Raw genomic sequence first — 223,877 nt, 5'->3', positions numbered from 1 at the left:
TGGTGCGCGTGCACGCCGAGCGCCTCGTGGCGCACCCGAAGGGCGCGCAGGTCGACCTGGTCTCCTCGGTCGGCCTTCCCGACGACGAGGCGGCGTGGCACTCGCGCTCGACCTACTTCGTGCGCGGGGCGAGCGCCGAGGAGCCGACGGACGCGGCGCCGCCGGAGCCCGAGCCGCACGTCGGGGACCGGCCGCACGCGGTGTGGACGGTGCCCGGCGACATCGGCCGCCGCTACGCCGCGGTGTCCGGCGACGTGAACCCGATCCACGTCAACGGTCTCGCCGCGAAGGCGTTCGGGATGCCGGGCACCATCGCGCACGGCATGTGGTCCAAGGCGCGTGTGCTCGCCGCGCTCGCCGGCCGCACCGACGGGGCCGTCACGGTCGACGCGGTGTTCCGCTCGCCGCTGCGCATCCCGTCGAAGGCCTTCCTCTACACGGCGGCCACGAAGGACGGGTGGGACGCGGCCCTGCGGTCGAAGGGCAAGGACCACCTGCTGCTGACGGTGCGCCCGGCGTCGTAGGCCCGCCCGGCTCCCTGCGTGAGGGGAACCCTCGAGCGCTCTCGTGGCGTGAGGGTTCCCCTCACGCGTTCCCGGGGGGACCCGAACCTGTCGCGAGCCGCCCTGTCCGCGAGCTGCACACCAGGCATCCGCGGCGGCCCGTCGACCTGCCCCACGTCACCCTCGCGCGGAAGTCGGACACCCCTGGACGAACCCGGACAACGCAATCCGATCGCCCGCGACACGTGTCACCGAGGACACCCCGCTTCACGGTGACGCCGCAGGTCACGAGCACGATGACCACTCGTGGCCCCGCACTCCCCGTCCGCTCTCGACCCCACCGGGACCGGACCCACCGACCGGATCGAGCGCCCCGACGACCGGGTGGACACGCCCGAGCCGACCGGACCCGAGCCGACCCGACCCGTCGTCGGGAGGAGGCGGTTCCGGTTGCTGCCGCGGCGCCGGTGGCTCCGCCGGACGCTCGCCGCGCTGGTCGTGGTGGTCCTGCTCGTCGGCGTGATCGCCGCACCGTCGCTGGTCCACGCGCTGACCCGGCCCGGCTCGGACACGGTCGCGGCGCGGCTGGCCGAGTGGGGCCGGGACCACGGGCTCGGGTCGGTGGTGACCGCGCTGGAGTCGGCGCAGTACCAGCTCGACCAGCCGCCGACCGGCGGCGCCCCGGTCGGCGGCATCCCACACGCGAACGGCGCGGTCGCCGACCGGCCCGGCGGCAGCCCCGCCCCGCCGCCCCTGCCCGCGCCCGCCGGGCTCTCGCCGCTGCCCGGTGAGGGGCAGTGGCAGACCGTGGTGTCGACCCCGCACGGGGACGCGGTCCGCGTCGCCTCGGTGCGCCCCGACGCCCAGCACACCTCGTTCACCGTCGGCGTGCTGTGGATGGACCCGACGCTGGTGCGCGGCGTGCTGCACCCCGGCTCCGAGGACCCGGGCGGGACCTGGTCGGTGCCCCCGTCGATCGACGCGACCGAGCAGCGCACCGTCGTCGCCGCCTTCTCCGCGGGCTTCCGCCTGCAGGGCGACAGCCACGGCGGCTGGTACCTCGACGGCCGCGAGGCCCGGCCGCTCGTCCCCGGCGCGGCCAGCCTCGTGATCCGCAAGGACGGCACGGCGGACGTCGGCGCGTGGGGCAGCGAGGTCCGGATGGGCCCCGACGTCGTGGCGGTGCGCCAGAACCTGGTGCCGCTCGTCGACCAGGGCGTGGTCAACCCGACCTGCGCCACCGGCGGCACCGCCGAGTGGGGGTCGACCGTCGGGCAGGCCGCCTACATCAACCGGTCGGCCTTCGGCGTGACGGCGACCGGTGCGGAGGTCTACGTCGGGGGTCCGGCGCTGTCGGTGTGCACGCTCGGTGAGATCCTGCGCAGCGCGGGCGTGGTCCGCGGGATGGAGCTGGACATCAACCCGGCGTGGGTGACCGGCGCGTACTTCCACCCCACCGGCAACCCGCAGCCCGACGCCTTCCAGCTCTTCCCCGGCGAGCAGGTCGGGGCCCAGCACTACCTGCAGACCTCGAGCCGGGACTTCCTCTCCTTCGACCTGCGGACGGTGGCCGACACCGCCGGCGCACCGCCCTCCACGCAGCACAGCGGGACGAAGCACACGTCGCCCGGGAGGCATCACCGGTAGTTGCCCGATGTAAGGATGTCGGCGTGTCGACGTCGCGCCTCCGGACCGCCCTGCTCGTCGTCGCCGTCCTGCTCATCGCGCTGAACCTGCGCCCGGCGGTGGTCGCGGTGTCGCCGCTGGTCGCCCAGATCCGCGCGGACCTCGGGATCTCGAGCGCCGTCGCCGGGCTGGTGACGACGCTGCCGGTGCTCTGCTTCGGACTGCTCGCCCCGGTGGCGGGGCGGGTGGCGCGCCGGCTCGGGCTCGAGACGACGCTGCTGGTGGCGCTGCTCGTCCTGACGACGGGCATCCTCGTCCGGCTGGTGCCCTCCCTCGCGGCCCTGCTGGCGGGCAGCCTGCTGGCCGGCGTCGCGATCGCGATCGGCAATACGCTGATGCCCGTCGTGGTCAAGCGCGACTTCCCGCACCGCACCGGCGCGATGACCGGCGCGTACTCGACGATGATCTCGGCGGGCGGCGCCCTGTCGGCCGCCGTCATGGTGCCGATCGAGCAGGCGACCGGGCTCGGCTGGCGTCCGGCCCTCGCGCTCTGGGCGATCGGGGCCGGCCTCGCGATCGTGCTGTGGACCCCCTGGGTGCTGCGGGCCCGCCGCGCGGCCGCGGCGGCGCCTCCCGCCGCCCCGGCGGCCCCGGTCCGCGGACTGTGGGGCTCCGCGCTCGCGTGGCAGGTGACGCTGCTGATGGGCCTGCAGTCGCTGCAGTTCTACTCGTTCACCGCCTGGGCGCCGACGCTGTTCGTCGAGCGGGGGCGCACCCCCGCCGAGGCCGGTCTCCTGCTCTCGCTCACGGGTCTGGCCTCCCTGGTGACCTCGGCGCTCACCCCGGTCCTCGCCACCCGGCGTCCGACCCAGTTCCACCTGGTGGGCCTGCTGATCGGGCTCTGGGTGGTCGGCTACCTCGGCCTGCTCCTCGCCCCGGACGGCACCGCCGCCCTGTGGATGGTGATCATCGGACTCGGTCAGGGCGTCGGGATCTCCCTGGGTCTCACCCTCATCACGCTGCGCTCGCCCGACGCGGCGCACACCTCGGAGCTCTCCGGCATGGCGCAGGGCGTCGGCTACGTGGTGGCGGCGGCCGGGCCGTTCGCGCTGGGCGCGATCCGGGACCTGACCGGCGGTTGGACCTGGCCGGTGCTCACGCTGCTCGTGATGCTCGTCCCGCTCACCGTCGCCGGGTTCGGGGCGGCCCGCGATCGGCACGTCGGCCTCGGCACCGCGGAGCGGCCGGCCGCAGCGGTGCGCTGACCCTCGTTCATCCGACGTTCGTCTCCCGTGCCCGGTTTGTCCGCGATCGGTGCCTACCGTCCGGTTGACCACCACACGATCGGACGACCGGGAGCTCCCCCACGTGAACCGCCGTCTCCTGCCGCTGCTCACCCGCACCGGACACCGCCGCTCCGCCACGCACTGCCGCTACAAGTGCGGTGACGCCTGCGACGCCCCGGTGCGCAACCGCAGCGACAACCCGACCTTCCGCGAGGTGGTCGCCGGCACCGTGAGCCGGCGCAGCGTGCTGTCCGCGGGCCTCGTCGTCGGGGCGACCGGAGCGTTGGCGGCCTGCGGCACCGGCACCGGAGGCGGCGCGGCCGCCGCTCCCACCTCGCCGTCGGCCCCCGTGCCGCCCTCTCCCGGCCTGGGCTTCACGGCGGTGCCGCCGAACACCGCCGACGCGGTGACGGTGCCCGAGGGCTACTCGCAGCAGGTCCTCATCCGCTGGGGCGACCCCGTCGTGACCGGCGCGCCCACCTTCGACGTCGCGAGCCAGACGGCCGAGAAGCAGGCCCTGCAGTTCGGGTTCAACAACGACTTCCTCGCCGTCATCCCGATCCCCGGCGACCCGACCCGGGCGTTGCTCGTCGCGAACCACGAGTACACGACCGAGCCGTTCATGCACCCCGGCTACGTCGCCACGGCCCCGACGCCGGAGCAGATCCGGATCGGGATGGCCGCGCACGGGATGAGCGTCGTCGCGGTGTCGCTGGATCCGTCGTCGGGACGGCCGACCTCCGTGCTGCAGGACCCGCTGAACCGTCGCGTCACCGCGACGACGCCCTTCACCCTGACCGGCCCCGTGGCGGGCGACCCGCTGGTGCGCACGACCGCCGACCCCGAGGGCCGGACCGTGCTGGGCACGCTCAACAACTGCGCCGGCGGGACGACGCCGTGGTCGACCGTGCTCTCCGGCGAGGAGAACATCGACCAGTACTTCGCGAACGGCGCGGCCGTCGCCGACCCGGTGCTGAAGGCCCGCTACGAGCGCCTCGGGCTCGACGGCGAGGCCAGCGAGCGGCTCTGGGAGACCGCGGACCCGCGGTTCGACCTGCTCCGCGAGCCGAACGAGGCGCACCGGTTCGGCTGGGTCGTCGAGCTCGACCCGTTCGACCCGGCGGCCGCGCCGCGCAAGCACACCGCGCTCGGCCGGTTCAAGCACGAGGGCGCGACGGTGCGGGTGCTCCCCGACGGCACGACCGTCGCGTACATGGGCGACGACGAGCGCTTCGAGTACGCCTACAAGTTCGTGTCCTCGGCGAAGGCTCGCCCCGGCACGGCGCCCGCCGACCGCGCGTTCAACCAGACACTCCTCGACCAGGGCACGCTCTTCGTCGCGACCTTCACCGGTGAGCCCCGTCCCGACGGGGGCTCGGGTGGCCGGGGCGAGTGGCGCCCGCTGGTGGAGTCACGTCCCGACGGCACCGCGCGGTCCTTCGTCCCGGGCTTCTCCGGCACCGAGGTCCTGCTGTTCACCCGCCAGGCCGCCGACGTCGTCGGCGCCACGAAGATGGACCGCCCCGAGGACGTCGAGCCGCACCCGGTCACCGGCGCGGTGTACATGGCGCTGACCAACAACGACGAGCGCGGCGTCGAGCCCGGTGCCGCCGGCCCGGACGCCGCCAACCCGCGCCGCGAGAACACCAACGGCCAGGTGCTGGAGCTCGTCGAGGACCGCAACGACCCGACAGCGACGACCTTCGCCTGGTCGCTGCTGCTCGTCTGCGGCGACCCGACGGCGGCGGACACCTACTACGGCGGGTTCGCGAAGGACCAGGTCAGCGCGATCTCCTGCCCGGACAACGTGGCCTTCGACCCGACGCACGGCAACCTGTGGGTCTCCACCGACGGCAACGCGCTCGACTCGAACGACGGGCTGTTCGCGGTGTCGCTCGCCGGGGCCGACCGGGGGCGGGTCAAGCAGTTCCTCACCGTGCCGAAGGGCGCCGAGACGTGCGGTCCGGTGATCATGGCGAACTGCGCGATGGTGTGCGTGCAGCACCCGGGCGAGGTCGACGACGCGTCCCTGGACCGCCCGGCCTCGCACTGGCCGGACGGCGGGACCAGCCCGGCCCGGCCCGCCGTCGTCGTGGTGTGGCGGACCGACGGAGGTGGCTTCGCCACGTGAGTACTTCTGACGGTGATCACCGTCAGAAGTACTCACGGGCGCGTCAGCGCACCTGGACCAGCGCCTTACCCGTGTTCTCGCCGCGCAGCAGGCCGAGGAACGCGTCGACGGCGTGGTCGATGCCCTCGGTCACGGTTTCGGCGAACCGCACCCGCCCGTCGGCGACCCACGGCGTCACCTCCTCGAGGAACGCCGGGAAGCGGTCGAGCGAGTCGGTGACGATGAAGCCCTGGATCGACAGGCGCTTCTTGACGATCTGGAAGAGGTTGCGCGGGCCGGGTGTGGCGTCGTCGTCGGTGTCGTTGTAGTGCGCGATCGCCCCGCAGGCGGCGATGCGGGCGTGGTCGTTCGCCACGGCGATGGCGGCCTCGAGGTGGTCCGCGCCGACGTTGTCGAAGTAGACGTCGATGCCGTCGGGGGCGGCCTTCTCCAGCTGCTCGCGCACCGGGGCGTCCTTGTAGTTGAACGCCGTGTCGTACCCGAGCTCGCCGGTCAGCCAGGCGACCTTCTCCGCCGAGCCGGCGCTGCCGATCACCCGCGACGCGCCCTTCTGCTTCGCGATCTGCCCGACGAGGCTGCCGACGGCACCGGCGGCCCCGGAGACGAAGACGGCGTCACCGGACCGGAAGGCGGCGTGGTCGAGCAGGCCCACCCAGGCGGTCAGGCCCGGCGCCCCGAGGACCCCGAGGTAGGCGCGGGGGTCGACGCCCTCGACGTCGGAGACCTTCTGCAGGTGCTTCGCCTTCGAGATGCCGTGGTCGCGCCAGGCGAGGTTGCCCAGGACGAGGTCGCCGACGGCGAGGTCGGTCACGTCGTCGCCGAGGGCGGTCACCTCGCCGACCGAGCGGCCGTCCATGGCCTCGTTCAGCCGGAACGGCGGGACGTAGGAGGGGACGTCGTTCATCCGGCCCCGCATGTAGGGGTCGACCGAGAAGTACCGGTTCGCCACCTCGACCTCGCCGGACCCGGGCGCCGGGAGCTCGCGCTCGACCAGGGCGAAGTCGTCGGGCGTGGGGAAGCCCTGCGGGCGGCGGGCGAGGTGGACCTCGTGTGCGGTCGTCATGTCGTCCTGACTACCCCTCGGGTCGGGGGCGTGACATCCGGGCGCGACGGGGAACACCCACCGCGGGTGACAGGTTGAGCCGGAGCCGCTCACGCCCGTCGTCGGGAACGGATCAGACCTGAGTCACACCGACTCAGGAATGAATCCCGACCGGCGGTTGCTGAGCCCTACGACAGCCGCCGCAGACCACCGGTCGCAGGCGGCAGGACCCTCCAGGAAAGGTACGCATGACCAGCGCATTCGGTCCCGGCGGCCCCGGGTCCGGCCAGTTCGACGACTTCCTGGCGCGCTTCCTCGGCGGCAACTCGCCGCGGGGCGCCCAGCGCATCGACATCACCGCCCTCATGACCGAGCAGGCCCGCGGTCTCGTCGGCACCGCGGCGGCCCAGGCCGTCGAGCGGGGCAACACCGACCTCGACGCGTGGCACCTCCTGCTCGCGGGGCTCCAGGTCGCGCCGCTGCGCGCCCTGATCGCCGGGACCGGGGTCGACACCGACGAGCTCGCCCGGTACGCCGACGGCCAGCTCCCGCGCGGGGAGGCCACCGGCGAGCCGCCGGCCCTCACGCCGACGGCGAAGCGGACGCTGCTCGACGCCCACCAGATCTCCCGGGCGCTCGGGGCGAGCTACATCGGCCCGGAGCACATCGTGCTCGCCCTCGCGGCCAACCCCGACTCGCCCACCGGGAAGGCGCTGCAGTCCCGCGGCGTCGACCCGCAGTCGCTGCAGCGCAGCGCCTCCTCGGGCGGCCGCCCGTCGCCGCAGGCCGGTGCCCCGGCGGGCGACTCGGACACCCCGACCATCGACCAGTTCGGCGTCGACCTCACCGCGAAGGCGCGGGCCGGCGAGCTGGACCCGGTCATCGGTCGGGAGGACGAGGTCGACCAGACCCTCGAGGTCCTCTCGCGGCGCACCAAGAACAACCCGGTGCTGATCGGCGAGGCGGGCGTCGGCAAGACCGCCGTCGTCGAGGGCATCGCGCAGCGCATCGTCGCGGGCGACGTCCCCGAGCAGCTCGAGGGCAAGCGGATCGTCCAGCTCGACCTCACCGGCATGGTGGCGGGCACCCGCTACCGCGGTGACTTCGAGGAGCGGATGACCAAGCTCGTCGCCGAGATCCGCGAGCACTCCGACACGCTGATCGTCTTCATCGACGAGCTGCACACCATGGTCGGGGCCGGCGGATCCGGCGAGGGCGGCGGCATGGACGCGGGCAACATCCTCAAGCCCGCCCTGGCCCGCGGCGAGCTGCACATCGTCGGCGCCACGACGCTCGACGAGTACCGGCAGTCCATCGAGAAGGACGCCGCGCTCGAGCGCCGGTTCCAGCCGGTCATGGTCCCCGAGCCCAGCGTCGCGGACACGATCGCGATCCTGCACGGGCTCCGCGACCGGTACGAGGCGCACCACCAGGTCCGCTTCACCGACGACGCACTGACGGCCGCCGCGGAGCTCTCCGAGCGGTACGTCACCGACCGGTTCCTGCCCGACAAGGCCATCGACCTCGTCGACCAGTCCGGGGCGCGGAAGCGGCTGCGGTCCAAGGGCCCGCACACCGACACGCGTGAGCTGGAGCGTCGGCTCGAGTCGCTGCAGCGGGACAAGGACCAGGCCGTCGCCGACGAGGACTACGAGCGTGCCGGCGCCCTGCGCGACGAGGTCGCCCAGGCCACGCAGGCCCTCGAGGAGGCCCGCCAGGAGCGGTCCGCCGGCCGGGACGGTGTGCTCACCGTCGACGTCGAGGACATCGCCGAGGTGGTCTCCCGCTCGACCGGCATCCCGGTCGCGCAGCTGACCGAGACCGAGCGGTCGCGTCTGCTCGGGCTGGAGGCCCAGCTCCACGAGCGGGTCGTCGGCCAGGACGACGCCGTCCGCGCCGTCGCCGAGGCGGTCCGCCGCTCGCGCGCCGGCCTGGGCGACCCGGACCGGCCGATCGGCAGCTTCCTGTTCCTCGGCCCCACCGGCGTCGGCAAGACCGAGCTGGCGAAGGCCCTGGCGGCGGCGATGTTCGGCGACGAGGACCGCATGGTGCGCGTCGACATGAGCGAGTACTCCGAGCGGCACACCGTGTCGCGCCTGGTGGGTTCGCCCCCCGGGTACGTCGGCTACGGCGAGGCCGGGCAGCTGACCGAGGAGATCCGCCGTCGGCCGTACTCGGTGGTGCTGCTCGACGAGATGGAGAAGGCCCACCCGGACGTCTTCAACACGCTGCTGCAGGTGCTCGACGACGGACGGCTGACCGACTCGCAGGGTCGCACGGTCGACTTCCGCAACACGGTGCTGATCATGACCAGCAACGTCGGGTCGGAGCTGATCACCACGAACACGCAGGCCCTGGGCTTCGCGCCGTCGAGCGCGAACCCGGACCAGTCCCTGCAGGAGCGGCTGATGCCGCGGCTGCGGGAGTCGTTCCGGCCGGAGTTCCTCAACCGGATCGACGAGGTCATCGTGTTCAAGCGGCTCGACCAGGCCCAGCTGCGGACCATCACGGACCTGCTGCTGGCCGAGACGCGGGAGCGCCTGGAGTCCCTCGACATCACCGTCGAGTTCTCCACCGCCGCCGTCGACTGGCTCTCCGACCACGGCTACCAGCCGGAGTTCGGGGCGCGGCCGCTGCGCCGGACCATCCAGCGCGAGGTCGGCAACCGGCTCTCCTCGATGCTGCTCGGCGACGAGCTCGGCGCGGGTGACCGGGTGCGGGTCGACGTGGCCGACGAGGCGTTGACCTTCACGGTCGACCAGCCCTCGCTCGCGAGCTGATCCACCCACGACGGGGCCCTTCGTCCACCGGACGGAGGGCCCCGTCGTCGTTCCGTGATCTTCCCGGTCGCACGGGGTACCTGACCGGGCAGAGCCCTCGAAGGGAGCGCCGCATGAGCGCCAACGTCGGTGACCGGATCACCCTGCACGCCAACTCCGTCGACGCCCCCGACCGCATCGGCACGATCGTCGCCGTGCTCGGCACCGACGGCCCGCCGTACCGGGTGCGCTACGACAACGGCGACGAGACCATCCTGACGCCGGGTCCGGACGCCACGATCGAGCCGCCCTCGGTCCGCGAGCGGCTCGACCAGGCCACGGAGAAGGCGACCGAGAAGGCCACGGAGCTGGCCAACGACGCCCGGGCGACCGCCGAGGACGTCACCGGGCGGGCCGCCCGCACGGTGGCCGACGCCGCGTCGAAGATCGCAGAGCGGTTCCAGCGCTGATCCGTCTGCCGTCCTGAGCGAAGGGCCCTCTCGGCCGAGTAGATCGACCGAGGGGGCCCTTCGCTCGTTCCGGACGACGGGTCGCGCGGCCGGGACTCCGCCGCCCGCGAGACTCACGGAGGGCAGGTCCCGGAGCGCCCGAGCCTGCCTGACGTACACCTCGCCGAGCGGGCGACAGCCGAGCCGCCCGCGAGACTCACGGAGGGCAGGTCCCGGAGCGCCCGAACCTGCCTGACGTACACCTCGCGAGGCGGCCGCTCAGACGCGCCGGGCCGTCGACGAGCCGGTGGGCGCGAACAGCGAGCCGCGCTCGAAGTCCTGGCGCACCCCGCCGCTGACCGCGTACTGGTCGGAGCGCGGGTAGCCGTAGGTCGAGCGCTCGTACCCCGCCGACGCCCACGTCGACAGGATCGCGCCGCGCACCGGCCAGGCGCCGGTCTGCGGGGTCCAGTAGACGAAGCCGGCGGTGAACTGCGAGAACCGGCCGCGGCCGTCCGGGGTGCCGCGCTCGTCGGCCGTCGGCAGGCCCACCGGCGCGGAGGCCGCCCCGAGCGCGTCGTACCTGCGGTTGATCTCGCCGACGACCGACCACGCCCCGGTCCCCGACGACCAGTAGACCGAGCCGTTCGACCCGGAGAAGCGGGTGACCCGGGCGTTCTGCGCGGTCGGGCTCTCGACCACCGACGGCTCGGCGAGCAGCGTGCGCTGCGCGAGCCACTTCGTGCGGATCGGGTTCGTCGCGAGGTTGCCGACGAGGGCGGCCGTCCGGTCGCGGATCGTCGGCATCGACCGGATGCCGGTGTTGCCCGGGCACTCGGTGGCCCCGACGTCACGGTGCGCGAAGACGGTCGGCAGGGTCACTGCCCGGCCCTTGGGGTACTTCGACGTCCCGCCGCCGGCGCTGGTCAGCGTGACGGTGGCCCGCGGATCGCGGTAGAGCCCGCCCAGCTTGTAGGCCGCGAGCCGTGCGGTCGCCTCGATCTGGGCGGCCGGCGGGGCGACGGAGGTGAAGTCGCCCATCATCCCGATGCCGAAGGTCTCGCGGTTGAACCCGCCGGCATGGGCCGCGATCACCGGGCGCTCGAGTCCGCCCTTGCGGCCCTCGAACACGGTGCCGAACCGGTCGACGAGCACGTTGTAGCCGATGTCGCCCCAGCCCAGGGTCTTCGCGTGGTAGGCGTAGATGCCGCGCACGATGGCCGCCGAGTCGGCCGCGGTGTAGGCGTTCGTGCCCGCGGTGTGGTGGATCGTCACGGCCCGCACCGTCGGGGTGTACTCCGGCGGCCAGGTCATCAGCTTCTCGTCCGCACCCCACTGGGCCCGCGTCACCACCTTGGGCAGCCCCGGGCTGGACGTGGCGGCCGCGACCGCGCGGGCGTCGTTGCCGGTGGTCGCCGGGTCGATGGAGGTGAGCGCCATCCGCGCGGTGGCCGGAGCGCCGTCGTCGACCGCGCGCACCTGCACCTCGCGGCTGTCGGCGACCCACACCGGTTCACTGGCGGCCACGGCCGCCCGTCGGCCGTCCCGCTCGGCATCGACGGGGTCGACCCGGGTCCAGGCCCCGAAGGTCCCGTTCGCCAGCCGGCTACGCAGCTCGATGACGTCCGGCGTCGGCCCGGTCCAGCTGACGGCGACGAGCTTGAGCGGGTCCGGGCTCGAGGCCTGCCGCGCGTCGGCCGAGTCCGGCGACGGCGCGGGCGCCCCGAGGGCCTCCCGCTCGACCTTCGGCTCGACCGCCCGCGCGGCGGGCAGGGGCGCGACCGGCGGGGGCTCGGGTGCGGTCCCGACGACGGGTGCGGCCGGGGCCGGCGCGGCGGCCGCCGCGGTGACCGGCCCTGTGACCAGGGCCAACGCGACGAGTGCTCCCAGCACCCGGACCCGACTTCCCACGGTGTTCCTCCCCCGACGACGCTGCCCCCATAGCGATCGGGACGGAGGCGTCGTTACCGGGCGACACCATGGGGCGACAGGCCGACGACGTCGATCACTCGGACGTCGCAGTCGTCGAGTACGAATCGGACATAGGGTCACCGTCATGGATGACGACCTCAGCCTGCGCGACCGGGTCCGCAGCCAGTACGGGAACGCGGTGTCGGTCGGCGACATCCTCTCGTTCCTGGACTACCGGGTGAACGAGCTCTACTGCGCCGTGCTCGAGCCCGAGCGCCACGCCTCCCGGGTGCCGGGGTCGCCGGTGCGGATGTCCGGCCTCGACGCGGTGCTCAACACCGACGCGACCGCCTTCCGCACGCTGACCGAGCTCGGCGACCGCCTCGACCGCGTCGAGGCCAAGCTCGACCGGCTCCTCGCCCGGCTCGACCCCTAGCGCAGCGCCAGCTCCGCGCGCACCGGGGCGGCCGGCAGCACCACGGTGGTGCGGGTGTCGCCGGGCACGCTGGTCACCGCGACGATGCCGCCGTGCTCGGTGACCACCGCCGAGACGATGGAGAGACCCAGCCCCGTCGAGCCGGTCGTCCGGGCCCGGCCGGCGTCCCCGCGCGCGAAGCGCTCCAGGACGTGGGGCAGCAGGTCGGGGGCGATGCCCGGCCCGTCGTCGCGCACGACCAGTCGCACCTCGTCGCCGGCACGGGCGAGCTCGACGACGACGTTCGTCCCGCCGGGGGTGTGGGTGCGGGCGTTGGCGAGCAGGTTCGCCACGACCTGGTGCAGCCGCTCCGGGTCGCCGATGACCGTGATCTCCGCGGGCTCCTCGTCGACGTCGTCCGGGAGCTCCAGGGCCCAGTGGTGCTCGGGGGACGCGGCGTGGGCGTCGCTGACGGCGTCCAGCACGACGCGGGCGAGGTCGACCGGTTCCCGCGCGAGCGGGCGTCCGGCGTCGAGCCGGGCGAGCAGCAGCAGGTCCTCGACGAGCAGCGTCATCCGCTCGGTCTGCGAGCCGACCCGCTCGAGCATCGCCCCGACCTCGTCGGGCAGCTCGTCGGAGCCCGTCCCGCCCGCCCCCATCCGCCGCCGGGCGAGCTCGGAGTAGCCGCGGATCGCGGCCAGCGGCGTGCGGAGCTCGTGCGAGGCGTCGGCGACGAACTGCCGCACCCGCGTCTCGGACTCCTGCCGCGCGGCGAGCGAGCGCGCGACGTGCTCCAGCATCCGGTTGAACGCCGCCCCGACCTGCCCGACCTCCGTGCGCGGGTCGGCGTCCGCGGCCGGGACGCGGTCCTCGAGCTGCACCTCGCCACGCTCGAGCGGCAGCTCCGAGACCCGGCGGGCGGTGGCGGAGACCCGGTGCAGCGGTCGCAGGGTCGCCCGGGTGGCGAACGCGGCGACGACGCCGGCGACGAGCACCCCGCCGCCGAAGATGATCGTCTCGTAGATCGCGAGGCTGCCCACCGTGTCGTCCATGCGACCGGTCGAGATGCCGAAGTACACCACCGACCCGTCGTCGGCCTGGCGGGCCGAGAGCCGGTACGACGAGGCCAGCGCGGGCAGGTCGATCGTCTCGACCCGTGGTCGGTCGGCCTCGTCGCTCGGATCGCCGCTCCCGCTCGGCGTCACCGCGAGGACCGGGTCGACGTCCGCCAGGGCGATCGGCTGGTCGACGCCGCGGAAGCCGCCGAGCGCGATCGCGGACACCACCCGCCCGTCCACGCTGCGGATCTCGATGCGGCTGGTCGGCGAGTCGCCGCCCCCGAACCCACCCCCGGCGTCCGGCGGTGGCGGGCGGCGCCCGTCGCCGTTCCCGAGCGGGTTCGCGACGAAGCCGAGGGTGCGGATGACCTCCTGGTCGAGCTGCTGGGTCAGGTAGTGCCGCAGGGACAGCGCGGCGCCGACCCCGACGACCGCGCACACGACGAACAGCAGCACCATCGTCGTCAGGACGATCCGCGCCTGCAGGGACCGCATGAACCGCACCGACGTCACCCCGCGGGCTTGAGGACGTACCCGGCCCCGCGCACCGTGTGGATCATCGGTGTGCGGCCCGCGTCGATCTTCTTGCGCAGGTAGGAGATGTAGAGCTCGACGATGTTGGACTGGCCGCCGAAGTCGTAGTTCCACACCCGGTCGAGGATCTGCGCCTTCGACAGGACGCGGCGCGGGTTGCGCATGAGGAAGCGCAGCAGTTCGAACTCGGTGGCCGTCAGGTCGATCTGGTCGCCGCCGCGGAACACCTCGTGCGAGTCCTCGTCGAGGGTCAGGTCCCCGACGACGAGGCCCGCGTCGCCCCGGACGGCGGTCGCGACGGCGGCGCGACGCAACAGCCCGCGCAGCCGCGCGACGACCTCCTCCAGGCTGAACGGCTTCGTCACGTAGTCGTCGCCGCCCGCGGTGATCCCGGCGACCCGGTCCTCCACCGCGTCGCGGGCGGTGAGGAACAGGACCGGCACGTCGGGGTTGTCGGCCCGCAGCCGGCGCAGCACCTCGAAGCCGTCGATGTCGGGCAGCATGACGTCGAGGACGACGACGTCGGGGCGGAACTCCCGCCCCGAGGTCACCGCGCCCAGCCCGTCGCCGGCGCTGCGCACGTCCCAGCCCTCGTAGCGCAGGGCCATGGACAGCAGGTCGGCGAGCGTCGGCTCGTCGTCGACGACGAGGGCACGGACCGGGCTGCCGTCGGGCCGCCGGAGCTCGGCGCGCACTGCTGCGTTCATGGTGCCCACTGTGGCACCGCCCGGTTCGCCCCGGCTGGGTGGTTCCTGTGCGTCAGCTGTGCACGGGGAGGCTCTTCCAGCCCCGCAGGATGAACGTGGGACGGCGGGTCGGGGTGCCCGCGGGCGCCAGGTCGGGGAAGCGGGTGAACAGCTCGCGCAGCGCCACCTCGCCCTCCATCCGTGCCAGCGCCGCTCCGAGGCAGTAGTGGATACCGCTGGAGAAGGCGACGTGGTCCTTCGCGTTGGCCCGGGCCACGTCGAAGCGGTCCGGGTCGGTGAAGACCGCGGGGTCGCGGTTGGCCGCGCCGAGCACCGTCACGACGATCTCGCCGCGGCGGACCGGCACGCCCTCGACCTCCGTGTCCCGGCGGGCGAGCCGGGCGGTGCGCTGCACCGGGGAGTCGTGGCGCAGGACCTCGTCGACCGCGTTCGACCACAGGTCGGGCCGCTCCGCGAGCAGGGCCCGCTGGTCGGGGTGTTCGAAGAGCCGTTGCGCCCCGTTGGAGATGAGGTTGACCGTCGTCTCGAACCCGGCGGCGAGGATGAGCATCGAGGTGGCGACGAGCTCCTGCTCGGTCAGCCCCGAGCCGTCGTCGTCAGCGACCTGGACGAGGCGGGAGAGCAGGTCGTCGCCCGGGTTCGAGCGCAGCGCGCGCAGGTGGTCGCGCAGCCAGCCGTCGAACGCCGCGAGCGAGCGCTCGGTCGTCGCGAAGCGCGACCACGGCACCCCGAAGTCGAGGGCCGCGGCCGCGCCGTCGCCCCACCCCAGGAGGTCCGCGCGCGTCTCCGGCGGCACCCCGAGCATCTCCGCGATGACCGTGAGCGGGACCTGGGCGGAGAACCGGGGGACGAGGTCGACCCGGCCGCGGCGCAGGTCCGGCTCGAGGTCGTCGAGCAGCTCGGCGGTGATCTCCTCGGTCCGGGTGCGCAGCGCGGCGACCGCCTTGGCGGTGAAGGCGCGGCTGACCAGGCGCCGGTAGCGGGCGTGGTCGGGCGGGTCGACGGCGAGCATCGAGGGGGCGTCGTCCACGCTCGCGTACCGGCGCGGCCCGATGAGGCGCATGCCGGCGCGGACCGGCGCGGGGAAGACCTCGTCGCGGTCGGCGACCCCGAAGTCGTCGCTGCGCAGCACCGCGGTCGTGATGTCGTGGTGGGCGGTCAGGCGGCCCATCGGACCCTGCGCGAACGGACGGTGGCGGAGCAGCTCGCGGTAGTGCTCCCAGGGCTCGGCCTGCAGCGCGGGATCGCGCAGCAGCCGGGCGTCGGTGTTGCCGGAGCGCTCGCGGGCGGCGAGCGCGCGCCGCAGCAACCCGTGGGTGAGTGCCCAGCGCACCGCGAGCGCGGGTGTGGAGGGCACCCGGGACCGGGCACCGTCGACCAGGAACGCGACCATACCGACCACCTCTCACCGACCCGTCGTCGGGAACATACTCAGGGTATGTGACCGACGCCGACTATGCTCCGACGTCGTGGCCGAGGTCAAGAGTCGTCGCGGGGAGTACACCGAGGCGACCCGCCGCGCCCTGCTCGACGCGGCGGCCCGGCTGTTCGTCGAGCGCGGGTTCGCGCGGACGTCGCTCGACGACGTCGCGGCCGACGCGCGGGTGACCAAGGGCGCGATCTACCACCACTTCTCGAGCAAGACCGGCCTGTTCGAGGTGCTCTTCGACGAGGTCGAGCAGCAGGAGAACGACCGCGCCCGCGCCGCGTTCGTCGCGGAACCCGACCCGACCGCGGGCGTGCTCGCCGCGCTCGACCAGTTCCTGCTGGCCTGCTCCGAGCCGATCTACGGCGCGCTCGTCTTCCGCGAGGCGCCGCTCGCGCTCGGCTGGGAGGCGTGGCGGCGCTACGAGGAGAAGTACTCGTACGCCCTGCTCGCGGACATGCTGACCGCCCTCGCCGACGCCGGACGCATCCCGCCGCACACCGGCGAGGCCCTGCCCGGCATCACGTTCGGCATGCTCGGCGCGGCCGGCCAGCTGCTCACGCGGACGCCCGCGGAGGACCAGGAGCGCATCCGGGCGGAGTGCCGGCTCCCGTTCGTCGCCCTGCTCGCCGGGCTGAGTAGCACCACGGATTCCTGACGCCGGGTCGCGCGGCACGGTCTGCAGGCATGGCTACCGCTCCGGCACGTCCCGTCACCGCCGCCTTCGCCGCCCAGGCCGCCCTGTCCTTCGGCGCCTCGCTGCTCGCGCTCGGCGTCGGCCTCGTCTACCTGCCCGTCGACGGCTGGGTCCGCGGCTTCCTCGCCGTCGGCCTGCTGTGGTGCGTGACGTCGGCCTTCACGCTCGCGAAGGTCGTCCGCGACCGCCACGAGGAGGGCACGATCCTGAGCCGCGTCGACCAGGCCCGCCTGGACAAGCTGCTCGCGGAGCACGATCCGTTCGCGGGCTGAGCACCTCCCGATGCCAGCAATGCGTCACTGCTTGCGCCCAGTGACAGGAAAGACGGCTTCGTCAGCGCGGCGGGTGCGGCAGCGGACGGCCCGCCGCGCGTCGGCACCAGCCCCCGCGCGTCGTGGACATCCGGCGCCGGCGCGACGGCAGGAGCTCGCCGTGCAGCACGATCTCGCCGTCCTCCCACGCCCAGTGGAGGAACCGCTCCTCCCACGGGCGCTCCATGAGGCTGAGGCGCTCCGACATCTCCCTCTGCTCCGCCCAGAACCGGGCGAATCCGCTCCACCGCTTCACACCGACCATGCTCCGAGCGAGCGGTCGTTCTGAGAAGCGACGACTTCGCGGGGCGGGCTTAAGCTCTGCTGCATGCTCGACCCGCGGCGCCTGCTCACCCTGCGCGCGGTGGTGCGGGCCGGGTCGATGACGGCGGCGGCCGCCGAGCTGGGCTACACGCCGTCCGCGGTGTCGCAGCAGGTCGCGGCCCTGGAGCGGGAGACGGCGACGCCCCTGCTCGTGCGGCACGCGCGCGGGGTCCTGCCCACCGAGGCCGGCGCACTCCTCGTCGAGCACGCGGAGGTCGTCGCCGGGCGCCTCGCGCGGGCCGCCGAGGAGGTGGCCGACCTCACCGCCCTGCGGGCGGGGCGGTTGCGCCTGGCGTCGTTCGCGAGCGCCGGGGCCCGCCTGCTGCCCGGCGCGATCGGGGAGTTCCGGCGCCGCCACCCCGCCGTCCGGCTCTCGCTCGAGCTCGCCGAGCCCGACGAGTGCCCCGACCGGCTGCGCGACGGCGACCTCGACCTCGCCATCACCTTCGACTACGTGCCCGGCCCGGCGCTCGAGGCGGACGGGCTGACGTCGACGTTCCTGTTCGACGACGCCGTGAACGTCGCCCTGCCCGCCGGGCACCCCGCGATCGGGGACACGGTGACGCCCACCGACGAGGTCGACGTCGCCGCGCTGCGCGACGCCGCGTGGATCCGCGACGCGGGCAGCCTGTGCCGCGAGCAGCTCGTCGACATGTGCGCGACGGCGGGCTACACCCCCAACATCGCGTTCGACTCCGACGACTTCCCGATGGTCAGTGGGCTCGTGGAGTCGGGCGTGGGCGTGGCCCTCGTGCCCGACCTCGCCGTCCACCAGATGGGACGCCGGGTCGTGCTGCGCCGGCTGCGACCGCGGGTGGTGCGGCGCATCGAGGCGCTGACGCTGCCGAACCCGGCGCCCGCCACCGCCGCCATGCTCGACGTGCTCCGGTCACGTCGGGCGGCCTGACGGCGGCGGGCGGGCCGGTTCAGCGGGTCGTGACGAGCCGCTCGTCGGGAACGCAGTGGGTCATCGTGAGCCCCTCGACGCTCCGGCGGCCGTTGTTGCCGAGGTTCGCGCGACGCTGCTCGTCCTCCGACGACAGCGTCTGGCTCGCCAGCGGCTCCAGGTGCGAGACGTCGGAGGCCTTGATCCCGAGTCCCTCGCCGACCCGCTCCCCCAGCTCGTCCTCGACGAGGAAGAAGTGCCAGACCATCCGCTCCTGCACGTCACGCTCGCACTGGCCGAGCAGCGTGATGAAGTTCCCGACGAGGTCGTCGCGCTCCCAGTCGTCGAGCAGCAGGTAGCGCTGGCCCGCCTGCAGGTAGTCCTGCGTGAGCGGGATGCGCTTGCGGGTCAGCCGGCCGTGGATCTCCGGGCCCTGCTCGTCGTGGTGCGGGTACTGCGCCTCGCGCAGCCCGCCGTGGATCGAGGGCTCGTAGTTCACGTGCGGGTTGGTGCCTTCGCCGTGGTCGACGGTGTACTCCATCTGACCGTCGCGCTGGTTCGTCGCGACCGGCGCCTGCGCCTGGTTGACCGGCAGCTGCAGGTAATTCGGCCCGACCCGGTAGCGCTGGGTGTCGGAGTAGGAGAACGTGCGGCCGATCAGCATCTTGTCGTCGGAGAAGTCGAGGCCGTCGACGAGCACGCCGGTCCCGAACGCGATCTGCTCGTTCTCGGCGAACTGGTTGACGACGTTGCGGTCGAGCACCATCCGGCCGACCGGCTTGGCCGGGAACCGGTTCTCCGGCCAGGTCTTCGTGTCGTCGAGCGGGTCGAAGTCCAGCTCCGGGTGCTCACCGTCGGACATCATCTGCACGCGCAGCTCCCACTCGGGGAACTCGCCGTTCTCGATGGCCTCGTACAGGTCGCGCGTGGCGTGCCCGAGCTCGGTCGCCTGGATGTTGGCCGCGTCCGCCTCGGTCATCGACCGGACGCCCTGGGACGGGAGCCAGTGGTACTTGACCAGCACCGACTCGCCCTGCTCGTTGAGCCACTTGTAGGTGTTCACGCCGAACCCCTGCATGTGGCGGTAGTCCGCGGGGATGCCCCGCGGGCTGAACAGGTTCATGAGCATGTGCATGCTCTCCGGCGTCTGCGACATGAAGTCGAAGATCCGGTTCGGCTCCTGCCGGAACGTCACGGGGTCCGGCTTGAGGGCGTGGATGACGTCGGGGAACTTGATGGCGTCCCGGATGAAGAACACCGCCAGGTTGTTGCCGACGAGGTCCCAGTTGCCGTCCTCGGTGTAGAACTTCACCGCGAACCCGCGGGGGTCGCGGGCGGTCTCGGCGGAGTCGCGGCCACCGATCACGGTGGAGAATCGGACGGCCACGTCGGTGCGCTTGCCCTGCTCGGCGAAGAGCTTCGCGCGGGTGTAGCGGCTGATCGGCTCGTCGCCCCAGGTGCCGTACGACTCGAAGTACCCGTAGGACAGCGCCCCGCGGGCGTGCACGACGCGCTCCGGGATCCGCTCCCGGTCGAAGTGGCTGATCTTCTCGAGGAACTGGTAGTTCTCCAGCGTCGCGGGCCCGCGGGCGCCGACCGTGCGCTGGTTCTGGTTGTCGTAGACCGGGTGGCCCTGTCGGTTGGTCAGCACCGCGCGGTCGTCGCCCGGCTCCGGTCCCTTGCTGGACACGTCGGTCATGTCGACGTCCCTCCTCGACGCGACCGGGGTGGGCGGCCGCGAGCCTCGCGGCTACCCACCCGTCGTCAGGAGCCGAACGCCTCGAGGATCCGGTCCGCCGCGAGGGCGGGGGTGAGCTCGCCGTCGAGGACCTCCCGCTCCAGCTCGGAGCGCATCTCCTTGACCTGCGGGTGGTCCTTGAGCCGGCTCAGGAGGCGCTCGCGGACCATCTGCCAGGTCCAGTCGACCTGCTGGCGGGCCCGTTTCGCGGCGAACTCGCCGCGCTCGTCGAGGAACTCCTGGTGCCCGACCAACGCCGACCAGACGTCGTCGAGGCCCGTCCGCTCCTGGGAGGAGCAGGTCAGCACCGGCACCGTCCACGGGTCGCGCTCGCCGCGCAGCATCTTCAGCGCCGACTCCAGCTCGCGGGCGGCGCGCTTCGCGTCGCGGGCGTGCGGGCCGTCGGCCTTGTTCACCGCGATGACATCGGCGATCTCGAGGATGCCGCGCTTGATGCCCTGCAGCGAGTCACCGGTGCGGGCCAGGGTGAGGAAGAGGAACGAGTCGACCATCTCGGCGACCGCCGTCTCGGACTGCCCGACGCCGACGGTCTCCACGATGACGACGTCGTAACCCGCCGCCTCCATCACGACCATCGTCTCGCGGGTCGCCTTCGCGACCCCGCCGAGCGTGCCCGCCGTCGGGGACGGCCGAATGAAGGCGTGGTCGTCGGTCGCGAGCGCGTCCATGCGCGTCTTGTCGCCGAGGATCGACCCGCCGGAGCGGGTGGAGCTGGGGTCGACCGCGAGGACGGCGACCTTGCTGCCGGCTGCGGTCAGCTGCGAACCCAGCGCGCCGATGAAGGTCGACTTCCCGACGCCGGGCACGCCCGAGATCCCGATCCGCCTCGCCCCGCCCGCCTGCGGCAGGAGCTCGACGAGCAGCTCCTGGGCCGCGTCGCGGTGGTCGGCGCGCGTCGACTCGACGAGCGTGATCGCCCGCCCGATCCAGAGCCGGGAGCCCGAACGGACGCCCTCGACGTACTTCTCCAGATCGAGGTCGGTCACGGTGCCTGGCCAGAGTCCGTCGGCGACATGGGAGCCGATCCTAGAGCGTCGTCGCTCCTCGGCGACGGTGATCGCGGCGTCAGCGGATCGGACCGAGCTCGTTCATCGTGTCGCGCGCGAGCCTGCGGACGTCCTCGGCCAACCCATGGTCGGCCCGCGTGTCCCGGAGCACTCGCAGGAGTTCGTCGCGGGTCATTCCCACTCTCCCGGGAGCCGGGTCATCGCCATCGGTTCGCTCGGTCTCCACCAGACGATCGTCGGAGCGAAACGCCTGCGATGCAAGCACGCCGGCGCCGACGAGCACCGCCGGCGTCAGACTGTCGGACCCCCGCTCTACCGTCGGCCCCGAGACATCGAGAGGGGGCCTCACATGGTGGAACGTGTGACGGTCGAGGGGCTCGACGCCGCGGAGCTGGCCGAGGTGCTCGGCCCGGTGGTGTCGGAGCGGGGGCGGCGGTACGCGCGGGACGGCGCGGTGCTGTACGCGGAGTGGCATCGCGGCACGCTGCAGCTGCGGGGCGTGGTCCGCGGCGGCGAGGGACAGGTCTACTCGACGATCGTGCGCTTCGACGCCGACGCGCGGGGCCGGACGCGGCTCGTCGACGGCGAGTGCTCGTGTCCGGTCGGGTCGATGTGCAAGCACGTGGCCGCGATGGCGTTCCACGCGGTGCCCGCGAGAGCGGCCGCGCCGAGCACGCCCGGGTGGGAGTTCGCGCTCGACGCCCTGCTCGGGACGGAGCCGGTCCCGACGACCGCCGGGACGGGCACGCTCGCGATCGAGGTGACGCCCGACGGGGCCGGCGGGCTCATGACGCGGCTGATGCGCCCCGGGACGCGGGGCTGGGTCTACGGCGGGCTGCAGTGGAACCGGATGCTGCAGGGCGCGGCCGAGGTCGAGCACCGGCCGGACCAGCTCGCCGTCGTGCGCGAGCTCTACCTCCTCCACCACGCGGCGCAGGCCGGCTCCGGCTTCTCGCCCTACCGCTACTACGGCTACGGAGCCGACGAGAAGGTCATCGACCTCGCCGAGATCGCCAGCCCGCGCCTGTGGACCCTGCTCGACGCGGCGGCCGAGGCCGGCGTGGCGATGCTGCCGTCGCGCCACAAGCTGGGCCCCGTGTCCCGCCGCGGGCCCGCGTCGCTGCAGCTCGACGTCACGACCGGTCCCGACGACGGCTCGCTGTCCATCCGCCCGGTCCTGCGGTTCGACGGCGAGCCCGACGCCGATGCCCGAGCCGTCGCCTTCCTCGGCGGCGACACCGCGCACGGCGTCGTCACCGTCTCGGCGGCCGAGAACCTGGCGCCCGCGTCGTGTCGGCTGAGCCTCGCGCGGCTCGATCCGCCCGTCAGCCGGGCCGTCTGGCGGGCCGCGCTCGACGGCACCGACATCGCCGTCCCGGCGGGGGCGGTCGACCGCTTCCGGTCGCGGTTCGCCTCCCGGCTCGCCGAGGTCCGCGGCGTGACGTCGTCCGACGGCGCCTTCACGCCGCCGCGGATCGGCCCGCCGGTGCTCGTGCTGCAGGCCGCTTTCGGCGCCGAGCACGCCCTGTTCCTTCGGTGGGAGTGGTCCTACGACGTCGGCGGCACCGACGTCCGGGCCGCCGTCGACCGGCCGGCGCCCGGCGAGGAGTTCCGCGACGTGCCCGCGGAGCAGGCGACGCTGGACCGGCTGGCCGACCTCCCGGTCGACTGGCGGAGGTTCCGGGTCCGGCCGGTCGACGGACCGAACCCGCACCGGCTCATCAAGCTCGCGACGGCCTCCTTCGTCACCGAGGTGCTGCCCGTCCTCGAGGACACCCCGGGGCTCCGGGTCGAGCGGAGCGGGGAGCCGGCCCGCTACCGCGAGGTCGGCGACGAGCTCACGATCGGCGTCTCGACGACACCGTCCGGGAGCGGGCCGGACGCCGTAACCGACTGGTTCGACCTCGGGATCACGATCAGCGCCGAGGGCCGCGAGGTCCCGTTCAGCGACGTGTTCACGGCGCTGGCGAAGGGCCGGTCGCACCTCCTCCTGCCCGACGGCGCGTACTTCTCGCTGGAGAAGCCCGAGCTGGTCGCCCTGCGCCGCCTCATCGAGGAGGCCCGCGCGATGCAGGAGCGCCCCGGCGGGCCGCTGCGCCTCAGCCGCTACCAGGCGGGGTGGTGGGAGGAGCTGGCCGGGCTCGGGGTCGTGGCCCGGGAGGCCGACGCGTGGCGGGAGCAGGTCGGCGGGCTCCTCGCCGCCGGCTCCCTCGATCCCGCGCCGGTGCCGTCGTCGCTGCGGGCGGAGCTGCGGCCCTACCAGCGCGCCGGCTTCGAGTGGCTGGCCTTCCTCGCGCGGCACCGACTCGGCGGTGTGCTCGCCGACGACATGGGACTCGGCAAGACCGTGCAGGCCCTGGCTCTGATCGCGCACGCCCGCGAGACCGAGCCCGACTCCGGGCCGGTGCTGATCGTCGCGCCCACCAGCGTCGTGCCGAACTGGACCGCCGAGGCCGCCCGGTTCACGCCCGCGCTGCGGGTGGTCGCCCTGACCGACACGCTGCGCCGACGCGGGCAGGACCTCGAATCGGTGGTCGCGGGCGCCGACGTCGTCGTCACCTCGTACACGCTGTTCCGGCTCGACGTGGAGGCGCACGAGGCGATCGGCTGGTCGGCCGTGCTGTTCGACGAGGCGCAGTTCCTCAAGAACCGGCGCTCCAAGGTCTACTCCTGCGCGCGGCGGGTGCCCGCGCCGGTGAAGATCGCGATCACCGGCACGCCGATGGAGAACGACCTGATGGAGCTGTGGTCGCTGCTCTCGATCACCGCGCCGGGGCTCTTCCCGAACTCCGAGCAGTTCCGGGAGACGTTCGCGAAGCCGATCGAGCGGGGGGACGCGGAACTGCTCGCGCGCCTACGTCGGCGGATCCGGCCGTTGATGCTGCGGCGGACGAAGGAGCAGGTCGCCCCGGATCTGCCGCCGAAGCAGGAGCAGGTGCTCCCGGTCGAGCTGGCCCCGGCGCACCAGCGGCTCTACCAGCGGGTGCTGCAGCGCGAGCGGGCCCGCATCCTGCAGTTGCTCGACGACGTCGACGACAACCGGATCGCCATCCTCGCCTCGATCACCAAGCTGCGGCAGCTCAGCCTGCACCCGGCCCTGATCGGCGAGGACGGGGCGGGTGGGTCGGCCAAGATCGACCTGCTCGTCGAGCAGCTCGGCGACGTCATCGGAGGCGGCCACCGCGCCCTGGTGTTCAGCCAGTTCACCGGGTTCCTCGCCCACGTGCGGGAGGCGCTCGAGGCGGCCGGCATCGCCTACGCCTACCTCGACGGCACCACCCGCGACCGCGCCGCGGCGATCGCCGGGTTCAAGGACGGCGACGCGCCCGTGTTCCTGATCAGCCTCAAGGCCGGCGGGTTCGGGCTCAACCTCACCGAGGCCGACTACTGCTTCCTGCTCGACCCGTGGTGGAACCCCGCCACCGAGGCCCAGGCGGTCAACCGGACGCACCGGATCGGCCAGGACCGCACGGTGATGGTCTACCGGCTGATCGCCCAGGACACGGTGGAGGAGAAGGTCCGGGCGCTCGCGCAGCGGAAGGCGGAACTCACCGCCGGGGTGATGGACGACGGGGCGGCCTTCGCGGCCACGCTCGACGCCGACGACATCCGCGCGCTGATCTCGTGACCCTCGGCGAGGTCCTCGCCCGGGTGCTCGCCGACCAGCGTCGGCACGGCGAGCTCGTGCGGGGGCCGGCCGGGCCGGGGGACGTCGCCGCGGTGCGCGCAGCGCTCTCCGAAGAGTTTGGCGCCGACCTGCCCGACGCGTACACGGAGTTCCTGCAGCACGGCGACGGGCTCGATCACGACGGGCTGGTGCTCTACGGCAGCGCGTCCGAACCGGGGCTGGTGGAGATGAACCGCGTCTGGCGCGAGGCACCGGGGCGCGACGACGTGCTGGTGCTCGGCGACACCGACATGGACCTGCTCGTCGTCGCCCTCGACGGCACCGCTCCACGTCTGCTCGACAAGGTGGGTGGGGACGTCGTCGAGACGTTCCCCGACGTCACGATGGCTCTGGTCGAGCTGCTCACCGCCCGCCTCTGAGCCCGCCGCGAGTGGTCGCCCACGCAGGTCCGGGCACCCCGGAACCTGCGCCCCGCGCCGTGAGGGGAGGATTCGCCCGCCCCAGCATCGTGAGGGGTCCCCTCACGATGCGGCGGCGGGGGCGATCAGCCGTGGCCCAGCTTCTCCGACAGCTGGCCCAGCAGCTGCTGCGCCGCCTCGGCGATCACGGTGCCCGGCCCGAAGATGGCCGCCGCGCCGCCCGCGTAGAGCTCGTCGTAGTCGCCGGGCGGGATCACGCCGCCGGCCACGATGAGGATCTCCGAGGCGCCCAGCTCGGCCAGCGCGTCGCGCAGCGCCGGGACCAGCGTGAGGTGCCCGGCCGCGAGCGACGACACCCCGACGACGTGCACGTCGGCCTCGACGGCCTGGCGCGCGACCTCCTCGGGGGTCTGGAACAGCGGGCCCACGTCGACGTCGAAGCCGAGGTCGGCGAACGCGGTGGCGATGACCTTCTGCCCGCGGTCGTGGCCGTCCTGGCCCATCTTCGCGACGAGGATGCGGGGCCGGCGCCCCTCGGCCTCCTCGAACGCCGCAGCCGCCGACCGGGCCTGCTCGACCGCGGAGTTCTCGCCCACCTCGTCACGGTAGACCCCGGAGATCGTCCGGACGTCCGAGCGGTGCCGGCCGTAGACCTTCTCCAGCGCGTCGGAGATCTCGCCGACCGAGGCGTGCACGCGGGCCGCGTCGATCGCGAGCTTGAGCAGGTTGCCGTCGAGCTCCGAGCCGCGCGAACCGTCCTGGGCGGACTGCGCCGCGTTCGTCAGCGCGTTCAGCGCCGACTCCACGGCGTCCGCGTCCCGGCCGTCCCGCAGTTCGGAGAGCCGCGCGACCTGCTGGCGCAGCACGTCGGCGTTGTCGACCTTGAGGACCTCCACGTCCTCGCCGCCGAGCAGCGGGTACTTGTTGACCCCGACGAGCGCCTGGCGGCCCGAGTCGATCCGCGCCTGGGTGCGGGCCGCGGCCTCCTCGATCCGCATCTTCGGCAGGCCCTCGTCGATGGCCTTCGCCATCCCGCCGGTGTTCTCGACCTCGTCGATGTGCGCCCACGCCCGGCCCGCGAGCTCCCGGGTCAGCCGCTCGACGTAGGCCGAGCCGCCCCAGGGGTCCACGGTCCGCGTCGTGCCCGACTCCTGCTGCAGCAGCAGCTGGGTGTTCCGCGCGATGCGGGCGGAGAAGTCGGTGGGCAGCGCGAGCGCCTCGTCGAGCGCGTTGGTGTGCAGCGACTGCGTGTGCCCCTGGGTCGCGGCCATCGCCTCGATGCAGGTGCGGACGACGTTGTTGTAGACGTCCTGGGCGGTCAACGACCAGCCAGAGGTCTGCGAGTGGGTCCGCAGCGAGAGCGACTTGTCGTTCTTCGCGCCGAAGCCCTTCACGAGCTTCGCCCAGAGCAGGCGCGCGGCCCGCATCTTGGCGATCTCCATGAAGTAGTTCATGCCGATGCCCCAGAAGAACGACAGGCGCGGCGCGAACTTGTCGACGTCGAGCCCGGCGTCCCGCCCGGCCCGCAGGTACTCCACGCCGTCGGCGAGGGTGTACGCGAGCTCCAGGTCGGCCGAGGCCCCGGCCTCCTGGATGTGGTAGCCGGAGATGGAGATCGAGTTGAACTTCGGCATCTTCTGCGAGGTGAACGCGAAGATGTCCGAGATGATCTGCATCGACGGCTTGGGCGGGTAGATGTAGGTGTTGCGGACCATGAACTCCTTGAGGATGTCGTTCTGGATGGTCCCGGCGAGCTGCTCGGGCGCGACGCCCTGCTCCTCGGCCGCGGCCACGTAGAGCGCCATCACGGGGAGCACGGCCCCGTTCATGGTCATCGACACCGACATGCGGTCCAGCGGGATGCCGTCGAAGAGCTGCCGCATGTCGAGGATCGAGTCGATCGACACGCCGGCCATCCCGACGTCGCCGGACACCCGCGGGTTGTCCGAGTCGTACCCGCGGTGGGTCGGCAGGTCGAAGGCGACCGACAGGCCCTTCTGCCCGGCCGCGAGGTTGCGCCGGTAGAACGCGTTCGACTCCTTGGCCGTGGAGAACCCGGCGTACTGGCGCACCGTCCACGGCTGGGTGCGGTACATCGTCGGGTACGGCCCGCGCAGGAACGGCGGAAGTCCCGGCAGGGTCTCCAGGAAGTCGAGGCCCTCGGTGTCGGCCGCGGTGTAGAGCGGCTTGACGCCGATGCCCTCGGGGGTCTCCCAGAGCAGGTCGTCGGCGTCCTTGCCGGTGGCCTCCTGCAGGGCGGCGGTCCAGTCGCCGTCCCCGGAGGGCGTGCCGAGCTCGACGTCGGCGAACGATCCGATGCTCATGGTTCAGGCTCCCAGCTCGTCGAGCAGGTCGGTCAGCAGCGCCGCGGCGTCGCACCCGGTGTAGAGGTACCCGGTCAGCGCATCGTCCGACAGCGTCTTCGGCGCCCCGGCCAGCACGATCCGGGTCGCGCCGGCGTCGGCCAGCGCCCGGGCCAGCGGCGCCGCGTGCTCGGCGTAGACCTTGTCCGACGACGCGATCACGGCCACCGTCGCCCCGGCCGACCGGAACGCGGCCACGATCTCGTCCACGTCGGTGCCGCCCGGCCCCTCGGTGACGTCGATGCCGCCGGCGTGCAGCAGGTTCGTCGCGAAGGACACCCGCGCGGTGTACTGGGCGAGCGCTCCGAGGGTCGCGAGGAAGGCGGTCGGGCGGGAGGAGGCCGCGTCCGCCCGGTCGCGCAGGTCCTCGAAGACCTGCGCGTAGCGCCGGCGCGGCAGTCCGCCCTCGGCGTCCCCGGTTCCCGACGGCGGCCGCTCCCGGCCGGGCAGGGTCTCGTGCAGGTTCGGGAACTCGCTGACGCCGGTGATCGGGTCCGTGCGGTGCGCGATCCGGTCGGCGCGCGCGGTCCAGGTCTCCTCGAGGGCGGACGCGAGCGACCCGTCGTCGAGAACGCCCTCGATGCCCCCGTCGCGCTCGATGCCGGTGAAGACGTCCCACGCGGCGTGGGCGAGGGCGTCGGTGAGCGACTCGACGTACCAGGAGCCGCCGGCCGGGTCGATGACGTGCGCGAGGTGGGACTCCTCGAGCAGCAGCGCCTGGGTGTTGCGGGCGACGCGGCGGGAGAAGTCGTCGGGCAGGCCGAGGACGGAGTCGAACGGCAGCACCGTCACCGCGTCGGCCCCGCCGAGGCCGGCTCCGACGGCGGCGACCGTGGTCCGCAGGATGTTCACCCACGGATCGCGGCCGGTGAGCATCGCCGGGGACGTCACGGCGTGCGTGCGCATCGCGCGGACGGCGTCGGAGGCACCGGCGACCGAGCCGATCCGGTCCCAACAGCGGCGGGCGGCGCGCAGCTTCGCCAGCGTGGCGAACTGGTCGGCGGTCGCGGCGAACCGGAACTCGACGCGGGCGAAGGCGTCGTCGACCGACAGCCCCGCGTCGTTCAGCAGGCGCACCGCGTGGAGGCCGGCGGCGAGCGCGGCGCCCAACTCCTGGCCGTCGGAGCCGCCCGCCTCGTGGAAGGGCAGGCCGTCGGCGACGACCGTCGCGAGATGCGGGTGCTTCTCGGCCGCCGTGCGGGCGTGGTCGACCAGCGCGGAGCGGTAGGCGTCGGTCAGCGGCTCGCCGCCCCGGGTCCGGGCGAGCAGCGGGTCGTAGCCGAGGGAGCCGCCGAGCGCGCTGGTGACGCCGTGCTCGGCCGCCAGGGCCAGCAGCGCCGCGGCCGCGTCCGGGGTGTCCCGACCGGCCTCGAGCGCGATCGGGGCGAGGTCGAGATAGACCCCCTCCAGCAGCCGCGGCAGGGCGTCGACGGCCGGACCGCCCGCCTCGCCGAGCACGAGCCACAGCGACGAGACGCCGTTCTCCAGCTCGGCCATGACGACGTCGTGGGCCGACTCCAGGTCGGTGAGCGCGTGCCGCTGCCGCCGGTACCAGCCCTCGGCGACGTGCCCCTCCGGCCGCGACGCCCGCGTGAACGGCGGGAGTCCCGGCACCCCGGTGGGCACGTCCGGGGCGTCGTCGGCGGTGTAGAGCGCGGCGATGTCGAAGCCGTCGTCGGTGGCGGTGGTGAGCGCCGCCTCGGCGTCGGCCGGGTCGACCTCGCGCCCGGACTTCGCGAGCACGCCCGCGACGAGCTCGCGCCACGCATCGCGCGCCGGCGTCGGGAACTCGCCGGCGAGCACGAGCTCCTCCGGCGCCTCGGGTGCTGTCATGCGCGGGATCGTAGAACGGTCAGGCCGGACCGGTTCGCCGACGATGGCGCTTCCCACCCGGGCATGGGTCACGGAATCGGTGCAGACCCGGGTGCGAGTGGCGCCGTGCGCACGTCCGACGTCAGTGCTGTGCCACCGCTGCCACCGCTGACGCCGGAGCGGCGGCCGCGAGCTCGTCCAGCAGCGACACCGTCGTGTCCCACCCGACGCAGCCGTCGGTGACGCTGCGCCCGCGCACCATGTCGGGTCCGATCTCCTGGCGGCCCTCGACGAGGAAGCTCTCGATCATCACGCCGGCCACCGGCCCGCCCGCGGCGCGCTGCCGCGCGAGGTCGGCCACCACCGTGGGCTGGCGACGGTGGTCCTTGCCGGAGTTGCCGTGGCTCGCGTCGACCACGACGCGGCCGGCGTGGCCCTTCGCGCGCAGCGCCGCGCAGGCCGCGGCCACGGAGGCCTCGTCGTGGTTGGGACCGGTCGAGCCGCCGCGCAGGATGAGGTGGGCGTCGACGTTGCCGGTGGTGGTGATCAGGCCGGCCAGGCCCTCGGCGGTGACGCCCATGAACGCGTGCGGCGCGGCGGCCGCGCCGATCGCGTCGACCGCGACCCCGATGTCACCGTCGGTGCCGTTCTTGATCCCGATCGGCATGGACAGCCCGCTCGCGAGCTGGCGGTGCACCTGGCTCGCCGCGGTGCGCGCACCGATCGAGCCCCACGCGACGAGGTCGGCGAGGTACTGCGGGGTGATCGGGTCGAGGAACTCGCAGCCAAGGGGCAGCCCGAGCGAGGCCAGGTCGAGCATGAGCGACCGCGCGGTGCGCAGGCCGCGGGCGACGTCGAACGACCCGTCCAGGCCCGGGTCGTTGATCAGGCCCTTCCAGCCGACCGTCGAGCGCGGCTTCTCGAAGTAGGTCCGCATGACGACGTGCAGGCGGTCGGCGTGCCGCTCGGCCTCGACGGCCAGGCGCGCGCCGTACTCGCGCGCGGCCTCCACGTCGTGGATCGAGCACGGGCCGACGACCACGAGCAGGCGGTCGTCCTCGCCGCGCAGGATCGCCTCCGCACCACCGCGACCGCGACGGACGGCGTCCGCGACCCGGTCGGAGGCGGGCAGCTCGTGGCGCAGCAGGGCGGGCGAGGGCAGGGGCGTGACGGCGACGGTCCGGGCACCGTCGAGCGGTCCGGCGTCGATCAGGGCGGTCATCGGGGACTCCTGGGAGAAGGAGCCGGACCCGGACCCGCCGTCGTGCATCGCGAGCCGGGAACGGCTCGCGGGACGGGGTCTAGCGCAGCGGTCTACCCGCCGACCCCTCCCGGGCCGGGCACGTAAACCGGTACCAGCGCTGCACGGCGGTCACCCTACACGCGTGACCCGGAACGGGCGCTCGCCCTCGGGGCTGCTCGCCCCGTCGAGGATCTCGGTGATCGTGCGGTGGGTCGGCGGGTCGGCGTCGCGCAGCGGGCCGTCCACCCACACCAGCTCGACCGGACCGACCGGCAGCCAGGACAGGTCCCGCACGCTCTCCTCGAGCGCGTCGAGGTTCGCGGCGACGTAGGCCGGGAAGTGCAGGGCCCGGCCGATGGCGGCCAACGTCGACTGCTTGTCGGCGGCCTCGGCCACCACGCCGACGGTCCGGGCCCGGTCCCGGGCGCGGGTCGTGGCCGCGTGCAGATCCGTCATCGGTTCACGTCCACGACGACGAAGCTCTCGTAGTGATCACCCGTGTAGTAGTACTCGCCCTGCGAGCCCGTGACGATCCGTCGGGCGCCGCGGTCCGACGAGCCCGGCGTCACCACCGTGTACTCGTGGTAGTAGCCGGCGGCCCGGGCCGGGAGCACGCCCTCGCGATTCTGGAACACCACGCCGTCCTGGCGGTACGGGAACGGTCCGCCCCGCTGGACGAGCCGGACGGTGTCCGTCGTCTGGGACGGCAGGCTCGAGAGCGCCCGCACGGGCAGACCGGAGTCCGATCCGGGCACGGCCGATGCGACGGATGTCACGGTCCCGGCCGCGGGCGCGGTCGGGGCGGCGCAGGCGGCCGCCGGCACGAGTCCGATCAGGGCAGCGAGGAGCGTGGCGATCAACAGTCTGCGAGTGAGCACGTACGGATCGTGACCGAACCACTCGTTCGAGAGCCAGCTCCGGCTGCGTAACGTCATCCCGGAGTCACGTCGCGTTTGCCCCGGCCCCGGACCGGGAAGCGGCGGACACCCCGCGGCCGTCCGGTTGCTCCGGATGCGACCCGCGACGGCCACCTGCCGCCCGTAGCGTGAGGAAGCGATGACGACGACGCATGTCCACCGGCGCCCGCTCGCCCCGCACGTGATGACCTACCTCGTCGTCACCGTGCCCTTCCTCGCCCTGCTCGCGGCCGTACCGCTCGCCTGGGGCTGGGGCCTGTCGTGGCTCGACGTCGGCCTCGCCGTCGGGCTCTACGTGATCTCCATGCTCGGCGTCACCGTCGGTTTCCACCGGTACTTCACCCACGGGGCGTTCCGGTGCGGCCGGGGCCTGCGGATCGCGCTCGCGGTCGCGGGCTCGCTCGCCGTGCAGGGCCCGGTGCTGCACTGGGTCGCCGACCACCGCCGCCACCACGCCTTCGCCGACAAGGAGGGCGACCCGCACTCCCCGTGGCGCTACGGCACCTCCCCCGCCGCGTTGGCCAAGGGCTTCTGGCACGCCCACATGGGCTGGATCCTGGAGCGCTCGCTCACCGACCAGCAGCGCTACTGCCCCGACCTGCTCGCCGACCCCGACGTGGTCCGGGTCAGCAGGAACTTCGGGTGGATCACCGCCGCGTCGTTCATCGTCCCGGCCGCCATCGGTGGGCTCGCGACCTGGTCGCTCTGGGGCGCGTTCACCGCGTTCTTCTGGGCGGGCCTGGTGCGGGTGTGCCTGTCCCACCACGTGGCCTGGTCGACCAACTCGATCTGCCACATGGTCGGCGAGCGCCCGTGGAAGGCGCGCGACCGCTCCACCAACGTGTGGCCGCTGGCCCTGCTGTCGATGGGCGAGTCCTGGCACAACCTGCACCACGCCGACCCCACCTCGGCGCGGCACGGCGTGGGCCGCTTCGAGATCGACCTGTCGGCGGAGACGATCGCCCTGTTCGAGAAGCTCGGCTGGGCCTGGAACGTCCGCTGGCCCCGCGAGGAGCGGCTCGCGAAGCTGCGCGCGGCCACCGAGGCCGCGTAGGGCACGGCACGATTGACGCACGGCCCGCCGTGCGTCTTGACCGCCGCCGCGCGGTCGCTCCAGGCTGTCGCATTCGCCCGATTCACCGCCGGGGAGTGCGCCATGACCGACACCCGCTCCGTCGCCACCGCGACGCGTTCGCCGGCCCTCGTCATCGGGCTCTGCTGGCTCGCGATCGTCGTCGACGGCTACGACCTGATCGTCTACGGCAGCGCCCTCCCCGCCCTCGTGTCCGGGGAGTGGGCGCTCTCGGCCGCGGCGGCGGGCCGCATCGGCTCCGCCGCGCTGGTCGGCATGCTGTTCGGCGCACTGCTCGCGGGGGTGGTCACCGACCGGGTCGGTCGGCGGCGCCTGATGATCGGCTGCATCGCGTGGTTCTCGGTCGCCATGGCGCTGTGCGCCGTCGCGCCGAGCCCGGAGGTCTTCGGGGCGCTGCGCTTCGTCGCGGGCATCGGGCTGGGCGGCGTCGTCCCCACCGCGATCGCCCTCACCGTCGAGTACGCGCCCGCCGGGCGGCGCAACGCCGCCAACGCACTCATGTTCTCCGGGTACTCGGTCGGCGGGGTGCTGGCCGCCCTCGGCGGGATCACGATGCTCGAGGCCCTGGGCTGGCGGTCGCTGTTCTGGGCAGGCGCCGCGGTCGGCCTCGTGCTGCTGGTGGTGGTCGTCGTCGCGCTGCCGGAGTCGCCGGCGTACCTCCTCGCGCGGGGCCGCGGCGAGGAGGCCACCGCCCTCGCCCGGCGCTACGGCGCGCCCGAACCGGTCGCCGCGGGCCCGGCGCGGCGCGCCCCGCTGCGCGAACTGCTCGCGACGCCGCGCACCACCCTGCTGTTCTGGCTGGTCACCGGCATCGGGTTGCTGCTGGTCTACGGCCTGAACACCTGGCTCGCCCAGATCATGCGGCAGGCCGGCTACGCGCTCGGCGGGGCACTGGCGTTCCTGCTCGCCCTCAACCTCGGGGCCATCGTCGGCACGCCGCTGCTCGGCGCCCTCGCCGATCGCGTGGGGGTGCGCCGGGTCGTCGTCGGGATGTTCCTGACGGCGGCCGCGGCCATCCTGGTCCTGACGACCGCCCTGCCGACCGCGCTGCTGCTGGCGGTCATCGCGGTCGCGGGCGCGTGCACGATCGGGACGACGATCCTCGTCAACTCCTACACCGCGACGTCCTACCCGGAGCACCTGCGGGCGGCGGCCCTGGGCTGGGCACTCGGGATCGGCCGCCTCGGCGCGATCGCCGGGCCGCTCTACGGCGGCCTCGTCGTCGCCTCCGGTCAGGGCTTCGCGATGAACTTCGTGGCGTTCGCGGTCCCGGCCGCGGTGGCGGCGCTGCTGGTCCTGCTGCTCCCCCGGCCCGTCGGCTGAGGGGCGCGGATCAGCCCGGCGCGTCCCGCAGGGTCAGCACGACGCGCATCACGCGCTCGACGGCGGCGGCGAACGACGACCCGCGCAGCTCGCCGCGGTCGACCAGGTTCTGCGCGGCCATGTCGAGCGCGCGGTCCGGGCCGAGGCGCCGGACGAGCAGGGCGGCCGTCTCCTCGAGGTCGAGGTCGGGGTGGTCGAGCCGGGTCAGCGCGAAGGCGACGATCAGCTCCTCGTCGGTCACGGCTCCAGTGTGCGCTGCGCGCGGTCCTATGAGCGACGCAGCCGCGCCTTCTGCACCTTGCCCATGGCGTTGCGGGGCAGCTCGTCGACCACGACGACCTCGCGGGGGCGCTTGTGCTTCGAGAGCCGCTCCCCCACGAAGTCCATCACCGCCTGCGCGTCGACGGCGCCGTCCGGGCACACGACGTGGGCGACGATGCGCTGCCCGAGGTCCTCGTCGGGCTCCCCGACGACCGCGGCCTCGCTGATGCCCTCGTAGGCCAGCAGGGCGGTCTCCACCTCGCCCGCGCCGATGCGGTAGCCGCCGGACTTGATGAGGTCGACCGAGCGCCGGCCGACGATGCGGTGGTAGCCGGAGGCGTCGACGACGGCGGCGTCCCCGGTGCGGAACCAGCCGTCGTCGGTCCAGGTGCCGGCCGTCGCCTCGGGCCGGTTCAGGTAGCCGTCGAACAGGCACGCACCGCGGACCTGCAGCTCGCCGATCGACTCGCCGTCGGCCGGGACGTCCTCGTCGGTGGTGACGGGCTCCCCGGACTCGTCCTCGGTCACCGCGCGCAGACGTGCCTCGACGCCCTCCACCGGGACCCCGACCCAGCCCGCACGGCGCTCGCCGTCGGCCCGCACGGCCAGCGTGATCATGGTCTCGCTCATGCCGTAGCGCTCCACCGGCGCCTGGCCCGTCAGCTCCCGGATGCGCTCGAACACCGGCACCGGGAGCGGCGCGGAACCGCTGACGAGCAGGCGGGCGTCGGAGAGCGCGGCCGCCGCGGCCGGGTCGTTGCCGATGCGCGACCAGACGGTGGGCACCCCGAACAGCAGCGACCCGCCGTGCTCGGCGACCGCCGCCGCGTAGTTCTCCGGCGTCGGACGACCGGTGTGCACCAGCCGCGAGCCCGTGCGCAGCGCCCCGAACACCCCCAGCACCAGCCCGTGGACGTGGAACAGCGGCAGGCCGTGGGCGAGCGTGTCGGCGTCGGTCCAGGCCCAGGCGTCGGCGAGGCCGTCGAGCCCGACCGCCATCGCGTCGGCGGAGAGCAGCACGCCCTTCGGCGAGCCCGTCGTGCCGGAGGTGTAGAGGATCAGGGCGGGGCCGTCGCCCGCCGCCTCGGAGACGGCGTGCCCGGCGCGGCGCGAGAGGTCGACCCGGCGGGCGGTCAGCGTGACGTCGCGCGGCTTCTCGCCGAACCACGTCGTCGCGCCGGAGTCGGTCAGCACGTGCGCCCGCTCGGCAGGCCCCGAGTCGGGCGGCACCGGCACCACGGGCGCGCCCGCGAGCAGGCAGCCGACGATCGCGACGACGGTCTCCGCGGTCGGCGTGGCCCCCACCGCCACCGGGGACGCCGGCTCGGCGCGGGCGGCGATCTCGTCGGCCACCACGGCCGCCGCACCCAGCAGCTCCGGACCGGAGAACGCGGTGTCGCCGATCCGGACCGCCTCGGGATCGTCGAGGCCGCCGTCGAGCAGCGCGCGCAGCAGGGGCACCGAGGGACCTCCAACACGTCATCGGGGAGCGGAGCACATTCTCACGCGCGCGGTGCCCGGCGCGCGCGGAACCTCCCGTCGTCCGGAACATGCGAACATGGGCCGGGTGACCCCGGGGCCCGCCGCGCGACCACGGCCGTCGCTGCTCTACGCGGTCAAGCAGGTCGAGCTCATCGTCCGTGCGCGCCTGGACGAGCTGCTGCGCGACTCGGGCGTGACGGCCCTGCAGTACACGGCCCTGACCGTCCTCGCGACGCGCGACGGGCTCACCTCCGCGGAACTGGCCCGGAACTCGTTCGTAACCCCGCAGGCGATGGCGGACCTGGTCACGGCCCTCGAGCGTGGCGAGCTGATCGTGCGCCACCGCAACCCGCACAACCGCCGGCAGCTGCTCATCTCGCTGACCCCGGCGGGCCACGACCTGCTCGCGCGCTACGCGGCCCCGGTGGCGGCCATCGAGGAGCGGATGGTGCACGGCCTCGACCACGAGGAGCGGGAACGCTTCCGCGGCTACCTCAACGCGGCGCGGGCCTCACTGGCCCAGTGAGCGACGCAGGGCCGGCTTGTCGAGCTTGCCCGTGGGGTTGCGCGGCAGGACCTCGACGACCTCGACGGTCCGCGGGGTCTTGAACCGGGCGAGCCGGCCGTCGAGCCAGGCCAGCACGTCGGACGCCGTCGTCGTCGCGCCGTCGCGCAGGACGACCCACGCGTGCCCGACCTCGCCCCAGCGGTCGTCGGGAACACCCACGACCGCGGCGTCGACGACCTCGGGGTGACCGGCGAGCACCCCCTCCACCTCGGCGGGCGAGACGTTCTCGCCGCCGGAGATGTAGAGGTCCTTGACGCGGTCGACGATCCGGTGGAAACCGTCGTCGTCGGCCTCCGCGACGTCGCCGGAGCGGAACCAGCCCTCGTCGGTGAACGCCGCAGCGGTCTCCTCCGGGCGCTGCCAGTAGCCCGCGACGACGTGCGGACCGTGCACGAGGACCTCCCCGGACGGGGCGAGGGCGACGTCGGTGAAGAAGTGCGGGCGGCCCGCCGTGCCGACCTTCGCGTGGGCGTGCGCGGGGTCGAGGAGCAGGACGCCGGGCGCGGCCTCGGTCATGCCGTAGCCCTGCAGGAAGGCGGGGCCGCGGTGGTCGTAGACCTCGAGCAGGCTCGGCGGCACCGGGGCGCCGCCGCAGAGCAGGTAGCGGACGCTGGAGAGGTCGGCGTCGGCGAAGCGCGGCGACCGCGCGATCGTCGCGAACATCGTCGGGACGCCGAACATGATCGTGACCCGTTCCCGCTCGACGAGGTCGAGGGTGCGGTCGACGTCGAAGGCCTGCTCCAGCACGAGGGTGCCGCCCTTGAGCAGCACCGGCAGGCAGGTCATGCCCAGCGCGGCGGCGTGGAACAGGGGTGCGGAGAGCAGGCAGACCTCGTCCGAGCGCAGGTCCACGTCGACGACGACGTTGAGCGCGTTCCACGTCAGGTTCGCGTGGGTGAGGCACGCCGCCTTCGGCCGGCCGGTGGTGCCGGAGGTGAACATGAGGACGGCGAGCGCGTCGGGGTCGGCGTCGACGAGGTCCGTGGGCTCGCTCCCGGCGATCAGCTCGTCGTAGGAGCCGCCGACCTCGAGTGCAAGCAATGCGTCACCACTGTCACTGGGTGCCAGCAGTGACGCTTTACTGTCATCGGAGGTGACCACCACCCGCGGCGTCGTGTCGGACAGCGCGAACGCGATCTCGGCCGCGGCGAGCCGGGTGTTGAGCGGCACGAAGACCGCGCCGAGACCCGTCGTCGCGAACATCGTCTCGACGAAGGCCGGGTGGTTCGGCCCGAGGTGGGCGACGCGATCACCGGGCGCGACGCCGAGCCCGCGCAGGCCGGCGGCGAGGCGCCGGACGCGGTCGTCGAGCTCGGCGTAGGTGGTGCGCGTGTCGCCGTGCACCAGCGCGACGCGGTTCGGGGAGTTGCGGGCGCGACGGGCGGTCCAGGTGCCGAGGCCGGGCGGCGGGGTCATGACCGCTCGTACGCCCCCAGGCCGGGGCGGTAGGTCTTGGCGTCGAGGAACTGGGTGAGGCCCTGCTGCTTGCCCTGCTCGGGGTCGTGGCCGGTCGCGGCGTCGAGCTTGGCGTAGAGGTAGTCCTCGGCGGTGTCCCACGACATCTGGCGCACCTTCTTCACCCCGACCTTCGCCGCGCGCAGCACGTGGGTGTTCATGCCCGCCAGCTTCGCGGCCACCTCGACGGTCCGCGCGCGCAGCGCCTCGCCCGGCACGGCCTCGTTGACCAGCCGCATCGCCGACGCCTGCCGGCCGTCGAAGCGCTCACCGGTCATCACGTACCACTGCGCGTCGCGCGCGGAGATCGTCTCGGCGAGCGCGCGGGACACCAGGCCGCCGGGCGGGATGCCCCAGTTGACCTCGGAGAGCCCGAAGCTCGCGTCCTCGGCGGCGATCGCCAGGTCGGAGCACACGAGCGGGGTGAACGCTCCGCCGAAGCACCAGCCGTTGACCATCGCGATCGTCGGCTTCGCGAAGTGGATGAGCCGACGCCACTGCCACTCCGCCGAGTCCCGCCGGGCGCGGATCTCCACGTGCGGCGGGGCGGCGTCGACCTCGCGGAAGTACTCCTGCAGGTCCATGCCGGCCGACCACGCGTCGCCGCGGCCGGTGAGCACCACGACCCGCACGTCCTCGGCGCCCTCGAGCCAGTCGAGCGCCGCGATCATCTCGCGGTTCAGCGTCGGGTTCATCGCGTTGCGCTTGTCGGGGCGGTCGAAGAACAACCAGCCGATGCCGGCCTCCGCACCCTCCCCGACCTCGATGGCGACGGTCTCGAACGACGGCGGCGTGCTCATGGCGCTGAGATTATCAGGAAACCTGATGACCAGGAAGGGTCTTCCGGCTTCGCGACCGGCCGACGCCGGGGAGCGAGTGGCCCCGCCGACGCGTCAGGTGCGACGGATCGGCCACCGACGTCGGCCGGGTCTCACGACCGCGACGAGGCCGCGGGCACCGGAGCACCGTCCGGCACCGACAGCTCGTCGGGAACGGGAGCGGGAGCGGGCACGGCATCGCGGCGCGACCGGCGCGCGTCGACGAGCACCGCGAGCACCACGCCGCCCACCAGCGCGATCTCCCCGGCGAGCTGCAGCGGCCCGGGGACGCCGCCCTCGACCACCGCGGCGAACACGAAGCCCCACGCCGTCTCCAGTGCCATGAGCTGGCTGACCAGCACCGGCGAGAGGTACCCGGCGGCCGCGTGCCAGAGCCGCACGGCGAGCCAGGAGGACACGAGCCCGAGGAACAGCACCACGACCAGCGCCCGCACCGGCTGCGCCGGGACACCGTCGACGAGCAGCAGAGCGACGGCGGCCGGGAGGGCGAGCGCGCCCGCGGCGAGGCCCTGGGCGGCGGCGAGGGCGGGCGCGATGTCGGGGCGCTCGTGCAGGAGCTTGTGCGAGTCCAGGCCGTACCAGGACCACGAGATCAGGGCGAGGACGGCGAGGGCGAGCCCGACGAGGGCCTCGAGCGACCAGTCCTGCCCGGGGCCGACGTGCAGCAGCACCTGTCCGAGCGCGACGAGGACGAGCGCGGGGACGAGCCCGGCGACCCGCCCGGTGCCGCGCGCGGAGACCAGGGCCATGACGACCGGGACGAGGCCGATGGTGGCGACGGCGACGGTGGGCCCGGCGAGCCGGACGGAGACGGCGACGAGGGCGTAGTAGACGACCGAGCCGGTGAGGGCGTGCGCGATCACGCGACCCCACGGGACGTCGGCCCGCAGCACCCGGCGGACCTGGGGCAGCGAGACCGCCCCGAACGCCACGAACCGACCGGTCGCCAGCAGCAGGGCCGGGGCGAGCGGCGCCAGCCCGGGCGCCACGAACACCGCTCCCCACGCCGCGCCGGCGACCACCATCGCCAGCAGGGCCACGTTCCTCGTCATGACTCCATCGTGCGGCGATCATGGTGGGCGATGCCGGGCGACTTCCGCGGCTGGGCGCCTCGAAGGTGCATGATTCCGTCATGACTGCGCCGCCCGGTGGCCGAACCACCCAGCTGGACCGGGTCGACCGGTTGATCCTGGCCCACCTCGTCGACCACGGACGCTCCAGCCTGGCCGACCTCGCCGAGGCCGTGAACGTCTCGGCCTCCTCCGCCCAACGACGCCTGCGCCGGCTCGAGACCGAGGGCGTCATCCGCGGGTACCGGGCCGTGCTCGATCCGGAGGCGATCGGGCGCGCGCTCGTCGTGCACCTGTCGGTGGTGCTGGTCGACCACACCGCGGACACGGTCGGGCGCTTCGAGCGGTGGATCGTCGACCTCGACGGCCTCGTGAGCTGTCACCACGTGACCGGCGACGTCGACTACCTGCTGCGCATCGACGTCGCCGACGTGCACGCCCTCGACGTGCTGCTGCGCCGCACGCTCGCCCAGATCCCCGGCGTCGCGCGGTTCACCACCATGGTCGCGACGTCGGGGCTGGTCGACCGGTTCACGAGCATGTGAGCGCCGCTCTCGTGAGCAGAAAGGGTCGCTATAGCGACCCTTTCTGCTCACATGCCGAGAGGCACACCCCGGTAGTTCTCGGCGATCGAGGTCCGGTACGCCTCGGACTGCGCGACGAGGCGCAGGTGCGAGAGCGCGAGCTGGTCGTCGAACGGGTCCGCGTCGGGGTCGCGGTGCAGCATCGTCGTCATCGTCCAGCTGAAGTGCTCGCCCCGCCAGACGCGGCGCAGCGCGGTGTCGGAGTAGGCGTCGAGCAGGTCCTGCGAGCCGTCGGCGACCCAGGACGAGATCGCCTCGGCGAGCACCCGGACGTCGGCGACGGCGAGGTTGAGCCCCTTCGCGCCGGTCGGCGGGACGATGTGCGCGGCGTCGCCCGCGAGGAACAGCCGCCCGTGGCGCATCGGCTCGGCGACGAACGAGCGCATCGGGGTGACGCTCTTGTCGGTGATCGGGCCGCGGGTCAGCGTGAACGACCCCCTATCGGCGTGCTCCCCTGGATTGAGCGCGGTCCGCGCCTCGAGCTCGTCCCAGATCGCCTCGTCCGACCACGACGACGGGTCGGTGTCGTTCGGCACCTGGACGTAGGCCCGGGTGACCGTGGGCGAGCGCATCGACAGCAGCGCGAACCCGCGCTCGTGCCGGGCGTAGACGAGCTCGTCCGACGACGGCGGTGCGTCGGCGAGGATCCCCAGCCAGGAGAAGGGGTAGACGCGCTCGTAGGTGCGCACGGCCTCGTCGGGAATCGCCCGGCGCGCCACCCCGTGGAACCCGTCGACGCCGACGACGACGTCCGCGCGCAGCTCGTGCTCGGCGCCCTCGTGGCGGTAGTGCACCAGGGCCTCGCCGTCGCGCGAGAGCGGCCCGTCGACCTTCTCGACGGACGTGACCTCGGCGTCGAACAGCAGCGGCTCGCCCTGCTCGAGACGCAGCGCGACGAGGTCCTTCACGACCTCCGTCTGCGCCCAGATCATGACGTTGCGACCGGTGAGCGCCTGCATGTCGACGTGGATGCGCTCGCCGTGCACGTGGAAGGCGAACCCGTCGTGCGGCATCCCCTTCTCGTCCATCCGCGCGTCCGCGCCGACCTCGCGCAGCGCGTCGATCGTGCCGTGCTCGAGGATGCCGGCCCGCTGGCGCGACTCGACCCGCTCGCGCGGCCGCGACTCCAGCACCACCGAGTCCACCCCGCGCGCGAGCAGCAGGTGCGACAGCATCAGTCCGGCCGGGCCCCCGCCGACGATCGCGACGGTCGTGCGGTCCGGGGCGGTCACGACGAGCCCCCGATGAGATCCAGGAACACCGTCTCCCCCGGCCCCTGCAGCCGGACGTCGAACCGGTAGCCCGGCCCGCCGAACCAGCCGTCGGGGATCGCCATCAACGTCGCCGCCCGGTCCTCGGGCAGCGCGGCCAGCAGCGGGTCGGCCGCGTTGGCCTCGGTGTGGTTCGGGAAGTAGACGCGCGTGAACAGGTGGTGGAGCAGGCCGCGGGCGAACACCGTCACCGCGAGGTGCGGCGCCTCGGCCGAGCCCGCGATCGGCCCGGGCCGCAGCGTGCGGACCGCGTAGTCGCCGCTGCGGTCGGTCGGCACCCGGGCGAACCCGGTGAACGAGCGACCGTCGCGCACGAGCGAGCCGGCCCGGGCGGGGATGCGGCCGTCCGGTCCGGCCTGCCAGAACTCGAGCAGGGCGTCGGGCACCGGGGCGCCCGCGCCGTCGCGCACGGTGCCGTGCAGCGAGATCGCGCCGGCGGTGCCGGGCGGGACGAGGTCGCCCCCGCCGTCGAAGGGGAGGCCGAAGGCGAAGAACGGCCCGACGGTCTGGGACGGGGAGGGCTCGTGGGTCGCGGTCATCTCACACCTCGTCCGGGTCGGGCGGGGTCGCGCCGGGGCCGTCGAGGACGATGTCCCACTGGTAGCCCAGCGCCCACTCGGCGACGGTCGTGTCGTGGTCGTAGCGGGCGACGAGCCGCTGCTGGGCCTTCTCGTCGGTGACCGAGGAGAAGATCGGGTCCAGGTGGAAGAGCTGGTCGCCGGGGAAGTACATCTGCGTCACGAGGCGCTGCGTGAACGCCGTGCCGAACAGCGAGAAGTGGATGTGCGCCGGCCGCCAGGCGTTGTGGTGGTTGCGCCACGGGTACGCGCCCGGCTTGATCGTGACGAACCGGTAGCGGCCGTCGTCGTCGGTGAGGCAGCGCCCGCCCCCGACGAAGTGCGGGTCGAGCGGGGCGGGGTGGCGGTCGCCGTCGTGGCGGTAGCGCCCGGAGGCGTTGGCCTGCCACACCTCGACGAGCTGGTTGCGCACCGGCCTGCCGTCGCCGTCGAGCACCCGGCCGGTGACCACGATGCGCTCGCCGAGCGGCTCGCCGGTCGACTGCACGGTCAGGTCGGCGTCGGTCGGGGCCACGTCCTTCGCGCCGAACACCGGCGCCGCCCGCTCGAGCAGGCTCGGGGTGGCGACGACGAGCGGCTGGGCGGGGGCGCGCAGGTTCGTCGAGCGGTAGGGCGCATAGGCACGGTCGGGGTGTCCACCGCGTTGCGGGGCGACGGTGGCGGCCGCGCGGATCGCGTCGGTGACCTCGTCCTGCTCCGTGCGTCGGCGCTCGGGTGCTCCTGGGCTCACGTCGCTCAGGGTGGCGGGGATCCCGGGGCTGCGAGAGGCTGGCTTCCGTCCACCGGAAGCAAAGGAGCCGACGGTGACCCCTGACGTCCCGGAGTCCGCTCCGTCCCGGCCGGTCGGCCGACCGCCGCGTCCCGGCCTGCCCGCGGGCAGCGGCCTGACCTCCTCGCGCGCCCGCCGCGCGCCCCGGTCGGGCGGCGACACGGTGACCGGGCGCGTCTTCTCGATCCTCGAGGTGTTCGACCACGACCACACCGCCCTGACCCTCACCGAGATCGCCCGGGCCGCGGCGCTGCCGGTGTCCACCGCGCACCGTCTGGTCGGCGAGCTCGCCGGCTGGGGCGCCCTCGAGCGCGGCGGGGACGGCGCCTACCGGATCGGGCTGCGGCTCTGGGAGGTCGGGTCGCTCGCGCCGCGCAGCATCGGGCTGCGGGAACGGGCGATGCCGTTCCTCGAGGACCTGTACGAGGCGACCCGGCAGAACGTGCAGCTCGCGGTCCGCGACGGGCACGAGGGCGTCTACGTCGAACGGCTCGCCCACCCCGACGCCGTGCGGCTGCTGTCCCGGATCGGCGGGCGCTGGCCGCTGCACGGCACGGGCGTCGGCCAGGTGCTGCTCGCCTTCGCGCCCCCGGTGGTCCAGGAGTCGGTGCTCGCCTCGTCGCTGACGTCCTTCACGGCCAGGACGATCACCGATCCCGCGGTGCTGCGCCGCACGCTCGCCGGCATCCGCCGCGACGGGGTGGCGGTCTGCGACGGCATGATCGACCTCGCCGCCCTCTCGGTGGCCGCGCCGGTGCGCGGCGAGTCCGACACCGTCGTCGCCGCCATCTCGGTCGTCGTCCCCTCGCCGTCGACCCCCGGCGGGATCGAGCCGCGGACGCTCGTCCCGGCGGTCCGGGCGGCGGCCCGCGGCATCTCCCGCGCGCTCGGAGCTCCTACCCCCACCCGGACGCAGCGCGCCGTCCGTCCGGAGGCACCCCGCGCGTCGTCGTGAACCCGCCGTGAGGTCTACTTCCCGGTACTCGAGTTCCCGGGTGACAGGAGACCGTGATGCGTCCGTTCCCGACGAAGAGTCGATGGGCCCGGGCGCTCGGCGCCGGTGTGCTCGGGCTGGCCCTCGCGGCCGGGTTCGCCGCCCCCGCGGCCTCGGCGGCCCCCTCCTGGTCGTCCGGCTCCGGCGGGCCCGCGTTCTCGGTCCCGCAGTCGCGGCTGGACACCGCGGTGGCGTGCGGGCCGGGGACGACGAACACCTCGCGGCCGGTCGCGCTGTTCATCCCGGGGACGACGCTGACCCCCGAGGAGAACTTCTCCTGGAACTACTTTCGCGCGTTCCGCGCCGCGGGCCGGCCGTACTGCTCGGTCGAGCTGCCGAACCACGCGATGAGCGACATCCAGGTCTCGGCCGAGTACGTCGTCAACGCGATCCGCACGGTGGCGGCGCGCAGCGGGCAGAAGGTCGCGATCGTCGGCTTCTCCCAGGGCGGCATGATCGGCCGCTGGGCGCTGAAGTACTGGCCGGACACCCGGACCCGGACCGCCTCGGTGATCGGCATCGACCCGTCCAACCACGGAACGCTGGACTCGTACCCGGTCTGCACCGTGGGCTGCGCCCCGTCGATCTGGCAGCAGGCGACGTTCTCGCGCTTCCTCGACGCGCTCAACGCCGGCGGGGAGACCTTCGCCGGGATCAACTACACGTCGATGTGGACCCCGACCGACGAGGTCGTCGTCCCCAACCTCCCGCCGGCCGAGAGCTCGCGGCTCAACACCGGCGCCGGCGGCCGCGCCAACATCTCGACCTTCGACGTCTGCCCCGGCCACCTCGCCGAGCACCTGTCGATGGGCTCGATCGACCCGGTGGCCTACGCGCTCGTGGTGGACGCGCTCGACCACGGCGGCCTCGCCTCCGCGGCCCGCATCGACCGCGCCGTGTGCCTGGCGCCCTTCCAGCCCGGCGTCGACCCGGTCACCGGTCCCGCCCGGTTCGCCACCTACGCCGCGGGCGCCGCGTACCAGATCGCCACCTACCCGCGGGTGTTCGCCGAGCCGCCGTTGAAGGCGTACGCGACGGCGGGCTGACCCCCGGCTGGGTGCAAGCAATGCGTCACTGCTTGCACCCAGTGACAGGAAATCCGGCATCGTCGTCGCGGCGCTGACGATGTGGCTCTCCTGGCGTCCAGTGCCGGCAGTGACGCATTGCTTGCACTGGGGGGCTACTCCAGATCCGCCCGCTCGGCCTCGGCCTGGTCGAGCGCCCGGCGCGCCTCGTCGGCCGCGGTGTCGGCCTCCTCGGCGGCCTGCCGGGCGGCGTCCAGCGCCTCGCGGGCGGCGGTCTCGTCGGCCTCGGCGCGCTCGAGCCGGTCCCGCAGCGACTGCGCCGCGGCGGCCGCCTCGTCGTGGTCCGACCCGGCCTGCTCGGCGCGGTGGCGGGCCCGCTCGGCCGCGCGGGCGGTGTCGTCGCGTTGCTCGCGGGCCCGCTCGACGGCCCGGTCGGCGGCCTCCCGGGCGCGCTCGCGTTCCGCCTCCGCCGGGTCCGGCCCCTCGTCGGGCCCGGGCTCCGGCTCCTCCCGACGACGAGGCGCCGGGCGCGTCGACGAGGACCCGCGCGGCGGGGGCCGACGCGTCGTGCCGCCCGCGCCCCGCGCCGTCGACCCGCCCGTGAAGCCCGCGCCCGGCTCGAGCGCCGTGGTCAGCCGGCCGGCCGCGAACGCGCGCGCCGCCTCCGGGTCGGCCAGGGCGGCGGCGATCGTCTGCTCCAGGTCACGGGCGACCGAGTCGCCGACCTTCTCGCCGTCCTCCCGCGCGAGCTTGCGGGCCCGCGCGACGAGCGCCCCGACGAGCTCACGGCGCTGCGAGGTCAATCTCCGCAGCGCATCGCCGGAGAGCGTCTCCTGGGCCTGGCGCAGCTGTCCGCCGAGCTCCTCCAGGGCGCCGACCTCGTCGGGGGACTCCCGCGCCAGGACGTTCGCCAACCACGCGCCCAGGGACGGCTTGCGCAGGGCACCGATCGCGGTCGCGGTCTCCTTGTCCTTGACCGCCCTGGCCGCCTTCACCAGCTCCGTGCGGCGCGGGACGAAGCGGTCGGGGTGCAGCCCGTAGAGCTCGTCCGCCGCGTCCTCGAACTCCGGGCCCTCCGCCTCCTCGCTCACAGTGCGCATCCTGCCCGGTCGCAGCCGTCGTCGTCATGATCATCGAGCACCGTCGGCGGTGGCGGGTCCCGATCGACCACCGCAGGTGCTCGCTCGCCGCGACCGGGACCCACACGACCGGGACCCACGCGACCGGGACCCACGCGACCGGGACCTATGCGACCACCCGGGACCGCGGGTCGGTGAGGGCGTCGACGTCCTCGGCGAGCAGGTGCAGCTGGGTCGCGAGGCGGGCCGCGCCGGCCGTCCACGAGTCGGGGTCGGTGGCGGCGAGGCCGTCCGCCACGTCGTGCGCGGACCGGGAGCCGTCGGAGCTCGGGTCGCCGTCGCGCGGGTGGTCGGCCAGTGCCGTGACCACGGCGGCCAGCTCGACCACCCCGTCCACCAGCCTCGCCGGCACCTGCTCGCCCCGCCCGACGACCTCGGCCGCGGTGCGCGCGAGCAGCACCGACCCGGCGTGGACGTACTCCAGGCCCTCGAACCGCCGCTGCATCGCGGCGAGGGCGGCGCGCTCCCGCCGGCCGCGCAGCGTCGTGCGGGCCAGTCGGTCCGACGTGGTGCGGGCGTCGAGGAATCCGGCCACGTCGTCGTGACCGCCCCGCAGGCCCTCCGCAGCGTTCCGCAACGCCTCCGACGAGCCCGACCGCAGCCCGGATCCGACGTCGTGCAGGCCGTCGGCGATCCGTCGCAGGGCGGCGGTGACGGCGTCGCCGAGTTGGCGGGTCGGGCTCGGCGAGACGAGCACCTGGCTCACGACGAGCGCGATCGCGCCGCCGATCAGGGCGCTCGCCAGCCGCGTCCAGCCGGCCTGCGACGAGCCGATCCCGACGACGAGCAGGGCGGCGATCCCGGACTGCAGCAGCGTCAGCGGGTTGATGCTGCCCAGGGACACGACGAGCATCCCGACGACGACGGCCGCCCCGACCTGCAGCCAGCCGCTGCCGAGGGCGACCTTCGCGAGCTCCCCCACCGCCACCCCGGCCACGACGCCGACCAGCAGCCGCAGCGCGCGCGGACCGCGGGCGGCCGGCGCGTCGGTGAGACAGACGACCGCCGCGATCGGCGCGAAGATCGGCGCGGGCTGGCGCAGGACGAGCTGGGCCACGACGAAGGCGACGACCGCCGTGGCCCCGTCGAGCGCGATCCGCACCCAGGCCTGACGCACCCGGGTCCAGGCACGCTCCGGCAGTCCGCTCAGCACGGCCGGAGGTACCCGCTGGACCGAGTGCTACCCGTGCAGCTCCGCGGTCTCCGCCCCGGCCTCGGACGCCTCGGCCTCGACCTCCCGGGCCACCTGGTCGGCCGGCATCACCATGGCGACCGCGACGTAGAAGACCACCAGCGACCACACCGCCACGACGAGCAGGTCGATCCACTCCGGGATGACCTCGGCGCCGTCGTACTGGCCGAGCGCGGAGATCACGAGCATCCCGCCGAGCCACGGCAGGATCCAGGCGAGCGAGCGCAGCTGCAGGTCCGCGCCGAAGAACGCGAGGCCCTCGCGGGAGGCCCGCACGGCGCGGTACGCCGCGAAGAGCACGAACCCGATGACGATCGCGACGGCGAGCTTCCAGTCGGTGGTCCAGCCCGACCAGTAGATGATCTCGTTCGCGGCGATGAACGAGAGCGGGGCGATCACGGCGGCGGCCGGCATCCGGTAGGGCCGCGGCCGGTCGGGGTCGACCTTGCGCAGCGCCGCGAGGGTCAGCGGGGCGAAGCCGTACATGATCACGGTGGCCGAGGTGACCAGCGAGACCAGCGACTGCCAGCTCGGGAACGGGGCGAAGGAGATGAGCCCGACGACGAAGGCGACGAGCGTGGACACCCACGGGATGCCGCGCCGGGAGATCTTCGCGAGGCCCTTCGGGGCGAAGCCGGTCTGCCCCAGGGCATAGGACAGACGCGCCGAGGTGGCGACGTAGACGAGCCCGGTCCCGGCGGGCGAGATGAACGCGTCGACGTAGAGCAGGATCGACAGCCAGGTCAGGCCGAGCGCCCCGGCGATCGTCACGTAGGGACCGAAGTCGCCCTGGCCGATCGGGTTGGCCCAGCCGGTCGCGAGGGCGGCCGGGTCGAGGGCACCGACGAACGCGACCTCGAGCGCGAGGTAGATGACCACGCCGAGCGCCACCGCACCGATGAGGGCCCGCGGCAGGTCGCGCTGCGGGTTGCGCGCCTCACCGCCCATCTGCGCCGCCTGCTCGAACCCCTGCAGGGCGAACACCACGCCGAGCGGGAGGGCCGCGAACACGCCGTGCGCGCCGTAGGGGGCGAAGCCGCCGCCGGCGGTGAAGTTGCTGCCGTGGAAGGCGACGAAGACCAGGACGATCACGGTGAGGACCGGGATCGCGATCTTCCACAGCACCGTGATCCGGTTGGTCTCCGCGAGCAGCGCCACCCCGGCCAGGTTGATGAGGGTGAACACGACCATGAGGGCCGCCGCGACGAGCAGGCCGAGCCCGGTCAGGTTGCCGTTGTCGTCGACGAAGCCGTGGACGAGGTGGTCGAGGTAGGACAGCGCCGCCTCCACCTCGATGGGGGCGATGGCCACCGCCTGGATCCAGCCGACCCACCCGGCGGTGAACCCGGCGATCGCCCCGAACGCGAGGCGCGGGTACCGGGCGGTGCCGCCGGCGACGGGGTAGGTCGAGCCGAGCTCGGCGTGCACGAGCGCCAGCAGGATCACGATCACGCCCGCCAGCACCCAGGACAGGATCGACGCCCCGCCGGCCGACTTGGCCGCGGTGAGGGCCCCCAGCAGCCAGCCCGAGCCGATGATCGAGCCGAGCGAGATGAACATGAGGGCGCTGAAGCCGACGGTGCGGCGCAGGCCAGGGCCGGAGGTGACGGGGCGATCGGCGACCGTGGACATGGGGCGCTCCCGGATCTCGCGCGGGTGGGCGGGCGCTCGGGATCGTCCTCACCCGAACGCCTGCGCGCGAGCCGGTCATCCGGCCCCTGACCAGCCACAACGGGACCGATCGGTGAACAACGACGGAACAATCGGACAGCCCGTCACCAGAACGTCACGAAGATTCGCGGCCGTCAGCCCGTCGGGGGACCCGCCCGGTGACAGGAAAGCGTCGTTGCTGCCACTGGCTGACAGCAACGACGCTTCGCTGCCACCACGGGGGTGGGAGGGCTCAGCTCGCCAGCGACGGGCCCGCGTCCTCGTCGGCGAGCACCTGCGCCTCCACCTGGGCCCGCAGCTGCGCGAGGGTGCGGGCGAGCAGCCGGGAGACGTGCATCTGCGAGATGCAGAGCACCGCGGCGATCTCGGCCTGGGTCTGCTCGTGGACGAAGCGCAGTGCGAGCATCGTGCGCTCGCGGCGGGGCAGCGAGGCCACCAGACCGTGCACCAGCGCCCGCACCTCCACCCGGTCGAACTCCGGGTCGACCGTGCCGAGGACGTTGACCAGCGAGGAGTCGTCGCCCTCGCCGAGGGTCTCGTCGAGCGACGCCGGGTGGTACGAGCCGTGCGCGGACACCGCCTCGGTGACCTCGTCGCGCGAGATGCCCAGGTGTTCGGCGATCTCGGTGGCCGTCGGCGCGCGGCCGAGGCGCTGCGAGAGCGTCGCCGTCGCGCCGCCCACCGCGAGGTAGCGGTCCTTGACGCTGCGGGGGGTGCGCACCGACCAGGCCGAGTCGCGGAAGTAGCGGCGGACCTCCCCCATGATCGTCGGTACCGCGTAGGACAGGAAGTCCCGCTCGCGGCCGGGGTCGAACCGGTCGACGGCGTGCATCAGCCCCACCGTCGCGACCTGCTCGAGGTCCTCGGTCGGCTCGCCGCGCCGCGCGAACCGCCGCGCGATGTTGTGGGCGACGGGCAGGTAGGCCACCACCAACCGGCTGCGCAGGTCGGCACGCCGCGGATCGTCGGCCGCGTAGCCGGCGTGCTCGGCCAGCAACGGCGCGAGCGCGCGGTAGTCCTCGTCCGGTCTCCCGGGTCTGCCCTTGCCCTGGTGGGTCGTGGTCGTCGACGCCATGTCGTGCCCCCGCCGCCGCGTCCGGGGCACGGGCACGCCGCGCTCCGGCGCGGGAGTCCGAGCCTCGTCATCGCGGCTGCGGGCTGAACCGGAGGACTTCGAGCCGGGACAGCGTTCCAGCCGGGCACCATGCAACGCAAGGACCCGATCACACGCGCATCACACGCGGGCGGTGGTGGGAGCGGGCCGGCCGGGGGGCGGCCGACCCGCTCGACACCGCGGACGCCCGGGGGGAGGGCGTCCACCGTGTCCCGCCGCGCAGCGGCGGGCACGCGCAGCATAAGCGGACGTACGGACACGGATCGAGCCGCGTGCGACGTCCGGTCAGTCCTCCACGGCGAGCACCACGTGCGAGGGGTGCGCGGCGTCGTGCAGGACCTCGCGCTCGCGCGGCACGAGCACCCGGCCGTCGCCCAGCGGGGCGCCCGTCCCGGGGTGCCGGGCGAACCGCGGGTGCGCCCCGCCCGAGACCTGCACGCGCAGGCGGTGCCCCGCGGCGAACCGGTGCCCCACCGGCCACAGCTCGACCTCGACCGCCACGGTGCCGTCGTCCGCCGGCGCCGGGCTGCCGGGCCGCAGACGCCGGATGCCGTCGGTCACGTTCACCGAGCGACCGCTCGGGTCGACGTCGCAGACGCGCACGAACACGTCGATGTGCTCGACCTCGGCCCGCACGTGCACCGTCGCCCGGGCCGGGCCGAGCGCCACGAGGTCGGCGTCGAGGACCGGGCCGGTGAAGACGACCACGTCGTCGCGCGCCTCGAGCTCGGTCTGGTCCCGCGGACCGGACGCCCCGGAGAGGATCGGGCCCCCGACGGCGGGGGTGGGGTCGTTCGGGTCGTAGGTGATCCGCGTGCCGGCCCAGTAGGCGTCGTCGCGCGTGGGGAAGGTCGGCGCCCCGGTACCGAGCCCGTGGTCGGTGCGCAGGTAGAACGCCTGCTCGCGGGTGTGCTCCGGCGGCCAGTCCGCGAGCCGCCGCTCGCCCCCGCCCCCGGAGAGCTCGAGGTGCACCCGGGGTCCCTCGTCGGGACGGGCGTGTCCGAAGGCCTCGTCGAAGGTCCGCAGCGCGTCCCGGATCCCGGCGGCCATGCCGGCCGGGGTGGTGTGCACCCAGGGGCCGATGCGCAGGAGCGGGCGGGCGCCGGCGGCGCGCAGCGCGGCGTGGTCGGCGAGCTGCCAGGGCAGGAAGATGTCCTGCCACCCGCCGGTCATGCTGATCGCGGTGCCGCGACGGCCGACCTCCCCGACGCCGCCGCTGTAGGACCGCTTGGCCCAGTACGCGGAGTCGGGGTCGTCCTCGCGGAGCCAGTCCTGGAAGAAGTCGATGGGCACGCCCGCGGCGACGAGGTCGGCCTGCGCGAGCGGGATCGTGCCGAACCCGGCCTGCACCCGGTGGCGGACCGCCTCGACCAGCCGGCCGCGCAGCGACGGGTGGGTCATCATCGCGGCCCAGGAGAGCGCGTTGTCCAGCGAGAACGCCCCGCCGGGATAGGTCTGGTCGCGGAACTGCGAGGCGGTGACGAGGGTGCCCATCGCCTTCAGCGCGTCCCCGGCCTCCGGGGCGAGCGCCCACTGCGTGATGCCGAGGTAGCTCGGTCCGAGGGTGGCGATGCGGCCGTCGCAGAAGGGCTGGGCGACGAGCCAGCGCACGGTGGCCACGCCGTCGTCGGCCTCGTCGAACGGGGAGAGCTCGCCCTCCGAGCCGGCCGTGCCGCGCACCGACTGCACCACGACGTGGTAGCCGCGCTCGGCGACGATCCGGCCGAAGACCAGGCCGAAGAACCCGGCCCGGCCGTACGGGCTGCGCACGAGCACCACCGGGCCGCGCGTGACGCCGGACGGGCGGTGGTGGTCGTGGCGCAGCACGGTCCCGTCCGGCATCGGGACCGCGACGTCCCGGGCGACGCGCACGCGCGGCACGCGGGGGGCGGGCAGGCCGATCCCGCGGCGCAGCAGTCGGGTGACGGGGCTCATGGGCTCCATCATGACGCGACCCGGACGTCGGCGGTGGCCCGCGGCCGTCACCTGGCGTCGGCGGTGGGCCACCGCCGACATCGGACTCGTCACCGACCGTTTCGTCCCGTTCACCGGCCGTGTTCACCTCGTGTTCAACCACTTTCGGATGCGCACGATCCACCTCCGGGTGACGCTGCCCGTCGTGACGCGCACCCCCCGTGGCCAGGCTCCCGACGTCGGCGTGCCCGCCCACCTCGCCGAGCACATGACCGTCGCCGAGCAGCACGACTGGATCGCGGGCTTCCTGCGCCGCCACCCGGTCTCGCGGCGCAGCGCACTCAGGCGGGGCTCCGGCGTGGTCGCGGCGATGGGCCTCGCCTCCGCGCCCTGGGCGCTCACCGCGTGCGCCTCGGCGTCGCAGGCGCCGGTGTCGGTCGTCGGCCGCCACCTCTCCTTCGGCGACGACCCGATGCGCACGATGGCGATGGCCGGGGAGCTGACCGCCCCGCCGCAGGGCGCGGTCGTCGTCGACCTCGGGCAGAACGGCTCGTTCGGGGCGCGGCTGCCCGTGGAGGTCCGCCGGCTGGTCTCCCAGGTGCCGCAGGCCGACGGGTCGATCCGCGCGAGCGACCAGTACTTCGTGCACGCGCTCGCCACCGGCCTGCAGCCCGGCCAGAGCTACGACTACCGCTTCCGGCTCGCCGACGGCACCACCACGGACACCGCGACGTTCCACACCGCGCCGCGGGAGCCGAGCGGCCCGTGGAGCTTCACCGCCTTCGCCGACCAGGGCGTGGACATGGTGCCGCCGAGCGGGCTCTCCGGCTTCACCAACGCCTACTACAAGCCCGACGACACCCGCCGCACGATGACGCCCTCGACGTCGATGGTGGACCGCATCGCCGGCACCCGGCCCGCGTTCCACCTGCTCGCGGGCGACATCTGCTACGCCGACCCGTCCGGCGAGGGGCAGCCCGTGCGGAGCACGGGGACCTCGAAGTCGCCGACCGGCTTCGACTCGTTCGACCCCACGGTGTGGACCACCTACTTCGGCCTCATCGAGCGCAGCGCCGCCTCCACGCCGTGGATGTTCGCCACCGGCAACCACGACATGGAGGCCCTCTACGACGACAACCAGAAACGCGGGGCGACGCACGGCTACGGCGGCCACGCCGCCCGGCTCGACCTGCCGCGGACCGGGCCGAGCGCCTGCCCCAGCGTCTACTCGATGCGCTACGGCAACGTCGGGGTGATCAGCGTGGACGCGAACGACCTGTCGATGGAGATCCCCACCAACGCCGGCTACTCGGGCGGTTCGCAGGTGGCCTGGCTGCGGCAGACGCTGGGCCAGTGGCGCACGCCGAACTCCGGCGTCGACTTCGTCGTCGCCTTCTTCCACCACTGCGCCTACGCGACGTCCTCGACGCACGCCTCCGACGCCGGGGTGCGCGCGGCCGTCGCCCCGCTGTTCGACGAGTTCTCGGTCGACCTCGCGCTGCAGGGCCACAACCACCAGTACGAGCGGTCGAACCCGATCCGCGGCGGCCGCTCCACCACCCAGGCCCCCGACGGCGGGACGGTGCGCCCGGAGACCGACGGCACCACCTACGTCTGCGTCGGCTCCGGCGGGCGCCCGCGCTACTCCTGGCAGCCCGGCGAGGTCGACCGCTACCGGGGCAACCCCGCCCCGCAGGGCGACGTGAACGTGGTGAGCTACCAGGCGGTCGGCGAGGACGCGAAGATCCCGGACGCCGTCGACTGGTCGCAGGCGCGCTACCTCGACTACGCCTACGTGACGGTGGACGTGGTCCCGCCGCCCGGGCCCGGGCAGACGACGACGATGACGCTGCGGACGATCACCGACACCGGCACCGAGATCGACCGGGTCACGCTGGAGCGCCGCGCCGGCTGACCATGTTCCTCTCGCCCGATCGGTCCGCACCCGTGAGGATGAACGCGTGCCCCGGCGTCATGCTGTCCTCGAGGTCCTCGCCGCCCGCTTCGCCGAGGGATCGGGTCCGGGCGACCGGACGGACGGCCACCGCGTCGCCCTCGCGATCGAGGGCGGCGGGAGCCGGGCCACGTACTCGTCGGGCATGGTCCTCGGCCTGGAGCGGCTCGGGCTGACGCGCTGCTTCGACGCGGTCTACGGCGCCTCGGCCGGCGCGCTGGCCGGCAGCTGGCTCGTCGGCGGCCAGACCGAGCGGTGCTGCGCGGGCTGGTGGGAGCCCGGGCTGATGGAGCGGGTCACCCGGCCGGTGCGCGGCCTGCGGGGGCGCCCCGTGGTCGACGTCGAGTACCTCGTCGAGACCGTCGGCGAGGAGATCGTCCCCGTCGACTGGCAGGCCATCGTCGACGCCGAGGTGCCGCTGCACCCCGTGGCCACCGACGTCGACACCGGCGACGCGCTCGACCTGCACGGCACCATCTCCGACCCAGCCTCGCTCAAGCTGGCGCTGCGGGCCTCGGCCAACGTCCCGCTGCTCGCCGGGCTGCCGATCGAGATCCACGGCCGGCGGCTGGTCGACGCGGCGGTCGCGGAGCCCCTGCCGTTCCACACCGCCCTCGACCAGGGCGCCACGCACGTCCTGATGCTCCGCACGCGGCGCGCCGACCAGGAGGCGATCGACGCGACGCGGCTGGAGAAGGCGCTGGTGACGCGGCTCGGTCAGGTCAACGTGCCCGGCCTCGTGCACGTCCTGGGCAACCGCCTGGAGACCCGCCGGGCCGACGACGAGCGGCTCGCCGCGGCCAGTCTCGACGAGGGCACCGACCCGCCGCACCTGCTCGAGGTCCGTCCGCCCGAGGGCGCCGACACCATCAACCCGCTGGAGACCGACCCGGACCGGCTGCGCCGCGGTGTGGAGACCGGCTGCGACACGTTGCGGGCGCTGGTCGAGCCGGCGCTGGAGGGTGTGCCTCCGGCCCGTGAGCAGGCCGTGGGGTCATAGCCCCCTCTGCCCACCGGCGCGCAGCGCACCCCCCGCGACGATCCGCGCCGCGTCGGCGCCGGCCTGCCGCCGCTCGCCCGCCGGGACGTCGGACGGCAGCACGAGCACCGCGTCCGGCACCAGGGCGTGCCGCACCACGACCGTCCCGTCGGAGCCGACCCCGACGCCGACCTGCAGCCGCGAATCCGCCGCGCTGCGCCGCGCGGCGGCGTCCGGGGACGACCCGGCGTCGCGCAGGACCGCCGTCGGCACGCCCTGCTCCTCGGCCCCGGCCCGCACCTCCCGCAGCACGCCGGGCGGGGCCTGCGGGTGCGCGGCGACGAGGACGGTCGGCGGCCCCTCGTCCGCGTCGCTCACGGCGTCACCAGCGCGGCCGCGTGCGCGTCGACCAGGCCGGCCGCGACCGCGTTGCGCGGGCCCTCGGTGCCGTGGACGTTGCCGATCCCGCACACCACGCCGTGCGGGGCCAGCGCGTCGGCCACCATCGCCGGGATCTCGAAGTCCAGCGCCGACCCGCCCAGCAGCACCACCGAGCCCAGCAGCCGCAACGAGCCCTGCGGCGCGACCTGGGCCAGCGCCCGCAGCGCGTTGACCACGAACACCCGGCGCTTGGCCTCCCGGCGCACCACCCGCACCGCCTCCACGGGCCGGCGCACCGGCACCGGGACGAGACCCTCCGGGGTCACCGTCACCACCCGCCCGAAGACGTACGGCGGCAGCGCCTCGTCGAAGAACTGCACGGTGCCGTCCTCGTGGCGGACGTGGAAGAAGCTCTCCACCTTCGCCAGCGGGTGCCGCTTCACCGACTCCGCGGCCTCCCGGTCGTCGAGGCCCAGCTCGGAGTCGATCAGCTTCGTCACCAGCTCCCCCGCGCCGGCGACGTGCACCGCCTCGGTGCGGCCGTCCCGGTCGAGCAGCGCCGCGTCGGTCGAGCCGCCGCCCATGTCGACGACGGCGATCGGCACGGCCGCGCCGGGCGTGGTGAGCGCGCCGCGCACCGCGACCTCGCCCTCCACGCCGCCGATCCGCACCGCGCAGCCCAGCGCGCCGGCGACCTCGTCGGCCACCGCCTGCATCCGGCTGCGCGAGGTGCGCACCATCGCCGCGAGCGCCACCGCGTTCTCCCGCGACACCTCGCCCGCGAGCCCGCCCTGCACCGTCACCGGCACCATCGTGTCGACGGCGAGGACGTCCCGGATGCGGATCTCCGCGGCCGGCTGCCCGGTCACGTCGACCATCGTGTCGCGCACCGCGGCGAGCATCCCGCCGACGTGCGTGCCGGGTTCCCCGGCCACGTCCTGCAGCGGTGCCACCCGGCCGATCGCGGCCATGATCGCGTCGGCGCCCTCGTCGACCCCGACGTCGATCGAGCGGGTCGCGCCGGTGACGGTGAGCGTGCCGACCGGGATGCGCCGGTCGGTCACGTCGCCCTCGGGGGTCCGCACGACGACGGCCGAGCGCGTCCCCGCGAGCGCCCGCGCCACCGGCGAGACCTGGCGGGTCTGCTCGGCGTCGAGGTCGAACGTCGACGCCAGGCCGTAGGAGTCCGCGAGGGTGCGGATCGTCCGGCCCGGTGGCGCCACCTCGACCGCCGCGAGCATCCCGAGCGGCACCCGGTCCACGGCGGCCACCTCGTCGACGACCGGGACCCGCCGGTCGAGCCGGTTCGCCACCAGCACGGCGTCGTCGCCGTGGAGCACCGCGGCCACCACGTCGACGCCCTGCTCGACGGCCCGGTTCAGCGCGTGCGCCACGTCGTCGAAGTCCGCGCCGGCGCCCACCACCACGACGACGGGTCCGTCCTGTCCCCCCAGCTCGTCCAGGGCCACCGTGGTGCCGACCCCGAGGCCCTCACCTCCCGGCGTCTCGGGGTTGTGCCCGATCATCGTGGACTCGGTGATGATCGTCTCGGAGATGGTCTCCATGGCCAGGCCGCTGATCACCGGCGTGGCCTCGTTGAGCAGCACCGTGTCCACCACCGCCCCCGGCCGCCCGGCGGCCTCCAGGGCCTTCCGGACGGCGGTGACCACCCCGGCCGCGTTGGCCGGGGTGCCCTTCACGCCCGTCGTCGGGGTGAGCGACGCCGCGAGCCGCGTGGGCCCGTCGTCGGGAACGACGTTCGCAGCACAGGCCTCGGTGGTGGAGTTGCCGACGTCGACCCCCACCACCAGGGACACCGCCACTAGTCGACCCGCGTGATGACCGGCTCGACCTCCACCGCCGCCCGCGCGTGGTCGATGCACTCGAACTCCTTGAGGTGCAGCAGCGCGGCCTTGGCCTGCCAGCGGGGGCGGGCCATCTGGTCGTTGCGCGTCGGCACCGGGCGGGGCGAGCGGCTCTGCGCGTACTGCGCGGCGTTGGCGCCGATCATCCGGAACACCTCGGCGTCGAGCAGCGGCGCCTGCGGGAACAGCTCGAGGTTGGACAGCCGGGCGAGGTCGCGCTGGTGGATCACCGTGGTGCCCCGGGCGAGGATGCCCACGGCGATCCCGGACCCGGAGAGCTTCGCCCCGAAGTGCGCGATCGCCGCCAGGTCGGCCGTCCGGTAGACCTTGATCAGCCGCGCCACGCCGCCCTGCTCCTCGATGCCGGCGAGCAGCTGACGGATCACCTCGGCGTGCGGGACGTCGACGATCGTCTTCGTGAACGGGTCCCCGAAGGCCGGGGACAGCGCGATGACGACCTCCTCGGGCCGGGTGCCGCGCTCGGCCGGCCCGGTCTCGCGCAGCGTCAGGGTGCGGGTGCCGGTCGCGGTCGTCATACGACCTCCTCCTCGGGGTTCTCGGCGGAGGTGACGTGGCGCAGCTTCTTGAGCTGCTCCCACCGCTCGCCGGTCAGGCGGTAGCCGGTGCCGGGCCCGGCGTAGTCGTTGGCGTCGTTGATCGCGGCGAGCGGCACGAAGTCGCCGGTGAAGATGGCGGCGGTCTGCAGCAGGTCGCCGGACACCCGCTGACGCAGCACCTGCAGGTAGTTCTCGGCGACGTCGCCGAACCCGCTGCGCTCCAGGGCCTTGACGAGGTCGAGCCCGGTGACGCCGCGCTCCATCACGCTGCGGGCACCCTCGAGGTCGGCGAGCACGTCGCGGTCGGGGTAGTCGTCGCTGGAGTCAGCGTAGGTCGCCGCCTCCACCTCCTCGTCGGTGATCGCGGGGAGGTCGAGCTCGGCGAACACCGCCTGCAGCGCCCGCGCGGCCTTGTTGCGGACCTGGAGGATCACGTCCTCGCGGACGTGGCGCAGCCCGCCGTCGACCTGCATGTCGCGCTGGATGGTGTTCCAGTCGTCGTAGTCCTCGGTGTCGAGGTTCGACCCCGCGAACATGTTGTCCTTGTTCGGCACGGCCGAGTAGCCCGAGCACACGAAGTCCGTGCCGGGCAGCATCTGCGGGAGCAGCCGGCTGGTGCGCCGCATCGCCGAGTGCGAGAACGACTGGTCGTTCCCGGAGGCGCACTCCAGGTCCATCCAGCTCGCGACGAGGTTCTCCGCCGCCACCGCGCGGATGCCGCCCGGGACCGCGCCGGGCACGCCGATGCAGGAGATCGAGCCGTTCTGCAGGCCCTGCACCCCGGCGCCCTTGGCCATGAGGATGCAGCGGATCTCCAGGTACAGCATGGAGCGGCCCTCGGCGTTGCCCATCTGCACCTCGGAGCCGGTGCCCGAGGTGAAGCGCATCTTGATGCCGCGGCTGGCGTAGGCCGAGGCGAGGAACGCCTTCGACCAGGGGGTGTCGTCGCCGTCGACGAACACCGACTCGGTGCCGTAGATCGAGATCGTCTCGGCGTAGGCGGTGATGCCGCGCATCCCGAGGTCGAGCTCGGTGGCCTCCTCCAGCGCGCACTGGGTGAGCACGCCGCCGCGCCCGACCTGCCCGCCGACCTGCAGGCCGATCGCCACCAGCGGCGCGTAGCGCACGACGCCGAGGGTGGTCTCGAGCTCGGCGAACCCGCGGACCGCGCCCTCCGCCGCGTCCGCGGCGACCTGGATCGGGTTGTCCTTCGCACTCGTCGAGTGCGCCTGGTTCGCGGGGGTGCGCCGCGACCGGGTCTTCTGGATGCCCATCATGATCTCGACGACGTTCATCAGCTTGACGACGTCGAGGATCTTCGCCGGCGTGAGCCCGCGGCCGAGCGCGACGACGTCCGCGCGGCTCGCCCGCGGGTCGACGAGCATCCGCGCGATCTCCACCGACGGCGTGGCCATCGCGGCCTCGCACGTGTCGACGTCGATCGCGTGGTCGGCGATGAAGGTGTCCATGAAGTCGAACTGCTCACGGGTCCGGCCGTCGAGCTCGACGATCCGGCCGTTCTCGACGCGCACGCTCGGCTGCGGGTCGAAGTCGGACTCCATCGCGACGAGGCCCTTCTCGGGCCACTCCTCGACGAAGCCGTCGAGGTTGACGGGACGGTCCTCGAGGACCTCGGTGCGCTTCGAGGCGCGGACCTCGGCGGTCTGCGAGCGCGGTTCCACGGCGGTCATCAGGACTCCTCGGAGTCGTCGGCGAGCAGGTTCCGGGCCGCGTACACCTCGGCGGCCTCGCGGACGAGCGCGGCGCACGTGGTGGCGGAGTAGGTGCCCTCCAGCCGGGCGGCGATCTCCTCCATCTGCGCGGCGGTGGAGGCGCGCGGGCGCAGCGCGTTGTACATCGCGAGCACCTCGGCGTCCGGGATGGCGGTCATCTCCGCCGCCCGCCGGCAGTTCTCGCCGAGCTGGCGGCGGCCCATCGACTCGGCGATCCGGCCCTGCAGGACCAGCGTCTCCGGCGTCACGCGCAGGTCCTCGTTCGTCACCTCCCCGGAGACGACGGCGGCCATGGTGATGTCCGTGAGCGCCTTGCCGGTGGGCGTGCGCAGCAGGTCGGGGCGGTTGATCGAGAGCGGGTAGTCGGCGGGCGTCAGATCGGTGACGTCACTGGTCATCGGGTGGCCTCCGTCCGGGTGCCGGTCGGGTCGGGGACGACCACGTCGCCGGGGTGGCGCGGGTCGCGATTGGCGTGGGCCTCGGCCGCCTCGGGGGTGGGGGCGGGCGCGGGGGTGTCGGTCGCGGCGGGCACCTCGAGGCGCTCGACGAGCAGGACGTAGAGCCCGCCACCGAGCAGGGCGCCGATCACCGGGGCGACGATCGGGAGCCACCAGTAGGGCGTGCCGTCCGGCGTCACCCAGGCCGTGTCGTAGCCGGTGATCCAGGACGCCAGGCGCGGGCCGAAGTCACGGGCCGGGTTGATCGCGTAGCCCGCGTTGGTGCCCCACGCGAACCCGATGCCGAGCAGCAGCAGGCCGACCATGAGCGGCAGCAGCTGGCCCGCGGCACCCTGCAGGGTCGCGAGCAGCGCGAACAGCACGAACACCAGCAGCGCGGTGCCGACGACCTGGTCGAAGAACGCCGTGGTGACGCCGTGGTTGGGCAGCGTGGAGAAGATCGTCTGGGACGCCGAGGTGTGTCCCGGGTCGACCGCGGCGATGCCGGAGGCGTACACGCCACGCGTCACGAGCGCGGCCAGGAACGCGCCGAGGGTCTGGGCCGCGGTGTAGGGCAGCACGTGGCGCCAGGGGAACTTCCGGTACGCCGCCATGGCGACCGACACGGCCGGGTTCAGGTGCCCCGCTCCGAGCCGCCCGGCCACGTAGATGCCCATGATCAGGCCCGCGACCCAGCCCCACGTCAGGGTGGCCCAGTCGCCGGCGTCGCCCTTCGAGACGACCATCTGCGCCACCGAGGCGGTGCCGAAGATCAGCAGGATGAAGGTGCCGGCGAACTCGCCGACGAGCTCACGGCGCAGCGCGGGGGTCACGCCGGGACCGCGCTGCTGATCGCGGCGACGGCGGCCTCGGCCACCCGCACGTCCTGCTCCACCGACCCGGCGCTCACCCCGACGGCGCCGACGAGCACGCCGTCCCGGTACACCGGCACGCCGCCGCCGAAGATGACCATCCCGCCGGCGGTCTGCTCGAGCCCGTAGAGCTCGGCGCCGGGCTGGACGAGCGGCATGAGCGCCGCGGTCGGCGCCTCCATGAGGATCGAGGTCCGCGCCTTGCGCTGGGCGATGTCGATGCTCGCGCGGATCGCCCCGTCCTGACGGGCGAACGCGAGCAGGTGCCCGCCGTCGTCGACCACGGCGACGTTCATCGGCTGGCCGATCGCGTCGGCCTCGGCGAGTCCGGCGTCCAGGGCGGCGCGGGCGTCGGCCAGGGTCAGGCCCGGCATGGGTGTACCTCCACGGGGTGGACGTCGGCGCCCCGGAGGCTCGGCCGGTCACGGGGCGGGGCGGGCGGTGTGCCCGACGCCACGACGCTAGGAGTGCAGCCGCTCACCCGGCCACGGGGAGTGTCCCCACCCCCGGGTCATGGGGGATCTCCCCCAGCCCGGTCGGAGGAGCGGCGGGGTGGTCCTGACGGCGGGTCAGCGCCCGAGGACGGCCGTGCGGGTGGCCTCGAGGTGTTCGGCGAGCCGCCCGTGGGCCTCGGTCGTCCGGTCGGGGCCGAGCGCGGCGAGGATCGCCTCGTGCTGGCCGAGGATCTCCTCGGCGCGGCCCGGGCCGTGCCCGAGCAGGGAGCCGAGGTTCATCCGCAGCTGCCGGTCGCGCAGGGAGGCGTAGAGCTCGGAGAGGATCGGGTTGCCCGCGCTCTCCACGAGCACGGTGTGGAAGCTGCGGTCGCCCTCGGCGAAGGCCTGCTCGTTCCCGGCGGCGAACGCGTCCCGCTGCTCGGCGAGCACGTCGCGCAGCCGGGCGACGACCGCCGCGCGCTCGGCCTCCCCGGCCGCGCACAGCTTCGCCACGGCGTGCCCCTCGACGAGCTCGCGGGCCTCGAGCACCGCCTCCACCTCGGCCGGCGAGACCGGGACGACCAGCGCGCCCCGCTTCGGGAACAGCCGCAGCAGCCCCTCCGCCTCGAGCCGCAGGAAGGCCTCACGCACGGGCGTGCGGCTCATCGCGAGGACCTCGGCGACCTGGCCCTCGCTGATCAGGTCGCCCCCGGGCAGGCTGCCGTCGAGGATGGCCGCCTTCGTGTGCCGATAGGCCCGCTCCTTGGCCGAGTGCCCCGCACGCGTCACGTCCACCGCCACCGGCTCCCGTCCGCCACGCCCGGACACCTTGCCCACGGGCCGGTGTGACCCTACTCTCGCCCGCATTGATGCATCTTGTATGCATCCCGATCTCGGGGGTCGGGGTCCGAGGAGGACGCATGACGGTGACGGCGCCGGCACGACAGCTCGATCTCCTCGACCCGGGCGTCGGGTCGCGCGCGATCGGATCGGGCGGTCCCGACGACGGGTCCGGGTCGCTGCTCGGACGGGTGGTCACGCAGCTGCGCACCCTGACGGGCGCGCGCTCGGCGTGGGTGGTCCGGGTCGACGAGGCGGCGGGCGCCTGGAGCGTCGACGTCGGGGACGGTGCCGCCGCACCGCCGGAGGACCTCGTCGCCGCCGTGGTGCGCGACCGCGCGCCCGTCACCAGCACGGGGTCCGGCACCCCCGTGCTCGGCGTGCCGGTCCGTCGCGGTCCACGCGTCATCGGGGTGTGCGCGGTCGCGGGGGCGCGGCTCTCGGCGACCGACCGCGGCCTCGCCGAGCTGTTCGCCGACTACGCCGCGCTCGCCCTGGTCGACCACGGGTCGCTCGCCGGGCGGCCCCTGCTCGAGGCGGTCCGTCAGGAGCTCGCGTGGGTGGAGCGGGCAGGGGTGCCGCGCACCGACCTGGTCACCGTCGGGAGCGGGACGCTCGACGACGCGCGCGCCGAGGAGATCTTCCGCGTCGTCCAGGAGGCGCTGGTCAACGTGGTGGCCCACGCCGCGGCCGGGCGGGTGCAGGTCGGGGTGCTGCACGGCCCGGGCACGGTGACCGTGCTCGTGGAGGACGACGGGACGGGCTTCGACGCCACCCGACACGGCGGGCTCGCCGAGGCCGCGTCGGGCGCGCACCGCGGGCTCGTCGCGATGAGCGCGCGGGCCCGGCGCCTCGACGGCGACCTGGAGATCGGCTCCGGGACCGGCGGCGGGACGCTCCTGCGCCTGACCGTCCCGTGCGGGCCCGAGGCGCCGACGCCCGGCCGACCGCGGCCGTCGGTGCTGGTGGCGGCGGGCCGCCCGGTGATCCGGGCCGGCGTGGTGCGTCAGCTCCAGCTCGGGGCCCCCGAGCTCGGCATGGTGTCCGAGGTGGACCTCGGGGCCGGTCACGACCTCGCCGCGGCCTGTCGCCTGCTCGGCCCCGACGTCCTCGTCGTCGAGCCCGACCTGCTGCCCGCCGACCTCCCCGGCGCCCTCGAGCGGCTCGCCGCGCTGCCGACCGCCCCCGCCGTCGTGCTGCTCGCCGACGCCTGCGCCGACCACGCGCTGCGCACCGCCGTCAGCGCGGGCGCCCGGGGCTGTGTGGGCCCGGACGACGGCGAGCGGCTCGTCGAGGTCGTCACGGCCGCGGGCCGGGGCGAGTCGACCTTCCGCCCCGACCAGCTCGGCCGCCTCGCCGCCGCCCCGCGGGTCCGGGGCATCACCGCGCGCGAGCACGAGGTCTGCGCCCTCGTCGCCCGCGGGATGACCGACCGGCAGATCGCCACGGCCCTGCGCATCTCGGCCAAGACCGTGGAGAAGCACGTCGGCTCGCTGCTGCGCAAGACCGGGGCACGGAACCGCACGATGCTGGTGGCCGTCGGGCCGTGACGGTTCAGACCCCCGCGACGCCCCGCACGATCCCGACCGCCGCCGACACCCCGCGCACCGGCCGGAACCGGTCGGAGGCCTCGTTCAGCGCGGTCCACTCGTCGGGCGAGAGCACGATCTCCGCGGCCGCGCAGTTGCTCTCCAGCTGCGCCACGCTCGACGCGCCGGGGATGGCGACGACCTCGGGGCGGTGGATGGTCCACGCGAGCGCGGCCTGCGACGGCGTCGCGTCGTGGGCCGCGGCGACCTCGCGGAGCACGTCGATCAGGGGCTGCGCCCGGCGCAGCGACTCGGGCAGGAACAGCGGGTTGATCTGCCGCACGCGGTTGGCCGGCCGGTGGTCGACGTCGAACTTCCCGGAGAGCAGCCCCTGCGCGAGCGGGCTGTAGGCGATGACGGCGCGGCCGGCCTCCGCGGCGTAGGGCAGCAGCTCGCGCTCCGGGTCGCGGGACACGAGGCTGTAGGACACCTGGTTGGAGATCACCCGGGAGCCGAGCGCGCTCTCGGCGTCCAGCCAGCGATCGAGGGAGTAGTTCGACACCCCGACCTCGTCGACCACGCCCGCGGCCTGCAGCGTGCGCATGCCCGGCATGGTGCGGCGGTCACCGATCAGCGGGTTGGGCTGGTGCACCTGGTAGAGGTCGAGCGGGCGGCGGACCCGGCCGGAGCTCGCGACGCCGCGCTGCTCCACGACCGGCCCCACGGGGAACACCGGGAACACCTTCGAGGCGACGACGGTGGTGGCCGGGTCGGCGTCCGCGCGGTCCAGGGCGTCGCCGAGGATGCGCTCGCTGCGGCCGAAGCCGTAGACCTCGGCGGTGTCGAAGACCGTGATGCCCAGCTCCAGGGCCCGCCGGACGATCCGGGCCGCCTCCGAGTCGGGCCCGGAGGTGTAGTCGCCGCCGTAGCCCCACTCGTTCGACCCGAACTGCCACGTGCCGAGCCCGATGGCCGACCAGCGCTTGGCGGTCGGCAGCTCCAGATAGCGCATGCCTCCTGGTTACCCGATGACGGCCGCGACGTCCGCCGCCGGCAGCGCCTCGAGACAGGCCGGACCCGTCGTCGAGAACGGGCAGGCGGCCGACCACCAGCACTCCTGCTCGGTGATCGCGGTGGGCCGGCGGACCGGGCAGTCCGGGTGTCCCTGCAGGTTGCGGCCCTCCTCGAGGCCGTAGCGGCTCGCGAGCGTCGGGCCGAACAGGGCCACCGTGTCCGCGCCGGCCGCGGCCGCCAGGCGGACCGGTCCCGTGTCGCCCCCCACGACGACGCCGCCCGCCCGCCCGACCGCGGCGAACCGCGCCGCGAGGCCGCGCAGGTCGGTCGGCTCCCAGGCCGGGACCCCCGCGACCGGGGTCACCGCGACGACGGGCCGGTCGCCCAGCGCCGCCACGAGGTCGCGCCACCAGGGCCAGCGCTTCACCGCCATGCCGGCGTCGGGCACGAGCACCACCGTGCCGGGTGCGGGGTCGGGGACGTGCTCGTCGTCGCCGAGCACGATCCGCGGCGGTCGCGGCGGCCCGCTGATCAGGCCCTCCGTGGCGAGGATGCGCTGGTAGCGCTCCCCCACCAGCTCGTCGGCCGGCGGCGAGCGCCACAGGTTCGTCACCGCCCGCGTCCCGCGTGCCGCCGCGTCCTCGTCGACGAGGTCGCCGATCCCGTCGAACCGGGTGGTGGTCACCACGAGGTCCGGCGTCAGCTCCGCGAGCGCCGCCCCGACGGCGGATCGCTCCGCCTGCTTCTCGGCGGTCCGCACCCCCGTGACGGCGGGGTCGCGGGCGAGCAGGGCGGCTCCGGGCTCGTGGGTCAGCACGACGAGCTCCCCGCCGGGGTCGGCGTCGGCGAGGGCGTGGATCGCGGGCAGCACCATGATCAGGTCGCCGAGACCGCCGAGGAGGTCGACGACGAGCGTCCTCATGCGAGCTCCGCGTACAGCGCGCGGTGGCGGGCGGACAGGGTCTCCCAGTCGCGACCCTCGAGGAGGGCCCGGCCGCCGGCGGCGACCTCCGCGCGCAGGACGGCGTCGTCGAGGAGCCGCCGCAGCGCGGTGACGAGCACGTCGACGTCGCGGACGGCGGGCGCGACGACGACGGTCCGGCCGTCGACGAGTTCGGTGTCGTCCCCGAGCCGGGTGACGATCGTCGGGAGCCCGTGGTCGAGGGCGGCGAGCAGGGCGCCGCTCTTCGTGGTCGCCCCGGCCGTGAACGGGAAGGCGGCGAGGTCGGCGGCCTGCAGGGCGGCGGAGACCTCGTCGGCCGGGAGGTGCCCGGTGATCGTGACGCGATCGGTCGCGCCCGCGTCCGCGACGTGCTTGGTGAGCTCCGCCCGGAACGCGGCCGCCTCGTCGTCGGGCAGGGCCAGGGAGGTGAAGCCGCCGACGACCAGCAGGTGCAGCGACGGGTGCTCCGCCGCCAGCCGGGCGACCGCGTCGACGAGGTAGCGCAGCCCCTTCACCGGGTGCACGAAGCCGAAGAACACGACCGCCGTCGCGTCCTCGGCGATCCCGAGCGCGCGGCGGGTCGCGGCCACGTCGGCCGGGGGACCCACCACGACGTTCGGCGGGATGGGTAGCCGGACCACGTCCGCCGTCGGGAAGCGGGACCGCAGCACCGCCTCGTGGGCACCGTTGGTGGTGATCACGCGGGCGCTGCGCGGCACGAGCCGACCGCTCTCCGGGTCGGCCAGCCCGAGGCGGGCGGGCAGGCGCCACGGACGGGGCGACCACCAGCCGTACTCGTGGACGGTGGTGACCAGCGGTGCGCCGACGAGGTCGCCGAGCAGGCCCGGCCAGCTGGAGAACCGGTAGGCCGACGGTGCGAACTGCAGGTGCACCACGTCGGCGCCGCGGGTGGCGCGGACCGCGGCCGGCAGGCCACGGGGTCCGGGATCGACCGGCACGTCGCGGACCTCGGTGCCGTCCGCGCGCAGCGCGGCGACGAGGCGGGCGGTGTAGTCGGCGACGCCGTCGTGGGCGGGATCGGCGCGGCCGTGGAGCATCGCGACGGTGGGTCGGGGCACGGGGTCCGGTACCCACAACGGGGCCCGTGCAGTACGGACTCCGCCGCCGTCACCCCTCGGGGGTGACGGACGGCGGAGTCCGTGGGTCGAGCGGCGGTCAGCTCACCGCGAGGTCCCCGCGGGTGACGACGCCGCTGGTGACCGGGTTCGCGGCCGTGCCGAGCGTCAGCGACAGCGAGTCGGGCGTCCCGGTCCGGGCGCCGTCCTTGACGACCAGGGTGAATCCGACGACCGCCCCGGACTGGGTCAGGGCCGTGCCGGTGACGGTCGCGGTCCCCGCGCCGTCGCTGGTCGACGAGGTGATGCTGCGGCACACGATCCGGACGTCGCCGTCGCGGAACGAGCAGGTGCCGGAGCCGGAGTTCGCGGAGCCGGACACCGAGATCGACGCGCGGCCCTGGGCGCCGTACTGGACGTCGCCGCGCACCGAGGCCGGCTTCACGACCGGGCCCTGGTAGGTGACGACCACGGAGCCGGCGCCGCTGTTGGTCGTGGTGGTCGTGCCGCCGGTCGGGACGCGGTTCGTCCCGCCCCCGCCGCCGCCACCGCCGGTGTTGGCGGCCGTCGCGCCGGCGTCGCCGCCGCGCAGCCCACCACCGCCGCCGCCCGCCCCGCCGGCCCGCTCGCCGGTCGCCGCGGCGGCCGTGGCGCCGGTCTGCGTGGCGCTCGCCCCGGCGGCACCGCCGGGCGCGCTGTTCGCCCCGACGCCGGCGCCGCCGTCCTGGGTGGCCGCGCCACCGACGCCGCCGATCCGCGCGGTGTTGCTGCCACCCGCGCCGCCGCCACCGCCACCGCCACCGGCCGCGACGGCGACCGACGAGCCGGCCTGCAGGACGACCGAGGAGGCACCGCCGGCACCACCCCCGCCGCCGCCGCCGACGGCCCCGCCGCCGATGCCGCCCGCACCGCCGCCGCCGCCCGTGCCCGCGCTCGCGCCGCCGGTCCCGGCCGCGGCCGTGCCGTCGGTGCCGTCCGCGCCGCGCCCGCCGGGCCGGATGGTGAGGGTGGTGCCGGCGGCCGTCGGGAGCGCACCGGAGACGACCGCGCCGTTGCCGCCCGCGGACCCGGACGCGCCGCCCCCGCCGTCGCCACCCGCACCGCCGGCGCCGCCGCGCACGGTGACCCGGACGTTCGTGGCGTTCGCCGGGACGGCCAGGGTCTGCTGGCCACCCGCGGCGAGGTAGGTGCAGGTGACACCGGCGCCGGACTGCGCGCACTGGCTGGGGAGGGCCTGCGTCGGTGCGGCGCTGGCGCTGCCGGGCAGGAAGAACAGGGCCATCGCGGCGGCGGCCGTGGCGGCGGAGAGACGGGTCGTCGACGACATGCAGGACTCCAGGGGTGCTCGGTGGTACCTCGGAACAGCGGGGGCCGGGCATGTCTCCGCACGGACACGCCTCGCGGCGGTCGAGCACGGATCGTGGTCGACCGGTGACGCAGCGGCATCAGGTGTGTCGTCCGGACGGAGCAGTGCGCTACGCGATCTGCGGCCACGTTCGGGCGATGTCCGAAAAGGTGTCGCCGCGGGGTGTCGCGCACCCCGCGGCGACCGGGCGAGGCGTCAGCCGATCGTCAGGTTCCCGCGGCCGACGACATGGCGTGCTCCAGGGTTCTCGAAACCGGATACCGCAGGGGTCGCGGCGCGTCCCCGCGTGGACACGCCCCACGTCGCCCGACCGGTAATGACTCCCCGCAGTCGGTCGGTGACGTAGCGAGAGTGACTATGTGGTCCATTCGGACTAGTGCGCTACGGCTGTGATCGAACCGTTGCCTCTCGAACGGGCGATTCCGACCGGGGCCCTCGCCGCGTGACCGGCGGCCGGACGGGTACCTGCACCCCGTGACGGCGCTTCTCCCCCTGCCCGCCCACCCGGCGGCCCACCGTCCCGGGGTCGACGACCCGGACTGGACGGCGATGGCGCGCATCCTCGTGGTGCGGCCGGACAACGTGGGCGACGTGATCATGACCGTGCCAGCCCTGCGGGCGTTGCGTGCCGCGGCCCCGCAGGCCCGGCTCGACCTGCTCGCCTCGCCGGCGGGCGCCGCGGCCGCGCCCCTGATCCCCGAGCTCGATGACGTCGTCGTCGCCTCGGTGTCCTGGCAGCGTCTCCCCGCGGTCGCGGTCGGGGAGGACCCCGATCCCGACGCCGAGCTGGTCGCCGCGCTCGCCGCCCGCGACTACGACGCGGCCGTCGTCCTCACCTCGTTCTCGCAGTCGCCCTGGCCGGCCGCGGCACTCTGCCGCCGCGCCGGGATCGGCGTGCGGGTGGGCACCAGCAAGGAGTTCGGCGGCGACGGGCTCACCCACTGGGTCCCGGCCCCGCCCGACGGGGGCCACCAGGTCGACCGGGCGCTCGCCGTGCTGGCGGCCGTGGGGGTGCCGTCGCGCGGCGCCGACCTCGCCGTCACCGTCCCCGCGCCCGGCCCCCGCCCCGCCGGCCGCTACGTCGTCGTCGCCCCCGGGGCGAGCTGCCCGTCGCGGCGCTGGTCGCCCGAACGGTTCGCGACGACGGGTCGCGGGCTCGCCGCCCGCGGCTGGACCGTGGTGGTCACCGGGACGGCGAAGGAGGCCGACCTCGTCGACCGCGCCGCAGCGGGCGTGCCGGGCGTCGTCCGGATGACCGGCGAGCTCGACCTGCCGGGGCTGGCCGCGCTGGTGGCGGGCGCCGACGCGGTCGTCGTGAACAACTCCGGGGGCGCGCACCTGGCCGACGCCGTCGGGACGCCGGTGGTGGAGCTGTTCGCGGGCACGGAGGAGGTCGGGCAGTACGCGCCGCGCACGGTGCCGGCCGAGGTCCTGACCCGCCCGGTGAGCTGCTCGCCGTGCCGGCAGCTCGTGTGCCCGTTCGACCAGGAGTGCCTCGACGTCGCCCCGCAGCGCGTGGTCGACGCGGTGGTGCGACTGGTGGGCGCACCGTCGTGAGCGGGCCACCGCCGGAGCGGACGGCCGACGGCCACCACGTCGTCATCGACGGCCGCCGCTGGCGGGCCACCGACCCGGAGATCCCGGAGGCGGACGCGGCCCGGCTGCGCCGCTGGCTGATGGCGGCCCGCCGCGACGTCGGCCGCGCCAAGAAGGCCGCCGACCCCACCGCCGAACGGGCCGCCCGCGACCGCGTCCACGCCGCGAAGACCGCGCTCGGGGAGCGGGGCGATCCCTGGTGGGAGCAGTCGGCCACCGAGCGCCGGGCCCGCTGGTCGGCCGGTGTCGACCGGGCGGCGGAGGAGGGTTTCTGACCGGCCGCGGATCGGGGAGTCGATCCCATGACCACCCCGCCCCTGCAGGACGACCCGAACCCGAACGACCCGAACCCGGCGCGCTCGAGCGCCACCCTCTCCGCGTTCACCGGCCAGGTGCAGCGCCGGCTCGGGCTCGACACCCAGAGCGAGGCCGAGGTGCTCACCCGCGCGACGCTGAACGAGTTCGGCAAGGCCGTGAGCGCGGGACTCGCCCAGGACCTCACCGTCAGCCTGCCCCCGGAGCTCTCGGCGGAGCTGCGCGCGCAGCGGCCGTCCGACGACCAGGCGCGGTCGATCGGGCGCGCCGAGTTCGTCGACGCCGTCAGCGGCGCGGTGCACTCGGTCGACGCCGACGAGGTCGGTCGTCAGGTCGAGCAGGTCCTGCGGCTGCTGCGCGAGTGGCTGCCCGAGTCCGACGTCGACCGCACGCTCGAGCAGCTCCCGGGCGATCTCGTGGAGCTCATGCGCTGACCGGCCCGGTCCCCGGCGCTCAGCGCCGGGGCTCGTCCGGCGCCGACGTGCCGGTCGGCTCCGGCTGCGGGTCCGACGACGGCGGCTCCGACGGTGTCGGGTCCTTCGTCGTCGTCGGCTGCGGGTCCGGCTTCGGAGGAGTCCGATCCGGGGGATCCTGCTTCGGGGGCTCCTGCGGCGGGTCCTGCACCACCGGGGGCACGACCACCGGCGGGCGCGGCGGCAGCACCGGACGGGGTACCGCGGTCGTCGCCGACGGCGCGACCGTGCCCGTCGTGGGCGCCGTGGCCGCGGTCTCCTCGTCGACCGACGACGGCGCCGGGCCGAGCACCGGCAGCACCGGCGCCTCGGGCACCCCCGCCACCGACGAGCCCGCCGGGAGGGTGGCCACGCCGGCCATCGCGGCCAGGCTCGTCACCGGGGCGACCCCGGTCGCGACGACCACGCCGAGTGCGGCGACCGCGGACACCACGAACGCCAGCAGCGAGTGCGCGGGCTGCACGCCCGGCCCGCGCCCCGCCAGCGGTCGCCGACGGGGTGTCGGCTGGATCAGCGCGGTCTCCGACTCGGGCGCCGACGGGGGACCGGCGGACGGCTGGGGCATCACGTCGGCGTAACGAGATCACCCGATCAGGGGTGACGGATCTCGACCGGACCACCACGCACGGTGAGATGTGACTACCGGCCGTGGCGCGGCGGGCAGGGCTCGACGTGGACGACCTTCGTCGTCGTCATCTCGTCGAGCAGCTCGGGTCCGTACCCGAAGCCCGCGCCCGAGAGCCCGCGGGGCTGGGCCGCGCCACCCGGGGCGCCACCGAACGCGGCGTTGATCTTCACGGTGCCGACCGGCAGCGCCCGCCACGCCTCCTGGGCGTGCGCCATGTCCGGGGTGAGCACGGTGGCCGCGAGCCCGTGCGGGTCGTCGATCGCCTCGGCCAGCGCCTGCTCGAACGAGTCCACCACGCGCACCGGGGCGACCGGTCCGAACGTCTCCTCCCGCAGGATCCGCATGTCCGGGGTGCACCCCGAGAGCACGGTCGCCGGGTAGAACGCGCCCGCACCGTCGGGCACCGCACCGCCGACGTGGGCGACCGCGCCGCCCGCGAGCGCCTCCGCGACCTGGCTGTGGACGTGCTCGCGCTGCCGCCGGTCGACCAGCGGACCCAGGGCCTTCTCACCCTCGGCGGCGGGCCGGTACACCCACCGCGTCGCCTCCTCGGACAGCGCCGCGAGGAACTCCTCGGCCACCGCGGCGTGGCAGTAGACGCGCTCCACCGAGACGCACACCTGGCCGCCGTTGGCGTACGACCCGAGCGCGACCTGGCCCGCCGCCCACACCGGGTCGACCCCGTCGTCGACGATCAGGGCGTCGTTGCCGCCGTTCTCCAGCAGCACCTTCGCGCCCGTCCCCGCGGCCGCCTCGGCGATCGCGCGCCCGGCCGCGATGGAGCCGACGTGCGCGACGACGTCGACGCCCGCGTGCGCCGAGAGCAGCGCTCCGGTCGGTCCCGCCCCGTCCACGACGGTGAGCACGCCGTCGGGCAGGAACGACGCGACGAGGTCGGCGAAGCGGCGCCCGAGGTGGGGGCAGCGCTCGGACGGCTTGTGCACGACGGTGTTGCCGGTGACCAGCGCCGCGCCGATGAGTCCGGCGGCGACGGCCACCGGGTCGTTCCACGGCGTGATCACGGCGACGACGCCGCGCGGTTCCGGGACCATGAGGTCGGTGGCCGACCAGTTGCCCTGCAGCGAGCGGCCGCGGTGCAGCGGACCGAGCTCGGCGTACTGCTCGAGCGTGCCCGCCGCGGCGAGGACGCCACCGAGCCCGTCGTCGAACGGGCGTCCGGTCTCGGTCTCGTTCAGCCGCGCGAGGTCCTCGGCGATCCCCCGCACCGCCGCCGCGGCGTCCTTCACCGCACCCGCCCGGTCGGCCGGCGAGGTCCGGGCCCAGTCGCGGCCGGCCGCGACGGCCCGCCCCACGGCGTCGTCGACCTGGTCCTGGCCGGCGGGCCGCACGCGGCCCACCACCTCGTCGGTCGCGGGGTCGCGGATCTCGATCTCGGCGGCAGCGGTCGTCATGGGGCTCCTCGCGGGTGTCGGGGCGGTCGGGCGGGGGTGCCCACCGAGCTCCCGCCCCACCCGTGGCGCCGGCCCCGCCTACAGCGCGATCAGCAGCAGGGCGAACGAGGTCAGGTTGAACGTCGCGTGCGTGACGAAGCACGGCCAGATCGACCGCGTGCGCTCGTAGAGGACGGCGTTGAGCACGGCGAGCACGAGCACGGCGAGGAACACGACGTTGAACCCGTGCGCGACCGCGAACACCAGCGACGAGACGATCGTCGCGGCCACCCGCCCGAAGCGGCGGAGCGAGCCGTAGCCGACCCCGCGGAACAGCAGCTCCTCCCCCAGTGGCACCACGAGCCCGCCGAGGAGCACCACCCAGAACGCGGCGAGCCCACCGGAGAACTGGGTGAGCGCGGCCTGCGGGTCGGTGAGGTCGCCGGTGACCGACACGTACACCACGATCAGCACCCGCGACACGAGCCAGACGGCGAGCCCGAGCAGCACCGCGAGCCCCACCGTGCGCCACGGCACGCGCCGCATCCCGAGGGCCGCGAGCGAACGCACCCGCAGCAGGAGCGCCACCGCGACCGCGCCGAACGCCGACACCGCGGAGATCGCGAGCAGGACGGGCGCGGGCGGGAGCGCGCCGGTCGCGGAGATCAGCGCGAAGCCCGCCAGGACCTGGATCGCCACGTAGACCACCGCGGCCACCACGAACTCCGGCAGCCCGAGCCGCCGCCCGCGCGGGCTCCAACCGGGTTCCGTCGGCGCCGGGGGCAACGGGGCACCGCCCAGCCCCGCCGGACCGGGAGCGACGGGCTCACCCGGCTCGACCGGCCCCGTCGTCGGGACCTCGTCGCGGGGCGGGACGCTCACTCGCGGGCCTTCCGGGTCTCCCGGTCGTTGGCCTTCTGCAGGGCGTCGACGAGCTCGTCCTTGTCCATCGTCGAGCGGCCCTCGACGTCGAGTTCCTTGGCCCGCTCGTAGAGGTGCTCCTTGCTGGCGTTGGCGTCGACCCCGCCGGCCGGCTCGCCGCTCGGGTCCGCCCCGCCGCTGCGCGCGCGGGAGTCCGAGGGGCCGTACTCCTCCTTGGGCTCCCAGTGGTCGCCGACCTTCTCGTGGGTGTGCTTGAGCGCGGCGTAGGCCGTGCGGCTCGCGCGCTCACCCTTCCCGTAGGTCTCCTCCGCGGACTCCTTGGCCTGCGCGTACGTGTCACGGGCCTTCTTGTCCGAGCGCTGCAGCGTGGACGGGAGGTCCTCGAAGTCATCCGGCATGGCGGACGGGTACCCGGATCAGCCCCGGGAGCCGACCTCCAGCGACGCGACGCTCTGCACGATCTGGTTGGGCCGGTAGGGGTACCGGTCCAGCTCGGCCTCGTCGGTGACCCCGGTGAGCACGAGGATCGTGTGCAGCCCCGCCTCCATGCCCGCGACCATGTCGGTGTCCATCCGGTCGCCGATCATCGCGGTGGTCTCCGAGTGCGCCCCGATCGTGTTCAGCCCGGCCCGGATCATCAGCGGGTTGGGCTTCCCGACGAAGTAGGGCTTCTTCCGGGTGGCGTGGGTGATCAGGGCGGCCACCGACCCGGTCGCGGGCAGGGTGCCCTCGGCGCTGGGGCCGGTCGCGTCGGGGTTGGTGCAGATGTAGCGCGCGCCCCGTTCGATCAGCCGGATCGCCCGCGTGATCGCCTCGAACGAGTAGGTGCGGGTCTCGCCGATGACGACGTAGTCCGGGTCGCGCTCGGTGAGCACGTAGCCGACCTCGTGCAGCGCGGTCGTCAGGCCGGCCTCCCCGACGACGAACGCGGAGCCGTTCGGCCGCTGGTCGTCGAGGAACTGGGCCGTGGCGAGCGCCGAGGTCCAGAGGTTCTCGACGGGGATGTCGATCCCGCTCGCGTGCAGGCGGGCCCGGAGGTCGCGCGGGGTGTAGATGGAGTTGTTGGTCAGGACGAGGAACTGCTTCCCGGCCTCGCCCAGGCGGCGGATGAACTCGTCCGCGCCCGGGAGGGCGTTCTCCTCGTGGACGAGCACGCCGTCCATGTCGATGAGGTAGCTGTCCAGCTCCGGCTCCGTCATGACAGGTGCTCGCCGAAGAAGGCCAGGATGCGGCGCCACGAGTCCTCGGAGGCCGCCGCGTCGTATCCCATGCCCAGGGGACGGATCAGGCTCTCCGCGTAGAACCGCTCGTGGAACGAGTGGCCGGCGTTCTCGTAGGTCTTCACGTCCTTCTCGACGCCGAGCGTGGTCAGCGCGGCCTCCAGACGCTCCGGGTGCCCCTTCAGGGTCGTGTCCTTCGCCCCGAAACTCGCGACGACGGGGCAGATGCCCTCGAGCTCGCGTTCGGCGTCGGTGGGGACGTGCCCGTAGTTCGGCGCGGAGGCGGCGAAGTCGTAGCGGGCGGCCGCGAGCAGCGCGAAGCCGCCGCCCTGGCAGAAGCCGATGACCCCGATCCGGCCCGTGCAGTCGTCGCGGCCCGCGAGCCAGGTCCGCGCGGCCTCGATGTCCTCGTAGACCGGGCCCTGGCCGCTGGTCATCGCGCGGAACACCGCAGCGACGCAGCGGATGCCGCCGCCACGCGGGGTGTAGAGCCGCGGGGCGACCGACACGTAGCCGGCGGCGGCGAGTCGGTCGGTGTGCTCGCGCAGGTTCTGACCCATGCCGAAGGCGTCCTGGAGGACGACGACACCGGGGTGCGGGCCGGTCCCCGCGGGCGTGGCCAGGTAGGCCTCCTGGTGCGACCCCTCGGCGGCGGGGATGTGCAGGTCGGGCACCGCGTCTCCTCCTCTGCGTGGCGAGGCGCCCAGCGTGGCAGGCTCGCGGCGACATCGCGTGATCGAGGAGGAGTTCGTGGCGGACGTGCGGGTGCGGGTCGAGGAGTCCGACGGGGTCGTGCGGCTGGTCCTGGCCAACGGGGCGGGGCACAACGCGGTCGACTTCGAGTTCGGGGCCCAGTTCCGGGCGGCGCTCGCGGGGCCGGCGCAGGACGCGCGGGTCGTCGAGATCGTGGCGGAGGGCCCGAACTTCTGCGTGGGCGGGGACGTGCGCGGCTTCGCGGCCAACCCGGACTCGTCGCTGTCCGCCCTGGCCGACGACTTCCACGGCTGCCAGCGGCTCCTGCTCGACCTGGCCGTGCCGGTCGTGATCGGCGTGCAGGGCTGGGCCGCCGGGATCGGGCTCTCCCTGGTGCTCACCGGCGACGTGATCGTGCTCGCCGAGGGCGCCCGCCTGCGCCCGGCCTACACCGCGATCGGCCTCACCCCGGACGGCGGGATGACCGCGACGCTGCCCGCCGCGGTGGGCCGCGCCCGCGCCCTCGACATGTTCCTCACCAACCGGCCGATGGGGGCCGCGGAGGCGCTGACGGCGGGGCTGGCCTCCCGCGTGGTGCCCGACGAGTCGCTGCACGACGAGGTCGGCTCGATCAGCGCGACGATCGCGGCCGGTCCGCCGCAGGCCCTGGCGGCGACCAAGAAGCTCGTGCACTCGGCGGGCGGCGTGCTCACCGACGCCCACTTCGAGGTCGAGGCGAAGTCGATCGGCGACCGCGGGCTGTCGGCCGAGGGCCGGGAGGGCGTCACGTCGTTCGTCGAGAAGCGCCGCCCGTCCTGGTGAAACGTGGCCGTCCGGGTATCCGGACGGCATGGACATCAAGTACGTGGCCTCGGCCACCTCGTCGGGGGACGCCCGCAACGGACACGTGAAGTCCGACGACGGGATCATCGACCAGGACATGGCCATGCCGAAGGAGCTCGGCGGCCCCGGTGGGGCCACCAACCCCGAGCAGCTCTTCGCGGCGGGCTACGCGGCCTGCTTCCACCAGGCGCTCAAGCTCGCGGCGGGCAACGAGGACGTCGACGTGAACTCCTCGAGCGTGGAGGCCGAGGTCGGCCTGGGCCCGGACGCCGAGAGCTTCGGCATCGAGGTCGCGATCGTCGCGCACCTGCCCGGCGCCGAGCAGGAGACCGCGGACCGGCTGGTGGCCCGCGCCCACGAGCTGTGCCCCTACTCGAAGGCCACCCGCGGCAACATCCGGGTGGACGTGAGCGCGACCGTGTGAGGTCCGCAGTGCGGGTCGTCATAGCGACCCGTACTGCTCCCATGGGCGAAGCTCACCGGTGTGCGTCTCCCCTTCCGGACCCGTGTCCTCGGCGCCCTGCGCAGCACGCTCGGCGGCTCGGTCGCCGACCTCCCGCCCGCGGAGGTGCCCGCGGCGCGGGAGCGGTCCGGGCGCATCCAGGCCGGGCCGGCGGGGCGGGCCGTGGTCGGGCGGCACGACCGGCGGGTGGTCACCGAGGAGGCGTCGCTCGACGTGGGCGAGGCGGTGCTCCCGGTCCGGGTCTACCGGCCGCCGCACGTCGCGCAGGTGCCCGCCCCCGTCGTCGTGAACTTCCACGGCGGCGGGTTCGTCCAGGGCGACCTCGACCAGTCGGACTGGTTCTGCGGGCAGGTCGCGCTCGTGGCGGGCGCGGTGGTGGTGTCGGTGGACTACCGGCTGGCCCCCGAGCACCCGTTCCCCGTGCCCGCGCAGGACTGCTACGCCGCCGTCGGGGCGCTGGTGGCCGACGCCGGGCGCTTCGGCATCGACCCGGCCCGCGTCGCGGTGATGGGCGACAGCGCGGGCGGCACCCTGTCCACCGTGGTCTGTCTGATGTCCCGCGACGCCCGTCGCCGCGGTGAGGACGCCCCGACGATCGGGGCGCAGTGCCTGGTCTACCCGGGCGCGGAGATGGTCGACGTCCTGCCCTCCGAGCGCGCCATCCCGACCGCCCCGATCCTGCACGCGAGCGACATCCGCGGCTTCTCCCGGCTCTACCTCGCCGGCGCGGACGGCACCGACCCGTACGCCTCGCCGCTGCGCGCGGACCTCGCCGACCTGCCGCCTGCGCTGGTCCAGACCGCCGAGCACGACCCGCTGCGCGACCACGGCATCCACTACGCCGACGCGCTCGCCGCTGCAGGTGTCACCGTCCGCTACACCGACTACCAGGGCGCCTGCCACGGCTACATCTCGATGCCGCGCCTGCTCCCGACGACCGCCCACCAGGCCGCGTGGGAGGTCGGCTCCTGGGTGAGCACGTGCCTGAGGCCGTCGGGGGGCTCGCCTACCGTGGAGCCGTGACCTCGACCGGCGCCCGCAGCCTCGGCGTGGGTGCCCTCGCGCCCGCGCTCGGCGCGGCCGCGCACGTCGAGGCGGGGGGCGGGGCGCCGGAGCTCACGGTCCCGGTCGTCGTGGTCGCGTTCCTGACGGCGGCCGTGGCCGCGTCCGCGGTCCGCCGGCGGGTGCCCGTGGTGCGGCTCGTGGCGGTGCTCGGCGCCGGGCAGGTCGGCTGGCACCTGACGATGGGCGCGGGCGGGGCGCACGGGATGGCGCACGGGACGGCCCACGGGCTGGCGGACGGCCCGCTGCACGCGCTGCCGTCGCCCGGCATGGTCGCCGCGCACGCGCTCGCCACCCTGCTCGTGGCGCTCGGCGCCGCCGGGGCCGACCGGGCGGTGCGGTCGATGGTCACGGTCCGGGTCCGGGCGTTCCTGGCGCTGCTCGAACTCCGGGTCGACCCGCCGGTGGTGGGGCGCCCCCGGGTCGTCGGGCCGGCGACCGCACCCGTCGTCGCCGCCCTGCTGCGGGTGCGGCCGGTGCGTGGTCCCCCGGTGCGTCCCGCTGCCGCGTGACCACCTCCCACCCGTGAAGGGACCATGACCATCACCTCCGCGCCCCGTGGCGCGTTCCTCCGTTCTGCCCTCGTGGCCGCGCTGATCGGCCTGCTGGCGCTGCTCGGCGCCGGCCCCGCCGCCGCGCACGACGTCCTCGAGGGCAGCGACCCCGCCGACGGCTCGCAGGTCGCGACCGCCCCGTCCCGGGTCACGCTGACCTTCGGCGAGGCCCCGACCCCGAACACCGCCACGATCACCGTGGTCGGGCCGGACGGCACCACCCACTACGAGTCCGGCGCCGCGACCTCCGACGGCGAGCAGATCTCCGTCGGGGTCGCCCCGCTCGGGGCCGCCGGCCGCTACGAGATCGGCTACCGGGTCGTCTCCAGCGACGGCCACCCCATCTCGGGGGCGCTGTCGTTCACGCTGACGACCCCGGGTCCGGCCGCCACCACCACGCCGGCCGCGGCCGCTCCGGGGTCCCCCGCGGCGCCGTCCGCGGCGACCCCGAGTCCCGCGGCCTCGGCCGCTCCGGCCGCCGACGAGGGCGGCACCCCGGCATGGCCGTTCGTGCTGCTCGCGGTCGTCGTCGTGATCGGGGCGGTCGCGCTGGTGCTGCGCCGCCGGGCCTAGACACGCGTGAGGGGAACCCTCGGCACGCTGGTACGGCCGAGGGTTCCCCTCACGTGGGACGGCTACTGGACGATCTGCACCCGGTCGTTCGGGTTCAGGTGCTCGAAGAAGCGCTTCGCGTCGGCCTCATTCAGGCGCACGCAGCCGGCCGACTGGCGGTCCAGCGTGCCCTGGTGGAAGGCGCGACCGTTGTTGTCGAAGAACACCGCGTACGGCATCCTCGCGCCCTCGAACTCCTGGCTGACGTGGTACTGGTCCTTGCGCTGGATGACGTAGTCACCCACCGGGGTCTCGTGGCCCTGCCCGCCGTGCGTGTTGGCGACCGGCCCGTAGACGACCGTGCCCTTGCCGTCGAGCAGCCACGCCTTGTTCTCGGAGAGGTCGACGCACGCCTTGATCGTCGGGGTGGTGCACGGTGTGCCGCCCACGCCCGGTGCTGTCCCGGCCGGTGCGGCGGCGGCGGCGATGCCGGAGGCCTGGACCAGGCCCATCCCGACGGCGGCCGCGGAGAGGACGAAGCGCCCCGTGCCCGGGCGCTGCTGCTTGCGGTGCCTGCCCTTGCTCAATGAACCTCGCTCGTTCGTCCACGCGCCGGCCACGCGCCGTGCCGGCATGCACGCACGGCTCCCCCCGAGCGCGCACGAGAGAGACAACGACGCGGTGACGGGCGGGTCACGAACCGGATTGATGACGCGAGATGGGCCGCACCGGGGCAACCCGGACGCACACCACCCGTCGTCGGGAAGGTCCGCGGCGAACGGGCCGCGCGCCGGGTCAGGACTGGGCCGCGCGGGTGAACGCCTGGTACGCGTCGTCGCCGAAGAGGACGAAGCGGACCTCCTCGACGGCCGTCCGGGTGGATCCGACGGTCTGCACGGCGATGCGCGCCGCGTCGTCCATCGGCCAGCCGTAGACACCCGCGGAGATCGCCGGGAACGCGACGGTGCGGGCGCCGAGCTCGTCGGCCACGCGCAGGGACTCGCGGTAGGCACTGGCGAGGAGCTCGGAGCGGTCCTTCGACCTCGCGTAGACCGGCCCGACCGTGTGGATGACGTGCTGGGCGGGGAGCTTCCCGGCGGTCGTCGCGACGGCCTGGCCGGTGGGCAGACCGTCGGGCAGGCTCGTCGCCCGCAGCTGCTTGCACTCGGCGAGGATCTCCGGGCCGCCACGACGATGGATCGCGCCGTCCACCCCGCCACCGCCGAGCAGCCCCGAGTTGGCGGCGTTGACGATCGCGTCGACCTCCTGCGTCGTGATGTCGCCCTGCACGAGCGTGATGCGTGCTCCCACGGCACGCCAGTACCCCCGGCCGTGCCACGATCATGCGTATGACGTCCGACCGCAGCATCGAGGTGTCCCGCCTGGTCGACGCGCCGCCGGAGCGCGCCTTCGCCCTGGTCGCCGACCCGGACCGGCACCCCGACCTGGACGCCTCGGGCATGGTGCGTGCATCGCAGACCCACCTCGCGATCACCGAGCTCGGCGACGTGTTCACGATGGACATGCACAACGAGCAGATGGGCGACTACACCGTCGAGAACCACGTGGTGGTCTACGAGCCCGACGCCGCGCTCGGGTGGGCTCCGGCCGGCCCCGGTCAGCGCCCGGCCGGCTACACCTGGACCTACACCTTCGAGGCCGACGGCGACGGCACGCGCGTCACGCTGACCTACGACTGGTCCGCGGTCACCGACCCGCAGCTGCTCGAGTACTTCCCGGTCGTCGACGCCGACACCCTGGACGCCTCGCTCGGCCTGCTGGCGGAGGCGCTGGCGTAGGGCTGCGACGTCGGCGGTGGCAGCCCCCGTTCGCGAGGTCCACACCAGGCAGCCCGAGCGGCTCGTCGACCTGCCCTATGTCACCCTCGCGGCGCCGTCGAGCAGGGCCCGGAACTCCTCGTCCGGCTCGGCGGTGACGGTGCGACGCCGACCGTCCGGGGCGTCGAAGGCGAGCCGGTGGGCGTGCAGCCCGGTGCGGGTCGTCGGCTGCTTCTCGAACAGCGGGTCGCCGACCAGCGCGTGCCCGATCCACGCCAGGTGCACCCGGATCTGGTGCCGGCGCCCGGTCTCCGGATGCACCTGCAGCAGCGTCCGACCGTCGCGCTCCTCGACCTTCGTGAACGTCGTCGTGCTGGGGTAGACGTCCTTGGAGGTGTCCACGGCGTCCTCGGGCACGCTCCACCGCCCGTTCTCGACGACGATCGCCTCCCGCGGCGCCGCGATCCGCACCCGGTTCTTGCGCCCGACCGACAGCGGCAGCTCGATGCGCCCCTCGTCCGGCAGGCCGGTCGTCGCCGTCACCGCGAGGTAGGTCTTCTCGACGGTGCGGCGGTTGAACTGGCGGGTCAGGTCACCGTGCGCCTCGAGCTGCCGGGCGAACAGGACGACGCCGCTGGTCACCTTGTCGATCCGGTGCGCGGGCCAGAGCTTCTCGCCGTCGTCGGCGGCGAGCCGCACGAGGTCGGTGTCGTGCCGCTCGCCCATCACCGACCAGCCGACGGGCTTGTCGAGCACGAGCGCCCCGTCGTCCTCGTACAGCGTCCGCGCCGCGCGCAGATCGGCCCAGGTGGTCACGCCCCCAGTCTCACAGCGAGGCGAGCATCGTCTCCAGCTTGGTGGTGGTCTCGGCGAGTTCCGAGGCCGGCACGGAGGCGGGGACGATGCCGGCGCCGGCGTAGAGCCGCGCCGCCGCCCCGGAGACCTCGCCGCAGCGCAGGGCGATGACCCACTCGCCGTCGCCGTCGGCGTCCATCCACCCGACCATGCCGGTGTAGAAGCCACGGGAGAACGGCTCGAGCTCGCCGATCGCGCGCCGGGCCGCCTCGCGCGGCACCCCGCCGACGGCGGGCGTCGGGTGCAGGCGGCGGGCGATGTCCAGCGACGCCGCGGCGGACCGCCCGCGGATCGTCGTCGACAGGTGCCACAGGGCGTCGGTGCGGATCAGCGTCGGCCCGTCCGGGACCTCGAGGTCCTCGCAGACAGCCGAGAGCGCCTCCGCCACCTCGTCCACGACGAGGGCGTGCTCGTGCCGGTCCTTGGCGGAGGCGAGCAGGGCGGCACCGGTGGCCTCGTCGTCGTCGGGGTCCGAGCGGCGCGGCGCCGAGCCGGCCAGCGGGTTGGCGACGACCTCGCCGTCCCGCCGCGACACGAGCAGCTCCGGGCTCGCCCCGATCAGCGAGCGTGCCCCGGCCGTCGACGGCAGGTCCACCGCGAAGACGTACCCCGCGAGGTTGCGGGCGGCGAGCTCGCACAGCATCGCGGGCTGGTCGATGGGGGTGTCGCGGACGAGGTCGAGCACCCGGGCCAGCACGACCTTCTCCAGCGCGCCGTGGCGCATCCGCCGCAGCGCGTCGGCCACCATCGCCTCGTAGCCGGCGGGCTCGGGGACCGGCCGGGACTGCCAGTGCGTCGGGTCCGCACCCTCGCCGCGCCGGCCGACCGAACCGGGCAGCGGCGGCGCCCACGTCACGGCCTCCGGGACGACGAGCGCCGCCGGGGCGGTGGGGTCGAACGGCAGGGCCCCAATCACGACGGCGGGCGCCCCACCGGCGGCGTCGGTCTCCCGCAGCACGCGCCGGGCCTCGTCGGGATCGTCGACGCGACGGGCGACACCCTGCGCGAGCAGGCCGCCGCGCGGTCCCGAGAACCAGGTGCCCTCGCCGGGGCGCCAGCGGTCCAGCAGTTCCGCCGAGTCCCCGGACCCCGTGGGTGGAGTGCCGGGAACGGCCAGCAGGCCGGCCGTGGCCTCGCTCGTCACGTGGTGGCTCCTCCCGCTCGGGTCAGCCGATCATCGCCGCACTCGTGCCGTTCCGCTGGCAGAGTGGATATCCCGTACGTCCACTCTCACCCGCACCGCCCGGCCCGGCCACGTGACACGCGACGCATCGCGAGGAGACCAGTGACACTGCGTGACGACCTGGCCCTCGGCGGCCGCATCGCGGCCATGCGCGCGGGTGGTCTCGCCCTGGCCCTGCGGGGCGATCCGGTCGCCCGGCTGATGCACCGACCCTGGCGCCTCGACCCGTATCCGACGTACCGCACGGTACGGACCCCGCGTCGGGTGATCCGCAGCCGTACCGGGATCAGCGCCGTCGGCACCCACGCGCTGTGCGAACAGGTGCTCCGCGACCGGCGCTTCGGGGTCCGCCTCGCCGACGGCCGCGCCCCCTTCGCCCCCGAGGAGGGGCCCTCGCTGCTCGAGCCGGTCGACCTGTCCCTGCTCGGCCTGGACGCGCCCGACCACACCCGGCTCCGCCGGCTCGCGCAGCCCACGTTCGCGCCGCGCCGCCTCGAGCGGTACCGCGAGATCGCCGAGACCGTCACCACCGACCTGCTCGACCGGGCGGCCGCCCGCGGCCGGTTCGACCTCGTGCACGACCTCGCCGCCCCGCTGCCGATCACGGTGATCGCCCGGCTGCTCGCGATCCCCGAGGTCGACGCCGACCGCTTCGCGGCCTGGGGCCGGGCGCTCGGCGGGGCGCTCGACGGCGTCCGCTCCGTCGGACACGCACGCGAGCTCGCCCGGACCACCGCGGAGGCGCGGGCACTCTTCGAGTCGCTGGTGTCCCGACGCCGGGTCGACCCGGGCGAGGACGTCGTCTCCCAGCTGGTCGGGGCCCTGGACGCGGGGTCGATGACGATCGACGAGCTGGTCTCGCTGGCCCAGCTCCTGCTGGTGGCGGGGTTCGAGACGACGACGAACCTCGTCGGGAACGCCGTCCGGGCGATGCAGTCGACGCCCGGGCAGTGGGAGGCGCTGGTCGCCGACCCCGGGCTGGCCGCGGGCGCCGTCGAGGAGACGCTGCGCTTCGACCCGCCCGTCCAACTGACCGCCCGGATCGCGCACGAGGACGTGGAGATCGACGGCGTCCGGCTGCGGCGCGACTCCGGGGTGCTCGTGCTGCTCGCGGCCGCCGGTCGGGACCCGGAGGCCCACCCCGACCCGGACCGCTTCGACCTCGCGCGCGAGCAGACCACCCCGCACCTGGCGTTCTCCGGCGGAGCGCACTACTGCCTCGGCGCCGCGCTGGCCCGCCTCGAGGGCGAGGTGGCGCTGCGTCTGCTCGCCGAACGCCTGCCGGGGCTGCACGCCGCCGGGCGGGCGGTGCCCAAGACGGCCACCGTGCTGCGCGGGCCGCGGCGGTTCCCGGTGGCCGCCTGAGGGCCCGGAATCGGTCCGGCATCGTCGACAGTGCATGGGATTGCGCACGACCGGGCAGGGCACCGTCATGCCTGCCATCCCCGCCGTGCACCACGTGGCCATGTCGGTCCGCGACCTGTCGGTCAGCGAGCCCTTCTACTCGAAGCTCTTCGGCGCCGAGCCCGCCATGACACTGTCCGACGGCCCGTTCCACCGTCGCGTCTTCGCGCTCGCCGACGGCCAGCTCTTCGGACTCACCCAGCACGACACGGTCTCGCCCGACGACCGCTTCGACCCGGCCCGCGTCGGCCTCGACCACGTCGGGTTCGGCTGCGCCGACGCCGACGCGGTGACCGCCTGGCGCGACCACCTCGACAGCGTCGGGATCGAGCACTCGGGCATCGTCGAGGCCGACTACGGGCTCGCGCTCTCGGTCAAGGACCCCGACGGGAACGCGCTCGAGTTCTTCATGCTCGCGAGCTGACGGAGCCGGATTTCCTGGCACTGGGTGCACGTAGTGACGCTTTGCTTGCACCCAGCGCGGCTGCTCACGAAGCCGGGGCCACCACCGGGAGCGGCGGACGCCGCGCGAAGTCCGGCGCGTGCTCGGGCAGCACGCCGATCCCGATGGCCCGCGCCGGCACCCACTGCAGCACCGGGAAGCGCTGGACCATCCGGATCGGCCAGGGCACCGTCGCCGCGTCGAGCTCCCGGGGGTTCGCCAGCATCGGTGCGAGGACCCGCCGGTGTGCGACGTCCTGGGCGGTCTGGGTGATCACGGTCGGCGGCGTGCGGCGGCGCTGCACGGCGCGTCCGGCCCGGTCCACGGCGTCGGGGTCGTGCGCCAGCAGCGGGGTGGCCAGCACGCGGGCCGCCGCCACGGCGTCCTGCACGGCCAGGTTGATCCCGACCCCGCCCATCGGCGACATCGCGTGGGCCGCGTCGCCGACGCAGAGCAGCCCGGGGGCCGACCACCGGGTCAGCCGGTCCAGCGACACCTCGAGCAGCTTGACGTCGTCCCACGCCAGGTCGTCCAGCCGCCCGGCCAGCCAGGGGTTGAGGTCGACGAGCAGGTCCCGCAGCACCTGGACCGAGCCGGCGCGCAACCGGGCGTCGGTGCCCTTGCCGATGATCAGCGCGCACTGGAAGTACTCGCCGCGGTCGATCATCACGAGGAACCGACCGCCCCCGATGCGACCCAACCCGCCGTCGGGATCGTCGGCGTGGCGGGGCACCCGGAACCATTCGACGTCGATGGGGACGTCGTAGCGGTGCAGCGGCAGTCCGGACTCCGCACGGACCCGGGAGTTCCGGCCGTCGCACGCGACGACGAGGTCGGCGGCGATCTCGCCGCCGTCCGCCAGCCGCACCCCGCCGACCCGGCCACCGGTCCGCACCAGCCCGGTGACCTCGGTCGACATCCGCAGCGTGAACGAGGGCTCCTCGCGCGCGGCGGTGGCGAGCAGGTCGAGCAGGTTCCACTGCGGCGTCATCGCCACCATCGGGTGCGGGGCGTCCAGCCGCGTCATGTCGCCGATCGTGATCTCGCCGGCGTCCAGCCGGACCCGCGCCCGCGTCAGCGCCCGGTAGGGCAGCTGCTCGAAGCGGGGCCACAGGCCGAGTTCGTCGATCAGCGTGAGCGTCGAGGTGTGCACCGTGTCGCCGCGGAAGTCGCGGAGGAAGTCGCCGTGCTTCTCCAGCACGGTCACCTCGACGCCGCCCCGGGCCAGCATCAGGCCGAGCACCATCCCGGCGGGACCGCCGCCGACCACACAGCAGGTCGTCCGTTCCATGACCGCCTCCTCGCGTCACCGTGAACGAGCTTTCACTATGGTGGACCCACCGGGACGCGCCCGTCAAGGCGAACGAGCATTCACGGAAGGAGGAGTGGCGTGCCGCGCATCACCGACGAACGCCGCGAGGAGAACCGGCGGCGCATCCTCGACGCCGCCCGCCGGTGCTTCGCCCGCGACGGCTTCCACCAGACCTCGATGCCGGACATCGCCCGCGAGGCCGGGCTGTCGACCGGCGCGTTCTACCGCTACTACCCGAGCAAGGACGACGTGGTCCTCGAGGTGGCGGGCCAGGCCTTCTCGATCCTGGCCGGCCGACTGGACGAGGCGGTGACCGGCGACGCCGCACCGACCGTCGCGGACCTGGTCACCGCCGTCGTCGGGACCTTCGGCGCCGAGCGGGTGCGGGTGCCGGACGGATCGGACATCGACCTCGACGAGCTCGTCCGCTGCGGCGTGCAGGCCTGGGGCGAGGCGACCCGCCCGGGTGCGCTGCAGGACCGTGTCCAGCGGGGCTTCGGCGGGTTGCGCGACCGCGTCACGACGGGCCTGCGCCGGGGTCAGGAGGCGGGGCTCGTGCCCGTCGCCCTCACCCCGGAGAGCGGCGCACACGTCGTCATGGCGGTGATCCCGGGCTTCGTCATGCAGCGGGCCGTCTTCGGCTACCGGGACGTGGACGGCTTCGTCGCCGCGGTGCACACCCTCCTCGGCGCGCCGGACACCCTCCGAACGGCCAGTCCGGGGTTGTCGCAGGACTAGTGCGACAAGCACGCCGTTGCGACACTCTTCACCCGAGCATCACGAACGGGTGAGGAGAACGCATGACGACCGAACTGGTCGCGATGCACATGAGCGACGGCATCGTGAACGCGCCGGTGTCGCTGGCCTTCGGGGTCGTCGCGATCCTGGGGCTGGCGATCTGCGTCGCCCGGGCCCGGCGCGACCTCGACGACCGGACCGCGCCGCTCGCGGGCCTGGTCGCGGCGTTCGTCTTCGCGGTGCAGATGCTGAACTTCCCGGTGCTGCCCGGCGTCAGCGGCCACCTGCTCGGCGGCGCGCTCACCGCGATCCTGGTCGGCCCGTACGTCGGCGCGCTGTGCGTGGCGATCGTGCTCGCGCTGCAGGCGCTGCTCTTCGCCGACGGCGGGCTCTCCGCGCTCGGCACGAACATCACCAACATGGCGCTGATCGGCACCCTCGTCGGCTTCGCCGTGGCCGTCGCGATGCGCCCGCTCGCCCGCCGGTCGAAGGCCGGACTGCTGGTCACGGCCTTCGTGGCGGCGTGGGTCAACACCGTCGTCGCGTCGATGGGCTTCGTCCTCGAGTACGCCCTCGGCGGCCAGGGGCTCGCGCTCGGCACGGTGTTCGGGCTGATGGCGGGGTTCCACGCCCTGATCGGGATCGGCGAGGGGATCATCACCGCCCTCACGGTGGGTGCGGTCGCCGCCGTCCGGCCCGACCTGGTGTACCTGCTGCGCGGGCAGCGCTCCGAGCTGACGATCAAGGAGGCGACGGTCCGATGAGCACCCCGACGACCAACCGCCGCTACGCCGGGTTCCTCGGCGCCTTCCTCCTCGTCGCGCTGCTGCTCGCGGGCGGCGCGTCCTACCTCGCGTCCGGCTTTCCCGACGGGCTGGACGCCGTGACGCAGACCGGGTGCAGCGAGACCGAGGGCGAACTCCAGGGGCAGTGCATCGCGCAGAACGCCGGGGAGCACGCCACCGCCGAGAGCCCGTTGGCCGACTACGCGGTCGGGGGGAACGACGCGCTGACCGGCGTCGCCGGCGTGGTGGGCGTGATCGCCACGCTCCTCGTCGCGGGCGGCCTGTTCTGGCTGCTGCGCCGCCGCTCCCCGTCCTCCGACCGCGAGCCCTGATGGGCGCGGGCCACGCGCACACCCTCCACCACGCCGGCGACAGCGTCGTCCACCGGCTGCCCGCCCACGTCAAGATCGTCGCCGCGTTCGTCATGGTGGTGGCCGTCGTGGCCACCCCGCGCGAGGCGTTCTGGGTGTTCGGGGCGCACCTGCTGCTGCTCGTCGCGATCTGGGTCGCCGCCCGGCTCCCCGTCGCGGCGATCGCGGCGCGCTCGCTGATCGAGGCGCCGTTCGTGGTGCTCGCGGTCCTGCTGCCGTTCTTCGCGGCCGGACCCCGGACCGAGTTCCTCGGGCTCTCCCTGTCCGTCGACGGCCTGCTCGCGGGCTGGAACATCCTGGTCAAGGGGACGCTCGGCGTCCTGGTCTCGGTGACGCTCGGCATGACGACGCCGGTGCGCGACCTGCTCGCGGGCCTCACGCGGCTGCGTGTCCCCGGCATGGTCACGACGATCGCGACCCTCATGGTCCGCTACCTCGAGGTCATCGCCGCGGAGGCCCGGCGGATGCGGCTGGCCCGGGTCGCGCGGGGGCACGACCCGCGGTTCCTGTGGCAGATCGGCCCGACGATCCGCGGGATCGGCACGCTCTTCCTGCGCTCGTACGAGCGCGGCGAGCGGGTGCACCTGGCGATGCTCGCGCGGGGGTACACCGGAGCCATGCCCCTGCTCGGAGACGTCACGACGAGCCGCCGGACCTGGACCGTCGCGCTCGTTCCCGCCGCCGCGGCGGTGCTCCTGGCGACGGCGGGATACGCATGACCCCGCCGTCGCTGGAGGTCGAGGGGCTGGCCTTCGCCTACCCCGACGGGCACCAGGCGCTGTTCGGGGTCGACCTGCGCATCGAGCGCGGCGAGCGGGTGGCGCTGCTCGGCCCGAACGGGGCGGGCAAGACCACGCTCGTGCTGCACCTCAACGGCGTGCACCGCGCCGGGGCGGGGACGGTGCGGGTCGGCGGGCTCGAGGTGGCGAAGCCGACCCTGCAGGAGATCCGTCGTCGGGTGGGTGTGGTCTTCCAGGATCCGGACGACCAGCTGTTCATGCCCACCGTCGGCGACGACGTCGCCTTCGGTCCGGCCAACTTCGGCGTCGTGGAGCCGGAGCTGTCGCTGCGGGTCAAGCAGGCCCTCGGGGCGGTGGGGATGGCCGAGCACGCCGACCGCTCCCCGATGCACCTCTCGGGCGGCCAGCGACGGCGGGTGGCGCTCGCGACCGTCCTCGCCTGCGACCCGGAGATCCTCGTCCTCGACGAGCCCTCCTCCAACCTCGACCCCGTGGCGCGCCGCGAACTCGCCGAGGTGCTGCTCGGCCTGGACCGCACGATGCTGATGGTCACCCACGACCTGCCCTACGCCCTGCAGCTCTGCCCGCGCTCGGTGGTGATCGACGAGGGCGTCGTCGTGGCGGACGCGCCGACCCGCGAGCTCCTCGCCGACCCGGCCTTCCTCGCCGAGCACCGCCTGGAGCTCCCGTTCGGGTTCTCGGTCTGAGCATCCCCGACGAGGCCGGTGGCGGCGTCCGGTTCCGAGCGAACGGCACTCTCGCGCACATAGATGTTGCGAGAGGGCCGCTCGCTCAGCTGGGTCACGGGTCACTCGCCTCGTGATCGTCGGGCCTGTGAGGATGCGGTGGTGAGGAACCCCCTCAACCGCATCCGCCGCCTTCGTCGGGAAGCCGCCAACCGGCGCGCCGTGCTCGCCCACGTGCCGCCCGGTCCGCCGACCCACAACATCCGCGACGTGGCCGGGCTGCCCACCGTCGACGGCCGCCGGACCCGGCCCGGCATCCTGCTGCGCGGCGACGCCCCGTTCGCCGAGGACGGCCCCGACTCCCCCGGCTGGCCGACCGGGCTCGCCTGGCCGCCCGGGGTGGCGGTGGACCTGCGCAGCGAGCGCGAGCTCGACCACCCCTACCCGCTCGCGACGACGCGGTGGGTGCACCTGTCGATGATCGACGCGCTGGACCCGGCGATCCTCGCCCGCGACGAGAACGATCGGCTGCCCACCGACCAGCTCTACCTCGCGCTGCTCGACGCGGCACCGGAGTGGCTGCCGACGCTGTTCGACGCCGTCCTCGACGGGCCGCACCCCGTGCTCGTGCACTGCGCCGCGGGCAAGGACCGCACCGGTGTCTCGGTGGCGGTGCTGCTGCGGCTGGCCGGCGTCACGCGGGCCGCCGTCGACGCGGACTTCACCCGCACGAACGCCCGCCGGATCGGGCTGCAGCGCCGCCTGGAGCGCCGACCGCTGCTGCGGCCCGGCATCGTGCCCGCGGGGGACATCGGCGTCACCCGCGAGAACATCCTCGGGGTCCTCGATCGCCTCGACGGTGACGGTGCCCGCGAGGTCGCCCGCGGTGCCGGCCTCTCCGACGACCGGGTGGAGCAGTGGCGATCACTCCTGCTGGAGTAGTCGCCCCGGGCGCTGTGGTCGACCACAAAGACCGGCCCGGCAACGCTGGGGCGCACGACAGTGCCGGGGGCGTCCATGGTCAGGAAACTGGAAGGTGAACCGGCTCGACGCACCCGAGGAGTGGACCTCATGACGACCCCCGCGACCTGCCCCTGCTGCGGGGTCGTGGTCATGCCGGAGGAGATGGCCTACGACTTCGCCGGGGAGACCGTCGAGTCGCTGACCCGTGAGGTCACCTACCTGCGCGAGACCGTGGCCCGCCTGCGTGCGGCGGTGCACGGCGGCGCCCCGCGCCCGGTCGCGGTCTAGCTCGTCCCGAGCCGGTCGGGCAGGTCCGCCGGCGTCGCCGCGCCGGTCCACTCCAGCAGGGTGGACTCCCACGCGGTGGTCGCGTGCGGACCGGCCTCACCGGTGACGTCGCCGTCCAGCACCACGCCGCGCGCGCCGTCGACGGTGACCGTCCGGCCCTCCAGTGCGGCGACGATCCCGTCCCCGCAGCCGACGACGCACGGCAGCCCGGCCTCCCGGGCCACCAGAGCGGCGTGCGAGGTGGTTCCCCCGTGCTCGGTGACCACCGCGACCGAGGCGTACATCGCGGGCACGTCGTCGGGCGCGGTGAACGGCCGCACCAGGACCACCGGCCCGTCGGCGTCCAGCGCGTCGTCCGGATCGGTGACGACCACCCCGGACGCCACGCCCGGGCCGGCGCCGATCCCGCTCGCGACCGTCTCGCCGCCCGTCGTCGCCGAGGCCTCCAGGTGCCTGCGGGCCTGCTCGGGGGTGAGGCGGCCGAGCGCCTCGTCGCGGGTGATCAGGCCGGCGGTCGCCAGCTCGACGGCGACGCGCAGGGCCGCCGTCGAGGACCGCTTCCCGGCGCGGGCCTGGAGCACGTACAGCCGCCCGGACTCCACGGTGAACTCGATGTCGACCAGGTCCCGGTACTCGGCCTCGAGCACCGTCGCCGCCTCGACCAGCTCCGCGTGCAGCGTGGGCATCTCGTCGGCGAACGACGCGATCGGCACCGGGGTCACCGTGCCCGAGACGACGTCCTCGCCCTGTCCCCCGCGCACCCACTCGCCGTAGAGCACGGGCTCGCCGGTGGACGGGTCGCGGCTGAACGCCACGCCGGTCCCCGAGGCGTCGTCCCGGTTGCCGAAGACCATGGCCTGCACGGTCACGGCGGTGCCGGCGTCGTGGTCGAGCCCGTAGCGGTCGCGGTAGACCCGCGCGCGGGGGCTGTCCCAGGAGCGGAAGACCGCGCCGATCGCCGCGCGCAGCTGCTCCCACGGGTCCTCGGGCGGGCCCGCCGGGTCGACGACCTCGGCGTAGGAGCGGCGGAACCGGGCGTCGGTGTCCTGGGCCCACGCGCGGTCCCCGGTCGCCTCCGCGAGCCCCTCGACCGCGGCCGGGGTCAGCCCCAGGTTGAGGACGGTGTCCATCATCCCGGGCATGCTCTGGGCCGCGCCGGAGCGCACCGAGACCAGCAGCGGCGAGGCCGGGTCCGCGAACCGGTGCCCGGTGTCGGCCTCCAGGACGCGCACGGCGTCGACGACCCCCGCCCACACCTCGTCGGGAAGGCCTGCCTCCCGGTAGCGGGCGCACACGTCGGTGGTGATCGCGAAGGCGGGCGGGCCGGGCAGGCCGAGGGCGCGCATGCGGTTCACGGAGTGCGCCTTGCCGCCCAGCCGCTCGCGGCCGTGCGGGCAGGTGCCGTCGAGGGAGACGACGGACGCGGTCGAGCGGGCGTCGAGGCCGGTGGTCACGGGAGCTCCTCAGGTCGTCGGGACGGTGGCAGCGGTGCGGGCCGCGAGCAGGCCGCCCTCCACGGGGAGGTCGACGCCGCGGACCCACGAGGCGGACGGGCCGAGCAGGAAGGCGACGGCGGCGGCGACCTCGTCCGGGCGCCCGTGCCGTCCGACCGCCGCGGCCGCCCGGTCGATGTCGGCCTCGCCCATGGAGGTGCGGAAGTCGCCGAGGATGGGGGTCTCGACGGGACCGGGGCTCGCCGAGTTCAGCCGCGTGCCGCCGACGTGGCGGCCGGCGGTGAGCCGGGTCCAGCGCACGAGCGCCTTCTTCGAGGTGTCGTAGGCCGCCGGGCCGGTGTGCGGGTGGCGGGCGAGCCAGGCGTCGAGGTCCGCGGCGTCGTCGCAGGCCAGGAGCTCGTCGAGCACGTCGTCGGGCTCGGGGCTGCGGTGCTGGGCCACGGAGGCGACCGTGACGACGGCGTCCACCTCGCCGAGCAGCGGCTCGATCAGCAGGCGGGGCGCGAGCACGTTGACCGCGAGCACGGTCGGCGCGGGCGCGGTGCCCGGCACGCCCGCGACGTGCGCGACGGCCGACACCTCACCGCGGACCCGCGACACGGCGGCCGCGACCCGGGCGGGGTCCGTCAGATCGCAGGCGAGGGTCTCGACGCCGGGCGCCGCCGGGACCGCCGCGCGGTCCAGCGCGAGCACGCGCCACCCGTCGTCGAGCAGGCGTCCGACGAGGGCGGCGCCGATCCCGGAGGCGGCCCCGGTGACGAGCGCGGTCTCAGGCACGCCCGCTCCCGGCGTCGATCCGGACCGGGAGGTGCTTGGTGCCGCGGAAGAAGTTCGACGCGAGCCTGTCGATCTCGCCGGTCTGGGTGATCGTGAGGCCCCGCTCGGCGAGCCGGCGGAAGAACACCGTCGCCTCGAGCCGGGCGAGGTGCGCGCCCAGGCAGGCGTGCGCGCCCCAGCCGAAGCCGAGGTGGTCGGCCTCGTCGCGCCAGGGACGGAAGCGGTCGGGCTCGGTGTACACGCGGTCGTCGCGGTTGCCGGAGACGAACCACATCACGACCTTCTCGCCGGGCGCGATCGTGCGGTCGTGCAGCTCCAGGGACTCCGTCGCGGTGCGGCGCATGCACAGCACCGGGGACACCCAGCGCAGCATCTCCTCGATGGCGGGCCGGAGCCGCGCCGCGGGGTCGGCGGTGACCCACGGCCACGCCTCCGGCTCGAGGTTCAGCGCGTGCACGCCCCCGGAGAGCAGGTTCCGGGTCGTCTCGTTCCCGGCGACCATGAGGATCAGGTAGTAGGCGTCGAGCTGGCCCCGGGTGAGGGGCTGCTCGTCGACCTGCGCGTGCGCGAGGACCGAGACGAGCGAGTCGTCGGGGGCCTCGCGCCGGGCGGCCTCGAGCTCGCGGAAGTAGGCGAAGACCTCGTCGCGGGCGCGCACCGCGGTCTCCGGGCCCGCCGCGTACTCCGGGTCGGCCGAGGCCATCTGGTTCGTCCAGCGCAGGATGTCCGGACAGTCCTCGGCCGGCACCCCGAGCAGGCGGCCGAGGACGAGCAGCGGCAGCTGTGCGGAGATCGTCGGGACGAGGTCGAACTCGCCGGACCCCACCCGGGGGTCGATCAGCTCGTCGACCACCTGCGTGATCTCGTCCTCCCACCGCGCCACCGCCGCGGGCCGCAGGGCCGGGATGACGAGGCGGCGCAGTTTCATGTGCTCCGGCGCGTCGAGGTGGTGGATGCTGCGGTCCCCGTCGCCCTCGGCCCGCCGGCTGGGGATCTGGGTGCCCTCGCGGACCGTGACGCCCGGGTCGGTGGCGATCCGTCGGATGTCCGCGTAGCGCGTCACCGACCAGAAGCCGGGCCCGCCGTCGGGCTCCGGGTTCCAGTGCAGCGGGTCGGAGTCCCGCAGGCTGCGAAGGATGTCGGCGTCGCGTCCCTGCGCGAAGGCCGACACGTCCGTGAGGTCGATACTCGCGGTGGTCACGCGTGGCTCCCCGGAATCGGCCGGCCACTGCTTGCCGGGTGGTGACAGGGAACACTAGTCTCGCGCCAGATGCAACTAGCGTTCACAAAACAGCTCGAGGAGGAGCGATGGACGACGCCCGGTTCCGCGCCCTGCACGCCCTGCGCGTCAAGGGGATGACGAGTGCGACCGTCGCGGCCGCGGTGGTCGCGGCCCCCGAGGACGAGATCGCCGCCGCCCTCGACGACCTCGGCGGCGAGGGCCTCGTCCGGCACCGCTCCGGCGGCCGGATCGAGGGCTGGAGCCTCACCAAGGACGGCAAGGCCGCCCACGCCGAGCTCGTCGTCGACTCGGTCGACGACGACGGGCGCGCCGCCCTCGAGCAGGCCTACCAGGCGTTCCTGCCGCTCAACGGCGACTTCAAGGCGGTCTGCCACGCCTGGCAGACCCGCGGGGACGACGACGCCCCGAACGACCACACCGACGCCTCGTACGACGACGACGTGATCGCCCGGCTCGCCGAGGTCGACGGCCGGGCGGGCGCGATCCTGGACGGGGTCGGCGCCGCCGTCGACCGCATGTCGGGCTACCGGCCGCGGCTGTCGGCCGCGCTCGACCGTGTCCGAGCCGGGGAGCGATCGGCGTTCACAGCCCCGATGAAGGACTCGTACCACGACATCTGGATGGAGCTCCACCAGGACCTCATCCTCTCCCTGGGTCGCACCCGGGACGCGGCCGACGAGGGCTGAGAGGTGGCTTCGCCCTGTGAGTACTCATCCGTGCCGGGGCACGGATGACTGCTCACAGGGCGGTAGCCACCTGCAGGTGCGCCGTCTCGTTCAGGGTGTGCAGCAGTCGCTTGCCCTGCGGGGACACCAGCAGCCGACTGAACGACGTGTGCTCCAGCTGGCAGAACATGCTGAGGGGACGTTCGAGCACCGAGCACAGGTGCGCGTTGATCACCCCGGAGTGGCACACCACGGCCACGACCCCGCGGGGGAACTCGTCCGCGATGTCGGCGAGCACGGAGTCCACGTCGCGGGAGAACGCCTGCGGGTCGAAGCGGTGCTCCCCCCACCGCCCGGTCTCGAGCGCCCGCCACATCTCGGCCCGCTCCTCGGCGTCGGTCGTCCGGTCGGCGGCCACGTAGACGGGCACGCCGTGGTCGAACTCCCGCAGCCGCTCGTCGGTGCGGACCGGCAGCCCGAGCCGCTCGGCGAGCGGCGCCGCGGTCTCCACGGCGCGCTGCATCGGGCTCGACCAGACGGCGTCGGGCCGTCGGACGGCCCCGCCGGCGAGGTGCTCGGCGAGCCGCTCGGCCCCGGCGTGCCCGTCCGGCGCCAGGCCGGGGTCGGACTGCGCACCGTCCGCCGGCCGTCCGTGGCGGATCAGCACCATCTCCATCACGAACCTCCGGGGTGCGGGGTCAGGCGGTCGACCAGGACGCGGTGCAGGACCTTCCCGGCGTCGTTGCGGGGCAGGTCCTCGACGAGGTGCACCGTGCGCGGGCACTTCACGTGCGCGAGCTGGTCGCGGGACCACCCGACGAGGCGCTCCTCGAGACCCGGCGCGGCACTCGCCGTGGGCACCACGACGGCGGTCACCCGCTCCCCGAACTCGTCGTCGGGGACGCCGACGACGGCGACGTCGTCGACCTCCGGGTGCTCGCCGAGCACGAGCTCCACCTCGCGCGGGTGGACGTTGACGCCGCCCGTGATGATCATCTGGCCGGCCCGGCCGGTGAGGTAGAGGTAGCCGTCGTCGTCGAGGTAGCCGAGGTCGCCGACCGCTCCCCAGCCCGGCGTCGCGGCGAGGTCGGCCGCACCGTCGGGGGCGCGGTCGGGCTCGGCGGCGCCCGGCGCGGTGAACCAGACCGTCCCGACCCCCCCGGGCGGCAGCGGCCGACCGGCGTCGTCGGCGATCGTCACGCCGCTGCCGACCGCGCGGCCCACCGAGCCGGGGTGCGCGAGCCACTCGTGCGGCCCGATCACGGTCCGCCCGTAGCCCTCGCTGGCGCCGTAGTACTCGTGGACGATCGGGCCCCACCAGTCGAGCACCGCCCGCTTCACCGCGGGTGGGCACGGCGCGGCGGCGTGCACCGCGACCCGGTGGGACGACAGGTCGTGGCGCGCCTTCTCGTCCTCGGGCAGGCGCAGCAGCCGGACGAACATCGTCGGGACCCACTGGCTGTGCGTGACGCGGTACCGCTCGATCGCGACGAGCGCCGCCTCCGCGTCGAAGCGGCGCATGAGCACCACGGTGCCGCCCGCCTGGTGGACCGACTGCAGGAACCCGATCGGGCCGGCGTGGTAGGCCGGGCCGGGCACGAGCAGGACGTCGACCCCGGCGCCGGGCTCGCTGAACCCGAGCGTGCGCATCAGCCCGGCCGAGCGGACCCCGACCTCGTCGGGGTGGACGTCGCGCGGGGCCACCCGGGCGGGCTTGGGAGTGCCGGTCGTCCCGGAGCTGAAGAGCAGTCGCCCGCCGGCGCGCTCCGGGAGGTCCGGGTCGCGCGGCGTGGCGGCGACGAGGTCGTCGAGGGCGACGGTCCCGGCGGGGGCGTCGGCGGGGACCGTCCCGACGACGAGCCACAGCACCTCCGTCCTCCCGAGTGCCTCCACCGCGGCGGGCAGCAGCTCGGCGGTGGTGACGACGGCCCGGGGCGCGGCCTGCGCGAGCACCGCGGCGAGCTCCCGCGCGGCGAGGTGGTGGTTCACCGCGGCGAGCACGAGCCCGCTGCGCCAGCACGCCCAGCAGACCTCGCCCCAGCGCACGTCGTTGCCGAGCAGGATCACCACGGCGTCGCCGTTGGCGAGCCCGCGGGCGCGCAGTGCGGTCGCGAGCCGGGCGCTGCGCTCGTCGAGCTCGCCGTAGGTGACGGTCTCGCCGGTCTCGGCGAGGACCATCGCCGCGCGGCCCGGCGCCTGCCGGGCGACGCTGCCGGGATACACCAGCTGACTCCCCTCGCGACCGTGGACGGCGAGAATGTATACGACGAGTCGCATTCTGCGGCAGTCCCGAACTCGTTCTCGCAGGTCGGGCGCTGGGTTAGGGTGAACAGCGCATCGCAGGCGAGCCCGAGGAGGCGTCCGGTGAGTATTGCGCGCGGCGACTCCGGGGGCGCCGACGACGGGTCGGCGCCGGTCCGGCGCGGCAAGAACACGCGGGGGCTGCGGACCCGCTCCGAGCTACTCGAGGCCGCGGTCACGTGCTTCTCCGAGTACGGCTACAGCCGCACCCGCATCGCGGACATCGTCTTCGCCGCCGGCGTCTCGCAGGGCAACTTCTACCGGCACTTCGCGAGCAAGGACGAGATCTTCCTCGAGGCCCTGCGGCCCAGCCTCGACGAGCTGACACGCTCGACGCACCGGACCACCCGCACCGGCGACGGGACCGACCGCGCCACGCTCGTGGCCCTCACCAGCGCGTACCTGACCTCCTACGCCCGCAACCGACGCATCCTGCGCGTCATGCGCGAGGCCGCGGCCACCAGCACCGACGAGGGCTTCTCCGAGCTGTGGCTCGCCCAGCGGGCCAACTACGTCGAGCGCACCGCCCGCTGGCTGCGCGACCTGCACCGCCGCGGGCGGCTCGCCGAGACCGACTTCGACCTGCTCGCCGACGTGCTCGGATCGGCCATCGAGCAGACCGCCTACGTGCACATCGGTCTGCCCGCCGCGACCCCCCGCCGCGAGCGCATCGAGCAGCTCGCCGTCGCGGTCGGCGAGGTGTGGCACCGGGCGCTCCCGCTCGTGGAGCGCGACGAGGCTTGACAGGCTGACGTGGCGCCCATCACGATGCGACGCATCGTTCACATCGTGAGGGAGCAGACCTCCATGCCCGACTGGCCGATCTTCGACGCCACCTCGAAGACGTTCCCGCTGTACTCGCGGGCCAACGTCGGCGAGATCTTCCCGGACCCCATCTCGCCGCTGAACGCGTCGGTCGGCTTCCAGGAGTACCTCGAGCCGGGGTGGCGGGACGCCTTCGTCGCCTGCGGGGTGTGGGACCACGACGTCTACGACACGGGCGTCTCCCGCAACGTCCTCCCGGCGTTCGGCAGCTACCTGTACATCAACATGTCGCTGATGCGGCTGTTCGGCGTGCGCGTGCCCGGCATGGGCGCCGAGGCCGTCGACCTGCAGTACTTCGGCGACATGCCCGGCATCCCCAGCTACGAGAGCGAGAAGCGGGACTTCGACGAGGACCCGGCGTTCTCCGAGAAGGCCGGCGCGTGGCTGATGAACGAGGTCCTGCTCGCGCAGGGTCTCCCCGCCTACGACGCCGACCGCGCCGAGGTGCTGGCGATCCGGGCCGACCGCCCGGACATCGCGGCCCTGTCCGACGCCGACCTCGTCGCGCGGCTGCGCTCCTTCGGGGACGTGCAGCGCCGCTTCTTCCAGCACCACATCGAGTCGAGCCTGAAGTCGGGCGTCGGCCTCGGCGCCGTCGCCCAGGTCGCGGCCGCCGTCGGCCGCCCGGAACTCGGCCTCACCCTCGTCAGCGGCATCGGCGACGTCGACTCGGCCGGCCCGTCGAACGGGATGTGGAGCCTCAGTCGCCTCGCCCGCTCCGGGCCGGTGGCCGCCCTCTTCGACGCCGGGGTGTCCGGGCTCTACGAGCGGATCACCGCGTCCGACGACGCCGCCGTCGTCGCCTTCCGGGCCCAGCTCGACGCGTTCCTCGCCGAGTGGGACTTCCGCGGGCCGGGCGAGTGGGAGCTGCGCTCGAAGACGTGGGGCCTCGCCCCGGAGCTGGCCCTGCACACCGTCGACCGGATGCGCACCGTCGGCGACGACGAGGCTCCCGCGGTCAAGAACGCCGCCCGCGCCGCCGAGCGGGAGGCCGCGACGGCGACGATGCGCGAGCTGCTGGCCGGCAACGCCGAGGCGGCCGGGCAGTTCGAGGCCGCCCTGCACGCGGCGGCGCTGTGGCTGCGCGGGCGCGAGCGCTCCCGGACGACCTCCGCGATGCTCGTGCACGAGCTGCGGCTCCCCGCCCTCGAGCTGGGACGTCGCGGTGCCGCGGCCGGCCACCTCGACACGCCCGAGCAGATCTACATGGTGTTCGCCGAGGAGCTCGACGCCTACCTGGCCGACCCGGGTTCGTTCACCGCGACCGTGCGCGAGCGCGAGCAGGTCTACCTCGACCTGTTCGACCACGAGCCGCCGTTCGTGGTGATCGGCGACCCGCCGCCGCTCTCGGAGTGGAAGCGCCGCTCCGCCCGCACCCGGACCGCCGCGCAGACCGGCGAGGTCATCCAGGGCGTCTCCGGCTGCACGGGCGTGACCCGCGGCCGCGCCCGGATCTTCACCGACCCGGACGACGACGCCGAGCTGGAGCCCGGCGACATCCTCGTCGCCCCGATCACCGACCCGTCGTGGACGCCGCTGTTCGTGGCCGCCTCCGCCGTCGTGGTGGACGTGGGCGCGCCGTTCTCGCACGCCGCGATCGTCAGCCGCGAGCTCGGCATCCCGTGCGTGGTGTCCGCGACCGACGCCACCGGGCGCATCCCGGACGGCGCCACCATCGAGGTCGACGGCACCGCCGCGACCGTGACGATCATCGGCTGACGCGATGACCGCCACCGGGCCCGCGGAATCGTCGGTGACCGCACCGGCCGACGGGCCGGTGGCGGTCGTCCGCCGCTACCTCGACGAGATCTACCACGCGGGGGACGTGGAGCTCGTCCGTGAGATCACCGCCGACGGCGTCGTCCGCCACGACCCCGGCGGCACCCGGGTCCTCGACCACGAGGCCCAGATCGCCCGCATCCGGGCCGACCTGCCGCAGTGGCAGCCGTGGTTCACCGCCGAGGTCCTCGCCGGTGACGACCAGTACGCCGTCCTCGTCTGGACCGCCCGCGGGCGCACCGCCCAGCGGCTGCTGTCCGGCATCGAGGTCTTCCGCGTGCACGACGGACGCATCACCGACGTCTGGAACACCCCCTACTCCACCGAACCCTGGGCCTGAGCCGCCGGCCCGGAAGCGAGCGCGCCATGAGCCTGACCGCAGCCCCCGCCGTCCCGGTCCTCGACACCACCGACGAGATCGACCCCGCGTGGCTCACCGCCGCGCTCGCCGCCCGTCTCCCGGGCGTCGTCGTCACCGGCGTCACCGCCCGGCCGATCGGCGCGGGCAACGTCAGCGACACCGTCCACCTCACGCTGGAGTACGGGACCCGGCCGGACGGGGCGCCCGACGCCGTCGTCGCGAAGTTCCGTCCGCGCTCGCCCGAGGTGCACCAGCACGGGCTGGGCAGCGGCGCGTACCACCGGGAGATCGGCGGGTACCGCGCGATCACCGAGCGGGACGCGGCCCGCATCCCGCACCTGTTCCACGTCGACGGCGACGAGACCAACATCAACCTCGTCATCGAGGACCTCACGGCGGCCACGCCCGGCAACCAGGTCGCGGGCTGCGGGGTCGACGAGGCCGCCGCGGTGCTCACCCAGCTCGCCCGGCTGCACGCCACGTTCACCCCGCAGGACCCGACGACGGCCCCCGCGTGGCCGATCCGCATGGCCGAGGCCGCGGACTACTGGAGCCCGACGGTCCGCCGCGGCGCCGCGATCATCGCCGACCGGTTCCGCGACCGTCTGCCGCAGGCCGACCTCGACGTCGTCGCGGCCGCGGGGGAGATCGCGCACGACTGGCACCTGCTGCCCCAGACCCGGCTCACCCTCACCCACGGCGACCCGCGGGTGGACAACGTCCTGTTCGAGCCGGTCGACGGGGGCATCGGGGCGGTGCTCATCGACTGGCAGGTGACCGGTCTGCGCAACCCCATGTACGACGTCGGGTACTTCCTCTCCGGCAGCGTCGACGCTGACCTGCGGCGTACCCACGAGCGCCGGCTCATCTCCGAGTACCTGGAGCAGTTCGCGGCGATCGCCCCGGGCTACTCCGCCGAGGAGGCGTTCGAGGACTACCGCACGCAGGTCCTCTCCGGCCTCATGATCACCACCGCGGCGATCGCCGTGCTGCCCGACGTCGAACAGGTCAACACGCTGATCCTCGCCCTGCTCGAGCGGAACTGCGCCGCCGCGCACGACTGGGACGGCATCGCGGCGACCCGCGAGCGCAGCGGCCGATGAGCACCGCGTTCGCCGACCTGCTCGCCCGCTACCGCACCCGGTTCCCGGCCGGGTCGGCCGGCCACGCGGCCGTCTCCGACGTGCTGCGCACCGACGTCCTCACCCTCTCCGACGGCTCGCTCGCGCCGCCCGCGCTCGCCGACGGCGACCTCGACGAGCTCATCGCCTACGGCGGCTGGAACGTCTGGGACATGCTCGGCAGCCGCGCGACGGAGGGCGAGTCCGGCCTCATCCCGCGCCAGGAGTACGAGACGATCGCGGGCGTCCAGCAGTACGACGTCTATCCCGGCGTCTTCGAGGCCGTCACCGAGGCCGTCGGCGCGGACGGGGTCGTCGAGCTGGGCGCGACGGCCCGTCGCGAGATCGGCACCAAGGTCAACCTGCTGCACGCGTGGTGCTGCTGCATGCCGCTGCTCACCGGGCGGGGCTTCGCCACCGGGCTGGGACTCGCGTCGCCGACGGACCGCGGGTCCGAGCTCGCCACCGCGCTGCAGTTCCCCCGACGTCTCTACCGCGGGATGTGGGGCGACGAGGGGCCGATGTTCGCGACGGGCCGCGGCTACTCGGCCCCGCTGCTCGCCGGGTCGGGGTGGCTCGAGCGGTTCCGCGACGAGGTCACGTGGTTCGACGCGGACGGGGCGCCGGCGCGGCGGTCGTTCAACGCGATGACGCAGCTCTTCGCCTTCCTGCTGCACCTGGACAACCGGCTAGGTCTCGGCGACTCCGGCCCCTACCCGCAGCCGGACGGCACGGTGCTCATCGTGCGGGACCACTTCCTGCACGACGAGGCGTATCCCTGGTTCGACGCCTCGGCCGGCCTCCCGCACGCGGTCACCCAGGCCCTGTTCTTCCGCCCGCCGGACGGGATGCGGTTCACGGTCAACGACCTGTCGACCACCTTCGCGGAGCCGGGCGACTACCTGCCCCACCTCGTCGGGTCGGCGGTGTACGCCCGCGACCGGTGGGACTCCCCCGACGTCCGGCTGCTCGGTGAGGAGGAGCTGGCCGCCATCACGACCGAGGCCCGGACCCGCAACGCGGGGCTCTACGCCCGCTACGCCCGCATGTCCCGCGAGGAACTGATCAGCGCGGGCGTGCAGATGTACGTCCTGGACTTCGTCCTGCCCTTCCTGCGGCTCGCGGGCCTCGCCGACGAGGCCACGCTGACCGGGCTCGGCCTGCGGCTCCCGACCCGGGACTCGCTCGGGGAGCTCGCGCAGCGCTCGTGGCCGTTGCTGACCGACGCGGGCACGGCCGCCGAGCTGCTGCCGCGCGTCCTGATCGCCGGCGACGGCTTCGTCCCGGTGCACGGAGAGGACCCGGTGGCGGCGCCGTGAGGTATCCCGAGCTCGGCTTCTACACCCTCGGCGGCCAGCCGACCTCCCCGCGCGAGATGTTCGACGAGGTCCGCCTCGGCGAGGAGCTCGGGTTCGGCACGGCGTTCCTGTCCGAACGCTTCTCCATCAAGGAGGCCGCGTCGCTCACCGGGGCGATGGGGGCGGTCACCACCGACCTGCGGGTGGCCACGGCGGCCACCAACCACAACACCCGCCACCCCGCGGTCACGGCCGCGTGGGCGACCACGATGCACCGGCTCACCGAGGGCCGGTTCACGCTCGGGCTGGGCCGCGGCCTCGCCCCGCAGCTCAGGGCCTTCGGCCTGCCGCCGGTCACCACCGCGCAGCTCGAGGACTTCATCGGCCTCATGCGCAGGCTCTGGCGCGGGGAGACCGTCGTCGACCACGACGGGCCGGCCGGCCACTGGCCCGCCCTGAAGCTCGACCCGACGTTCGACGAGGACATCCCGATCGCCCTCACGGCGTTCGGGCCGCAGACCCTGGCGCTGGCGGGCCGGGCGGCCGACGCCGTCGTGCTGCACACCTTCTTCACCGACGAGACCACCGCCCGCTGCGTGCGCACGGTGCGCGAGGCCGCGGAGCGCGCCGGGCGCGACCCGGCGTCGGTCGCGGTCTGGTCCTGCTTCGCGACGGTCCCGGACCACCTCCCCGAGGAGGTCCGGCTCAAGCGCACCGTCGCCCGGCTCGCGACCTACCTGCAGGTCTACGGCGACCTCCTGGTCCGCACCAACGACTGGGACCCGGCCGACCTCGAGCGCTTCCGCGCCGACCCGGTGGTGGCCGGGCTCGGCGGCTGGGCCGACATCGTCGCCACCCGCGAGGAGATCGAGCACATCGCGACCGTCCTGCCGGACGACTGGATGGCCCCCGCCGCCACCGGGAGCCCGGAGCGGTGCGCGAAGGCCGTCGCCGCCCAGTTCGACCTGGGCGTGGACGGCGTGATCATGCACGCGTCCACCCCGGCGGAGCTCGCCCCCGTCGTCGAGAACTACCGGAGGTCCGCATGACCGACACCGAGATCGGCCGCGGCACCTCGGCCTACACCGCCGAGGCGGTCGTCGAGGGGCCGGTGCGTTGGCTGGACTCCCCGGACGCCGTCCTCGACCTCGTGGGGTCGGGCGACATCGCCGACGTCATCGCGATCTCCCGCGGCGGGACGACGACGTTCATGGCCCCGGCGCTCGCCTCGGGCGTCAAGGGGCTGATCACCCTGCAGGGCATGCCCACCTCGCACCTGGGGATCCTCTCGCGCGAGTTCGGCATCCCGTGCGTCATGAGCACGACCTTCACCGACGGGGTGCCGACCGACCGCGGGGAGATCGTCCCCGCTGACGGCACGGTCGTGCGGCTCGACGTCAGCGCGCGGGAGGGACGGGTGCTGCGGCCGTGACCACGGCGCCGAGGCGGGACACCGCCTCGGCGAGCAGGGCCGGCGGGCCGGGGCGCCGCACGACGACGCCGTCGACCAGACCCTCGGCGAGGGCCTCGGCCGCGAGCTCGGCGGCGAGGTCCAGGCCCGGCGCGGGGTCCTCCCCGGCCGCGCGGACCCGGGCGAGGACCGCGTCCGGCAGGACCACGTCGGGGACCTCGTGGCGCAGGTGCTCGGCCTCGGTGAACCCCGACAGCGGAGCGAGCGAGAGCAGCACGGGGACCCGCACGCCGACCCCGTCCAGCACGCGCCGCAGACGGTCGAGCTCGTAGACCGGACGGGTCACGAGGAACTCGGCGCCCGCCCGGACCTTGAGCCGCACCCGGTGCATCTCGCGCTCGAGGTCGTCGGTGCCGGGCGTGACCCGCACCCCGACCCGGAACGGCGCCGGGGTCATCCGCGCGCCGTCGGCGTCGACGCCGACGGCGAGCGAGGAGGCGAGCCCGACGAGGCCCACCGCGTCGACCTCCCACACCCCGTCACGCACGGCCCGGTCGGCGTGGACGGGTGGGTTGCCGGTCTCGGTGACGATCGTGTGCAGCCCGAGCGCGTCCAGCCCGAGCAGGTCGGCCTGCAGCGCCATCCGACTGGTGTTCCAGCTGGTCACGGTCAGCGCGACGTCGGCGTCGAGGAGTTCGTGCAGGCCCGCGGCGACGCCGGCCGTGGTCGAGCGGCGCAGCCGCGTGCGCTCCCGACCGGCCCACAGCGCCTCCGCGCCGGCGGCCAGTGCGGCGCGGGCGCGGTCGACGTGGGCCTCGAGGTCGTCGGTGCCCGGGCCGGTGACCTCGGCGACCAGCAGCGGCGCCCGCCGGGGCGCGTCGAGCCAGCGGGCGATCGCGCCACGGCCCGGCCCCTCGCCGCGGGGCGCGCCCTCCCCCTCCCCCTGTGGCAGCGGAGCGTCGTTGCTGTCATCCGGTGACAGCAACGACGCTTCGCTGCCACGGGGGGCGGGGGTCGGAGAGGGGGCGGGGGCGAGGCGCACCGGCAGCGGCGGCTCGTCGACGACGGGGCCGCGGGCCAGCTCCGCGGCGGCCGCGGCCACGTGGGCGGGGGTGGTGCCGCAGCACCCGCCGACCAGCCGGGCACCGGCGGCGGCGTAGCGCGCGGCGTAGCGCCCGAAGTGGGCCGCGTCGGAGGCGAAGCGCACGCGGCGGTCGGACACGACGTGCGGCAGGCCCGCGTTGGGCAGGGCCGTGACCGGGACACCGTCGGGGACCGCGGCGACCAACCGCCGGACCACCGCGAGCAGCCCCTGCGGCCCGAGCGTGCAGTTCGACCCCAGCGCGGCCGGCCGCAGCGCGCCCACCACCCGCGCGACGTGCTCGGGGGTCTCCCCCAGCGTCGTCACCGGCCCGCCGTCCTCCTCGACGAAGGTCGCCTGGGCGATCACCGGCAGGTCGGTCGCCTCCCGGACCGCCTCGACCGCCTCCGCCAGCTCGTCGGCGTGCGCGAACGTCTCGCACACCAGCACGTCCACCCCGCCCTCGGCGAGCGCGGTGGCCTGCTCGCGCAGCGCGCTGCGGACGGTCGTGGAGTCGACGGGGCCGGGAACGCGCGGCGACGTCGCGGGCGACACCGACCCGGCGACGAAGGCCGGGCGCTCCGCGTCGTCGCACGCCTCGCGGGCGAGCCGGGCCGCGACCACGTTGATCTCGTGCACCTGCCGGGCCAGCCCGTGCCGGGCCAGCCGCACCCGGCTCGCCCCGTAGGTGTGGGTCTGGACCACGTCGGCGCCGGCGTCGAGGTAGCGCCGGTGCAGCGCGCCGACCAGCTCCGGGGCGAGCAGCACGAGCTCGCTGACCGCGCCCTCGGCGCGCACCCCGGTGGCCTGGGCCAGCGTGCCCATCGCGCCGTCGCCGAGCAGGGTGCCCGCGGTCAGGGCGTCGGCGATGCTCATCGGTCGTCCATGTGGCCGAGGATCTCCAGGGCGACCTGCGCGGCGAGCCGGTCGGAGTAGTGGTCGAGGGTGAGCCCGGAGAGCTCCTCGGCGCGCCGCAGCCGGTAGCCGATCGTGTTCGGGTGCACCGAGAGCGCCTTCGCGGTGCGCTGCGGGCTGCCGTCCTCGCGGAAGTACCGGGCCAGCGTGCGGACGAGCTCGCCCGCGCGCTCCGACCGGTCGTCGGCCAGCCGGCCGAGCACCTCGCGGGCGAACGCGCGGGCGTCCTCCGGGTCGGGGACCTGCAGCAGCAGCCGGTGCACCCCGAGGTCCTCGAACCGCACGAGGCGGCCCTCGCGGCCCAGCCGACGGGCCGCCTCCACCGTGCGGCGCGCCTGGTCGTAGGAGGCGGCGAGGCCCGCCAGGTCGTGCACCGCGCGCCCGAGCCCGATCGTCACCGGCCACGGCCCGCCCCCGCGCACCAGCCCGGACGCGAGGCGCGCCGCCAGATCGCCGGGGTCGGCGTCCGCCCCGACCACCGCGACGAGCTCGTTGTCGCGGAGCACGGCCAGCACGTCCGGGAGCAGGCGACCGAGCCGGTCGCGGGCGGTGGCGAGCAGCCCCGCCGACGCGCCACGCGCGTCGTCGGGAACGACGACCAGGACCCGTGCCCCGGGGACGTCCAGGCCGAGGTGCTCGGCCCACTGGGCCGCCTCGCTCGCGGAGCGGGCCCGGCCGAGCAGGAGCCCGGAGAGCAGGTCGTCGCGGACCTGGCCCGCGGCCGCGGCGAGCACCCGCTCGCGGCCGAGCAGCACCCCGACGATCGTCGCCGCGTGCTCGGCCGCGAGCAGCAGGACGTCGTCGGCGGCGCTGCCGTCGAGGGCCGCCGGGCCCGCGCGGTCGGCGGGGTCCTCCTCGGCGACGAGGAAGGCCGCGATCTCCCCCGCGACCTCGACCGGGACCGCCACCCGCACCCAGGTGCCCCGGCCGGGGACCCGCATCGCCCGACCGCCGCGTCCGGCCGCCTCCAGCACCCGCTCCCACCGCGGTTCCGCGATCTCCGCGCGCAGCACCGCCGCGGCGCGGGACTCGTCCGTCCCCGGCGCCGAGGCCGCGAGGACGGTGCGCGTCGGGTCGGCCGAGACCACGGCGGCGACCGCCCCGAGCCGGTCGGCGAGCAGCCGTGTCACCGCGACCGGCCCGTCGTCGGCCGCCGCGAGCCCGGAGATGCGCCGGTGGAGCAGCACCAGCCCGCGCAGGGTCCCGGCGGGTGGGTCGACCACCGCCTCCCGCGCGCCCCTCGTCGGGTCGTCCGCCGCCGCCACCGGTCCAGTGTGCCGCGCGCGGACGCGCGCGAGAGAGTGATCACGACATCCCCGTCGACAGGAGGCCCCGTGGCCAACATCGCCGTCGTCTTCTACTCCGCCACCGGCAACGTGGCCGCCCTCGCCGAGGCGCTCGCCGAGGGGGCGCGCGGGGAGGGCGCCGAGGTCCGCGTCCGCCCGGTGGCCGAGCGCGCGCCGCGCGAGGCGATCGAGGCGAACCGCCGCTGGAAGGCGTGGGTGGACGACAACCCGTACGACACCGTCGCCTCCCTCGACGACCTCGAGTGGGCCGACGGCATCGCCCTGGGCAGCCCGACGCGCTTCGGCGGTGCGGCCGAGCAGCTCAAGTCGTTCCTCGACACCACCGGCGGGCTGTGGGCGCAGGGCAAGCTCGCGAACAAGGTCGGGACCTCGTTCACCTCGGCCTCGACCGGGCACGGCGGGCTGGAGACCACCACCGTCGCGATGAACATGACCTTCTACCACTGGGGCACGTTGATCATGCCCCTCGGCTACGCGGCCGACCCGTCGCTCATGTCGTCCGGGAACCCGTACGGCGCGTCCTGGGTGTCGCGCTCCTCGACCGCTCCCGACGACGAGGCGCTGGGCGCGGCCCGCGTGCAGGGGACGCGGCTCGCGCAGGTCGCGGGCCGGCTCTCGGGGTAGACCCCGGGGTCGTCCCGGATGTCCGATCCGGGCCGGACCGCGAGCGTGGTCGTCCATGCGGACCTGGCGGCACCTCCTCGTGTGGCTCCACGTGCTCACCTCGGTCGCGTGGATGAGCACCGCGCTCGGGCTCGTGGTGCTGCTCGCGCTCTCCCGTGACGACCCGGTGCGGGCGGCGGTCGCCGTCGACATGGCCCACGTGCTCGACCTGCGGCTGCTCGCCCCCGCGGCCAACGCGTCGGCCGCCACCGGGATCCTGCTCGCGCTGGCCACTCCGTGGGGTCTGGTGCGCCACTGGTGGGTCGCCGCGAAGTTCGGGATCACGCTGGTGCAGCTCTACGTCGGGATCGGCATCCTGTCGGTCCAGCTCGCCACCACCGACGCCACGGACGGACCGGCGTCGGAGGCGATGGTGGCCGCCGCGGCCTGCATGGCGTCGGCGATCGCCCTGCAGGCGTGGCTCTCGATCGCCAAGCCCTGGCCGCGCACCCCGCTCGGTGTCGGACGGTTCCCGACGGCCGGCGCGGGCTGGTTCGCCGCCGGGGTCCTGGCCGTGACCGGCGACCTCGCCCTGAGCCAGGTCGTCGGGTTCCCGAGCCCGCTGCTGTCGGTGCCGACGCTGCTCGGGGCGCTGGTCTGGCTCCGGCTCGTCGGCGCGCTCAGTCCAGCGCCCGCCGGACGAAGCCCCGGATCCCGATCGCCCCGAACAGCACGCACGCGAACACCAGCGCCGCCAGGCACAGCCACGTCGGCAGGTGCGGGATCTGCGGGGTCAGGGCACCACGCAACCCCTCCGCCACGTACGTGATCGGGTTGAGCGCGCAGATCACCTGGAACCAGCGCAGCGACCCGATCTGCAGGAAGGGGAACTGCGTCGAGCCGGTGAACAGCAGTGGCGTGATCACCACGGCGAACACGATGTTGATCCGCCGCGGGCTGACCAGCGTGCCGATGACGAGGCCGGACGCGCCACCGGCGAGGGCGCCGAGCACGAGCAGCACCGCCGAGACGGGGAGCCCGGCGAGGTTCCAGGAGACCTCGTCGAGCACCAGGTAGCCGACCGGGATCATCACCAGCGACCCGATCAGCCCGCGCAGGGCACCGAAGACGATCTTCTCCACGGCGACCATCCGCGTCGACAGCGGCGCGAGCAGCCGGTCCTCGATCTCCTTGGTGTAGCTGAAGTCGATCACCAGGGGCAGCGCGACGGCCTGCACGGCGACGAGGAACGCGTTGAGCGCGAGCAGCCCCGGCAGGAGCAGCTGGGCGTACCCGGGCGCGATGTACCCGAGCTCGGAGAGGACCTTGCCGAACACGAAGAGCAGGAAGAACGGCTGGACCAGCACCTGGGAGATGAAGCTGCCGAGCTCCTTGCCCGTGACCGCGACGTCGCGGCCCAGCACGCCCAGGAACGCGCGACCGGGCGACACCCGGCGGAACGGCTCGACGTCGGTCTCCGTCACGGTCACCGCAGTCCCCTCCCGGTCAGGTCGATGAAGACGTCCTCGAGCGTGGGCTCGCCGAGCCCGACGTCGGAGACGCGACCACCCGCCGCCGTGACCTCCTCGAGCAGGCCGGGCAGGGCGACGCCCGCCTCGCCCTCGACCCGGATGCGCAGGCGGGCCGGTCCCTCGTCGGGCGTGGCGAGCACCTCCGCGCCGGCGACGCCCCGGACCGCGCCGAGCCGTCCGCGCAGCTGCTCGGGATCGACTCCGGTGACGTCGAGGTCGACGGTCGCCGAGCCGGAGAGCCCGGCGACGAGGTTGGCGGGCGTGTCGAGCTTGAGCAGCTCGCCGTGGTCGACGATGCCGACGCGGTCGGAGAGCTTGGCCGCCTCGTCCATGTCGTGGGTGGTGAGCACGACCGTCACGCCGTTCGCGGCGAGCTCGGCCACCCGGTCGTGGACGAACAGCCGCGCCTGCGGGTCGAGCCCGGTGGAGGGCTCGTCGAGGAAGAGCACGCGCGGGTCGTGCATCAGCCCGCGGGCGATGATCAGCCGCTGCGCCTGGCCGCCGGAGAGCTCGTCGGGATTGGTGTCGGCCTTGTCGGTGAGCCCCATCCGCTCGAGCAGCTCGTCGGCCAGCGGACCGCGCCGGGCCCGCGGGACCCCGTGGTAGGCGGCGTGCCAGACGAGGTTGCCCTTGGCGTCGAGGCTGCGGTCGAGGTTCGGCCGCTGCGGGACGACACCGATCACCGAGCGCGCGCCCACCGGGTCGCGCGTCACGTCGATGCCGGTGACCGCGGCGCGCCCGGAGGTCTTGCGGACGCGGGTGGTGAGCACGCCGATCGTCGTGGTCTTCCCGGCGCCGTTCGGACCGAGGAGGCCGAACACCTCGCCGGGGGCGACGGCGAACGAGATGCCGTCGACTGCGTTGACCTTGGCCTTGGGGTAGCGCTTCACGAGGTCGACGACCTCGACGGCGGGGGTGGCGGCCGGCCCGGCGTGGGTTCCGGTGGGCTGCGTCTGGGTCGACACGTGCCGCGACGCTACGCGGACCTCGTGGGGCGGGGCATCTCGATACCGGGTGAGCACGGACGTGAGGGTGCGACCTCGAGTGCCGTTGAGGTCAAGCCCGCCCCCGTCTCCCGCGTGAGGGGAACCCTCACCATGCTGGGGCGCACGAATCCTCCCCTCACGAGCATCGGCCGACCCGTGCCGCGATCGTGAGGGGAACATCGGCCCGCCCCAGCGTGGTGAGGGTTCCCCTCACGCCGGGGGGGACCGGCCTCAGCCCGCGGCGCGGCCGACCGGCACCGCGATCAACCGCGGCCCGTCGGAGTCCCGGCCGCGCTCCAACGCGGCGCGCAGCTCCTCGGCCGTCGACACCGACTCCCCCGGCACGCCGTAGCCCGCGGCGAGGGACACGAAGTCGACCGGCGGCAGGTCGAGCCCGGGCGCCTTCGGCGTGTTCTCCCGGGCCGCGAACCACTTCAGGATCGCGTACTCCCGGTTCTCCAGGACGAGCACCGTGACCGGCACCCCGAGCATCGCCGCGGAGGCCAACGCCTGGATCGCGTACTGCATCGAGCCGTCGCCGATGGCCGCCAGCACCGGGCGCGACCGGTCGGCCAGGGCGACGCCCACCGCCGCGGGCAGCCCGAAGCCGAGCCCGCCCGACGTCGTGAAGAAGGACGTGGACGGACGGGAGACCGGCCGCCGGGCGTGCAGGGCGCCGCGGTTGGACGGGGACTCGTCGACGACGACGCCGTCCTGCGGCCACACCGACCCGACGACGTCGAACACCGCCTCGGCGGTCAGCGTGCCGGGGACCGCCGACGCGCGCGCGGGCGACGCCGCGGGCGCCGAGCCCGCCGGGACGCGCGACGACGCCGCCACGCGCCCGAGCAACGAGCGCACCACGGCGACCGGCGAGGCCACGAGCGCATCGCCCATCGGCGCGCGGGCGGCCTCGTCGGGATCGGACGTGACGTGCAGGAGCGTGGTGCCCTCGGGCAGGAACCCGCCGGGCACGTAGGGGTAGTAGCGGAACACCGCGGTGCCGAGCACGAGCACGACGTCGTGGGCCGCGAGCGTCTGGGCCACCGGCGCGATCGCCATCGGCAGGGCGCCCCGGAACTGCGGGTGGGTCTCGGGGAACCCGATGCGGCCGTCGGCGGGCGGCCCGTAGACCGCGCAGCCGAGGCGCTCGGCCAGCGCCACGGCGTCGTCGAACCCGCCGCCGGAGTCGATCTCGCCGCCCACGACGAGCGCGGGCGCCGACGCGCCGTCCAGTGCGGCCGCCCACGCGTCGAGACCGGCGGGCGCGAGGGGCGTGGTGACCCGTCGTCGGGCCGCCCGCTGCGCCACCTCGAGGTCGTCGCCGGTGAGCTCGACGTCCCAGTCGTCCATCGGGATCGACACGAACACGGGGCCGGTGGGCGGCGTGGTCGCGAGGTGGATCGCCCGGGCCAGGGTCGCGACGACGTCCTGGGCCCGTGGCGGCTCCGCCGAGTACTTCACGGTGGGACGCGGGAGCTCGCTCGCCCGCGGGTTCGCGAGCATCGCCTCCAGCGTCATCATCGGCCGCACCTGCTGGCCGGCGGTGACCACGAGCGGGGTCCGGTTGGCCGCCGCGTTCACCAGCGCGCCCACCGCGTTCCCGACGCCGGGCGCGGTGTGCAGGTTGACCAGGGCCGGCCGACCGGTCGCCTGGGCGAAGCCGTCGGCCATCCCCACGACGACGGCCTCCTGGAGCCCGAGGACGTAGGTGAAGTCGTCGGGGAAGTCCTGGAGCATCGGGAGCTCGGTCGAGCCGGGGTTCCCGAAGACCGTCGTCATGCCGTGCGCCCGGAACAGCTCGAGCGCAGCAGCGCGCACCGTCGTCGATGGTCCGGCTCCGCTGCGCTCCGCGTCCGTCGTCACGCCGCAGGATCTACCCCGCGACGGACGAACTCACCAGGCCTGTTGCGGGATGGGCGCGGGCAGGTGCAGCCTGCTCACCCGCACCACGACGTCACGCAGGTCGTCGGAGTCGAAGTTGTTGCGCAGTTCCTCGGCGCGGAGTGTCGCCGCGACCCCCTCGTAGGGGCCGTGGGCGTCCATCTCACCGGTCTCCGGGTCGAACACCAGGACCACGTAGCCGTCGCACTCGTCCAGATCCGCCGCTGCCGCCAGCAGTGCCGCGGGCCGTTCGTTCAGCACGATGATCACCTCCGCTGCGTTCATCGCCACGATGACGGCCCGTGTGACAGCGTGGGCGGAAGACGCCACCTTCGGGGGACAGCTTCCATCCGGCGGCGTGTCGGGGTGACACCCGGACGGATGCCTCCCCACGGCGCGTTCGGACCTGTGCCGTTAGCGTCGCGCCCATGGCCCCCTCCGACGCCGAGCCGACCGCCGCCGACCCGTCGTCGACCCGACCGACCGACCCCGCCGCGATCACCCCGTTCGTGCTCGACATCCCCGACGACCAGGTGTCCGACCTGCACGAACGTCTCCGCCGGGCACGTCTGGCCGAGCCGGAGCCGGTGGCCGACTGGTCCCAGGGCATCCCCGCCACGGTCGTGGCGGACCTGGCCCGGACGTGGCTGGAGGAGCACGAGATCCGGGCGCTGTCCGACGAGCTCAACGGGCTCGGCCAGTACCGGACGGAGATCGACGGGCTCGGCATCCACTTCCTGCACGTACAGTCACCACGTAGTGACGCACAGCCACTTCTGATCACCCACGGGTGGCCCGGGTCGGTGGTCGAGTTCCTCGACGTCGTGGGCCCCCTGACGACGCCGGAGGACCCGGCGTGCCCTGCATTTCATGTGGTCGCGCCCTCCCTCCCGGGGTTCGGCTTCTCCGACAAGCCCACCGTCACGGGCTGGGGCATCGACCACATCGCGGATGCATGGGCCGTCCTCATGTCGCGTCTGGGTTACCCCCGCTTCCTCGCCCAGGGCGGCGACTGGGGGGCCATGATCACGACGGCGCTCGGGGTCCGGCACCCGGACCGCGTCGCCATGCTCCACACGACGATGCCCCTGGCGGACCGGCCCGAGGGCGCGCGGACCGAGGACCTCCCCGAGCTCGAGCAGCGGTGGCTCGCGCAGGCCCGCGAGTTCCGCGAAACCGGCAGCGGCTACTCCGGTCAGCAGCGGACCCGCCCGCAGACCCTGGGGTACGCGCTCGTCGACTCCCCCGTCGGCCAGCTGGCCTGGATCGCGGAGAAGTTCGGGGTGTGGACCGACGGCGGACCGACGCTCGAGCCCTCGGTGCCGCGCCGGCGCCTGCTCGACAACGTCGCCGTCTACTGGTTCGGCGCCTCCGGGGCGTCCTCGGCGCGGATGTACTGGGAGAACGCGCAGGTCGACCGCCGCGCCGAGGTGACCGTCCCCGCCGCGATCTCGATCTTCCCGGCCGAGATGGCGAAGATGCCGCGGTCCTGGGTCGAGGCGCGCTACACCGACGTCCGCCGCTGGAGCGTGCTCGACCGCGGCGGCCACTTCGCCTCGCTCGAGGTGCCCGAGCTCTTCGTCTCCGAGCTGCGCGCGTCGTTCCGCGGGGTGGTGTGCTGACCGCGCCCGACACGGGGCTGGCGCGGCTGTGGCCCTACCTGCGCCCGCACCGCGGCACCCTGCTCGTCGTCGCCGTCCTCTCGCTGGTCACCGCGGGGACCTCGCTCGCCCAGCCGCTGCTGGTCGGGCGGGTGATCGCGGCGGTGCAGGGGGCCGGCCCGGTGCTGGGGTCGGCGGTCGTCCTGGTGGCGGTCCTGCTCGGCGGCGCGCTCGTGGGTGCGGTCCAGTCGTTCCTGCTCCAGCGCACGGCCGAGGGGCTGGTGCTCTCGACGCGCCGGACCCTCGTCGACCGCGTGCTGCGCCTGTCGGTGCCGGAGTACGACGCGCGCCGCACCGGCGACCTCATCTCCCGCATCGGGTCGGACACGACGCTGCTGCGCGCGGTGGTCACCTCCGGGCTGTTCGAGCTCGCCAGCTCGGTGGTGGTCGTGATCGGGGCGGCGGTCGCCATGGCACTGGTCGACCTCACGCTGCTCGGGGTCACGCTGCTCGCGGTGGCGGCGGGCGTCGTCGTGATCGGGGCGGCGTCGCGGCGGCTGCGGGCCCTGTCGACGCTCTCCCAGGCGCGGGTGGGCGAGATGACCGCGGCCGTGGAGCGCGCGCTCGGCGCGGTGCGCACGATCCGCGCGAGCGGGGCCACCGACCGGGAGGCCGACGGCGTGGTCGGCGCCGCGTCGGCGGCCTACGCGGTGGGCGTGCGGTCGGCGCGCCTGCAGGCCCTCGTCTCCCCCGCCGTCACGATCGCCACCCAGGGCTCGTTCATCGCCGTCCTCGGGATCGGGGGCGCCCGGGTCGCGGCCGGGGAACTGACCGTCGGCGAGCTCGTCTCGTTCGTGCTCTACCTGTTCCTGCTCGTCCTGCCGTTCGCGCGGCTCACCCAGGCCTGGACGCAGCTGCAGACCGGCCTCGGCGCACTGGCGCGCATCGAGGAGGTCGCCGCGCTCCCGGGCGAGTCCGCGCGCGATGTCACGGTGTCGCCGGACCCCGTGGTGGGCGCCCCCGCCCTGGAGCTGCACGACGTCGACTTCGGCTACGCGGACGGCACCGCGGTGCTCCGCGGGGTGTCCTTCGCCGTCCCGCGCGGCACCCGGACCGCGCTCGTGGGCCCCTCCGGGGCGGGCAAGTCGACGGTGTTCGCGCTGGTCGAGCGGTTCTACGACGTCACCGCCGGCGCCGTGCTGGTGGACGGGGTCGACGTACGCGACCGGCCCCGCGACGCACTGCGCGCACGGCTCGGGTACGTGGAGCAGGAATCGCCCGCGCTGGCCGGGACGCTGCGCGAGAACCTCGTGCTCGCCGCCCCCGACGCCCCGGAGGCCGACCAGCTCGCGGTCCTCGCGGCGGTGAACCTCTCCGGGCTCGTCGAGCGCTCCCCGCTCGCGCTCGACGCCCCCGTCGGCGAGGGCGGGGTGCTGCTCTCCGGCGGCGAGCGCCAGCGCCTCGCGATCGCCCGGACGCTGCTCGCCGAGCCGTCGCTGATGCTGCTCGACGAGCCCACGGCGAGCCTGGACGCCCGCAACGAGGCGGCCCTCAAGGAGGCGATCGACGTCGCCGCCGCAGCCGACCGCACGCTGCTGATCGTCGCGCACCGCCTCTCGACCGTCGTCGACTGCGACCAGATCGTGGTCCTCGAGGACGGCCGGGTCGTGGCCGTCGGCACGCACGAGGAGCTGCTCGCGGCCAGCCCGCTCTACGCCGAGCTCGCGCGGTCGCAGCTGCTGCTCTGAGGGCCGCCCCCTCCCCCTCGTGGCAGCGGAGCGTCGTTGCTGTCATCCGATGACAGCAACGACGCTCCGCTGCCACGGGATGTCAGGTCAACGACACGAGCGGATCGGCCCGTGTGAGCTCCGGGTCGTCCGCGGCGAAGGTGTGCGCCCGCCCGGGCCCGGTCGACCGCGTCTCGAAGCGGACCGTCACGCGGCCGTGCCCCGCGCCCTGCACCCAGCCGTGCCCGTGGGCGGGGTGCGCGGCGTCGTCCCCGGTGCGCCACTCCCGCTCCGGCGCCGGCGTCGGCTCCTCCTCGATCCCGACGTCGGGTGCGGCCGGCTCGGGTGCCTCGTCCTGCCCGGTCTCGAACAGCGTCCCCTGCACCGCCGTCGTCAGGCCGGCGTAGGAGACCCCGACGAGGCGCACCCCGGCATCGGGCAGCGCGTCGACGGCGAGCCGCTGCGCCACGACGGTCAGCGCGGGCAGGTCGGTGGAGGCCACGGTCGACGTCTCGGAGCGGGTGTGGGTCACGAAGTCCCCGCCGCGGACCTTCACCGTCACGGTCCGCGCGGCGCGCCGGGAGGCCACGAGCCGGCGGTGGGCCGAGGCCGCCAGGTCGGCGACCGCGCGGCGCACGGCGGCCACGTCGGACAGGTCGGTGTCGAACGTCGTCTCCGCGCTGACCTGCTTGGCCTCGCCCCGTTCGGTCACGGCGCGGTCGTCGATCCCCTGGGCGAGGCGGTGCAGCGCGGTGCCGACGGCGGAGCCGAGCAGCGCGGTCACCTCGGCCGCGGGCATCGCCGCGAAGGCCGCGATCGTCGTGACTCCGGCCCGCGCGAGCGCCGTCTCGGCCACCGGCCCGATCCCCCACAGCGAGCGCACCGGCAGCGGGTCGAGCAGCGCCCGTTCCCCGCCGTGCGCGACGACGTGCACGCCGTCCGGCTTGGCCAGCCCCGAGGCGATCTTCGCGACCTGCTTGCCCGAGCCCGCCCCCACCGACACGGCCAGGCCCGTCGCCTCCCGCACCTGCGCGCGGACCTCCTCGGCCCAGGCGTGCACCTCGTCCGTCCCCGCGCCGACGAGCGCGGCGGGTTCGGCGAACGTCTCGTCGTAGGCCACCTGCTCGAGCACCGGGGCGGCCGCGCGCACGACGGCGAAGAACGACTCCGACAGTGTCCGGTAGACCGCCGTGCGCGGCGGCAGCGCGACCGCCGTCGGGCACGCGCGGCGGGCCTGCGCCATCGGCATCGCCGACCGCGCCCCGAACGCCTTCGCCTCGCCCGACGCGCCCGCGACGATGCCGCGCGGGCCCAGTCCCCCGACGAGCACCGGGCGGCCGCGCAGGGTGGGCCGGGTGAGCTGCTCCGCGGAGGCGAAGAACGAGTCGAGGTCGAGGTGGACCACCCAGCGGCCGGTCGGGACGGTCACGACGGCACGCGGCTCCAGATCAGGTCCGCCCCGCCCAGCACGTCCGCCGGCGTCCCGCTCCACGTCACGCCGACCGCCGTCAGCCCGTGCCGCCGGGCCGCCGCCACGTCGGTGGGGGCGTCCCCGATCATCGCCGCGCCGACGGCACCGTCGGGCAGGACCCGGCCGAGCCCGAGCAGCGCCTCGACGAGCACCTCGTCCTTGCCCGCCACCCCGGGCCCCGTGCCGGCGACGTGGCCGAACCAGGCCGACCACCCGAGCCCGTCCACCACCCGCCGCGCGAGGGCCGTGGTGGCCGACGTCGCGACGGCCACCTCCACCCCGGCATCCGACCAGGCCGCGAGCAGGGCCTCGACGCCCGCGACCGGCGTCGGCGAGCCGCGCTCGAGCAGCGTGCCGTCGAGATCCCAGACGACACACGACCAGGGGCACGTCCGCACGGGGAGGAGGATTCCACGGTTGGTTCCCGGGCCCGTGGACCATCCCCGGCCCATGGGTTACGACGTCACGCAGGTGCAGAAGTCCCTCGGCGGGTTCGACTACCCCGGAGGCCCGGACGAGCTGGCCGAGCACGCGAAGTCCAAGGGGGCCGACGACCAGCTCGTCGAGACCCTCCGCGGGCTCGAGAAGGAGCAGTTCGACGGCCCGAACGCCGTCATGAAGAAGCTCAGCGAGGCCGGCGTGCTCGGCGGCGGCTCGTAGGAGTCGTTCCCGACGACGGGTCCGGGCGCCGGATCCGTCGTCGGGAGGCTCGTCGGGTGGTCAGCGCGGCATCGTCGGGAGGCGCTGTTCGACGACCTCCCGGGCCCCCTCGAGGGTGCCGTCGTTGCTCCACACGGACTCGTCCAGGCGCGAGACGTTCCAGCCGCCCGGCCGCACGCGGGTGCCGTAGAGGAACACGTCCTTCTCCTGGACCCACTCGATCTCGTAGTCGATGGGCTGCTCGCTCTGCGACTGCCAGGTCCACACCGCGCCGGAGCGTCGGCTCGACTCCCGCACCTGCCGGCCGTCGATGTCCCAGGTGGTCACGACGTTCCTCCCCGCTGACGCCGGAGGACTGACCCGGAACGGGTCCTCCCCTGCGCCGATCGGCCCATCAGCCTACCGGGTTCTGTCTCGTCGCGAGGCATCGAGAGCCTGTGTGCTCGCTAGGAGCTGGGTGCCCAGCCCTCGCGGCAGAGGGCGCCGACGATGCGCCGGGCGTCCGCCCGGTGCGCCTCGGGGCGGTGCGAGGTCCAGCTCCACTCGGTGCACTCGCGGTGCAGGAGATCCGCGACGACGGTCGCGGCGTGCTCCCGGTCGGGGGCCGGCACCTCGACGGCGCGGGACTGCAGGGGGCGCAGCAGGGCGTGGGCGGGGGACGACGTGCTCATGGCGAGCCTCCTGTCGTCGGCGATCCGCCGGGGCGGGGGTGGTCCACCGCGGGGATCGACGAGAGAGCGACGGGCGCGGACGGCGACGGCGGCGCTGCCAGCAGGATGGCCGTCCGCCCGCCGGCGGGAAACGGCCGGGGGAGCAACGACACATCGGCCGTGCTCCCGGGGGCGGTGGCGGTCACGATGAGGCCATGACTGCGCCGTTCACCGTGGAACTCGACCCGACGCCCGGCCGCCGGCAGGGCGAGGAGCAGTTCCTGCTCCACTCCGAGGGCGGGACGCAGCGGGTGACGCTGCACGACTACGCGACCGTCTACGACGTACCCGGGCTTTACGAGGAGGTCGTGCAGCGGCAGCTGGAGTGCGCCTCGCCCGCGACCGTCGCCGACGCCACGGTGGAGGCCGGCGCCGCGCTCGACCTCGCGCCGGCCGACCTGCGCGCGTTCGACCTCGGGGCGGGCAACGGGGTGGTCGGCGAGGAGCTGACCGCCCGCGGGGTCACCGTGGTGGTCGGCGCGGACGGCATCCCGGAGGCGCGCGACGCCGCGCACCGCGACCGGCCCGGGCTGTACGCGCACTACCTCGTCGGCGAGCGGCTGGAGAGCGCCGAGGTCGCGCGGCTGGTCGGGGAGGAGCGGCTGAACGCGCTGGTCGCGGCCGGGGCGGTCGGCGAGGGACACGTGCCGGTGGACGCGCTCGACGAGCTGTGGTCGGCGTTCCCGGCGGGCTCGGTCCTGGCGCTGACCCTCAAGGACGCGCCGGACGACCACGACGTGTCCGACGTGGAGGCGATGATCGCGGCGCGCTCGGACACCGAGATCGTGGTGCGGCGGTCCTTCCGGCACCGGCTCTCGATGGCCGGCCACGAGCTGTACTACCTGGTGCTCGCGGCGGTGAAGCGCTAGTCGGCGAGTCCGCCCCGGATCACCTGCAGGCGGGGCCGGCGGACGACCGGGGCCGCGGCGGGCAGCGGGGCGCCCACCGCACACGCGGGGCGGCGCCGGGGGCGCAGGCACGCGAGCTCGTTGACGAGGTCGTCGGCGAGTTCCTCGGTGAGCACGCGGTCGAGGTCGTAGTCGTCGAGGACCTCCCGGCCCCGACGCCACGACGCATGCTGCCCGTTCCTGATCATCACTGACATCGTCGGCGCAGGTCGGGCGCCTCCACAGGCCTGATGCCGCATGGAGTGATGACTCGATCGAGGGCCGTTTTCCGACGCGCCGCCCCGAGGGGCGCACCCGATCGTCGGCGTGGCGCGTCTCCCGGAGGAGGGGGTGCGGATCACGCCCGCCTCCGACAGGATCACGACATGAGGACCCATGCCGTGGCGATCGTCGGCTCGGGCCCGTCGGGGTTCTACGCGGCGGGCTCCCTCCTCGACTCGGAGGACCCGCCCGTCCGGGTGGACATGTACGACCGGCTCGCCACCCCGTGGGGCCTCGTCCGCGCCGGGGTGGCCCCGGACCACCCGAAGATCAAGTCGGTCAGCAACCAGTACGAGAAGATCGCGGCCCGCCCCGGGTTCCGGTTCTTCGGGCACGTGCACGTCGGCGAGGACGTCACGGTCGACGAGCTGCTCGAGCGCTACGACGCCGTGGTGTACGCCGTCGGCTCGCAGACCGAGCGCCGGCTCGGCATCGAGGGCGAGGACCGCCCCGGCAGCCTGGCCTCGGTCGACTTCGTCGGCTGGTACAACGGCCACCCCGACTTCGTGGACCTCGACCCGGACCTCTCCGCCGACCGCGCCGTGGTGATCGGCGCCGGCAACGTGGCCCTCGACGTGGCCCGCATGCTCCTGCTCGGCGAGGCCGACCTGCGCGCCACCGACACCGCCGACCACGCGATCGACTCCTTCGTGGGCTCGTCGGTGCGCGAGGTCGTCGTCTGCGGGCGGCGCGGGCCGGTCGAAGCCGCCTTCACCACCACGGAGCTGCGGGAGCTCGACGACATCGAGGGGCTGACCACGGTCGTCGACCCGGGCCAGATCCCGTCCGCCGACGGCGAGGCCGAGCTCGCGAAGGGCACCCGCCGCAACGTGGAGATCCTGCGGGGCTGGGCCGAGCGCGGACCCGATCCCGACGCCGCCCGCCGGATGGAGTTCCGCTTCCTGCGCTCGCCGCTGCGCATCCTGGGCGAGGGCGACGACGGCCCGGTGTCGGGCGTCGAGCTCGCCGTCAACCGGCTCGAGACCGCCGAGGACGGCCGGGTGCGCCCGGTCGACACCGGGGAGCGGGAGACCGTCGAGTGCGGCCTCGTGTTCCGCGCGGTCGGCTACAAGGGCGTGGCGCTGCCGGGCGTGCCGTTCGACGAGGGCTCGGGGACGATCCCGCACACCGAGGGCCGCATCGAGGGCCGGGAGCGCGAGTACGTCGTCGGGTGGATCAAGCGCGGACCGACCGGGATCATCGGCACGAACCGCAAGGACGCCAACGAGACCGTCCGCGGGCTGCTCGCCGACCTCGCGACCGGCGCGCGCGACGGCGAGACCGTCGCCGGTGCGGAGGAGATCGAGGAGTGGCTCTCGGGCCGCTGCGCCGACCTCGTCGACCTCGACGGGTGGGAGGCCATCGACGCCCACGAGCGCGGCGCCGGCGAGCCCCACGGCCGGCCGCGCGTGAAGGTCGTGGACCGTGCGGCGTTCATGGACCTGGTGCGGCCGAAGTAGTCCCGGCTCACCCTCAGCAGCAGTGGCACATCTCTGCCGTCGGAGGTGCGGACGGCGTCAGTCGCGCCGGCTGCCTCGTCGCGGCCCGGTCCAGTGGCCAAGATCGTGACGAGCCGAGCGATGTGCTCGCTCAGCGAGCACATCGCTCCGCAGAACGGGATCTTGTCGAGAGCCGGCCCGGGCCGCCCGCCCCAGCAACCGACCTACGCGATGTCGGACGCCTCGTCGAGATCGATCCGTCGCAGGTCGCGGGCCTCCGGGGAATCCAGGATCTCGGTGACGTAGCCGATCACGTGGTGCCGGATCTCAGCGTCGAGGTTGCCGAGCCGGCGCACGAGGACACCACCGATACCGGAGGTCTTCGTCTCCAGCGCGATGTCGCCCGGGCCGATCTCGTCGACCTCGACGACGACGTGGTCGGCGTCCGGCGCGAGGCACGCCTCGAGACCGATCCGCACCGTCATGCGGGCGTCGACCGGGACCGCCCGCGCCCCGATGTCGACCGTGACGTCGAGCTGCACCGGCACGTGCACCTCGGTGCGGGCGTGGTCGACCTGGCGGCCACGGAGCTTCCCGACGACGCCGACCGCGGTGGCCGAGGCCATCCCGCCGGGGCCGGCGGCCACGGGACCGAAGGCGACCCGGTCACCGATGAGGCCGGAGATGTCCCGGACCGCCCGCTCCGGCGTGGCGATCGCGGCGACGAGGGCGTCGCGGTCGCTCATGCCGGCACCTCCGTGACCACGGCGAACGGCGGTGTGGAGACACCGGCGATCCGGTAGCGACCCCACGGGTCCACGTCGGAGAGCTCCCCCGCCGCCTCGCCCTGCGGGGTCGACACCACGGCCTGCGCCCGCTTGCCGCCGAGCAGGGCCTCGAGCTCCGCGTGCACCGCGACGCGGCCGTACCAGTGGTAGCGGCCGTCGAGCGGCTCGACGTACCCGCGCAACGTCACCTCGACGTCGAGCACCTGACCGTCGGCCAACCGCACCGAGGCCGGACCGCGGTACCCGTCGTCATCGTCGTCGTGATCCCCGGCGTGCGTCATCGCTCCCCGTTCCCAGCCTCGGCGACATCGGACTCGCTGCTCCCGGACGATCCTCCGGGAGACATCTGGATCACCTTGTTGATCTCCAGCGGCACGTTCGGGTCGATGACGACGTCGCGCTGCCGCGCGAATCCGTCGATCGCCGCCCAGACGAGCATCGTCAGGTACTCGGTCACCGAGTCCCGGCTCATCGACCGCCGTTCCAGCCACCACTCCGCGGTGTTCTGCACGAGCCCGACGACGCCGTAGGCCCACGGCTCGGCCGCGCCGGAGTCCAGCCCGAACGCCCGCAGGTAGTCCCCGAGCAGGGCGGACAGGGCCGTCGCGATGATCTCCTTGTCGGCCTGGACCACCTCCTGGCCGTGGCCGTGGCGGGCCAGCACCCAGTACAGGTTCGGGTAGTCCTCGAGCGTCCCGAGCACCGCGTCGATCGACTTGCGGATGCGCGGGAGCGGGGCCTCCTCGGAGTTCAGCGCGGGGATCAGCCGGTCGAGCAGGATGTGCGTCCCGCGCTCGCCCATGGCCTCGACGAGGTCGGCCTTGTCGGAGAAGTGCCGGTAGAGCACCGGCTTCGTCACGCCGGCCTCGATCGCCACCTGCTCGATGCCGAACTCGGGACCGACCTCGGCGAGGACCCGCATCGCGGCCTCGACGAACTCCGCGCGGCGTTCCTCGCGGTGCTTCGTCCAGCGCGTGCGACGCCCGTCACGAGATGGGGGCTTACCGCCCCGCGTCGGCTTGACACCGTCGGCCATGGGCGAAGACGCTACCACCAGTTACGGTTACCAGCGGTAAGACGTACAAGAAGTTGGGGATACAGTCCGTACCCCTCAGCTCGCTCCCCCGTACGACCCTCCGAGAGGACGACGCCATGTCGGCGCCCGCCAGCACCCGGACCGCCCGCACCGAGGGGGACGGCAACGCCACCGCGGCCCGTCTGCTGCGCTCGGCGGCCAAGAAGTCCTACGACCCGGCCGTCGACATCGACTGGGACGCGCCGCTGGTCGACGGGAAGATCTGGGTGCCCGAGCACCGCGTGTCGCTCTACGGCACCGAGCTCTGGGAGCGCCTGACCCCCGAGCAGCGCATCGAGCTCGGCAAGCACGAGGCGTGCAGCGTCGCGAGCGTCGGCCTCTGGTTCGAGACCCTGCTCATGCAGCGGCTGCTCAAGGACTTCTACGCCGACGACCCGACCAGCGAGCGCGCCCAGTGGGCCCTCACCGAGGTCGCCGACGAGTGCCGGCACTCCCAGATGTTCGCGCGCCTCGTGCACCGTGCCGGGGTGGAGCCCTACGGCCCGATCCCCTTCGTGCACCAGCTCGGCAAGCTGTTCTCGGTGGTCAACTGGGGCCCGGCCGCGTACGCCTCGATCCTCGTCGCCGAGGAGGTCCTCGACCGGCTGCAGCGCGAGCAGGCGAACGACGACCGCATCCAGCCGCTCATGCGCCAGGTGAACCGCATCCACATCATGGAGGAGGCGCGCCACGTCGCCTTCGCCCGCGACGAGGTGACCCGCGGCCTGGCGGAGCTCTCCCGCGCCGAGCTCGCCTACCAGCGCTTCATGTGCGCGTTCACGTCGTTCTTCGTGGTCCGCAGCCTGATCAACCCGAAGGTCTACGCGGCCGTCGGGATCGACCCCGCCGAGGGCCGCCGCGCCGCACTGGCCAACCCGCACCACCGCGAGATGATCCGGTTCGGCGGCGAGAAGATCCTCGCGTTCCTGGACGAGGCGGGGATGATCGCCGGACCGGGTATGGCCCTGTGGAAGAAGTCCTTCCTGCTGGAGAAGTGATCATGGACGAAGCCGTCGGTCCGCTGTCCCTCGCCACCGGCATCACCCTGCGGGTGGCCCGGAGCGGGGTCCTGACGACCGCTGTCCCCACGCTGGTCCTCGTCCACGGCTGGTCCCAGGACCTCCGGACGTGGGACCGCGTGGTGCGCGACCTGCGCCGCGCGGGGGTGACGAGCGAGATCGTGCGCTACGACCACCGCGGTCACGGGGGCTCGGAGTCCGGTGGTCAGCACGCCTCGACGATCGGCAGGGCGGCCGACGACCTCGCGGCCCTGCTGCGCGACCACGTCGAGGGTCCGGTCGTCCTCGCGGGGCACTCGATGGGCGGCATGACGCTCATGGCGCTGGCCGAGCGGCACCCCGACCTGGTGCGCGACCGGGTGCGGGGCGCCGGCTTCGTCGCGACCGCCAGCGACGACATGGCCGAGCTGACCCTCGGCCTGCCCGGGCGCCGCGGCGCGTTCGTCGCCCACGGCGAGCGCGCGGTCATGCCCTTCCTCGCCTCGCTCGGCAACCGGGCGCCGGTCACCCGCGCCGACCCCGAGGGCAGCGGGACCCACGCCCGGTCGATCGCCCTCGCCCCGCTGGTGAAGGCGCTCGTGTTCGGTCGCCACCCGCGGCGCGCGGACGTCCTGAGCGTCGCCGAGCAGACCTTCGCCGCCGACCCGGTGGCCGTCCTCGCCTTCCGCAACTCGATCGGCGAACACCGGCGGACGTCGTCGTTGGAGTCGCTGCACGGCGTCCCGACGGTGGTGCTCGTCGGCTCGAACGACCGGCTCTGCCCCGTCGACCACGCGCACACCATCGCCGCGGCCCTGCCCGACGCGGAGCTCGTCGTCCTCCCGGGCGCCGGCCACATGATCACGTTCGAGCGGTCGCAGGAAGTGGCCGCCCACCTGCAGGGCCTCGTGGAGGCCGCCAGCGTCACCACACCGGTCGTCGGGAAGGAAGCGTCCCTTGTTCAGTGAGGTCGTCATCGTCGGGACCGGCTTCTCCGGGCTCGGGCAGGCGCTCGCGCTGCGCGAGGCGGGGATCACCGACGTCGTCGTGCTGGAGAAGGCCGACCGCGGCGTCGGGGGCACGTGGCGGGACAACACCTATCCCGGCTGCGCGTGCGACATCCCGTCGCACATGTACTCGCTCTCGACCGACCCGAACCCGGACTGGTCGCGCTCCTACTCGCCGCAGCCGGAGATCCACGACTACCTCGAGCGCCTCGCCGACCGGCACGACCTGCGCCGGCTCGTCCGCTTCTCCACGGAGATGACCGGCGCGACGTGGGACGAGGAGTCGCGGACCTGGACGGTGCACACGACGACCGGGGAGTACCGCTGCCGCTTCCTGATCTCGGGCGTGGGAGCGCTGCACCTGCCGTCGACGCCGAGCCTGCCGGGCGCGGAGCGGTTCCGCGGCGAGACGTTCCACTCCGCGCAGTGGCGCCACGACGTCGATCTGCGGGGCAAGCGGGTCGCGGTGGTGGGCACCGGGGCGAGCGCGATCCAGTTCGTGCCGCAGATCGCCCCGCTGGTCTCGCAGCTGACGCTCTTCCAGCGCACGCCGGCGTGGGTGCTGCCGAAGGGCGACCACCCGATCGGCGAGTGGCGCAAGCGCCTGTTCGAGAAGGCGCCGGTGGTCCAGCGGGCGTACCGGGCCGCGCTCTACGCGGGCCTCGAGTCGCGCGCGTTCGGCTTCATGAGCCGACCGGAGCTGCTACGCCCCGCCGAGTGGGTGGCCCGCAAGCACATCGAGCGTTCGATCTCCGACCCCGAGCTCGTCGACCGGCTGACCCCGCGCTACTCGCTGGGCTGCAAGCGGGTGCTCGTGTCGAACGACTACTACCCGGCCCTTGCCCGCCCGAACGTCGACGTGGTGTCGAGCGGCATCGCGGAGGTGACCGAGCACGGCGTGGTCGACCACGACGGCGTCGAGCACCCGGCCGACGTGATCGTCTACGGCACGGGCTTCCACGTCACCGACGCCTTCGACGGCCTGACCTTCACCGGCCGCGGCGGACGCACCCTGCGCGAGACGTGGGGCGAGCTCGGGATGCGGACGCACCTCGGCATCACCGTCACCGACTTCCCGAACCTGTTCCTCCTGCTCGGCCCGAACACGGGTCTCGGCCACAACTCCGTCGTCTTCATGATCGAGTGCCAGGCGCGCTACGTCGCCCAGGCGATCTCGGCGGTGCACGGCTACGGCTGCTCGGGCCTGGACGTGCGCTCCGAGGTGATGCAGCGGTCGAACGCCGCCGTCATGGAGCGCCTGGAGAAGGGCATCTGGACCCGCGGCGGCTGCACGTCGTGGTACCTGGACTCGGCCGGGGTGAACCGGACCATCTGGCCCGGCTTCACCGTCCGGTACTGGGCCGAGACCCGACGGTTCCGCCCGGAGGACTTCGAGTTCTTCGGCCGGGCGTCGGACTTCACGACGACGGCTGCGGGCCCCTCCTCCCCCACGTGGCAGCGAAGCGTCGTCACTGCCACTGGCTGACAGCAACGACGCTTCGCTGCCATCGAGGGTGCTACTCCGGGCGGCGGCGCCGGATGAGGCCCTCCTGCACGACGCTGGCCACGAGGGTGCCGTCGGCGCGGTAGAGCCGGCCGGACGCGAGGCCGCGGCCGCCGCCCGCGTTCGGCGACTCCTGGACGTAGAGCAACCAGTCGTCGGCGCGGAACGGGCGGTGGAACCAGACGGCGTGGTCGAGGCTCGCGAGGCTGACGTCGCGGGAGCCGGCCCCACCGCGCACGTGCGGGAACACGGCGGCCTCGAGCAGGGTGAGGTCGCTGGCGTAGGTGAGCACGCAGACGTGCAGGAGACGGCCGCCGGGGCTCGAGGGGTCGGGCAGCTCGCCGTCGGCCCGGATCCACACGCGGTTGCGGGGTGGCCGGTCCGCCGAGTCGTCCCACGGCGCGTGGTCGACGTAGCGGACGTCGAGCGGCCAGGTCAGTGCCTTGCCCGTCGTCGTGAAGGCGGGGCGGTCGGCCGGGACCGGCGGCATGTCGCGCCGCGGCAGCCCGTCCGGGCCCGGCGTGTCGGGCATCGGCGCCTGGTGCTCCACGCCCTCCTCGGGGCGCTGGAAGGACGCCGACATCGTGAAGATGGTCTCGCCGTGCTGCACCGCGGTGACCCGCCGCGTGGTGAAGGACCGTCCGTCGCGGGTCCGGTCGACCTCGTAGACGATCGGCGCGAACGGGTCGCCGGGGCGCAGGAAGTAGCCGTGCAGGGAGTGCACGCCGCGGTCGTCCTCGACCGTGCGTCCCGCCGCCACCATCGCCTGGCCGGCGACCTGTCCGCCGAAGACCCGGAGCAGCGACTCCTGCGGACTGCGGCCGCGGAAGATGTCGCGCTCGATGGGTTCGAGGTCCAGGACGTCACCGACGAGTTCGTCGAGGGCCTTGCTCATGGACCGGCATCCTTCCGCAGGCCGGTCCGCCGGTCGATCACCCGCCGAACGAGAGCACCGAGACCTTCGCGACGCCGAGGTCGAGCCCCAGCAGGGCGCCGCCGCCGGAGCGCTGCGACCCGCCGTCGTCGTCGCTCGCCTGCTGCGCGGCCGCGGCCTGCTCCTGCGGAGCGGCCTGCTGCGGAGCGGCCTGCTGCGGAGCGGCCGCGGGGGCGGTCTGCGCCTGCGGGGCGTCGCCGCCGGAGAAGGTCATCATCGACGGGGCCGCCGCCGGCGCCGGGGCCGCGATCGGGACCGTCTGCACCGGCGCCGCGGCCGGCTTCGCGCCCACGATCTTCGTCGTGGTGCTGCCGATGGCCGAGGAGGGCGTCGAGGACGACGAGGACGACGAGGACGACGAGGACCCGGTCGTCGGGGCCGACCCGGCCGCGGGGGATGCGTCGCCGGGCGCGGAGAGCAGGTCGAGCGTGGCGGGCGGCGGGGTGGACGCCAGGCCGTAGCTCTGCAGCGGGGTCGCGGACGGCGCCGCCGTGGCGGGCACGTCCTGCTGGTCGGAGAGGGGCGTGACGCCCAGCACCGAGTGCGCTCCGAAGGCGACGGCGGCCGCGACGGGGACACCGACGACGACGCCCTTCGAGCGCAGGGGGTGCACACGCATGGCATGGCGTGGGCGAGCCATGGGATTCCTCTCCGGAGCGGACATCGTCCTCCGGGTCCGCCGCCGTCCCCCGACAACGGCGGCATGACCACTCGCAGCACCTAACGCGCCCGTCGCGCCACCGTTACGGGTGACTTCGCGACTTTCTTGAGCGTCCGTCCCGGTGACACCGTGCGTCACGGTGTCTCGCTCTCCGTGATCGCGACTCGGCCGACTGGCCGCTGTCCGCGTCACCGACCACACTCCTGCCCACAGGGCGTCGGGGTCGGTGGGAGGAGACGCGTGCAGCAGTTGTCGGGTCTGGACGCGGTGTTCCTCGCCGCCGAGGACGACCACCAGTTCACCCACGTCAGCCAGCTCGTGGTGCTCGACATGCCCGACCCCGACTACGAGCCCTTCACGGCCTGGCGCCGCCAGCTGGCCGACCGCCTGCACCTGCTCGAACCGCTCCGGCGGCGGCTGGTCGAGGTCCCGCTCGGGCTCGACCACCCCTACTGGATCGCCGACCCCGACTTCGACCTCGACTTCCACGTCCGGCACTCGGCGGTGCCGCCGCCCGGGACCGACGAGCAGCTCGACGTGCTCGTCGGCCGGCTGATCGCCGGGCCGATGGACCGCGAGCACCCGCTGTGGGTCTCGCACGTCATCGAGGGGCTCGCGCCCACCGAGGAGTCCCCGCACGGCCGGTTCGCGCTGCTGACGATGGTCCACCACGCGGCGATCGACGGGGCGTCCGGCGCAGAGCTGCTCACCCTCATGCTCGACGACGTCCCGGACGCGGAGCGCCCGTCCGACGCCGGACGATGGAGCCCGGAGGACCCGCCGTCGTTCCCCGGGCTGCTCGGGCGGGCCGCCTGGCACGGCGTCCAGCGCCCCGGCCGGGCGTTGCTGCTCGCCGCGCAGGCCGGGCAGCAGGTCGCGGCGGCGACGCGCCACCCCGCCGTCATCGACCTCGCCGACCGGGTCCGCCGCAGCCTGCGCGGGCAGCTCGGCGCGGTGCTCAACGTCGGGCGGGCGCGGGACGCGGACGCCGAGTCGCCCCGCCTCCCGGCCACCCCCGCGCCGGCGACTCCGTTCAACGCCCCGATCAGCCGCTACCGCCGGTTCGCCCGGCGGTCGGTGTCGCTGGACGAGGTCAAGGCGGCCGGGAAGGCACACGACGCCACGGTGAACGACGTCGTGGTCGCCGCGTGCGCGGGAGCACTGCGCGCCTACCTGCTCGAGCACGACGCGCTGCCCGACGCCCCGCTCTCGGCCATGATCCCGGTCTCGCTGCGCACCGGGGACGAGCCGGACATGTGGACGAACCGGGTGTCGGCCACCGTGGCCTCGCTCCCGACCGACATCGCCGATCGCGACGAACGCCTGGCCGCGGCCCACCGCGCCCTGCAGACCGCCAAGGCGGTGTTTCGGGCGACGCCCGGTGCGCTCGCCCCGGAGGGCGCGAGCCTGGGTGTCCCGGCACTGACGACGTTGGTCAGTCGCGTCACGACGCGGACGGCGGCGCGCGGCCTCGTCCCCTTCAACGTGATCATCTCGAACGTGCCGGGTCCGCAGGAGCCGCTGTACATGTCCGGGGCGCGGGCGCGGCACTACTACCCGGTGAGCGCGGTCGCCGACGGGCAGGGCCTGAACATCACGGTGCAGAGCTACGACGGGTCGGTCGACATCGGCCTCGTGTCCTGCGCCCGCCTCGTCCCCGACCTGCGCCGCCTCGTCGACCTGATCGCCGAGGAGTTCCACGCCCTGCACTCCCCGGACGGGTCGTGAGCGCGCGGGACCGGCACCTCGCCCTGCTCGACGACGTCCCGGCCGACGCGGGCGGTCCGTGGCTCGACCTCGTGCACGGCCGGCCCGGCTCCCGCGGTCGGATCCAGGACGCCTGGGAGTCGACGTCGGGGGCGAGCGGCTACGACGGGCTGCTCGCGGTGGGCGACCGGCTGGAGGCCTACGTCCCCGGGCTGGTCGGCGGCGGGAACCTGCGCGCCTTCTACCGGGTCGACGACCGTCTCGGTCTGGTCGGCGGCGAGACCGTGCTCGACCTCGCGTGCGGCCCGGGCACCCTCACCCGTCGGCTCGCCCGCGCCGTCGGTCGGCGCGGCCTCGTGCTCGGCGCCGATCTCTCGGAGTCGATGCTCGCGCGGGCGGCCCGGTCGACCGCCTTCGTGCAGGTGGACTTCGCCCGCGTCGATGCGATGGCGCTGCCGTACCGCGACGCCGCGGTGGACGCCGTGTCCTGCTCGCTGTGCCTGCACCTGGTGCCCGACCTGCCGACCGCGCTCGGCGAGATCACCCGGGTCCTGCGGCCCGCGGGGGCGGCGGCCTTCGCCGTGCCGGCCCATGCGCCGGGCCTGCTGCGGCCGTTCAGCGAGGTGTTCGCCCGGGTCGGGCAGGCCCGGTTGTTCGGGCCGGGCGAGCTCTCGGGTGCGCTGCGCGACCTCGGGTGGTCGGACGTCGCCGAGCGGTCCCTGGGCGGGATCCGGATCGTCGACGCGAGCGCGCCGGTCTGACACCTCCCGCGTGACAGCGAAGCGTCGTTGCTGTCACTGGCTGACAGCAACGACGCTTCGCTGTCTGTGGCGCAGGACCGCCCGCCGCAGGCCGTCCAGCACGAGCAGACCGCCCCCGACCGCCGCGATCACGCCGTAGGCGGCGAGCACGTCCCCGGGTCGGTGCCAGCCCGCGGCGATCACGGCGATCGAGGCACCGGCGATCACGACGAGCCCCGCGGCCGCGGCCACGTAGCGCAGGGCGGCGGGCAGCACGAGCAGGGTCGCGACGACGAGGGCGCTGATGACGGTGACGTGCCCGCTGGGCAGCGAGTTCTCGCCGGCGCCCTCGCGGGGCAGCACGGCCTTGAGGCCCTGCGTGATCGCCTGGCTCACGAGCACCAGCGCGACACCCGCCGCGACCGCGCCGACGCGTCGTCGGGACAGCCCGATCACCGCGATCGCGAGCAGGGCGAGCCCGACCGAGGCGATGCTGACCAGCCGCAACAGGTCCAGGACGTCGCCGCGCACCCCGGAGAACACGTCCTCGACCGCGACCATCACGGCGTGGTCGAACCGCCGCCCGGACGCGGAGTCGACGAGCAGCAGCCAGCTCGCCGCGGTGACGACCGTCCCGAGCACCGCGAGCACGAGCCCGCCGACCACGCGCGCGGCCCACCCCCCGCCGGGCCGGACGACCGGATGCAGCGGAACGGTGGGCCGCGTCGCGAGGGTGGTCATACGACCAGGGTCCCCGTCGGACCTGAGGATGACGTGAGAGAGCTACCGCCAGGCGCGCTCGGCGTGCCCGAAGACGATCACGTTGTCCTCGTAGCTGCGCCGCGCGGCGTCGAAGTCCCCTCCGCAGGTGATCAGCCGGATCTGGGCGTCGCCGGTCGGGCCGTAGACCTGGGCGGTCGGGAAGGCCTGCTTCGAGGCCTGCTCGACCCGGTCGACGACGAAGACCACGGAGGAGCCGTCGGCGCGGTGCACCAGGATCTCGTCGCCGGCCGTGAGGGCGTCGAGGTGCGCGAACCCGCCCTCGACGCCGCGGTAGTTGACGTGCGAGGCGAAGACCGCCGGCCCGTTGGTCCCGGGCGCGGAGCCGCGGGAGAACCAGCCGACCGTCGCGGCGTCCGGCGGGACCTGCAGCGACAGGTCCTCGTTGTAGCCGAGCTTCATGATCGAGTCGCGGGTGACCCCGATCGCCGGGATCTCGATCCCGACCGGCGCGGACGCCGCCAGCGGCAGCGACTCGCTCGCCGCCCCGGCCGGCACGGACACCGTGGAGGTGCCGGTGCGGGCCGAGCTCGGGCCGACGTTCATCAGGACCGTCAGGGCGATCACGGCGGCGAGCGCCGCGAGGGCCCAGACCAGGAGGGGCGAGCGGGTGCGGGTCACACCAGCTCCTCGGCCTCGTCCCGACGACGGCCGGCGCCGGTCAGGCTCGCGACCCCGAGGCCCGCGAGTGCGGCCGCACCACCGGACGCGGCGCCCGGCGCGGAGTCACCGGTCGCGACGCCGCCCTGCGGGTAGCCGTCGTAGTCGGCGGTGACGGTCCGGTAGCCGTCCGGGTTCCACTCGCAGGCCCGGCCGTCGTCGTCCCCGTCGAGGTTGTTCGGGTCGGAGCGGTCAGCCTCGTAGATGGCCTGCGCTTCCTCGGCGGTGACGTCATCGCAGTTGATGTCGTCGCGGCCGTGCCACGCGTAGTGCCCGTGGTGGTGGTGCGTGTCCTTCAGCTCGCGGCAGAGCTTGTCGATCACCACGACGACGTCGGGCAGGCTGCCGTAGCCCGTCGACGGGTCGAACGAGCCGGGCAGGGCGCCGCAGAACGAGGCGAACTGCTGCCCGAGGGCCTCGGCCTGATCGGCGGCCACGCTGACCTTGCTCGCCAGGAACAGGCAGGCGTCCCGCGGGCTCGAGAAGGAGCCGGACGACGGGAACTCGGGGATGGTCAGGTCGCCGAGGTCGAGGTTGCCGGTCGGCAGGTCCTTCAGCACGTCGGCGATGGGGAGACCCGACGCGAGGTCGAGGCCGGTGAGGCTCTGCAGGGAGTCGGTGACCTGCGCCGGGGTCACGGCCGACGCGGCGAGCTGGTTGTCGACGACGTCCGGGGCCGCCTTCGTGGCGGTCTCCTCGTCGGTCTGCGGCTGGGCGGCGTCCTCCGCGGCGGCGTCGTCGCTCACCGACGGGGTCGTGGTGGTGGTCTCCGGGGCGCCGGGGGCGGCCGTGTCGACCGGGAGGCTCGGCGACGTGGGGATGGTGGTCTCGACGACCTCCGGCGTCGACCCCGTCGAGCCCGTCGAGCCCGTCGTGTCCGATCCGGTGCTCACCGCCTCGCACGACGTGCCGTCCTCGCTCGGCGCGGTGCCCGCGGCGCACACGAGCGGCACCGTCGGCTCCTGCGCCAACGCCACGCCCGGCGCGATCACCGCGGCACCGACCAGACCCGCCATCAGTACCGCGGCGGCGCGGGTCCCCCTGCCAACCCTCACGTGCTCTCCTCGACTCGCCGACCCGCGTCGTCGCAGGTCCGTTCGAGGGGCGCATCGCCCGGAGATCCCGTTGGCGTTACATCGTCCGGTTCACCGCCCGCCGGCTACGAGGCCCTCGGCAGACTCCCGGCGTGAGTCAGTGGCACCGCGGCACCCTCCGGGCGCTCCGCGCCACCGACATCGTGCGGCCTCGACGAGCGGGAATGCTCAGGTGCGGACCGGCGACCGCCCACGGCGCCGCCGCGCCACCATGTGGCCCGCCACGAGCCGGGCCGGGCTCTCCCTCAGACAGATCGAGACACCGGCGTCGAGCATCGCGACGATGCGCTCGGTCGGGGCCTGCCGCGCGAGCAGGACCACCACCTCGGTGCCGGGCTGGCGCTCGATCACGTCGACGACGAGGGCGGGGTCGGGCTCGACGAGCACCACGAAGTCGACGCACGGATGGTGCGAGGGGCGCTCGGTGGCCACGACCCGCCAGCTCGCGGGGGCCACCTCGCCGAGCAGCCGGGCCGTCGAGCGGGACGCGACGACCTCGACCGTGGCCGGGGCGTCGTCGTCGAGCCGCGGGTCGGGAGCCGGCGCCACCGGGAGCGGGGCGCTGGGATGCGGGTCCCGCACGACCGGCTCCGGCGTCCGCGGGTGGGGAACGGCGTGCCGCCCGGAGCGGAGCGAGAACCTCATGGTGACGATGCTGCGCCGCGGACCTGGATACAGCCTGAGTGTCGTCTGTGGGATCCGCGTCCGGACGCGCCGACGCGACGGCGTCCCGGGGGGCAGGACACCGCCGCGTCGACTCGCTCCGCGCGCCCTCAGGCGAGCGGACGGCTCAGGTCGTAGACGGTCCTCCCGCCCACGTCGGTCTTCGTGAAGTGCGTGGTGACCCAGGTCGTGATCTCACCGCTCGTGCCGCGGGAGCCGAACCCACCACGGTCGGCGCGTTCCGCGCCGGAACCGGCCCGATCCGCCGTCGGGAAGGCGCCCGGCCCGCCGCCGCCCGGACCGCCGCCCTCGACGAAGTACCGGACCTGGCCGGTGGCGACGTACTCCTGGAACTGGGCGAGGGTGGGCGCCGGATCGCTGCCCATGAAGCCGCCGAGGGCCATCACCGGCACGCCCGCGGCGAGCTGGAGCGAGGACTGGCCCATCGCGCCCAGCGTCGCCGCAGCCCAGCGGGTGCCCGCGCCCTGCAGCAGTGCGACGAGCTGCGGCGACGCCTGCTCGCCCTCCGGACCACCACGCTGACCACCCGGGCGCTGGTCGTCGCCGCGGCGCATCCCGCCGGGACCGCCCATGCCGCTGTTCGAGCCCGCGGAGACGATCGAGCCCTGGTGCGGCGTCGCGGCGGTCACCGCGGCGAACGCGGTGGAGGCCCCGACCGTACCGATCAGCGCGAGCACGGTGACGACGACGGCGCCGGTTCGTCGGGCGGTCAGCCGCGGCAGCACCAGCCCGACCGCGCCGAGCACTCCGGCGACCACGACGACCCAGCGCAGCCACGGGAAGGACTCCGCCTGGGTGAGGACGACCGCGCTCCACACGGCCGTGCCGAGCACGACGACGCCGAGCACGATCCGGGCCGCGACCGACCCGCGGTGGCGCCGGAGGATCGAGGCGCCGGCGGCGGCCGTGATGGCGACGCCGGGCGCCAGGGCGACCGTGTAGTAGGGGTGGATGATCCCGCTCATCGCGGAGAAGACGACGGTGTGGACGACCATCCAGGCGCCGCCGAGCAGCAGCAGCCCGCGCGTCCGGTCGGTGCGCGGGGCCCGCCGGGTGAACCACAGCCCCGCGATCAGCAGGACGAAGCCGGCCGGCAGCAGCCAGGAGGCGTTGCCGGAGAACTCGGCGGTGAGCATCCGCCAGGGGCTGGGCGAACCGCCGAAGCCGCCGAAACCGCCGCCTCCGGGCCCACCGGGTCCACCACCGGGCGCCATCCCGCCCGGCATCCCGCCGCCGGGCATCCCACCGCCACGCTCGTTCCCGAGGATGCGGCCGAGTCCGTTGTAGCCGAGGGCGAGCTCGAGCAGCGAGTTGTCCGTGGACCCACCGATGTAGGGCCGGTCGGCGGCGGGCCAGAGCTGGACGAGCGCGACGTACCAGCCGGCGGAGACCACGATCGCGACGCCGGCCGCGAGCAGGTCACCGATCCGCCGCCGGAGCGTCGTCGGTGCGACGACCGCGTACACGAGGGCGAGACCGGGGACGACGAGCATGACCTGCAGCTGCTTCGTCAGGAACCCGAGCCCGACGAGCGCCCCCGCGGCGACCAGCCACCAGGTGCCGGCCTTCGTGCCCGCGGCGTCGATCGCGCGCACCGTGACGTGGGCGGCGGCGATCATGCAGAGCACGAGCATCGCGTCGGGGTTGTTGAACTTGAACATCAACGCCGCGACCGGCATGAAGGCCAGCAGTGCGGCCGCGGCGAGCGCGGTCCTGGGCCCCGACCAGCGTCGACACAGCGCGTACACCAGCGCCACGGACGCGACGCCCATCAGCGCCTGGGGCACCAGCATCGACCACGACGAGAACCCGAAGATCCGCCCGGAGAGCGCCATCACCCACAGCGACGCGGGCGGCTTGTCGACGGTGATCAGGCCGGGGGCGTCCAGCGCGCCGAACAGCCAGGCCTTCCAGGACTGGGTGCCGGCCTGCACCGCGGCGGCGTAGAACGAGTTGGCGTAGCCCGAGGCGCCCAGGTTCCACAGGTAGGTCACCGCGGTGGCGGCGAGCAGGACCCGGAAGGTCGGGCGGACCCAGCGCGGGTCGGACGATGTCGCGACGACGGGGGCGCCGGTCGGGCGGGGGGTGTCGAGGGTGGTGCTCATGGCGGGGTGGGCGCTCCTGGCGAGCCGGATCGACGATGTGGTTTTCCTGCCACTGGATGACAGCAACGACGCTTTGCTGCCACCAGGACGGGTCAGGCGGACTGACGGCGCGGGTGGAACACCCAGGCGCGGTAGGCGACGAAGCGCAGCAGGGTCGCGACGAGGTTCGCGACGACGAGGGTGAGCAGCTCCACGGCGTGCGAGGCGCCGGGGGCCACGACGTCGAGCAGGGCCAGCGACCCCGACGTCAGGACCAGCCCGAGCCCGAACACGACCAGGCCCTCGACCTGGCTGCGCCCGGCGTGCCGACGCCCACGGATGCCGAAGGTCAGCCGACGGTTCGCGGCGGTGTTGCCGACGGCGGTGATCACGAGCGCGAGCAGGTTCGACACCTGCGCGGGCATCGCGGTGCGGAACAGCGAGTAGAGCAGCAGGAACGCGAGCGTGGAGACGACCCCGATGGCCGCGAACCGCACGATCTGCGCGGTCGTGCCCGGCGCCACCCCCGCAGTCTCGTCGGCCCGGCCCAACGGCTCCCGGCCGAACTCCTGCCGCAGCTGCGCCACCGGCAGCGCACCCGTCGCGAGCGCCTTCCCCACCCGGGCCACGCCCTTGAGGTCGGCGACCGCGGTGGCCACGACGTCGACGCGGGAGTCCGGGTCGTCGACCCAGTCCACCGGCACCTCGTGGATCCGCAGCCCCGAGCGCTCGGCGAGCACCAGCAGCTCGGTGTCGAAGAACCAGCCGGTGTCCTCGACCAGCGGCAGCAGCCGCTGCGCCACGTCGCCCCGGATCGCCTTGAACCCGCACTGCGCATCGGAGAACCGGGCGCGCAGCGTGCCCCGCAGCAGCACGTTGTAGCAGCGGGAGATGATCTCGCGCTTCGCTCCGCGGACCACCCGCGAGGTCCGCGAGAGCCGCGACCCGATCGCGAGGTCGGAGTGCCCGGAGATCAGCGGGGCGACCAGCGGCAGGAGCGCGGCGAGGTCGGTCGAGAGGTCGACGTCCATGTAGGCCAGCACCGGCGCGTCGGAGGCCGACCACACCGCGCGCAGCGCCCGACCGCGGCCCTTCTCGTCGAGGTGCACGACCTCCACCTCGTCGTACTGCGCCGCGAGATCCTTCGCGACGACCAGGGTGCGGTCGGTCGAGGCGTTGTCCGCCACCGTGATGCGGAACGGGTACGGGAAGGCCTCGGCCAGGTGGGCGTGCAGGCGCTCGACACAGGGACCGAGATCGCGCTCCTCGTTGTAGACGGGCACGACGACGTCGAGCACCGGGGTGCCGGCGGCGGCCTCGACGGCCGGGCGGGGCAGGGCCTGCGGGACGAGCGTTGCGGTCATGTCCTCACCGTCGGAGCCGGAGGTGGACGATCGGTGGGCCTCGCCTGTGATCGCCCTGTGCATGACGATCAGCGTCGACACCGGCCATGTCCGCGGGCTGGAGGAGACCTGTGCGCGAGCTGTGGGCCCCGGTGTCCGGTTCCACGCGCAGGTGATGTGCGTCTCTCAGGGATTTTGCAGACTCGTCCACAGTGACTCCACAGCCGAGGCGGGAAACCTCGCTCCCATGACCGACCAGGACCCGTTCGCCCGGCCCCCGCAGTCCGGCGAACCCGCCCACTCCGCCGGCCCTGTCCCGCGTGACGGGTCCGCTGCCGGCGGCGTGCGCTACGAGGACCCCGCCCAGGGCGGCACCGCGACGATGCCGCGCTCCGACCCGCCGTCCGGCCCGTGGAACCAGCCCACGGGTCAGCACTGGCAGCCCGGCCCGCCGTCGGGGCCGGGAACGCCCGCCGGCCCGCCCCCGCCGACGAGCCCACAGCCCTCCTACGGCGGCGGTGACGGCGGCGGCCGGAAGCGGCGCAGCCCGTTGGTGCTGGCCTCGGCCGCGCTCGCGGCGCTGCTCGTGGCGGGCGGGGTCGGCGGGGTCGTCGGCTACGAGGCTGCGTCCTCGGCCGGCGGGACCTCCGTGCTCTCCGGCACCTCGGAGTCGTCCTCGGCCGCCGCCCCCGCGGCCGCGGGCACCGTCGAGGCGGTGGCGCAGAAGGTGCTGCCGAGCGTCGTGCAGCTGCGCGGCGCCTCGGGCGAGGGCTCCGGCATCGTCATCTCCGCCGACGGCCTCATCCTCACCAACGCGCACGTGCTCGAGGCCGGTGAGCCGCAGCAGCAGTCCTCGGGCGGCCTCGGCGGGCTCGGCGGCCTGCTCGGCGGCGGTCAGCAGCAGCAACAGCAGCAGGCCGCGCCCCAGCTGCAGGCGGTGTTCCAGAACGGCCGGACCGCGCAGGTGCAGGTCGTGGGCACCGACGCGACCGCCGACCTCGCCGTGGTGCGCGCGGTCGGTGTCTCCGACCTGACCCCGGTCGAGATCGGCAGCTCCTCCTCGCTGCAGGTCGGCCAGGGCGTCGTCGCCGTCGGCTCGCCGCTCGGCCTGTCCGGCACGGTGACCAGCGGCATCGTCTCCGCCCTGAACCGCCCGGTGGTCGCCGGCGGCGAGGGGTCCAACCAGTCCACCGTCACCGACGCGATCCAGACCGACGCGGCGATCAACCCCGGCAACTCCGGCGGCGTCCTCGCCGACATGCAGGGCCGCGTCGTCGGGATCACGTCCTCGATCGCCACCCTCGGCGGCTCGTCCGGCTCCGGCCAGCAGCAGAGCGGCTCGATCGGCCTCGGCTTCGCCATCCCGATCGACCAGGCGAAGCGGATCGGCGACCAGCTCGCACAGCAGGGCTTCGCCACGCAGGCGGTCCTGGGCGTGCAGGTCGCGTCCGGCCAGCAGGGCTCGACGACCGAGGGAGCCCAGATCGGGCCCGTCACCCCGGGCGGTGCCGCCGCCGCCGCCGGGCTCGTGCAGGGCGACGTGGTGACGAAGCTGAACGACCGCGTCATCGACGACGGGGACGCCCTCGTCGCGGCGGTCCGCGCCCAGAACCCGGGCTCCCAGGTGACGCTGACCGTGCAGTCCGGCAACGCCGCGCCGCGTCAGGTCCAGGTCACCCTCGGCACGGAGCGGGCGCCCTCGAGCTGAGCCTCCGCACCGCGACCCACGAACGGGCCGTCCGTCACGATCCACCGTGCCGGGCGGCCCGTTCGTCGTCCCCGGAGATCTCCACCCCGCCTCCACCCCGGGGTCGACGTGCCGGACGCGGCCGCCGCGCAGGGTGGTCATCCATGAGCACCACGGCGACCGACAACCCGCCCACCCCGACGACCACCCCGTCGTCCGGCTCCGACGTCCGGCGGAGCCTGGGCGGTCTGCTCCTCGACGTCGGACTGCCGCTGGGCACCTACTACGGCCTGCACGCGCTCGGGGTCGGCGACACCACCGCACTGCTGGCGGCGACCGTCGCCGCGGGCGCCCGGATCGCGGCGGTGGCCGTCCGGGCCCGCCGGATCAGCGCGTTCGCCGCGGTGATGCTCGGCGTGTACGGCGTCGGGCTGGCCGCCTCCTTCGTCACCGGCGATCCGAAGCTGATGCTGCTCAAGGACTCCGTCGGGACCGCCGTCGTGGGTCTCGCCTTCCTGGCCAGCCTGCTGGTCGGGCGACCGCTGCTCCTCGCCGCCATGGAGAGCACGGGGACCGCCCGGGCCGTCGACCTGCGGCGCCGCTACGAGCAGGAGCCGGCCGTGCGCCGGACCGTGCGGGGCATGACCGCGATGTGGGGTGTCGGGCTGCTGGCCGAGGCCGCGCTGCGGGTGCCGCTGGTCCTCGCGCTGCCGGTCAGCGTCGGCGTCGCCGCGTCGCAGCTGCTCACCCTGGTCGTCATCGTCGTCCTGGCCCTCGCCGGAGGGCTCTGGATCCGGGCCGCGCGTCGCCGCTCCTAGCACGTCGGCGCCGGGTCCGGCAGGGCTGGACGGATCCGGACATACGGGTCACTGTGATCAGGACCACCACGTGCCGTCCCGGGAGTCGTGCAGTGACCCAGACCAGAACGCCGTTCGTCGGACAGAGCCTGCCCCGCCGGGAGGACGAGGCCCTCCTGACCGGTCGGGGGACCTGGACCGACGACATCACGCCACCGGGCACCGTGCACCTCGCGATCGTCCGCAGCCCGGTGGCCCACGCGCGGATCACCGGGATCGACACCACGGCCGCGCGCGAGCACCCGGGCGTCGTCGCGGTCCTCACCGGCGAGGACGTCGCGGGCGAGTTCGTGGCCGGCATCCCGACGGGTTGGCCGGTCACCGAGGACATCCTGGTCCCCGAGCACATGCCGCTGGCCCGCGGCGAGGCCAACCACGTCGGGGACGGCGTCGCGGTGGTCGTGGCGACGAGTCCGACGGCGGCCCGCGACGCGACCGAGCTGGTGGTCGTCGACTACGACGAGCTGCCCGCCGTCGTGGACGTGGAGGCCGCGCTGGAGCCCGGCGCCCCGCTGGTCCACGAGCAGTTCGGCACCAACCACTGCTACACCTGGCCGCTGGCCGTCGGGGACGTCGACGCGGCGTTCGCGGAGGCCGACGTCGTCGTCGAGGGCCGCTACGTGCAGCAGCGGGTGCTGCCGAGCCCCATGGAGCCCCGCGCGGTGGTCGTCACGCCCGACGCGTACGGCGGCGGCTTCACCGTCCACACCGCGACCCAGGTGCCGCACTTCGTCCGCGACATCCTCGCGGCGATCTGCGGGGTGTCCGACACGAAGCTGCGGGTGGTCGCCCCGGACGTCGGCGGCGGGTTCGGCGCGAAGCTCAACGTCTACGCCGAGGAGGCGCTGGCCCTCGTCCTCGCGCGGCGGCTGCGCAGGCCGGTGAAGTGGACCGAGACGCGGTCCGAGCACCACGTCGCGACCACCCACGGGCGCGGTCAGGTCCAGTACATGACCGTGGGTGCGACGAAGGACGGCCGCATCCTCGGCATGCGGATCCGGCTGGTCGCCGACATGGGCGCGTACCTGCAGCTGCTCACGCCGGGCATCGCGGTGTTCGGGGCCTTCACCTACTGCGGGCTCTACGACTTCGGCGCCTACGACTTCGAGTGCCGCGGGGTGTTCACCAACCTCACCCCGACCGACGCCTACCGCGGCGCCGGCCGCTCGGAGGCGGCCTACGCCCACGAGCGCATCCTCGACGACCTCGCCCGCGCGGTCGAGATGGACCCGGCCGAGCTGCGGCTGCGCAACCTGCACCCGGCGTTCTCCGAGCCGCGCACCGTGCCGAGCGGGGTGCTCTACGACTCCGGGGACTACGAGCCCTGCATGCGCCGGGCGCTGGAGCTCGTCGACTACGACGCCCTGCGCGCCGAGCAGGCCGAGCGGCGCCGGCGCGGCGACCCCGTCGAGCTCGGCATCGGGATCGGCAACTTCACCGAGTCCGGCGGACTCTCCCCGTCGAAGGTGGCGGCCGGGGTGCGGCTGCAGTCCGGCGGCTGGGAGGCCGCGACGGTGCGCATGACGACCGCCGGGCGGGCCGAGGTGGTCACCGGCACCAGCCCGCACGGCCAGGGCCACGAGACGGCGTGGGCGCAGATCACCGCGGACGCCCTCGGCATCGACCCCGCCGACGTCGAGGTGCTGCACTCGGACACGATGATCGCGCCGTTCGGCCGCGACACCTACGGCTCGCGCAGCCTCGCCGTCGGCGGGACCGCGGTGTTCGGGGCCGCCGAGAAGGTCGTCGCGAAGGCCCGGACGATCGCCGCGCACCTGCTCGAGGCCGCCGAGGAGGACCTCGACTTCACCGACGGCGCGTTCGCGGTCCGGGGCACCGACGCCGCGGTGACGATCCAGGAGGTGGCCGGGGCGGCGTCGCTCGCGGCGAACCTGCCGGAGGGCATGGAGCCGAACCTCACCGCCGACTACCACTTCGACCCGCCGAACTTCACGTGGCCGTTCGGCACGCACGTCTGCGTGGTGGAGGTGGACACCGAGACCGGGTTCACGACGATCCGCCGGTTCGTCGCCGTCGACGACTGCGGGAGGATCGTCAACCCGACGATCGTCGACGGGCAGCTGCACGGCGGCATCGCCCAGGGCATCGCCCAGGCGCTCTACGAGCACGCCACCTACGACGAGGCCGGGCAGCCGACCACGGCGACGATGGCCGACTACGCCATCCCCGCGGCCTCCGACCTGCCCGCCTTCGACCTCGAGCAGCGGGTCACGCCGTCGCCCACCAACCCGATGGGCGTCAAGGGCATCGGTGAGTCGGGCGCCATCGGGTCCTCGCCCGCCGTCGTGAACGCGGTGATCGACGCGGTCGCGGCGCGCGGGGTGACCCACCTCGACATGCCGACGACCCCGCAGCAGGTCTGGCGTGCCCTCGCCGACGCGGCCAAGGTGTCCTGATGGCCGACACGACGGGTGGGCACGAGGGCATCCGGTACGACTTCGGCGGCGACGAGTTCGTCTACGCCGAGGTGTCCACCGCCATGAGCCTGCCCGCGCACTTCACCGCGCTGGCGATCACGCGGCGCCTCGCCCAGGAGGGGATCGCGGGAGTCGAGGAGATCTGCCCGTCGAACGCGTCGTACATGGTGCGGGTCGACCCGGACCGGATCCACCCGCGCGACCTCGTGCGCGAGCTGCAGCGGATCGAGTCGGAGGTCGGGGACAAGGCCTCCGCGGACCCGTCGTTCACCATCGACACCCGCATCGTCGACGTGCCGATCATGCTGAACGACCCGTGGACCCACGAGGTCCTCATGAAGTTCCGCGACCGGCACCAGGACCCGGACGGGACCGACCTCGACTACGGGGCACGGATCAACGGCTACGACACCACCGAGGCGTTCATCGACGCCCTCGCGGGCTCGCCGTACCTCGTCACGATGATGGGGTTCGTGCCCGGGCTGCCCTGGTGCTTCCAGCTCGTGCCGCGCGAGCGCCAGGTCGAGGTGCCGAAGTACATCCGGCCGCGCACCGAGACCCCGGAGCGCGCGTTCGGGTTCGGCGGCGCGTTCGCGGTGATCTACCCGGTGAAGGGGGCGGGCGGCTACCAGCTGTTCGGCTCCGCCCCGGCCCCGATCTTCGACGCCGCCCAGGAGCAGCCGGACTTCGCGGAGAACGACTCGGTCGTGTTCTTCCGCCACGGCGACGTCATCAACTTCCGCCGGGTCGACGAGGCCGGCTACGACGAGGTGCGCGAGCAGGTCGCCGCGAAGCAGTGGCGCTACCGCACCGCGCCGGTGGACTTCTCCCCGAGCCGCTTCCTCGCCGACCCGGACGGCACGAACGCCGCGATGCTGGAGGCCCTGTACCGATGAGCATCCTCGTGCACGACCCCGGACTCGAGACGACGGTGCAGGACACCGGCCGCTTCGGGCACTACGCCATCGGCTTCCCGCCCTCCGGCGCGCTGGACTCGTTCGCCTACCACGTGGGCAACGCCCTGGTGGGCAACGCGCCCGGCGCCGCGGCGCTGGAGGCGGTCTACCTGGGCCCGACCCTGGAGTTCACCGCGGACACCGTGATCGCGGTGACCGGCGCCGACATCCCCGCCACGCTCGACGGCGAGGCGATCCCGCTCTGGGAGTCGGTCGCCGTGTCGAAGGGCCAGACCCTCGCCTTCGGACAGCTCACGGGCGGGGCCCGGCCCTACGTCGCGGTGGCCGGCGGGATCGACGTGCCGGAGGTCTACGGCAGCCGCTCCACCTACACCCTCGTCGGGATGGGCGGGTTCGGCGGCCGCGGCCTCACCGAGGGCGACGAGCTGACCCTCGGCGACGACGCCGTGTCCCCGCGGGCGGGGCGGCGGCTGGCCGACGACGACGTCCCCTCCTACCCGGAGATCGCCGAGCTGCGCCTGCTCGTAGGCCTGCACAGCTACCGGCTCACCCCGGACAGCCTCGAGCGGTTCACCGACACCGCGTGGAAGGTGACGCCCGACGCCAACCGGGTCGGCTACCGCTACCGCGGCGCGGAACTGGAGTTCGTGCCCCGGGAGCAGCCGTTCGGGGCGGGGAGCGACCCGGCCAACGTCACCGACTGCGGCTACCCCGTCGGCTCGGTCCAGGTTCCAGGCGGGGTGGAGCCGATCGTCCTGCTGCAAGACGCGGTCACCGGCGGCGGCTACGCCACCCTCGGCACCGTCGTCTCGGTCGACCGCGACCGCCTCGCCCAGACCAAGACCGGCGACCGCACCCGCTTCGTCGCGGTCGACCTCGACGAGGCCCTGACCATCCGCCGCGACCGGGCCGCCCAGCTCGACCGCATCCGCACCGCCCTCAGCTAGGGAGCACCGCGCATGGGACACACGATCACGGCGAAGACCCCCGGCGTCTTCTACCGCAAGCCCTCCCCCGACGCCGAGCCCTACGTCGCCGATGGGGCCACGGTCGCCGAGGGCGACGTCATCGGGCTGATCGAGGTGATGAAGACCTACCGCGAGGTGAAGGCGGACGCCGCGGGGACGGTCGCGACCTGGCACGTGGACGACGAGGACGAGGTGTCGATCGGGCAGGAGCTGGTGGAGCTCGACACGTGACGGTGCAACGGGTCCTCGTGGCCAACCGTGGCGAGATCGCCCTGCGGGTCGTCCGGGCCTGCCGGGACCTCGGGGTGGCGTCGGTGGCGGTGTACTCCGACGCGGATGCGACGGCCGCCCACGTGCGGCACGCCGACGCCGCCGTGCACATCGGGAAGTCGTCGGCCGCGAAGAGCTACCTGAACGTCGAGGCGCTGCTCGCGGCGGCGGCGGAGTCGGGTGCGGACGCCGTCCACCCCGGCTACGGCTTCCTCTCCGAGAACGCGGCGTTCGCCCGGGCCGTCGCCGAGGCCGGCCTGACGTGGGTCGGGCCGTCCGCCGACGTGATCGAGCGGATGGGCGACAAGGCGACGGCACGCGCGACGGCGGAGGCGGCCGGGGTGCCCGTGGTGCCCGGCAGCGGGGTGGTCGCCTCGGTCGACGAGGCGGTGACGGCGGCCGGCGAGGTCGGCTACCCGGTGCTGGTCAAGGCGTCCGCCGGCGGCGGGGGGCGCGGGATCCGTCCGGCGTCGGACGAGGTGGCGCTGCGGCGCGTCGTGGACGAGGCCCGGCGGGAGGCGGCGTCGGCGTTCGGCTCGGACGCGGTCTACCTGGAGAGGATGCTGCGGGCTCCGAAGCACGTCGAGGTGCAGGTGCTCGCCGACGCCCACGGCGGCGTGATCCACGTCGGCGAGCGGGACTGCTCGCTGCAACGTCGACGGCAGAAGCTGGTGGAGGAGGCGCCCGCCCCCGGGCTCGACCCGGCGTTGCGGGAACGGATGTGCACCGCCGCGGCGGACCTCGCGCGGGAGGTGGGCTACGTCGGGGCCGGGACGGTGGAGTTCCTCGTCGAGGACGGGGAGTTCTTCTTCATCGAGATGAACACCCGCATCCAGGTGGAGCACCCGGTGAGCGAGCTCGTCACCGGCGTGGACCTCGTCGCCGAGCAGCTCCGGGTCGCCGACGGCCGTCCGCTCTCGGTGACCCAGGACGACGTGGTGGTCCGTGGGAGCGCCGTCGAGTTCCGGGTCAACGCGGAGGACCCCGACGACGACTTCCTGCCCACCCCCGGCGAGATCACCGCCCTCGAACTGCCCGGCGGGCCGGGCGTCCGGGTGGATACCGCGCTCGCCGTCGGCGACGTCATCCCGCCGTTCTACGACTCGATGGTCGCGAAGCTCGCGGTGTGGGGCCCGGACCGTGCGACGGCGCTGGCCCGCGCGCGCCGGGCGCTGGCCGAGTACCGCGTCGAGGGGGTGCCGACCACGCTCGGGCTGCACCGGCGCCTCGTCGACGAGCCCGCGCTCGTCGAGGGGACGCACGACATCACCACGCTCGAGCAGCTCCTGGGTTAGACGAGCTGCAGCGCCGGGACGCGCTCGACGCCGAGCTCGTCGAACCGGGCGACGATCGCCGCGCAGATGTCCGGCGAGTTGGGCCGGTCGCCGTGCAGGCAGATGGTGTCGACCTCGACGTCGAGGTGCTTCCCGGAGGTCGAGGTCACGTGCCCCTCCAGCAGGTCCACGGCCTGCTGCGCGACGGCGGCCGGGTCCTTCGCGAGCGGGCGCGGTTCGACGATGATGTGCGCGTCGTCGTCGTACTCGAGGTCGGCGAACCCCTCCCGGGCCACCTTCGCCCCGAGCGAGCGGGCGAGGTCGGCGGTGGGGCCGGCGAGCCAGAAGAGCATCAGGTCCGGGTCGAGGCGCAGGACGGCCTCGGTAATCGCGGTGGTGATCGCGTCGTCGGTCAGCGCCATGCCGTAGAGCGCGCCGTGCGGCTTCACGTGCACCACCTCGGCGCCCTCCACCGCGGCCGTCGCCTGCAGCGCGCCGACCTGGTAGACGACGATCTGCGCGGCCTCGTCAGGCCGCAGGGCCATCCGGCGACGACCGAAGCCGACGAGGTCGGGCAGGCCCGGGTGCGCGCCGATCGCGGTGTTCGTCGCGGCCGCGGTGCGGACCGCCTCGCGCATCGTCACCGGGTCGCTCGCGTGATAGCCGCAGGCGACGTTCACCGAGGTCACGTGCTCCATCAGCGCCGTGTCGTGCCCGAGGGTCCAGAGCCCGAGGCTCTCCCCCGCGTCGGCGTTCAGGTCGATCCGGGTCAGCATGGCGCCTCCTGGGACTGCCGGTCACCGAGCGCCCATCGCACCAGGGCCGCCGCCCCGACGCCAGCCGTCAGTTGATGCAGCCCGGGGCCGCGGCGGTGATCGGCGGCGTGACCGGCGCGGGGGCCGCGACCGCACCCGTCGTCGGGACGGCCGTGGTCTCCTCGAAGGAGGCGTCGTCGTCCCCGGACTCCACCGCGTGCTCCCGCGCGGCGTCGGACCAGCCGATGGGCTGCGGGACCGGCAGCGGCCGGCCGCCGTCGACCGCGATCGAGTCGTCGACGAACTGCCGGACGGTCACCGGGTCGACCTCCACCGCGGTCCCGTCGGAGGGGGTCGCCAGCTCGGCGTCGCCGGTCGGGATGGTGCGGAAGGTGACCGAGCCCGCCGTCAGGCCCTGCAGCTGCCCGGCGAAGGAGAGCACGTCCCAGTTCGCGTCGAGCGTCACCGAGCGGGCGAGCACGCCCGTGAGCCGATCGAGGGCGAACGGGTTGGCGAGCGTCCCGGCCGAGAGCAGCTGCCGGGTCGCGCTGGCGAGGAAGGTCTGCTGGCGGGTGATCCGGTCGAGGTCGCCGCCGGGGAGCCCGTGGCGCTGCCGCACGAAGGCGAGCGCCTCGGCGCCCGACACCTCCTGCGGGCCGGCGGGCAGGCGGAGCCCGGAGTACGGGTCGTCGACCGGGGCCCGCAGGCAGACCGGCACGCCGCCGAGGGCCTGGCTGACGTCGGCGAACCCGGCGAGGTTCACCGAGGCGTAGTGGGTGATCGCCAGCCCGGTGAGGGCCTGGACCGTCGCGATCGTGGTGCGGGCGCCGGCCTCGAGCGCCGCGCGGCGGACGGCCGGGTCGTCGGGCGATGCCGCGCGGGCCGACTCCGGGGCGAAGGGCGAGGTGGCGGCCCCTCCCGCGGCGTTCTCGGTGAGCGACTCGGTGGTGAACGCGACCGCCCGCGAGTACGCCGAGTTGATCTTGTGCTTGCCGTAGCCGTCGGCCAGCTGGACGTAGGAGTCGCGCGGGATCGAGATCGCGGTCGCCCGGCCGCCGCCGGCCGGGATGTGCACCACGGTGATCGAGTCGGCGGTGTCCCCGCCGTCGCCGGTGTCCCCGGCGTGCAGCGCCGCGAGCAGGTCGGGCGGGAGCGGGTTGCCCTGCGGGTCGGTGCGGCTGTCGACGCCGAGCAGCAGGATGTTCTGCTCGGCCGTCGGACCCGTCGGCACCGCCCCCTGGATCACCGAGGCGGAGGCCGTGGATCGATCCAGGAAACGGACCTGGACCCACGCGAACGCGGAGGCGGAGAGCACGGCGAGCGAGACCGCCACGACGAGGGCGCGCACGGCCACGCGCGCACGCCGTCCCGTCGTGGATGTGCTCACCTCGTCATGGTTCCCCCTGCAGGCGTGGTCGTCACCGTGAGATCGGACGGATTCACCGAGGTCGAGACCCGATGGTGACCCGGCCACCCGTCCGGGACCGGTCGACCTCACGGACGCGACACCTGATCGGTCCAGTCGCTCACAGCCGCCCCACAACATCGGCCCAGGAACCGGACATCGCCGACCACGAGGGTCGACACCATGACCACGACGACCCACCTCCGCGCCGCACCCCGGCCCGCACCCCGGTCGGCGCCGGACGCGCGGGCCGGGGCCCGTCACGCGCGCCCGACCCGTGCCCGGTGGCGCGGCCCGGCCGACGCCCCACCGTGGGAGCGGCCGCTGCTCCTGACCCTGCTGCTCGGCACCGCGCTGCTCTACCTGTGGGACCTCGGCGCGACCGGGACCGCGAACGAGTTCTACGCGGCCGCCGTCCAGGCGGGCACGCAGTCCTGGAAGGCCTGGCTGTTCGGATCCCTGGACGCCTCGAACTTCATCACCGTCGACAAGCCCCCGGCCGCGCTCTGGGTCATGGGCCTGTCGGGACGCCTGTTCGGCTTCTCGTCCTGGTCGATGCTGGCACCGCAGGCCCTCATGGGGGTCGCCTCGGTGGCCCTGCTGCGCGGAGCCGTGCGGCGGTGGGCGGGCCCGGGCGCCGGGCTCGCAGCGGGGGCCCTGCTGGCGCTGACGCCCGTCGCGGTGCTGATGTTCCGCTTCAACAACCCCGACGCGCTGCTCGTGCTCTGCATGACCGCCGCCGCGTACGCCGCGGTCCGGGCGATCGACGTCGCCCACCGGCGGGCCGGCCTGTGGTGGACCGCCGCGACCGGCGCCCTGCTCGGACTCGGCTTCCTGACGAAGATGCTGCAGGCCTGGCTGGTCCTGCCCGCCCTGGCCGCGGTGATCGTGCTGGCGGCCGCCGTCTCCTGGCGCCGCCGGCTCGCGATGCTGGCGGTCGGACTCGGCGCGATGCTCGTCTCCACCGGCTGGTACGTGCTGCTGGTCGACCTGTGGCCGACCTCCGAGCGCCCCTACATCGGCGGCTCGACCGACAACTCCTTCCTCGACCTCGTGCTCGGCTACAACGGGCTCGGCCGCATCCTCGGCGGTTCGGGCAACGGCGGCGGGAGCGGCGGTCCGGGTGGCGGCACCGGTGCCGGCAACACCGGCTTCGGCGGCTCGACCGGGATCACGCGGATGTTCAACGAGTCGTTCGGCGGCCAGATCAGCTGGCTGCTGCCGGCCGCGCTGATCGTGCTGGTCGCGGGCCTCGCGCTCACGTGGCGGGCCGGGCGCACCGACCGCACCCGGGCCGGGCTCGTCCTCTGGGGCGGCTGGCTCCTGGTCCACGGCCTGGTGTTCAGCTTCATGAGCGGGACCGTGCACGCGTACTACTCGGTGGCGATGGCCCCGGGCCTCGCCGGGACCCTCGCCGTGGGCGGGACCCTGCTGTGGCGGCGCCGCGAGCTGCCGGCCGCGCGTCTCGCGCTCGTCGCCGCGCTCGCCGCCACCACCGCGTGGAGCGTCGTGCTGCTGCGGCGCACGCCGGAGTTCCTGCCCTGGCTGCGCTGGGTCGTCGCGATCGCCGGGGCCGTCGCGGTCCTCGGTCTGCTCGTCGGCGCGGTGACCCGCCGCGCCTGGGTGCGGCGCGCGCTGCCGGTGCTGCTGGTCGGGGCCGTGCTGGCCGGAGCCGGCGGCTCGGTGGCCTACGCGATGGACACCGCCGCCACGACGCACTCCGGCTCGATCGTCTCGGCCGGCCCGGCGAGCGCCGACGGCGGCACGGGCGGTGGTCCCGGGGGCGGTTCCGGCGGCCAGGGTGGTCAGCCGCCCTCGGGCCAGCGTCCCGACGGCGGATCGGGTCAGCCGGGCGGAGCGGCTCAGGGCGGTGGGACGGGTGCCCCCGGAGGCACGACCACGTCCGCCGAGCTGACGACGCTGCTGCGCGACGCCGGCACCACCTGGTCGGCCGCCGTGGTCGGCTCGCAGAGCGCGGCCTCGCTGGAGCTCTCCACCGGCACCGCCGTCATGGCGATCGGCGGCTGGAGCGGCTCCGACGCGGCGCCGACGCTCGCGCAGTTCCAGGCCATGGTCGCGGCGGACGAGGTGCACTACCTGCTCGCCTCCGGCGACGGCGGCGGGATGGGCGGCGGGTCGGGCGGCCAGGGCGGCTCCGACTCGGTCGGCAGCCAGATCACGACCTGGGTCTCCGAGCACTACACGGCGACGACCGTCGGCGGCCAGACCGTGTACGACCTCACCGCCCCGATCGCGGGCTGACCTCCTCGTCCTCCTCGTCCGCCGGCCCGGCTACCACGGTGGCCGGGCCGGCGTCGTCGTCGTCCACGGGGTCCACGGGGTCCACGGCGTCCATGGCGTCCATCGGGTGGGCGAGCTCGTCCGGCCCGAGCCGTCCGACCAGCAGCGCGACCGCCCCGATCAGCACCGGGGCGAGGCCCGCGACGAGGAACACCGGCGTCAGGCCGACCGCCCCGCTCAGCGGCCCGGCCAGGGCCATCGACACCGGCATGAACGCCAGCGACACGAAGAAGTCGAGGCTGGAGACCCGCCCGAGCAGCGCCCGCGGCACCCGTCGTTGGAGCAACGTCCCCCACACCACCTGCGGGGCGTTGAACAGCACCCCGACCACGAGCGCGGCCGCCGCCATCGGCGCCAGGGACGTGGCCAGCCCGAACACGGCCATCGGCACGCAGCCGACCGCCCACATCGAGATCATCGCGGTCAGGTAGCGCCGCGGCAGGCGCAGCGACCCGGCCAGGAACGACCCGAGGAACCCGCCGAGCCCGAACATCGCGAGGACGAGCGCATGCTCGGTCGGCCCGCCGCCCGCCCGGTCCTTGACCGCGAAGGGGACGAGCACCTCCATGGGGCCGAGCACCACGAGGATCATCGCCGAGGCGAAGAGCAGGGTCACGAGCAGCCAGCGGGTGCGCCGCATGTAGCGGAAGCCCTCGCGCAGGTCGGCGAGCGGGGAGCCGGCCGATCCGGCCCCGTCGGCGCCGGCTGCCGCCGGAGCGGCGCGCGGCAGGCCGAGCGCGCACCCGAGGGCCGCGACCGCGGCCGCGGCGACCACCGCCATCGCCGGCCCGGGACCCGCCGCGGCGACGACGACGCCCGCGAGGGCGGGACCGCCGGCGTTGAGCAGGGCCGGCCGCAGCATGCCCTCCAGCCCGTTCACCGCCTGCAGCTCGTCGGCCGGGACCAGGTGCGGCACCAGCGCCGAGTAGGCCGGGAACATCAGGCCACCGGCGACGCCGATCAGGAGGGCCGCGACGGTCAGGGCGGCGTACCCGAGCAGCCCGGCCAGGGACAGCACCGCCACCGCACCGACCGCCCCGACCTGCAGGAGCGCCACGAGCACCAGGACCCGGCGCTGCGGCACCCGGTCCGCCAGGACCCCGCCCGGCAGGGCCGTCGCGAGGACGCCGACGGCCAGGGCCCCGCTGATCAGCGAGAGCTGCGCCGGACCGCCGCCCAGCTCCACGACCTGCCACACCAGCGCCACGACCCACAGACCCTCGGCGAGGACCGAGAAGGCGAGATTGCCCGCCAGCCACCGGTACGCCGGGTGCCGCAACGGCCGGATCGCTCGCATGCCGCGCACGGTAGAGCCACCCCCCGACAGAGACGATCGGCCGAGGTTAGGACGATCGGGACGTCCCACGCGCGGTGTTTCCGGCGGGCCCCCGCACGCCTAGCGTCGGGTCGTGCCCCGTGCGATGTCGTTCGGCCGCCGTGCCGCGGACTACGACCGTTACCGCCCCGCCCCGCACCCGGAGGCCCTCGACCGCGTCCTGCCCGACCGGGCCGGGACGGTCGTCGACCTCGCCGCGGGCACCGGTCTGGTCACCCGCGCGCTCCTCGCCCGACCGGCCCCACCCGCCGTCGTGATCGCGATCGAACCCGACGCCCGGATGCTCGCGCGGGTCGACGGCGCCCGGCGGGCGCAGGGCACCGCGGAGCACCTGCCGCTGCGGGACTCGGCCGTCGACGCCGTGCTCGCCTCGTCGGCCTGGCACTGGTTCGACGCCGAGGCCGCCACCGCCGAGATCGCCCGCGTGCTGCGTCCCGGCGGCACGCTCGGACTGCTGTGGAGCCGGGCGGACCCGACCGTCGACTGGGTCGACGAGGTCCGCACGATCGGGCGCGCGGCGACCGACGGGGCGGCCCGGCTCTCCCGCCGCGGCTTCGCGTTCGCGCTGCCGGCGGGGTACGGCTTCGTCGACGACACCCCGACCGCGGTCCACGTGCGCTGGACCCGGACGATGACCCGCGACGAGATCGCCGGGATGGTCTGCACCTACAGCGGGGTGCTCGAGCTCGACGCCGACGCGCAGCAGGAGGTGTTCGACGCCGCCCGGGCCCGGCTCGACGAGCTGGTGCCCGGGCCGGACCCCGTCGAGGTGCCGTTCGAGACCGTCGCCCGGCGGTGGACGCTCGGAGATGGCTCCGCCGTGTGAGCGCGCCGCACCTACGCGGGGCGGGGCATCCTCGGCCGGCGGGCGGCGAGGGCACGGTGCGGCATCCGGGCCGGGACGGGGGTGCGGCCGGGGACGGCACCCGGGCGAGCTGCCCGGCCGGCCGGCACGGGGCCGCGCATCGCGGGGGTCACCGGCAGCGGCCGACCGCCGAGCACGGCGGCCAGGACCCCGAGGACGTCGGAGGCCGAGGCGTAGTCGGCCTCGGGCACCCGGCCGAGCAGTTCGCGGGTCACCGTGTCGCAGCCGTAGAGGTCGCCCGCGGTGAGGATCTGCCAGCGACGCGCCGGGAACGGCAGCTCGCGCAGGATCGGCATGAGCCGCTCCGCGAGGGCGGACGGGGAGCACTCGCGCAGCGGGAGACCGGGGACGACCACCGGCTCGGGGCGTGGGGTGCTGGGCATCGGGTGCTCCTTCTGGTCCGCGGCGCCGTGCCGCTGCCCCTCCGAGGTGCCCGGTCGTCATGTTCCATAACCCTCGTTCTGCGCCAGACGAGTGTCGAACGTTCCGCGGACCGGAATCACCCGACGACGACCACGGTGGCGTGCGGCGCGACGACCGTCCCCGACGCGACGGCCCCGCCCGCCACGACGTCCCGTCCGACGACCCCGGCGGGCACCACCTCCGGCGCGTCGCCGAGCGCCGTCACCGACACGGCGGTGCGTCCCCCGGTGAGGACCCGCCGCAGCATCAGCCGGTCGCCGTCCCAGGTCACGGTGGGGGCGGACCAGGCCGGGTCCTGGTCGATCCCGACGAGGTCGCGGTCGCCGAGCAGCGCGATCGTCGCCGGATCGGCGCGGGCCGCCGCCGCGAGGTCGGTGCCGGCCAGCAGCGGCGCGCCGAGCATCGACCAGACCGCCAGCTGCGTGGCCTGCTCGGTCGGGGTGAGGCCGGGGTTGCCCACCTCCAGCATGTCCGGGTCGTTCCCCCGCGCCCAGGGGACGGCGGTCGTCAGGCGCACGATGTCCGCGACGCTGTCCCAGTCGTCGGCGACGTCGTGGGTGGTGCGCCAGACCTGCGCGATCCCGGGCGCCCAGCGCCACGGCGCCGAGTTCCCCTTGTCGCAGACCGCGAACACGATCGGCCGCCCGGTGACCCGCAGCGCGGTCGCCATCGCGGTGTAGCGCGCGACGGCGTCCGTGCCCGCGGTGAAGCAGTCGTCCTCCTTGACGTAGTCGACGCCCCAGGCGGCGAACGAGGCGGCGTCCGCGGTCTCGTGCCCGAGCGAGGCGGGGAAACCCCGGGGATCGCAGGTCATCGTCCCCGCGCTCGTGTAGAGGCCCAGCCGGAGGCCGCGGGCGTGGACGTAGTCGGCGAGGGCGGCGATGCCGTGCGGGAAGCGGACCGGGTCGGCCACGAGGCGGCCGGCCACGCGCTGCGGAGCCGCCCAGCAGTCGTCGAGGTCGACGTAGCGGTACCCCACGTCCCGCAGCCCCGTGGACACCAGGGCGTCGGCCTGCGCGTGCACCCAGGCCTCGTCGAACGCGTCGGTGCAGCCGGTCGCGTTCCAGTCGTTCACGCCCATCGGCGGCGTCGGGAGCGACACGGCCGCGAGTGGCACGGAGGGAGCGTCGGCCGCGGCCCCGAGCACGAGGAGCGCGGCGAGGAGCACGAGGAGGGACCGCATCGGCCGCGAGCCTGCTCGGCGCAGCTGCGTGCACCATCGGTTACCCATGAGTAGGTTCTCGGACATGAGCGCCGTGCTGTCCTCCTGGAACCGACTCTCCGGCTCGCTGCCCGGGCGGCTGCTCGTCAGCGGCGCGGTGTGGCTGCGGGCTCCGTACTTCCTGACGGCGGCCCCGGTCATCCGCGAGCTCGACGGGAAGCACAGCCGGGTGCGGATGGCGAAGTGGTGGCTGGTGCACAACCACCTCGGCACCGTGCACGCCATCGCCTCCTGCAACCTCGCCGAGTACGCGATGGGCGTGCTGGCCGAGGCCGCCGTGCCGCCGGGCCACCGCTGGATCCCGATCGGCATGGACGTCCGCTACCTCGCCACCGCGAAGAGCTCCGTCACCGCCGACGCGCAGTGGGCGACGCCGCCGACCTTCGGACCGGACAAGGAGGACGTGACCGTCGAGGTCGCCATCCGCGACGACCGCGGCACCGAGGCCGTGCACGCCTCGATCCACCTCCGCGTCTCCCCGCGTCCGCCCCGGTAGGGGAGCCCGCCGGGCCGTCCACCGACCGGCCTCGACGAACGAACGGCACGCTCGCGCGCATAGATGCTGCGAAAGTGCCCGTCGTGCGGAAGGGGGTGTGCCACGATCGGCGGGACCATGACCGCCCCGCCCGAGTCCCCCGGCCGCCGCGGCGCGACGACGGGTCAGGTCGCCGCGGCGCGCTTCTCCGCCCGCCGGCTCACCTCGGCGCTCGTCCGGCGCGACCCGGCGCCGGTGGTCGACCCGCTGCGCTCGCACTCCCGCGCCACGATCGCCGGGGCGCTGCTCGCCGCGCTGGGCCTCGGGGCGGCGGCCATGGTCGGGGCGGTCCACCGCCCGGCCGACTGGCGCACCTCGGCGATCGTGGTGGCCGAGCGGTCCGGGGCACTGGCCGTGGTCACCCGGGCCGACCCGCCCGCCCTCGTCGGCGTCCCGAACCTGGCCTCCGCGCGGCTGGCGGCGGCGGCCGTCGCGGGGGCGCCGGTCCCCGCCGACCCGGTGGAGATCGACGACGACGTGCTCGCCGCCGCGCCGCGGGCCCGGCCGGTGGGGATCGTGGACGCCCCGGTGCTCCCGCCGCCCGACCTCCCGGGGCCCGCGGTCTGGTCGGTCTGCGACACCACCGACCCCGTCCCCGACGCGTCCCGCCCCCGCACCACCACCACGGTGCTCGCCGGCTCCGGCCCGCCGGGACGTCCGCTCGCGCCGGCCGAGGGCCTCGTCGTGGTGGACCGGGCCGGCCAGACCTGGCTCGTCCTCGGCGGCACGCGGGCCCGGCTCGACGTCACCCGACCCGCCGTCGTGGAGGCCCTCGGCCTCGGCGGGCTGCTCCCGCGGCCCGCGAGCAGCGGGTTCCTGACCGCGCTGCCGGAGGCGCCGCCGATCACGCCGCCGGTGATCCCGCGCCGGGGCGCCCCGGTGCCGGTCGACCTCGCGGGCGAACGGGCGGGCGGCGTCGTGCGGCTCGTCGGCGCCGGCAGCGCCGACACCTACCTGCTGGTGCTCACCGACGGCGTCGAGGTGGTGCCCGAGCTCCTCGCCCGCCTCATCCGGCTCGACGACCCCGCGCTCGCCGGGGTCCCGATCCCCACCGTCTCGCCCGCCCAGGTGGCGAACACCCCGATCTCCCGGGCGATCGACGTCACCGCCTACCCGGACCCGGCGCCCGTGCCCCTGCCGCCGGACCGCGCCCCGACCGCGTGCGCCGACCGCAGCGCCGGGACCGGCGCGGGCGTGACCGTGGTGGCGGACCCGCTGCCGCCGGGCGTCGCGCTGCGCCAGGCCGACGGGTCGGGCGACCGCGCCGACCGGGCGGTGCTCCCCGGCACCGGGGTCGCCGTGCGCGGGGAGGAGGGGGCGCTCGTCGTCGTCGCCGCGACCGGCTCGGTCCACGGCGTGCCCGACGCGCCCACCGCGGAGGCCCTCGGGCTGGGCCGGACCGTCACGGCGGCCCCGCAGGCGGTCATCGGGCTCCTGCCGACGGGGGCGCCGCTCTCGGTCGAGGCCGCCACGCGACCGCTGGGCTGATCAGTCGCCCGCGGCGAGCGCCTGTCGCGGCGCGGCCGGGGGCACCGCGTCGTCGGTCGTGGTCGGCGGCTGCGACCGGGGCGACTCGGTGGTGGTCACCGGGGGCGCCGGCGTCGTCGTGACGACGGGCGGGGCGGGCGGCGGGACCGGCGCCACCGTCGTCGGGACCGGCGTGGTGGTGCGGACGCGCGCCCGCGTGGTGGTCACGCGCACCCGGGTCGACTCCACCCGCTCGGGCGCCTCGGTGGTGGTCGGCACGACGACGGCGGGCGCCGGGGGCGGCGGGACCGTGCTCGGCACGCTCGGCAGCGGCGTGGCCCGGGCCCCGGCCACCAGGGTGTAGGCCAGCGCCGACCCGGCGACGAGCACCGCGGCCAGGGCGACCCCGACCGCCACGAGCAGACCGCGGCGGCGCCCCGCGGCGGGGGACGGCCCGGTCGGCGGCCCGACCGCAGGTCCGGTCGGGGCACCGGCCGCGGCGAACGGCCCCGAGGCGTGCGCGGCCGGCCCGGCGGCGAGCGGCACCGCGCCCGTCGGGGCGGCCATCAGCGCGGGGGACAGCACCGTCTCGGCGTCGAGACCGATCTCCCGCGACACCGTCCGCATCGCCGCGAGCACCTCGTCGGCCTCGGGGCGGGCGGCCGGCTCGTCCGCGGTCATCGCGACGAGCAGGGTGCGCAGCGAGTCGGGCAGCTGCGTGGGCACGGCGGGCCGGCGGTGCAGGCGGGCGACCGCCGCCTCGAGCGCGTTGCCCGGGTACTCCCGCCGCCCGGTCAGGCACTCGATCAGCACCAGGCCGAGGGCGTAGACGTCGACCGCCGGCGTCACCGACTCGCCCCGCACCTGCTCCGGGCTCAGGTACGACGCCGTGCCGATCACCATCCCGGCCGCCGTCACCGGGGCGGCGTCCCGGACGGCGGCGATGCCGAAGTCGGAGAGGTGGGCGCGGCCCTCGGCGTCGAGCAGCACGTTGCCGGGCTTGACGTCACGGTGCACCACCCCGCGGCGGTGCACGTAGCCGAGCGCGTCGGCGAGCGCCGCGCCGAGCGCGACGACGTCGCCGAGCGGCAGCGGCCCGCGACGGATCCGCTGGGCGAGGGTGTCCCCCTCGATCAGCTGCATGACGAAGTAGGCCCGACCGCGGTCGTCGCCGACGTCGTAGACCGTCACCAGGCCGGGGTGCGAGAGCGCGGCGAGCGTGAGCACCTCGCGGCGGTTCCGGGCGTCGGACCCCTCCTCGAGGTCCCCCACGAGCTCGGCGGGCGGCGCCGAGGGGCGCGGCCCGGAGCCGCCGTCCCCGCGGCCGTAGCGCGCGGACCCGTCGTCGGGACCGGGGGCGTCGGGAGCGGGGGCCTCGGGACCGGGGGCCTCGCCGGCCTCGGCGTTGGCCGCCGCGACCACCTCGCCGCCCGTGCCGAACATCTTGATCGCGACGTCGCGGCCCAGCAGCTCGTCGCGGGCGCGGTAGACGTCTGCGGCGCCGCCGCGACCGATGAGGTCGCCGACGGTGTAGCGGCCGCCCACGACGGTGGGTGGCCCGGCCTCGGTCGTGCTCACCGCGCCACCCCCTGTCGTCTCCGCGGGGCCATCATCCCCCGACACCCGGCCCGCTGTCCGCGTCACGCACGGACCGGACCGGGGTTCATCCCTGGTCAACGACGACGTCGGGTCCTGGACGCGCGCCGTTACGCCACCGTGAGCAGGGGTGTCCGGATCGTGATGGACCGGACGCCGGCGCTGCCCCGACCGCCCGGTCGGGGTCAGCGGACGGGCGTGTCGACCGCCGGGTGGTCGAGGGCCGCGAGCACCGGCGGGAGCGCGCCGGGGTGCACGATGTCGAGCGAGCGGGTGGCGCGGGTGAGCGCCACGTAGAGGTCGTTGAGCCCACGCGGCGACTCGGTGATCATGCCCTCCGGGTCGACGAGCACGACGGCGTCGAACTCCAGCCCCTTGGCGTCGGACACCGTGGACACCACGACGGCCACCTCGAGGTCGGACCCGCCGCGCTCGTCGTCGTCGGCCGCCGCGGGCTCGGCGAGCAGGCCGTCGGCGACCAGCCGCGCCCGCAGCGCCTCGACCCGGCCCTCCGGGGCGAGCACCGCGACCCGGCCGTTGCCCTCGGCGTCGACGACCTCGTCGGCGGCGGCCCGGGCGGTGGTGGCCACCTGGTGGTCCAGCGCGTCGGGGTCGGTGGCCACCGCGCGGGGCGCCACCCCGGACTCCCGGACCGACTCGGGCGGCTTCTGCCCGGGGTCGATGACGGCGAGCACGTCGGCGGCCACCGCCGCGATCTCGGCCGGCGTGCGGTAGTTGACGGTCAGCGACTCGCGGCGCCAGCGGGCGGCCACGTAGGGCGAGAGCACGGCGTGCCACGAGGAGGCACCGTCGCGGGCCCCGGTCTGGGCGACGTCGCCGACGAGCGTCATCGACCGGCTCGGGCACCGGCGCATGAGGACCCGCCACGCCATCGGCGAGAGCTCCTGCGCCTCGTCGACGATGACGTGCCCGAAGGTCCACGTGCGGTCCTCGGCGGCCCGCTCGGCGGCGCTGGCGTAGGACGACTCGCGGCTGCGGTCGGCGAGCACGGAGGCGTCGACGACGTCGGTGGGGCGCAGCAGCTCCGGGTCCCAGTCCTCCTCCATCGCGAGGATCTCCAGCACGCCGGCGGCGTAGGCCTCGTCGGCCTCGCGCTTGCGTTCCGCCCGCTCGCGCTCGGCGGTGTCGTCCTCGCCGAGCAGCTCGGCCGCCTCGTCGAGCAGCACCGCGTCGGCCGGGGTCCACCACTGCGGGTCCAGCGGGTGGCGCGGGCCCGACCCGCGGCGCAGCAGCGCACGGTCGGCCTCGGACCAGCCGCGGGTGGCGGCGGAGATCCGCTTCGGGTCGGTGAAGAGGTCCGCGAGCAGCTGGGGCGGGGTCAGCGTCGGCCAGAAGGCGTCGAGCGCGGCCATGAGGTCGGGGTCGTCGCGCATCGCCTGGCGGATGTCGGCGAGGTCGCCCCGGTCGAGCAGGCGACGGTCGGAGTCCGGCACCTCGGGGTGCGAGCCCTGGCTGCTGATCCGGTCGCGCTCGCGCCGCGCGAGCAGGTCCACGGCCTCGCGCAGGAAGGTGCGCTTCGCGTCGTTGTGCGGGCGGCGGGTGCGGCGCGCCCGCGTCCGGGCCTGTGCCACGAGGTCGCGGTCGATCTCCACCGGCTCGCCGTCGACGACGAGCCGGACGGGCCGACGCGGCAGTTCCTGGCGGTCCCGGACGGCGGCGGCGAGGACCTTCGCCATGTCGAGGTCGCCCTTGCGGGCCGACCGCTCGGGCGCCTCGTGCCCCTGCGCGGCGAGGCCGGGGTAGAGCTCGCCGACGGTCTGCAGGAGCACCGACGTCTCGCCGAGGGAGGGCAGGACCTGCTCGATGTAGCGCAGGAAGGTCGGGTTCGGTCCGACGACGAGGACGCCGCGCTTCGCGAGCTGCCGGCGGTGGGTGTAGAGCAGGTACGCGGCGCGGTGCAGGGCGACGGCCGTCTTCCCGGTACCCGGCCCGCCCTCGACCACGAGGACGCCGTTGACCCCGGACCGGATGATGCGGTCCTGCTCGGCCTGGATGGTGGCGACGATGTCGCCCATCCGGCCGGTGCGACCCGCCGTCAGCGCCGCGAGCAGGGTCGCCTCGCCGGTCAGGCCCTGCCGCTGGGTTCCCGACGACGCGGCCGCCGCGGCCTCGGCGAGGTCGAGGATCTCGTCGTCGACCGCGAGCACCCGGCGGCTGCGGGTGCGCAGGTGGCGTCGGCGGCGGATGCCGTCCGGGTTCGCCGCCGTCGCGGTGTAGTACGGCCGCGCGACGGGGGCGCGCCAGTCGATGAGCAGCGGCTCGTAGTCGTGGTCCTCGTCGAGGAGCCCGAGCCGGCCGATGTAGACCGTCTCCTGGTCGAAGCCGGGCGTCTCCGGGTCCGCGTCGCCGGTCAGCGCGTCCGGCTCGACGTCCAGCCGCCCGAAGCAGAGCCCTTCCTCGACCGCGGAGAGCGTCGCCAGCTGCTCGGAGTACATCGCGGCGGCGGCGTCCCGCTCGGAGACGGCCTGCGGGGTGCCGGTGGTCTCGTCGCGCAGCACCCGGGCGAGCAGTCCGGCGGTCTCCGTGCGGCGCGCGTCGAGCCGTCCGTAGAGCATCGTCACGTACGGCTGCTCGGCGGCGACCGGATCCCCGACGGGCTCGATCTCCGGCACTGCGGGGGAGGCGGGGTGGGACAAGGACGACCTTCGTTCGCGCTCGTGCGTGCCTGCTCCTGTGAGGGCTCTCCAGCGTAACCGCACCGCGTGCGGCCCCGGTTCCCGTTCCCGACGAGGCCCCGGCCGGGTGCGCCGGGTCAGCCCCCGACGTGCTGGCGGGCCACCCCGTCGTCGCCGACGACCCGCGCCACGCGGCCCTGCGCGGCGAGCACCTCGAGGTGCGCGTCGGTCTCGAGGATCGCCAGCACCTTGTGGAACCCCTCCAGGTCGTCGAGCTTGCTCTGCCGCCGCGTCCAGGTCATGGCGCGGGCGACCTCGGCCGCCGTCGCGTCCCCGGCGACGACGTGCCGCTCGATCTCGGCGAGCCGAGCGTCGTGATGGTCGAGCAGCTCGTCGATGCGCGCGTGGACGCTGGGGGCCACCGGGCCGTGCGCCGGCAGCAGCCGGCGGTCGGGGCGCTCGCGCAGCCGCGCGAGCGAGGTGAGGAAGCGCTGCAGGGCCCCGGGGCGGGCGTCGGGCTCGAAGCCGATCGAGGGCGTGATGTGCGGCAGCACGTGGTCGCCGGCGAACAGCAGCGGCTCGGCGTCGCCCGTGCCGTCGGCCTCGAAGACCAGGTGGCCGCGGGTGTGGCCGGGAGTCTCGAGCGCGGTGAGGGTGCGCCCCCCGACCACGACGCGTTCCCCGTCGTCGAGCCAGCGGTCGGGCAGCGCGTAGTCGGCCATCTCCTCGTCGGTCGGCGCCGGGATCGTCCCGTCGATCTCGTCCGCGAGGGCGGGCGCCCCGGCGACCCGCAACCCCGCGAGCTGGGCGGCCATCGGGGCGGGCCGGCCGGCCATCAGCTCCAGCGAGTCCCGCTCGCCCGCCCCGAGCACGACCTCGGCGCCGGTCTCGCGGCGCAGCGCGACCGCCTGGGTGTAGTGATCGCGGTGCATGTGCGTGACGAGGAAGCGCCCGATGTCCCCCACGGCGGCCCCCGAGCCGGTGAGGGCCCCGTCGAGCACGTCGCGGGCGGTCGTCAGGGTCCACCCGCCGTCGACCAGGGTCAGCCGGGAGTCCTCGGCGAGCACGTAGACGTTGACCGCGCGCAGGGCGTCGAACGGCAGCGGGAGCGGGACGCGCAGGACGCCGGGGGCCACCTGCTCCGGCTCGGGTCGGCTCCAGGCGTGGCGGTCGGGGGCGTCGCTCATCCGATCAGGATGCCGCGCCCGCCCCCTCGCGCTCGTCGGCCGGGGTCGTGACCTCCGCCGCTCTCCCGCCCTCGGCCGCGTCGGCGGCCTCCTCGGCCCGCCGGGTGGCCGCCGCGCCGAAGAAGTCGCCGCCCTTGGGCGCCGTGGCGTCGGTGCCCCAGCGGCGGCGCCGGTCGGCCGGGACCATCCGCGGGATGTGCTTGCGGCAGTGGATGTAGGCCTCCTCGACCTCCACCACCACCCACAGGTCGGCCCGCCGCCCCGGGACCGGGTCCGAGGTGAGGTCGGGGTACTCCTCGCGGAGCTCGGCGTCCTCGACGACGCGGGCGGTGCCGTTGACGTGCAGCCCGATGAGGTCCTCGACGAAGTCGACCATCATGAGCCCGACGTGCGGGTTCTCCGCGATGTTGCCCAGGCTCGCCATCACCCCGTTGCCGCGGTACTCGGGGTAGGCGACGTGCCGGTCGTCGAGCACCTCCACGAAGCCCTCGGGCCCCGCCCGCAACGACGAGTCGCACTCGCCGTGGGCGTCGGAGGTCGCGATGAAGACCATGCTCATGCGGTGGACGAAGTCGACCATGCTCGGGAGCAGCCGGTCCCGCACCTGGTCGCCGTAGAAGCGCTCGGCGCGCGCGGTGGTGCCGAGCCGTTCCTGCAGCCGGTGCTCACCACGCGATCCGGGGAGCAGGTCGCGCGGGTCGAAGGCAGCGTCGGTCATGGTCCTCGTCTCGCGTCGGGGGTCGCGCGGGGCCTCGGCAGACGATGGTACGGACGCCGACGATCGGGTCCAGAGGGGTCGACGCCCTGGTCGGAGGCCGATCGGAGCAACTTGACGGTGAGGTGCGTCACTGTTCGGTCGCCCCCTCCGCCGTGACCTGCGCGTCTCGCGTCCGCGACCGGGCCGTGAGCAGGAAGAACGTGACCGATTCGTGATCCGGGCCTCGCGCGGGACGCCCGCGCCCGCGCGACGGGACCGCCGGGACTTCCCTACGGTGGGACCCGATCGTCACCCGACGCGGTGGCGGTCCCGGACTCGACGCGCCCGCCTGTCCCGGCGAGCCCGGCCCCCCGAACCGGTGCGGGACAGGCGGACACGCCACGGCGGACGTCGTGGCACCGGCTCGCTCCCCCTTTCCGGCCGGGTCCCGTGCGCCACGACCGAGGACCGACCCATGGCTCGACATCGCTCCGGGTCCCAGACCCCCCGCACGGGGTCCTGGCCCGCGGCGCTGGACGCCCCGGCGACCGGACCCCGCCCCTACGGCGGTGGTCGGCACCGCGGCGACCCGGCGACGACCCCGCTCGACCTCGCCGCGATCGCCCGGGCCGCCGCCGAGGCGCGCGGCGAGGGCCCGGCGGCCGACGACCCGCCTCGTCCGGACGGCCCGCGCACCGGAGCCCTCCCGGTCCCGCCCGCGCCGCGCAGCGGCCGGGCCCACGGCGCCCCGCGCGCCCGCGCCCTGACCCCGACCCGTGCGGCGGGCGCCCTCGCCCTGTTCGGGGCCCTCGCCGGGGCCAGCGTGGCCGCGGCGAGCACCGGGCCGGCCTTCCTCGCCGACCCGCCGGCGGACACGGGCGAGCTCGCCCGCCCGGACACGCTCGCCGTCGCCCCCGCCGGGGTCTCGGAGGCGGTCGCCCCGCAGGTCGTCCCGCACACCACCGCGCCGGCCCCGACCACCACCACCGCGGCACCCACCACCACCGCGGCGCCCGCCCGGCGCGACGACGGCGGCCGGACGCTCTGGTCGGCGGACTTCCGCGAGGCGGGCCTGAAGAACTTCAAGTCGACGCCGTGGAACAACCAGGGGGCGAAGTCGCCGACCCTCGCCGGCGGCCTGCTCAACTTCCTCATGCCCGGCGGCGGGAAGCGCTCGGAGGTCGAGCCGGACTTCAAGAGCCTGTCCGAGGGCGACGAGTACTACTTCGGCTTCTCGGTCCGCCTCGCGCCGGACTTCCCGGTGAACACCTCCGACTGGCAGGTGATCACCCAGTTCAAGAACGACGGCACCGGGACGCCGCCGCTCGAGCTCAAGGTCCAGGACGGGAAGTTCCTGATCGACGGCGACGGCGGCGGGTTCTCCCGCGAGGTCGGACCGGCGACGCCCGGCCAGTGGACCCACATCGTGCTCAAGGTGAAGTTCTCGTCCTCGGACGGGACCGTCAGCGCGTGGCAGGACGGCGTCCAGCGCTTCGCCGACTTCGCCCCGCCGTCGGGGACCCTCTACGAGGGCAAGGACAGCTACGTGAAGACCGGCATCTACCGCGACAGCTCGATCGGTCAGGCCGGCAAGCTCTCGTTCGGCAGCTGGGCGATCGGGACGAGCCTCGGGTCGGTCAGCAAGGACCTCCCGGGCGGCACGGACTGAGCCGCCCGCCCGCGAACGACGACGGGCCCGGTCACCTCGTGCGAGGTGACCGGGCCCGTCGTCGTACGAGCGGGTGGACTCAGCCGAGGGCCGAGACCAGCGCCTCCTTCTGGCGGGCACCGAGGCCGGCGACGCGCCGGTCCTCGGGGATGCCGGCCTGCTCCAGGATCGCGGCGGCCTTGGCGGGGCCGTAGCCCGGCAGGGCGCGCACGAGCTGCGACACCTTGGTCTTGCCCGCGATCGGGTCCTCCTTGCCGCGGTCCAGCACGGCCGGGATGGTCTCGTCACCGCTCTTGATCCCGGCGAGCAGGGCCGAGCGGGCCTGACGGGCCTCGCGGGACTTCGCCTGGGCGGCCTCGCGCTGCTCGGGGGTCAACGTGGGGAGTGGCATGGTCTCCCTCTCTCCTCACCTGCACAGGTTCGTGGTCTCGGTGCGACCGGGCTCCGGACGGGCCGGTCGGTCCCATCGTGACCGGGCGACGTGCTGCTCCCCGGTCGCGACACACCATCGCGCACCGCAGTTCGGTGGCCGACGGCGGGGGCAGGTGTCGGGTCCCACCGTCGTGACGGTGGCCGGACCGTACACGGCACCGGTTCTCCACCACGGGCTGACCTGCTGTTATCGCTCACCGTGACAATTACTACGCTGAATGAGTGACAGATGTCCGGACCGCTTGGCAATCTGCTCCACGAAGAGTGACGGTACTCCCGTACCCGGCACCGACCGGAACCACCGCCGGACCCGCCGGCCGACCAGGGAGATCGCCATGACCCAGCACCTCGACCGCCCCGTCACCCCGATGATCGACGCCTCCGTGGACGCCGACGTCACCACTCCCGCGGGTGGCACACCCGGGGTCCAGAACCCCGGGTGGCCGCCGCCCACGGCGGGATCCACGCCGGGGTACGCGCCGGGCTACGCGGCCCCGGCCGGGACCGTCCCCGGCGGCGTGCCGGCCCCCGAGGCCCCGCTGAACACCCTGTCCTGGCTCTCCGTGGTCGCCGCGTTCGTCGTCTCGCCCGTCGCGATCGTGCTCGGTGCGATCTCGCGGCGCCAGATCGCCCGCACCGGGGAGCGGGGCCGCGGTCTCGCCACCACCGGCATCGCGCTCGGCATCGTGTTCACCCTGATGGGGATCGTCTCCACCATCATGGTGCTCTCGATGGTGACCACGGTGACCTACACGTCGGGCCCGGCCCCGGCTCCCGCGCCGGTGCCCGCCGTGAGCGCCCCGGCCGCGACCGACCCCGGCACCGCCGGGACCACCGGCACCGGCACCGGCACCGGGCAGGCCGACCTGCTCAGCGCCTACCTGGACCTGATCGCCGCCAACCAGACGCTGACCGCGAACTTCGAGGCGCACGACGAGATCGGCGAGCTCAAGGCCGACCTCGCCGAGTACCGCGCCGCGGTGCAGACGTTCCGCGACACGGTGGCGGCGGCGGACCTGCCCGCCGAGCAGCGGGCGAAGGTCGACGCCCAGCTGATCCCGGCCGTCGACAAGGTGCTCGCCGACCTCGACGCCATGGGCCGGGCCACGACGCAGAGCTCGATGCAGACGGCCGCGTCGGCCTTCGACACCGACAACCCGGCCATGGCCGAGGTGGCGTCGACCGTGATCAGCGGCTGAGCCCGCAGGGGGGAGATGACCGGCCCGGCGCCGGGAGCCACGCGGCTCCCGGCGCCGGGCCGGTGTCATGTCCGGGCCGGGCGGGCCGCGCGGTGCACCACGGCGGGCGGCAGGTTGCGCCACACCGTGGGGCTCGTGGTGACCTCGCCGTAGAGCTCGTGCAGCTCCTGCTCGAGCGCCCGGGCCGGGCCGGCCCAGCGCGTGAAGGTGTACCCGAACTGCACGAACACGCCGTCGTCGGCGAGCGTGGAGGCCACGACCGGCAGCAACGAGTCGTCCCGCCCGGGCCGCGTCGCGGACCAGCCCAGGCCGCTCACCACCACGTCGACGCCCCCGTGCGCGGGCAGACCGCGCACGGCGAGCAGCGTCGGCAGCTCCGCGACGTCGGCGGGGACCACCTCCACGGTCGGCAGCCGGGCGGCCAGGTGGTGGGCCAGCGCGGGGTTCAGCTCGACGGCCAGGTGCCGTCCCCGCCCCTCGAGGCGCCGCGCCAGTTCCAGGGTGAAGGCCCCGGACCCGGCGCCGAGCTCCACGACGACGGGCCCCCGACGACGGGTCCCGACCGACCCCAGCGCCGCGTCCGCGACGGTGCGTGCGAGCGCGGTCGAGCTCGGCCACACCGAGGCGGTCGCCACCGGGGCCCGAACGAACTGCGCGGCGAAGCGGGCGTCGTCGCGCCAGCCGCGGGTCGGGAGGTGCTGGTCAGGCGGCACGGGTCACCTCCGTCCGGCACACCACCGGGCGCGCCGGGACGTGGACGGGCGGGAGCGGGCGGGGGTCGGCCGCGGCGGCGGGCAGGGCCGCCTCGATCACCGCCGACGCCGCGCGCGCGCAGGCCCGGCGGACGGGCGTGCGGTCGCCGGGGCGGCGGTCGACCGCACCGGTCCATGCGGGCAGCACGCGCACGGTGAGTTCGGTGCGCGGCGCGGCGGCGACCCGCAGCAACGAGGAGAACAGGTCGTCGTCGCCGACGAAGGCGGCGGTCGCGTCGACGGTCCCGGCCGCGTCGGCGTAGGACAGGGACACGGGCACGACCGGCGCGCCCGCGTCGAGGGCGGCCTGGAAGGCGGCGGGCCGGAAGCGGCCGAGGTCGCGCCCGCACCGGGTGGTGCCCTCGGCGAAGACCCCGACGCAGCCGCCGGCGCGCAGGGCGTCGGCGACGGCGGCCACCGCGGCAGGCAGGGCCCGGAGCCGGTCCCGCTCGAGGAACACGGTGCCGACGCGCGCGGCCATCGCGCCGATCAGCGGCCAGGTGCGCACCTCGACCTTGGCGAGCATGCGGACCGGCGTGATGCGGTTGAGCGCGAGCACGTCGAGCCACGAGACGTGGTTGGCGACCACGAGCGACCCGGCTACCGGCCGTGGTCCGGTCACCCGCACCGTGACCCCGGCCGCCGCGAGCAGCGCGCCGCACCAGAGGGCCTGCACCCGCCCGATCCGGCGGGCGCCCAGCAGCGGGGCCAGGAGCGCGAGCGGCACGCCCGCGAGCAGCACCGTGAGCAGGCCGGTCATCCGCACGACGATCCGCACCCGGCGCCGGAACCGGACCCACCCGGCGTCGGGAACTCCGGGCGGCAGGCAGGCCGGCGTGCAGGGCGAGGACGGCAGCCAGCTCGTCATCCGTCCTCCCCCAGCAGGTGGCGGCGCCAGCGCGGGTCGATCGCGGTGTGGTCGAGCAGGACGAGCAGGTCGGCGACACCGAAGTCGTGGTCGATCGCGGGGGCCCCGCCGATCTCGGCGCCCAGCCGCAGGTAGCCGCGCAGCAGCGGCGGGGTCCGGTCGCGGGCGGCGCGACGACCCTCGTCCGGACCGATCGGAGCCGGGTGGTGCGGGACGACCCGGCGCTCGGCGGGGGCGTAGTGCTTCTCGCGGACCAGCGACCACACCGCACCGGGCAGCTCGCCCTCGGCGGTGAGCGGCACGCTCGCGCAGCCGATCAGCCAGCGGTGCCCGGAGAGGACGAGGTAGCGCCACATCCCGGCCCAGACCAGCGACAGCACGGTCCCGGTGCGGTGGTCGGGGTGGACGCAGGACCGCCCGACCTCGACGAGGTGGTGGCGCAGCGGGTCGAGTCGACGCAGGTCGAACTCGGTGTCGGAGTAGAGCCCGCCCGCCTCGAGCGCGCCCTCCGGGGTGAGCATCCGGTAGGTGCCGACGATCGAGCCGTCGGCCTCGTCGCGGACCATGAGGTGGTCGCAGAACGCGTCGAAGCGGTCCTCGTCGCGGCCCTCGTCGGCCGCGGCACCCGGGGCGAGGCGGGCTCCCTGCTCGACGGCGAACACGTCGTGGCGCAGGCGCTGGGCCGCCCGCACCGCGTCGGAGTCGCGCGAGACGAGCAGGCTGTAGCGCCCGGAGCCGGAGCCGTCGCCGGGCTGCGTGACGTCGGGCCGGGCCGGGGCGGGACCGGCCGGGGCGGCCGGCGCGCTCCCGGTCGTGAGCAGGACCTCGGTGCTGGTCATGCCGCGGTGTCTACGGTGCCCGTGCGCCGCTGCGCCGACCCGCGCGTGACGACGCGGTGTGCTCCGCGTGAATCATCGGCGGTGGACCCGACCAGGTCCGTGTAGTGCCCGAGCAGCTCCTCGCAGACCGCGGGCCAGGTGCGGCCGGTGGTCGAGGCGCGGGCCGCGAGGCCCATCCGCCGGCGCGCGGCCGGGTCGTCCCGCCACTCCCGGACGCGGTCGACCACACCGCCGCCCGCCGGGTCGTCGACGTCGAAGCGCCAGCCGGTGACACCGGGCTCCACGAGGTCGCGCACCCCGCCGGCGTCGGGCGCGATCACCGGCAGGCCACTGGCCTTGGCCTCCTGCACGGTCTGGCAGAAGGTCTCGAAGGGACCGGTGTGGACGAAGGCGTCGAGGGCGGCGTACGCGGTCGCGAGGTCGGCACCGCCCCGGAAGCCGAGGAACGCGGCGTCCGGGAGCAGCTCGGCGAGCCGGGTCCGGGCGGGCCCGTCGCCGACGACCACGGTCCGCACGCCGGGGAGCCCGCCCAGGGCGGCGAGCCGCTCCACCTGCTTCTCGTGCGCGAGCCGCCCGACGTAGCCGACGAGCATCTCGCCTCGCGGCGCGAGCTCGCGGCGCAGCGCCGCGGCGGCCGCACCGTGGTCGGCGTGCTCTGACGCCGGACGGAAGCGCGCGGTGTCCACCCCGCGGCCCCAGCGGTGCACCCGTGGGATGCCGTGGTCGCGCAGGGCGTCGACGGCCCATGCCGACGGGGCGAGGGTGCGGTCGGCGCGGCTGTGCAGGCGCCGGGTCCAGCGCCAGGCGGCGCGGGCGGTCAGCCCGACGCCGTACGAGGCGGCGAAGCCCGCGACGTCGGTCTGGTAGACCGCGACCGTCGGCACCCGGAGCCGGCGGGCCGCGGTGATCGCGCGGGCGCCCAGGACGAAGGGCGAGGCGAGGTGGACGACGTCGGGGCGGAACTCCTCGAGGGTCGCGCGGACCGCCGGGGTCGGGACCCCGACGGGGAGGCTGTCGACCACGGCGAGGTCGAGCGCCGGGACCCGGATGACCGGCGTGCCCTCCACCTCGTCGGGACCGACGCCGGGGGCCAGGACGAGGGCGTCGTGACCCCGTCGACGGAGATGGGCGATGACCTGCAGGACCGAGTTCGTGACCCCGTTGACCTGGGGCAGGAAGGACTCGGTCACGACCGCGACGCGCACGCTGTGGACGTTCTCCGCCGTGAGGTCCGGGTGAGCGACGTCGACGTGACCTCCCGCCGAACCCTCTCCCAACAGCTCGGACCGACCTCGGTGTGACCCAGTCGTGACCGGTGACCGTCGGTGAGCGCAACGGGTGTGACCGGCCGGGACGCTCGTCGGCAACCAGCGTTTTCCGGACAGGATGCTCACTGTTCGGGGTCGGTGATGTCTGCATCCGCTGGACCGTCCGTGATGCCGGTTTGACACCGTCCGCGCCACCACCGCCTACTGGCTCCCGTCCGCCCCCGTCCGGAGGCGTCGCGTCGGAGGTGCAGCGTGCTCGGACCGCCGCGCCGCCACCGACCCGCACCTCCCGCCACGACCCCGTCGACGGGGTTGGCCGAACGGGCCGTGGCCCCCCGGGCCGCGCTCGGGCTCCCGCCGGGCGCCGTGCCGGGCCAGTCCCGCCCGCCCGCCGACGAGGACACCCGTCCGCGGGCCCTGCCCGAGGAGTTCGAGCGCCCGAGCTCGGCGCGGGTGTACGACTACCTGCTCGGCGGGGCCGCCCACGGCGCGGTCGACCGGCGCCTCGGCGACGAGCTGACCCGGACCTCCGGGGACGTCGTGACCCTCGCCCGGGAGAACCGCGCCTTCCTGCGGCGCGCGGTGCGCTTCCTGCTCGCCGCCGGCATCGACCAGTTCCTCGACCTCGGCTCCGGGGTCCCGACGATGGGCAACGTGCACGAGGTCGTCGCCCGCAGCCGCTCCTCGGCCCGGGTCGCGTACACCGACGTCGACTCGATCGCCGCCGCGCACGGCCGGGCGCTGCTCGCCGACGTGCCCACCGCGAGCTACAGCACGGTCGACGTCGCCGACGTCGACGCCGTGCTCGCCGCCCCGGGGGTGCGCGGTCTGCTCGACCTGCGCCGCCCGGTCGGGCTCCTCGCCTGCTCGGTCCTGCAGCACATTCGTGACGACGCGGCCGGGCTCGTCGAGCGGTACGTGGCGCGGCTCGCCCCGGGCAGCGCGCTCGCCGTCTCCCACTTCACCGCCGACGACGCGCGGGCCACCGCACACGTGGAGCGGCTGACCGCGCAGTACGCCCACAGCGCGCCGCGGCCGCGCACCCGCGCCGAGGTCGCCCGCATCGTCGCCGCGACCGACCTGGTCGACCCGGGGCTGACGTGGGCCGGCGAGTGGCGCCCGGAGGCCGGCCGACCGCCGGCGCCGTCGGCTCCGCGGGGTCACTGGGCGGCGGTCGGCTTCGTGCGCTGAGCGCCCGTTCGGCCGATTCAGCCGTGTGGGGGTTGCTCCGTTCGCCGCCCACCGACGCCGAGTGGCCACTCACCGCGACACACGGCAGCCGCGTGGTCACACGAGGTGAGGCTAGGTCTCGGTTCGATTACGGTCCTCGCCTGCCGGTCCGCTCCCCACGCACCCCGGCCCGAGTGTCCCCGACTCGACTTGGAGCCGACGTATGTCTGGTCGCCACCGCAAGCCGTCCACCCTGTCCGAGACCACGGGCAGCCTGGCCCTCGCCTCGCTCAAGGTCGGCGTCGTCGCCGCCTCCGTGACCGCCCCGGTCGCCCTGGCCGGGACGGCGATGGCCGCGCCGTCCGCCGAGGCCTCGCCGCAGAGCAACGCGACGTGGGACCGCCTCGCCAAGTGCGAGTCGACCAACAACTGGGACGCCGACACCGGTAACGGCTTCAAGGGCGGCCTGCAGTTCACCGACTCCACGTGGAAGGCGTTCGGCGGGAAGAAGTACGCCGACTCCGCCGACCAGGCCAGCCGCGAGGAGCAGATCGCCGTGGCGAAGAAGGTCCAGGCCGAGCAGGGCTGGAAGGCGTGGCCGACCTGCACCAAGAAGCTCGGGATGCGCTGACCCGCTTGGCATGATGGCGGGGTGAGCGCTCCGGACGTCGTCGTCGTCGGGGCCGGTCTGTCCGGCCTCGTCGCCACCGCCGAACTCGCCGACGCCGGGCGTCGGGTGGTCCTGCTCGACCAGGAGCCCGAGGCCTCCTTCGGCGGGCAGGCCTGGTGGTCGTTCGGCGGGCTGTTCCTCGTCGACTCCCCGGAGCAGCGTCGGCTGCGCATCCACGACTCGTTCGACCTCGCCTGGTCGGACTGGCAGAACTCCGCCCGGTTCGACGCGACCGGCGACGAGCAGGGCCGCGCCTGGGCGCGCGCGTACGTCGAGTGGGCCGCCGGGGAGAAGCGGTCCTGGCTGCGCGCGCAGGGGGTGCGGCTCTTCCCGGTCGTCGGGTGGGCCGAGCGGGGCTCCGGCTCCGCGACCGGACACGGCAACTCCGTCCCGCGCTTCCACATCACGTGGGGCACCGGACCCGGCATCGTCGAGCCGTTCGCCCGGCGGGTGCGGGCGGCGGTGGCCGACGGCCGCGTGGAGCTCCGGTTCCGCCACCGGGTCGACCGGGTGGTCACGACGGCGGGTGTGGTCACCGGGGTGGCCGGCGCCGTGCTCGAACCCAGCGACGTCTCGCGCGGGCAGTCCAGCTCCCGGGCCGAGACCGGCTCCTTCGAGGTCGCCGCGGGCGCGGTCGTCGTCACCAGCGGCGGGATCGGCGGGGACCACGAGGCGGTGCGCAAGGCCTGGCCGGCGCGCCTCGGCAGCCCGCCCGAGCACATGATCTCCGGCGTCCCCGCGCACGTGGACGGCCGGATGATCGGCATCGCCGAGGCGGCGGGCGGCGCGGTCGTCCACCGCGACCGGATGTGGCACTACGTCGAGGGCATCGTCAACCACTCGCCGGTCTGGCCGCTGCACGGCATCCGCATCCTGCCCGGGCCCTCGTCGATGTGGTTCGACGCGACCGGGCACCGCCTGCCGGCGCCGCTCTTCCCGGGCTCGGACACGCTGGCGACGCTCGCGCACCTGCGCGCCACCGGCCACGACCACTCCTGGTTCGTCACCACGCAGCGGATCCTCGAGAAGGAGTTCGCGCTCTCCGGGTCCGAGCAGAACCCCGACCTGACCGGTCGCGACATCCGGCTCACGCTGCAGCGCGGCCGGCCCGGCCCGACCGGCCCGGTCGGCGAGTTCCAGCGCCGCGGCGCCGACTTCGTGCAGGCCGCGACGCTCGCGGAGCTCGTCGACCGCATGAACGCGCTCACCCCCGAGCCGCTGCTGCGCCTCGAGGACGTGGAGCGGGAGGTCGTCGCCCGCGACCGCGAGCTCGACAACCCGTACGGCAAGGACGCGCAGCTCGCGGCGATCCGCAACGCGCGGGGCTACCTCGGCGACCGGCTCATCCGGGTCGCGCCGCCGCACCGGCTGCTCGACCCGGCGGCCGGCCCCCTCGTCGCGGTCAAGCTGCACGTGCTCACCCGCAAGACGCTGGGCGGACTGCACACCGATCTCGCCGGCCGGGTCCTCGGGGTCGACGGCACGCCGGTGCCCGGGCTCTACGCCGCGGGTGAGGCCGCGGGCTTCGGGGGCGGCGGCGTGCACGGCTACAACTCGCTCGAGGGCACCTTCCTCGGCGGCTGCCTGTTCAGCGGCCGCCAGGTGGCTCGCGCCTTGTGAGTACTAATCCGTGCTCTGACACGGATTAGTACTCACGGGCCGAAGGCACCCCTCCGCCATGGAGCAACGATCCCTCGGATCCCAGGGCCTCACGGTGTCCGCGCTCGGCCTCGGGTGCATGGGCATGACCTACGCCTACGGCGGCCGGGACGACGCCGAGTCGCGCGCGACGATCGCCCGCGCCCTCGAGCTCGGCGTCACCTTCTTCGACACCGCGGACATCTACGGCCCGCACACCAACGAGGAGCTGGTGGGCCGCGAGCTGCGCGCGCACCGCGACGAGGTACAGATCGCGACGAAGTTCGGCAACGCCGTCGCGCCGGACGGGCGGCCCGCCGGGCGCGTCGACGGGTCGCCGGAGTACCTGCGGCAGGCGATCGACGGGTCCCTGCAGCGCCTCGGCGTCGACCACGTCGACCTCTACTACCAGCACCGCGTCGACCCCACGGTGCCGATCGAGGACACGTGGGGCGCCCTCGGCGAGCTGGTGGAGGCCGGGAAGGTGCGCTACCTCGGCATCTCCGAGGCCGCGCCCGAGACCATCCGCCGCGCCCACGAGGTCGCCCCGGTCAGCGCCGTGCAGACCGAGTACTCGCTGTTCACCCGCGAGGTCGAGGACGACGGCGTGCTCGACCTCTGCCGCGAGCTCGGCATCGGCTTCGTGCCCTACAGCCCGCTGGGCCGGGGGTTCCTGTCCGGCGACATCCGCAGCACCGACGACCTGCCCGAGGGCGACTGGCGTCGCAACGCGCCCCGCTTCTCCGGCGACGCGCTGCAGGCCAACCTGCACGTGCTGGAGCGGGTGGAGGAGATCGCCGCGTCGAAGGGCGTCCCGACGACGGTCCTCGCGCTCGCCTGGGTGCTCGCGAAACAGATCGCACCCGGCGTCGTGCCGATCCCCGGCACCAAGCGCCGGCGCTACCTCGAGGAGAACGTGTCGGCGGTGGACGTGACGCTCACCCCGGACGAACTGGCGGCCATCGACGACGCCGCGCCGCTCGGTGCGGCCACCGGCGACCGCTACCCCTCCGCGATGATGGGCGCCCTGCGGCGCTGAGGGCCGGTCACCGGCGCTCGGCGTCCTCCTTCACCGACGCCAGGTTCTTGCGGGCCGAGCGGCCCATGGCCCGCTCGAGGCCCCACTCGGGCACGGGGACGGTGACCTCCATCGTGGAGGTCATCGTCAGCTCGGTCCCGTCGCCGGACTCGGCGGCCTCGTAGCTGATCACGCTCTCCCGGATCAGTCGGCCGCCGTCGCCGGTGCAGGTCAGCGTCACCGAGGAGTCGGTGTAGGCCACCTCGTACTCGGCGGCCGTGGTGAAGCCGATCGCGCCGAGCGTGACCTTGATCCGGGTGGGGCGGCCGTCGTCGCCGCGGGCCTGCACCTCCGCGCCCTTCGCCTCGTTCGCCCACCGGTCGGTGTTCTCCAGGTCGGCCACGATGTCGACGACCGTCGACACCGGCGCGGCGATGGAGATCGATTCCTTCACGGGACCCGCCATGGTCAGGAGATACCCGCCCCGCGGTCCGCCACGCCGGGCGTGTCCAGGGCCATCGTTCCCGACGACGCCTGTGGCCCGGTGAGTGCGATGCCCGCCCGCAGGGCGGAGGCGGCGTCGAGCACGGCGTCGCGGGCGGCCGGGATCAGCCCGGCGAACCCCGCGTAGCCGTGCACGAGGCCCGGGAAGCGGCGGGCCACGACCGGCACGCCGACCGCCCGCAGTGCCGTGACCAGCTCCTCGCCCTCGTCGCGCAGCGGGTCGAATCCGGCGGTGGCGACGTAGCAGGGCGGCATGACGGCGAGGTCGTCCGCCTCGAGCAGCGCCGTCGGGCGGATCGGATCGAGCCCGTCGGGCAGGTAGAGGCCCTCGAACCACTCCACGTCCTGCGTGCGCAGCCCGAACCCGTCGGCGAACAGCTCCCGGGAACCGCCGGAGCGGCCGGCGTCGGTGACGGGGTAGAGCGCGAGGACGAACTCGGCGGTCGGCTCGCCCCGACGCGCGAGCTGGTGGGCGGCGGTGAGGGCGAGGTTGGCGCCGGCGGAGTCGCCGCCGACCGCGATCGCGCCCGCCCGGAACTCCTCGCGGTGCGAGACGACGTGGCGCAGCGCGGCGACGGCGTCGGCGAGCCCGGCCGGGAACGGGTGCTCCGGGGCCAGCCGGTACTCCACCGACAGGACGCGCGCGCCGGCCTGCTGGGCCAGCGCCCGGCACAGCGGGTCGCCCGAGGCGACGCTGCCCAGGGCGAACCCGCCGCCGTGGAAGAAGACGAGCAGGCCCGACGTCGCCCCCGCCACGTCGACCGGCTCGTAGAGGCGGGCGTCGAGCGTCCCCGGGGCGTCGCGGGCCGGGCCGACCGGCACCGGGATCGTCAGTGACCGGCTGACCACACCGCGGGTGACCTCCGCGAGTCCGGTGGCGGCCTCGTCGGTGAGCCGGCGCTGGTCGGACAGGGGTGGGTCCTCGCCGGGATTGGCGGCCAGCGAGATGAGCTTGATGACCATCTGGACGTCGAGGTCGAGGACCTGGCCGTCGAGCTCCACGCGTCGCCCGGCGATCGCACGCTTGAGCGGACGCGGCAGCCCGACCAGGCCACGCAGGACGCGGCGCAGGATCGGGAACTTCACTCCCGAGAGCCTAGGAGCGTCGGGGGCGCGGGTCGCGCGGGGTCGGCCGGGATCACCCGCTGCCACACGGTGACGTCGGAGCGCGCGTAGCCGAGGTGGGCGTAGAAGGCCCCGGCGTCGTCGTTGTCGGCACGCACCATGAGCTGGACCTTCGGGACATCGGCCGCCAGCCGCTCCTCCGCCGCGGCGACGAGCGCCCGCCCGACGCCCCGGCCGCGGACCGCCGCCGCGAGGTAGTACATCCAGCCGCGGTGACCGTCGTGGCCGACCATGACCGTCCCGAGGAGACCGCCCTCGTCGTCGACGGCCGCGAGCACCGTGGAGGACGGCCCGGCGAGAGCGCGATCGAGGTCGGAGCGCGGGTCGTTCCAGGGACGCGTGAGGCCGGCGGCGTGCCACAGGTCGATCGCCGCGTCGGCCTCGTCGGGACGGAGATCTCGGATGCGCACGCGGCGATGATGGACCCGTGACCGTGCTGCTGGGCGTGCTGACCCGACTCCGGCCGTGGCGCGACGACGACGCCGAGGCCATCCACCGGGCGTGCCAGGACGCCGACGTGCAGCGCTTCACGACGGTGCCCTCCCCGTACCGCCGCGAGGACGCGGACTGGTTCCTGGCGCACTACATCGCCGACGTCGAGGCGGAGGGTGGGGCGTCGTTCTGCGTCGAGGGTCTGTCCGCCCCGGGCCGCGTGGCGGGCAGCATCGCGCTGCTGCGCGCGCGGGACGGCGTGGGCGAGATCGGCTACTGGTGCGCGCCGGAGGCCCGGGGTCGGGGCTGGACCTCCGATGCGCTCACGACGCTCGCGGCCTGGTCGTTCGCCGAGCGCGGGTGCCGACGGCTGGAGCTGACCATCGAGCCGGCCAACGTCGCGTCGCTGCGTGTGGCCCGCCGGGCCGGGTTCGTCGAGGAGCACGTGGACCCGGCCCGGCGGCTCGGGGACGGGTCGGTGCGGGAGGTGGTGGTCCTGGCCCTCGAGCGCTGAGATCGTGACCGCTTCGTGATGCGCGCAGCCGGCTCCACCCGGCCTTTTCCCGCCGTGACTGTCGGGGGTTCGCACTAACGTTCGATTCATGACGAGGGCGGTGGCGGGTCCGGGCGAGGGCGAGGGCGAGGCCGCGCGCCCGGAGGTGGGGCCGGAGGGCCTGCCGGGGCAGTGGGTGGACGCCGGACTCGGCGTGCAGTTCACGCTGATGAACGTCGCCGCGTGGCGGCTGTGTCGGTGGCTGTTGGAGTGCTCCCGGGCGCAGGCCGGCACCGCGACGCGGGTGGCCTCACGGCCACGGGCGGGGAAGATCGTCGCCGCGTCGCTGGGGTGGTCGGAGTCCTACGCGGCCGCGCGGGTCGAGTTCGCCCGCCAGGTTCTCGAGCGGCTGCCCGTCCTGGGTGCGCAGATGCAGTCGGGACGCCTGGAGGAGCGGAAGGCCTCGATCATCGTCGATCTGGTGGCCGACCTCGACGACGACCAGGCCCGCGCGGTGGTCGAGGAGATCGTCGACCCGGCCCCGTCGCTGGGCTACGCCGCGCTCCGCCGGCTGGTGGGGCGCGTGGCGATGGCGGTCGACCCGGCCTGGGCCGAGCGGCGCCGCGCGGCGGGCATCGCGCGCCGGCGGGTGGCACTGCGTTCGGCACCCTCGGGGGCGGCGGAGCTGTGTGGGTTGGATCTTCCCGAGGACCCCGCCCAGGACGCCCACGACCGGATCGTCGCGCTGGCCCACGAGGTGCTGCGGCGGCTCAAGCGCGCGGGCATCACCACCGTGTCGGTCGGGACCGCGGAGTCGGAGGTGATGCTCACCCTGACCGGGCCCGCCGGGGCGGGGATGTACGACCTCGACGTCGTCGACCACGTCGTCGCCGCCCTCGGCGGACCCACCGACCCCGATCCCGAGGGACCTCCCGATCCGGACGGACCTCCCGACCCCGAGGGACCTCCCGACCCCGAGGGACCTCCCGACCGCGGACCCGACGACCCGCACGGCGACGACCCGCACGGCGGTGGCGGTGGCGGTCGGGCTCCGGTGGTGGCCTTCCGGGCGCGCACCGTGCTGCGGATGGAGCTCCGCGGCGTCCTCGGGCTCGACCGCTCGCCCGGTGAGCTCCCCGGTCGCGGCCCCATCACCCACCGGGCCGCCGTGGCGATGGCCTGGGCGCGCACCCACACGCGCTGGCGCATCCGGCTCTACGACCAGGTCGGCCACCTCGAACACGTCCTGTCCGTCCGACCGCCGAGCGACGGCCCGCCTCCGGCCGGCGGTCGGCGCCGCGCTCACGTCGTCGAACTCACCGCGTTCACGAGCGACCTGGACGCCCTCGCCGCCGAGCACACCGATCCCCGCCCTGAAGCCGTCGAACTTCTCCGCCGGGCCCGGCGCGCACTCGAGAAGGAACGTGCCCGCCCACCCGACGAACACCCCGCCCGGACCCGATCGGAAGCCGCCCACCGGTTCCCCTCGACCCGGCTGCGGGACTGGGTCCAGGCGCGCGACCACACCTGCCGCGCGCCCGGCTGCGCCGTCGACGCCGTCGGCACCGACCTCGACCACACCCGCCCCGTGATCGCCGGCGGCCTCACCGTCGCCGACGACCTCGGCCCCCTCTGTCGCCGCGACCACCTGCTCAAGTCCGACCCCGCGAGCGGCTGGACGGTCACCCAAACCACCCCCGGGTACTTCGAGTGGACCTCCCCCACCGGCCGTGTCCATCGCACGACCCCCTACCGCTACCGACCGCTGCCGGCTCCCGTTCCGCGCACCGGTCCCCGGCGGCGACCGCCCGAGCGCTTCTCGCGCCCGAGGCGGCCCGGTGCCGCCCGCGCCAACCGCCACGGCCAGATCACCGACCCCGCCCTCGACACCGCCTGGCACCTCGCCACCCGAGCCGACCGGACCCCCTACGCCGGCGACGGACCGCCGTTCTGAGCTCGGACCGCGATCGTCCCGGCCACCCCGACGACCGTGTCGCCCCCGACGTGCACCGTGTCTCCGGCGTGGTCGACGTGGATCCGCCCGCGGCGCCCGAGCGCCGTGCCCTGCGCTGCCACGTACGACGACGGCGCGTGCCCGGCCGGTACCAGCCACTGCGCGAGGCCGGCGTTGAGCGAACCCGTCACGGGGTCCTCGCCCACGCCCATCGCCGGCACGAACGCGCGCACCTCGAACGCCGCGTCCGACCCGGCCAGGTGCGGGCCCACCACCCCCACCGCGTGACTCAGCTCGTGCTCCGCCAACGCCCGCAGGTCGGGCTCCAGGGCGAGGACGGTCGCCGCGTCGCGCAGCAGCAGCGCCACCCACCCCGGCCCGTTGTCCACCCACGCCGCGTCGACGACGTCGTCCACGCCGAGCCCGTCGGTCAGCACCGCGAGGTCCGCCGCGTCGACCGGCCCCGACCGCACCAGCGGCGGCGCCTCGAACGACAACCGCTCCGCCGAGCGCACCCGCACGAGACCCGCACCGCACTCCTGGACCGGCCCCGAGGCGTCGTCCGGAACACCGCCCGCCTCCAGCCACGCCCGCGCGGAGCCCAGCGTCGGGTGGCCGGCGAAGGGCAGCTCGCGGCGGGGCGTGAAGATGCGCAGCCGGTAGTCCGCGCCGGGCTGCGTCGGGCGCAGCAGGAACGTCGTCTCGGAGAGGTTCGTCCACGACGCGACCGCGGCCATCTGCGCGTCGGTGAGGTCGTCGGCGTCGTGGACGACCGCGACCGGGTTGCCGAGGAACAGCTCGTCGGTGAACACGTCGACCTGGGTGAAGCGGTGCACGCTCGGAGAACCTTCCCGACGACGGCTCGCGGCGGCAGAGCCACCTGGGCCGCGGTGGCAGCGGGTACACCGGAGACGTGGAGGAGAAGACCTGCGCGACCTGCGGGCGGCGCATCGAGTGGCGCAAGAAGTGGGCCCGCGACTGGGAGAACGTCCGCTACTGCTCCGACGCCTGCCGCCGGCACAAGCCGAACGACACCGACCGGGCGCTCGAGACGACGATCGTCGAGCTGCTGGACCGGCGCGCGGCGGGAAGGACGATCTGCCCGTCGGAGGCGGCCAAACAGGTCGGCGGCGACGACTGGCGCGACCTCATGGAGCCCGCCCGGCGGGCGGCCCGGCGCCTCGTCGACGCCGGGACGATCGAGATCACGCAGCAGGGACACGTCGTCGACCCCTCCACCGCGAAGGGGCCGATCCGGCTGCGGAAGGCCTAGCGCAGCGCCCCGGGGCTGCCCTCGTACCGCTGCGTGAGGATCTCGAAGTGGTGCCCGCCGGGGTCGTCGAAGTACAGCCCACGACCGCCGTGGTTCTCGTTGATCGTGTTCGGCTCCCGCGAGTGCGGGCCCGCGACGTAGACCACCCCGCGCGCCTCGAGCCGGCCGCGGACGGCGTCGAACTCCGCCTCGGAGAGGTGGAACGCGACGTGCTGACCGGGGAACTCGAACGGCGGCACCGCGTAGTCGACGGTGAGGGTGTCGTTCACGTCCACGGCGATGAAGGGCGGCGCCGAGCGGGGCGCGGGCAGGTCGAGGATCTCGGCGAGGAAGCGCGCGGACTCCTCGGCGTCGTGGGCGGCGAGGGCGAGGTGGTCGAGGCGGACGGTCATGGTCGGACCATCCGAGCGAACGCCCGCAGGACCGTCAAGGGCCCGGACGGGCTCAGAGCGCGGCGTTCGTGCGCGCGTAGGCGCCGCGGTGGAACACCAGTGGCGGCAGCTCGGCGGTCTCCAGCGCCTGCACGGCCCCGACGACGATGAGGTGGTCGCCGCCGTCGTGGGAGGCGTGCAGCGTGCAGTCGATCCACGCGGTGGCGCCCGCCAGGACCGGCGAACCGGAGACGGCGGCCGGGGTCCACTCGACGCCCGCGAACTTGTCGGTGCCCGACTTCGCGAACTGCGTCGACAGCTCGCCCTGGTCCTCGGCCAGGACGTTGACGCAGAAGCGGCCGGTCGACTCGATCTTCGGCCACGACGACGAGTTCCGCCCCGGCAGGATCAGCACGAGCGGCGGGTCGAGCGACAGCGACGAGAACGACTGGCAGGTGAAGCCGGCGGGCTCGCCGTCCACGATCCCGGTCACGATCGTCACGCCGGACGGGAAGTGCCCCAGGACCGACCGCATCGTCGTCGGGTCCGTGCTCGGCATGCGTCCTCCAGGTCTCGCCGTCGCGGTCGGGTGAGCACGCTAGGCGTTCTCGTCGTCGGCGGCCACGTGCGCGGACGTACGCTCGACGCCCCATGGACGCTGTTCCGCCCCCGACGTCGCGTCGCGGCCGCCCGAAGGACCGCAGCAAGGACGCGGCCGTGCTCGACGCCACGGTGCGCCTGCTCGCCGAACACGGTGTCGCGGGCACGTCGATGGACCGGGTGGCGGCCGCCGCCGGGGTCTCGAAGGTCACCGTCTACACGCGGTGGCCGACGAAGAACGCGCTGGTCGGAGCCGCTCTGGCGCACCTGCGGCTCGGGGACGTCCCGGAGCCGTCCGGCGACGTCCGCGCCGACCTCGTCGCCCTGCTGGACGCGATGCGGGCGCAGTACGACGCGGTCGACGCGATGGGCATCCTCGGGACCTGCCTGACCGACGCCGACGATGCCCTGCTCGACATCGTGCGCGAGAACACCCTGCTCCCCCGCCGCGCGCTGTTCGCGGCGGTCCTCGCCGCCGGCGTCGAGCGGGGCGACCTGCGGGCCGACCTCGACGTCGAGGCCGCGACCAGCCTCGTCGTCGGGACCCTCTACGCCGACCACCTGGCCGGGCGCCCGACCGACACCGCCACGGTCGTCGACCTCGCGCTCACCGGTCTCGTCAGAACCGTCCGCTGACCAGCCGCGCCCCCTCCGCCATCGCGTCGAACTTGGCCCACATGACGCGCGGGTCGACCTCCGGGACGTAGGTCGCCTGGGAGGAGAACCCGCAGTCCGCACCGGCCATCACCCGCTCCGGCCCGACGAGCCGGGCGAAGCGCTCGAGGCGTTCGGCGATCAGCTCGGGGTGCTCGACGATGTTGGAGGCGTGGGTGATGACGCCCGGCACCAGCACCTTGTCCGCCGGCAGCGCGACGGTCTCCCACAGGTGGTACTCGTGCTCGTGGCGGGGGTTGGCGGCCTCGAAGGAGACGTACCGCGCGTTCACGGCGAGGACGAGGTCGACGACGTCGGCCAGCGGGACGTCGAACACCCGCGGGCCCTCGTTGATCGAGTAGCAGGTGTGGAAGCGGACGCGCTCGGGCGGGATGCCGCGCAGGGCGTGGTTGACCGCCTCGACGTACATCCGGCCGCGACGATCGCGCTCGGCGGGGTCGTAGCCGTGGAAGCTGAAGATCTCGGTGAGGAACGGGTCGTCCACCTGCAGCGTGAACCCGGCGTCGACGATCGCCCGGTACTCGGTGTGCAGGGCGTCCGCGACGGCGAAGTAGTAGGCCTCCTCGGTGTCGTAGTACTCGTTGACCCCGACGCCGCTCGGCGCGATCGACGGGACGAAGGCCTCGGCCGGGTCGACGACCGCGGCCAGGTTGTCCAGGTCGCGCCGCAGCGCCTCCTCACCCCGGTAGACCAGCGGCCCGGTGCACACCACCGGCTCGATGGTCCCGACGGTGCCGCCCATCATCGCCTGCGCGAAGTACCGCTCGTAGTACTCCGGGAAGGCCTCCTGCTCGGCGGCGAAGCTGTAGACCGTCTCCGCGCCCGGCCGGCGCTCCAGGCCGCCGAGCCGCTCGGTGACGTAGCTGAAGAAGCCGAGCTTGCCCATCTCGCCGTCGGTGACCACGTCGATGCCGTGCGCCCGCTGCTCCGCCACGATCCCGGCGACGGCGTCCCGGGTGGCCGTCTCCCGGGCCGCCGGATCGGCCTGCGGGTCGGCCAGCAGGTCGAGCAACGCCCTCGGGCGGGGAAGGCTCCCGACGTGCGTCGTGCGGATGCGGACCACGGCGTCCCTCATTTCCTGAACCGAACAGTTCAGGTGAAGCTAGGGGGATGCCCGACGCCGGGTCAACCGTTCCTCTATTCAGATGCTCGACATCTCAATCGTGCGCCATTCAGTGCTTTCTCCTCCGGGATGACTCGTGTCACGCTGGTCGCCACCAGTCCGTAGGAACACGAGGAGTTTCAGCGTGGAGACCTTCGTCCTGATCACCGGCGCCTGGCACGGCGGCTGGAGCTGGCGTCCCGTGGCGACGAAGCTGCGGGCGGCGGGGCACCGGGTGTACACCCCGACCCTGCCCGGCCTCGATCTCGGCGACGACCCCCGCGGGGTCACCCTGATCGACTGCGTCGACGCCGTCGTCGACCTCGTCGAGCGCGAGGACCTCAGCGACGTGACGCTGCTCGGGCACAGCTGGGGCGGCTTCGTGCTCTGCGGCGCCGCGCCCCGGGTCGCCCCGCGGTTGAAGCGCAACGTCTTCTGGAGCGCGTTCGTCCCGCAGGACGGCGAGTCGCTCATGGACGCCGTCCCGCCGCACTACGCCGACCTGTTCAACGCCCAGGCCGCCGCGAGCGGTGAGCAGAACACCGTCACGCTGCCCTTCGAGGTGTGGCAGGGCGCGTTCATGCAGGACGCCGACGAGCAGGCCCAGCGCACGGTGTACAACCTGCTCGCCCCGCATCCGATGGGGACCTTCACCGAGGCGCCGGACCAGAAGCCGTTCTTCGCTCTCGACGTGCCCAACCACTACGTGCTCTCCGTCGACGACATCGCCCTGCCGCCGGGCGAGTACGGCTGGACCCGCTTCGCCGAGCGCCTCGGCGTCACCGCGATCGAGGCCCCGGGCAGCCACGAGGGCAACTTCACCCGCCCCGAGGAGCTCACGGACGCGTTCCTGAAGGCCGTCGGATGAGGGTCGCGGTCGTCGGCGCCGGCATCGGCGGCCTGACCCTCGGGCTCGCGCTGCGGGCCCGGGGGGTCGAGGTGGACCTCTACGAGCGCGCCGACGAGCTGCGCGAGGTCGGCGCCGCGGTCGCGCTCTCCGCCAACGGCACCCGTGAGCTCGAACGGCTCGGCGTCGGGGAGGCCCTGGACCGGGTCTCGACGATGCCGACCGAGCTGATCTACCGCGACGGCCGGACGGGCGAGCGGATCGCCGCCCACGCGGGCGGCGCGGAGTACCGCCGCCGGTTCGGCGCGCCCTACTGGGGCATCCACCGGGTCGACCTGCAGCGGGGCCTGGCGCGCGCGTTCGGCGACGACCACCTGCACCTGTCGCGCGCCGTCGCGGGGATCGGCGACGACGGGCGCTCCATCGCCTTCGCGGACGGCTCGACCGTGACCGCGGACGTCGTCGTCGGCGCCGACGGGGTGCACTCGGTGGTCCGCGAGTACGTCGTCCCCGGCGAGGGACCGCGCTACTCGGGCACCAGCGCCTTCCGCGGTCTCGTCCCGCGGTCCGCCCTGCCCTCGCTGCCCGACCCGCTGGCCATCCAGTTCTGGGCCGGCCCGCACGCCCACCTACTGCACTACGCCCTCGGCGGCGTGGAGCGCGACGACGACACCGTGAACTTCTTCGCCGTCATCTGCGGTCCGGAGCAATGGAGCGGGGGCAATCGCGAGGTGGCCGACGGCGAGCTCCTCGCGGCCTTCGCCGGCTGGCACCCCGCCGTCGTCGAGATGCTCGCCGCGGTCCCGCAGAGCCCGCGCTGGCCGCTGCTCTCGCAGCCGCACCTGACCCGGTGGACCCGGGACCGGGTCGCGCTCATCGGCGACGCCTGCCACGCGATGCTGCCCCACCACGGCCAGGGCGCGAACCAGTCGATCGAGGACGCCGTCGTGCTCGCCGACCTCCTCGCCGCGCACGGGCCCGACGAGGCCCTCGCGATCTACCCCCGACGACGCCGGGCCCGCACCCGCGCCGTCTCCGCCAGCGCCTGGGAGACCGGGACGCTCCTCCATCTCCCCGACGACGACGTCGACGGCCTGAAGGCGCGCGACGCGCGCTTCACCGGCTACCTCGACGCCAACGCCTGGGTCCACGAGTACTCCGCCACACCCACCACGAAGGACGCCTCATGACCACCACCGAGGACCAGCCCGTCTCCGACGCCTCGACCGCCGGCAGCCACGCCACCGACATCGCCCGCTCGGGCGCGGCCACCTTCCGCACCGGCGGGGGCGAGGTCGACCAGACCCGCGTCGCCACGGTCGTCGGGGCCGCGCTCGAGGGCATCCGCGCCGCGATCCGCGAGAACAAGGTCACCTACGACGAGTTCGACGCCTTCAAGCGCTGGCTGATCGCCGTCTCCGACACCGGCGAGTGGCCGCTGTTCCTCGACGTCTACCTCGAGTTCGAGGTCGAGAAGGTCGCCGCCGAGACCCAGGACGGGTCGGTCGGCACCATCCTCGGCCCGTTCTGGCTCGACGGGCAGGCCCAGCTCACCTCCCCGGCCACGCTGCCGATGCGCGACGACGAGCCCGGCACCCCGATGATCCTCGCGGGCCAGGTCACCGGCACCGACGGCAAGCCCCTCGCCGGCGCCGAGGTCGACATCTGGCACACCGACGAGGAGGGCTGGTACTCCGGCTTCGCCTCGAAGCCGCCGGCCGGGAACCTGCGCGGCGTGGTGGCCTGCGACGACGAGGGCCGCTACGAGATCCACACCCGGAAGCCCGCGCCGTACACGATCCCGCTCGACGGGCCGACCGGGCAGATGACCCTGGCCGCCGGCTGGAGCCCGTGGCGCCCCGCCCACATCCACCTGCTGGTCACCGCCCCGGGCCACCGCACGCTGACCACCCAGCTGTTCTTCACCGGCGACCCGTACCTGGGCAACGACGTCGCCTCGGCGGACAAGCCGGAGCTCACCCTGGACCCGCAGCCGACCGGGAACGGCGACGAGATCCGCTCCGACCGGGACTTCGTGCTCGAGCCCGAAGCCTGACGTTGGACCTCCGGCAGCTGCGCTACTTCGTGACGGTGGCGCGGACGCGGCACTTCGGCCGGGCGGCCGAGGAGCTGCACATCGCACAGTCGCCGCTCTCCCAGGCCATCCGGCAGCTGGAGTCGCACCTCGGCGCCCCGCTCTTCGAGCGGACCACGCGCCGGGTCGACCTCACCGCCGCCGGCGAGGCCCTGCTGCCGGAGGCCGTCCGCATCCTCGAGTCCGTCTCGGCCGCCCGCGACCAGGTGTCGCGGGTGGCCGCGGGGGACCTCGGATCGCTGCGGGTCGGCGCCACCGGGCTCGCGACCTACCGCCACGTGCCCGACCTCGTCCGACGCCTCTCGAGCGCCCTGCCCGGTCTGGCCCTGACCTTCCGCACCGAGATGCTGACCCCGGATCTCGAGGCGGCCCTGGCCGATCACCGCATCGACCTCGCCGTGCTCCGGCCCCCGGTGCGCGACGAGTCCCTGGACACGCACGTCCTCGCCCGGGAGCGCCTCGTCCTGGCGGTCCCGTCGACCTTCCCGACGACCTCCTCGACGCCGGACGGGGCGGCTCCGGTCGACCTCGCGGAGCTCGCCGACGCCGACTTCGTCGTCTACGCGGCCCCCGGGTCGGTGGTCGGCGCCGCGGCCGACCGCGCCTGCCGGGCCGCGGGCTTCGTCCCGCGCCACACCCACGAGGCCGGCCAGACGTCCACCGTGCTCGCGCTGGTCGCGGCGGGTCTCGGGGTCGCCCTGCTCCCCGAGTCCGTCCTCGCCGTGTCCGTCTCCGGAGTGCGCTACCACGCCCTGACCAGCAGCGAGGTCACGACCGACGTCGCCCTCGCCTGGCGCTCCGACGATCCCTCCCCCGCCCTCGCGCGGGCCCTCGCCGTCCTCCTGGAGGAGCCGTGAAGATCACCTCCGTCGAGGCCATCCCCCTCGCCGTCCCCTACCGCCGACCGTTCGCCTTCGCCAGCGGCACCGTCACCGCCGCCGACCACGTCCTGGTGCGGATCACCACCGACGACGGGCTCGTCGGCGTCGGCGAGGCGCCGCCGCGGCCCTACACCTACGGCGAGACGGCCGCGTCGATCGTCGCCGTGGTCCACGACCTGTTCGCCCCCGTGCTCGTCGGCGCCGACCCCTTCGCCCGCGAACGGATCCGGGCCGCGCTCGGTCGCACCGTCGCCAACAACGCCGCCAAGGGTGCCGTCGACATCGCCCTCTGGGACCTCGTCGGGCAGGCCTGCGGGCAGCCCGTCCACGTCCTGCTCGGCCACGCCGCCGACGAGGTCCGCGTCGCCCACATGATCGGCCTGGGCACGCCGGGCGAGATGGTCGCCGACGCCGCCGAGGTGCGCGACGAGCACGGCGTCGAGGCGTTCAAGGTCAAGGTGGGCCGCGACCTCGGCGTCGACCTCGCCGCCGTGCGGGCGCTGCGCACCGAACTCGGTGACCACGTCGAGCTCTACGCCGACGCCAATCGCGGCTGGGACGCCGACACCGCGATCGTCGCGGCCCGCCGGCTCGCCGACCACGGCGTGACGATGCTCGAGGAACCCAACGACGCCGCCGACGTCCTCGGCCGCCGCCGCATCGTCGCGGCCTCGCCGATCCCGGTCGTCGGGGACGAGTCGACCATCACCCTCGGCGGCGTCGCCCGCTCGCTGCTCGACGGCGACTCCGAGGCCATCAGCGTCAAGGTCGCCCGCACCGGCTTCACCGACTCCGCGAAGATCGTCGGGCTGTGCGAGGGCCTGGGGATCACCACCATGATCGGCAACCAGATCGACGGGATGCTCAACAGCGTCGCCTCGACCGCGCTCGGCTGCGGCCTGGCCGCCCTGGCCCGCCACCCCGTCGAGGTCACCAACTTCCTGCTCATGGCCGACGACGTGCTCGCCGAGCCCCCGGTGATCACCGACGGCCGGATCGCCGCCCGGCAGGCCCCCGGCCTCGGGGCCACCATCGATCCCGACAAGCTCGCCCACTACCGCGCCGACCAGTAAGGAGCGCCCCGTGCAGTTCCTCGTCCGGATGGACGTCCGTCTGCCCCACGACATGCCGCAGGAGGTGGCCGACGACCTGCGCGCCCGGGAGAAGGCCCGGGCCGAGGAGATCCAGCGCGCCGGGAAGTGGCCCGAGCTGTGGCGGGTGGTCGGGCGCTACGCGAACTACAGCCGGTTCGACGTGGAGTCCGGCGACGAGCTGCACCAGCTGCTCTCCAGCCTGCCGCTGTTCCCCTACATGGACATCGAGGTGACCGCCCTGACGCGGCACCCCTCGAAACTGGACCTGTGAGGAGCGCACACTGCCGGTGGCCGGAAGTCCCATGGGCACACACCGACCGGTACGGGAGGGTGATCGGGTGCGTCTCCACGTGACCGACGAAGGACCGCGCGACGCGCCGCCGCTCGTGCTGCTCTGCTCGCTGGGCTCCACGGTCGACATGTGGGCCCCGCAGCGCCGCGACCTGACGGTCGACCACCGGGTGATCACCGCCGACACCCGCGGGCACGGCGCCTCGCCGGTCCCCGACGGGCCGTACACGGTCGAGGAGCTCGCCGACGACGTCCTCGAGACCCTCGACGGGCTCGGCGTCACCCGGGCCGCGTTCGCCGGGGTCTCGCTCGGCGGCGCGATCAGCCAGGCGATCGCCCTGCGCGCGCCCGACCGGGTCGCGGCCCTCGCCCTGGTCTGCACGTCCGCCCGGTTCGGCGACCCGGAGCCGTGGCAGGACCGCGCCGCCACGGTGCGCGCCGGGGGCGCGGAGGCGATCGCCGACGCCGTGGTCGCCCGCTGGTTCACCGAGGACTACGTGCAGGGCGCGCCCGCCGTCCGCGACGCGATGCGCGACATGATCGCCGCGACGCCGGCCGAGGGCTACGCCGCCTGCTGCGACGCGATCGCCGGCTGGGACTCGCGCGCGCGGCTCGGCGACATCGCCGCGCCGACCCTCGTGATCTCCGGGGAGCACGACCCGGCCACCCCGCCCGAGCACGGGCAGGTCCTGGCCGACGGCATTCCCGGTGCCCGCTTCGAGGTCGTCGCCGACGCCGCGCACCTGGCGTCCTACCAGCGGCCCGAGATCGTCACGCCCCTGCTGGCCGAGCATCTGGAAGGTTCTGTATGAGCGAGATCGACAAGGTGGTCGCGAGCGCCGACGAGGCGGTGGAGGACATCGGCTCCGGCTCCTCGCTGGCGGTCGGCGGCTTCGGCCTGTCCGGGGTGCCGATCGTGCTGATCGACGCGCTCAACCGGACCGACGCGACCGACCTCAAGGTCGCCTCGAACAACTGCGGCGTCGACGGCTGGGGCCTGGGCGTGCTGCTCGAGCAGCACCGCATCTCCCGGGTCGTGGCCTCGTACATCGGCGAGAACAAGGAGTTCGCCCGCCAGTACCTCGGCGGCGAGATCGAGGTCGAGCTCAACCCGCAGGGCACGCTGGCCGAGCGGCTGCGCGCCGCGGGCACCGGCGTCCCCGCCTTCTACACCCCGGCCGGCGTCGGCACGATGATCGCCGACGGCGGGCTGCCGTGGCGCTACGACACCGACGGCAACGTCACCATCACCTCCCCGGCCAAGGAGGTCCGCGAGTTCGAGGTGACGCTCGCCGACGGCACGCGGGTCCGCAAGGCGCACGTCCTGGAGACCGCGCTGGACATCGACTTCGGCATCGTGCGCGCCCTCAAGGGCGACCGGCACGGCAACCTCGTGTTCAACAAGTCCGCGCGGAACTTCAACCCGCTCGCCGCCATGGCCGGCCGGGTCGCGATCGCCGAGGTCGAGCAGCTCGTCGAGCCCGGCGAGATCGACCCCGACGAGGTCCACCTGCCCGGCATCTTCGTCCACCGCGTCGTCGAGCTCTCGCCCGACGAGGTCGGCCGCAAGCACATCGAGAAGCGCACGACCCAGGAGACGATGCTGGGTCTGACTGGAGGACGAGGATGAGCCTGACCCGCGAGCAGATGGCCGCCCGCGCGGCGAAGGAGCTCCGCGACGGCTCCTACGTCAACCTCGGCATCGGCCTGCCCACCCTGGTCCCGAACTACCTGCCCGAGGGCGTGGGCATGGTGCTGCACTCCGAGAACGGCCTGCTCGGCGTCGGCCCGTACCCCTACGACGCCGACGTCGACCCGGACCTGATCAACGCCGGCAAGGAGACCGTGACGACGCTGCCCGGCGCCTCGTTCTTCGACTCCGCGCTGAGCTTCGGGATGATCCGCGGCGGCAAGGTCGACACCGCGATCCTCGGCGCGATGCAGGTCTCGCAGACCGGCGACATCGCGAACTGGATGATCCCCGGCAAGATGGTCAAGGGCATGGGCGGCGCGATGGACCTCGTCCACGGCGCCAAGACCGTCATCGTGCTCATGGAGCACGTCGCCAAGGACGGCTCGCACAAGATCGTCGAGAAGTGCGACCTGCCGCTGACCGGTGAGGGCGTCGTCCAGCGCATCATCACCGACATCGCGGTCATCGACGTCACCGAGTCCGGCCTCGTGCTGCGCGAGCTCGCCGAGGGCGTCACCGAGGACGAGGTCCGCGAGAAGACCGGCGCGGAGCTCACCAGCGCGCTGTAGCCCCCGCCCCGTTCGGAACGAACGGCACTCTCGCGCACATAGATGCTGCGAGAGTGCCGTTCGTTCGTCGGGGAGCGGGCCACCTACGCCACCCGCAGCACCACCATGCGCGCCCCGACGTCCGCGGCGCGGCGGTAGTCGACGAGCTCGGTGGACACGATCTGGACCATCGCCATCTGCGCGAGCCGGTCGACCTCGGCGCGGTAGCCGCCGGAGTCCCAGATGTCGTCGAGCACGGTGGCGACGATCGTCCCGCCCGGCCGGGTCAGCCGGACGAACTCCCCGAACGCGCCCGGCCCCACGTGCCCGTGGGTGAGGGTGCCGACGCAGACGACGACGTCGTAGGCGTCGGCCGGGCTCGGCAGGGCGCGCGACAGGTCGGCCGGGGCCAGCCGCCGGTAGACCCCGGTCTCCTTCGCCCGCGCCAGCATGCCCGGCGACAGGTCGACCCCGTCGATCTGCCGGGCGCCCGCCGCCGCCAGGGCCACCCCGACGAGCCCCGTGCCGCACCCGGCGTCGAGGATCTCGCCCTCGACGCCCGCCTCGGCGACCACCGTCCGCGCCGCCAGCTCCGGCCCGACGTAGCCCTGGGCCTCGCCGGTCAGTTCCTCGTCGTAGCTCTCCGCCCACTCGTCGTAGAGGGCACGGGCGTCGTCGGGACCGGTGAGCGTGTAGGCGCGCCGCAGCCAGGCGCTGCCCGCGGTGTTGGTGTCGAGCGGGTCGGGCGCGGCTGCGGTGTCGGCCGGGGTCTCGGACATGGCGACCATCCTCGCCTACCGACGGCGGGTCAGCCGGGGAACGTGCCCGCCCGCGGGAGCAGCCCGGGTACCCGGTAGCCGAGCTGGTCGGAGAGGAAGCCGGCGATCGGGAGGAGCCGCTCCAGGTCGAGACCGGTCCGCGCGCCCATGCGCTCGAGGAGGTAGACGAGGTCCTCGGTGGCGATGTTCCCGGTCGCCGCGGGCGCGAACGGGCAGCCGCCGATCCCGCCGTTGGAGGAGTCGAGCCAGTCCACGCCCCACTCGTACGCGGCCACCGCGTTCGCGAAGCCGGTGTTGCGGGTGTTGTGGAAGTGCGCGCGGGTGACGACGTCGGGCGCCACCGACCGGACCCCGTCGAGCAGGGTCCGCACCTGCGTCGGCACGCCGACGCCGATGGTGTCGGCGATCGCGATCTCCTTCGCCCCGGCGGCCGCCGACCGTCGCGCGACCTCGATGACCCGCGCCGGGTCGACCTCGCCCTCGAAGGGGCAGCCGAACGAGGTCGCGATCGTGACGGTGGCGAACAGGCCCGTCGACGCCGCCTCGGCGAGGACCTCCTCCGCGACCTCCGTGAGCGCCTCGGTGGTCGAGTTCTGGTTGCGCGCGGCGAAGGTGTCGGACGCGGGGACGACGACGTTGACCTCGTCCACGCCGGCCGTCACGGCCCGGTCGAAGCCGCGGCGGTTGAGCACGAGCCCGATGTGCGAGACGCCCTCGGGGCGCGGCACCCGCTCCATCACGGCCTCGGCGTCGGCCATCGCGGGGACGAGCTTCGGGTGCACGAACGAGCAGGACTCGATCCGGGTGACCCCCGCGGCGATCGCCTGCGAGATCAGCTCGACCTTCGCGTCGGTCTCGAGCAGGGTCTTCTCGTTCTGCAGCCCGTCGCGCGGGCTGACCTCCACGATCCCGACCACCGTTGGTCCCTCCTGATCCCGGCCGACGCCCCGACCCTAGTCCCGCACCGTGCTCGCCCGTGATCGTCGCCGAACCCCCGGCGAGGGGCTTTCCGACACGATCCGGACATGCGATGGTCGTCACAGGAGAATCGCCGGACGAGGGAGTCGACGATGCGTATCCGCGACGTGCTCAACGCCAAGCCCGCCGGGGTCCTGACGGTGGAACCGACCACCCCGGTGCCCAGCCTGCTGTCCGTGCTCGCGGCCCGCGGGGTCGGGGCCGCGGTGGTCGTCGACGACGCGGGCACCGTCGTCGGGATGGTCTCCGAACGCGACGTGGTCCGGCACCTGCACCACCGGGGCCGGGAGGTCCTCGTCGACACCGTCGGCTCGATCATGACCGGCCCGGTGACGACGTGCGGTCCCGACGACGAGGTCGACTCCCTCGGCGCGGTGATGACCGAGCGCCGCATCCGGCACCTCCCGGTCCTCGAGGACGGGAAGCTGACGGGGATCGTCAGCATCGGCGACGTCGTCAAGACCCGCCTCGACATGCTGGAGGCGCACCGGAACCAGCTCGAGGCCTACATCGCGGGCTGAGCCCAGTCCGCCACCCGCGCGGCCACGTCGGCCGGGCCGGGGATCGCCGCGATCTCCGCGGCCAGCGCGCGGGCACCCGCCCGCTCCGGGCCCTCGTCGAGCAGGTCCCGCAGGGCCTTCCCGACGGCCGGGGCGGTCGCCTCGGGTCCGAGGAGCTGGCGGCCCGCGCCGACGCGTACCACGGCCGCGGCGTTGAAGAACTGGTCGGCGCCCTGCGGCAGGAACAGCTGCGGCACCCCGGCGGCGGCAGACGCGAGCGTGGTGCCGCTCCCGCCGTGGTGGATCACGGCGGCGGGCGGGTCGTCGGAGCGGAGCAGCTCGGCCTGCGGCACGAACGGCTCGACCTGCACGCCGTCACGATCGAGGTCGGCGAGCTCGCCCGCGTCGACCGAGCCGGTCGCGACGAGCACGTCGAGGTCGGCGGCGGCGAGGCCCTCGACGGCCGCCCGCAGCACCCCGGCGTCACCGAACGCCGTCCCGAGCGTGAGCAGCACCCACCGGGTGCCGGGCCGGCGGCGGGCGGTGAACGGGGTCGGCGGGTTCCAGCCGGTGGGCCGCAGCGGCAGCTCGGTCAGGCCCGCGAGCACGTCGGCGGTCTCTGCGTCCTGCATCGACGGCGGGCAGACGTCGAGGTACGCGTGCCCGAGCGGCTCACCGGCCGGGACGACGATGCCGACCTCGGCGGCCACCCGTGCGAGCGGCTCGCGCGCCCGCACGGCGAACGGCGCGATCGGCAGCGGGCGGCGGCCGAAGGAGTGCAGCACGCAGGGCGTCCCCGTCGCGCGGGCCGCGAGCGCCGCACCCGGGGCGCCGGTCTCGGCGATCACCAGGTCGGCGGGACGGTCGGCCAGGTGGTCGCGCAGCGCCGGGGCGTACAGCCGCGGCATCGCGGCCCCGAACACCTCGCCGGCGATCTCCCGGGTGCCCTGGATCGTCGTCGGCGGCCCGGTCATCCCCCGGGCCACCATGGTCTCCCGGAAGACGTCGAACAGCGGCCGGCCGACCGCGAGGGTCGGCACACCCGTCGTCGCGATCGTGGGTTCGAGGTCCGGGCCGGTGGCGAAGGTGACGTCGTGCCCGGCGTCGTGCAGGGCGACCGTGAGCGGCACGAGCGGGAAGGCGTGCCCGGGGGAGCCCAGGGCGGCCACGAGGATGCGCACGTCGTCGTACTGTGCCGAACGTCGCGGCCCGGCGCGCAGGCCCTGTCCGATACATCCCGGACCACCCGGGTAGCCGACCGGATGAAGACGACCAGGCTCGGCAAGACGGAGCTCGAGGTGTCCCGGATCGCGTTCGGGACGTGGCAGGTGTCCGGCGAGTGGGGCTCCTACGACGCGGACCAGGCGCAGCGGGCGATCCGGCACGCCCTCGATCTCGGCGTGAACTTCTTCGACACCGCGCAGGCCTACGGGTTCGGCGAGTCCGAGGAGGTGCTGGCGAACGCCCTGCGCAGCGAGCTCGACTCGAACCGGGACTCCGTGGTCATCGCGACCAAGGGCGGGATCAACCCCGGCACCGACCGGCCCCGCGACTCCCGCCGCGACTACCTGCGCTCCGGCGTCGAGTCGAGCCTCAAGGCGATGAAGATCGACCACATCGACCTCTACCAGATCCACTGGCCCGACTCGGACACGCCCTTCGAGGACACCGCCGGTTACCTGCAGGAGCTGGTGGACGAGGGCAAGATCCGCCACGTCGGGGTGTCCAACTACGACGAGGCGCAGATGGCCGCGTTCGACCGGCGCCGGCCCGTCGAGACCCTGCAGCCGCCGTACCACCTCTTCCGCCGCGGCATCGAGGAGAAGATCCTCCCCTACGTCCGCGAGAACGACATCGGCACGCTGGTCTACTCGCCGCTGGGCTCCGGCCTCCTCACCGGGACGATGGACTCGTCGACCACCTTCGAGGACTCGGACTGGCGCTCGCAGGCCTCGGCGTTCACCGGCGAGACGTTCGAGCAGAACCTCGCCGTCGTCGAGCGGCTGAAGACCTTCGCCGCCGACAAGGGCATCGAGGTCTCGCAGCTCGCCATCGCCTGGGTGCTGGCGCAGGAGGGCATCGACGTCGCGATCGTCGGCGCCCGTTCCGACCGCAACATCGAGCGCTCGCTGGCCGCGGTCGACGTCGACCTGTCGGCCGACGACCTGGCCGAGATCGAGAAGATCACCGCCGACGGCGTGCAGGTCTCCGGCGCCTCCCCGGAGGGCGTGGCCTGACGCCTCCCACTCCTCGCGTGAGGGGAACCCTCGGGCGCTCCAGCAGCCCGAGGGTTCCCCTCACGCGTGTTCGGGGTGGCCCGGGAGCGCGACCACCGACCGCGCGCTGCAGCGCTCGAGCACCGTCCCGAGCCCGCCGCGGGTGGCCACCACGACGAGCCGGTCGCCGACCTTGAGCGCGCGGCGCGGGCGGGGCGGCATCTCCAGCACCGCCTCCGGCCCGGCGCCGCGGAACACCCCGACGACGCGGACCTGGCCGGCCTCGGTCAGCACGGCGACCGGCAGCCCGGTCATCAGCGAGGCCCGGCCCACCGTCACCTCGGCCATCAGCAGGATCCGGCGTCCGACGGGGATCGTCGCGAGCACCTGCCCGTCGCGCAGGGCCGCCGCGAAGACGGGCGCGGCGACGTAGGAGACGCTGCGCGAGATCGCGTCCATGCTGCGCTCCACGCGCGCGGCGAGGTCGTCGTCGCGCAGGCGCAGCACCACGCGCACGGCGCGCTGCACCGAGCGGGCGGTCAGGGCGGCCTGCAGGTTGGTGGCGTCGTCGCTGGTCACGGCGACGAGCGCGCGGGCCTCCTCCGCCCCGGCCTCGCGCAGGACCCGCTCGCGGGTGGCGTCGCCGAGCACCACCGGCACCCCGGCCCGGGCCGCCGCCGCGGCACCGGCGGTGTCCTCCTCGCGCTCCACGCCGACGACGGGCACGCCCCGCTCGCGCAGTGTCGTGACGATGCGCAGGCCGACGTTGCCGAGCCCGACGACCACCACGTGGTCGCGCCGCGGCATCCGCCGCACCGGGCCGCCGACCGTCCGGGCGCTCACGGCGCTCTCCACCACCACGGCCGTCACGAGCGGGATGATCGCGATGCCGACGACCGTGACGAAGGCCTGGATCACCCGCACCGCCACGCTCGCCGACGTGTCGGGCTGGGCCGCGCCCGCCGAGTCCAGCACCGCGAGGTAGATCGCGTCGCCGAGGGAGTACCCGCCCGCCGTCGCGAAGGCGACGGTCCCCGCCACGAACAGCAGGAACAGGGCCAGGGTGGCGCGGGCGAGCCGGCGGGTGAGGGTGCCGCGCACGCGGACGACGACCCGGTCGAGGAGGTTGCGCACGCGCTCGGTGCGCGGGCGGTGGAGCTGGTCGGTGACCTGCGCGCGCGACACGGCGAGGGCGAGGACGTAGTCGGCCGGGTCCGTGTCCTCGTCGGGCAGCAGCCGCGGCCCGCCCGCCGCGCCGGTCTGCGAGTTGGCGGCCAGCCCGCAGAGCACCGTCCCGTCGTCGACCTCGCGGCGCCCGGCCACGACGAAGGTGCGCCCGGCCAGCCGGACGTGCTGGCGGGTGGTGCGCCCGATCGCCTGCGCCACGAACGAGGGCGCCGCGGTCTCGGAGACCGAGAGCACCGTCGCGGTCGGGAGGATCCCCTCGATGCGCGCGCCGAGCCGGGTGTTGAACAGCCGCACCACGAGCCGGACCGAGGGGTCGATCTCCTGCACCCGCAGCGCGCGGTGGATGTTCGTGACGTCCTCGCGGTCCACCAGCGCGACGGCGGTGGCGCCGCGGACGCCCGCCGCGAGCAGCGTCCGGTCGTCGTCGCCGGCGGGGCCGCCCTCGACGACCCGCACGCCGGGCGCGGCCTCGATCCGGTCGACGTAGCGCCCGCGGCGGTCGGCGACCACGACGACGATCTCGGTGCCGTCACCCCGCTGGCGTCGCAGCGCCTCCACGATCCGGAGGGTCAGCAGGTTCTCCCCGCAGATGACGAAGCGCTCCGTCCGCGTGCCCGAGCGCGTTCGCCCGGACGGTGCCGCCCCCGCCGTCGTCACGAGCGGGGACCTTAACCGCGCGTGACCTCCGGCGTGGCCCGGACGGCGTCGGCCGACGACGAGACGTGGCGGTCGCGGGGCACGGCGACCCGGGTGTCGGAGGTGCGGCCGCGCAGCCGCTCGGCCCCGATCACCAGCCAGCGCCGGGCCTCGGCGGCGCCCGCCCGCTCCAGCGCGGCCCCCGAGGCGGCCACCCCGCGCCAGGCCGCGTCGCCGCCCTCGCCCCACCGGCGGCTGCGCTTCGCGAGGTCGCAGAGCCGCGCGGCCTCGTTCACGGGGTCGCCGATCACGGTGTACTCGTAGCGCCGCGCGTCGCCGACGTTGCCGGCCACGGCCTCCCCCGCCGACACCCCGATCCCCGCGTGCGCCCCGGTGCGCTCCAGTCGGTCGGCCAGCTCGCGGGCGGTCGCGAGGGCCCGGGCGGCAGGGTCGTCGACCGCCTGCGGGGCACCGAAGACGGCGAGCGCGGCGTCGCCCTCGAACTTGTTCACCCACCCGCCGTGACGCTCGACGGCGTCCACGACCTCGGTGAAGAAGACGTTGAGCCTGGCCACGACCTCCGTCGGGGGCCGGGAGGCGGCCAGCGCGGTGGACCCGACGAGGTCGACGAACAGCACCGCGACCTCGCGCACCTCGCCGCCGAGCTCGATCTCGCCGGCCACGGCGGCCTCGGCCACGTCCTCCCCGACCTGCCGACCGAACAGCTCACGCACCCGGTCCCGCTCGCGCAGGCCCGCGACCATCGTGTTGAACCCGGCCTGCAGCAGCCCCAGCTCGGTGGTGTCCGAGACCAGCACCCGGGCGTCGAGGTCGCCCCGCTCCACCCGCCGCAGCGCCCGGCGCACGGCCGTCACCGACGCGACGATCGAGGTGGACGAGAGCACCGTGACCAAGAAGCCCACCCCGAGCGCGACGAGGGACAGCACCAGGACCACCAGGCCGAGCCGCGCCACGGTGAAGTAGTCGGCGTAGAGCAGCGCCGTGCCGGCGGTGAGCACGACGCCGAGCAGCGGCACCCCCGTACCCATCACCCAGGCGCCGAGGGAGCGCACCGCGACCCCGGGCAGGCCCTGCTCGGTGGGCGGCTCGTGCACGAAGACCCGGGCGACCTCGCGGCGCATCACCAGCTCGGAGAACCGGTAGGCCACGGTGACGGTGGCGATGCCGCCGAGCGCGATCATGGCGGCCACCGCCACGGCGAGCGTGCGCGACCACGTCGCGTCGACGACGGCGAAGAGCGCCACGCCGATCGTCCAGGGCACGGCCTGGACGACGGCCAACCGCACCGGCGCCCGCAGGACCACGCGCCGCGCCCGCTGCCGGTGACGCTCCAGGTCCGCCCCGGACGGGTGCGGGCCGGGCAGGTCCGGCACGCGCAGCCAGGCCCAGCCGAAGGCGAACGCCGCCATCCCGGCCACGGGGGCGTAGACCCCCAGCAGGACGAGGTTCGTGCGCAGGGCGGCCGTCTCGTCGGTCACGAGCGCCCGGAAGGGCAGCACCCACCCGGCGAGGCCGACGAGGATCGCCGCGCCCACCACGTTGGAGATGACGATGAGCGCGCCGACCAGCACCTTGGTCGACCACGCGACCTGGTGCGGGGCCTCCCGCGTCCCGTCCGACATGTCACCGAACGTAGTCGGGCCCAGGGCCGTCCGGGGACTCGATGTGGCCGGATCGACCCGACCGGGTCAGGCCTGCGCCGCCAGGTCCTGGCCCGTCCCGACGCCGGGTCCGGTGGCGTCCGGCTCGCACGGCTCGCAGGCCACGAGGCGTTCGGTGGGCGCCGAGTACTCGGTCTCCTCGTGCCGACCGCGGAGCTGCTGCAGGCCCACCACCTGCCACCGGGCCCGCTCCTGCTCGTGCGCCCGCGCCAGGGCCGCCCCCGAGGCGGCGACGCAGCCCGGCACGCTCTTGGCGAGGTCGGTGAGCCGCGCCGCCTCGTTCACAGGGTCGCCGATCACGGTGTACTCGTAGCGGCGGGCGTCTCCGATGTTGCCGGCGACGGCCGGGCCCGCGGACACCCCGATGCCCGCCGCGATCTCGTCCAGCGCGTCGAGCCGCGCGGCGAGGTCGCGGGCGGCGGCGAGGGCGCAGCCGGCGGGGTCGGGCAGCTCGCCGGGGGTGCCGAACACGGCCAGGGCGGCGTCGCCCTCGAACTTGTTGATCCAGCCGTGGTGGGCCTCGACGGCGTCGACCACCTCGGCGAAGAAGGTGTTGAGCACCTCGACGACCTCCTGCGGCGGCCGGTCGAGGGCCATCCGGGTGGAGCCGACGAGGTCGACGAACAGCACCGCGATCTCGCGGACCTCGCCGCCGAGTTCGAGCTCGCCCTCCATCGCGGCGCGGGCGACGTCCTCGCCGACGTGGCGTCCGAACAGGGCGCGGATGCGGTCCCGTTCGCGCAGGCCGCCCGCCATCGTGTTGAACCCGGCCTGCAGCAGCCCGAGCTCGGTGGCGTCGGTGACCGCGACCGTGACGTCGAGGTCCCCGTCCTCGACCCGCCCGAGCGCACGGCGGACCGCGACGACCGGGCCGGCGATCGAGGCCGCGGTGAGCGCGTTGAGGCCGAACCCCACCACCAGGGCGATGAGCGCGAGGACGAGGACGGCGAGCCCGAGCGACCGCACGGTGTACTGCTCGGGCACGAGCAGGCTCGTCGCGGCGACGAGGGCGACCCCGAGCGCGGGCACCCCGGTCCCCAGCACCCAGCCGCCGACCGAGCGCACGCCGACGCCGGAGAGCCGGTAGCCGCTCGGTGGCTCGTGGGCGAGCACCCGGGCGACCTCGCGGCGCAGGGCGAGCTCGGAGAGCCGGTAGGCCACGGCGACGGTGGCGAGGCCGCCCAGGGCCACCACGCACGCCACGACGACGGCGAGCCGCAGCGAATAGACGGCGTTCGTCCCCGCGAACAGGGGGACCGCCAGCAGCCACGGCACGGCCTGGACGACGGCGAGCCGGGTCGGCACCCGCAGCACGACCCGCCGGGCCGCACGGCGGTGCCGCAGGCGGCGGGCGACCGTCGCGGGCTCGTCGGGTGGGCGGGGGACGCGGTTCCAGGCGATCCCCCAGACCACGCCCACCACCACCGCGACGGCGAGGTAGGCCGCGAACAGGGCGACGTTGGCCGCGACCGCGCCGTCGACGTCGGTCACCAGCGAACGCGTCGGCAGCACCCACCCGGCGAGGGCGAGCACCACCGCCGCGCCGACCACGTTGGCGACGACCACGAACGCCCCGAGGACGACCTTGGTCCGCCGCTGCAGGTCGCGATGGGCCGGGTCCGCCCCGGCGTCGCTCACGTCTGGCTGGCCGGGGACACCGAGGTCGGGTGACCGGGCGTGGACGAGGGGGCCGGCGCGACCGACGAGTTCTCCGCGCCGCTCGGGCTGATCTTGCCCCCCTGCCGGGGCAGGCCCCGGTCCACGCGCCGCTGGTTCGCCTCACGGATCTTCTTCGCCGGCAGCGAGAGCCGCCAGATCGACCGGGTGGCCTGCCAGAACTGCTTCGGGAACGAGCCGGTGGTGTACGGGAGGTCGTACTTCTCGCAGAGCGCCGTGACCCGCTCCGCGATCTCCGGGTACCGGTTCGAGGGCAGGTCCGGGTAGAGGTGGTGCTCGATCTGGTAGCCGAGCGAGCCGGACATGATGTGCATGAGCCGGTTGCCGGTGAAGTTCGCCGAGCCGAGCAGCTGGCGCAGGTACCACTCGCCCTGCGTCTCGTTCTCCAGCTCCTCCTCGGTGAACACCTCGGCGCCGTCGGGGAAGTGCCCGCAGAAGATGATCGCGTAGGACCACACGTTGCGGATGATGTTCGCGGCGAAGTTCGCCGACGCCGTGTGCACCGCGTTCGGCCCGGTCAGCGCCGGGAACAGGACGTAGTCCTTGCCCACCTGGCGGGCCTGCTTGCGCAGGATGTCGGTGAACTTCTGCTTGAACTCCTCCGGGTCCTCGAGCCGCATCTTCACCAGACCGTCGATGTCGAGGTCGTGCAGCGAGACGCCGTACTCGAAGAACGTCATGAGCAGCGCGTTCACCACGGGCTGCGTGAGGTAGTACGGGTGCCACGGCTGGTCGGACCGGACGCGGAGGATCTCGTACCCCACGTCCTTGTCCTTGCCGATCACGTTCGTGTACGTGTGGTGCAGGTAGTTGTGCGAGTGCTTCCACTGGTCGGCGGGGCAGACGTTGTCCCACTCCCACGTCGACGAGTGGATCTCCGGATCGTTCATCCAGTCCCACTCGCCGTGCATGACGTTGTGGCCGATCTCCATGTTTTCGAGGATCTTGGCCACGCCGAGCGTGATCGCGCCGGCCCACCACAGCTCGCGGCGGTGGCTGCCGAACATCATCACGCGGGCGGCGACGTTGAGCCGCCGCTGGATCGTGATCAGCCGCCGGATGTACGCGGCGTCGTGGTCACCCCGCGACTCCTCGATGTCGGCCCGGATCTGGTCGAACTCCCGGCCCAGTGCCTCGACGTCCGCCTCGGTGAGGTGTGCGAACTCCTTGACGTCCCGGATGGCCACGTCGGTTCTCCTTCTCGATGGGTCGTACTCGTCCGGCAGGGACGGGCAGGGTCAGGCGTCGACGACGCAGTCACCGGCCGCCGCGGTCACACAGGTCTGGATCTTCACGGCGTCCCAGCTCTGGCCGCCGGAGCCGTCGGCACGGTGCTCGGTGCCGTCGCGCAGGTCGCGCACCACGCCGGAGCGCAGCGGCACCACGCAGGTGTGGCAGATGCCCATCCGGCACCCGAACGGCAGCTGCAGGCCGGCCTGCTCCCCGGCCTCCAGCAACGTCGTCGCGCCGTCGATCTCGATCTCGGCGTCGGAGTTCGAGAACGTGACGGTGCCGCCCTCGGCCTCGCCGCCGGCGAGGTTCGCCGAGAACCGCTCGACGTGCAGGTGGTCGTCCAGCTCGGCCTCGCCCCACACCCGCTCGGCCTCGTCGAGCATCTCGTTCGGCCCGCACACCCAGGCCTCGCGCTCGGCCCAGTCGGCGCAGACCTCGTGCAGCGCGTCCAGGTCGAGGTGGCCGTCCTCGCGGGTGTGGCGCCGGACGACGGTCAGGCTGCCGTGCTTGGCCTCGAGCTCGGCGAGCTCGTCGGAGAACAGGAAGTGCTCGGGGTCCGGCGCGGAGTGCACCACCACGACGTCGGGCATCGTCGCGCGCCGGTCCAGCGTGCGCAGGAAGGCCATGATCGGGGTGATGCCCGACCCCGCCGTGAGGAACAGGATCTTCTTCGGCGGCGGGTCGGGGAGGACGAAGTCGCCCTGCGGGGGCGCCAGGCGCACGATCGTCCCGGGGGCGACGCCGCGGACCAGGTGCTGGGACAGGAACCCCTCGGGCTGCGCCTTGACGGTCACCGACAGGTGCCCGGCGTCGCGCTTGGGCGGCGAGGTCAGCGAGTAGGACCGCCAGTGGAAGCGGCCGTCCACCTGCACCGCGATGCCGACGTACTGCCCGGCCTGGTGGTCGAACGACCAGCCCCAGCCCGGCTTGATGACGAGGGTGGCGGCGTCGTCGGTCTCCTGCACGACCTTGACGACCTTGCCCCGCAGCTCCCGCGCGGACCACAACGGGTTGAGCAGGGTGAGGTAGTCGTCCGGTAACAGCGGGGTGGTGAACCGGGAGGCCGCGGCGCGCAGCCGCTGGACCGGTCGGGGGAGCTTCGCCGACGCCTCGTTCACGACCGCCTCCGTATCGCCACTGACCGGTCCCTGCGCGCGTCCCGACGGGTGAGCCGGGGAGCGTGGCGCGTGGATGTCCGCTGTGAGGCAGATCAAAACATGCCCGGGTGTCATATGACATCCCGCGATGTCACATGGGCTCGCCGCCGCCGTCCTCGAGGACCTGGGAGGCCTCGCGCACCAGTTCCCCGACCGCGCGGGGCATCGTCTCGCGGAACGCCGACATCACCGTGCGCGCCGCGATGGGCTGCAGGTCGGTCACCGCGTGCCGCACGGCGTCCAGCTGTTCGGGCGGCAGGCCGGCCGCGACGAACTCCTGCCAGACGGTCCGGCGGAAGAGGTCGACGAAGCCGTCCGCGACCTCGTCGAGGTGGGCGAGCACGGTCGCCCGGGTGCGCAGCAGCGCCTCGACGGGCAGCCCCAGGGCGGCCGCCTCCACCCCGGCGCGGACCATCTCCGGGCTGTGGACCCGGATGCGGTCGTCGGCGAGCTCCTCGACCATCCCGGCGTCGACGAGCGCGGTGAACGACGCGGGCTCGTCGCCGAGCCACGAGCCGAACTCCTCGCGGGTCAGCTCCACGGGCGGCTCGGCCCGCCACGGGGTCAGCATCTCGAGGTACTGCGAGAGCGCCCGCTCGGCGGACTGGTTGGGGGTGGCCTCGACGAGCCGCTCGATCGCGGCCAGCGAGAAGCCCTCGGCCTGCAGGTGGGTGATGAGGTCGAGGCGGGCGAGGTGGTCGGCGCCGTAGAACCCGGTCCGGCCCTGCATCCGGGGCGGTGGGAGCAGGCCGCGGGCGGCGTGCGCGCGGACGTTGCGCACCGTCATCCCGGCGTGCGCCGCCAGACGGTCGATCGTCCAGTCGGCCGGAGGGGCCACCACGTCCTCCCACGCTACGGAACAGGAGCGGGGCGATCGGTTCGTGTTACGCGCGGTACCGCGTAGGGGTCTCCTGATCAGCGGTGCCGGGTGGTCCGGACGGTGTGCCACATTGCGTCCCATGCACCTGTGCGCGATCGCGCCCCCGTCCCTGCTGCTGCGCCTGGCCGAGTCGGGGTCGGCGGCCGCCCGTGAGGCGGCGCTGGAGACCCAGCGGGTGTCCGAACGCCTGCGTGGTCGCCGCGTCGCGGTGGCGCGGGCGCTGCGCGAGCAGGGTGCGGCGGTGCCCCCGGACCGGCCGGGCGTCACCGCGAACACGGTCTTCGACGTCGAGGGCGGCGAGGAGTCCGCGCTGCCGGGCCGCCAGGTGCGCACCGACGGCGACCCGCCCTCGGCCGACACCGCGGTGAACGAGGCCTACGACAACGCCGCGACCACCGTCGCCTTCTACCGCGACGTGTTCGCCCGGGAGTCGATCGACGGGCGCGGGCTGGACCTCGTGTCGTCGGTGCACTTCGGGCAGCGCTACGACAACGCCTTCTGGACCGGCGAGCAGATGGTCTACGGCGACGGCGGGGGCGGCACCTTCGTCGCGGGCGCCCTCACCCGCTCGCTCGACGTCATCGCCCACGAGCTGACCCACGGGGTCACCCAGTACACCGCCAACCTGGTCTACGAGGCGCAGAGCGGGGCACTGAACGAGTCCTTCTCGGACGTGTTCGGGATCCTGGTCAAGCAGCGGGCGGGCGGCATCGACGCGGCGAGCTCGGACTGGCTGATCGGCGCGGGCGCGCTGGAGCCGTCGCTCGGGGCCGCACTGCGCAGCATGCTCGCGCCCGGCACCGCCTACACCGGCGACGACCAGCCCGCCGACATGGACTCCTACCGCGACCTCCCGGTCGACGACGACCCGCGCAACGACTCCGGCGGCGTCCACATCAACTCCGGCATCCCCAATCGCGCCTTCGCCGAGGCGGCCCGCACCCTCGGCGGCAACGCGTGGGAGACGGTCGGTCCGGTCTGGTACACCGTGCTCACCGAGCGGCTGCGGGCGAACGCGCAGTTCGCGGACGCCGCCGCGGCGACCATCGCGGTCGCCGGGGAGCGCTACGGCGACGGCTCGCGGGAGCACGACGCGGTGCGCGGCGGGTGGGACGCGGTGAAGGTCGTGCCCACCCCGGACCCGCGATGAGGGTGACCGTGGTGCGGGCGGGCGGGGTCGCCGGGATGGTCCTGACCACCACCGTCGACGCCGCCGACCTCGACGACGCCCGCACCGAGACGCTGCGCTCCCTCGTCGCGGGCTGCTCGTTCCGCGAGCGGTCCGGCCCCGTCGCCCCGGCGCTGCGCGACGGCTTCTCCTACGAGGTCACCGTCGACGCCGACGACGGGTCGCAGCAGGGCGTCCGGTTCGCCCAGGGCACCGCGCCGGAGGGGATGCACGCGCTGCTGCGCTTCGTCGACGACGAGCCCGCGGGCCGGCGGGAGACCGGGCGGTGACCGACGGGCGGCAGCCGCTCTCGAGCCGGCCCCGCGGCTCGGCCCGCGGCGGCGTTCCCGACGACGAGGTCCGCGCGGCCTGGTCGCGCTGGCTCGGGACGCTGCGCGCCCACGGCCGGGACCCGTCCCCGGTCCTGCGCCCCGGCGCGGCGCCGAGCGCGATCGCGGCCGCCGAGCAGGCCGTGGGGTTCGCCCTGTCCGACCCGGCCCGTGCGGTGTACGCGATCACCGACGGTCAGGCCGACCCGGCCGAGGTGGGCGGGCCGATGCTGTTCCCGGCCCGCGCGTTCTGTCCGTTGCGCCGGGCCGGCGAGATCGTGGCGGAGGCCGGGTTCGCGGGCCGGTGGCCGCTCGGCGAGGGCTCCGACGGGTTCCTGTTCCTCGACCCGGACGGCCGGGTGCGTTCCGCCGAGGACAGGGAGCTCGCACCCGACCTCGTCGACTACCTGGGCCGCCTCTCGGTCGCGGAGCTCGAGGACGGGGCGTCCGCCGTGGAGTGGGACGCGCCCGGCCTGCGCTGAGCGGTTCTCCTCCGGCCACCTCGTCGCGGGCAACCCACGCCCGCGCCCCACCTCGTCGTCGTGAACCACGACGACGAGGTGCGGCCCCCGGGTCAGCGCCTGGTCGTGACCCCGTGGTGCGCGGCCGGGGTCGTGGCGGCCTGGGCCTTCGTGGCATGCGCCTTCGTGGCGTGGGCCTTCGTGGCATGCGCCTTCGTGGCGTGGGCCTTCGTGGCGTGGGCCTTCGTCGCGTGGTGCGTGGTCGGCGCGATCGGCGTGGTCGGCGCCGTGGTGGTGCCGGTCCCGCCGTGCGGCGCGGGCGCCACCGGTGCGGCGTTCGCGACCCCGACGGCCCCGACGGACGCAGCGGCCACGAGGCCGGCCGCGACGGTGATCCTGCGGAACGTGCTCGCCATGACGAGCTCCTCTCCCCGACGCCGGACGGCCAGCCCGTCCGGACGAACGCGGAACGTAGCCCCGTAATCACTCTCCGAAATCGCCCACCCGAAGCCTCCGGCAGGGCCCCAGCCGGGGTCAACCGCAGGTCAGGGGCACGTGAACGGTGGGCTCACCACCCGCCGCCGAAGCCCCCGTCGAAGCCCCCGCCCCCGAAGCCGCCGTCGAACCCACCGTCCCAACCGCCGCCGTCGAACCCGGGCCCGCCCCACCCGCCGTCGGCAACGCCGGAGAAGCCGGAGAACAGCGCGTCGGCGAGCAGCACGCCCCCGACCGCACCGACCCCGCCCAGGAGCATCGGCTTCCACCACGGCTCGGAGTACCAGCCGGCGGCCACCGGTCGCCCGGCGACGGTGCCACCGGGGTAGTAGTGCGAGGTGCGGGGGGACGGGTCCGGCGAGCCGAGCACGGTCCGGCCGCCGACGTCGACGGCGTGGTCCGCGGTGAGCGACCCGGCGCGGGCCCGGTCGGCGCCGGAGGGCAGGTCGGGGCCGGGGTCGAGGCCCATCGCGGTGCGCGCCGCGCGGACGAAGTGCAGCCCCTCGAGGGCGGTGTCGGTGACGAGCCGCCACTGCGCGGGCGTCGACGCGGAGGCGAGCTGCGAACCGGCGGCCGTGTAGCGCTCGGACGCGTCGGCGAGGGCCTGCCGCGACGGCTCGTCGGTGCCGGTCAGGGCGAGGACCTGGCCGCCGAGCCGGTCGTACCAGCGGCGGGCCTCGGCCTCCGCGTCCGCGAGATCGGCCGGGCCCGCCGTCGTGGCGCGCCCGGGCCGGCGGCCGAGGGCGAGCGCGAGCAGTCCGACGACGACGAGGAGGACGAGCAGGACGGTCACGTCCCCGACGGTCCGCCCGGCGGCTGTGCGTCGGCTGTGGCCACCCTGAGCATCGGCACGTGGGGGATGCCGTCCTCGTCGTAGCCCGGGCCGGCGACGGCGAAGCCGAACCGCTCGTAGAACCCCTGCGAGCGGACCTGCGCGCCGAGCACCACCGGCCCGGTCAGGGTCGCGAGGGCGGCACCGAACAGGGCGCCGCCCGCACCGGTCCCGCGCGCGGCGCGCGACGAGGCCACCCGCCCGATCCGCGTCGTCCCGTCCGGCTCGGCGAGGACCCGCAGGCAGGCGGTCAGCGCGCCGTCGGGCCCGTCCGTGGCGCGCGACCACCAGTGCTCGGCGTCGGGGTCCCGGCCGTCGATCTCCGGGTAGGCGCACTCCTGCTCCACGACGAACACGGCGACGCGCAGGGCGAGTACGTCGTGGAGGTCGCGAGGGGTCATGTCGTCGAGGCGAGCGTGGTGGATCACCACGCCGAGGGTGGCACCGAGGGCCGTCCTCGGTGTAGGAACTGCGTGTGGGCACCGAGGATCTGGAGCGGTTCTGGCCGAGCCGCCGCCTCGACGCCTTCGACGAGTTCTGTCGCCCGGACGTCTGACCTGCGCGTCCGTTCCGCGACCCTCGTTCGAAGGACCCCATCCCGCCATGACCACCGTCAGCGCGCCCTCCCCCGTCTCCACCCCCGTCGTCGTCGCCCTCGACCCGGTCCACCACGGCCTCGTCGACGCGGCCGGCGGCAGCCGTGACCTCGACGCCATGCTCGACGAGGCCCGTGCGGCCGAGCGGGCCGGCGCCGCCGCCGTACTCGTGCCGGCCGCGGGGGCGGGCGCCCCGGCGCCGCGCCACTGGCCGGCGACCGCACAGGCCCTCGCGGTCCTGCTCGCCACCACCCGGGTCCGGGTGATCGTGCCGATCCGCGCCCGCGCCTGGGACGTCGAGGCGGTCGCCCGCTTCGCCACGAGCGCCCACGGCCTCGCCGGGGACCGCCTCGTGGTGCGGGTGCTCGGCGCGGGCGCCCCGGCGTTCGCTGCGGCGCTGCGGACCCGCTGGTCGGGCGCCGTCGAGGTCGGCGCGCCCGAGACCGTCGCCGCCTGATCCCTCCCGGTGTGGGCCCGAGGCCCACGCCACACCCCTGACACTTGAAGCTTTAAGCGAAGGTGCTAGGCTCAGCCACATCAGTTGATGCTTCAAGCGTCTGGAGAACCACCATGACCGAGACCACCGCCCCGCAGCTGACCCTGGCCGGCTCGTACCAGATCGACCCGGCCCACAGCCGGATCGGCTTCACCGCCCGCCACGCCATGGTCACGAAGGTGCGGGGCTCGTTCGGCGAGTTCCGCGGCACCGCCGTGATCGACGAGGCGAACCCGGCCGCGTCGTCCACCGAGATCGTCATCGCCGCCGCCAGCTTCGACTCCAGCCAGGAGCAGCGCGACGGCCACGTCAAGAGCGGTGACTTCCTCAACGTCGAGGTCTACCCCGAGATCACCTTCCGCTCGACCGCCGTCGAGAAGGTCGGCGACGACGTCTGGCGCATCACCGGCGACCTGACGATCCGCGACGTCACGAACTCGATCACCGTCGACTTCGAGCAGAACGGCGTGGCGAAGGACCCGTTCGGCAACGAGCGCGCCGGCTTCGAGGGCTCGACCACGATCAACCGCAAGGACTACGGCATCACCTTCAACGCCGCGCTGGAGACCGGTGGCGTGCTGGTGAGCGACAAGGTCGGCCTCGAGTTCGACATCTCCGCGATCAAGCAGGCCTGATAGACACGCCCGCATGAGTGCGGCACAGCAGCCCGGTCGGACGGCCCTGGTCCTCGGCGGCGGTGGAGTCACCGGCATCGCCTGGGAGATCGGCGTCCTGGCCGGGCTGCGTGCTGCCGGGGGTCCGCTCGCGGCCTCCCTCGACGCCCCGGCGCTCGTCGTGGGCACCTCGGCGGGGTCGGTCGTCGGGACGCTCGTCGCCGCGGCCGCCGACGCCGGTCCCGACTGGGATCTCGCGGACGCCCTCGCCGCCCAGCACGCGCCGTCGACCACCGAGCTGCCGCGCGACGTCGACCTCGACGCGCTGTTCGAGCGCATGACCGCCACGACGGGCACCGACCCCGTCGAGGCCCGGCGGGCCGTCGGCGAGCTGGCGCTCGGCGTGGACCGTTCGGTGTCGGACGAGCGGCGGGCCGCGGTGGCCGCCCGCCTGCCGGTGCACGACTGGCCGACGACGCCGCTGCGCGTCACCGCCGTGGACGCGGAGTCCGGCGAGCTCGTGGTGTTCGACGCCGCGGGCGGCGCCGCCCTCGACGACGCCGTCGCCGCGAGCTGCGCGGTCCCGGGCGTGTGGCCCGTGGTGCCGATCGGCGATCGCCTCTACATGGACGGCGGGATGGCCTCGCTCTGCCACGCCACCCTGGCGGCCGGGCACGACCGGGTCGTGGTGCTCGTCCCGTTCCCCGCCGCGGGCGGCGCGGGCGTGCGGGCCCTCGACGACGAGCTCGCCGACCTGCGCGGGACCGGGGCCGAGATCGTCGTCGTCGGGCCGGATCCGGAGTACCTCGCCGGTCCCGGGCGCGCCGCCCTCGACCCGGCCGGTCGACCGGCGGCAGCCGATCTGGGGTACCGGTTGGGCCGGACGATCGGAGAGGACCCGACCTGATCCGCCCGGGGTGGCCGGGTGGGATCACACCCGCCACACTGGCCCCCCACCGTCGGTGACCGAGAGGGGCAGGTCGTGGATTTCGACGTCTTCGTCGAGGTGCCTCGGGGCAGCCGCAACAAGTACGAGCTGGACCACGAGTCCGGCAAGCTCCGGCTGGACCGGACGCTGTTCACCGCCACGCAGTACCCGGCGGACTACGGCTTCATCGAGAACACCCTCGGGCAGGACGGCGACCCGCTGGACGCCCTGGTGCTGGTGCAGGAACCGACCTTCCCGGGCTGTCTGGTGCGCAGCCGCGCCATCGGCATGTTCCGCATGACCGACGAGGCCGGCGGCGACGACAAGGTCCTGTGTGTCCCGGTGGACGACCCGCGCCTGGAGCACCTGCGCGACATCCACCACCTCGACCAGTACCACCGCATGGAGATCCAGCACTTCTTCGAGGTCTACAAGGCGCTCGAGCCCGACAAGTCCGTCGAGGGCCACGAGTGGGTGGGCCGCGCGGCGGCCGAGAAGGAGGTCCAGGCCTCGGTCGACCGCGCGAGCCGGGAGGGCTTCACCACGTGACGACCGACGGGGGCGTGTTCGGTGCCCCGCGCCCGGACGGCCCCCGGCCCAAGCTCGTCGTCATCGGCATCGTCTGGGCCGGCTTCGGCGTCGTCGCCCTGATCACCGCCCTGCTGATGAGCTCGGTGGCGATCGCGGTGTTCGGGGTGCTCTGCGTCCTCGCCGGCGGTGGCCTCTACGCCGGACAACGGGCCCGCGAGCGCCTCGAGGAGGACGAGCGGTCCTGGCGCTCGGACCCCGGCGGGCCCCGCGACGAGGGTCCCGATCCCGACGACGGCCCCCTGCCCGACGACGGGGCCCCGTACGACCCCGACCGGCACGCCACGCGCGTCATGTCCTCCGGCGACCACGACGACATCGTCGACGCGGAGTTCTACGAGGAGTGGGAGCCGTCCCCGTCCGAACAGGACGACGGCACCGGGTACGACGACGCCGAGACCGCCTTCCGCCGGCGTCAGGAAGACGAGTGGGCGCGGGAGGCCCGCGCCCACGAGGACGAACCCCGGGTGATCGAGGCCGACGACGACGCCGACGACACCGACGACGGGTCCGACGACGGGTCCACCACCGCGCCCGCCACCGAGCACCCGACGGCCGACGCGACGCGCGGCGCCGACGACCGCGGCACCGGACGCCGGGAGGCCTCCTCGTGACGGTCACGGCCGGCGCGGACGCACCCGTCGTCGAGACCCCCTCCGGCACGGTCCGCGGGCGGAACCACCCCGACGGCGGGGTGCTCGAGTTCCTCGGGCTGCGCTTCGCCCGCGCCGAGCGCTTCGGCGCCCCGACGCCGGAACCGGCCTGGACCGGCACCCGCGACGCGCGCGTCCCCGGCCCCCAGTGCCCGCAGCTCGCGTCGCGGATGGACGCGATCGCCGGGCCGTCGAACGCCGACGAGCTGGGCCAGGACGAGGACTGCCTGCGCCTCACGGTCCGCGCGCCCGCCGACCTCGCCCCCGGCGAGCGGCTGCCGGTGCTCGTCTGGATCCACGGCGGCGCGTACGTGATCGGCGGCGTCGACCTGGCCTGGTACGACACGTCCCGACTCGTCCGCGAGGGCCGCGTCGTCACCGTGAGCCTCGGCTACCGGCTGGGCATCCTCGGCTGGCTCCGGATGCCCGGCGTCTCGCCCGGCAACCTCGGCCTCGCGGACCTCGCGGCCGCGCTGCGCTGGATCCGCACCCACGTCGGGGCGTTCGGCGGCGACCCGGACGCGGTCACCCTCGTCGGTGAGTCCGCGGGCGCCCACGCGATCACCTGCCTCATGTCCGCGCCCACGCTGCGCGGCCTGTTCCACCGCGTCGTCCTGCAGTCGGGGCAGCTCGGCCTGGGTCTGGGCACCGAGCGGACCGCGGCCCGCGTCGCCGGGTACGTGCGCGACGCCCTCGACGGCGCCGACCCGCGCACGGTGCCGATCGAGGACCTCCTCGAGGCGCAGCGCCGGGCCATGGTCCGGCACGCCGGGCCGGGCGGGATCAACTCGGCGCCCGCGTTCACCCCGGTCGCGGGCGTCGAGCCGCTGGTCGGGGTGGCCGCCGCCGACCCATGGGTGGCGGCCGCGCACTCCGGCCACCCGATGATCATCGGGACGACGGCCGACGAGGCGAACACCTTCGTCCACATCGCCCCCGGGCTCCGGCGGCTGCGGGCGCGGTTCCCGACGCTGGTCGGCCTCGGGTCGCGTCTGGCCACGCAGCGGGTGTTCGTCACGCCCGCGCAACGCCTCGCCACCCGGGCCGCCACGGCCGGCACCACGGTGAGCACCTACCGCTTCACGTGGTCGGCGCCCGACTCCGGACTCGGCGCCTGCCACGCGATCGAGCTGCCGTTCCTCTTCGGCGGGCGGGACGCCTGGCAGGACGCCCCGATGCTGGCCGGGGCGTCCTGGGACGACGACGTCGAGCCGCTCGGCCGGGCCCTGCGCCGCCGGTGGCTCGACTTCGCCGCCGGGACTCAGAGCCCCTCGTAGGCCAGGGCCTCCCGGTACCGCGCGACGTTGGCGAGCTTGATGTCCTCGTAGCCGCGGACCAGGTCCGGCAGCGCCGCCACCCGCGCCGCCCGGTCGACGTCGCCCGCCGCGGCGAGCTCCGCCAGCCGCGGGACCAGGGCGCGGTACTCGGCCACCAGCTCACGCTCCACGCGGCGGACCTCGGCCCGCCCGAACGGGTCGAGCGCAGTCCCCCGCAGTCGGCGCATCGCCCGGAGCGAGACGTAGCCGGGGCGGAACCACGGCCCGAGCGTCAGCTTGCGACGCAGCCCCATCGCCCGCAACGACGGCGGGTGCAGCTTCCACGAGATGCGCGCGTCGGCCCCGAACTCCGCCCGCACGGACGCCCCGAACGCCGGGTCCAGCGAGAGCCGGGCGACCTCGTACTCGTCCTTGTAGGCCATCAGCCTGTGCAGCCCGACGGCGACCGCCTCGGCCAGCTCCGGCGCACCGTCGACGAGTCCGCGCACCACGTCGGCGTACGACCGCGCGTACGCGGCGTCCTGGTAGGCGACGAGTTCCGGCACGCGGATCGCGACGAGGCGCTCGAGCTCCGAACCGGCCGGCGCCCCGATCGAGGCGACGATCTCCGCGGCGACCGCCGCGCCCGCCGCCGTCAGGCCGGGGACCCCGTCGGCCGCGGGCCGCGTGACCGCCTCGACGACCGCGGCGAAGGCCGTGGGGTCGGCGATCGACTGGCGGCCCCGCCGGAACGCCTGGAGGTTCTTCTCGACGGCGGCGCCGTTGAGCTCGAACGCCGACTCCACGGCGGCGGCCGGCAGGGGCAGCGCCCCGAGCTGGAAGGCCGCCCCGAGCAGGATCGACAGCGCGAACTGATCGTCACCGAACAACGCCTCGGCCAACGCCCGGGCGTCGAGCACCGCGCCGACGTCGGCGCGGACGGACGACCGGATGCGACCCAGCACCGCGTCCACCGGCGGGTAGGTCACCGAGGGGTCGACCACCTGGTCGCCGGTCGGGATCTTCGCGCTGGACACGACGCCGACCGTTCGCGCCGACGAGGCGGCCTTCAGGTAGGCCGGGTCGGCCGCGACGAGCAGGTCGGCGCCGAGGTAGAGGTCGCACTCCCCCTCCGCGGCGCGCCCGGCGAGCTCGCCGTCACCGATCTTGACGTCGGAGACGACCGCGCCGCCCTTCTGCGCGAGTCCGGTCTGGTCGAGTCCGCGGGTGGGGCGCCCGGCGATCCGGGCGGCCGCGGCGAGCACCTGGGCGATCGTGGTGACGCCCGTGCCGCCGATGCCCGCCAGCCGGACCACGGCGTCGTCGGGAACGGTGCGGCGCGGGGTCGGCAGCACGTCCGCCGCCAGCGGATCGACGGCGGCGCTCCCGCGGTCCCCGCCCGGCTCGACGACCGTGAAGGCCGGGCAGTCGCCGTCCAGGCAGGAGTAGTCCTTGTTGCACGACGCCTGGTGGATGCGGGTCTTGCGGCCGAACTCGGTGTCCACCGGCGTCACCGACAGGCAGTTCGAGGTCTGTCCGCAGTCGCCGCAGCCCTCGCACACCCGCTCGTTGATGACGACGCGCGTGGTCGGGTCGGCCAGCTTCCCGCGCTTGCGCTTGCGTCGCTTCTGCGCCGCGCACTCCTGGTCGTGGATCAGCACGGTCACACCGGGCGTGGCCGCGAGCAGCTCCTGCGCCTCGTCGATGCGCGAGCGGTCCCAGACCTGCACGCCCTTCGCCAGACGCACGCGGCGGTAGCGGGACACGTCCTCGGTCGTCACGATCACGCGGGAGACGCCCTCGTCGAGCAGCACCCGCACCAGCTGTGGCATCGACAGCTCGCCGACGGCGTCCTGCCCGCCGGTCATCGCGGCCGCGCCGTTGCGCAGCAGGCGGAAGGTCACGTGCGCCCCCGCGGCGACGGCCGCGCGGACCATGAGGCTGCCGGAGTGGTGGAACGTGCCGTCGCCCATGTTCTGCACCCAGTGCGACGCCTTCGCGGGGTCGGCGAACGGCTCGGTGCCGAGCCAGTGCGCGCCCTCCCCGCCCATCTGCGTGATGCCGGTGACCTCGCCGACCTGGGCCTCCGGCATGAGCATGACCATCGTGTGGCAGCCGATGCCGGCGCCGACCAGCGATCCCTCGGGGGCCGACGTCGTCGAGGTGTTGTGCGGGCAGCCGGAGCAGAAGTACGGGTTGCGGGTCGCGCCCGCGAGCGGCAGGTCGATGCGGGTCCGCCGTTCCCGACGACGGGTCTCCCACGCCTCGACGGAGGGGATGCCGGCGAGCCGGGACGCGAGCCCGAGCGCGACCGCGTCCGGGTCGAGGTCCCCGTGCTCGGCGAACAGCGGGCGCCCGTCCGGGCCGCGCTTGCCGTGCACCGCGGGCGCCCCGGTGCGCCCGTAGAGCCGGTCCTTGATCTGGGTCTCGAGGAACGCGCGCTTCTCCTCGACCACGACGATCTCGTCGAGGCCCTCGGCGAACCGGTCGACGACCCCGCCCTCGAGCGGCCAGGGCATGCCGAGGCGCAGCAGCCGGACGCCGCGGCGGGCCAGCTCGGTGTCGTCCAGGCCGAGCGCGGTGAGCGCCTGCCGGAGGTCGAGCCAGCTCTTGCCGGCGGCGACGATCCCGATGCGCGCGGGTCCGGAGCCGACGATCGTGTTCAGGCCGTTCGCGGCCGCGTAGCGACGGGCGATGACCAGGCGCCTGCCGTGCAGGTCCCGCTCGAGCGGGGCGAGCGCCGGTCCGAGGAGCTTCGCGTGCGGCTGGTGGACGAAGGGGGTCCCGGCGCCGAACGTGACGTCCGGGAGGACCGGGAGCACGCGGTCCGGCCCGACGACCGCCGTGCCCGAACCGTCCGCGACCGCGGTGACCATCTTGAACCCGACCCAGAGCCCGGAGACGCGGGAGAGCTCCACCGCGTGCCGGCCGAGGTCGAGGACGTCCTGCACGTCGGCCGGGTAGAGCACCGGCAGCGCCATGTCGGCGAACGCGGCCTCGGAGGCGCACGGGACGCTCGAGGACTTGGCGGCCGGGTCGTCGCCCACGATCGCGAGCGCGCCGCCGTGGCGGGACGTGCCGGAGAGGTTGGCGTGGCGCAGGGCGTCGGTGGCGCGGTCGAGGCCCGGGGCCTTGCCGTACCAGTAGCCGGTGATCCCGTCGGCCACGTCCTCGCGCAGCGCGCCGGTGGACGGGGCGAGCTGGCCGCCCTGCACGGCGGTCAGCGCGATCTCCTCGTTCAGCCCGGGCGCGAACACGACGCCGTGGGCGTCGAGCAGGTCACGCTGCCGCGCGAGCTCGAGGTCGTAGCCCGCGAGCGGCGAGCCCTCGTACCCCGAGACGTAGCCGCCGGTGCGCAGGCCCGCGGCGGCGTCGGCCCGCCGCTGGTCCATCGGCAGCCGCACGAGCGCCTGGATCCCGGTGAGCTGCACGGTGCCGTCGGTCTCGGTGTACCGGTCGCGCAGGGTGAACGGGCGGGCGGCGGGAGCCGGCGACGCCACGCGCGGGGCGGGGCGGGCGGAAAGGTCGAGGGTCATGGTGGCGACCTCCGATCGGGGCGGGGCGGGATCCGCCGTCGGGATCGCCGGCGCCGGTCCGCCCGGGTGTTCGTGCTCGGATGGTCCGAGAAGTTAGTCACCTACTCGCCAGTGGTCCAAACGATCCGAGTTGATCTGGGCCATTGGTACACTGCAGCGTCGTGACGACCGCCATAGGCGGACCGTTGGACCAGCCGGAGGGACGCGATGACCCTGGACGACCTCGACCGCGCCCTGCTCCTCGCGCTGCTCGAACGCCCGCGCGTGGGCCTGCGGGAGCACGCGCGCTCCCTCGGGGTCGCCCGCGGCACCGTGCAGGCCCGGTTCGAGCGGCTGCAGGAGGCGGGGGTCATCACCGGCTTCGCCCCGCGCGTGGCCCCGTCGGCGCTGGGCTACGGCGTGCTCGCCTTCGTCACGCTGCACATCGCGCAGGGCCGGCTCGACGCGGTGGCCGAGCACCTGGCGTCCATCCCCGAGGTGGTGGAGGCCCACTCGATCACCGGCGACGGCGACCTCTGGTGCCGGGTGGTCGCGCGCGACAACGCCCACCTCGAGCAGGTGATCCAGGGCGTGCTGGCCTCACCCGGGGTGGAGCGGACGCAGTCGGAGATCTCGCTGACCGAGCGGGTGCCGGCCCGGGTCCTGCCGCTGGTCCGGGCCCTGCCGGCGCACCCGACGCGCCGGTGACCCGACTCGTTCGTGTCGCCGGCGTCACAGGGCCGGTTCCGGGGTATCGCAGCCTCAGGTGCACCCGAGGAGGACTCCCATGACCAGCCCCGAACTCCGTCCCGCCACCCTCGACGAGACCGCCATGGCCGACATCCGCCGGCTCGAGGAGACCCTCGGGACCCCCGTCGTCGCCTACGAGCCCGAGAGCCCCTACGCCGAGCTCTCCGACGACCAGCTCGCCGAGGTCCGGCGCGTCGAGTCCGCGCTCGGGGTCCGACTGCTCGCCTACCGGACCTGACGCCGGACCCGCATCACGCGGGGACGTCGGCCGCGCGGGACGGGGCCGGCCATCCCGGCTGGGCGGTCGGCACCGGGAGCACGACGGTGACCGGAGCGACCACGCCGACCGGCACCGCGAGCCGCCGGGTGGGGCCGGCCGGTCGTGGCGGCGGTTCCGCCGCGGCCGGTTCCGTGGCCAGGGCCGCCGTGGCCGGTTCCGCCGTGGCCGCCAGGGCGTCCGCGAGGTCCTCGAGATCGACCCCGAGGCCCGCCAGCAGATCGGCGACGCGCCCGGTCCGGGCCACGGTGGCCGCGAGCTCGACGGCGGTGACGGCGCGACCCTCCCGGGCCGCGCGGTGCGCCGACCGGTGCAGCACGGTCCGGGCGACGGAGCTCAGCGCGGGGCGGACGGGGTCGCCGCCGGTGGGGTCGTCGGAGGCCGCCCGGCCGCCCTCGGAGCCGTCGTCGAGGGCGGCGAGCAGGACGGCCGGCCCGACGCCGCGCATCCCGAACACGCGTCCGACGTCGCCGCCGGCCCGCACCGCCGCCACCGCCAGGTGCACCGTGTCCACCCAGCGCCGACCCTGCGCCACCGCCTCCCGGCGCGCGCCCTCCAGCAGCCGGGTGACCTCGTCGTCCGCTGCGACGACCTCCTCGTCCCGGGCCTCCAGGCAGCCGCGGCCGAAGGCGTCGGCGCCGACCACGGCGGCCGGGGCCGCGCCGCGGGGCCGGGGCGACGGGCGGCGGGGCGGCGTCACGACCCGGTAGGGCGGAGCTGCCGGGACCGCCGCGGAGGCCGTCTCCCAGGCCGCCGCGAGGTCGTCGAAGATCGGTGTGACCGGCACGGCGTCGGCCCCCTCCCGGGTCCCCTCGATCACGGACGGTCCAGGTATAGCCGGGGCGGTGACGCGGATCGGGGACCCCGGCGCGCCCTCCGCGCGGCAGGGTGATCCACCGATCGAGTGGCGCGACGGCGCGCGGTCACCGGCACGCCCGGAGTGGGCGAATCGGCCCCGCGCGCCGCGCCGCACGGTCGGCCCAGCGTCGTCGCCGACCGCCGCCGCACGTCCCCCCGCAGGGTGCTCACGCGGACCCGGAGGACACGTTCGGGTGGATGTCCGCCGCATCGCGTGGGCAGCAGCCCCCTGGGCCGTCGCGCGTTCTCGTGTGTGACGCTGCCGTGAGAGCCCACGGCGCGCGGACGGGAGGAGACGAGCGGATGAGCACGGCCGGACGACACGCGCCCGCGCCCGCCCCCGTCCGTACCGCGCACACGCGGGCGGTCGTCGCCGCGCTGGCCGGGGTCGCCCCGCCCGCCCGGGACCGGGACGCGGGTGCCGAGGCGGCGGCCGTCGTCCGGTGGTCGGGCGCGCGATACCGCCGCGGCACGCTCGCCGCCGACCTCGACACCCCGGAGGCGGCCTCCCGCCTGGTCTCGCTGCTCACGCGCCTCGGTGCCGAGGACGGCACCGTGCAGGGCGACCCGGCCCGGGACCGCTGGCGGGTGGACGTCGGACCGGACACCCCGACCGGCGACCCGCTGGCGGTCCGGCTCGGTCTCGTCGACAACCGGGGCCGCCCGCTGCCCGCCCCGCCGGAGTGGCTGACCGGCGGCTCGCTCCCCGGGGCGGTCGCCACCTGGCGCGGCGCCCTGTTGGCGCGAGGTGCACTGTCCGACGGGGTGGTCACCCTGGACTGTCCGGCCCCCGCGGCCGCGCTGGCGCTGGCGGAACTCGGCCTGCGGCTCGGGGTCCGGGCGCGCCGGGCGGGCTCCGGGACCCGGCTGACCGTCACGGAGCCGACCGAGGTCGCCCTGCTCCTCACCACCTGCGGCGGGCGCGGCACCGCCGCCGTCGCGGGGGTCGCCGAGGCGGACGACGGCGACGGGCCGGCGTCGGCCAACGACGCGCGGGCCACGGTCGCCGCCTCCCGGGCGGGTGCCGCGGTCGCGGAGGCGTTCGCGACGTTGGAGCGGGCCGGTGTCGACGTCCCGGCCGGCCTCGCCGAGGCGGGACGGCTCCGGCTCGCGCACCCCGACCTCGGCCTGCCCGAGCTCGCCGCCCGCGCCGAGCCGCCGCTGTCCAAGGACGCTCTCGCCGGTCGGCTGCGCCGGCTGCTCACCCTGGCCGCCCGGCACCGCTGAGCAGCACCGGCCCCCTCGCGCCACGATGGCGCCATGGTGGACACGGTGCGCGGCCCCGTCGACGCGGCGGCGCTCGGCACGACCCTGATGCACGAGCACGTCTTCGTCCTCACCCCGGACCTGCTCGCCAACTACGGCGCGGACTACTGGGACGAGGAGCTGCGCGTCGCGGACGCGATCACGAAGCTGCGGCGGCTCCGGGAGCTCGGCGTCGAGACCATCGTCGACCCGACCGTCGTCGGGCTCGGGCGCTACGTCCCCCGCGTGGCCCGGGTGAACGCCGAGGTCGACCTCAACATCGTCGTCGCCACCGGGCTCTACACCTTCGCCGAGCTGCCCCGCCAGCTGCAGAACCGCGGGCCGGGCACGCCCTTCGGCGGGGACGAGCCGCTCACCGGGATGTTCCTGCGGGACGTCCGCGAGGGCATCGGCGGGACCGAGGTGAAGGCCGCCCTGCTCAAGGGCGTCGTCGAGGAGGCCGGGCTGACGCCCGACCAGCTGCGCATCCACCGGGCGATCGCCGCGGTCCACCGCGAGACCGGGGTGCCGATCACGGTGCACACCAACTCCGCGCACCGCACGGGCACGCTCGCCCTCGACCTCTACGCGGCCGAGGGGGTCGACCTCACCAAGGTCGTGGTCGGCCACGCCGGCGACTCCAACGACCTGGACTACCTGCGCTCGCTCGCGGACCGCGGCGCCACGCTCGGCTGCGACCGCTTCGGCCTGGACAAGTACAACACCACCGACCGGCGCGTCGCGACGATCGCCGCGTTGTGCGCCGAGGGCTACGCGGACCGGATCGCGCTGTCCCACGACGCGTCCTGCTACATCGACTTCTACGCGGGCGAGGACACCCAGCGGGCGCTGCGGGAGACCGCCCCGAACTGGCACTACGAGCACATCAGCCGCGACGTCCTCCCCGCCCTGCGCGCCGCCGGGGTCACCGACGCCCAGATCACGACGATGATGGTCGAGAACCCCCGCCGCTACTTCAGCTGAGTAGCGACGAGCAACTCAGACCCTCTAGGCTCCGCCGCATGGAGTGGACCGGAGCGCGCTACGCCGACCAGCCCGAGGTGTCCGCCGACACCTGGATCGCCGCCCCTCCCGAGCGGGTGTGGCCGCTCGTCGCCGACCTGGAGCGGATGCCGGCGCGGAGCACCGAGCTCGAGGCGCTGTCGTGGCGCTCCGACGGACCCGCCGCGGGCGCCCGCTTCGTCGGGCACAACGCCCACCCCTCGTTCGGGACCTGGTCGGTGGAGGGCACGGTCGTCGAGTGCGAGGCCCCGTCCCGGTTCGCCTGGGAGATGGACGGCAGCGACGACGACGACGCACCGTCGTCGCGCTGGAGCTTCGAGCTCGTCCCCGAGGACGGGGGCACGCGGCTGACCCAACGGGCCCGGATGGGGCCGGGCCGCTCGGGGACGAGCGTGGCGATCGACGCCATGCCGGACAAGGAGCGGAAGATCGTCTTCGTACGGCTCCGCGAGTTCGAGGCCGCGATCACGCGCACCCTCGACGCCATCCGGGCCGAGGCGGAGGCCGCGGCATGAGGACCGCGACCACCGTCGAGGCCTCGTCCGATCCCGAGCTCGCCACCTTCGTCGTCGAGGCGGAGCACCTGGGGCTCGACGAGTGCTGGGTGGCCGAGGCCTGGGGCAGCGACGCGGTGTCCACGCTCGGGTTCCTGGCCGCCCGCACGGAGCGGATGCGCCTCGGCAGCGGGATCCTCCAGCTCGGTACCCGCTCACCGGTCGCGATCGCCCAGGCCGCCCTCACGCTGGCCGAGCTCTCGGGGGGCCGCTTCTCCCTCGGGCTGGGTGCCTCCGGACCGCAGGTCCTCGAGGGCCTGCACGGTGTGCCGTTCGACCGCCCGCGCACCCGGATGCGCGAGACGATCGCCGTCGTCCGGCAGGTCTTCGCGGGCGAGAAGGTGCAGTTCACCGGACGGACGGTCACGATCCCCCGCCCCGACGGCGAGGGCCGCCCGATGCGGCTGTCCGCGCGCGCGAACCCCGACATCCCGGTCTACGTCGCGTCGCTCTCGCCGCGCATGCTCGAGCTGACCGGGGAGGTCGCCGACGGCTGGCTGGGCACGAGCTTCGTCCCCGAGGGCGCCGACGCGTACTTCGCCCATCTCGACGCGGGCCTCGCGGCGGCCAGGCGCGAGCGGAAGGACCTGACGATCTGCCAGGGCGCCGAGGTCGCCTTCGCCGAGGACGAGGAGCAGCTCGCGGGCATGGTGGCCACGCGGAGGAAGGGACTCGCGTTCTCGCTCGGCGGCATGGGCACGGCGAGCACGAACTTCTACCACGACGCCTACGCGCGGCAGGGGTTCGCCGACGTCGCCGAGGCGGTGCGCGACCGGTGGCAGGCGGGTGACCGGGACGGCGCCGCCGGCCTCGTGCCCGACGCGATGGTGCTGGCCACGACGCTGCTCGGCACCGAGGACATGGTCCGCGACCGGCTGCGGGTGTGGTCCGACGCCGGCGTCGACACGGTCCGGCTGTATCCCGCGGGCGACACCCTGGACGAGCGCCTGACCACCCTGGGCCGGGCGATCGACCTCGTCCGCGCCCTCTAGTCGCCGTGCCACACCGTGGCCGCGGGCTCCGCGGCCACGAGGTGGAAGGTGGTGCGGCCGTGGGGCCGCCCGTTGACCTGCATCTCGATCATCTCCGTGGCGCCCACCACGATCAGCCGACCCGGAAGACCGGCCAGCCGATCTCGGTGCGCCACGCCGCCGGATCGGGATCGTCGCGCGGCCCGACCAGGTAGCGCTCCCGCACCGGCCCGGCCACCGCCATCGCGTTCTCCACCACCCAGGTCCCGAGCCGGCCGTAGGTGACCTCGATGCCGTCGTGCTCGCCGACGTGCGTGGTGACGGCCAGCTCCACGGGCGGCAGGTCCGCGGGGTGGACGCGTCCGGTGTGCGGCGGCGCCGCGGTCGGCAGGTACAGGAGGGCGTGACCGCGATCCTGCTGGAAGAGCGCGTCGTCGTAGGTGCCGCCGAGGGGCCCGGTCGCGGCGGGGCCGACGGCCGCGTCCAGCTCGACGACCGCGCCGGCGAACCAGCTCTCCACCTCGTGGGCCCCGAGGACGCCCGCCACGGCCGCCACCGTCCGGGCGGGCTCCGCGCGTAGCTCGACGTCGATCGGCGCGGGCTCGGGCTTGAGCAGGCGGCGGAGCGAGACGACCGCGGCCCGCGTCCGCGTGAGCTCGTCCTCGAGACATTCCAGGTGGCCGGCGACCAGAGCCGCCCGGACCTCCGGGTCGGGGGTCCGCAGGATCCGCCGGACGTCGTTCAGGGGGACGTCGAGCTCCCGGAGCCGCTGGATGACCTGTGCGGTCGGGATCTGGTCCACCGCGTAGTAGCGGTAGCCGGTGGCCTCGTCCACGACGGCGGGTTCGAGCAGGGTCGCCTCGTGGTAGCGGCGCAGGGTCCGCACGCTCAGGTGGGTCAGCTGCGAGAACTCCCCGATGGTCAGCACCCCTGCAGCCTGGACCCTCCCCCGGGGAGAGGGTCCAGGCCTCGACCCTCCCGCCCTGCCCGGCGACGGCGGCACCGTCCCGACGGTCTGACCCCTTGTCGCGTCGACGACCGATGCGCTGAGGTGGGCCCATGGGGCTCTGGGACAGCGGCGGGCTGGCGCCGCGCGAGCAGTTCGCCTTCTGGCACGAGGTGATCTGCCAGGCCTTCGTCCCGCTCACGCAGCACCGCACCCTCGCCGAGGACGGCTTCGCCGCGACCGTCGAGACCCGCACGCTCGCCGGCGTCAACCGGGCCCGCCTCCGGTCGCGGCCGCAGCGGACCGACCACGGTCCCCGCGAGGTCGCCCGGACCGACGCCGGCTTCTACTTCGTCAACCTGCAGCTGCGCGGACGGTGCGCGACGACCGTGCGGGGGCGGACCGAGGTGGTGGAGGAGGGCCAGTTCGTGGTGGTCGACACCGCGGAGCCGTACTTCTTCGACTTCGACCGGCCGTGGCAGATGATGTCCTACCGCGTACCCCACCACCTGCTCGCGCCGCCGTTGGCCGGTCGGCGTCCGGCCCTCGGACGCCCGATCGGCGCCGCGGGCGCCGGCGCGGTCGTGCGCGCCCTCATGACGACGTTGTGGTCGCTCGAGGAGGACGCCGCGGGCGGCGACGACCTGGTGCGTTCCTTCACCAGCGCCGTCGCGGCCGCCACCGCGGCGCCCGACGAGCGGGTCGTGCCGACCCGCTCACCCGCGCCCTGCTGGCCCGGCCCGCGTTCGAGAAGGCCGTCGGGGCGGGCTTCCTCAAGGGCCTCGTCCCGGCCGCGGTCGGTGGTGCGGCGGGCAGCGGCGTCGACGCCGCGATCTTCGTCGAGGAGTGGGCGACCCAGAGCCCCGACTTCACCATCTCCTTCGCGGGCCCGTTGATCGCCCTCATGCCGGTCTACGAGGTCGGCACGCCGGAGCAGGTGCAGCGCTTCGTCGCACCGTTCCTCGCCGACTCCGGGGCGCCCCTGGCCGCGATGGCGTTCAGCGAGCCCGGCGGGAGCGCCAACTTCGATGCCGAGGCCCCGGCGGCGGGGACCACCACGACGGCCGTTCCCGACGGCGACCACTACGTCGTCAACGGCACCAAGGCCTGGGCCTCGCACCTCTCGGGCTGGGACGGCGACGGACCGGACCTGATGACCATCGTCTGTCGCGCCCCCGGGGGCGTGTCCCTCCTCGTCGCCGAGCGGGAGCACCTCGCCGGCCACCTCGAGGTCGAGGAGCACTACGACCTCCCCGGGCTCCGCGGCTGTCTCACCTCGCGCGTGCGGTTGCGCGACGTCCGCGTCCCGCGCGCGAACCTGCTCGGCGCGGAGGGGCAGGGGGTCGCCCTCACCCGGAACGCCTTCCTGCCGAGCGGCGCCTCGATCGGCATCTTCGCCGTCGCGGCGATGCGCGGGGCCTTCGAGCTCGCCCACCGCTTCGCGACCACCGAGACCCGCGGTGGAGCGGAGCCGATCATCGCCCACCAGGCGGTCGCCGATGCGCTGTCGGACGCGAAGGGCCGCATCGAGGCCGTCCGACTGCTGTCCTGGCGTGCCCTCGACGCCGTGATGTCACAGCACCCGAGCGCCCTCGAACTCGGGCTGCACGCGAAGGTCCTCGGCTCCGAGACCGCCGTCGACGTCGTCCAGCGCCTCATGCAGGTCGTCGGGGTCACCGCCTACGACGAGCGGTTCCCCCTCGCCGAGTACCTGCAGGAGGCCCTGGCCTACCCGCTCATCGAGGGCAGCAACATCGGCGTCCGCCGCCGTCAGCTCCAGACACTGCTCCGGACACCCGGATACGACCCGCTCGCCGCGTCCGGGATGAGCTAGGGACCGACGAGCACGACGTCGAGCCGGCGCGGGCCGTGCACGCCCTCGACCCGGTCGAGCTCGATGTCGCTGGTCGCCGACGGACCGGACACGAACGTCAGCGGCGACGACGGGTCCAGCCGGGCGATCGCCTCCGGCACCGAGCACACGACGTCGGCCGCCCGGATCACGCACACGTGGTGGTCGGGGACGAGCGTGATCGCGCGTCGCCCCTGGTCGGGGGCCGCCGAGGAGAGGACGAACGTGCCGGTGTCGGCGATCGCGACGGCCGCACCGGTGACGACGGCGTCCACCGCATCGAGCTCGTCGACCGCGAGCGGCGGGCCGTCGGTGCGGACCTCGCCGGTGAACCCGGCGAGCCAGTCGCCCGGCAACCCCGCGGGGACGACGATGCTGCGCGCCTGCGCGAGCACACCCGCCACCGCGCCGGAGACGTCCGCCTCGGAGGCCACCCGGTAGACCGTGGCCTTGTAGTCGGTGAGCGTCTCGTCGAGCCGGTCCAGCACTGCCGCGCTGCCCGGGTCCAGCCGACCCGTCGTCGCGAACTCGCGGGTGACGAGGACGGGCGTGGCCGGGTTGCCGGCGTCCCGCGCGGTGCGCAGGCGGGCGAGGACCTCCTCACGCGCGTTCACGAGTGCGTCCTCTCCCACCACTGGCGGAACGTCTCGGCCGGCGGCGCCGGGAGGTCGCGGGCGTTCGTCCACCCCGACATCGGCCACGGCAGACCGGTGATGCGGCCCTTCCGACCGGCGAGGACCCGGCCGATCCCGAGGGCCTTCTCCGCCAGCTTGAACCGGCCCGGCGTCGTCATGGCGATGGCCGCCGCCTGCATCGTCAGGTCCTGACCGGTCGGCCTGCTGTGCGCGGCGACCGCCGCGGCGCGCTGCTGCACGAGCAGGTGCGGGATGTCGATGCGCACCGGGCAGGCGTCGAAGCAGGCCCCGCACAATGACGAGGCGTAGGGCAGGGAGGCGTTGACGTCGTCCGGTCCGGAGATGCCGGTCAGCTGTGGGGAGAGCACCGCCCCGATCGGTCCCGGGTAGATCGAGCCGTAGGCGTGGCCGCCGGTGCGCTCGTAGACCGGGCACACGTTCAGGCAGGCCGAGCAGCGGATGCAGTGCAGCGCCTGGCGACCGTCCGGCGAGGCCAGGACGTTCGACCGGCCGTTGTCGAGCAGCACGAGGTGGAAGGTCTGCGGGCCGTCGCCGGGCGTCACGCCGGTCCACGTCGAGGTGTAGGGGTTCATCCGCTCGCCGGTCGAGGAGCGCGGCAGCAGCTGGAGGAACACCTCGAGGTCGCGCCAGGTCGGCACCACCTTCTCCACGCCCATCACCGTGATGAGCGTGTCGGGCAGCGTCAGGCACATGCGGCCGTTGCCCTCGGACTCGACCACCGAGAGCGTCCCGGTCTCGGCCACGGCGAAGTTGACGCCGGAGATGCCCACCTTCGCCGTCAGGAACTTCCGCCGCAGGTGGGCGCGGGCCGCCATGGCGAGCCGGCGGGGCTCGTCGGTCAGCGACGGGTCCACCCCGGGCATCTCGCGCAGGAAGATCTCCCGGATCTCGGCGCGGTTGCGGTGGATGGCGGGGACGAGGAAGTGCGAGGGCCGGTCGTGCGAGAGCTGCACGATCAGCTCGGCCAGGTCGGTCTCGAACGCGGCGACGCCGGCGGCCTCGAGGGCCTCGTTGAGCCCGGTCTCCTGGGTGGCCATCGACTTGACCTTGACCACCTCGTCGGCGCCGGTGCCGCGCACCAGGTCGACGACGATCCGGTTGGCCTCCTCGGCGTCGCGGGCCCAGTGCACCGTGCCGCCGCGGGCGGTCACCTGCTCCTCGAGCTGCACGAGCAGCTCCGGCAGACGCGCCATGGTGTCGGCCTTGATCGACTCGCCGGCCCGGCGCAGCTCCTCCCAGTCGTCGACCTCGCCGACGACGGCGGCCCGCTTCGCCCGGATCGTGCGGGTGGCGTGGCCGAGGTTGCGCCGCAGCTGGGTGTCGGCGAGGGCGTGGTGCGCGGCCCGCGGGAAGGACTCCGTGCCGCGGAGGTGCCCGTGCGGATCCGACGCGACCGTCGGCATGCCCAGTTCCACGGTCC

221 protein-coding genes and 2 pseudogenes (1 of these 223 running past the window's edge) are annotated in these 223,877 nt (G+C 74.6%); 108 read left to right on the top strand and 115 right to left on the bottom strand.

Features of this window, described 5'->3' with window-relative positions; all coding sequences use genetic code 11:
• From ACQPYX_RS03570 to ACQPYX_RS03555, 4 genes are all read left to right on the top strand, one after another.
• On the top strand, positions 1–524 hold the 3' portion of the coding sequence (locus tag ACQPYX_RS03570) for a MaoC family dehydratase (RefSeq protein ID WP_433801554.1). Its footprint begins 331 nt before the window's first position; only the last 524 of its 855 coding nucleotides appear in the window; its start codon lies beyond the left edge, outside the window; it ends in the stop codon at positions 522–524.
• Positions 525–809: 285 nt separating this feature from the next.
• Positions 810–2,150: a hypothetical protein gene (locus tag ACQPYX_RS03565; RefSeq protein WP_433801553.1), complete on the top strand. Its 1,341-nt coding sequence runs from the start codon at positions 810–812 to the stop codon at positions 2,148–2,150.
• 23 nt (positions 2,151–2,173) lie between these two features.
• Positions 2,174–3,394 (top strand): CynX/NimT family MFS transporter, encoded by a 1,221-nt coding sequence (locus tag ACQPYX_RS03560; RefSeq protein ID WP_433801552.1) that lies wholly within the window; start codon positions 2,174–2,176, stop codon positions 3,392–3,394.
• Positions 3,395–3,497: 103 nt separating this feature from the next.
• Positions 3,498–5,546, top strand: coding sequence for a PhoX family protein (locus tag ACQPYX_RS03555; protein ID WP_433801551.1), 2,049 nt, complete (start codon positions 3,498–3,500; stop codon positions 5,544–5,546).
• A 43-nt stretch (positions 5,547–5,589) separates the two neighbouring features.
• Here the strand turns inward: ACQPYX_RS03555 and ACQPYX_RS03550 are convergent, their stop codons facing one another.
• Positions 5,590–6,609, bottom strand: a complete 1,020-nt coding sequence (locus ACQPYX_RS03550; protein ID WP_433801550.1) for an NADP-dependent oxidoreductase — start codon at positions 6,607–6,609, stop codon at positions 5,590–5,592.
• 227 nt (positions 6,610–6,836) lie between these two features.
• Here ACQPYX_RS03550 and ACQPYX_RS03545 point away from each other — a divergent pair, with 227 nt between their 5' ends.
• Both ACQPYX_RS03545 and ACQPYX_RS03540 read left to right on the top strand, forming a co-directional pair.
• Complete coding sequence (locus tag ACQPYX_RS03545) at positions 6,837–9,368, top strand: ATP-dependent Clp protease ATP-binding subunit (protein WP_433801549.1); 2,532 nt, start codon at positions 6,837–6,839, stop codon at positions 9,366–9,368.
• A gap of 113 nt (positions 9,369–9,481) precedes the next feature.
• On the top strand, positions 9,482–9,817 hold the full coding sequence (locus ACQPYX_RS03540) for a DUF1918 domain-containing protein (protein ID WP_433801548.1): 336 nt from the start codon (positions 9,482–9,484) through the stop codon (positions 9,815–9,817).
• Between the two features lie 258 nt (positions 9,818–10,075).
• Here the strand turns inward: ACQPYX_RS03540 and ACQPYX_RS03535 are convergent, their stop codons facing one another.
• Positions 10,076–11,707 carry an N-acetylmuramoyl-L-alanine amidase gene (locus ACQPYX_RS03535; protein WP_433801547.1) on the bottom strand — a complete coding sequence of 544 codons (1,632 nt, stop codon included), beginning with the start codon at positions 11,705–11,707 and terminating at the stop codon, positions 10,076–10,078.
• A gap of 145 nt (positions 11,708–11,852) precedes the next feature.
• Between ACQPYX_RS03535 and ACQPYX_RS03530 the strand changes: the two genes are divergently transcribed.
• The gene (locus tag ACQPYX_RS03530; RefSeq protein ID WP_433801546.1) at positions 11,853–12,143 is read left to right on the top strand and encodes a hypothetical protein; all 291 of its coding nucleotides are present in this window, start codon (positions 11,853–11,855) and stop codon (positions 12,141–12,143) included.
• Here ACQPYX_RS03530 and ACQPYX_RS03525 read toward each other — a convergent pair.
• From ACQPYX_RS03525 to ACQPYX_RS03515, 3 genes are read right to left on the bottom strand one after another with little or no spacing between them, the layout of a single operon-like run.
• On the bottom strand, positions 12,140–13,675 hold the full coding sequence (locus ACQPYX_RS03525) for a sensor histidine kinase (protein ID WP_433803659.1): 1,536 nt from the start codon (positions 13,673–13,675) through the stop codon (positions 12,140–12,142). The two genes, ACQPYX_RS03530 and ACQPYX_RS03525, sit on opposite strands and share 4 nt — an antisense overlap.
• Before the next feature lie 14 nt (positions 13,676–13,689).
• The gene (locus ACQPYX_RS03520; protein WP_230754681.1) at positions 13,690–14,421 is read right to left on the bottom strand and encodes a response regulator transcription factor; all 732 of its coding nucleotides are present in this window, start codon (positions 14,419–14,421) and stop codon (positions 13,690–13,692) included.
• A gap of 52 nt (positions 14,422–14,473) precedes the next feature.
• Positions 14,474–15,814: a cytochrome P450 gene (locus ACQPYX_RS03515; RefSeq protein ID WP_433801544.1), complete on the bottom strand. Its 1,341-nt coding sequence runs from the start codon at positions 15,812–15,814 to the stop codon at positions 14,474–14,476.
• 76 nt (positions 15,815–15,890) lie between these two features.
• Here ACQPYX_RS03515 and ACQPYX_RS03510 point away from each other — a divergent pair, with 76 nt between their 5' ends.
• A complete protein-coding gene (locus ACQPYX_RS03510) occupies positions 15,891–16,505 on the top strand; it encodes a TetR/AcrR family transcriptional regulator (RefSeq protein ID WP_433801542.1) in 615 nt (204 codons plus the stop codon).
• A gap of 29 nt (positions 16,506–16,534) precedes the next feature.
• Positions 16,535–16,816, top strand: coding sequence for a YiaA/YiaB family inner membrane protein (locus ACQPYX_RS03505; protein ID WP_433801541.1), 282 nt, complete (start codon positions 16,535–16,537; stop codon positions 16,814–16,816).
• A gap of 61 nt (positions 16,817–16,877) precedes the next feature.
• Here the strand turns inward: ACQPYX_RS03505 and ACQPYX_RS03500 are convergent, their stop codons facing one another.
• Complete coding sequence (locus tag ACQPYX_RS03500) at positions 16,878–17,063, bottom strand: hypothetical protein (RefSeq protein ID WP_433801539.1); 186 nt, start codon at positions 17,061–17,063, stop codon at positions 16,878–16,880.
• Positions 17,064–17,183: 120 nt separating this feature from the next.
• Here ACQPYX_RS03500 and ACQPYX_RS03495 point away from each other — a divergent pair, with 120 nt between their 5' ends.
• Positions 17,184–18,086 (top strand): LysR family transcriptional regulator, encoded by a 903-nt coding sequence (locus ACQPYX_RS03495; RefSeq protein WP_433801538.1) that lies wholly within the window; start codon positions 17,184–17,186, stop codon positions 18,084–18,086.
• 19 nt (positions 18,087–18,105) lie between these two features.
• Here ACQPYX_RS03495 and ACQPYX_RS03490 read toward each other — a convergent pair whose 3' ends face one another.
• The 3 genes from ACQPYX_RS03490 to ACQPYX_RS03480 all read right to left on the bottom strand — a co-directional run bounded on the left by ACQPYX_RS03490 (position 18,106) and on the right by ACQPYX_RS03480 (position 21,114).
• Complete coding sequence (locus ACQPYX_RS03490; RefSeq protein WP_433801537.1) at positions 18,106–19,764, bottom strand: catalase; 1,659 nt, start codon at positions 19,762–19,764, stop codon at positions 18,106–18,108.
• Between the two features lie 65 nt (positions 19,765–19,829).
• A complete protein-coding gene (gene meaB / locus ACQPYX_RS03485) occupies positions 19,830–20,810 on the bottom strand; it encodes a methylmalonyl Co-A mutase-associated GTPase MeaB (RefSeq protein WP_433801535.1) in 981 nt (326 codons plus the stop codon).
• A 79-nt stretch (positions 20,811–20,889) separates the two neighbouring features.
• The gene (locus tag ACQPYX_RS03480; RefSeq protein WP_433801534.1) at positions 20,890–21,114 is read right to left on the bottom strand and encodes a hypothetical protein; all 225 of its coding nucleotides are present in this window, start codon (positions 21,112–21,114) and stop codon (positions 20,890–20,892) included.
• A gap of 78 nt (positions 21,115–21,192) precedes the next feature.
• Here ACQPYX_RS03480 and ACQPYX_RS03475 point away from each other — a divergent pair, with 78 nt between their 5' ends.
• Together ACQPYX_RS03475 and ACQPYX_RS03470 are read left to right on the top strand one after the other, a co-directional pair.
• Complete coding sequence (locus ACQPYX_RS03475; RefSeq protein ID WP_433801532.1) at positions 21,193–24,459, top strand: SNF2-related protein; 3,267 nt, start codon at positions 21,193–21,195, stop codon at positions 24,457–24,459.
• Positions 24,456–24,878, top strand: a complete 423-nt coding sequence (locus ACQPYX_RS03470; protein ID WP_433801530.1) for a YrhA family protein — start codon at positions 24,456–24,458, stop codon at positions 24,876–24,878. The genes ACQPYX_RS03475 and ACQPYX_RS03470 overlap by 4 nt, the downstream gene beginning before the upstream one ends.
• A gap of 125 nt (positions 24,879–25,003) precedes the next feature.
• Here the strand turns inward: ACQPYX_RS03470 and scpA are convergent, their stop codons facing one another.
• The 5 genes from scpA to ACQPYX_RS03445 form a co-directional block, all read right to left on the bottom strand.
• Complete coding sequence (gene scpA / locus ACQPYX_RS03465) at positions 25,004–27,202, bottom strand: methylmalonyl-CoA mutase (RefSeq protein ID WP_433801529.1); 2,199 nt, start codon at positions 27,200–27,202, stop codon at positions 25,004–25,006.
• A gap of 3 nt (positions 27,203–27,205) precedes the next feature.
• A complete protein-coding gene (locus ACQPYX_RS03460) occupies positions 27,206–29,074 on the bottom strand; it encodes a methylmalonyl-CoA mutase family protein (RefSeq protein WP_433801527.1) in 1,869 nt (622 codons plus the stop codon).
• A 121-nt stretch (positions 29,075–29,195) separates the two neighbouring features.
• Complete coding sequence (locus ACQPYX_RS03455) at positions 29,196–30,275, bottom strand: 3-deoxy-7-phosphoheptulonate synthase (protein ID WP_433801525.1); 1,080 nt, start codon at positions 30,273–30,275, stop codon at positions 29,196–29,198.
• A gap of 150 nt (positions 30,276–30,425) precedes the next feature.
• Positions 30,426–30,752: a barstar family protein gene (locus ACQPYX_RS03450; RefSeq protein WP_433801524.1), complete on the bottom strand. Its 327-nt coding sequence runs from the start codon at positions 30,750–30,752 to the stop codon at positions 30,426–30,428.
• Positions 30,749–31,174, bottom strand: a complete 426-nt coding sequence (locus ACQPYX_RS03445) for a ribonuclease domain-containing protein (RefSeq protein WP_433801523.1) — start codon at positions 31,172–31,174, stop codon at positions 30,749–30,751. Before ACQPYX_RS03445 ends, ACQPYX_RS03450 begins: the two co-directional genes overlap by 4 nt.
• A 178-nt stretch (positions 31,175–31,352) precedes the next feature.
• Here ACQPYX_RS03445 and ACQPYX_RS03440 point away from each other — a divergent pair, with 178 nt between their 5' ends.
• Complete coding sequence (locus ACQPYX_RS03440) at positions 31,353–32,267, top strand: acyl-CoA desaturase (RefSeq protein WP_433801521.1); 915 nt, start codon at positions 31,353–31,355, stop codon at positions 32,265–32,267.
• Positions 32,268–32,369: 102 nt separating this feature from the next.
• On the top strand, positions 32,370–33,629 hold the full coding sequence (locus tag ACQPYX_RS03435; RefSeq protein WP_433801520.1) for an MFS transporter: 1,260 nt from the start codon (positions 32,370–32,372) through the stop codon (positions 33,627–33,629).
• A gap of 10 nt (positions 33,630–33,639) precedes the next feature.
• Here the strand turns inward: ACQPYX_RS03435 and ACQPYX_RS03430 are convergent, their stop codons facing one another.
• Both ACQPYX_RS03430 and ACQPYX_RS03425 read right to left on the bottom strand, forming a co-directional pair.
• On the bottom strand, positions 33,640–33,870 hold the full coding sequence (locus ACQPYX_RS03430) for a hypothetical protein (protein WP_433801518.1): 231 nt from the start codon (positions 33,868–33,870) through the stop codon (positions 33,640–33,642).
• Positions 33,871–33,896: 26 nt separating this feature from the next.
• Positions 33,897–35,351 carry an acyl-CoA synthetase gene (locus ACQPYX_RS03425; protein ID WP_433801517.1) on the bottom strand — a complete coding sequence of 485 codons (1,455 nt, stop codon included), beginning with the start codon at positions 35,349–35,351 and terminating at the stop codon, positions 33,897–33,899.
• A gap of 97 nt (positions 35,352–35,448) precedes the next feature.
• Here ACQPYX_RS03425 and ACQPYX_RS03420 point away from each other — a divergent pair, with 97 nt between their 5' ends.
• Complete coding sequence (locus ACQPYX_RS03420; protein WP_433801516.1) at positions 35,449–35,898, top strand: MarR family winged helix-turn-helix transcriptional regulator; 450 nt, start codon at positions 35,449–35,451, stop codon at positions 35,896–35,898.
• Here ACQPYX_RS03420 and ACQPYX_RS03415 read toward each other — a convergent pair.
• From ACQPYX_RS03415 to ACQPYX_RS03405, 3 genes are all read right to left on the bottom strand, one after another.
• Positions 35,884–37,356, bottom strand: a complete 1,473-nt coding sequence (locus ACQPYX_RS03415; RefSeq protein ID WP_433801515.1) for an acyl-CoA synthetase — start codon at positions 37,354–37,356, stop codon at positions 35,884–35,886. The two genes, ACQPYX_RS03420 and ACQPYX_RS03415, sit on opposite strands and share 15 nt — an antisense overlap.
• Positions 37,353–38,195 (bottom strand): p-hydroxycinnamoyl CoA hydratase/lyase, encoded by an 843-nt coding sequence (locus ACQPYX_RS03410; RefSeq protein ID WP_433801514.1) that lies wholly within the window; start codon positions 38,193–38,195, stop codon positions 37,353–37,355. Before ACQPYX_RS03410 ends, ACQPYX_RS03415 begins: the two co-directional genes overlap by 4 nt.
• A gap of 131 nt (positions 38,196–38,326) precedes the next feature.
• Positions 38,327–39,286, bottom strand: coding sequence for an EamA family transporter (locus tag ACQPYX_RS03405; protein ID WP_433801513.1), 960 nt, complete (start codon positions 39,284–39,286; stop codon positions 38,327–38,329).
• Between the two features lie 80 nt (positions 39,287–39,366).
• Between ACQPYX_RS03405 and ACQPYX_RS03400 the strand changes: the two genes are divergently transcribed.
• The gene (locus tag ACQPYX_RS03400) at positions 39,367–39,849 is read left to right on the top strand and encodes an Lrp/AsnC family transcriptional regulator (protein WP_433801512.1); all 483 of its coding nucleotides are present in this window, start codon (positions 39,367–39,369) and stop codon (positions 39,847–39,849) included.
• 47 nt (positions 39,850–39,896) lie between these two features.
• Here the strand turns inward: ACQPYX_RS03400 and ACQPYX_RS03395 are convergent, their stop codons facing one another.
• The 3 genes from ACQPYX_RS03395 to pcaH are packed head-to-tail and all read right to left on the bottom strand — an operon-like array spanning position 39,897 to position 42,467.
• A complete protein-coding gene (locus ACQPYX_RS03395; protein ID WP_433801511.1) occupies positions 39,897–41,120 on the bottom strand; it encodes a 4-hydroxybenzoate 3-monooxygenase in 1,224 nt (407 codons plus the stop codon).
• On the bottom strand, positions 41,117–41,698 hold the full coding sequence (pcaG, locus tag ACQPYX_RS03390; RefSeq protein ID WP_433801509.1) for a protocatechuate 3,4-dioxygenase subunit alpha: 582 nt from the start codon (positions 41,696–41,698) through the stop codon (positions 41,117–41,119). Before pcaG ends, ACQPYX_RS03395 begins: the two co-directional genes overlap by 4 nt.
• 1 nt (position 41,699) lies before the next feature.
• The gene (gene pcaH, locus ACQPYX_RS03385) at positions 41,700–42,467 is read right to left on the bottom strand and encodes a protocatechuate 3,4-dioxygenase subunit beta (RefSeq protein WP_433801507.1); all 768 of its coding nucleotides are present in this window, start codon (positions 42,465–42,467) and stop codon (positions 41,700–41,702) included.
• A gap of 73 nt (positions 42,468–42,540) precedes the next feature.
• Between pcaH and ACQPYX_RS03380 the strand changes: the two genes are divergently transcribed.
• Together ACQPYX_RS03380 and ACQPYX_RS03375 are read left to right on the top strand one after the other, a co-directional pair.
• Positions 42,541–43,461 (top strand): IclR family transcriptional regulator, encoded by a 921-nt coding sequence (locus ACQPYX_RS03380; protein ID WP_433801505.1) that lies wholly within the window; start codon positions 42,541–42,543, stop codon positions 43,459–43,461.
• A gap of 56 nt (positions 43,462–43,517) precedes the next feature.
• Positions 43,518–44,546 carry an esterase/lipase family protein gene (locus ACQPYX_RS03375; RefSeq protein ID WP_433801503.1) on the top strand — a complete coding sequence of 343 codons (1,029 nt, stop codon included), beginning with the start codon at positions 43,518–43,520 and terminating at the stop codon, positions 44,544–44,546.
• 134 nt (positions 44,547–44,680) lie between these two features.
• On the opposite strand, the gene ACQPYX_RS03370 is transcribed toward ACQPYX_RS03375, so the two are convergent.
• From ACQPYX_RS03370 to ACQPYX_RS03350, 5 genes are all read right to left on the bottom strand, one after another.
• A complete protein-coding gene (locus tag ACQPYX_RS03370; RefSeq protein ID WP_433801501.1) occupies positions 44,681–45,616 on the bottom strand; it encodes a hypothetical protein in 936 nt (311 codons plus the stop codon).
• 154 nt (positions 45,617–45,770) lie between these two features.
• Entirely contained in the window at positions 45,771–46,817 is a 1,047-nt protein-coding gene (locus ACQPYX_RS03365; protein ID WP_433801499.1) for an FUSC family protein, read from the bottom strand.
• A 27-nt stretch (positions 46,818–46,844) separates the two neighbouring features.
• Entirely contained in the window at positions 46,845–48,488 is a 1,644-nt protein-coding gene (locus ACQPYX_RS03360) for an APC family permease (RefSeq protein WP_433801497.1), read from the bottom strand.
• Between the two features lie 271 nt (positions 48,489–48,759).
• Positions 48,760–49,602, bottom strand: coding sequence for a SigB/SigF/SigG family RNA polymerase sigma factor (locus tag ACQPYX_RS03355; protein WP_433803658.1), 843 nt, complete (start codon positions 49,600–49,602; stop codon positions 48,760–48,762).
• 324 nt (positions 49,603–49,926) lie between these two features.
• Entirely contained in the window at positions 49,927–51,576 is a 1,650-nt protein-coding gene (locus ACQPYX_RS03350) for a CocE/NonD family hydrolase (RefSeq protein ID WP_433801495.1), read from the bottom strand.
• A 184-nt stretch (positions 51,577–51,760) separates the two neighbouring features.
• Between ACQPYX_RS03350 and ACQPYX_RS03345 the strand changes: the two genes are divergently transcribed.
• Positions 51,761–53,470, top strand: coding sequence for a metallophosphoesterase (locus tag ACQPYX_RS03345; RefSeq protein ID WP_433801494.1), 1,710 nt, complete (start codon positions 51,761–51,763; stop codon positions 53,468–53,470).
• A 46-nt stretch (positions 53,471–53,516) separates the two neighbouring features.
• Complete coding sequence (locus tag ACQPYX_RS03340) at positions 53,517–54,509, top strand: patatin-like phospholipase family protein (protein ID WP_433801493.1); 993 nt, start codon at positions 53,517–53,519, stop codon at positions 54,507–54,509.
• On the opposite strand, the gene ACQPYX_RS03335 is transcribed toward ACQPYX_RS03340, so the two are convergent.
• The 8 genes from ACQPYX_RS03335 to ACQPYX_RS03300 form a co-directional block, all read right to left on the bottom strand.
• A complete protein-coding gene (locus ACQPYX_RS03335) occupies positions 54,504–54,866 on the bottom strand; it encodes a glycerol dehydratase reactivase beta/small subunit family protein (RefSeq protein ID WP_433801492.1) in 363 nt (120 codons plus the stop codon). The genes ACQPYX_RS03340 and ACQPYX_RS03335 overlap by 6 nt on opposite strands.
• Positions 54,863–56,692, bottom strand: a complete 1,830-nt coding sequence (locus tag ACQPYX_RS03330; RefSeq protein WP_433801490.1) for a diol dehydratase reactivase subunit alpha — start codon at positions 56,690–56,692, stop codon at positions 54,863–54,865. Before ACQPYX_RS03330 ends, ACQPYX_RS03335 begins: the two co-directional genes overlap by 4 nt.
• Positions 56,692–57,270 carry a propanediol/glycerol family dehydratase medium subunit gene (locus ACQPYX_RS03325; RefSeq protein WP_433801489.1) on the bottom strand — a complete coding sequence of 193 codons (579 nt, stop codon included), beginning with the start codon at positions 57,268–57,270 and terminating at the stop codon, positions 56,692–56,694. Before ACQPYX_RS03325 ends, ACQPYX_RS03330 begins: the two co-directional genes overlap by 1 nt.
• Positions 57,267–58,982 (bottom strand): propanediol/glycerol family dehydratase large subunit, encoded by a 1,716-nt coding sequence (locus ACQPYX_RS03320; protein WP_433801488.1) that lies wholly within the window; start codon positions 58,980–58,982, stop codon positions 57,267–57,269. Before ACQPYX_RS03320 ends, ACQPYX_RS03325 begins: the two co-directional genes overlap by 4 nt.
• A complete protein-coding gene (locus ACQPYX_RS03315; protein WP_433801487.1) occupies positions 58,982–59,422 on the bottom strand; it encodes a diol dehydratase small subunit in 441 nt (146 codons plus the stop codon). Before ACQPYX_RS03315 ends, ACQPYX_RS03320 begins: the two co-directional genes overlap by 1 nt.
• Positions 59,419–60,294: an MIP/aquaporin family protein gene (locus tag ACQPYX_RS03310; RefSeq protein WP_433801486.1), complete on the bottom strand. Its 876-nt coding sequence runs from the start codon at positions 60,292–60,294 to the stop codon at positions 59,419–59,421. The genes ACQPYX_RS03315 and ACQPYX_RS03310 overlap by 4 nt, the downstream gene beginning before the upstream one ends.
• Complete coding sequence (locus tag ACQPYX_RS03305) at positions 60,291–60,707, bottom strand: GlcG/HbpS family heme-binding protein (protein WP_433801485.1); 417 nt, start codon at positions 60,705–60,707, stop codon at positions 60,291–60,293. Before ACQPYX_RS03305 ends, ACQPYX_RS03310 begins: the two co-directional genes overlap by 4 nt.
• A 195-nt stretch (positions 60,708–60,902) precedes the next feature.
• Entirely contained in the window at positions 60,903–61,562 is a 660-nt protein-coding gene (locus ACQPYX_RS03300) for a GntR family transcriptional regulator (RefSeq protein WP_433801484.1), read from the bottom strand.
• 125 nt (positions 61,563–61,687) lie between these two features.
• On the opposite strand from ACQPYX_RS03300, the gene ACQPYX_RS03295 reads away from it, so the two are divergent.
• Positions 61,688–63,157, top strand: coding sequence for a LuxR C-terminal-related transcriptional regulator (locus tag ACQPYX_RS03295; RefSeq protein WP_433801483.1), 1,470 nt, complete (start codon positions 61,688–61,690; stop codon positions 63,155–63,157).
• Between the two features lie 4 nt (positions 63,158–63,161).
• On the opposite strand, the gene ACQPYX_RS03290 is transcribed toward ACQPYX_RS03295, so the two are convergent.
• The 4 genes from ACQPYX_RS03290 to ACQPYX_RS03275 form a co-directional block, all read right to left on the bottom strand.
• Entirely contained in the window at positions 63,162–64,148 is a 987-nt protein-coding gene (locus ACQPYX_RS03290; protein ID WP_433801482.1) for an aldo/keto reductase, read from the bottom strand.
• 9 nt (positions 64,149–64,157) lie between these two features.
• Entirely contained in the window at positions 64,158–65,072 is a 915-nt protein-coding gene (locus tag ACQPYX_RS03285) for a glycosyltransferase family 9 protein (RefSeq protein WP_433801481.1), read from the bottom strand.
• Positions 65,069–66,172 (bottom strand): glycosyltransferase family 4 protein, encoded by a 1,104-nt coding sequence (locus tag ACQPYX_RS03280; protein ID WP_433801480.1) that lies wholly within the window; start codon positions 66,170–66,172, stop codon positions 65,069–65,071. Before ACQPYX_RS03280 ends, ACQPYX_RS03285 begins: the two co-directional genes overlap by 4 nt.
• A gap of 97 nt (positions 66,173–66,269) precedes the next feature.
• Positions 66,270–67,496, bottom strand: a complete 1,227-nt coding sequence (locus ACQPYX_RS03275; RefSeq protein WP_433801478.1) for a hypothetical protein — start codon at positions 67,494–67,496, stop codon at positions 66,270–66,272.
• 513 nt (positions 67,497–68,009) lie between these two features.
• On the opposite strand from ACQPYX_RS03275, the gene ACQPYX_RS03270 reads away from it, so the two are divergent.
• From ACQPYX_RS03270 to ACQPYX_RS03260, 3 genes are read left to right on the top strand one after another with little or no spacing between them, the layout of a single operon-like run.
• Complete coding sequence (locus ACQPYX_RS03270) at positions 68,010–69,092, top strand: glycosyltransferase family 9 protein (protein ID WP_433801477.1); 1,083 nt, start codon at positions 68,010–68,012, stop codon at positions 69,090–69,092.
• Positions 69,089–69,406 carry a hypothetical protein gene (locus ACQPYX_RS03265; RefSeq protein WP_433801475.1) on the top strand — a complete coding sequence of 106 codons (318 nt, stop codon included), beginning with the start codon at positions 69,089–69,091 and terminating at the stop codon, positions 69,404–69,406. Before ACQPYX_RS03270 ends, ACQPYX_RS03265 begins: the two co-directional genes overlap by 4 nt.
• Before the next feature lie 27 nt (positions 69,407–69,433).
• Positions 69,434–69,880: a DUF2267 domain-containing protein gene (locus ACQPYX_RS03260; RefSeq protein ID WP_433801474.1), complete on the top strand. Its 447-nt coding sequence runs from the start codon at positions 69,434–69,436 to the stop codon at positions 69,878–69,880.
• A gap of 19 nt (positions 69,881–69,899) precedes the next feature.
• Here ACQPYX_RS03260 and ACQPYX_RS03255 read toward each other — a convergent pair whose 3' ends face one another.
• The 6 genes from ACQPYX_RS03255 to ACQPYX_RS03230 form a co-directional block, all read right to left on the bottom strand.
• Complete coding sequence (locus ACQPYX_RS03255) at positions 69,900–70,484, bottom strand: hypothetical protein (protein ID WP_433801473.1); 585 nt, start codon at positions 70,482–70,484, stop codon at positions 69,900–69,902.
• A 74-nt stretch (positions 70,485–70,558) separates the two neighbouring features.
• Positions 70,559–71,959, bottom strand: coding sequence for an aldehyde dehydrogenase family protein (locus ACQPYX_RS03250; RefSeq protein WP_433801472.1), 1,401 nt, complete (start codon positions 71,957–71,959; stop codon positions 70,559–70,561).
• A gap of 78 nt (positions 71,960–72,037) precedes the next feature.
• Entirely contained in the window at positions 72,038–72,820 is a 783-nt protein-coding gene (locus tag ACQPYX_RS03245) for a lysostaphin resistance A-like protein (protein ID WP_433801471.1), read from the bottom strand.
• Entirely contained in the window at positions 72,817–73,218 is a 402-nt protein-coding gene (locus ACQPYX_RS03240) for a ChaB family protein (RefSeq protein ID WP_433801470.1), read from the bottom strand. Before ACQPYX_RS03240 ends, ACQPYX_RS03245 begins: the two co-directional genes overlap by 4 nt.
• A gap of 18 nt (positions 73,219–73,236) precedes the next feature.
• A complete protein-coding gene (locus ACQPYX_RS03235) occupies positions 73,237–74,019 on the bottom strand; it encodes an HAD-IIA family hydrolase (protein ID WP_433801469.1) in 783 nt (260 codons plus the stop codon).
• Positions 74,016–74,714 carry a dienelactone hydrolase family protein gene (locus tag ACQPYX_RS03230; protein ID WP_433801468.1) on the bottom strand — a complete coding sequence of 233 codons (699 nt, stop codon included), beginning with the start codon at positions 74,712–74,714 and terminating at the stop codon, positions 74,016–74,018. Before ACQPYX_RS03230 ends, ACQPYX_RS03235 begins: the two co-directional genes overlap by 4 nt.
• 58 nt (positions 74,715–74,772) lie before the next feature.
• Between ACQPYX_RS03230 and ACQPYX_RS03225 the strand changes: the two genes are divergently transcribed.
• The 5 genes from ACQPYX_RS03225 to ACQPYX_RS03205 are packed head-to-tail and all read left to right on the top strand — an operon-like array spanning position 74,773 to position 78,228.
• Positions 74,773–75,555, top strand: coding sequence for an enoyl-CoA hydratase/isomerase family protein (locus tag ACQPYX_RS03225; protein WP_433801467.1), 783 nt, complete (start codon positions 74,773–74,775; stop codon positions 75,553–75,555).
• 28 nt (positions 75,556–75,583) lie between these two features.
• Complete coding sequence (locus ACQPYX_RS03220) at positions 75,584–76,000, top strand: organic hydroperoxide resistance protein (RefSeq protein WP_433801466.1); 417 nt, start codon at positions 75,584–75,586, stop codon at positions 75,998–76,000.
• A 60-nt stretch (positions 76,001–76,060) separates the two neighbouring features.
• The gene (locus ACQPYX_RS03215) at positions 76,061–77,062 is read left to right on the top strand and encodes an alpha/beta hydrolase (protein ID WP_433801465.1); all 1,002 of its coding nucleotides are present in this window, start codon (positions 76,061–76,063) and stop codon (positions 77,060–77,062) included.
• The gene (locus ACQPYX_RS03210) at positions 77,059–77,613 is read left to right on the top strand and encodes a hypothetical protein (RefSeq protein WP_433801464.1); all 555 of its coding nucleotides are present in this window, start codon (positions 77,059–77,061) and stop codon (positions 77,611–77,613) included. The genes ACQPYX_RS03215 and ACQPYX_RS03210 overlap by 4 nt, the downstream gene beginning before the upstream one ends.
• A gap of 24 nt (positions 77,614–77,637) precedes the next feature.
• A complete protein-coding gene (locus tag ACQPYX_RS03205) occupies positions 77,638–78,228 on the top strand; it encodes a copper resistance CopC family protein (protein ID WP_433801463.1) in 591 nt (196 codons plus the stop codon).
• A 62-nt stretch (positions 78,229–78,290) separates the two neighbouring features.
• Here ACQPYX_RS03205 and ACQPYX_RS03200 read toward each other — a convergent pair whose 3' ends face one another.
• Positions 78,291–78,794 (bottom strand): L,D-transpeptidase, encoded by a 504-nt coding sequence (locus tag ACQPYX_RS03200; protein ID WP_230754543.1) that lies wholly within the window; start codon positions 78,792–78,794, stop codon positions 78,291–78,293.
• A gap of 208 nt (positions 78,795–79,002) precedes the next feature.
• Entirely contained in the window at positions 79,003–79,518 is a 516-nt protein-coding gene (locus ACQPYX_RS03195) for an O-acetyl-ADP-ribose deacetylase (protein WP_433801462.1), read from the bottom strand.
• 38 nt (positions 79,519–79,556) lie between these two features.
• Between ACQPYX_RS03195 and ACQPYX_RS03190 the strand changes: the two genes are divergently transcribed.
• Positions 79,557–80,006, top strand: coding sequence for an SRPBCC family protein (locus ACQPYX_RS03190; RefSeq protein WP_433801461.1), 450 nt, complete (start codon positions 79,557–79,559; stop codon positions 80,004–80,006).
• Between the two features lie 75 nt (positions 80,007–80,081).
• Here ACQPYX_RS03190 and ACQPYX_RS03185 read toward each other — a convergent pair whose 3' ends face one another.
• Both ACQPYX_RS03185 and ACQPYX_RS03180 read right to left on the bottom strand, forming a co-directional pair.
• Positions 80,082–80,801, bottom strand: coding sequence for an RluA family pseudouridine synthase (locus ACQPYX_RS03185; protein ID WP_433801460.1), 720 nt, complete (start codon positions 80,799–80,801; stop codon positions 80,082–80,084).
• Between the two features lie 10 nt (positions 80,802–80,811).
• Positions 80,812–81,984 carry an isochorismate synthase gene (locus tag ACQPYX_RS03180; RefSeq protein ID WP_433801459.1) on the bottom strand — a complete coding sequence of 391 codons (1,173 nt, stop codon included), beginning with the start codon at positions 81,982–81,984 and terminating at the stop codon, positions 80,812–80,814.
• Between the two features lie 141 nt (positions 81,985–82,125).
• On the opposite strand from ACQPYX_RS03180, the gene ACQPYX_RS03175 reads away from it, so the two are divergent.
• Both ACQPYX_RS03175 and ACQPYX_RS03170 read left to right on the top strand, forming a co-directional pair.
• Entirely contained in the window at positions 82,126–83,388 is a 1,263-nt protein-coding gene (locus tag ACQPYX_RS03175; RefSeq protein ID WP_433801458.1) for a cytochrome P450, read from the top strand.
• Positions 83,389–83,422: 34 nt separating this feature from the next.
• A complete protein-coding gene (locus ACQPYX_RS03170; RefSeq protein WP_433801457.1) occupies positions 83,423–83,851 on the top strand; it encodes a VOC family protein in 429 nt (142 codons plus the stop codon).
• Between the two features lie 64 nt (positions 83,852–83,915).
• Here ACQPYX_RS03170 and ACQPYX_RS03165 read toward each other — a convergent pair whose 3' ends face one another.
• Positions 83,916–85,160 (bottom strand): FAD-dependent oxidoreductase, encoded by a 1,245-nt coding sequence (locus ACQPYX_RS03165; RefSeq protein WP_433801456.1) that lies wholly within the window; start codon positions 85,158–85,160, stop codon positions 83,916–83,918.
• A 99-nt stretch (positions 85,161–85,259) separates the two neighbouring features.
• On the opposite strand from ACQPYX_RS03165, the gene ACQPYX_RS03160 reads away from it, so the two are divergent.
• The 7 genes from ACQPYX_RS03160 (at position 85,260) to ACQPYX_RS03130 (ending at position 89,752) form a co-directional block, all read left to right on the top strand.
• The gene (locus ACQPYX_RS03160) at positions 85,260–85,919 is read left to right on the top strand and encodes a TetR/AcrR family transcriptional regulator (RefSeq protein WP_433801455.1); all 660 of its coding nucleotides are present in this window, start codon (positions 85,260–85,262) and stop codon (positions 85,917–85,919) included.
• Positions 85,920–85,981: 62 nt separating this feature from the next.
• Entirely contained in the window at positions 85,982–86,683 is a 702-nt protein-coding gene (locus tag ACQPYX_RS03155; protein WP_433801454.1) for an energy-coupling factor ABC transporter permease, read from the top strand.
• The gene (locus tag ACQPYX_RS03150; protein WP_433801453.1) at positions 86,680–87,036 is read left to right on the top strand and encodes a PDGLE domain-containing protein; all 357 of its coding nucleotides are present in this window, start codon (positions 86,680–86,682) and stop codon (positions 87,034–87,036) included. The genes ACQPYX_RS03155 and ACQPYX_RS03150 overlap by 4 nt, the downstream gene beginning before the upstream one ends.
• A complete protein-coding gene (cbiQ, locus tag ACQPYX_RS03145; protein WP_433801452.1) occupies positions 87,036–87,794 on the top strand; it encodes a cobalt ECF transporter T component CbiQ in 759 nt (252 codons plus the stop codon). Before ACQPYX_RS03150 ends, cbiQ begins: the two co-directional genes overlap by 1 nt.
• A complete protein-coding gene (locus ACQPYX_RS03140; RefSeq protein ID WP_433801451.1) occupies positions 87,791–88,522 on the top strand; it encodes an energy-coupling factor ABC transporter ATP-binding protein in 732 nt (243 codons plus the stop codon). The genes cbiQ and ACQPYX_RS03140 overlap by 4 nt, the downstream gene beginning before the upstream one ends.
• Positions 88,523–88,663: 141 nt before the next feature.
• Entirely contained in the window at positions 88,664–89,443 is a 780-nt protein-coding gene (locus ACQPYX_RS03135) for a tyrosine-protein phosphatase (protein WP_433801450.1), read from the top strand.
• 129 nt (positions 89,444–89,572) lie between these two features.
• Entirely contained in the window at positions 89,573–89,752 is a 180-nt protein-coding gene (locus tag ACQPYX_RS03130; RefSeq protein WP_433801449.1) for a hypothetical protein, read from the top strand.
• On the opposite strand, the gene ACQPYX_RS03125 is transcribed toward ACQPYX_RS03130, so the two are convergent.
• From ACQPYX_RS03125 to ACQPYX_RS03115, 3 genes are read right to left on the bottom strand one after another with little or no spacing between them, the layout of a single operon-like run.
• Positions 89,749–91,206 (bottom strand): pyruvate, phosphate dikinase, encoded by a 1,458-nt coding sequence (locus ACQPYX_RS03125; protein WP_433801448.1) that lies wholly within the window; start codon positions 91,204–91,206, stop codon positions 89,749–89,751. The two genes, ACQPYX_RS03130 and ACQPYX_RS03125, sit on opposite strands and share 4 nt — an antisense overlap.
• Before the next feature lie 9 nt (positions 91,207–91,215).
• A complete protein-coding gene (locus tag ACQPYX_RS03120; protein WP_433801447.1) occupies positions 91,216–91,983 on the bottom strand; it encodes an SDR family oxidoreductase in 768 nt (255 codons plus the stop codon).
• Complete coding sequence (locus ACQPYX_RS03115) at positions 91,976–93,184, bottom strand: cytochrome P450 (RefSeq protein WP_433801446.1); 1,209 nt, start codon at positions 93,182–93,184, stop codon at positions 91,976–91,978. The genes ACQPYX_RS03120 and ACQPYX_RS03115 overlap by 8 nt, the downstream gene beginning before the upstream one ends.
• Before the next feature lie 107 nt (positions 93,185–93,291).
• Here ACQPYX_RS03115 and ACQPYX_RS03110 point away from each other — a divergent pair, with 107 nt between their 5' ends.
• Entirely contained in the window at positions 93,292–93,912 is a 621-nt protein-coding gene (locus ACQPYX_RS03110) for a MarR family transcriptional regulator (RefSeq protein WP_433801445.1), read from the top strand.
• 52 nt (positions 93,913–93,964) lie between these two features.
• Here the strand turns inward: ACQPYX_RS03110 and ACQPYX_RS03105 are convergent, their stop codons facing one another.
• Positions 93,965–94,567 carry a histidine phosphatase family protein gene (locus tag ACQPYX_RS03105; protein WP_433801444.1) on the bottom strand — a complete coding sequence of 201 codons (603 nt, stop codon included), beginning with the start codon at positions 94,565–94,567 and terminating at the stop codon, positions 93,965–93,967.
• On the bottom strand, positions 94,567–96,114 hold the full coding sequence (locus ACQPYX_RS03100; RefSeq protein WP_433801443.1) for an AMP-binding protein: 1,548 nt from the start codon (positions 96,112–96,114) through the stop codon (positions 94,567–94,569). Before ACQPYX_RS03100 ends, ACQPYX_RS03105 begins: the two co-directional genes overlap by 1 nt.
• Positions 96,115–96,255: 141 nt before the next feature.
• Here ACQPYX_RS03100 and ACQPYX_RS03095 point away from each other — a divergent pair, with 141 nt between their 5' ends.
• The 7 genes from ACQPYX_RS03095 to ACQPYX_RS03065 are packed head-to-tail and all read left to right on the top strand — an operon-like array spanning position 96,256 to position 103,008.
• Positions 96,256–96,936 carry a TetR/AcrR family transcriptional regulator gene (locus tag ACQPYX_RS03095; protein WP_433801442.1) on the top strand — a complete coding sequence of 227 codons (681 nt, stop codon included), beginning with the start codon at positions 96,256–96,258 and terminating at the stop codon, positions 96,934–96,936.
• A 45-nt stretch (positions 96,937–96,981) separates the two neighbouring features.
• Positions 96,982–98,736 (top strand): PEP-utilizing enzyme, encoded by a 1,755-nt coding sequence (locus ACQPYX_RS03090; RefSeq protein ID WP_433801441.1) that lies wholly within the window; start codon positions 96,982–96,984, stop codon positions 98,734–98,736.
• A 4-nt stretch (positions 98,737–98,740) separates the two neighbouring features.
• Positions 98,741–99,136, top strand: a complete 396-nt coding sequence (locus ACQPYX_RS03085) for a nuclear transport factor 2 family protein (protein ID WP_433801440.1) — start codon at positions 98,741–98,743, stop codon at positions 99,134–99,136.
• Between the two features lie 26 nt (positions 99,137–99,162).
• Positions 99,163–100,260, top strand: coding sequence for a phosphotransferase family protein (locus ACQPYX_RS03080; RefSeq protein ID WP_433801439.1), 1,098 nt, complete (start codon positions 99,163–99,165; stop codon positions 100,258–100,260).
• Positions 100,257–101,597 carry a hypothetical protein gene (locus ACQPYX_RS03075; protein ID WP_433801438.1) on the top strand — a complete coding sequence of 447 codons (1,341 nt, stop codon included), beginning with the start codon at positions 100,257–100,259 and terminating at the stop codon, positions 101,595–101,597. The genes ACQPYX_RS03080 and ACQPYX_RS03075 overlap by 4 nt, the downstream gene beginning before the upstream one ends.
• The gene (locus ACQPYX_RS03070) at positions 101,594–102,625 is read left to right on the top strand and encodes a TIGR03857 family LLM class F420-dependent oxidoreductase (RefSeq protein WP_433801437.1); all 1,032 of its coding nucleotides are present in this window, start codon (positions 101,594–101,596) and stop codon (positions 102,623–102,625) included. Before ACQPYX_RS03075 ends, ACQPYX_RS03070 begins: the two co-directional genes overlap by 4 nt.
• Entirely contained in the window at positions 102,622–103,008 is a 387-nt protein-coding gene (locus tag ACQPYX_RS03065) for a PEP-utilizing enzyme (RefSeq protein WP_433801436.1), read from the top strand. The genes ACQPYX_RS03070 and ACQPYX_RS03065 overlap by 4 nt, the downstream gene beginning before the upstream one ends.
• Here ACQPYX_RS03065 and ACQPYX_RS03060 read toward each other — a convergent pair.
• Together ACQPYX_RS03060 and ACQPYX_RS03055 are read right to left on the bottom strand one after the other, a co-directional pair.
• Positions 102,974–104,944, bottom strand: coding sequence for a homocysteine S-methyltransferase family protein (locus ACQPYX_RS03060; RefSeq protein WP_433801435.1), 1,971 nt, complete (start codon positions 104,942–104,944; stop codon positions 102,974–102,976). The genes ACQPYX_RS03065 and ACQPYX_RS03060 overlap by 35 nt on opposite strands.
• Positions 104,941–106,248, bottom strand: coding sequence for a PucR family transcriptional regulator (locus ACQPYX_RS03055; protein WP_433801434.1), 1,308 nt, complete (start codon positions 106,246–106,248; stop codon positions 104,941–104,943). The genes ACQPYX_RS03060 and ACQPYX_RS03055 overlap by 4 nt, the downstream gene beginning before the upstream one ends.
• Positions 106,249–106,317: 69 nt before the next feature.
• Here ACQPYX_RS03055 and wrbA point away from each other — a divergent pair, with 69 nt between their 5' ends.
• Positions 106,318–106,914: an NAD(P)H:quinone oxidoreductase gene (gene wrbA, locus ACQPYX_RS03050; protein WP_433801433.1), complete on the top strand. Its 597-nt coding sequence runs from the start codon at positions 106,318–106,320 to the stop codon at positions 106,912–106,914.
• A gap of 659 nt (positions 106,915–107,573) precedes the next feature.
• On the opposite strand, the gene ACQPYX_RS03045 is transcribed toward wrbA, so the two are convergent.
• From ACQPYX_RS03045 to ACQPYX_RS03030, 4 genes are all read right to left on the bottom strand, one after another.
• Positions 107,574–108,383 (bottom strand): ABC transporter permease, encoded by an 810-nt coding sequence (locus ACQPYX_RS03045; RefSeq protein ID WP_433801432.1) that lies wholly within the window; start codon positions 108,381–108,383, stop codon positions 107,574–107,576.
• Entirely contained in the window at positions 108,380–109,390 is a 1,011-nt protein-coding gene (locus ACQPYX_RS03040) for an ATP-binding cassette domain-containing protein (RefSeq protein WP_433801431.1), read from the bottom strand. The genes ACQPYX_RS03045 and ACQPYX_RS03040 overlap by 4 nt, the downstream gene beginning before the upstream one ends.
• A gap of 252 nt (positions 109,391–109,642) precedes the next feature.
• The gene (gene mdlC, locus ACQPYX_RS03035; RefSeq protein ID WP_433801430.1) at positions 109,643–111,232 is read right to left on the bottom strand and encodes a benzoylformate decarboxylase; all 1,590 of its coding nucleotides are present in this window, start codon (positions 111,230–111,232) and stop codon (positions 109,643–109,645) included.
• A gap of 75 nt (positions 111,233–111,307) precedes the next feature.
• The gene (locus tag ACQPYX_RS03030; RefSeq protein ID WP_433801429.1) at positions 111,308–111,580 is read right to left on the bottom strand and encodes a hypothetical protein; all 273 of its coding nucleotides are present in this window, start codon (positions 111,578–111,580) and stop codon (positions 111,308–111,310) included.
• Positions 111,581–111,723: 143 nt separating this feature from the next.
• Here ACQPYX_RS03030 and ACQPYX_RS03025 point away from each other — a divergent pair, with 143 nt between their 5' ends.
• The gene (locus ACQPYX_RS03025) at positions 111,724–112,917 is read left to right on the top strand and encodes an epoxide hydrolase family protein (RefSeq protein ID WP_433801428.1); all 1,194 of its coding nucleotides are present in this window, start codon (positions 111,724–111,726) and stop codon (positions 112,915–112,917) included.
• Positions 112,911–114,644 (top strand): ABC transporter ATP-binding protein, encoded by a 1,734-nt coding sequence (locus ACQPYX_RS03020; protein ID WP_433801427.1) that lies wholly within the window; start codon positions 112,911–112,913, stop codon positions 114,642–114,644. Before ACQPYX_RS03025 ends, ACQPYX_RS03020 begins: the two co-directional genes overlap by 7 nt.
• A gap of 82 nt (positions 114,645–114,726) precedes the next feature.
• Here the strand turns inward: ACQPYX_RS03020 and ACQPYX_RS03015 are convergent, their stop codons facing one another.
• Positions 114,727–116,052: a DNA polymerase IV gene (locus tag ACQPYX_RS03015; protein ID WP_433801426.1), complete on the bottom strand. Its 1,326-nt coding sequence runs from the start codon at positions 116,050–116,052 to the stop codon at positions 114,727–114,729.
• Positions 116,049–116,492 carry an HAD family hydrolase gene (locus ACQPYX_RS03010; RefSeq protein WP_433801425.1) on the bottom strand — a complete coding sequence of 148 codons (444 nt, stop codon included), beginning with the start codon at positions 116,490–116,492 and terminating at the stop codon, positions 116,049–116,051. The genes ACQPYX_RS03015 and ACQPYX_RS03010 overlap by 4 nt, the downstream gene beginning before the upstream one ends.
• 52 nt (positions 116,493–116,544) lie before the next feature.
• Between ACQPYX_RS03010 and ACQPYX_RS03005 the strand changes: the two genes are divergently transcribed.
• Positions 116,545–116,754, top strand: coding sequence for a DUF2795 domain-containing protein (locus tag ACQPYX_RS03005; protein WP_433801424.1), 210 nt, complete (start codon positions 116,545–116,547; stop codon positions 116,752–116,754).
• A gap of 60 nt (positions 116,755–116,814) precedes the next feature.
• On the opposite strand, the gene ACQPYX_RS03000 is transcribed toward ACQPYX_RS03005, so the two are convergent.
• Positions 116,815–117,081, bottom strand: coding sequence for a hypothetical protein (locus ACQPYX_RS03000; protein WP_433801423.1), 267 nt, complete (start codon positions 117,079–117,081; stop codon positions 116,815–116,817).
• Positions 117,082–117,200: 119 nt separating this feature from the next.
• The gene (locus ACQPYX_RS02995) at positions 117,201–117,425 is read right to left on the bottom strand and encodes a hypothetical protein (RefSeq protein WP_433801422.1); all 225 of its coding nucleotides are present in this window, start codon (positions 117,423–117,425) and stop codon (positions 117,201–117,203) included.
• A gap of 194 nt (positions 117,426–117,619) precedes the next feature.
• On the opposite strand from ACQPYX_RS02995, the gene ACQPYX_RS02990 reads away from it, so the two are divergent.
• Positions 117,620–118,333 carry a methyltransferase gene (locus ACQPYX_RS02990; protein WP_433801421.1) on the top strand — a complete coding sequence of 238 codons (714 nt, stop codon included), beginning with the start codon at positions 117,620–117,622 and terminating at the stop codon, positions 118,331–118,333.
• Here ACQPYX_RS02990 and ACQPYX_RS02985 read toward each other — a convergent pair.
• Positions 118,330–118,560: a hypothetical protein gene (locus tag ACQPYX_RS02985; RefSeq protein ID WP_433801420.1), complete on the bottom strand. Its 231-nt coding sequence runs from the start codon at positions 118,558–118,560 to the stop codon at positions 118,330–118,332. The genes ACQPYX_RS02990 and ACQPYX_RS02985 overlap by 4 nt on opposite strands.
• A gap of 177 nt (positions 118,561–118,737) precedes the next feature.
• On the opposite strand from ACQPYX_RS02985, the gene ACQPYX_RS02980 reads away from it, so the two are divergent.
• Positions 118,738–120,093, top strand: coding sequence for an FAD-dependent oxidoreductase (locus ACQPYX_RS02980; protein WP_433801419.1), 1,356 nt, complete (start codon positions 118,738–118,740; stop codon positions 120,091–120,093).
• A 203-nt stretch (positions 120,094–120,296) separates the two neighbouring features.
• Here ACQPYX_RS02980 and ACQPYX_RS02975 read toward each other — a convergent pair whose 3' ends face one another.
• Genes ACQPYX_RS02975 through ACQPYX_RS02965 form a run of 3 tightly spaced genes read right to left on the bottom strand, consistent with a single transcriptional unit; the run spans position 120,297 to position 121,896 of the window.
• Entirely contained in the window at positions 120,297–120,818 is a 522-nt protein-coding gene (locus ACQPYX_RS02975; RefSeq protein WP_433801418.1) for a hypothetical protein, read from the bottom strand.
• Positions 120,815–121,141: a DUF4873 domain-containing protein gene (locus ACQPYX_RS02970; protein WP_433801417.1), complete on the bottom strand. Its 327-nt coding sequence runs from the start codon at positions 121,139–121,141 to the stop codon at positions 120,815–120,817. The genes ACQPYX_RS02975 and ACQPYX_RS02970 overlap by 4 nt, the downstream gene beginning before the upstream one ends.
• The gene (locus tag ACQPYX_RS02965) at positions 121,138–121,896 is read right to left on the bottom strand and encodes a TetR family transcriptional regulator (RefSeq protein ID WP_433801416.1); all 759 of its coding nucleotides are present in this window, start codon (positions 121,894–121,896) and stop codon (positions 121,138–121,140) included. Before ACQPYX_RS02965 ends, ACQPYX_RS02970 begins: the two co-directional genes overlap by 4 nt.
• Positions 121,897–122,012: 116 nt before the next feature.
• On the opposite strand from ACQPYX_RS02965, the gene ACQPYX_RS02960 reads away from it, so the two are divergent.
• Genes ACQPYX_RS02960 through ACQPYX_RS02950 form a run of 3 tightly spaced genes read left to right on the top strand, consistent with a single transcriptional unit; the run spans position 122,013 to position 125,426 of the window.
• A complete protein-coding gene (locus tag ACQPYX_RS02960) occupies positions 122,013–122,933 on the top strand; it encodes an AurF N-oxygenase family protein (protein ID WP_433801415.1) in 921 nt (306 codons plus the stop codon).
• A gap of 2 nt (positions 122,934–122,935) precedes the next feature.
• Positions 122,936–123,901, top strand: a complete 966-nt coding sequence (locus ACQPYX_RS02955) for an alpha/beta fold hydrolase (RefSeq protein WP_433801414.1) — start codon at positions 122,936–122,938, stop codon at positions 123,899–123,901.
• Positions 123,891–125,426: a flavin-containing monooxygenase gene (locus ACQPYX_RS02950; RefSeq protein ID WP_433801413.1), complete on the top strand. Its 1,536-nt coding sequence runs from the start codon at positions 123,891–123,893 to the stop codon at positions 125,424–125,426. The genes ACQPYX_RS02955 and ACQPYX_RS02950 overlap by 11 nt, the downstream gene beginning before the upstream one ends.
• A 31-nt stretch (positions 125,427–125,457) precedes the next feature.
• Here the strand turns inward: ACQPYX_RS02950 and ACQPYX_RS02945 are convergent, their stop codons facing one another.
• Positions 125,458–126,339 carry an acyl-CoA thioesterase gene (locus ACQPYX_RS02945; protein WP_433801412.1) on the bottom strand — a complete coding sequence of 294 codons (882 nt, stop codon included), beginning with the start codon at positions 126,337–126,339 and terminating at the stop codon, positions 125,458–125,460.
• A gap of 37 nt (positions 126,340–126,376) precedes the next feature.
• Positions 126,377–126,997, bottom strand: a complete 621-nt coding sequence (locus ACQPYX_RS02940) for a hypothetical protein (RefSeq protein WP_433801411.1) — start codon at positions 126,995–126,997, stop codon at positions 126,377–126,379.
• Positions 126,998–127,279: 282 nt separating this feature from the next.
• Here ACQPYX_RS02940 and ACQPYX_RS02935 point away from each other — a divergent pair, with 282 nt between their 5' ends.
• Positions 127,280–128,767: a WS/DGAT/MGAT family O-acyltransferase gene (locus tag ACQPYX_RS02935; protein ID WP_433801410.1), complete on the top strand. Its 1,488-nt coding sequence runs from the start codon at positions 127,280–127,282 to the stop codon at positions 128,765–128,767.
• Entirely contained in the window at positions 128,764–129,507 is a 744-nt protein-coding gene (locus tag ACQPYX_RS02930; protein WP_433801409.1) for a methyltransferase domain-containing protein, read from the top strand. Before ACQPYX_RS02935 ends, ACQPYX_RS02930 begins: the two co-directional genes overlap by 4 nt.
• 33 nt (positions 129,508–129,540) lie before the next feature.
• On the opposite strand, the gene ACQPYX_RS02925 is transcribed toward ACQPYX_RS02930, so the two are convergent.
• The 6 genes from ACQPYX_RS02925 to ACQPYX_RS02900 all read right to left on the bottom strand — a co-directional run bounded on the left by ACQPYX_RS02925 (position 129,541) and on the right by ACQPYX_RS02900 (position 136,152).
• Positions 129,541–130,227 carry a phosphatase PAP2 family protein gene (locus ACQPYX_RS02925; RefSeq protein WP_433801408.1) on the bottom strand — a complete coding sequence of 229 codons (687 nt, stop codon included), beginning with the start codon at positions 130,225–130,227 and terminating at the stop codon, positions 129,541–129,543.
• A 42-nt stretch (positions 130,228–130,269) separates the two neighbouring features.
• On the bottom strand, positions 130,270–130,887 hold the full coding sequence (locus ACQPYX_RS02920; RefSeq protein ID WP_433801407.1) for a class F sortase: 618 nt from the start codon (positions 130,885–130,887) through the stop codon (positions 130,270–130,272).
• Positions 130,884–131,981, bottom strand: a complete 1,098-nt coding sequence (locus tag ACQPYX_RS02915; RefSeq protein ID WP_433801406.1) for a hypothetical protein — start codon at positions 131,979–131,981, stop codon at positions 130,884–130,886. The genes ACQPYX_RS02920 and ACQPYX_RS02915 overlap by 4 nt, the downstream gene beginning before the upstream one ends.
• 207 nt (positions 131,982–132,188) lie before the next feature.
• Positions 132,189–132,665 carry a hypothetical protein gene (locus ACQPYX_RS02910; RefSeq protein WP_433801405.1) on the bottom strand — a complete coding sequence of 159 codons (477 nt, stop codon included), beginning with the start codon at positions 132,663–132,665 and terminating at the stop codon, positions 132,189–132,191.
• A gap of 128 nt (positions 132,666–132,793) precedes the next feature.
• Positions 132,794–134,809 (bottom strand): ArnT family glycosyltransferase, encoded by a 2,016-nt coding sequence (locus tag ACQPYX_RS02905; RefSeq protein WP_433801404.1) that lies wholly within the window; start codon positions 134,807–134,809, stop codon positions 132,794–132,796.
• Between the two features lie 92 nt (positions 134,810–134,901).
• A complete protein-coding gene (locus ACQPYX_RS02900; protein WP_433801403.1) occupies positions 134,902–136,152 on the bottom strand; it encodes a glycosyltransferase in 1,251 nt (416 codons plus the stop codon).
• A gap of 226 nt (positions 136,153–136,378) precedes the next feature.
• On the opposite strand from ACQPYX_RS02900, the gene ACQPYX_RS02895 reads away from it, so the two are divergent.
• The 7 genes from ACQPYX_RS02895 (at position 136,379) to ACQPYX_RS02865 (ending at position 144,563) form a co-directional block, all read left to right on the top strand.
• Positions 136,379–137,839, top strand: coding sequence for a S1C family serine protease (locus tag ACQPYX_RS02895; RefSeq protein ID WP_433801402.1), 1,461 nt, complete (start codon positions 136,379–136,381; stop codon positions 137,837–137,839).
• Positions 137,840–137,982: 143 nt separating this feature from the next.
• Positions 137,983–138,636 carry a VC0807 family protein gene (locus tag ACQPYX_RS02890; protein ID WP_433801401.1) on the top strand — a complete coding sequence of 218 codons (654 nt, stop codon included), beginning with the start codon at positions 137,983–137,985 and terminating at the stop codon, positions 138,634–138,636.
• A 92-nt stretch (positions 138,637–138,728) separates the two neighbouring features.
• A complete protein-coding gene (locus ACQPYX_RS02885) occupies positions 138,729–141,092 on the top strand; it encodes a xanthine dehydrogenase family protein molybdopterin-binding subunit (protein ID WP_433801400.1) in 2,364 nt (787 codons plus the stop codon).
• Entirely contained in the window at positions 141,092–142,009 is a 918-nt protein-coding gene (locus ACQPYX_RS02880; RefSeq protein WP_433801399.1) for a 5-oxoprolinase subunit B family protein, read from the top strand. Before ACQPYX_RS02885 ends, ACQPYX_RS02880 begins: the two co-directional genes overlap by 1 nt.
• Positions 142,006–142,977, top strand: a complete 972-nt coding sequence (locus ACQPYX_RS02875) for a biotin-dependent carboxyltransferase family protein (RefSeq protein WP_433801398.1) — start codon at positions 142,006–142,008, stop codon at positions 142,975–142,977. The genes ACQPYX_RS02880 and ACQPYX_RS02875 overlap by 4 nt, the downstream gene beginning before the upstream one ends.
• Positions 142,978–142,989: 12 nt before the next feature.
• The gene (locus tag ACQPYX_RS02870; protein ID WP_433801397.1) at positions 142,990–143,229 is read left to right on the top strand and encodes an acetyl-CoA carboxylase; all 240 of its coding nucleotides are present in this window, start codon (positions 142,990–142,992) and stop codon (positions 143,227–143,229) included.
• On the top strand, positions 143,226–144,563 hold the full coding sequence (locus tag ACQPYX_RS02865) for an acetyl-CoA carboxylase biotin carboxylase subunit (RefSeq protein ID WP_433801396.1): 1,338 nt from the start codon (positions 143,226–143,228) through the stop codon (positions 144,561–144,563). The genes ACQPYX_RS02870 and ACQPYX_RS02865 overlap by 4 nt, the downstream gene beginning before the upstream one ends.
• Here the strand turns inward: ACQPYX_RS02865 and ACQPYX_RS02860 are convergent.
• Both ACQPYX_RS02860 and ACQPYX_RS02855 read right to left on the bottom strand, forming a co-directional pair.
• Positions 144,560–145,318, bottom strand: coding sequence for a LamB/YcsF family protein (locus ACQPYX_RS02860; RefSeq protein ID WP_433801395.1), 759 nt, complete (start codon positions 145,316–145,318; stop codon positions 144,560–144,562). The genes ACQPYX_RS02865 and ACQPYX_RS02860 overlap by 4 nt on opposite strands.
• A gap of 67 nt (positions 145,319–145,385) precedes the next feature.
• Positions 145,386–146,684: an LCP family protein gene (locus ACQPYX_RS02855; protein ID WP_433801394.1), complete on the bottom strand. Its 1,299-nt coding sequence runs from the start codon at positions 146,682–146,684 to the stop codon at positions 145,386–145,388.
• 201 nt (positions 146,685–146,885) lie between these two features.
• Here ACQPYX_RS02855 and ACQPYX_RS02850 point away from each other — a divergent pair, with 201 nt between their 5' ends.
• Positions 146,886–148,964, top strand: coding sequence for an ArnT family glycosyltransferase (locus ACQPYX_RS02850; RefSeq protein ID WP_433801393.1), 2,079 nt, complete (start codon positions 146,886–146,888; stop codon positions 148,962–148,964).
• Here ACQPYX_RS02850 and ACQPYX_RS02845 read toward each other — a convergent pair.
• On the bottom strand, positions 148,942–150,300 hold the full coding sequence (locus tag ACQPYX_RS02845) for an MFS transporter (protein WP_433801392.1): 1,359 nt from the start codon (positions 150,298–150,300) through the stop codon (positions 148,942–148,944). The two genes, ACQPYX_RS02850 and ACQPYX_RS02845, sit on opposite strands and share 23 nt — an antisense overlap.
• Before the next feature lie 112 nt (positions 150,301–150,412).
• On the opposite strand from ACQPYX_RS02845, the gene ACQPYX_RS02840 reads away from it, so the two are divergent.
• On the top strand, positions 150,413–151,165 hold the full coding sequence (locus tag ACQPYX_RS02840) for a class I SAM-dependent methyltransferase (RefSeq protein ID WP_433801391.1): 753 nt from the start codon (positions 150,413–150,415) through the stop codon (positions 151,163–151,165).
• Between the two features lie 11 nt (positions 151,166–151,176).
• Here the strand turns inward: ACQPYX_RS02840 and ACQPYX_RS02835 are convergent, their stop codons facing one another.
• Complete coding sequence (locus ACQPYX_RS02835) at positions 151,177–151,587, bottom strand: hypothetical protein (protein WP_433801390.1); 411 nt, start codon at positions 151,585–151,587, stop codon at positions 151,177–151,179.
• A 116-nt stretch (positions 151,588–151,703) separates the two neighbouring features.
• Positions 151,704–152,810: a glycoside hydrolase family 27 protein gene (locus ACQPYX_RS02830; protein ID WP_433801389.1), complete on the bottom strand. Its 1,107-nt coding sequence runs from the start codon at positions 152,808–152,810 to the stop codon at positions 151,704–151,706.
• Between the two features lie 64 nt (positions 152,811–152,874).
• Here ACQPYX_RS02830 and ACQPYX_RS02825 point away from each other — a divergent pair, with 64 nt between their 5' ends.
• The gene (locus ACQPYX_RS02825; RefSeq protein WP_433801388.1) at positions 152,875–153,345 is read left to right on the top strand and encodes a hotdog fold domain-containing protein; all 471 of its coding nucleotides are present in this window, start codon (positions 152,875–152,877) and stop codon (positions 153,343–153,345) included.
• A 117-nt stretch (positions 153,346–153,462) separates the two neighbouring features.
• On the top strand, positions 153,463–154,872 hold the full coding sequence (eccB, locus tag ACQPYX_RS02820; protein WP_433801387.1) for a type VII secretion protein EccB: 1,410 nt from the start codon (positions 153,463–153,465) through the stop codon (positions 154,870–154,872).
• Here the strand turns inward: eccB and ACQPYX_RS02815 are convergent, their stop codons facing one another.
• From ACQPYX_RS02815 to ACQPYX_RS02800, 4 genes are all read right to left on the bottom strand, one after another.
• Positions 154,873–156,429 carry a serine/threonine-protein kinase gene (locus tag ACQPYX_RS02815; RefSeq protein WP_433801386.1) on the bottom strand — a complete coding sequence of 519 codons (1,557 nt, stop codon included), beginning with the start codon at positions 156,427–156,429 and terminating at the stop codon, positions 154,873–154,875.
• A 203-nt stretch (positions 156,430–156,632) separates the two neighbouring features.
• Entirely contained in the window at positions 156,633–159,104 is a 2,472-nt protein-coding gene (locus ACQPYX_RS02810) for a HelD family protein (protein WP_433801385.1), read from the bottom strand.
• Between the two features lie 116 nt (positions 159,105–159,220).
• Entirely contained in the window at positions 159,221–160,270 is a 1,050-nt protein-coding gene (locus ACQPYX_RS02805) for an MBL fold metallo-hydrolase (RefSeq protein WP_433801384.1), read from the bottom strand.
• Positions 160,271–160,274: 4 nt separating this feature from the next.
• Positions 160,275–160,988 (bottom strand): pyridoxamine 5'-phosphate oxidase family protein, encoded by a 714-nt coding sequence (locus ACQPYX_RS02800; RefSeq protein ID WP_433801383.1) that lies wholly within the window; start codon positions 160,986–160,988, stop codon positions 160,275–160,277.
• Positions 160,989–161,442: 454 nt separating this feature from the next.
• Here ACQPYX_RS02800 and ACQPYX_RS02795 point away from each other — a divergent pair, with 454 nt between their 5' ends.
• On the top strand, positions 161,443–162,636 hold the full coding sequence (locus tag ACQPYX_RS02795) for a heparin lyase I family protein (RefSeq protein WP_433801382.1): 1,194 nt from the start codon (positions 161,443–161,445) through the stop codon (positions 162,634–162,636).
• A 79-nt stretch (positions 162,637–162,715) separates the two neighbouring features.
• Here the strand turns inward: ACQPYX_RS02795 and mihF are convergent, their stop codons facing one another.
• Complete coding sequence (mihF, locus tag ACQPYX_RS02790) at positions 162,716–163,027, bottom strand: integration host factor, actinobacterial type (protein WP_433801381.1); 312 nt, start codon at positions 163,025–163,027, stop codon at positions 162,716–162,718.
• A 376-nt stretch (positions 163,028–163,403) separates the two neighbouring features.
• Here mihF and ACQPYX_RS02785 point away from each other — a divergent pair, with 376 nt between their 5' ends.
• The gene (locus tag ACQPYX_RS02785; protein ID WP_433801380.1) at positions 163,404–164,267 is read left to right on the top strand and encodes a DUF4190 domain-containing protein; all 864 of its coding nucleotides are present in this window, start codon (positions 163,404–163,406) and stop codon (positions 164,265–164,267) included.
• A 65-nt stretch (positions 164,268–164,332) separates the two neighbouring features.
• Here ACQPYX_RS02785 and ACQPYX_RS02780 read toward each other — a convergent pair whose 3' ends face one another.
• The 4 genes from ACQPYX_RS02780 to ACQPYX_RS02765 are packed head-to-tail and all read right to left on the bottom strand — an operon-like array spanning position 164,333 to position 167,931.
• The gene (locus tag ACQPYX_RS02780) at positions 164,333–164,980 is read right to left on the bottom strand and encodes a class I SAM-dependent methyltransferase (RefSeq protein ID WP_433801379.1); all 648 of its coding nucleotides are present in this window, start codon (positions 164,978–164,980) and stop codon (positions 164,333–164,335) included.
• Positions 164,970–165,887, bottom strand: a complete 918-nt coding sequence (locus ACQPYX_RS02775; RefSeq protein ID WP_433801378.1) for a lysophospholipid acyltransferase family protein — start codon at positions 165,885–165,887, stop codon at positions 164,970–164,972. The genes ACQPYX_RS02780 and ACQPYX_RS02775 overlap by 11 nt, the downstream gene beginning before the upstream one ends.
• Positions 165,884–166,726, bottom strand: a complete 843-nt coding sequence (locus ACQPYX_RS02770; protein WP_433801377.1) for a GNAT family N-acetyltransferase — start codon at positions 166,724–166,726, stop codon at positions 165,884–165,886. Before ACQPYX_RS02770 ends, ACQPYX_RS02775 begins: the two co-directional genes overlap by 4 nt.
• Positions 166,723–167,931 carry a glycosyltransferase family 4 protein gene (locus tag ACQPYX_RS02765; RefSeq protein ID WP_433801376.1) on the bottom strand — a complete coding sequence of 403 codons (1,209 nt, stop codon included), beginning with the start codon at positions 167,929–167,931 and terminating at the stop codon, positions 166,723–166,725. Before ACQPYX_RS02765 ends, ACQPYX_RS02770 begins: the two co-directional genes overlap by 4 nt.
• Positions 167,932–168,321: 390 nt before the next feature.
• On the opposite strand from ACQPYX_RS02765, the gene ACQPYX_RS02760 reads away from it, so the two are divergent.
• The 4 genes from ACQPYX_RS02760 to ACQPYX_RS02745 all read left to right on the top strand — a co-directional run bounded on the left by ACQPYX_RS02760 (position 168,322) and on the right by ACQPYX_RS02745 (position 172,511).
• Positions 168,322–169,185, top strand: coding sequence for an SAM-dependent methyltransferase (locus ACQPYX_RS02760; protein WP_433801375.1), 864 nt, complete (start codon positions 168,322–168,324; stop codon positions 169,183–169,185).
• 202 nt (positions 169,186–169,387) lie between these two features.
• Positions 169,388–169,795, top strand: a complete 408-nt coding sequence (locus ACQPYX_RS02755; RefSeq protein ID WP_433801374.1) for a transglycosylase family protein — start codon at positions 169,388–169,390, stop codon at positions 169,793–169,795.
• 21 nt (positions 169,796–169,816) lie between these two features.
• Positions 169,817–171,454 carry an FAD-binding dehydrogenase gene (locus ACQPYX_RS02750; RefSeq protein WP_433801373.1) on the top strand — a complete coding sequence of 546 codons (1,638 nt, stop codon included), beginning with the start codon at positions 169,817–169,819 and terminating at the stop codon, positions 171,452–171,454.
• Between the two features lie 58 nt (positions 171,455–171,512).
• The gene (locus tag ACQPYX_RS02745; RefSeq protein ID WP_433801372.1) at positions 171,513–172,511 is read left to right on the top strand and encodes an aldo/keto reductase; all 999 of its coding nucleotides are present in this window, start codon (positions 171,513–171,515) and stop codon (positions 172,509–172,511) included.
• 7 nt (positions 172,512–172,518) lie between these two features.
• Here ACQPYX_RS02745 and ACQPYX_RS02740 read toward each other — a convergent pair whose 3' ends face one another.
• From ACQPYX_RS02740 to ACQPYX_RS02730, 3 genes are read right to left on the bottom strand one after another with little or no spacing between them, the layout of a single operon-like run.
• Positions 172,519–172,956, bottom strand: a complete 438-nt coding sequence (locus tag ACQPYX_RS02740) for an SRPBCC family protein (RefSeq protein ID WP_433801371.1) — start codon at positions 172,954–172,956, stop codon at positions 172,519–172,521.
• 2 nt (positions 172,957–172,958) lie between these two features.
• On the bottom strand, positions 172,959–174,080 hold the full coding sequence (locus tag ACQPYX_RS02735) for an alpha/beta hydrolase (RefSeq protein ID WP_433801370.1): 1,122 nt from the start codon (positions 174,078–174,080) through the stop codon (positions 172,959–172,961).
• Positions 174,077–174,529 (bottom strand): GNAT family acetyltransferase, encoded by a 453-nt coding sequence (locus ACQPYX_RS02730; RefSeq protein ID WP_433801369.1) that lies wholly within the window; start codon positions 174,527–174,529, stop codon positions 174,077–174,079. The genes ACQPYX_RS02735 and ACQPYX_RS02730 overlap by 4 nt, the downstream gene beginning before the upstream one ends.
• Positions 174,530–174,546: 17 nt before the next feature.
• Here ACQPYX_RS02730 and ACQPYX_RS02725 point away from each other — a divergent pair, with 17 nt between their 5' ends.
• Together ACQPYX_RS02725 and ACQPYX_RS02720 are read left to right on the top strand one after the other, a co-directional pair.
• Positions 174,547–175,065, top strand: coding sequence for a GNAT family N-acetyltransferase (locus tag ACQPYX_RS02725; protein ID WP_433801368.1), 519 nt, complete (start codon positions 174,547–174,549; stop codon positions 175,063–175,065).
• Positions 175,066–175,153: 88 nt separating this feature from the next.
• On the top strand, positions 175,154–176,998 hold the full coding sequence (locus ACQPYX_RS02720) for a DUF222 domain-containing protein (RefSeq protein ID WP_433801367.1): 1,845 nt from the start codon (positions 175,154–175,156) through the stop codon (positions 176,996–176,998).
• Here ACQPYX_RS02720 and ACQPYX_RS02715 read toward each other — a convergent pair.
• Positions 176,971–177,834 carry a PhzF family phenazine biosynthesis protein gene (locus ACQPYX_RS02715; protein WP_433801366.1) on the bottom strand — a complete coding sequence of 288 codons (864 nt, stop codon included), beginning with the start codon at positions 177,832–177,834 and terminating at the stop codon, positions 176,971–176,973. The two genes, ACQPYX_RS02720 and ACQPYX_RS02715, sit on opposite strands and share 28 nt — an antisense overlap.
• 77 nt (positions 177,835–177,911) lie before the next feature.
• On the opposite strand from ACQPYX_RS02715, the gene ACQPYX_RS02710 reads away from it, so the two are divergent.
• Positions 177,912–178,271, top strand: a complete 360-nt coding sequence (locus ACQPYX_RS02710; protein WP_433801365.1) for a DUF3253 domain-containing protein — start codon at positions 177,912–177,914, stop codon at positions 178,269–178,271.
• Here the strand turns inward: ACQPYX_RS02710 and ACQPYX_RS02705 are convergent.
• On the bottom strand, positions 178,268–178,663 hold the full coding sequence (locus ACQPYX_RS02705) for a VOC family protein (RefSeq protein WP_433801364.1): 396 nt from the start codon (positions 178,661–178,663) through the stop codon (positions 178,268–178,270). The two genes, ACQPYX_RS02710 and ACQPYX_RS02705, sit on opposite strands and share 4 nt — an antisense overlap.
• 52 nt (positions 178,664–178,715) lie before the next feature.
• On the bottom strand, positions 178,716–179,201 hold the full coding sequence (locus ACQPYX_RS02700; protein ID WP_433801363.1) for a flavin reductase family protein: 486 nt from the start codon (positions 179,199–179,201) through the stop codon (positions 178,716–178,718).
• A gap of 92 nt (positions 179,202–179,293) precedes the next feature.
• On the opposite strand from ACQPYX_RS02700, the gene ACQPYX_RS02695 reads away from it, so the two are divergent.
• Positions 179,294–179,878 (top strand): TetR/AcrR family transcriptional regulator, encoded by a 585-nt coding sequence (locus ACQPYX_RS02695; RefSeq protein ID WP_433801362.1) that lies wholly within the window; start codon positions 179,294–179,296, stop codon positions 179,876–179,878.
• Here ACQPYX_RS02695 and ACQPYX_RS02690 read toward each other — a convergent pair.
• On the bottom strand, positions 179,862–180,992 hold the full coding sequence (locus tag ACQPYX_RS02690; protein WP_433801361.1) for a methionine synthase: 1,131 nt from the start codon (positions 180,990–180,992) through the stop codon (positions 179,862–179,864). The genes ACQPYX_RS02695 and ACQPYX_RS02690 overlap by 17 nt on opposite strands.
• 172 nt (positions 180,993–181,164) lie before the next feature.
• Between ACQPYX_RS02690 and ACQPYX_RS02685 the strand changes: the two genes are divergently transcribed.
• From ACQPYX_RS02685 to ACQPYX_RS02645, 9 genes are all read left to right on the top strand, one after another.
• A complete protein-coding gene (locus ACQPYX_RS02685; protein ID WP_433801360.1) occupies positions 181,165–181,887 on the top strand; it encodes an alpha/beta fold hydrolase in 723 nt (240 codons plus the stop codon).
• Positions 181,884–183,056 (top strand): FAD-dependent monooxygenase, encoded by a 1,173-nt coding sequence (locus ACQPYX_RS02680; RefSeq protein ID WP_433801359.1) that lies wholly within the window; start codon positions 181,884–181,886, stop codon positions 183,054–183,056. Before ACQPYX_RS02685 ends, ACQPYX_RS02680 begins: the two co-directional genes overlap by 4 nt.
• Positions 183,053–183,922 carry a dioxygenase gene (locus ACQPYX_RS02675; RefSeq protein ID WP_433801358.1) on the top strand — a complete coding sequence of 290 codons (870 nt, stop codon included), beginning with the start codon at positions 183,053–183,055 and terminating at the stop codon, positions 183,920–183,922. The genes ACQPYX_RS02680 and ACQPYX_RS02675 overlap by 4 nt, the downstream gene beginning before the upstream one ends.
• Positions 183,923–183,924: 2 nt before the next feature.
• Positions 183,925–184,818, top strand: a complete 894-nt coding sequence (locus ACQPYX_RS02670) for a LysR family transcriptional regulator (RefSeq protein WP_433801357.1) — start codon at positions 183,925–183,927, stop codon at positions 184,816–184,818.
• A complete protein-coding gene (locus ACQPYX_RS02665; protein WP_433801356.1) occupies positions 184,815–185,915 on the top strand; it encodes a mandelate racemase/muconate lactonizing enzyme family protein in 1,101 nt (366 codons plus the stop codon). Before ACQPYX_RS02670 ends, ACQPYX_RS02665 begins: the two co-directional genes overlap by 4 nt.
• 10 nt (positions 185,916–185,925) lie before the next feature.
• Positions 185,926–186,207: a muconolactone Delta-isomerase gene (gene catC / locus ACQPYX_RS02660; RefSeq protein ID WP_433801355.1), complete on the top strand. Its 282-nt coding sequence runs from the start codon at positions 185,926–185,928 to the stop codon at positions 186,205–186,207.
• Between the two features lie 79 nt (positions 186,208–186,286).
• Positions 186,287–187,039: a 3-oxoadipate enol-lactonase gene (pcaD, locus tag ACQPYX_RS02655; RefSeq protein WP_433801354.1), complete on the top strand. Its 753-nt coding sequence runs from the start codon at positions 186,287–186,289 to the stop codon at positions 187,037–187,039.
• Positions 187,036–187,857: a CoA transferase subunit A gene (locus ACQPYX_RS02650; protein WP_433801353.1), complete on the top strand. Its 822-nt coding sequence runs from the start codon at positions 187,036–187,038 to the stop codon at positions 187,855–187,857. The genes pcaD and ACQPYX_RS02650 overlap by 4 nt, the downstream gene beginning before the upstream one ends.
• Entirely contained in the window at positions 187,854–188,489 is a 636-nt protein-coding gene (locus tag ACQPYX_RS02645; RefSeq protein WP_433801352.1) for a CoA transferase subunit B, read from the top strand. The genes ACQPYX_RS02650 and ACQPYX_RS02645 overlap by 4 nt, the downstream gene beginning before the upstream one ends.
• 83 nt (positions 188,490–188,572) lie before the next feature.
• Here the strand turns inward: ACQPYX_RS02645 and ACQPYX_RS02640 are convergent, their stop codons facing one another.
• Positions 188,573–189,247 (bottom strand): class I SAM-dependent DNA methyltransferase, encoded by a 675-nt coding sequence (locus ACQPYX_RS02640; protein WP_433801351.1) that lies wholly within the window; start codon positions 189,245–189,247, stop codon positions 188,573–188,575.
• Positions 189,248–189,276: 29 nt separating this feature from the next.
• Positions 189,277–190,164 (bottom strand): hydroxymethylglutaryl-CoA lyase, encoded by an 888-nt coding sequence (locus tag ACQPYX_RS02635; RefSeq protein ID WP_433801350.1) that lies wholly within the window; start codon positions 190,162–190,164, stop codon positions 189,277–189,279.
• Between the two features lie 153 nt (positions 190,165–190,317).
• Between ACQPYX_RS02635 and ACQPYX_RS02630 the strand changes: the two genes are divergently transcribed.
• Positions 190,318–190,746: a CBS domain-containing protein gene (locus tag ACQPYX_RS02630; protein WP_433801349.1), complete on the top strand. Its 429-nt coding sequence runs from the start codon at positions 190,318–190,320 to the stop codon at positions 190,744–190,746.
• Here the strand turns inward: ACQPYX_RS02630 and ACQPYX_RS02625 are convergent.
• Entirely contained in the window at positions 190,731–191,906 is a 1,176-nt protein-coding gene (locus ACQPYX_RS02625; protein WP_433801348.1) for a glycosyltransferase, read from the bottom strand. The genes ACQPYX_RS02630 and ACQPYX_RS02625 overlap by 16 nt on opposite strands.
• An 81-nt stretch (positions 191,907–191,987) precedes the next feature.
• Here ACQPYX_RS02625 and ACQPYX_RS02620 point away from each other — a divergent pair, with 81 nt between their 5' ends.
• On the top strand, positions 191,988–192,962 hold the full coding sequence (locus ACQPYX_RS02620; protein ID WP_433801347.1) for an aldo/keto reductase: 975 nt from the start codon (positions 191,988–191,990) through the stop codon (positions 192,960–192,962).
• A gap of 60 nt (positions 192,963–193,022) precedes the next feature.
• Here ACQPYX_RS02620 and ACQPYX_RS02615 read toward each other — a convergent pair whose 3' ends face one another.
• The 6 genes from ACQPYX_RS02615 to ACQPYX_RS02590 all read right to left on the bottom strand — a co-directional run bounded on the left by ACQPYX_RS02615 (position 193,023) and on the right by ACQPYX_RS02590 (position 201,355).
• Positions 193,023–194,786, bottom strand: a complete 1,764-nt coding sequence (locus tag ACQPYX_RS02615; RefSeq protein ID WP_433801346.1) for an NAD-binding protein — start codon at positions 194,784–194,786, stop codon at positions 193,023–193,025.
• A gap of 11 nt (positions 194,787–194,797) precedes the next feature.
• Entirely contained in the window at positions 194,798–196,408 is a 1,611-nt protein-coding gene (locus ACQPYX_RS02610; RefSeq protein WP_433801345.1) for an adenylate/guanylate cyclase domain-containing protein, read from the bottom strand.
• Between the two features lie 66 nt (positions 196,409–196,474).
• Positions 196,475–198,085 carry an adenylate/guanylate cyclase domain-containing protein gene (locus ACQPYX_RS02605; protein WP_433801344.1) on the bottom strand — a complete coding sequence of 537 codons (1,611 nt, stop codon included), beginning with the start codon at positions 198,083–198,085 and terminating at the stop codon, positions 196,475–196,477.
• On the bottom strand, positions 198,082–199,311 hold the full coding sequence (locus tag ACQPYX_RS02600; protein WP_433801343.1) for a fatty acid desaturase family protein: 1,230 nt from the start codon (positions 199,309–199,311) through the stop codon (positions 198,082–198,084). The genes ACQPYX_RS02605 and ACQPYX_RS02600 overlap by 4 nt, the downstream gene beginning before the upstream one ends.
• A gap of 51 nt (positions 199,312–199,362) precedes the next feature.
• Positions 199,363–200,475 carry a ferredoxin reductase gene (locus tag ACQPYX_RS02595; RefSeq protein WP_433801342.1) on the bottom strand — a complete coding sequence of 371 codons (1,113 nt, stop codon included), beginning with the start codon at positions 200,473–200,475 and terminating at the stop codon, positions 199,363–199,365.
• A 130-nt stretch (positions 200,476–200,605) separates the two neighbouring features.
• Positions 200,606–201,355 (bottom strand): MerR family transcriptional regulator, encoded by a 750-nt coding sequence (locus ACQPYX_RS02590; RefSeq protein ID WP_433801341.1) that lies wholly within the window; start codon positions 201,353–201,355, stop codon positions 200,606–200,608.
• Between the two features lie 118 nt (positions 201,356–201,473).
• Between ACQPYX_RS02590 and ACQPYX_RS02585 the strand changes: the two genes are divergently transcribed.
• Genes ACQPYX_RS02585 through ACQPYX_RS02575 form a run of 3 tightly spaced genes read left to right on the top strand, consistent with a single transcriptional unit; the run spans position 201,474 to position 203,373 of the window.
• Positions 201,474–202,544, top strand: coding sequence for a M4 family metallopeptidase (locus ACQPYX_RS02585; RefSeq protein WP_433801340.1), 1,071 nt, complete (start codon positions 201,474–201,476; stop codon positions 202,542–202,544).
• Positions 202,541–202,852: a protealysin inhibitor emfourin gene (locus tag ACQPYX_RS02580; protein ID WP_433801339.1), complete on the top strand. Its 312-nt coding sequence runs from the start codon at positions 202,541–202,543 to the stop codon at positions 202,850–202,852. Before ACQPYX_RS02585 ends, ACQPYX_RS02580 begins: the two co-directional genes overlap by 4 nt.
• Positions 202,849–203,373 (top strand): hypothetical protein, encoded by a 525-nt coding sequence (locus ACQPYX_RS02575; protein WP_433801338.1) that lies wholly within the window; start codon positions 202,849–202,851, stop codon positions 203,371–203,373. Before ACQPYX_RS02580 ends, ACQPYX_RS02575 begins: the two co-directional genes overlap by 4 nt.
• A 92-nt stretch (positions 203,374–203,465) precedes the next feature.
• Here ACQPYX_RS02575 and ACQPYX_RS02570 read toward each other — a convergent pair whose 3' ends face one another.
• The 3 genes from ACQPYX_RS02570 to ACQPYX_RS02560 all read right to left on the bottom strand — a co-directional run bounded on the left by ACQPYX_RS02570 (position 203,466) and on the right by ACQPYX_RS02560 (position 205,107).
• On the bottom strand, positions 203,466–203,768 hold the full coding sequence (locus ACQPYX_RS02570; RefSeq protein WP_433801337.1) for a hypothetical protein: 303 nt from the start codon (positions 203,766–203,768) through the stop codon (positions 203,466–203,468).
• A gap of 152 nt (positions 203,769–203,920) precedes the next feature.
• The gene (locus ACQPYX_RS02565; RefSeq protein ID WP_433801336.1) at positions 203,921–204,640 is read right to left on the bottom strand and encodes a hypothetical protein; all 720 of its coding nucleotides are present in this window, start codon (positions 204,638–204,640) and stop codon (positions 203,921–203,923) included.
• Positions 204,637–205,107, bottom strand: a complete 471-nt coding sequence (locus ACQPYX_RS02560; protein WP_433801335.1) for a GNAT family N-acetyltransferase — start codon at positions 205,105–205,107, stop codon at positions 204,637–204,639. The genes ACQPYX_RS02565 and ACQPYX_RS02560 overlap by 4 nt, the downstream gene beginning before the upstream one ends.
• Before the next feature lie 175 nt (positions 205,108–205,282).
• On the opposite strand from ACQPYX_RS02560, the gene ACQPYX_RS02555 reads away from it, so the two are divergent.
• From ACQPYX_RS02555 to ACQPYX_RS02530, 6 genes are all read left to right on the top strand, one after another.
• Positions 205,283–205,732, top strand: a complete 450-nt coding sequence (locus ACQPYX_RS02555) for a hypothetical protein (protein ID WP_433801334.1) — start codon at positions 205,283–205,285, stop codon at positions 205,730–205,732.
• Between the two features lie 113 nt (positions 205,733–205,845).
• Complete coding sequence (locus ACQPYX_RS02550) at positions 205,846–206,406, top strand: YceI family protein (RefSeq protein ID WP_433801333.1); 561 nt, start codon at positions 205,846–205,848, stop codon at positions 206,404–206,406.
• 13 nt (positions 206,407–206,419) lie between these two features.
• Positions 206,420–207,292, top strand: coding sequence for a patatin-like phospholipase family protein (locus ACQPYX_RS02545; protein ID WP_433801332.1), 873 nt, complete (start codon positions 206,420–206,422; stop codon positions 207,290–207,292).
• Positions 207,293–207,367: 75 nt separating this feature from the next.
• Positions 207,368–207,862, top strand: a complete 495-nt coding sequence (locus ACQPYX_RS02540) for an inorganic diphosphatase (RefSeq protein ID WP_433801331.1) — start codon at positions 207,368–207,370, stop codon at positions 207,860–207,862.
• A complete protein-coding gene (locus ACQPYX_RS02535) occupies positions 207,859–208,515 on the top strand; it encodes a hypothetical protein (protein WP_433801330.1) in 657 nt (218 codons plus the stop codon). Before ACQPYX_RS02540 ends, ACQPYX_RS02535 begins: the two co-directional genes overlap by 4 nt.
• Positions 208,512–209,831, top strand: a complete 1,320-nt coding sequence (locus ACQPYX_RS02530) for a carboxylesterase family protein (RefSeq protein ID WP_433801329.1) — start codon at positions 208,512–208,514, stop codon at positions 209,829–209,831. Before ACQPYX_RS02535 ends, ACQPYX_RS02530 begins: the two co-directional genes overlap by 4 nt.
• Here ACQPYX_RS02530 and ACQPYX_RS02525 read toward each other — a convergent pair.
• Positions 209,816–213,346, bottom strand: coding sequence for an indolepyruvate ferredoxin oxidoreductase family protein (locus ACQPYX_RS02525; protein ID WP_433801328.1), 3,531 nt, complete (start codon positions 213,344–213,346; stop codon positions 209,816–209,818). The two genes, ACQPYX_RS02530 and ACQPYX_RS02525, sit on opposite strands and share 16 nt — an antisense overlap.
• Before the next feature lie 207 nt (positions 213,347–213,553).
• On the opposite strand from ACQPYX_RS02525, the gene ACQPYX_RS02520 reads away from it, so the two are divergent.
• Complete coding sequence (locus ACQPYX_RS02520) at positions 213,554–214,033, top strand: Lrp/AsnC family transcriptional regulator (RefSeq protein WP_433801327.1); 480 nt, start codon at positions 213,554–213,556, stop codon at positions 214,031–214,033.
• 79 nt (positions 214,034–214,112) lie between these two features.
• Positions 214,113–214,313, top strand: coding sequence for a hypothetical protein (locus ACQPYX_RS02515; protein ID WP_433801326.1), 201 nt, complete (start codon positions 214,113–214,115; stop codon positions 214,311–214,313).
• 13 nt (positions 214,314–214,326) lie between these two features.
• Here the strand turns inward: ACQPYX_RS02515 and ACQPYX_RS02510 are convergent, their stop codons facing one another.
• Complete coding sequence (locus ACQPYX_RS02510) at positions 214,327–215,172, bottom strand: hypothetical protein (RefSeq protein WP_433801325.1); 846 nt, start codon at positions 215,170–215,172, stop codon at positions 214,327–214,329.
• A 341-nt stretch (positions 215,173–215,513) separates the two neighbouring features.
• On the opposite strand from ACQPYX_RS02510, the gene ACQPYX_RS02505 reads away from it, so the two are divergent.
• The 4 genes from ACQPYX_RS02505 to ACQPYX_RS02490 are packed head-to-tail and all read left to right on the top strand — an operon-like array spanning position 215,514 to position 219,024.
• Positions 215,514–216,437, top strand: a complete 924-nt coding sequence (locus tag ACQPYX_RS02505; RefSeq protein WP_433801324.1) for a helix-turn-helix domain-containing protein — start codon at positions 215,514–215,516, stop codon at positions 216,435–216,437.
• Positions 216,438–216,470: 33 nt separating this feature from the next.
• A complete protein-coding gene (locus tag ACQPYX_RS02500) occupies positions 216,471–217,439 on the top strand; it encodes a phosphotriesterase family protein (RefSeq protein WP_433801323.1) in 969 nt (322 codons plus the stop codon).
• A gap of 38 nt (positions 217,440–217,477) precedes the next feature.
• Complete coding sequence (locus ACQPYX_RS02495; RefSeq protein WP_433801322.1) at positions 217,478–217,993, top strand: SRPBCC family protein; 516 nt, start codon at positions 217,478–217,480, stop codon at positions 217,991–217,993.
• Positions 217,990–219,024 (top strand): LLM class flavin-dependent oxidoreductase, encoded by a 1,035-nt coding sequence (locus ACQPYX_RS02490; protein WP_433801321.1) that lies wholly within the window; start codon positions 217,990–217,992, stop codon positions 219,022–219,024. Before ACQPYX_RS02495 ends, ACQPYX_RS02490 begins: the two co-directional genes overlap by 4 nt.
• Before the next feature lie 112 nt (positions 219,025–219,136).
• Here ACQPYX_RS02490 and ACQPYX_RS02485 read toward each other — a convergent pair whose 3' ends face one another.
• Positions 219,137–219,931: a MerR family transcriptional regulator gene (locus ACQPYX_RS02485; protein WP_433801320.1), complete on the bottom strand. Its 795-nt coding sequence runs from the start codon at positions 219,929–219,931 to the stop codon at positions 219,137–219,139.
• Positions 219,932–220,062: 131 nt separating this feature from the next.
• On the opposite strand from ACQPYX_RS02485, the pseudogene ACQPYX_RS02480 reads away from it, so the two are divergent.
• The 3 genes and pseudogenes from ACQPYX_RS02480 to ACQPYX_RS02470 form a co-directional block, all read left to right on the top strand.
• A pseudogene (locus ACQPYX_RS02480) lies at positions 220,063–220,557 on the top strand (hypothetical protein); the annotation flags it as partial.
• Positions 220,557–220,853, top strand: a pseudogene (locus ACQPYX_RS02475) (hypothetical protein); the annotation flags it as partial. The pseudogenes ACQPYX_RS02480 and ACQPYX_RS02475, both read left to right, overlap by 1 nt.
• A complete protein-coding gene (locus ACQPYX_RS02470; RefSeq protein ID WP_433803657.1) occupies positions 220,854–221,783 on the top strand; it encodes an acyl-CoA dehydrogenase family protein in 930 nt (309 codons plus the stop codon).
• Here the strand turns inward: ACQPYX_RS02470 and ACQPYX_RS02465 are convergent.
• Both ACQPYX_RS02465 and ACQPYX_RS02460 read right to left on the bottom strand, forming a co-directional pair.
• Positions 221,780–222,415 (bottom strand): LutC/YkgG family protein, encoded by a 636-nt coding sequence (locus tag ACQPYX_RS02465; protein WP_433801319.1) that lies wholly within the window; start codon positions 222,413–222,415, stop codon positions 221,780–221,782. The two genes, ACQPYX_RS02470 and ACQPYX_RS02465, sit on opposite strands and share 4 nt — an antisense overlap.
• Positions 222,412–223,860 (bottom strand): LutB/LldF family L-lactate oxidation iron-sulfur protein, encoded by a 1,449-nt coding sequence (locus tag ACQPYX_RS02460; RefSeq protein ID WP_433803656.1) that lies wholly within the window; start codon positions 223,858–223,860, stop codon positions 222,412–222,414. The genes ACQPYX_RS02465 and ACQPYX_RS02460 overlap by 4 nt, the downstream gene beginning before the upstream one ends.
• Between the last annotated feature and the right edge of the window lie 17 nt (positions 223,861–223,877).

It is taken from the genome of Actinomycetospora sp. CA-084318, assembly GCF_050955885.1.
In the GTDB taxonomy this organism is placed as follows: Bacteria; Actinomycetota; Actinomycetes; order Mycobacteriales; family Pseudonocardiaceae; genus Actinomycetospora.
The sequence above is the reverse complement of the archived record's forward strand: the minus strand, read 5'-3'. Positions and strand labels throughout refer to the sequence as shown.

Bases quoted from the DNA above. Each gene is read 5' to 3' on its own strand.
- ACQPYX_RS03025 (WP_433801428.1), top strand. From the start codon at position 111,724: ATGGCCCCCTCCGACGCCGAGCCGACCGCCGCCGACCCGTCGTCGACC.
- ACQPYX_RS02740 (WP_433801371.1), bottom strand. From the start codon at position 172,956: ATGGCGGGTCCCGTGAAGGAATCGATCTCCATCGCCGCGCCGGTGTCG.
- ACQPYX_RS03490 (WP_433801537.1), bottom strand. From the start codon at position 19,764: ATGACCGACGTGTCCAGCAAGGGACCGGAGCCGGGCGACGACCGCGCG.
- ACQPYX_RS02850 (WP_433801393.1), top strand. From the start codon at position 146,886: ATGACCACGACGACCCACCTCCGCGCCGCACCCCGGCCCGCACCCCGG.
- ACQPYX_RS02500 (WP_433801323.1), top strand. From the start codon at position 216,471: ATGGTGGACACGGTGCGCGGCCCCGTCGACGCGGCGGCGCTCGGCACG.
- scpA (WP_433801529.1), bottom strand. From the start codon at position 27,202: ATGAGCATCGGATCGTTCGCCGACGTCGAGCTCGGCACGCCCTCCGGG.
- ACQPYX_RS03515 (WP_433801544.1), bottom strand. From the start codon at position 15,814: ATGGTCGCGTTCCTGGTCGACGGTGCCCGGTCCCGGGTGCCCTCCACA.
- ACQPYX_RS02505 (WP_433801324.1), top strand. From the start codon at position 215,514: ATGAGCACGGCCGGACGACACGCGCCCGCGCCCGCCCCCGTCCGTACC.
- ACQPYX_RS02880 (WP_433801399.1), top strand. From the start codon at position 141,092: ATGGCCGACACGACGGGTGGGCACGAGGGCATCCGGTACGACTTCGGC.
- ACQPYX_RS02910 (WP_433801405.1), bottom strand. From the start codon at position 132,665: ATGAGGTTCTCGCTCCGCTCCGGGCGGCACGCCGTTCCCCACCCGCGG.
- ACQPYX_RS02545 (WP_433801332.1), top strand. From the start codon at position 206,420: ATGAGTGCGGCACAGCAGCCCGGTCGGACGGCCCTGGTCCTCGGCGGC.
- ACQPYX_RS02745 (WP_433801372.1), top strand. From the start codon at position 171,513: ATGGAGCAACGATCCCTCGGATCCCAGGGCCTCACGGTGTCCGCGCTC.
- ACQPYX_RS02960 (WP_433801415.1), top strand. From the start codon at position 122,013: ATGTCGGCGCCCGCCAGCACCCGGACCGCCCGCACCGAGGGGGACGGC.
- ACQPYX_RS02650 (WP_433801353.1), top strand. From the start codon at position 187,036: ATGAGCGAGATCGACAAGGTGGTCGCGAGCGCCGACGAGGCGGTGGAG.
- ACQPYX_RS02520 (WP_433801327.1), top strand. From the start codon at position 213,554: ATGACCCTGGACGACCTCGACCGCGCCCTGCTCCTCGCGCTGCTCGAA.
- ACQPYX_RS03550 (WP_433801550.1), bottom strand. From the start codon at position 6,609: ATGACGACCGCACACGAGGTCCACCTCGCCCGCCGCCCGCAGGGCTTC.
- ACQPYX_RS03205 (WP_433801463.1), top strand. From the start codon at position 77,638: ATGACCATCACCTCCGCGCCCCGTGGCGCGTTCCTCCGTTCTGCCCTC.
- ACQPYX_RS03355 (WP_433803658.1), bottom strand. From the start codon at position 49,602: ATGGCGTCGACGACCACGACCCACCAGGGCAAGGGCAGACCCGGGAGA.
- ACQPYX_RS02525 (WP_433801328.1), bottom strand. From the start codon at position 213,346: ATGACCCTCGACCTTTCCGCCCGCCCCGCCCCGCGCGTGGCGTCGCCG.
- ACQPYX_RS02700 (WP_433801363.1), bottom strand. From the start codon at position 179,201: ATGCCGAGCACGGACCCGACGACGATGCGGTCGGTCCTGGGGCACTTC.
- ACQPYX_RS02895 (WP_433801402.1), top strand. From the start codon at position 136,379: ATGACCGACCAGGACCCGTTCGCCCGGCCCCCGCAGTCCGGCGAACCC.
- ACQPYX_RS02860 (WP_433801395.1), bottom strand. From the start codon at position 145,318: ATGCTGACCCGGATCGACCTGAACGCCGACGCGGGGGAGAGCCTCGGG.
- ACQPYX_RS03060 (WP_433801435.1), bottom strand. From the start codon at position 104,944: ATGAGCATCGCCGACGCCCTGACCGCGGGCACCCTGCTCGGCGACGGC.
- ACQPYX_RS03220 (WP_433801466.1), top strand. From the start codon at position 75,584: ATGGACATCAAGTACGTGGCCTCGGCCACCTCGTCGGGGGACGCCCGC.
- ACQPYX_RS02570 (WP_433801337.1), bottom strand. From the start codon at position 203,768: ATGGCGAGCACGTTCCGCAGGATCACCGTCGCGGCCGGCCTCGTGGCC.
- ACQPYX_RS02490 (WP_433801321.1), top strand. From the start codon at position 217,990: ATGAGGACCGCGACCACCGTCGAGGCCTCGTCCGATCCCGAGCTCGCC.
- ACQPYX_RS03350 (WP_433801495.1), bottom strand. From the start codon at position 51,576: ATGAGCCCCGTCACCCGACTGCTGCGCCGCGGGATCGGCCTGCCCGCC.
- ACQPYX_RS02470 (WP_433803657.1), top strand. From the start codon at position 220,854: ATGCCGGTCTACGAGGTCGGCACGCCGGAGCAGGTGCAGCGCTTCGTC.
- ACQPYX_RS02580 (WP_433801339.1), top strand. From the start codon at position 202,541: ATGAGGGTGACCGTGGTGCGGGCGGGCGGGGTCGCCGGGATGGTCCTG.
- ACQPYX_RS03405 (WP_433801513.1), bottom strand. From the start codon at position 39,286: ATGACGAGGAACGTGGCCCTGCTGGCGATGGTGGTCGCCGGCGCGGCG.
- ACQPYX_RS03325 (WP_433801489.1), bottom strand. From the start codon at position 57,270: ATGACGACCGCGACCGGCACCCGCACCCTGACGCTGCGCGAGACCGGG.
- ACQPYX_RS03285 (WP_433801481.1), bottom strand. From the start codon at position 65,072: ATGAGGACGCTCGTCGTCGACCTCCTCGGCGGTCTCGGCGACCTGATC.
- ACQPYX_RS02830 (WP_433801389.1), bottom strand. From the start codon at position 152,810: ATGCGGTCCCTCCTCGTGCTCCTCGCCGCGCTCCTCGTGCTCGGGGCC.
- ACQPYX_RS03440 (WP_433801521.1), top strand. From the start codon at position 31,353: ATGACGACGACGCATGTCCACCGGCGCCCGCTCGCCCCGCACGTGATG.
- ACQPYX_RS03295 (WP_433801483.1), top strand. From the start codon at position 61,688: ATGACGGTGACGGCGCCGGCACGACAGCTCGATCTCCTCGACCCGGGC.
- ACQPYX_RS02890 (WP_433801401.1), top strand. From the start codon at position 137,983: ATGAGCACCACGGCGACCGACAACCCGCCCACCCCGACGACCACCCCG.
- ACQPYX_RS02940 (WP_433801411.1), bottom strand. From the start codon at position 126,997: ATGCGTGTGCACCCCCTGCGCTCGAAGGGCGTCGTCGTCGGTGTCCCC.
- ACQPYX_RS03110 (WP_433801445.1), top strand. From the start codon at position 93,292: ATGGACGACGCCCGGTTCCGCGCCCTGCACGCCCTGCGCGTCAAGGGG.
- ACQPYX_RS02695 (WP_433801362.1), top strand. From the start codon at position 179,294: ATGGACGCTGTTCCGCCCCCGACGTCGCGTCGCGGCCGCCCGAAGGAC.
- ACQPYX_RS02785 (WP_433801380.1), top strand. From the start codon at position 163,404: ATGACCCAGCACCTCGACCGCCCCGTCACCCCGATGATCGACGCCTCC.
- ACQPYX_RS03155 (WP_433801454.1), top strand. From the start codon at position 85,982: ATGACGACCGAACTGGTCGCGATGCACATGAGCGACGGCATCGTGAAC.
- ACQPYX_RS03450 (WP_433801524.1), bottom strand. From the start codon at position 30,752: ATGACGGATCTGCACGCGGCCACGACCCGCGCCCGGGACCGGGCCCGG.
- ACQPYX_RS03150 (WP_433801453.1), top strand. From the start codon at position 86,680: ATGAGCACCCCGACGACCAACCGCCGCTACGCCGGGTTCCTCGGCGCC.
- ACQPYX_RS03315 (WP_433801487.1), bottom strand. From the start codon at position 59,422: ATGACCAGTGACGTCACCGATCTGACGCCCGCCGACTACCCGCTCTCG.
- ACQPYX_RS03400 (WP_433801512.1), top strand. From the start codon at position 39,367: ATGACTGCGCCGCCCGGTGGCCGAACCACCCAGCTGGACCGGGTCGAC.
- ACQPYX_RS03500 (WP_433801539.1), bottom strand. From the start codon at position 17,063: ATGTCGGAGCGCCTCAGCCTCATGGAGCGCCCGTGGGAGGAGCGGTTC.
- ACQPYX_RS03540 (WP_433801548.1), top strand. From the start codon at position 9,482: ATGAGCGCCAACGTCGGTGACCGGATCACCCTGCACGCCAACTCCGTC.
- ACQPYX_RS02675 (WP_433801358.1), top strand. From the start codon at position 183,053: ATGACCACCACCGAGGACCAGCCCGTCTCCGACGCCTCGACCGCCGGC.
- ACQPYX_RS02770 (WP_433801377.1), bottom strand. From the start codon at position 166,726: ATGACCAGCACCGAGGTCCTGCTCACGACCGGGAGCGCGCCGGCCGCC.
- ACQPYX_RS03190 (WP_433801461.1), top strand. From the start codon at position 79,557: ATGACGTCCGACCGCAGCATCGAGGTGTCCCGCCTGGTCGACGCGCCG.
- ACQPYX_RS03305 (WP_433801485.1), bottom strand. From the start codon at position 60,707: ATGCCGGGCCTGACCCTGGCCGACGCCCGCGCCGCCCTGGACGCCGGA.
- ACQPYX_RS03075 (WP_433801438.1), top strand. From the start codon at position 100,257: ATGAGCACCGCGTTCGCCGACCTGCTCGCCCGCTACCGCACCCGGTTC.
- ACQPYX_RS02985 (WP_433801420.1), bottom strand. From the start codon at position 118,560: ATGATCAGGAACGGGCAGCATGCGTCGTGGCGTCGGGGCCGGGAGGTC.
- ACQPYX_RS02800 (WP_433801383.1), bottom strand. From the start codon at position 160,988: ATGACCGACGCTGCCTTCGACCCGCGCGACCTGCTCCCCGGATCGCGT.
- ACQPYX_RS03415 (WP_433801515.1), bottom strand. From the start codon at position 37,356: ATGACCCCGCCGCCCGGCCTCGGCACCTGGACCGCCCGTCGCGCCCGC.
- ACQPYX_RS03260 (WP_433801474.1), top strand. From the start codon at position 69,434: ATGACCACCCCGCCCCTGCAGGACGACCCGAACCCGAACGACCCGAAC.
- ACQPYX_RS02875 (WP_433801398.1), top strand. From the start codon at position 142,006: ATGAGCATCCTCGTGCACGACCCCGGACTCGAGACGACGGTGCAGGAC.
- ACQPYX_RS02900 (WP_433801403.1), bottom strand. From the start codon at position 136,152: ATGACCGCAACGCTCGTCCCGCAGGCCCTGCCCCGCCCGGCCGTCGAG.
- ACQPYX_RS03255 (WP_433801473.1), bottom strand. From the start codon at position 70,484: ATGCCCCAGCCGTCCGCCGGTCCCCCGTCGGCGCCCGAGTCGGAGACC.
- ACQPYX_RS02690 (WP_433801361.1), bottom strand. From the start codon at position 180,992: ATGAGGGACGCCGTGGTCCGCATCCGCACGACGCACGTCGGGAGCCTT.
- ACQPYX_RS03410 (WP_433801514.1), bottom strand. From the start codon at position 38,195: ATGAGCACGCCGCCGTCGTTCGAGACCGTCGCCATCGAGGTCGGGGAG.
- ACQPYX_RS03495 (WP_433801538.1), top strand. From the start codon at position 17,184: ATGCTCGACCCGCGGCGCCTGCTCACCCTGCGCGCGGTGGTGCGGGCC.
- ACQPYX_RS02630 (WP_433801349.1), top strand. From the start codon at position 190,318: ATGCGTATCCGCGACGTGCTCAACGCCAAGCCCGCCGGGGTCCTGACG.
- ACQPYX_RS03455 (WP_433801525.1), bottom strand. From the start codon at position 30,275: ATGACCGCCCTGATCGACGCCGGACCGCTCGACGGTGCCCGGACCGTC.
- ACQPYX_RS02460 (WP_433803656.1), bottom strand. From the start codon at position 223,860: ATGCCGACGGTCGCGTCGGATCCGCACGGGCACCTCCGCGGCACGGAG.
- pcaG (WP_433801509.1), bottom strand. From the start codon at position 41,698: ATGACCGCGACCCACGAGCCCTCCCCGTCCCAGACCGTCGGGCCGTTC.
- ACQPYX_RS03530 (WP_433801546.1), top strand. From the start codon at position 11,853: ATGGATGACGACCTCAGCCTGCGCGACCGGGTCCGCAGCCAGTACGGG.
- ACQPYX_RS03030 (WP_433801429.1), bottom strand. From the start codon at position 111,580: ATGAACGCAGCGGAGGTGATCATCGTGCTGAACGAACGGCCCGCGGCA.
- ACQPYX_RS02610 (WP_433801345.1), bottom strand. From the start codon at position 196,408: ATGTCGGACGGGACGCGGGAGGCCCCGCACCAGGTCGCGTGGTCGACC.
- ACQPYX_RS03130 (WP_433801449.1), top strand. From the start codon at position 89,573: ATGACGACCCCCGCGACCTGCCCCTGCTGCGGGGTCGTGGTCATGCCG.
- ACQPYX_RS02995 (WP_433801422.1), bottom strand. From the start codon at position 117,425: ATGAGCACGTCGTCCCCCGCCCACGCCCTGCTGCGCCCCCTGCAGTCC.
- ACQPYX_RS03420 (WP_433801516.1), top strand. From the start codon at position 35,449: ATGGGCCGGGTGACCCCGGGGCCCGCCGCGCGACCACGGCCGTCGCTG.
- ACQPYX_RS02720 (WP_433801367.1), top strand. From the start codon at position 175,154: ATGACGAGGGCGGTGGCGGGTCCGGGCGAGGGCGAGGGCGAGGCCGCG.
- ACQPYX_RS02795 (WP_433801382.1), top strand. From the start codon at position 161,443: ATGGCTCGACATCGCTCCGGGTCCCAGACCCCCCGCACGGGGTCCTGG.
- ACQPYX_RS02955 (WP_433801414.1), top strand. From the start codon at position 122,936: ATGGACGAAGCCGTCGGTCCGCTGTCCCTCGCCACCGGCATCACCCTG.
- ACQPYX_RS03085 (WP_433801440.1), top strand. From the start codon at position 98,741: ATGACCGCCACCGGGCCCGCGGAATCGTCGGTGACCGCACCGGCCGAC.
- ACQPYX_RS03250 (WP_433801472.1), bottom strand. From the start codon at position 71,959: ATGACGACCGCTGCCGCCGAGATCGAGATCCGCGACCCCGCGACCGAC.
- ACQPYX_RS02835 (WP_433801390.1), bottom strand. From the start codon at position 151,587: ATGCCCAGCACCCCACGCCCCGAGCCGGTGGTCGTCCCCGGTCTCCCG.
- ACQPYX_RS03005 (WP_433801424.1), top strand. From the start codon at position 116,545: ATGGGTTACGACGTCACGCAGGTGCAGAAGTCCCTCGGCGGGTTCGAC.
- ACQPYX_RS03545 (WP_433801549.1), top strand. From the start codon at position 6,837: ATGACCAGCGCATTCGGTCCCGGCGGCCCCGGGTCCGGCCAGTTCGAC.
- ACQPYX_RS02495 (WP_433801322.1), top strand. From the start codon at position 217,478: ATGGAGTGGACCGGAGCGCGCTACGCCGACCAGCCCGAGGTGTCCGCC.
- ACQPYX_RS03170 (WP_433801457.1), top strand. From the start codon at position 83,423: ATGGGATTGCGCACGACCGGGCAGGGCACCGTCATGCCTGCCATCCCC.
- ACQPYX_RS03525 (WP_433803659.1), bottom strand. From the start codon at position 13,675: ATGCGGTCCCTGCAGGCGCGGATCGTCCTGACGACGATGGTGCTGCTG.
- ACQPYX_RS02945 (WP_433801412.1), bottom strand. From the start codon at position 126,339: ATGAGCAAGGCCCTCGACGAACTCGTCGGTGACGTCCTGGACCTCGAA.
- ACQPYX_RS02825 (WP_433801388.1), top strand. From the start codon at position 152,875: ATGAGCGCCGTGCTGTCCTCCTGGAACCGACTCTCCGGCTCGCTGCCC.
- ACQPYX_RS02640 (WP_433801351.1), bottom strand. From the start codon at position 189,247: ATGTCCGAGACCCCGGCCGACACCGCAGCCGCGCCCGACCCGCTCGAC.
- ACQPYX_RS02585 (WP_433801340.1), top strand. From the start codon at position 201,474: ATGCACCTGTGCGCGATCGCGCCCCCGTCCCTGCTGCTGCGCCTGGCC.
- ACQPYX_RS02970 (WP_433801417.1), bottom strand. From the start codon at position 121,141: ATGACGCACGCCGGGGATCACGACGACGATGACGACGGGTACCGCGGT.
- ACQPYX_RS03460 (WP_433801527.1), bottom strand. From the start codon at position 29,074: ATGACAGCACCCGAGGCGCCGGAGGAGCTCGTGCTCGCCGGCGAGTTC.
- ACQPYX_RS03235 (WP_433801469.1), bottom strand. From the start codon at position 74,019: ATGACGGAGCCGGAGCTGGACAGCTACCTCATCGACATGGACGGCGTG.
- ACQPYX_RS03165 (WP_433801456.1), bottom strand. From the start codon at position 85,160: ATGGAACGGACGACCTGCTGTGTGGTCGGCGGCGGTCCCGCCGGGATG.
- ACQPYX_RS03320 (WP_433801488.1), bottom strand. From the start codon at position 58,982: ATGACCGCCGTGGAACCGCGCTCGCAGACCGCCGAGGTCCGCGCCTCG.
- ACQPYX_RS02975 (WP_433801418.1), bottom strand. From the start codon at position 120,818: ATGAGCGACCGCGACGCCCTCGTCGCCGCGATCGCCACGCCGGAGCGG.
- ACQPYX_RS02620 (WP_433801347.1), top strand. From the start codon at position 191,988: ATGAAGACGACCAGGCTCGGCAAGACGGAGCTCGAGGTGTCCCGGATC.
- ACQPYX_RS02550 (WP_433801333.1), top strand. From the start codon at position 205,846: ATGACCGAGACCACCGCCCCGCAGCTGACCCTGGCCGGCTCGTACCAG.
- ACQPYX_RS02980 (WP_433801419.1), top strand. From the start codon at position 118,738: ATGAGGACCCATGCCGTGGCGATCGTCGGCTCGGGCCCGTCGGGGTTC.
- ACQPYX_RS02925 (WP_433801408.1), bottom strand. From the start codon at position 130,227: ATGACCACCCTCGCGACGCGGCCCACCGTTCCGCTGCATCCGGTCGTC.
- ACQPYX_RS02775 (WP_433801378.1), bottom strand. From the start codon at position 165,887: ATGACGAGCTGGCTGCCGTCCTCGCCCTGCACGCCGGCCTGCCTGCCG.
- eccB (WP_433801387.1), top strand. From the start codon at position 153,463: ATGACCGCCCCGCCCGAGTCCCCCGGCCGCCGCGGCGCGACGACGGGT.
- ACQPYX_RS02805 (WP_433801384.1), bottom strand. From the start codon at position 160,270: ATGAGCGACGCCCCCGACCGCCACGCCTGGAGCCGACCCGAGCCGGAG.
- ACQPYX_RS02990 (WP_433801421.1), top strand. From the start codon at position 117,620: ATGACTGCGCCGTTCACCGTGGAACTCGACCCGACGCCCGGCCGCCGG.
- ACQPYX_RS02755 (WP_433801374.1), top strand. From the start codon at position 169,388: ATGTCTGGTCGCCACCGCAAGCCGTCCACCCTGTCCGAGACCACGGGC.
- ACQPYX_RS02905 (WP_433801404.1), bottom strand. From the start codon at position 134,809: ATGAGCACCACCCTCGACACCCCCCGCCCGACCGGCGCCCCCGTCGTC.
- ACQPYX_RS02645 (WP_433801352.1), top strand. From the start codon at position 187,854: ATGAGCCTGACCCGCGAGCAGATGGCCGCCCGCGCGGCGAAGGAGCTC.
- ACQPYX_RS03375 (WP_433801503.1), top strand. From the start codon at position 43,518: ATGCGTCCGTTCCCGACGAAGAGTCGATGGGCCCGGGCGCTCGGCGCC.
- ACQPYX_RS03275 (WP_433801478.1), bottom strand. From the start codon at position 67,496: ATGTCGTCGACGACCCGTCTCTCCGCCGCCACGGCCGCCGCCGCGATG.
- ACQPYX_RS02965 (WP_433801416.1), bottom strand. From the start codon at position 121,896: ATGGCCGACGGTGTCAAGCCGACGCGGGGCGGTAAGCCCCCATCTCGT.
- ACQPYX_RS03290 (WP_433801482.1), bottom strand. From the start codon at position 64,148: ATGCGCTATCTGGAGCTGCCGACCGCCAAGCGCTGGTCGGCCATCGGG.
- mihF (WP_433801381.1), bottom strand. From the start codon at position 163,027: ATGCCACTCCCCACGTTGACCCCCGAGCAGCGCGAGGCCGCCCAGGCG.
- ACQPYX_RS03360 (WP_433801497.1), bottom strand. From the start codon at position 48,488: ATGTCCACGGTCGCCGATCGCCCCGTCACCTCCGGCCCTGGCCTGCGC.
- ACQPYX_RS02870 (WP_433801397.1), top strand. From the start codon at position 142,990: ATGGGACACACGATCACGGCGAAGACCCCCGGCGTCTTCTACCGCAAG.
- ACQPYX_RS02845 (WP_433801392.1), bottom strand. From the start codon at position 150,300: ATGCGAGCGATCCGGCCGTTGCGGCACCCGGCGTACCGGTGGCTGGCG.
- cbiQ (WP_433801452.1), top strand. From the start codon at position 87,036: ATGGGCGCGGGCCACGCGCACACCCTCCACCACGCCGGCGACAGCGTC.
- ACQPYX_RS03240 (WP_433801470.1), bottom strand. From the start codon at position 73,218: ATGCCGGATGACTTCGAGGACCTCCCGTCCACGCTGCAGCGCTCGGAC.
- ACQPYX_RS02705 (WP_433801364.1), bottom strand. From the start codon at position 178,663: ATGACCGTCCGCCTCGACCACCTCGCCCTCGCCGCCCACGACGCCGAG.
- ACQPYX_RS02680 (WP_433801359.1), top strand. From the start codon at position 181,884: ATGAGGGTCGCGGTCGTCGGCGCCGGCATCGGCGGCCTGACCCTCGGG.
- ACQPYX_RS03080 (WP_433801439.1), top strand. From the start codon at position 99,163: ATGAGCCTGACCGCAGCCCCCGCCGTCCCGGTCCTCGACACCACCGAC.
- ACQPYX_RS03140 (WP_433801451.1), top strand. From the start codon at position 87,791: ATGACCCCGCCGTCGCTGGAGGTCGAGGGGCTGGCCTTCGCCTACCCC.
- ACQPYX_RS03435 (WP_433801520.1), top strand. From the start codon at position 32,370: ATGACCGACACCCGCTCCGTCGCCACCGCGACGCGTTCGCCGGCCCTC.
- ACQPYX_RS02515 (WP_433801326.1), top strand. From the start codon at position 214,113: ATGACCAGCCCCGAACTCCGTCCCGCCACCCTCGACGAGACCGCCATG.
- ACQPYX_RS03520 (WP_230754681.1), bottom strand. From the start codon at position 14,421: ATGAACGCAGCAGTGCGCGCCGAGCTCCGGCGGCCCGACGGCAGCCCG.
- ACQPYX_RS03065 (WP_433801436.1), top strand. From the start codon at position 102,622: ATGACCGACACCGAGATCGGCCGCGGCACCTCGGCCTACACCGCCGAG.
- ACQPYX_RS03505 (WP_433801541.1), top strand. From the start codon at position 16,535: ATGGCTACCGCTCCGGCACGTCCCGTCACCGCCGCCTTCGCCGCCCAG.
- ACQPYX_RS02555 (WP_433801334.1), top strand. From the start codon at position 205,283: ATGACCACCGTCAGCGCGCCCTCCCCCGTCTCCACCCCCGTCGTCGTC.
- ACQPYX_RS03105 (WP_433801444.1), bottom strand. From the start codon at position 94,567: ATGGAGATGGTGCTGATCCGCCACGGACGGCCGGCGGACGGTGCGCAG.